Source organism: Pseudomonas sp. NPDC087185 (assembly GCF_044744955.1).
Classification (GTDB): Bacteria; Pseudomonadota; Gammaproteobacteria; order Pseudomonadales; family Pseudomonadaceae; genus Aquipseudomonas.
The window spans coordinates 778940-1007289 of the sequence record NZ_JBIUZK010000001.1 but is presented as its reverse complement, the minus strand read 5'-3'; the positions used below and the strand labels follow the sequence as shown (position 1 = coordinate 1007289).

The 228350-nt window shown below is 63.5% G+C and carries 198 protein-coding genes, 2 tRNA genes, 3 pseudogenes and 1 riboswitch (2 of these 204 running past the window's edge); of the genes and pseudogenes, 116 read left to right on the top strand and 87 right to left on the bottom strand.

Annotated elements, in window-relative coordinates; translation table 11 throughout:
* The 3 genes from ACIPIJ_RS04810 to ACIPIJ_RS04800 all read right to left on the bottom strand — a co-directional run.
* On the bottom strand, window positions 1-264 hold the beginning of the coding sequence (locus tag ACIPIJ_RS04810) for an aldehyde dehydrogenase family protein (protein WP_401073184.1). It extends 1167 nt beyond the left edge of the window; the window shows 264 of its 1431 coding nt (coding positions 1-264); its start codon is at window positions 262-264; its stop codon lies off the left edge, out of view.
* Window positions 265-277: 13 nt separating this feature from the next.
* A complete protein-coding gene (locus ACIPIJ_RS04805; RefSeq protein ID WP_401073181.1) occupies window positions 278-1780 on the bottom strand; it encodes a purine-cytosine permease family protein in 1503 nt (500 codons plus the stop codon).
* Window positions 1781-1873: 93 nt separating this feature from the next.
* Window positions 1874-2263: a YybH family protein gene (locus tag ACIPIJ_RS04800; RefSeq protein ID WP_401073179.1), complete on the bottom strand. Its 390-nt coding sequence runs from the start codon at window positions 2261-2263 to the stop codon at window positions 1874-1876.
* 236 nt (window positions 2264-2499) lie between these two features.
* Here ACIPIJ_RS04800 and ycaC point away from each other — a divergent pair, with 236 nt between their 5' ends.
* Together ycaC and ppk2 are read left to right on the top strand one after the other, a co-directional pair.
* Window positions 2500-3120, top strand: coding sequence for an isochorismate family cysteine hydrolase YcaC (ycaC, locus tag ACIPIJ_RS04795; protein WP_401073176.1), 621 nt, complete (start codon window positions 2500-2502; stop codon window positions 3118-3120).
* A 51-nt stretch (window positions 3121-3171) separates the two neighbouring features.
* Window positions 3172-3990, top strand: coding sequence for a polyphosphate kinase 2 (ppk2, locus tag ACIPIJ_RS04790; protein ID WP_401073174.1), 819 nt, complete (start codon window positions 3172-3174; stop codon window positions 3988-3990).
* Between the two features lie 66 nt (window positions 3991-4056).
* Here the strand turns inward: ppk2 and ACIPIJ_RS04785 are convergent, their stop codons facing one another.
* The 9 genes from ACIPIJ_RS04785 to ACIPIJ_RS04745 form a co-directional block, all read right to left on the bottom strand.
* Complete coding sequence (locus tag ACIPIJ_RS04785; RefSeq protein WP_401073171.1) at window positions 4057-4473, bottom strand: GNAT family N-acetyltransferase; 417 nt, start codon at window positions 4471-4473, stop codon at window positions 4057-4059.
* A gap of 81 nt (window positions 4474-4554) precedes the next feature.
* On the bottom strand, window positions 4555-5655 hold the full coding sequence (ychF, locus tag ACIPIJ_RS04780; protein ID WP_016484859.1) for a redox-regulated ATPase YchF: 1101 nt from the start codon (window positions 5653-5655) through the stop codon (window positions 4555-4557).
* Window positions 5656-5677: 22 nt separating this feature from the next.
* Window positions 5678-6262 (bottom strand): aminoacyl-tRNA hydrolase, encoded by a 585-nt coding sequence (pth, locus tag ACIPIJ_RS04775; RefSeq protein ID WP_008099045.1) that lies wholly within the window; start codon window positions 6260-6262, stop codon window positions 5678-5680.
* A gap of 76 nt (window positions 6263-6338) precedes the next feature.
* A complete protein-coding gene (locus tag ACIPIJ_RS04770; protein WP_401073168.1) occupies window positions 6339-6935 on the bottom strand; it encodes a 50S ribosomal protein L25/general stress protein Ctc in 597 nt (198 codons plus the stop codon).
* 118 nt (window positions 6936-7053) lie between these two features.
* Window positions 7054-7995 (bottom strand): ribose-phosphate pyrophosphokinase, encoded by a 942-nt coding sequence (locus tag ACIPIJ_RS04765; protein WP_003247410.1) that lies wholly within the window; start codon window positions 7993-7995, stop codon window positions 7054-7056.
* 48 nt (window positions 7996-8043) lie between these two features.
* Window positions 8044-8118: transfer RNA gene (locus ACIPIJ_RS04760), tRNA-Gln, on the bottom strand.
* Between the two features lie 19 nt (window positions 8119-8137).
* Window positions 8138-8998: a 4-(cytidine 5'-diphospho)-2-C-methyl-D-erythritol kinase gene (ispE, locus tag ACIPIJ_RS04755; RefSeq protein WP_401073165.1), complete on the bottom strand. Its 861-nt coding sequence runs from the start codon at window positions 8996-8998 to the stop codon at window positions 8138-8140.
* Window positions 8999-9001: 3 nt separating this feature from the next.
* Complete coding sequence (lolB, locus tag ACIPIJ_RS04750) at window positions 9002-9619, bottom strand: lipoprotein insertase outer membrane protein LolB (protein WP_401073162.1); 618 nt, start codon at window positions 9617-9619, stop codon at window positions 9002-9004.
* A 4-nt stretch (window positions 9620-9623) separates the two neighbouring features.
* Complete coding sequence (locus ACIPIJ_RS04745) at window positions 9624-11345, bottom strand: tetratricopeptide repeat protein (protein WP_401073159.1); 1722 nt, start codon at window positions 11343-11345, stop codon at window positions 9624-9626.
* 188 nt (window positions 11346-11533) lie between these two features.
* Between ACIPIJ_RS04745 and hemA the strand changes: the two genes are divergently transcribed.
* From hemA to ACIPIJ_RS04715, 6 genes are all read left to right on the top strand, one after another.
* Entirely contained in the window at window positions 11534-12811 is a 1278-nt protein-coding gene (gene hemA / locus ACIPIJ_RS04740; protein ID WP_401073157.1) for a glutamyl-tRNA reductase, read from the top strand.
* The gene (prfA, locus tag ACIPIJ_RS04735) at window positions 12808-13890 is read left to right on the top strand and encodes a peptide chain release factor 1 (RefSeq protein WP_401073154.1); all 1083 of its coding nucleotides are present in this window, start codon (window positions 12808-12810) and stop codon (window positions 13888-13890) included. The genes hemA and prfA overlap by 4 nt, the downstream gene beginning before the upstream one ends.
* Window positions 13890-14720 (top strand): peptide chain release factor N(5)-glutamine methyltransferase, encoded by an 831-nt coding sequence (gene prmC, locus ACIPIJ_RS04730; protein ID WP_401073151.1) that lies wholly within the window; start codon window positions 13890-13892, stop codon window positions 14718-14720. The genes prfA and prmC overlap by 1 nt, the downstream gene beginning before the upstream one ends.
* The gene (locus tag ACIPIJ_RS04725) at window positions 14714-15469 is read left to right on the top strand and encodes a molybdopterin-synthase adenylyltransferase MoeB (RefSeq protein ID WP_401073148.1); all 756 of its coding nucleotides are present in this window, start codon (window positions 14714-14716) and stop codon (window positions 15467-15469) included. The genes prmC and ACIPIJ_RS04725 overlap by 7 nt, the downstream gene beginning before the upstream one ends.
* Window positions 15462-16259 (top strand): glutamate racemase, encoded by a 798-nt coding sequence (gene murI, locus ACIPIJ_RS04720; RefSeq protein WP_401073145.1) that lies wholly within the window; start codon window positions 15462-15464, stop codon window positions 16257-16259. The genes ACIPIJ_RS04725 and murI overlap by 8 nt, the downstream gene beginning before the upstream one ends.
* 105 nt (window positions 16260-16364) lie before the next feature.
* Window positions 16365-16883, top strand: a complete 519-nt coding sequence (locus tag ACIPIJ_RS04715) for an acyloxyacyl hydrolase (protein ID WP_401073143.1) — start codon at window positions 16365-16367, stop codon at window positions 16881-16883.
* A gap of 64 nt (window positions 16884-16947) precedes the next feature.
* Here the strand turns inward: ACIPIJ_RS04715 and ACIPIJ_RS04710 are convergent, their stop codons facing one another.
* The 5 genes from ACIPIJ_RS04710 to ACIPIJ_RS04690 all read right to left on the bottom strand — a co-directional run bounded on the left by ACIPIJ_RS04710 (window position 16948) and on the right by ACIPIJ_RS04690 (window position 22027).
* Window positions 16948-17646: an SDR family oxidoreductase gene (locus tag ACIPIJ_RS04710; RefSeq protein ID WP_401073140.1), complete on the bottom strand. Its 699-nt coding sequence runs from the start codon at window positions 17644-17646 to the stop codon at window positions 16948-16950.
* Window positions 17643-19085: a deoxyribodipyrimidine photo-lyase gene (gene phrB / locus ACIPIJ_RS04705; RefSeq protein WP_401073138.1), complete on the bottom strand. Its 1443-nt coding sequence runs from the start codon at window positions 19083-19085 to the stop codon at window positions 17643-17645. The genes ACIPIJ_RS04710 and phrB overlap by 4 nt, the downstream gene beginning before the upstream one ends.
* A complete protein-coding gene (locus ACIPIJ_RS04700; protein ID WP_401073135.1) occupies window positions 19076-19975 on the bottom strand; it encodes a MerR family transcriptional regulator in 900 nt (299 codons plus the stop codon). The genes phrB and ACIPIJ_RS04700 overlap by 10 nt, the downstream gene beginning before the upstream one ends.
* The gene (locus ACIPIJ_RS04695; protein WP_401073133.1) at window positions 19965-20933 is read right to left on the bottom strand and encodes a YbgA family protein; all 969 of its coding nucleotides are present in this window, start codon (window positions 20931-20933) and stop codon (window positions 19965-19967) included. The genes ACIPIJ_RS04700 and ACIPIJ_RS04695 overlap by 11 nt, the downstream gene beginning before the upstream one ends.
* Window positions 20934-21040: 107 nt before the next feature.
* Entirely contained in the window at window positions 21041-22027 is a 987-nt protein-coding gene (locus ACIPIJ_RS04690; protein ID WP_401073130.1) for an NAD(P)/FAD-dependent oxidoreductase, read from the bottom strand.
* Window positions 22028-22215: 188 nt separating this feature from the next.
* Between ACIPIJ_RS04690 and ACIPIJ_RS04685 the strand changes: the two genes are divergently transcribed.
* Window positions 22216-23121 (top strand): TIGR01777 family oxidoreductase, encoded by a 906-nt coding sequence (locus ACIPIJ_RS04685; protein ID WP_401073127.1) that lies wholly within the window; start codon window positions 22216-22218, stop codon window positions 23119-23121.
* Between the two features lie 13 nt (window positions 23122-23134).
* On the top strand, window positions 23135-24148 hold the full coding sequence (gene hemH, locus ACIPIJ_RS04680; RefSeq protein ID WP_401073124.1) for a ferrochelatase: 1014 nt from the start codon (window positions 23135-23137) through the stop codon (window positions 24146-24148).
* Window positions 24149-24198: 50 nt separating this feature from the next.
* On the opposite strand, the gene ACIPIJ_RS04675 is transcribed toward hemH, so the two are convergent.
* Together ACIPIJ_RS04675 and upp are read right to left on the bottom strand one after the other, a co-directional pair.
* A complete protein-coding gene (locus ACIPIJ_RS04675) occupies window positions 24199-25473 on the bottom strand; it encodes a uracil-xanthine permease family protein (RefSeq protein WP_346614904.1) in 1275 nt (424 codons plus the stop codon).
* Between the two features lie 2 nt (window positions 25474-25475).
* Window positions 25476-26114 (bottom strand): uracil phosphoribosyltransferase, encoded by a 639-nt coding sequence (upp, locus tag ACIPIJ_RS04670; RefSeq protein WP_401073121.1) that lies wholly within the window; start codon window positions 26112-26114, stop codon window positions 25476-25478.
* A gap of 158 nt (window positions 26115-26272) precedes the next feature.
* Between upp and ACIPIJ_RS04665 the strand changes: the two genes are divergently transcribed.
* The 4 genes from ACIPIJ_RS04665 to ACIPIJ_RS04650 all read left to right on the top strand — a co-directional run bounded on the left by ACIPIJ_RS04665 (window position 26273) and on the right by ACIPIJ_RS04650 (window position 28188).
* Window positions 26273-26830: a hypoxanthine-guanine phosphoribosyltransferase gene (locus tag ACIPIJ_RS04665; RefSeq protein WP_401073118.1), complete on the top strand. Its 558-nt coding sequence runs from the start codon at window positions 26273-26275 to the stop codon at window positions 26828-26830.
* Between the two features lie 2 nt (window positions 26831-26832).
* On the top strand, window positions 26833-27306 hold the full coding sequence (locus ACIPIJ_RS04660) for a WbuC family cupin fold metalloprotein (RefSeq protein ID WP_401073116.1): 474 nt from the start codon (window positions 26833-26835) through the stop codon (window positions 27304-27306).
* A gap of 53 nt (window positions 27307-27359) precedes the next feature.
* Window positions 27360-27830, top strand: a complete 471-nt coding sequence (locus tag ACIPIJ_RS04655; RefSeq protein ID WP_401073113.1) for a hypothetical protein — start codon at window positions 27360-27362, stop codon at window positions 27828-27830.
* A gap of 67 nt (window positions 27831-27897) precedes the next feature.
* Window positions 27898-28188: a PA4642 family protein gene (locus ACIPIJ_RS04650; RefSeq protein WP_346614908.1), complete on the top strand. Its 291-nt coding sequence runs from the start codon at window positions 27898-27900 to the stop codon at window positions 28186-28188.
* A 67-nt stretch (window positions 28189-28255) separates the two neighbouring features.
* Here ACIPIJ_RS04650 and mqo read toward each other — a convergent pair whose 3' ends face one another.
* Both mqo and ACIPIJ_RS04640 read right to left on the bottom strand, forming a co-directional pair.
* The gene (gene mqo, locus ACIPIJ_RS04645) at window positions 28256-29761 is read right to left on the bottom strand and encodes a malate dehydrogenase (quinone) (protein ID WP_401073110.1); all 1506 of its coding nucleotides are present in this window, start codon (window positions 29759-29761) and stop codon (window positions 28256-28258) included.
* Window positions 29762-30365: 604 nt separating this feature from the next.
* Entirely contained in the window at window positions 30366-30599 is a 234-nt protein-coding gene (locus ACIPIJ_RS04640) for a hypothetical protein (RefSeq protein WP_401073108.1), read from the bottom strand.
* Window positions 30600-30744: 145 nt separating this feature from the next.
* Here ACIPIJ_RS04640 and ACIPIJ_RS04635 point away from each other — a divergent pair, with 145 nt between their 5' ends.
* The gene (locus ACIPIJ_RS04635) at window positions 30745-31329 is read left to right on the top strand and encodes a YajG family lipoprotein (protein WP_401073106.1); all 585 of its coding nucleotides are present in this window, start codon (window positions 30745-30747) and stop codon (window positions 31327-31329) included.
* A 69-nt stretch (window positions 31330-31398) separates the two neighbouring features.
* Here ACIPIJ_RS04635 and ACIPIJ_RS04630 read toward each other — a convergent pair whose 3' ends face one another.
* Window positions 31399-31605, bottom strand: a complete 207-nt coding sequence (locus tag ACIPIJ_RS04630) for a hypothetical protein (protein WP_401073103.1) — start codon at window positions 31603-31605, stop codon at window positions 31399-31401.
* Between the two features lie 159 nt (window positions 31606-31764).
* Here ACIPIJ_RS04630 and ACIPIJ_RS04625 point away from each other — a divergent pair, with 159 nt between their 5' ends.
* A complete protein-coding gene (locus tag ACIPIJ_RS04625; protein WP_401073101.1) occupies window positions 31765-32025 on the top strand; it encodes a hypothetical protein in 261 nt (86 codons plus the stop codon).
* 34 nt (window positions 32026-32059) lie between these two features.
* On the opposite strand, the gene ACIPIJ_RS04620 is transcribed toward ACIPIJ_RS04625, so the two are convergent.
* Entirely contained in the window at window positions 32060-33229 is a 1170-nt protein-coding gene (locus ACIPIJ_RS04620; protein WP_401073099.1) for a 1-acyl-sn-glycerol-3-phosphate acyltransferase, read from the bottom strand.
* Window positions 33230-33351: 122 nt separating this feature from the next.
* On the opposite strand from ACIPIJ_RS04620, the gene ACIPIJ_RS04615 reads away from it, so the two are divergent.
* The 4 genes from ACIPIJ_RS04615 to ACIPIJ_RS04600 all read left to right on the top strand — a co-directional run bounded on the left by ACIPIJ_RS04615 (window position 33352) and on the right by ACIPIJ_RS04600 (window position 35385).
* Window positions 33352-33534 (top strand): CPXCG motif-containing cysteine-rich protein, encoded by a 183-nt coding sequence (locus ACIPIJ_RS04615; protein WP_401073096.1) that lies wholly within the window; start codon window positions 33352-33354, stop codon window positions 33532-33534.
* Complete coding sequence (locus ACIPIJ_RS04610) at window positions 33534-33794, top strand: putative signal transducing protein (protein ID WP_401073093.1); 261 nt, start codon at window positions 33534-33536, stop codon at window positions 33792-33794. The genes ACIPIJ_RS04615 and ACIPIJ_RS04610 overlap by 1 nt, the downstream gene beginning before the upstream one ends.
* 15 nt (window positions 33795-33809) lie before the next feature.
* A complete protein-coding gene (locus ACIPIJ_RS04605; RefSeq protein WP_401073090.1) occupies window positions 33810-34430 on the top strand; it encodes an SOS response-associated peptidase in 621 nt (206 codons plus the stop codon).
* Window positions 34431-34569: 139 nt separating this feature from the next.
* Entirely contained in the window at window positions 34570-35385 is an 816-nt protein-coding gene (locus ACIPIJ_RS04600; RefSeq protein WP_401073087.1) for a M48 family metallopeptidase, read from the top strand.
* Between the two features lie 43 nt (window positions 35386-35428).
* Here the strand turns inward: ACIPIJ_RS04600 and ACIPIJ_RS04595 are convergent, their stop codons facing one another.
* From ACIPIJ_RS04595 to ACIPIJ_RS04585, 3 genes are all read right to left on the bottom strand, one after another.
* Window positions 35429-36010, bottom strand: a complete 582-nt coding sequence (locus ACIPIJ_RS04595) for a TMEM165/GDT1 family protein (protein WP_401073454.1) — start codon at window positions 36008-36010, stop codon at window positions 35429-35431.
* Window positions 36011-36101: 91 nt separating this feature from the next.
* Window positions 36102-36234: riboswitch (yybP-ykoY riboswitch) on the bottom strand.
* A 39-nt stretch (window positions 36235-36273) separates the two neighbouring features.
* Window positions 36274-37272 (bottom strand): methyltransferase, encoded by a 999-nt coding sequence (locus ACIPIJ_RS04590; protein ID WP_401073084.1) that lies wholly within the window; start codon window positions 37270-37272, stop codon window positions 36274-36276.
* A 53-nt stretch (window positions 37273-37325) separates the two neighbouring features.
* A complete protein-coding gene (locus ACIPIJ_RS04585; protein WP_401073081.1) occupies window positions 37326-38291 on the bottom strand; it encodes a 2-hydroxyacid dehydrogenase in 966 nt (321 codons plus the stop codon).
* A gap of 162 nt (window positions 38292-38453) precedes the next feature.
* Here ACIPIJ_RS04585 and ACIPIJ_RS04580 point away from each other — a divergent pair, with 162 nt between their 5' ends.
* The 10 genes from ACIPIJ_RS04580 (at window position 38454) to ACIPIJ_RS04535 (ending at window position 51428) form a co-directional block, all read left to right on the top strand.
* Window positions 38454-40136, top strand: coding sequence for a fatty acid--CoA ligase (locus ACIPIJ_RS04580; protein ID WP_401073078.1), 1683 nt, complete (start codon window positions 38454-38456; stop codon window positions 40134-40136).
* Window positions 40137-40466: 330 nt separating this feature from the next.
* Window positions 40467-42353: a DUF1302 domain-containing protein gene (locus tag ACIPIJ_RS04575; RefSeq protein WP_401073076.1), complete on the top strand. Its 1887-nt coding sequence runs from the start codon at window positions 40467-40469 to the stop codon at window positions 42351-42353.
* 25 nt (window positions 42354-42378) lie between these two features.
* Window positions 42379-43743: a DUF1329 domain-containing protein gene (locus ACIPIJ_RS04570; RefSeq protein ID WP_401073073.1), complete on the top strand. Its 1365-nt coding sequence runs from the start codon at window positions 42379-42381 to the stop codon at window positions 43741-43743.
* A 265-nt stretch (window positions 43744-44008) separates the two neighbouring features.
* Complete coding sequence (locus ACIPIJ_RS04565) at window positions 44009-46726, top strand: LuxR C-terminal-related transcriptional regulator (RefSeq protein ID WP_401073070.1); 2718 nt, start codon at window positions 44009-44011, stop codon at window positions 46724-46726.
* 112 nt (window positions 46727-46838) lie between these two features.
* Entirely contained in the window at window positions 46839-48446 is a 1608-nt protein-coding gene (locus ACIPIJ_RS04560) for a tetratricopeptide repeat protein (protein WP_401073068.1), read from the top strand.
* Window positions 48443-49135, top strand: coding sequence for a sensor histidine kinase (locus ACIPIJ_RS04555; RefSeq protein WP_401073065.1), 693 nt, complete (start codon window positions 48443-48445; stop codon window positions 49133-49135). Before ACIPIJ_RS04560 ends, ACIPIJ_RS04555 begins: the two co-directional genes overlap by 4 nt.
* A gap of 179 nt (window positions 49136-49314) precedes the next feature.
* Window positions 49315-49593, top strand: a complete 279-nt coding sequence (locus ACIPIJ_RS04550) for an AbrB/MazE/SpoVT family DNA-binding domain-containing protein (protein WP_401073063.1) — start codon at window positions 49315-49317, stop codon at window positions 49591-49593.
* Window positions 49590-49937: a type II toxin-antitoxin system ChpB family toxin gene (locus ACIPIJ_RS04545; protein ID WP_401073061.1), complete on the top strand. Its 348-nt coding sequence runs from the start codon at window positions 49590-49592 to the stop codon at window positions 49935-49937. The genes ACIPIJ_RS04550 and ACIPIJ_RS04545 overlap by 4 nt, the downstream gene beginning before the upstream one ends.
* A 14-nt stretch (window positions 49938-49951) precedes the next feature.
* The gene (locus ACIPIJ_RS04540; protein ID WP_401073058.1) at window positions 49952-50596 is read left to right on the top strand and encodes an MBL fold metallo-hydrolase; all 645 of its coding nucleotides are present in this window, start codon (window positions 49952-49954) and stop codon (window positions 50594-50596) included.
* A gap of 109 nt (window positions 50597-50705) precedes the next feature.
* Window positions 50706-51428: an OmpA family protein gene (locus tag ACIPIJ_RS04535; protein WP_401073056.1), complete on the top strand. Its 723-nt coding sequence runs from the start codon at window positions 50706-50708 to the stop codon at window positions 51426-51428.
* A gap of 56 nt (window positions 51429-51484) precedes the next feature.
* Here ACIPIJ_RS04535 and pta read toward each other — a convergent pair whose 3' ends face one another.
* Together pta and ACIPIJ_RS04525 are read right to left on the bottom strand one after the other, a co-directional pair.
* On the bottom strand, window positions 51485-53572 hold the full coding sequence (gene pta / locus ACIPIJ_RS04530) for a phosphate acetyltransferase (protein WP_401073053.1): 2088 nt from the start codon (window positions 53570-53572) through the stop codon (window positions 51485-51487).
* Between the two features lie 32 nt (window positions 53573-53604).
* Complete coding sequence (locus ACIPIJ_RS04525; RefSeq protein WP_401073451.1) at window positions 53605-53907, bottom strand: DUF3565 domain-containing protein; 303 nt, start codon at window positions 53905-53907, stop codon at window positions 53605-53607.
* Between ACIPIJ_RS04525 and ACIPIJ_RS04520 the strand changes: the two genes are divergently transcribed.
* From ACIPIJ_RS04520 to ACIPIJ_RS04510, 3 genes are all read left to right on the top strand, one after another.
* Entirely contained in the window at window positions 53906-54391 is a 486-nt protein-coding gene (locus ACIPIJ_RS04520; RefSeq protein ID WP_401073051.1) for a peptidylprolyl isomerase, read from the top strand. The two genes, ACIPIJ_RS04525 and ACIPIJ_RS04520, sit on opposite strands and share 2 nt — an antisense overlap.
* 144 nt (window positions 54392-54535) lie before the next feature.
* Window positions 54536-55018: a glutathione peroxidase gene (locus tag ACIPIJ_RS04515; protein ID WP_401073048.1), complete on the top strand. Its 483-nt coding sequence runs from the start codon at window positions 54536-54538 to the stop codon at window positions 55016-55018.
* A gap of 123 nt (window positions 55019-55141) precedes the next feature.
* Entirely contained in the window at window positions 55142-56245 is a 1104-nt protein-coding gene (locus ACIPIJ_RS04510) for an NADH:flavin oxidoreductase (RefSeq protein ID WP_401073046.1), read from the top strand.
* On the opposite strand, the gene ACIPIJ_RS04505 is transcribed toward ACIPIJ_RS04510, so the two are convergent.
* On the bottom strand, window positions 56214-57428 hold the full coding sequence (locus ACIPIJ_RS04505) for a glycosyltransferase family 4 protein (protein ID WP_401073044.1): 1215 nt from the start codon (window positions 57426-57428) through the stop codon (window positions 56214-56216). The two genes, ACIPIJ_RS04510 and ACIPIJ_RS04505, sit on opposite strands and share 32 nt — an antisense overlap.
* A 176-nt stretch (window positions 57429-57604) precedes the next feature.
* Here ACIPIJ_RS04505 and ACIPIJ_RS04500 point away from each other — a divergent pair, with 176 nt between their 5' ends.
* Window positions 57605-58921: a methyl-accepting chemotaxis protein gene (locus tag ACIPIJ_RS04500; protein ID WP_401073041.1), complete on the top strand. Its 1317-nt coding sequence runs from the start codon at window positions 57605-57607 to the stop codon at window positions 58919-58921.
* 32 nt (window positions 58922-58953) lie between these two features.
* On the opposite strand, the pseudogene ACIPIJ_RS04495 reads toward ACIPIJ_RS04500, so the two are convergent.
* Window positions 58954-59151, bottom strand: a pseudogene (locus ACIPIJ_RS04495) (EI24 domain-containing protein); the annotation flags it as partial.
* Between the two features lie 155 nt (window positions 59152-59306).
* Here ACIPIJ_RS04495 and ACIPIJ_RS04490 point away from each other — a divergent pair.
* From ACIPIJ_RS04490 to ACIPIJ_RS04480, 3 genes are read left to right on the top strand one after another with little or no spacing between them, the layout of a single operon-like run.
* Entirely contained in the window at window positions 59307-59753 is a 447-nt protein-coding gene (locus tag ACIPIJ_RS04490) for a very short patch repair endonuclease (protein ID WP_199864459.1), read from the top strand.
* The gene (locus tag ACIPIJ_RS04485; RefSeq protein ID WP_038817567.1) at window positions 59750-60961 is read left to right on the top strand and encodes a DNA cytosine methyltransferase; all 1212 of its coding nucleotides are present in this window, start codon (window positions 59750-59752) and stop codon (window positions 60959-60961) included. Before ACIPIJ_RS04490 ends, ACIPIJ_RS04485 begins: the two co-directional genes overlap by 4 nt.
* Complete coding sequence (locus ACIPIJ_RS04480; protein ID WP_401073037.1) at window positions 60958-61608, top strand: Eco29kI family restriction endonuclease; 651 nt, start codon at window positions 60958-60960, stop codon at window positions 61606-61608. Before ACIPIJ_RS04485 ends, ACIPIJ_RS04480 begins: the two co-directional genes overlap by 4 nt.
* 181 nt (window positions 61609-61789) lie before the next feature.
* On the opposite strand, the pseudogene ACIPIJ_RS04475 reads toward ACIPIJ_RS04480, so the two are convergent.
* From ACIPIJ_RS04475 to cysZ, 3 genes and pseudogenes are all read right to left on the bottom strand, one after another.
* A pseudogene (locus ACIPIJ_RS04475) lies at window positions 61790-62939 on the bottom strand (IS3 family transposase).
* Window positions 62940-62980: 41 nt separating this feature from the next.
* On the bottom strand, window positions 62981-63238 hold the full coding sequence (locus tag ACIPIJ_RS04470; RefSeq protein ID WP_401073034.1) for a DUF6538 domain-containing protein: 258 nt from the start codon (window positions 63236-63238) through the stop codon (window positions 62981-62983).
* A gap of 54 nt (window positions 63239-63292) precedes the next feature.
* Window positions 63293-64057, bottom strand: coding sequence for a sulfate transporter CysZ (gene cysZ, locus ACIPIJ_RS04465; protein WP_401073031.1), 765 nt, complete (start codon window positions 64055-64057; stop codon window positions 63293-63295).
* A 331-nt stretch (window positions 64058-64388) separates the two neighbouring features.
* On the opposite strand from cysZ, the gene trxB reads away from it, so the two are divergent.
* Complete coding sequence (gene trxB / locus ACIPIJ_RS04460; protein ID WP_401073029.1) at window positions 64389-65351, top strand: thioredoxin-disulfide reductase; 963 nt, start codon at window positions 64389-64391, stop codon at window positions 65349-65351.
* A 54-nt stretch (window positions 65352-65405) separates the two neighbouring features.
* Here the strand turns inward: trxB and nadC are convergent, their stop codons facing one another.
* A complete protein-coding gene (nadC, locus tag ACIPIJ_RS04455; RefSeq protein WP_401073026.1) occupies window positions 65406-66254 on the bottom strand; it encodes a carboxylating nicotinate-nucleotide diphosphorylase in 849 nt (282 codons plus the stop codon).
* 241 nt (window positions 66255-66495) lie between these two features.
* Here nadC and ACIPIJ_RS04450 point away from each other — a divergent pair, with 241 nt between their 5' ends.
* The 5 genes and pseudogenes from ACIPIJ_RS04450 to ACIPIJ_RS04430 all read left to right on the top strand — a co-directional run bounded on the left by ACIPIJ_RS04450 (window position 66496) and on the right by ACIPIJ_RS04430 (window position 72250).
* The gene (locus tag ACIPIJ_RS04450) at window positions 66496-68649 is read left to right on the top strand and encodes a DUF1631 domain-containing protein (protein WP_401073024.1); all 2154 of its coding nucleotides are present in this window, start codon (window positions 66496-66498) and stop codon (window positions 68647-68649) included.
* An 86-nt stretch (window positions 68650-68735) separates the two neighbouring features.
* Window positions 68736-69308 carry a 1,6-anhydro-N-acetylmuramyl-L-alanine amidase AmpD gene (ampD, locus tag ACIPIJ_RS04445; protein ID WP_401073022.1) on the top strand — a complete coding sequence of 191 codons (573 nt, stop codon included), beginning with the start codon at window positions 68736-68738 and terminating at the stop codon, window positions 69306-69308.
* Complete coding sequence (gene ampE / locus ACIPIJ_RS04440; RefSeq protein ID WP_401073019.1) at window positions 69305-70135, top strand: regulatory signaling modulator protein AmpE; 831 nt, start codon at window positions 69305-69307, stop codon at window positions 70133-70135. The genes ampD and ampE overlap by 4 nt, the downstream gene beginning before the upstream one ends.
* A gap of 135 nt (window positions 70136-70270) precedes the next feature.
* Window positions 70271-71344: pseudogene (locus tag ACIPIJ_RS04435) on the top strand (methyl-accepting chemotaxis protein); the annotation flags it as partial.
* Window positions 71321-72250 (top strand): methyl-accepting chemotaxis protein, encoded by a 930-nt coding sequence (locus ACIPIJ_RS04430; protein ID WP_401073448.1) that lies wholly within the window; start codon window positions 71321-71323, stop codon window positions 72248-72250. The pseudogene ACIPIJ_RS04435 and the gene ACIPIJ_RS04430, both read left to right, overlap by 24 nt.
* 45 nt (window positions 72251-72295) lie before the next feature.
* On the opposite strand, the gene ACIPIJ_RS04425 is transcribed toward ACIPIJ_RS04430, so the two are convergent.
* Together ACIPIJ_RS04425 and cra are read right to left on the bottom strand one after the other, a co-directional pair.
* Complete coding sequence (locus ACIPIJ_RS04425; protein ID WP_401073017.1) at window positions 72296-73072, bottom strand: TatD family hydrolase; 777 nt, start codon at window positions 73070-73072, stop codon at window positions 72296-72298.
* A 2-nt stretch (window positions 73073-73074) separates the two neighbouring features.
* Window positions 73075-74070 carry a catabolite repressor/activator gene (gene cra / locus ACIPIJ_RS04420; RefSeq protein ID WP_401073014.1) on the bottom strand — a complete coding sequence of 332 codons (996 nt, stop codon included), beginning with the start codon at window positions 74068-74070 and terminating at the stop codon, window positions 73075-73077.
* Between the two features lie 297 nt (window positions 74071-74367).
* On the opposite strand from cra, the gene ptsP reads away from it, so the two are divergent.
* From ptsP to ACIPIJ_RS04405, 3 genes are read left to right on the top strand one after another with little or no spacing between them, the layout of a single operon-like run.
* A complete protein-coding gene (gene ptsP / locus ACIPIJ_RS04415) occupies window positions 74368-77220 on the top strand; it encodes a phosphoenolpyruvate--protein phosphotransferase (RefSeq protein ID WP_401073011.1) in 2853 nt (950 codons plus the stop codon).
* Window positions 77221-78168: a 1-phosphofructokinase gene (gene pfkB / locus ACIPIJ_RS04410; protein WP_401073008.1), complete on the top strand. Its 948-nt coding sequence runs from the start codon at window positions 77221-77223 to the stop codon at window positions 78166-78168. It abuts the gene before it with no gap.
* On the top strand, window positions 78165-79898 hold the full coding sequence (locus ACIPIJ_RS04405) for a PTS fructose-like transporter subunit IIB (protein ID WP_401073006.1): 1734 nt from the start codon (window positions 78165-78167) through the stop codon (window positions 79896-79898). The genes pfkB and ACIPIJ_RS04405 overlap by 4 nt, the downstream gene beginning before the upstream one ends.
* 62 nt (window positions 79899-79960) lie before the next feature.
* Here the strand turns inward: ACIPIJ_RS04405 and ACIPIJ_RS04400 are convergent, their stop codons facing one another.
* Window positions 79961-80182 (bottom strand): DUF3820 family protein, encoded by a 222-nt coding sequence (locus tag ACIPIJ_RS04400; RefSeq protein ID WP_401073004.1) that lies wholly within the window; start codon window positions 80180-80182, stop codon window positions 79961-79963.
* Between the two features lie 201 nt (window positions 80183-80383).
* Here ACIPIJ_RS04400 and ACIPIJ_RS04395 point away from each other — a divergent pair, with 201 nt between their 5' ends.
* Window positions 80384-80860 (top strand): PA2169 family four-helix-bundle protein, encoded by a 477-nt coding sequence (locus tag ACIPIJ_RS04395; RefSeq protein ID WP_346614954.1) that lies wholly within the window; start codon window positions 80384-80386, stop codon window positions 80858-80860.
* Here the strand turns inward: ACIPIJ_RS04395 and ACIPIJ_RS04390 are convergent.
* The 12 genes from ACIPIJ_RS04390 to ACIPIJ_RS04335 all read right to left on the bottom strand — a co-directional run bounded on the left by ACIPIJ_RS04390 (window position 80857) and on the right by ACIPIJ_RS04335 (window position 98229).
* On the bottom strand, window positions 80857-82353 hold the full coding sequence (locus ACIPIJ_RS04390) for a diguanylate cyclase domain-containing protein (protein WP_401073002.1): 1497 nt from the start codon (window positions 82351-82353) through the stop codon (window positions 80857-80859). The two genes, ACIPIJ_RS04395 and ACIPIJ_RS04390, sit on opposite strands and share 4 nt — an antisense overlap.
* Before the next feature lie 209 nt (window positions 82354-82562).
* Window positions 82563-83897, bottom strand: a complete 1335-nt coding sequence (locus ACIPIJ_RS04385; protein WP_401073000.1) for an OprD family porin — start codon at window positions 83895-83897, stop codon at window positions 82563-82565.
* A 204-nt stretch (window positions 83898-84101) separates the two neighbouring features.
* Window positions 84102-84323, bottom strand: coding sequence for a hypothetical protein (locus ACIPIJ_RS04380; protein WP_401072998.1), 222 nt, complete (start codon window positions 84321-84323; stop codon window positions 84102-84104).
* A 132-nt stretch (window positions 84324-84455) separates the two neighbouring features.
* Window positions 84456-85868 (bottom strand): heavy metal sensor histidine kinase, encoded by a 1413-nt coding sequence (locus ACIPIJ_RS04375; protein WP_401072996.1) that lies wholly within the window; start codon window positions 85866-85868, stop codon window positions 84456-84458.
* Window positions 85843-86517, bottom strand: a complete 675-nt coding sequence (locus ACIPIJ_RS04370; RefSeq protein WP_346614959.1) for a heavy metal response regulator transcription factor — start codon at window positions 86515-86517, stop codon at window positions 85843-85845. The genes ACIPIJ_RS04375 and ACIPIJ_RS04370 overlap by 26 nt, the downstream gene beginning before the upstream one ends.
* 9 nt (window positions 86518-86526) lie before the next feature.
* Entirely contained in the window at window positions 86527-89619 is a 3093-nt protein-coding gene (locus ACIPIJ_RS04365) for a multidrug efflux RND transporter permease subunit (protein WP_401072994.1), read from the bottom strand.
* On the bottom strand, window positions 89616-90779 hold the full coding sequence (locus ACIPIJ_RS04360; protein WP_401072992.1) for an efflux RND transporter periplasmic adaptor subunit: 1164 nt from the start codon (window positions 90777-90779) through the stop codon (window positions 89616-89618). The genes ACIPIJ_RS04365 and ACIPIJ_RS04360 overlap by 4 nt, the downstream gene beginning before the upstream one ends.
* A 219-nt stretch (window positions 90780-90998) precedes the next feature.
* Window positions 90999-91733 (bottom strand): YkgJ family cysteine cluster protein, encoded by a 735-nt coding sequence (locus ACIPIJ_RS04355; protein WP_401072990.1) that lies wholly within the window; start codon window positions 91731-91733, stop codon window positions 90999-91001.
* Window positions 91730-92041, bottom strand: coding sequence for a hypothetical protein (locus tag ACIPIJ_RS04350; RefSeq protein WP_401072988.1), 312 nt, complete (start codon window positions 92039-92041; stop codon window positions 91730-91732). Before ACIPIJ_RS04350 ends, ACIPIJ_RS04355 begins: the two co-directional genes overlap by 4 nt.
* Window positions 92042-92138: 97 nt before the next feature.
* The gene (locus ACIPIJ_RS04345) at window positions 92139-93038 is read right to left on the bottom strand and encodes a chemotaxis protein (RefSeq protein ID WP_401072986.1); all 900 of its coding nucleotides are present in this window, start codon (window positions 93036-93038) and stop codon (window positions 92139-92141) included.
* 93 nt (window positions 93039-93131) lie between these two features.
* Entirely contained in the window at window positions 93132-95375 is a 2244-nt protein-coding gene (locus ACIPIJ_RS04340; protein WP_401072984.1) for an autotransporter outer membrane beta-barrel domain-containing protein, read from the bottom strand.
* A gap of 124 nt (window positions 95376-95499) precedes the next feature.
* Window positions 95500-98229 (bottom strand): autotransporter outer membrane beta-barrel domain-containing protein, encoded by a 2730-nt coding sequence (locus ACIPIJ_RS04335; protein ID WP_401072983.1) that lies wholly within the window; start codon window positions 98227-98229, stop codon window positions 95500-95502.
* A gap of 385 nt (window positions 98230-98614) precedes the next feature.
* Between ACIPIJ_RS04335 and ACIPIJ_RS04330 the strand changes: the two genes are divergently transcribed.
* A complete protein-coding gene (locus ACIPIJ_RS04330; protein ID WP_401072981.1) occupies window positions 98615-100606 on the top strand; it encodes a hypothetical protein in 1992 nt (663 codons plus the stop codon).
* A gap of 142 nt (window positions 100607-100748) precedes the next feature.
* On the opposite strand, the gene ACIPIJ_RS04325 is transcribed toward ACIPIJ_RS04330, so the two are convergent.
* The 5 genes from ACIPIJ_RS04325 to norR form a co-directional block, all read right to left on the bottom strand.
* Window positions 100749-101933, bottom strand: coding sequence for an HlyD family type I secretion periplasmic adaptor subunit (locus tag ACIPIJ_RS04325; RefSeq protein ID WP_401072979.1), 1185 nt, complete (start codon window positions 101931-101933; stop codon window positions 100749-100751).
* Window positions 101930-104098, bottom strand: a complete 2169-nt coding sequence (locus ACIPIJ_RS04320; RefSeq protein WP_401072977.1) for a type I secretion system permease/ATPase — start codon at window positions 104096-104098, stop codon at window positions 101930-101932. The genes ACIPIJ_RS04325 and ACIPIJ_RS04320 overlap by 4 nt, the downstream gene beginning before the upstream one ends.
* Window positions 104095-105528: a TolC family outer membrane protein gene (locus ACIPIJ_RS04315; RefSeq protein ID WP_401072975.1), complete on the bottom strand. Its 1434-nt coding sequence runs from the start codon at window positions 105526-105528 to the stop codon at window positions 104095-104097. Before ACIPIJ_RS04315 ends, ACIPIJ_RS04320 begins: the two co-directional genes overlap by 4 nt.
* Before the next feature lie 63 nt (window positions 105529-105591).
* On the bottom strand, window positions 105592-119670 hold the full coding sequence (locus tag ACIPIJ_RS04310; protein WP_401072973.1) for a BapA/Bap/LapF family large adhesin: 14079 nt from the start codon (window positions 119668-119670) through the stop codon (window positions 105592-105594).
* 194 nt (window positions 119671-119864) lie between these two features.
* Window positions 119865-121415, bottom strand: a complete 1551-nt coding sequence (gene norR / locus ACIPIJ_RS04305) for a nitric oxide reductase transcriptional regulator NorR (protein ID WP_401072971.1) — start codon at window positions 121413-121415, stop codon at window positions 119865-119867.
* 184 nt (window positions 121416-121599) lie between these two features.
* On the opposite strand from norR, the gene ACIPIJ_RS04300 reads away from it, so the two are divergent.
* The 14 genes from ACIPIJ_RS04300 to ACIPIJ_RS04235 all read left to right on the top strand — a co-directional run bounded on the left by ACIPIJ_RS04300 (window position 121600) and on the right by ACIPIJ_RS04235 (window position 135202).
* On the top strand, window positions 121600-123459 hold the full coding sequence (locus ACIPIJ_RS04300; protein WP_401072969.1) for a hypothetical protein: 1860 nt from the start codon (window positions 121600-121602) through the stop codon (window positions 123457-123459).
* A 182-nt stretch (window positions 123460-123641) separates the two neighbouring features.
* Window positions 123642-124820, top strand: a complete 1179-nt coding sequence (hmpA, locus tag ACIPIJ_RS04295; protein ID WP_401072967.1) for an NO-inducible flavohemoprotein — start codon at window positions 123642-123644, stop codon at window positions 124818-124820.
* A gap of 356 nt (window positions 124821-125176) precedes the next feature.
* The gene (locus ACIPIJ_RS04290) at window positions 125177-125683 is read left to right on the top strand and encodes a disulfide bond formation protein B (protein WP_401072965.1); all 507 of its coding nucleotides are present in this window, start codon (window positions 125177-125179) and stop codon (window positions 125681-125683) included.
* A 559-nt stretch (window positions 125684-126242) separates the two neighbouring features.
* On the top strand, window positions 126243-127187 hold the full coding sequence (gene cyoA, locus ACIPIJ_RS04285; RefSeq protein WP_346612052.1) for a ubiquinol oxidase subunit II: 945 nt from the start codon (window positions 126243-126245) through the stop codon (window positions 127185-127187).
* 3 nt (window positions 127188-127190) lie between these two features.
* Window positions 127191-129209: a cytochrome o ubiquinol oxidase subunit I gene (gene cyoB / locus ACIPIJ_RS04280; RefSeq protein WP_115273905.1), complete on the top strand. Its 2019-nt coding sequence runs from the start codon at window positions 127191-127193 to the stop codon at window positions 129207-129209.
* Between the two features lie 3 nt (window positions 129210-129212).
* Complete coding sequence (gene cyoC / locus ACIPIJ_RS04275) at window positions 129213-129836, top strand: cytochrome o ubiquinol oxidase subunit III (protein ID WP_401072963.1); 624 nt, start codon at window positions 129213-129215, stop codon at window positions 129834-129836.
* Window positions 129836-130168, top strand: a complete 333-nt coding sequence (cyoD, locus tag ACIPIJ_RS04270; RefSeq protein WP_401072961.1) for a cytochrome o ubiquinol oxidase subunit IV — start codon at window positions 129836-129838, stop codon at window positions 130166-130168. Before cyoC ends, cyoD begins: the two co-directional genes overlap by 1 nt.
* 11 nt (window positions 130169-130179) lie before the next feature.
* On the top strand, window positions 130180-131067 hold the full coding sequence (cyoE, locus tag ACIPIJ_RS04265; RefSeq protein WP_400797569.1) for a heme o synthase: 888 nt from the start codon (window positions 130180-130182) through the stop codon (window positions 131065-131067).
* 272 nt (window positions 131068-131339) lie between these two features.
* Window positions 131340-132548: an alanine transaminase gene (alaC, locus tag ACIPIJ_RS04260; RefSeq protein ID WP_401072959.1), complete on the top strand. Its 1209-nt coding sequence runs from the start codon at window positions 131340-131342 to the stop codon at window positions 132546-132548.
* Window positions 132549-132703: 155 nt separating this feature from the next.
* Window positions 132704-132955, top strand: coding sequence for a hypothetical protein (locus ACIPIJ_RS04255; RefSeq protein ID WP_401072957.1), 252 nt, complete (start codon window positions 132704-132706; stop codon window positions 132953-132955).
* Between the two features lie 259 nt (window positions 132956-133214).
* Complete coding sequence (locus ACIPIJ_RS04250) at window positions 133215-133598, top strand: YkgJ family cysteine cluster protein (protein WP_401072955.1); 384 nt, start codon at window positions 133215-133217, stop codon at window positions 133596-133598.
* 97 nt (window positions 133599-133695) lie between these two features.
* On the top strand, window positions 133696-134259 hold the full coding sequence (locus tag ACIPIJ_RS04245) for a GNAT family N-acetyltransferase (RefSeq protein WP_401072953.1): 564 nt from the start codon (window positions 133696-133698) through the stop codon (window positions 134257-134259).
* Window positions 134256-134795, top strand: coding sequence for a hypothetical protein (locus ACIPIJ_RS04240; protein ID WP_401072951.1), 540 nt, complete (start codon window positions 134256-134258; stop codon window positions 134793-134795). Before ACIPIJ_RS04245 ends, ACIPIJ_RS04240 begins: the two co-directional genes overlap by 4 nt.
* Before the next feature lie 20 nt (window positions 134796-134815).
* Window positions 134816-135202 carry a lysozyme inhibitor LprI family protein gene (locus ACIPIJ_RS04235; RefSeq protein WP_401072949.1) on the top strand — a complete coding sequence of 129 codons (387 nt, stop codon included), beginning with the start codon at window positions 134816-134818 and terminating at the stop codon, window positions 135200-135202.
* Between the two features lie 125 nt (window positions 135203-135327).
* On the opposite strand, the gene mnmH is transcribed toward ACIPIJ_RS04235, so the two are convergent.
* Window positions 135328-136440 carry a tRNA 2-selenouridine(34) synthase MnmH gene (gene mnmH, locus ACIPIJ_RS04230; RefSeq protein ID WP_401072947.1) on the bottom strand — a complete coding sequence of 371 codons (1113 nt, stop codon included), beginning with the start codon at window positions 136438-136440 and terminating at the stop codon, window positions 135328-135330.
* Window positions 136440-137474: a selenide, water dikinase SelD gene (gene selD, locus ACIPIJ_RS04225; protein WP_401072945.1), complete on the bottom strand. Its 1035-nt coding sequence runs from the start codon at window positions 137472-137474 to the stop codon at window positions 136440-136442. The genes mnmH and selD overlap by 1 nt, the downstream gene beginning before the upstream one ends.
* A 127-nt stretch (window positions 137475-137601) precedes the next feature.
* Between selD and ACIPIJ_RS04220 the strand changes: the two genes are divergently transcribed.
* Genes ACIPIJ_RS04220 through phnE form a run of 4 tightly spaced genes read left to right on the top strand, consistent with a single transcriptional unit; the run spans window position 137602 to window position 140832 of the window.
* Window positions 137602-138456 (top strand): putative selenate ABC transporter substrate-binding protein, encoded by an 855-nt coding sequence (locus ACIPIJ_RS04220; protein ID WP_401072943.1) that lies wholly within the window; start codon window positions 137602-137604, stop codon window positions 138454-138456.
* Window positions 138453-139247: a phosphonate ABC transporter ATP-binding protein gene (locus ACIPIJ_RS04215; RefSeq protein WP_401072941.1), complete on the top strand. Its 795-nt coding sequence runs from the start codon at window positions 138453-138455 to the stop codon at window positions 139245-139247. The genes ACIPIJ_RS04220 and ACIPIJ_RS04215 overlap by 4 nt, the downstream gene beginning before the upstream one ends.
* Window positions 139241-140068: a PhnE/PtxC family ABC transporter permease gene (locus ACIPIJ_RS04210; protein ID WP_401072939.1), complete on the top strand. Its 828-nt coding sequence runs from the start codon at window positions 139241-139243 to the stop codon at window positions 140066-140068. The genes ACIPIJ_RS04215 and ACIPIJ_RS04210 overlap by 7 nt, the downstream gene beginning before the upstream one ends.
* Entirely contained in the window at window positions 140065-140832 is a 768-nt protein-coding gene (gene phnE / locus ACIPIJ_RS04205) for a phosphonate ABC transporter, permease protein PhnE (protein ID WP_401072937.1), read from the top strand. The genes ACIPIJ_RS04210 and phnE overlap by 4 nt, the downstream gene beginning before the upstream one ends.
* Here phnE and ACIPIJ_RS04200 read toward each other — a convergent pair.
* Both ACIPIJ_RS04200 and ACIPIJ_RS04195 read right to left on the bottom strand, forming a co-directional pair.
* Complete coding sequence (locus ACIPIJ_RS04200) at window positions 140795-141727, bottom strand: bestrophin family protein (RefSeq protein WP_401072935.1); 933 nt, start codon at window positions 141725-141727, stop codon at window positions 140795-140797. The two genes, phnE and ACIPIJ_RS04200, sit on opposite strands and share 38 nt — an antisense overlap.
* Window positions 141728-141927: 200 nt before the next feature.
* The gene (locus ACIPIJ_RS04195; RefSeq protein WP_401073445.1) at window positions 141928-142575 is read right to left on the bottom strand and encodes a trypsin-like peptidase domain-containing protein; all 648 of its coding nucleotides are present in this window, start codon (window positions 142573-142575) and stop codon (window positions 141928-141930) included.
* A 211-nt stretch (window positions 142576-142786) separates the two neighbouring features.
* Between ACIPIJ_RS04195 and ACIPIJ_RS04190 the strand changes: the two genes are divergently transcribed.
* Window positions 142787-143002: a hypothetical protein gene (locus tag ACIPIJ_RS04190; RefSeq protein WP_401072933.1), complete on the top strand. Its 216-nt coding sequence runs from the start codon at window positions 142787-142789 to the stop codon at window positions 143000-143002.
* Between the two features lie 145 nt (window positions 143003-143147).
* Here the strand turns inward: ACIPIJ_RS04190 and ACIPIJ_RS04185 are convergent.
* Window positions 143148-143232 (bottom strand) — tRNA-Leu (locus ACIPIJ_RS04185).
* Window positions 143233-143340: 108 nt separating this feature from the next.
* On the opposite strand from ACIPIJ_RS04185, the gene queA reads away from it, so the two are divergent.
* From queA to ACIPIJ_RS04155, 6 genes are all read left to right on the top strand, one after another.
* Complete coding sequence (gene queA, locus ACIPIJ_RS04180; protein ID WP_401072931.1) at window positions 143341-144390, top strand: tRNA preQ1(34) S-adenosylmethionine ribosyltransferase-isomerase QueA; 1050 nt, start codon at window positions 143341-143343, stop codon at window positions 144388-144390.
* Window positions 144391-144404: 14 nt separating this feature from the next.
* Window positions 144405-145520 (top strand): tRNA guanosine(34) transglycosylase Tgt, encoded by a 1116-nt coding sequence (tgt, locus tag ACIPIJ_RS04175; protein ID WP_401073443.1) that lies wholly within the window; start codon window positions 144405-144407, stop codon window positions 145518-145520.
* A gap of 45 nt (window positions 145521-145565) precedes the next feature.
* Window positions 145566-145901 (top strand): preprotein translocase subunit YajC, encoded by a 336-nt coding sequence (gene yajC / locus ACIPIJ_RS04170; protein ID WP_056795769.1) that lies wholly within the window; start codon window positions 145566-145568, stop codon window positions 145899-145901.
* A 63-nt stretch (window positions 145902-145964) separates the two neighbouring features.
* A complete protein-coding gene (secD, locus tag ACIPIJ_RS04165; protein WP_401072929.1) occupies window positions 145965-147827 on the top strand; it encodes a protein translocase subunit SecD in 1863 nt (620 codons plus the stop codon).
* Between the two features lie 10 nt (window positions 147828-147837).
* Window positions 147838-148746, top strand: a complete 909-nt coding sequence (gene secF / locus ACIPIJ_RS04160; protein WP_401072927.1) for a protein translocase subunit SecF — start codon at window positions 147838-147840, stop codon at window positions 148744-148746.
* A gap of 120 nt (window positions 148747-148866) precedes the next feature.
* The gene (locus tag ACIPIJ_RS04155; protein ID WP_401072925.1) at window positions 148867-149409 is read left to right on the top strand and encodes a glycine zipper 2TM domain-containing protein; all 543 of its coding nucleotides are present in this window, start codon (window positions 148867-148869) and stop codon (window positions 149407-149409) included.
* A gap of 63 nt (window positions 149410-149472) precedes the next feature.
* On the opposite strand, the gene suhB is transcribed toward ACIPIJ_RS04155, so the two are convergent.
* A complete protein-coding gene (suhB, locus tag ACIPIJ_RS04150) occupies window positions 149473-150291 on the bottom strand; it encodes an inositol-phosphate phosphatase (protein ID WP_401072923.1) in 819 nt (272 codons plus the stop codon).
* A 151-nt stretch (window positions 150292-150442) separates the two neighbouring features.
* Here suhB and trmJ point away from each other — a divergent pair, with 151 nt between their 5' ends.
* The 21 genes from trmJ (at window position 150443) to ACIPIJ_RS04045 (ending at window position 169145) form a co-directional block, all read left to right on the top strand.
* Window positions 150443-151198: a tRNA (cytosine(32)/uridine(32)-2'-O)-methyltransferase TrmJ gene (gene trmJ / locus ACIPIJ_RS04145; RefSeq protein ID WP_401072921.1), complete on the top strand. Its 756-nt coding sequence runs from the start codon at window positions 150443-150445 to the stop codon at window positions 151196-151198.
* Window positions 151199-151201: 3 nt separating this feature from the next.
* Window positions 151202-151987: a serine O-acetyltransferase gene (gene cysE, locus ACIPIJ_RS04140; protein ID WP_401072919.1), complete on the top strand. Its 786-nt coding sequence runs from the start codon at window positions 151202-151204 to the stop codon at window positions 151985-151987.
* Window positions 151988-152167: 180 nt separating this feature from the next.
* Window positions 152168-152659 carry a Fe-S cluster assembly transcriptional regulator IscR gene (gene iscR / locus ACIPIJ_RS04135; RefSeq protein WP_042111731.1) on the top strand — a complete coding sequence of 164 codons (492 nt, stop codon included), beginning with the start codon at window positions 152168-152170 and terminating at the stop codon, window positions 152657-152659.
* 52 nt (window positions 152660-152711) lie between these two features.
* A complete protein-coding gene (locus tag ACIPIJ_RS04130; protein ID WP_401072917.1) occupies window positions 152712-153926 on the top strand; it encodes an IscS subfamily cysteine desulfurase in 1215 nt (404 codons plus the stop codon).
* 46 nt (window positions 153927-153972) lie between these two features.
* Window positions 153973-154359 carry a Fe-S cluster assembly scaffold IscU gene (iscU, locus tag ACIPIJ_RS04125; RefSeq protein ID WP_007929523.1) on the top strand — a complete coding sequence of 129 codons (387 nt, stop codon included), beginning with the start codon at window positions 153973-153975 and terminating at the stop codon, window positions 154357-154359.
* Between the two features lie 28 nt (window positions 154360-154387).
* Window positions 154388-154711 (top strand): iron-sulfur cluster assembly protein IscA, encoded by a 324-nt coding sequence (gene iscA / locus ACIPIJ_RS04120; RefSeq protein ID WP_119145642.1) that lies wholly within the window; start codon window positions 154388-154390, stop codon window positions 154709-154711.
* 8 nt (window positions 154712-154719) lie between these two features.
* Window positions 154720-155232, top strand: a complete 513-nt coding sequence (gene hscB / locus ACIPIJ_RS04115; protein WP_401072915.1) for a co-chaperone HscB — start codon at window positions 154720-154722, stop codon at window positions 155230-155232.
* 41 nt (window positions 155233-155273) lie between these two features.
* Window positions 155274-157136, top strand: coding sequence for a Fe-S protein assembly chaperone HscA (hscA, locus tag ACIPIJ_RS04110; protein WP_401072913.1), 1863 nt, complete (start codon window positions 155274-155276; stop codon window positions 157134-157136).
* A gap of 3 nt (window positions 157137-157139) precedes the next feature.
* A complete protein-coding gene (fdx, locus tag ACIPIJ_RS04105; protein ID WP_401072911.1) occupies window positions 157140-157481 on the top strand; it encodes an ISC system 2Fe-2S type ferredoxin in 342 nt (113 codons plus the stop codon).
* A gap of 10 nt (window positions 157482-157491) precedes the next feature.
* Window positions 157492-157692, top strand: coding sequence for a Fe-S cluster assembly protein IscX (iscX, locus tag ACIPIJ_RS04100; protein WP_110699949.1), 201 nt, complete (start codon window positions 157492-157494; stop codon window positions 157690-157692).
* Between the two features lie 89 nt (window positions 157693-157781).
* Window positions 157782-158207: a nucleoside-diphosphate kinase gene (ndk, locus tag ACIPIJ_RS04095; RefSeq protein ID WP_012316140.1), complete on the top strand. Its 426-nt coding sequence runs from the start codon at window positions 157782-157784 to the stop codon at window positions 158205-158207.
* A 28-nt stretch (window positions 158208-158235) separates the two neighbouring features.
* On the top strand, window positions 158236-159381 hold the full coding sequence (gene rlmN / locus ACIPIJ_RS04090; RefSeq protein WP_346612022.1) for a 23S rRNA (adenine(2503)-C(2))-methyltransferase RlmN: 1146 nt from the start codon (window positions 158236-158238) through the stop codon (window positions 159379-159381).
* A 12-nt stretch (window positions 159382-159393) separates the two neighbouring features.
* The gene (gene pilW / locus ACIPIJ_RS04085) at window positions 159394-160155 is read left to right on the top strand and encodes a type IV pilus biogenesis/stability protein PilW (RefSeq protein WP_401072908.1); all 762 of its coding nucleotides are present in this window, start codon (window positions 159394-159396) and stop codon (window positions 160153-160155) included.
* Window positions 160152-161174: a RodZ domain-containing protein gene (locus ACIPIJ_RS04080; protein WP_401072906.1), complete on the top strand. Its 1023-nt coding sequence runs from the start codon at window positions 160152-160154 to the stop codon at window positions 161172-161174. The genes pilW and ACIPIJ_RS04080 overlap by 4 nt, the downstream gene beginning before the upstream one ends.
* A 3-nt stretch (window positions 161175-161177) precedes the next feature.
* Complete coding sequence (gene ispG / locus ACIPIJ_RS04075) at window positions 161178-162287, top strand: flavodoxin-dependent (E)-4-hydroxy-3-methylbut-2-enyl-diphosphate synthase (RefSeq protein WP_012316136.1); 1110 nt, start codon at window positions 161178-161180, stop codon at window positions 162285-162287.
* Window positions 162288-162311: 24 nt separating this feature from the next.
* A complete protein-coding gene (gene hisS, locus ACIPIJ_RS04070; RefSeq protein ID WP_401072904.1) occupies window positions 162312-163601 on the top strand; it encodes a histidine--tRNA ligase in 1290 nt (429 codons plus the stop codon).
* 39 nt (window positions 163602-163640) lie between these two features.
* Window positions 163641-164282, top strand: a complete 642-nt coding sequence (locus ACIPIJ_RS04065; RefSeq protein WP_401072902.1) for a tetratricopeptide repeat protein — start codon at window positions 163641-163643, stop codon at window positions 164280-164282.
* Between the two features lies 1 nt (window position 164283).
* Window positions 164284-165426: an outer membrane protein assembly factor BamB gene (gene bamB, locus ACIPIJ_RS04060; protein ID WP_400798072.1), complete on the top strand. Its 1143-nt coding sequence runs from the start codon at window positions 164284-164286 to the stop codon at window positions 165424-165426.
* Window positions 165427-165543: 117 nt separating this feature from the next.
* The gene (gene der, locus ACIPIJ_RS04055) at window positions 165544-167007 is read left to right on the top strand and encodes a ribosome biogenesis GTPase Der (protein ID WP_401072900.1); all 1464 of its coding nucleotides are present in this window, start codon (window positions 165544-165546) and stop codon (window positions 167005-167007) included.
* Window positions 167008-167217: 210 nt separating this feature from the next.
* On the top strand, window positions 167218-168366 hold the full coding sequence (locus tag ACIPIJ_RS04050; protein WP_401072898.1) for a pyridoxal phosphate-dependent aminotransferase: 1149 nt from the start codon (window positions 167218-167220) through the stop codon (window positions 168364-168366).
* The gene (locus ACIPIJ_RS04045; RefSeq protein WP_401072896.1) at window positions 168354-169145 is read left to right on the top strand and encodes an amidohydrolase; all 792 of its coding nucleotides are present in this window, start codon (window positions 168354-168356) and stop codon (window positions 169143-169145) included. Before ACIPIJ_RS04050 ends, ACIPIJ_RS04045 begins: the two co-directional genes overlap by 13 nt.
* 129 nt (window positions 169146-169274) lie before the next feature.
* Here the strand turns inward: ACIPIJ_RS04045 and ACIPIJ_RS04040 are convergent, their stop codons facing one another.
* Window positions 169275-171830: a PepSY domain-containing protein gene (locus ACIPIJ_RS04040; RefSeq protein WP_401072894.1), complete on the bottom strand. Its 2556-nt coding sequence runs from the start codon at window positions 171828-171830 to the stop codon at window positions 169275-169277.
* Between the two features lie 102 nt (window positions 171831-171932).
* Window positions 171933-174239 (bottom strand): TonB-dependent receptor, encoded by a 2307-nt coding sequence (locus ACIPIJ_RS04035; RefSeq protein ID WP_401072892.1) that lies wholly within the window; start codon window positions 174237-174239, stop codon window positions 171933-171935.
* A 221-nt stretch (window positions 174240-174460) separates the two neighbouring features.
* Between ACIPIJ_RS04035 and ACIPIJ_RS04030 the strand changes: the two genes are divergently transcribed.
* Together ACIPIJ_RS04030 and ACIPIJ_RS04025 are read left to right on the top strand one after the other, a co-directional pair.
* A complete protein-coding gene (locus ACIPIJ_RS04030; RefSeq protein WP_401072890.1) occupies window positions 174461-175141 on the top strand; it encodes a Fe2+-dependent dioxygenase in 681 nt (226 codons plus the stop codon).
* Window positions 175142-175144: 3 nt separating this feature from the next.
* Entirely contained in the window at window positions 175145-175894 is a 750-nt protein-coding gene (locus tag ACIPIJ_RS04025; RefSeq protein ID WP_401072888.1) for a tetratricopeptide repeat protein, read from the top strand.
* Window positions 175895-176044: 150 nt separating this feature from the next.
* Here ACIPIJ_RS04025 and ACIPIJ_RS04020 read toward each other — a convergent pair whose 3' ends face one another.
* A complete protein-coding gene (locus tag ACIPIJ_RS04020) occupies window positions 176045-177208 on the bottom strand; it encodes a type III PLP-dependent enzyme (RefSeq protein WP_401072886.1) in 1164 nt (387 codons plus the stop codon).
* A 509-nt stretch (window positions 177209-177717) separates the two neighbouring features.
* Between ACIPIJ_RS04020 and ACIPIJ_RS04015 the strand changes: the two genes are divergently transcribed.
* The 3 genes from ACIPIJ_RS04015 to ACIPIJ_RS04005 all read left to right on the top strand — a co-directional run bounded on the left by ACIPIJ_RS04015 (window position 177718) and on the right by ACIPIJ_RS04005 (window position 181724).
* Window positions 177718-178206 (top strand): RNA polymerase sigma factor, encoded by a 489-nt coding sequence (locus tag ACIPIJ_RS04015; RefSeq protein WP_401072884.1) that lies wholly within the window; start codon window positions 177718-177720, stop codon window positions 178204-178206.
* A gap of 17 nt (window positions 178207-178223) precedes the next feature.
* Entirely contained in the window at window positions 178224-179186 is a 963-nt protein-coding gene (locus ACIPIJ_RS04010; protein ID WP_401072882.1) for a FecR family protein, read from the top strand.
* Between the two features lie 108 nt (window positions 179187-179294).
* On the top strand, window positions 179295-181724 hold the full coding sequence (locus tag ACIPIJ_RS04005; protein ID WP_401072880.1) for a TonB-dependent siderophore receptor: 2430 nt from the start codon (window positions 179295-179297) through the stop codon (window positions 181722-181724).
* Between the two features lie 58 nt (window positions 181725-181782).
* On the opposite strand, the gene ACIPIJ_RS04000 is transcribed toward ACIPIJ_RS04005, so the two are convergent.
* The 4 genes from ACIPIJ_RS04000 to ACIPIJ_RS03985 are packed head-to-tail and all read right to left on the bottom strand — an operon-like array spanning window position 181783 to window position 185225.
* Window positions 181783-182940 carry a betaine/proline/choline family ABC transporter ATP-binding protein gene (locus ACIPIJ_RS04000; RefSeq protein WP_401072878.1) on the bottom strand — a complete coding sequence of 386 codons (1158 nt, stop codon included), beginning with the start codon at window positions 182938-182940 and terminating at the stop codon, window positions 181783-181785.
* On the bottom strand, window positions 182937-183590 hold the full coding sequence (locus ACIPIJ_RS03995; protein ID WP_008090677.1) for an ABC transporter permease: 654 nt from the start codon (window positions 183588-183590) through the stop codon (window positions 182937-182939). The genes ACIPIJ_RS04000 and ACIPIJ_RS03995 overlap by 4 nt, the downstream gene beginning before the upstream one ends.
* The gene (locus tag ACIPIJ_RS03990) at window positions 183587-184498 is read right to left on the bottom strand and encodes a glycine betaine ABC transporter substrate-binding protein (RefSeq protein ID WP_401072876.1); all 912 of its coding nucleotides are present in this window, start codon (window positions 184496-184498) and stop codon (window positions 183587-183589) included. Before ACIPIJ_RS03990 ends, ACIPIJ_RS03995 begins: the two co-directional genes overlap by 4 nt.
* Before the next feature lie 13 nt (window positions 184499-184511).
* Entirely contained in the window at window positions 184512-185225 is a 714-nt protein-coding gene (locus ACIPIJ_RS03985; protein ID WP_401072874.1) for an ABC transporter permease, read from the bottom strand.
* A gap of 522 nt (window positions 185226-185747) precedes the next feature.
* Here ACIPIJ_RS03985 and ACIPIJ_RS03980 point away from each other — a divergent pair.
* Window positions 185748-187331 (top strand): peptide chain release factor 3, encoded by a 1584-nt coding sequence (locus ACIPIJ_RS03980; RefSeq protein ID WP_401072872.1) that lies wholly within the window; start codon window positions 185748-185750, stop codon window positions 187329-187331.
* A 79-nt stretch (window positions 187332-187410) separates the two neighbouring features.
* On the opposite strand, the gene ACIPIJ_RS03975 is transcribed toward ACIPIJ_RS03980, so the two are convergent.
* From ACIPIJ_RS03975 to ACIPIJ_RS03960, 4 genes are all read right to left on the bottom strand, one after another.
* Window positions 187411-188490, bottom strand: a complete 1080-nt coding sequence (locus tag ACIPIJ_RS03975; protein ID WP_401072870.1) for a polyamine ABC transporter substrate-binding protein — start codon at window positions 188488-188490, stop codon at window positions 187411-187413.
* Window positions 188491-188542: 52 nt separating this feature from the next.
* On the bottom strand, window positions 188543-188884 hold the full coding sequence (locus tag ACIPIJ_RS03970) for a cupin domain-containing protein (RefSeq protein WP_401072868.1): 342 nt from the start codon (window positions 188882-188884) through the stop codon (window positions 188543-188545).
* A 31-nt stretch (window positions 188885-188915) separates the two neighbouring features.
* Complete coding sequence (locus ACIPIJ_RS03965; protein WP_401072866.1) at window positions 188916-190322, bottom strand: NAD(P)/FAD-dependent oxidoreductase; 1407 nt, start codon at window positions 190320-190322, stop codon at window positions 188916-188918.
* Between the two features lie 65 nt (window positions 190323-190387).
* Window positions 190388-191197: a helix-turn-helix domain-containing protein gene (locus ACIPIJ_RS03960; RefSeq protein WP_401072864.1), complete on the bottom strand. Its 810-nt coding sequence runs from the start codon at window positions 191195-191197 to the stop codon at window positions 190388-190390.
* A 260-nt stretch (window positions 191198-191457) separates the two neighbouring features.
* Between ACIPIJ_RS03960 and ACIPIJ_RS03955 the strand changes: the two genes are divergently transcribed.
* Window positions 191458-192345 carry a hypothetical protein gene (locus ACIPIJ_RS03955; protein WP_401072862.1) on the top strand — a complete coding sequence of 296 codons (888 nt, stop codon included), beginning with the start codon at window positions 191458-191460 and terminating at the stop codon, window positions 192343-192345.
* A gap of 203 nt (window positions 192346-192548) precedes the next feature.
* On the opposite strand, the gene ACIPIJ_RS03950 is transcribed toward ACIPIJ_RS03955, so the two are convergent.
* The 9 genes from ACIPIJ_RS03950 to ACIPIJ_RS03910 form a co-directional block, all read right to left on the bottom strand.
* Entirely contained in the window at window positions 192549-193517 is a 969-nt protein-coding gene (locus tag ACIPIJ_RS03950) for a peptide ABC transporter ATP-binding protein (protein ID WP_401072860.1), read from the bottom strand.
* Complete coding sequence (locus tag ACIPIJ_RS03945) at window positions 193517-194485, bottom strand: ABC transporter ATP-binding protein (protein ID WP_401072858.1); 969 nt, start codon at window positions 194483-194485, stop codon at window positions 193517-193519. The genes ACIPIJ_RS03950 and ACIPIJ_RS03945 overlap by 1 nt, the downstream gene beginning before the upstream one ends.
* Before the next feature lie 10 nt (window positions 194486-194495).
* The gene (locus ACIPIJ_RS03940) at window positions 194496-195422 is read right to left on the bottom strand and encodes an ABC transporter permease subunit (protein WP_401072856.1); all 927 of its coding nucleotides are present in this window, start codon (window positions 195420-195422) and stop codon (window positions 194496-194498) included.
* A 10-nt stretch (window positions 195423-195432) separates the two neighbouring features.
* Entirely contained in the window at window positions 195433-196443 is a 1011-nt protein-coding gene (locus tag ACIPIJ_RS03935) for an ABC transporter permease subunit (RefSeq protein WP_028614161.1), read from the bottom strand.
* Between the two features lie 76 nt (window positions 196444-196519).
* Window positions 196520-198115 (bottom strand): ABC transporter substrate-binding protein, encoded by a 1596-nt coding sequence (locus tag ACIPIJ_RS03930; RefSeq protein ID WP_401072854.1) that lies wholly within the window; start codon window positions 198113-198115, stop codon window positions 196520-196522.
* A 73-nt stretch (window positions 198116-198188) separates the two neighbouring features.
* Complete coding sequence (locus ACIPIJ_RS03925) at window positions 198189-199568, bottom strand: OprD family porin (RefSeq protein WP_401072852.1); 1380 nt, start codon at window positions 199566-199568, stop codon at window positions 198189-198191.
* Between the two features lie 118 nt (window positions 199569-199686).
* Window positions 199687-201279 (bottom strand): ABC transporter substrate-binding protein, encoded by a 1593-nt coding sequence (locus tag ACIPIJ_RS03920; protein ID WP_401072850.1) that lies wholly within the window; start codon window positions 201277-201279, stop codon window positions 199687-199689.
* A 125-nt stretch (window positions 201280-201404) separates the two neighbouring features.
* Window positions 201405-203030, bottom strand: a complete 1626-nt coding sequence (locus ACIPIJ_RS03915) for an ABC transporter substrate-binding protein (RefSeq protein WP_401072848.1) — start codon at window positions 203028-203030, stop codon at window positions 201405-201407.
* A 299-nt stretch (window positions 203031-203329) separates the two neighbouring features.
* A complete protein-coding gene (locus tag ACIPIJ_RS03910) occupies window positions 203330-204046 on the bottom strand; it encodes an SIMPL domain-containing protein (protein ID WP_401072846.1) in 717 nt (238 codons plus the stop codon).
* Between the two features lie 203 nt (window positions 204047-204249).
* Here ACIPIJ_RS03910 and ACIPIJ_RS03905 point away from each other — a divergent pair, with 203 nt between their 5' ends.
* The 4 genes from ACIPIJ_RS03905 to ACIPIJ_RS03890 all read left to right on the top strand — a co-directional run bounded on the left by ACIPIJ_RS03905 (window position 204250) and on the right by ACIPIJ_RS03890 (window position 208577).
* Entirely contained in the window at window positions 204250-205506 is a 1257-nt protein-coding gene (locus tag ACIPIJ_RS03905) for an ATP-binding protein (protein WP_401072844.1), read from the top strand.
* On the top strand, window positions 205506-206066 hold the full coding sequence (locus ACIPIJ_RS03900) for a response regulator transcription factor (RefSeq protein ID WP_346611983.1): 561 nt from the start codon (window positions 205506-205508) through the stop codon (window positions 206064-206066). The genes ACIPIJ_RS03905 and ACIPIJ_RS03900 overlap by 1 nt, the downstream gene beginning before the upstream one ends.
* A gap of 155 nt (window positions 206067-206221) precedes the next feature.
* Window positions 206222-207163, top strand: coding sequence for an AEC family transporter (locus ACIPIJ_RS03895; RefSeq protein WP_401072842.1), 942 nt, complete (start codon window positions 206222-206224; stop codon window positions 207161-207163).
* Between the two features lie 55 nt (window positions 207164-207218).
* Window positions 207219-208577, top strand: coding sequence for an amino acid permease (locus ACIPIJ_RS03890; protein WP_401072840.1), 1359 nt, complete (start codon window positions 207219-207221; stop codon window positions 208575-208577).
* Between the two features lie 57 nt (window positions 208578-208634).
* Here ACIPIJ_RS03890 and ACIPIJ_RS03885 read toward each other — a convergent pair whose 3' ends face one another.
* From ACIPIJ_RS03885 to gatC, 6 genes are all read right to left on the bottom strand, one after another.
* Entirely contained in the window at window positions 208635-209006 is a 372-nt protein-coding gene (locus ACIPIJ_RS03885; protein ID WP_401072838.1) for a carboxymuconolactone decarboxylase family protein, read from the bottom strand.
* Window positions 209007-209016: 10 nt separating this feature from the next.
* Window positions 209017-210060, bottom strand: a complete 1044-nt coding sequence (locus ACIPIJ_RS03880) for a calcium/sodium antiporter (protein WP_401073441.1) — start codon at window positions 210058-210060, stop codon at window positions 209017-209019.
* A 61-nt stretch (window positions 210061-210121) separates the two neighbouring features.
* On the bottom strand, window positions 210122-210496 hold the full coding sequence (locus tag ACIPIJ_RS03875) for a septal ring lytic transglycosylase RlpA family protein (RefSeq protein WP_401072836.1): 375 nt from the start codon (window positions 210494-210496) through the stop codon (window positions 210122-210124).
* A 137-nt stretch (window positions 210497-210633) separates the two neighbouring features.
* Entirely contained in the window at window positions 210634-212079 is a 1446-nt protein-coding gene (gene gatB, locus ACIPIJ_RS03870; RefSeq protein WP_346611979.1) for an Asp-tRNA(Asn)/Glu-tRNA(Gln) amidotransferase subunit GatB, read from the bottom strand.
* Between the two features lie 11 nt (window positions 212080-212090).
* Window positions 212091-213542, bottom strand: coding sequence for an Asp-tRNA(Asn)/Glu-tRNA(Gln) amidotransferase subunit GatA (gene gatA, locus ACIPIJ_RS03865; protein ID WP_401072834.1), 1452 nt, complete (start codon window positions 213540-213542; stop codon window positions 212091-212093).
* A gap of 15 nt (window positions 213543-213557) precedes the next feature.
* On the bottom strand, window positions 213558-213845 hold the full coding sequence (gene gatC, locus ACIPIJ_RS03860) for an Asp-tRNA(Asn)/Glu-tRNA(Gln) amidotransferase subunit GatC (RefSeq protein WP_346611977.1): 288 nt from the start codon (window positions 213843-213845) through the stop codon (window positions 213558-213560).
* Window positions 213846-214049: 204 nt separating this feature from the next.
* Here gatC and mreB point away from each other — a divergent pair, with 204 nt between their 5' ends.
* The 8 genes from mreB (at window position 214050) to tldD (ending at window position 225139) form a co-directional block, all read left to right on the top strand.
* Entirely contained in the window at window positions 214050-215087 is a 1038-nt protein-coding gene (gene mreB, locus ACIPIJ_RS03855; RefSeq protein ID WP_200139197.1) for a rod shape-determining protein MreB, read from the top strand.
* 192 nt (window positions 215088-215279) lie between these two features.
* Entirely contained in the window at window positions 215280-216290 is a 1011-nt protein-coding gene (mreC, locus tag ACIPIJ_RS03850; protein ID WP_401073438.1) for a rod shape-determining protein MreC, read from the top strand.
* Window positions 216290-216778, top strand: coding sequence for a rod shape-determining protein MreD (gene mreD, locus ACIPIJ_RS03845; RefSeq protein ID WP_401072832.1), 489 nt, complete (start codon window positions 216290-216292; stop codon window positions 216776-216778). The genes mreC and mreD overlap by 1 nt, the downstream gene beginning before the upstream one ends.
* Before the next feature lie 33 nt (window positions 216779-216811).
* Window positions 216812-217423: a Maf family protein gene (locus ACIPIJ_RS03840; protein ID WP_401072830.1), complete on the top strand. Its 612-nt coding sequence runs from the start codon at window positions 216812-216814 to the stop codon at window positions 217421-217423.
* A 54-nt stretch (window positions 217424-217477) separates the two neighbouring features.
* Window positions 217478-218935 carry a ribonuclease G gene (rng, locus tag ACIPIJ_RS03835; RefSeq protein WP_401072828.1) on the top strand — a complete coding sequence of 486 codons (1458 nt, stop codon included), beginning with the start codon at window positions 217478-217480 and terminating at the stop codon, window positions 218933-218935.
* Window positions 218936-219017: 82 nt separating this feature from the next.
* A complete protein-coding gene (locus ACIPIJ_RS03830; protein WP_401072826.1) occupies window positions 219018-222833 on the top strand; it encodes a YhdP family protein in 3816 nt (1271 codons plus the stop codon).
* 12 nt (window positions 222834-222845) lie between these two features.
* A complete protein-coding gene (locus ACIPIJ_RS03825) occupies window positions 222846-223697 on the top strand; it encodes a carbon-nitrogen hydrolase family protein (RefSeq protein ID WP_401072824.1) in 852 nt (283 codons plus the stop codon).
* Window positions 223698-223699: 2 nt separating this feature from the next.
* Window positions 223700-225139: a metalloprotease TldD gene (tldD, locus tag ACIPIJ_RS03820; protein WP_401072822.1), complete on the top strand. Its 1440-nt coding sequence runs from the start codon at window positions 223700-223702 to the stop codon at window positions 225137-225139.
* Window positions 225140-225180: 41 nt separating this feature from the next.
* On the opposite strand, the gene yjgA is transcribed toward tldD, so the two are convergent.
* The gene (gene yjgA / locus ACIPIJ_RS03815; RefSeq protein WP_401072820.1) at window positions 225181-225702 is read right to left on the bottom strand and encodes a ribosome biogenesis factor YjgA; all 522 of its coding nucleotides are present in this window, start codon (window positions 225700-225702) and stop codon (window positions 225181-225183) included.
* A 108-nt stretch (window positions 225703-225810) separates the two neighbouring features.
* Between yjgA and pmbA the strand changes: the two genes are divergently transcribed.
* The 3 genes from pmbA to ACIPIJ_RS03800 all read left to right on the top strand — a co-directional run.
* A complete protein-coding gene (pmbA, locus tag ACIPIJ_RS03810; protein ID WP_401072818.1) occupies window positions 225811-227157 on the top strand; it encodes a metalloprotease PmbA in 1347 nt (448 codons plus the stop codon).
* 127 nt (window positions 227158-227284) lie between these two features.
* Window positions 227285-227686 (top strand): FagA protein, encoded by a 402-nt coding sequence (locus tag ACIPIJ_RS03805; protein WP_401072816.1) that lies wholly within the window; start codon window positions 227285-227287, stop codon window positions 227684-227686.
* Window positions 227679-228350, top strand: partial view of a class II fumarate hydratase gene (locus ACIPIJ_RS03800; protein WP_401072814.1) — the start only. Its footprint extends 705 nt past the window's final position; the window shows 672 of its 1377 coding nt (coding positions 1-672); it begins with the start codon at window positions 227679-227681; its stop codon lies off the right edge, out of view. The genes ACIPIJ_RS03805 and ACIPIJ_RS03800 overlap by 8 nt, the downstream gene beginning before the upstream one ends.

The window sequence follows — 228350 nt, the reverse complement described above, 5'->3', positions numbered from 1 at the left end:
GCGCATCTGCAGGGTGATCAGCGCGTCACGGCGCTGCCCGAGCTGCTCGGCAAAGCCGCGCAAATAGGCTGCACGTTCGCTGGCGCTGGTCTGCTTCCAGGCAGGCAGGGCGGCTCGCGCTGCCGCCACGGCTTGGTCGACCTGGGCAACGCTGGCGGCCATCAGTTCGGCGAAGGGCAGGCCCAGAGCAGGGTCGTTGACGCTGATGCAGTCGCTGCCCTGGCCTTCGACCCAATGGCCGGCGATGTAATGGGAAGTGGTCATGGTCGGTATCCAGTCAGGCCATTTCGGCAGGGGTCAGCACCGGCGTGTGCGGGGTGCTCTTGCAGCGCACCCAGCGCGGGCCGTTGGGCCCATACACGCCAGCAGGTTCAGGGAACAGGTTGAGCAGCAGCAGGTACAGCACGCAGGCGATACCCAGGGTGACCGGCAGGCTCATGTCGACGCCGCTGGCCAGGTCGCCCAACGGGCCGACGAACTGCCCCGGCAAGTTGACGAAGCACAGGCCGACTGCCGCGCTGGGGATCCACGCCCCCATGCCGCGCCAGTTCCAACCATGCAGGAACCAGTAGTGGCCGCCGCGCTGGCCGCGGGTGAACACCTGCAGGTCGTCGGCGTGGTAGAAGCCGCGACGGGTGATCAGGCCGAGGATCATGATCACCATCCACGGGCTGGTGCAGGTGATGATCAGTACGGCAAAGGTCGAAACGCTCTGCACCAGGTTGAAGGTGAAACGGCCGATGAAGATGAAGGCAATCGCCAGCACGCCGATCAGCAGGGTGGCGCCGGCGCGGCTGAGCAGGCGTGGGAACACGCTGGACATGTCCAGGCCCGTGCCATACAGCGCGGTGGTGCCGGTGGACATACCGCCGATCACCGCGATCAGGCACACCGGCAGGAAGAACCAGCTTGGCGCGACGGCCAGCAGGCCACCGACGTAGTTGTTGGCGGCGATGTAGTCCGGCGCCTGGGTGGCCACGAGGGTGGCGGTGCACAGGCCGAACAGGAACGGGATCAGCGTGGCGGCCTGGGCGGCGATCACCGCCAACATGATGCGCGCCTTGGGCGTTTGCCGCGGAATGTAGCGCGACCAGTCGCCCAGGAAGGCGCCGAATGACACCGGGTTGCTCATGGCCAGGATCGCCGCGCCCACGAAGGCGGCCCAGAAGCCGGCCTGGCCGAGGTTGACGCTACCGGCGTAGCCCGCATCGAACGGCCCGGCGAAGGCGACGATGCCGAGCAGGAACAGCAGGCTCGATGCCCACACGGCGATCTTGTTTACCCACAGCATGAAGCGGAAGCCGAAGATGCACACCACCAGCACCAGGATGGCGAACAGGCCGTAGGCCAGGCCCAGGGTCAGGTCGCTTTCCGGCAGCCCGGCCAGGCGCTTGGCGCCGCCGACCAGGGCATCGCCCGAACTCCATACCGACAGCGAGAAGAACGCCACGGCGGTGAGCAGCGACAGGAACGAGCCGACGATGCGCCCATGCACGCCGAAATGCGCGCCCGACGACACCGCGTTGTTGGTACCGTTGAGCGCACCGAACAGGCCCATGGGGGCAAGGATCAGCGCGCCCACGCCGACGCCGAGCAGAATCGCCCAGACCCCGGCCTGGAACGACAGCCCGAACAAGACTGGGAAGCTGCCGAGCACGGCGGTGGCGAAAGTGTTGGCACCGCCGAAGATCAGGCGGAACAGGTCCAGCGGGGCGGCGTCGCGTTGATCGTCAGGGATCTGTTCGACGCCATTGGTCTCGATACCGGTCGAGTGGCTCATGGTGATGCTCCAGCGCGGTTGTTGTAGGCCGGCGCAGTGCGCGGGCCCTCTTGTGGGTGCGATGGCAGGGCGGCAGGGCCGCGTAAGGGGGAATCAGGCTGCGGTGACGACCGACAGGTGTTCGTGGCAGGCCAGCCAGCGCTCACCCTGGCGGCGGAACACGATGGTCTCGCGCTCGGTCAGCGGGTGCTCTTCACCGGCAATGCGGATGCGCGTGGCGACATCGTGCATGAAGATCGCCACATCGCCCTGCAGGCTCACCTGCACGTTGCTCGACGCGCAGCCGAGCACGGCAAAACCCTCGGCCTGCCATTGGGCCCAGAGGTCTTCATAGGCACGGCGCGACAGCAGCGGTTGCGCCAAGGTATGGAAGAGGAAGGTGGCGTCTTCGCTGAAACAGGCGAAATAGCGGGCGGTGTCGTTGCTGGCAAAGGCGGCTACGAGGTCGGCGGCAGCCTGCCGTACCTGGAGTGTCTGGTCCACGGGAGTGGCCTCACGGTTATTGTGATTGTGGTGAAGCGATTCTGGTGGGGAGTGGCGGGGGGAAAAATCGCTGGGGGGAAATAATTAGTTCAGGAATTTGTGAACCAAAGCTTGAGGCTTGCTGACCGATGTCACGGGGCCGGTGCTGGCCGTCGGCCAACCGACTGACGGTCCTTCTCATCCCTTGTGATTGCCTACGCTGAAACTCCCAATCCGTCGTTGTAAGGAGTTGCGTCATGGCCTTCCAATACAAGCGTCTGGACAAGAACAACGCCGCGGTCCTGTTGGTCGATCACCAGGCCGGCCTGCTGTCGCTGGTGCGTGACATCGATCCCGACCGCTTCAAGAACAACGTGCTGGCCCTGGCTGACCTGGCCAAATACTTCAAGCTGCCGACCATCCTCACCACCAGTTTTGAAACCGGCCCCAACGGCCCGCTGGTACCCGAGCTCAAAGCGCTGTTCCCCGACGCCCCTTACATCGCCCGCCCCGGCAATATCAATGCCTGGGACAACGAAGATTTCGTCAAGGCGGTGAAGGCGACTGGCAAGAAGCAGCTGCTGATTGCTGGCGTGGTCACTGAAGTCTGCGTGGCCTTCCCGGCGTTGTCGGCACTGGAGGAGGGCTTCGAGGTGTTCGTGGTCAGCGATGCATCCGGTACTTTCAATGAACTGACCCGCGATTCCGCCTGGCGGCGCATGGAGGCGGCTGGGGCACAATTGATGACCTGGTTCGGTGTTGCCTGTGAATTACATCGTGACTGGCGCAACGATATCGAAGGGCTGGGCACGTTGTTCTCCAACCACATTCCGGACTACCGCAACCTGATGACCAGCTACAACACGCTGGCGAAGTAAAACGTCAGGGTTGGACCATACTGACTGTTCATTCGCCCTCAGGAGTGCGCCATGGCCAAGTCGTCCAGGAAGAAAGACCTGCAAGCACCCGCCGAGAAACTGGGCGGCAAGGCCTACGAGAAGTCGCTCAAGCACCTGCATGTCGAGCTGGTGAAACTGCAGGAATGGGTGGTGGCCAAGGGCCTGAAGGTGTGCATCGTATTCGAAGGCCGGGATGGTGCCGGCAAGGGTGGCACTATCAAGGCCATCACCGAGCGGGTCAGCCCGCGGGTGTTCCGCGTGGTAGCGCTGCCGGCACCCACTGAACGGGAAAAGACCCAGATGTACGCCCAGCGTTACCTCAACCACCTGCCGGCGGCCGGTGAAGTGGTGATCTTCGACCGCAGCTGGTACAACCGCGCCGGTGTCGAGCGGGTGATGGGTTTTTGCACCGACGAGCAGGCGACCAAATTCCTCACGGTGGTGCCGTTGCTGGAAAAGCTGATGGTCGAGTCGGGGATCATCCTGATCAAGTACTGGCTCGAAGTCAGCGCCGACGAACAGACACGCCGCCTGCAGGATCGCATTAGTGACGGCCGCAAACTGTGGAAACTCTCGCCCATGGACCTCAAGTCCTATACCCGCTGGGACGACTACACCCGCGCACGTGACGAGATGTTCACCGCCTCGGATTCATCCTGGGCGCCGTGGTTCCTGGCCCACTCCAACGACAAGCGGCGCGCGCGGCTGAACATCATCAGCCACTTGCTGACACGGGTGCCGTACAAGGACATCACCCGTGAGGAGGTGGTGAAACTGCCCAAGCGCGGCAAGATCGGCAAGTACAAGGCCGTGGCGTATCCCTTCAAGGTGGTGGAAGAGCGCTTCTGATCTGATCACCCTGGTAGGGATGTGGGAGGGCAAATGACTTGAAGAAGGCAGTTGCTTCCACAGAGATCAGAGGTTCAGGGCCATGGTGACGAAGGGCACTCCGTGGCGCTCCTGGATTTCGCCAATGCGGTTGAAACCGTGACGCTGGTAAAAACCACCGGCGCTGGTGCGGGCATTGAGGATGATGCGCTGGCCTCCAGCGGCCCTCGCATGGGCAATGGCATGTCGGAGCAGGGTCGTGCCCAGGCCTTGATGCTGGAAGGCACTCGCCGTGGCGAATTTGCGGACCTGGAACGTATTGGCGTCGACCGTGAAGAGTGACAGGCAACTGGCCAGCTGCTGGTCGATATGGATGCCGAAGTGCAGGGCATCCTCATCACCCGCGACAGCACATTGCTCAGGGGTGAGGCTGGGCCACAGGACATCACGGCGCAGGGGCAGGCAGTCGAGGTAGTGGATTTGCTGGACAGTGTGAATCGGCATCATTCCTTTCCCTGGCCTGAAAACGGCGGCGCCCCCTTCGCACCGAACCGCTGCGAAGGGGGCGCCGCCGATGTGCTGCCTTTATACGTTGAAGCGGAAGTGCATCACATCGCCGTCTTTGACGATGTAGTCCTTGCCTTCCAAACGCCACTTGCCGGCTTCCTTGGCACCGCCTTCACCCTTGAACTGGATGAAGTCGTCATACGCCACCACTTCAGCGCGGATGAAGCCTTTTTCGAAGTCGGTGTGGATCACGCCAGCGGCCTGAGGCGCGGTGGCGCCCACGCGGACGGTCCAGGCGCGGACTTCCTGCACGCCGGCAGTGAAGTAGGTCTGCAGGTTGAGCAGTTCGTAACCGGCGCGGATCACGCGGTTCAGGCCTGGCTCTTCCAGGCCCAGGGCCTCGAGGAACATGTCCTTCTCTTCACCGTCGTCGAGTTCGGCGATTTCGGCTTCGATCTTGTTGCACACCGGTACCACGACCGCGCCTTCTTCCTCGGCGATGGCCTTGACCACGTCCAGGTGCGGGTTGTTGTCGAAACCGTCTTCAGCCACGTTGGCGATGTACATCACCGGCTTGCTGGTCAGCAGGTGGAAGCCACGGATGACGGCCTTCTCGTCGTCAGCCATGTTCTTCATCAGGCTGCGCGCAGGCTTGCCTTCGGTGAAGTGCGGGATCAGCTTTTCCAGGATGGCCTTTTGCGCCAGGGCTTCCTTGTCGCCGCCCTTGGCGTTGCGGGCAACCTTTTGCAGCTGCTTCTCGCAGCTGTCCAGGTCGGCGAAGATCAGTTCGAGGTCGATGATCTCGATGTCGCGCTTGGGGTCGACGCTGTTGGAAACGTGGATCACGTTCTCGTCTTCGAAGCAGCGCACCACGTGGGCGATGGCGTCGGTCTCGCGAATGTTGGCGAGGAACTTGTTGCCCAGGCCTTCACCTTTCGAGGCACCGGCCACCAGGCCGGCGATATCGACGAACTCCATGGTGGTCGGCAGGATGCGGTTAGGCTTGACGATTTCCGCCAGCGCCGCCAGGCGCGCGTCGGGCATCGGCACGATGCCGCTGTTGGGCTCGATGGTGCAGAAAGGGAAGTTCTCCGCCGCGATGCCAGACTTGGTCAGGGCGTTGAACAGGGTGGACTTGCCGACGTTGGGCAGGCCGACGATGCCGCAATTGAAACCCATGGGTATTCCCCTTTCTAAAGTGTCAGGCCTTCTGGCTGTGCAGCTCGCGCATCGCCTTGGCGAAGTCGCCGGCGAGCACGTCCGGCAGCACGCCGAGGGCAAAATCGATGCTGGCGTCGAGCTTCTCCTGCTCGGCGCGCGGCGCACGACCCAGGACGAAGTTGGAGACCAGTTTGGCGTCACCCGGGTGGCCGATGCCAAGCCGCAGGCGGTGGAAGTCGTTCTGGTTGCCGAGCTGCGCGATGATGTCGCGCAGGCCGTTGTGCCCACCATGGCCACCGCCGCGCTTGAGCTTGGCGACGCCCGGAGGCAGGTCGAGTTCGTCATGCGCCACCAGGATCGCTTCCGGCTTGATGCGGAAGAAATTGGCCAAGGCCGCCACGGACTGGCCGCTACGGTTCATGTAGGTGGTGGGGATGAGCAGGCGAACGTCGTTGCCCTGATGGCTGAATTTAGCCGTCAGGCCGAAATACTTGCGGTCAGCGGTCAAGGAGACGCGCTGTGCGCTGGCAATGCGTTCAACGAAAAGAGCCCCTGCGTTATGCCGGGTCTGTTCGTATTCGGGGCCGGGGTTACCCAAGCCGACGATCAACTGGATGGCGGTCACGTAGGGGCTCTTCCTTGGAGTTGGTGGGTTACGGTGCGCGGCACTGTAACCCGATCAACACCGGCGCGCGAGTGGATTACTCAGCGGCGCCTGCTTCAGCTTCTGGAGCAACGCGCGGAGCGTGAACGTTGGCAACAGCTTTGTCATCACCGTGGGCCAGAGCGACGAACTCTACGCCTTTCGGAGCTTTCAGGTCCGACAGGTGGATGATGGTGCCGATTTCAGCGTTGGCCAGGTCGACTTCGATGAACTCAGGCAGGTCTTTGGCTTCGCAGGAAACTTCGATCTGCGATTCAACGTGCGAGATCTCGCCGCCTTTCTTGACCGGTGCTTCTTCGTTGATGAAGTGCACTGGAACAACAGCGGTCAGCTTCTGGCCAGCAACGACGCGAACGAAGTCGGCGTGCATGATGAAGCCTTTGGCTGGGTGGCGCTGCATGGCCTTGACGACGACGTTCTGCTTGGCGCCGTCGACGTTCAGCTCGATAACGTGGCTGAAGGCAGCTTCGTTTTCGAACAGTTTGGCGATTTCCTTGGCCACGATGGTCAGGGATTGAGCTTCTTTATCGCCACCGTATACAACGGCTGGGATGTTCAGCGAGTGACGCAGGCGGCGGCTCGCACCTTTCCCCAGGTCAGTACGCGCTTGAGCGTTCAGAATGAAATCAGTCATTTTGTTTCTCCAAAATAGCCCCCCGAGGGCGTTTGCGACCAGCGCCAACGGGGATGGCAAAAAAGCCCCGCCCCAACAAATGCTGGGGCGGGGCGCTTCACATCAATACACGTTCCGCTTAGCGGAACATCGCACTGATCGATTCTTCATTGCTGATGCGGCGGACCGCTTCAGCGACAACCGGTGCGATATCCAGCTGGCGGATACGGTCACAGGCTTGAGCAGCGGCGGACAGCGGTACGGTGTTGGTCACCACCAGCTCGTCCAGTACCGACTTCTCGATGTTCTCGATCGCACGGCCCGACAGGACAGGGTGCGTGCAGTAGGCATAAACCTTGGCCGCGCCGTGTTCTTTCAGAGCCTTGGCCGCGTGGCACAGGGTGCCGGCGGTATCGACCATGTCGTCTACCAGGATGCAAGTGCGCCCTTCGACGTCGCCGATGATGTGCATCACTTCGGAGTGGTTGGCCTTTTCACGGCGTTTGTCGATGATACCCAGGTCGACACCCAGGGACTTGGCGACGGCACGTGCGCGCACGACACCACCGATGTCCGGGGAGACGATCATCAGGTTCTCGAAACGCTGGTCTTCGATATCGTCGACCAGTACGGGCGAACCGTAGATGTTGTCGACAGGAATATCGAAGAAACCCTGGATCTGGTCAGCGTGCAGGTCGACAGTGAGTACACGGTCGATACCCACGACAGTGAGCATGTCAGCGACGACTTTGGCGCTGATGGCTACACGTGCCGAACGCGGACGGCGGTCCTGGCGGGCGTATCCGAAGTAAGGAATCACGGCGGTGATTCGGGATGCTGAGGAGCGGCGGAAGGCGTCGGCCATCACTACCAGTTCCATCAGGTTATCGTTGGTTGGCGCGCAAGTCGGCTGAATAATGAAAACGTCTTTACCGCGGACATTTTCATTGATCTCAGTGCTGATCTCACCGTCGGAGAATTTACCGACAGAGACGTCACCGAGAGGGATATGCAGCTGACGTACGACACGCCGAGCCAGATCGGGGTTAGCGTTCCCCGTAAAGACCATCATCTTGGACACGCGCAGTACCTGGAGGCTGAGGGTATACCTGGATGAGTATAAGGAAAATGGCAGGGGCGGCTGGATTCGAACCAACGCATGGCAGGATCAAAACCTGCTGCCTTACCGCTTGGCGACGCCCCTGTATCTGTTGCTGCGAGCGCTAGGCACTCGACTTCTTGACCAGACTTTGCAGCTTGCGATGCAACATCGAAACATTGCTTCCTTTCGCCACAAACCCTGTTTGGGTCGCTGAAAGAAGGGCCAGAACTTTATCAGCTTCGGCTTTGCTTGGGAAGGCCCCAAACACACAACTTCCAGTTCCGGTTAGCCGAGCTTCGGTGAATTTACCCAGAGAATTCAATGCGTTTCGAACTTCTGGATAACGCTGCTCAACCACCCGTTGGCAGTCATTTCGACTGTTTCCCTCGGGAACGGGGCGCATCTTAAGGGGGAGAGAATCACGTGTCAACTGTGGATGTGAAAAAATTTCTACTGTACTGACAGACACTTGCGGCACCAGCACGACGTACCAGGGCTCGATCGGGTCGACCGGGGTCAGTTGCTCGCCAACGCCTTGGGCGAACGCCGCATGGCCACGGACGAACACCGGCACGTCGGCGCCGAGGGTCAGGCCCAGGGCGGCCAGGCGATCTTCGTCCCAGTCCAGTTGCCACAGGTGCGCCAGCGCCAGCAAGGTAGTGGCGGCATCCGAACTGCCGCCGCCGATGCCGCCGCCCATGGGCAATACCTTGGTCAGCCAGATATCGGCGCCAAGGCCGGTGCCCGACTGTTCTTGCAGCTTGCGCGCGGCGCGCACGATCAGGTTGCTGTCGTGGGGTACCGCCTCGATCTCGGTGTGCAGGCGGATCACGCCGTCATCGCGCAGGGCGAAGGTTAGCGCGTCGCCGTGGTCGAGGAACTGGAACACGGTCTCCAGCTCGTGGTAACCGTCGGGGCGGCGGCCAATGATGTGCAACCACAGGTTGAGCTTGGCCGGGGCGGGCAGGGTGAGCTTGGACATCGATCAGTGCCCCAGCTGACGCGGTTGCCAGTCCTTGACCACCAGGGTCACGTCGAGGTCCTTGCCGTGCAGCTTCAGGCGCTCGGGCAGCCAGTAACCATTCTGCTCGGTGTAGCTCAGGTACTGCACCTGCCAGCCGTCCTGGTCGAGGCTGGCCAGGCGGCTGTCGCCGTCCAGCGTCAGCTTGCTCTTGCTGTCGGGGGCGGGCAGGCCGCGCACCCACCAGACCAGGTGCGACACCGGCAATTGCCAGCCCAGTTGTTCTTCCAGCAGGGCTTCGGGGCTGGTGGCCTCGTAGCGGCCCTGGTTGGCCACCTCCAGCACCACACCGCCGGGGCGGCCGGTCAGGCGTGCGGCGCCACGGCCGAGCGGGCCGGCCAGGCGGATGTCGTAATAGTCCTGGCGCTGCAGCCAGAACAGCGTACCGCTGCCGGAATCGCGCGGGGCGCGGATGCCGACCTTGCCGTTGATCTGCCAGCCATCGAGGCTGCTCAGCTGTTCTTTATGGGCGCGCCACTGCTGTGGGTCGCCGTGGCCTTGCAGGGCCTCGCGGCTACCGAAGCCGGCACAGCCGGCCAGCAGGGCAATCAGGGTGAAGGTGATGCAATGGCGCAGGAGCATGGCGTTAAAGGGTCTCGGATCCGGTCAGGCGCAGGACGGTCTTGCGCAGGATAGGGCTGTCGGGTTGGGCCTCGAAGGCCTTGGCCCAGACCTGGCGGGCTTCACGGCGTTTGCCGTTGGCCCACAGGACTTCGCCCAGGTGGGCCGCCACCTCGTGGTCAGGGAAGCGCTGCAGGGCCTGACGCAGGTAGCCTTCGGCTTCGTCCAGGTTACCCAGGCGGTAGGCGACCCAGCCGAGGCTGTCGAGAATTGCCGGGTCGTCCGGGGTCAGCTGGTGGGCCTTGTCGATCAGCGCCTTGGCTTCGCCGAAGCGGGTAGTGCGGTCGGCCAGGGTGTAACCCAGCGCGTTCAGCGCCATGGCGTTTTCCGGCTCGCGGGCAATGATGGCGCGCAGGTCTTTTTCCATCTGCGGCAAGTCATCGCGTTTTTCCGCCAGCATGGCGCGGGTGTAAAGCAGGTTGATGTCGTCCGGGTAACGCTGGATGGCCTGTTGCAGCACCTGGTTGGCCTGGGCGTCCTTGTTGTTGTTGCTGTAGCTTTCCGATTCGATCAGGTACAGCTGGATGGCGATATCCGGCTGCGCCTCGCGCGCTTCGGCGAGCATGCGCGAAGCCTCGGTGCCGCGGCCGTTGGCAATGAGGATATCGGCCTGGCGCAGTTGCGCGGGCAGGTAGTCCGGGCCTGGGCCGACCAGGGCGTATTCGCGCAGTGCACCGGCGGGGTCGTGGCGTTCTTCGGCGATACGGCCCAGGTTGAAGTGCGCGGCGTCGACATTGCTGTCGCGCTCGATCATTTCGCGCAGGTAGCTCTCGGCCTCGTCCCAGTCCTTGTTCTCCAGGCATACCAGCGCCAGGGAATACCGCAGCTCGTCGTCGTCGGGGTATTGCTGGACCAGGCTGATGAATTCGCCTTTGGCGTCGCCGATGCGGTCCTGTTCGACCAGGGTGCGCGCGTAGGTCAGGCGCAGGCGCTTGTCGTCCGGGTTGTCGCGGATCGCGCCGCGCAGCAGGGGCAGGGCTTCCTGGCCGCGGTCCAGGGCCTGGAGCAGGCGGGCGCGCAGCAGGATCGGGGCGATCTCACCATTTTGCGCCGGGTGCGCTTCAAGCAGCTCGAGGGCTTCTTCGGCCTTGCCGTCCTGGTTCAGCAGCAGCGCCTTGCCAAACACCAGCTGGCTGTTGTCCGGGTACTTGACCAGCAGGCGGTCGAAGCTCTGCATCAGCCCGTCGCGGGTGCTCTGGTCGGTTTCGGCGGCCGACAGGGCAAGGAAGTCGAAGTGCGTGTCGCCCTGGCCCTGCAGGACCTTTTCCATATAGGTCATGGAATCGTCGTAACGGCCGGTGCGCGCCAGCTGGATGGCGGCGGCGCGCTGGGCGTCGAGGTTCTGCGGGTCGTTCTTGGCCCAGATCAGCGCGCTGTCCAGGGACGGTTCGTCGGCACCGAGGTATTCGGCGATGCGGTAGGCACGCTCGGATACGCCAGGGTCCTGGGTTTTTTCGGCCTGGTCGGCGTAGTTGGCCAGGGCGATGTCGAAGCGGTTGCGCTGGCCGGCCAGCTCGGCCACCAACAGGCTGTAGAGCGTGTCCTGTTTGAACGACCCATACACCACGGGCTTGTCGGCCTCGCTCTTGCCGGTTTCGGCAGCGGGAGGCTCGGCCGATTGCGGGGCCAGGCTCTGGCAGCCCTGGAGCAGGGCGAAAGCAAGCAGCAGTGCGTAGGGTCTGTTCATATAAAGAGGCTTAAAAGGGCTTACCGACGGTCGGAGCATGATGACACAAGCGCGGGGGCAAACCCACACGCGAAGGTCGCGGTTTACAGTGATGGTCTTGGTATATAGGGACAATAGCGAACGGTGGTTGTTCTAAAACCTGCGAAAGAGGACAATTATCGGCTTCTCGTCACAACCAGCGACCTTGCATGGCCTTTCTTGCACTTGGTATCAACCATAAGACTGCCTCGGTAGACGTACGCGAGCGCGTGGCGTTTACCCCTGAGCAGCTGGTCGACGCCCTGCAGCAGCTCTGCCGACTGACCGCCAGCCGTGAAGCGGCGATTCTGTCGACCTGCAACCGTAGCGAGCTTTATATAGAGCAGGACCAGCTGTCCGCCGACGCGGTGCTCAAGTGGCTGGCCGACTATCACCGGCTGAACGTCGATGAGCTGCGCGCCAGTGCCTATGTCCACGAAGAGCATGACGCCGTTCGGCACATGATGCGGGTGGCCTCGGGCCTGGACTCGTTGGTGCTGGGCGAGCCGCAGATCCTCGGCCAGATGAAGTCGGCCTATGCCGTGGCGCGCGAAGCCGGCACTGTCGGCCCACTGCTCGGGCGCCTGTTCCAGGCTACCTTCAGTGCCGCCAAGCAGGTGCGGACCGATACTGCGATCGGCGAGAACCCGGTGTCGGTGGCGTTCGCAGCGGTCAGCCTGGCGCGGCAGATCTTCAGCGACCTGGGCCGCAGCCAGGCACTGCTGATCGGTGCCGGTGAAACCATCACCCTGGTTGCTCGCCACCTGCATGAGCAAGGCGTGCGCCGCATCGTCGTGGCCAACCGTACCCTGGAGCGTGCGAGCCTGCTGGCCGAGCAATTTGGTGCGCATGCCGTGCTGCTGGCCGACATCCCCCAGGAGCTGGCCAACAGCGACATCGTCATCAGTTCCACCGCCAGCCAGCTGCCGATCCTGGGCAAGGGTGCGGTGGAAAGCGCGCTGAAACAGCGTCGGCACAAACCGATCTTCATGGTCGACATCGCCGTGCCGCGCGATATCGAACCGGAAGTCGGCGAGCTCGACGACGTCTACTTGTACACCGTCGACGACCTGCACGAAGTGGTCGCGGAAAACCTCAAGAGCCGCCAGGGCGCGGCCCAGGCTGCCGAAGAGCTGGTTTCGGTGGGCGCCGAGGATTTCATGGTGCGCCTGCGCGAGCTGGCTGCGGTGGATGTGCTGCGTGCCTACCGCCAGCAAAGCGAGCGGCTGCGCGACGAAGAATTGCTAAAGGCCCAGCGCCTGCTGGCCAACGGCGGCAACCCCGAGGATGTGCTGGCCCAGTTGGCCCGGGGCCTGACCAACAAACTCCTGCATGCGCCCAGCGTGCAGTTGAAAAAGCTCTCGGCCGAGGGCCGCCTCGATGCGCTGGCCATGGCCCAGGAACTCTTTGCCCTCAACGAGGGCTCGACGGACAAATCCCTGCAATGAAAGCGTCGCTGCTGAACAAACTGGACACGCTCCAGGACCGCTTCGAGGAACTCACCGCGTTGCTCGGTGATGCCGAAGTCATTTCCGATCAGACCCGCTTCCGTGCCTATTCCCGTGAATACGCCGAAGTGAAGCCGGTGATCGTCGCTTATAAAGAGTGGCGCAAGGTGCAGGACGACCTTGAAGGCGCCCAGGCGCTGCTCAAGGATGCCGACCCCGACATGCGCGAGATGGCCGTGGAGGAAGTACGTGAAGCCAAGGAGCTGCTGGTGGGCCTGGAGTCGCAGCTGCAACGCATGCTGCTGCCCAAGGACCCCAACGACGGGCGCAACGTGTTCCTCGAAATCCGCGCTGGCACCGGCGGCGACGAGGCGGCCATTTTCTCTGGCGACTTGTTCCGCATGTATTCGCGCTACGCCGAAAAGCGTGGCTGGCGCTTGGAGATCCTGTCCGAAAACGAAGGCGAGCACGGCGGCTACAAAGAGATCATCGCCCGAGTCGAAGGCGACCAGGTGTACGGCAAACTCAAGTTCGAGTCTGGCGCGCACCGTGTGCAGCGGGTACCGGAGACCGAGTCGCAGGGCCGTATCCACACCTCTGCGTGCACCGTGGCGGTGCTGCCCGAGCCCGACGAGCAGCAAGCGATCGAGATCAACCCCGCCGACCTGCGCGTGGATACCTACCGCGCCTCGGGTGCCGGCGGCCAGCACGTCAACAAGACCGACTCGGCGATCCGCATCACCCACTTGCCCACCGGCATCGTGGTCGAGTGCCAGGAAGAACGTTCGCAGCACAAGAACCGTGCCCGCGCCATGTCCTGGCTGTCGGCCAAGCTCAACGACATGCAGACCAGCGCCGCGCAGAACGCCATCGCCAGCGAGCGTAAGCTGCTGGTAGGGTCGGGTGACCGCTCCGAGCGCATCCGCACCTATAACTATCCACAGGGGCGGGTCACCGATCATCGCATCAACCTGACCCTGTATTCCCTCGACGACATCCTCGCCGGTAGCGTGGACGCCGTGATCGAACCTTTGCTGGCCGAATACCAGGCCGATCAATTGGCTGCCCTGGGGGACTGATGACCATCATTGCCAGCCTGCTGCGCAACGCGCAGCTGCCGGATTCGCCTACCGAGCGCCTGGACGCCGAGCTGCTGCTGTCTGCGGCCATCGGCAAGTCGCGCAGCTACCTGCACACCTGGCCCGAGCGCATTGTCAGCAGCGAGGATGCCGAGACCTACGCCGGTTACCTGCTGCGCCGCCGTGCCGGCGAACCGGTGGCCTACATCCTTGGGCATCAGGGCTTCTGGAAGATCGACCTGGAAGTGGCCCCGCATACGCTGATTCCACGGCCGGATACCGAACTGCTGGTGGAAACCGCCCTTGAGTTGCAACCGGCAAGCCCCGCCAAGGTACTTGACCTGGGTACCGGTACGGGTGCTATCGCCCTGGCGTTGGCCAGCGAGTGCCCGGCCTGGCAAGTCACTGCGGTAGACCGGATTGAGGACGCGGTAGCGCTGGCCGAGCGTAATCGTCAGCGCCTGGGTCTGGGCAACGTCAAGGTGCTTGCCAGTCTTTGGTTTAGCAGTTTGGCGGGCGAGCGTTTCGACCTGATCCTCAGCAACCCGCCCTATATCGCCGCCGAAGACCCGCACCTGGTTGCCGGCGATGTGCGCTTTGAGCCGAGCAGCGCGCTGGTGGCCGGTGCCGATGGCCTGGATGACCTGCGGTTGATTGTCAGCCAGGCGCCGCAGCATCTGCTGCCGGGTGGCTGGCTGCTGCTTGAACATGGGTATGACCAGGCGGCGGCAGTGCGCGAGCTGCTGGCGGCGCAAGGTTTCATCGAGGTGGCCAGCCGCAAGGACCTGGGCGGCCATGAGCGTATTTCCCTGGGGCGCTTGCCATGCTGACCGATCAGGAGTTGTTGCGTTACAGCCGGCAGATTCTGCTGGCTCAGGTGGACATCGACGGTCAGTTGCGCCTCAAGCAGAGCAAGGCGCTGATCATCGGCCTGGGCGGCCTGGGCTCGCCGGTGGCGCTGTACCTGGCCGCTGCGGGTGTGGGTGAGCTGCACCTGGCCGACTTCGATACCGTCGACCTTACCAACCTGCAGCGCCAAGTCATCCATGACAGCAGCAGCGTTGGCATGAGCAAGGTGGACTCGGCGCTGCAGCGGCTCGAGGCCATCAACCCTGAAGTTACCTTGGTCGCACATCGCCAGGCGCTGGACGAAGACTCGCTGGCCGCGGCAGTGGCGGCCGTCGACCTGGTGCTGGATTGTTCCGACAACTTTGGCACCCGCGAGGCGGTCAATGCCGCCTGTTTCGCCCACGGCAAGCCGCTGGTCAGCGGTGCGGCGATCCGCCTGGAAGGGCAGCTGTCAGTGTTCGACCCGCGACGTGACAACAGCCCCTGCTACCACTGCCTGTACGGCCATGGCAGCGAAGCCGAACTGACCTGCAGCGAAGCCGGAGTGATCGGCCCGCTGGTGGGATTGGTCGGCAGCCTGCAGGCGTTGGAGGCGATGAAGCTGCTGGCCGGCTTCGGCGAGCCCCTGGTGGGCCGCCTGCTGCTGATCGATGCCCTCGGCACGCGCCTGCGTGAGCTGCGGGTCAAGCGTGACCCGGCCTGCGCCGTGTGCGGCAAGCGCGATGGCTGAGCGCTCGGCGCCGGTCGGCGTGATGGACTCGGGGGTCGGCGGTTTGTCGGTGCTCGCCGAGATCCAGCGCTTGCTGCCCAATGAGTCGCTGCTGTATGTCGCCGATTGCGGTCACGTGCCGTATGGCGAGAAAACGCCGGACTACATCCGCCAGCGTTGCCGGCGCATCGCCGAGTTCTTCCAGGCACAGGGGGCCAAGGCGATGGTCCTGGCGTGCAACACCGCCACCGTGGCGGCGGTTGCCGACCTGCGCGAACTGTATCCGGACTGGCCGCTGGTGGGCATGGAGCCGGCGGTCAAGCCGGCAGCCGCTGCCACCCGCTCTGGCGTGGTTGGCGTGCTGGCCACCACCGGCACCTTGCAGAGCGCCAAGTTTGCTGCCTTGCTCGACCGCTTCGCCAACGATGTGCGCGTGGTCACCCAGCCCTGCCCAGGGCTGGTCGAGTTGATCGAGACCGGTGACCTTGGCAGCCCGCAACTGCGCCAACTGTTGCTTGCCTACGTGCAGCCATTGCTGGCTGCAGGTTGCGACACGCTGATCCTCGGCTGCACCCATTACCCCTTCCTGCGCCCTCTGTTGGCCGAAATGGTGCCTGCCGACGTGGCGATCATCGATACCGGTGCAGCGGTGGCGCGGCAGCTGCAACGCCTGCTGGTCGCCCGCGAGCTGTTGGCCGACGGGCCTGCACGCGACGCTGCGTTCTGGAGCAGCGCCGACCCACTCTCCCTGAAAAACATCCTACCTGTGCTGTGGAACACGTGCGGCGATGTGCAAGGCTTTCAGTTGTAAAAAAAACGTGAAAACAGCTGAACTATCGTCCCATTCCTGATTTCTATCGTTTTGCCTGACGAGAGGCGAACACTAATAACAGCATCGGAAAGAAGGATGTTTCTCATGAGGAAACTGCTCGGCTTGGCGGCGGCTGCCGCCGTTACCTTGGGGCAAATCACGGCGGCGCAAGCTGCCGATGTTTCACTTTCGGTGGGTCAGACCGGTGATTCCACGCTGGTCTATCGTTTGGGGCTGCAGTCGAACTGGGATGCCAGCTGGTGGCAGACCAGCGTCGGTCGGCTTACCGGTTACTGGGATGGTGCCTACACCTATTGGGACGGTGACGAGACGGCGAGCAACCATAGCCTGTCATTTGCACCGGTGTTCGTTTACGAGTTCGCCGGGGAGTCGGTTAAACCGTATATCGAGGCAGGGATCGGCGTGGCAGCGTTTTCACGCACCAAGCTTGAGAGCAACGATCTAGGGTCAGCTTTCCAGTTCGAGGACCGAATAGGGTTTGGCCTGCGCTTTGCGGGGGGGCATGAAATTGGAGTAAGGGCCATTCACTACTCCAACGCAGGTATCAAGCAGCCCAACGATGGGGTTGAAAGCTACAGCCTGCATTACCGCATGGCACTTTGATTCTTTCAGTAGCGGCCTTTACGCGGGCTTGCCTGCGAAGAGGCCGCTACTGGCGGCACATCACTTAGCGTGACAACGGCCACAAGCGGCTCACGTCCAGAACTTCAAGCACCAGCTCCGGCTCGCGCAAGGGCAACCGTTGCACCAGCTCCTCTGCAGCGCTTTCCGGGGTCCAGGCATCAGGCACCGCCTGCACGGAAGTCACCGGTGTCTTCAACGACTGCGGTGCCACCACGGTCAGGGCGATACCCTTGTCGTTCAACGCCTGGCGCTCTTCGCGCACCCACTGCGGCATGTTGTTCCAGCCTGCCGTCACCTGCGTCGGCGCATACAGTTGCAACGCCGAATAGCGGTTGAAAATCGCCATCACCTGCGGCGTGTCGCCCTTGGCCAGCAGCGGCTGAACCTTGGCCAGGCAGTGTTCGCCCGCCACTTGGTTAGTGCTGACGATCGCCTCGAACAACTCGCTGTCCGCTACGTCGTCAGGCAGATAGTCGCTGGTACCTGCATTAATGATCAGGCTGTCCAGCGAGCCCCAGGCATGGCAAAGCTGCTGACAGGCGCTGGCCGCCTGGTCTTCTTCGTGCAATTGCCACGGCAGGCGCAACAGCTTGCTGCCATGGTGCGCTGCCAACGCATCCAATTCCTCGCCGTCCTTGGCACTGGCGGCAACGCGGTGCCCTGCTTCGAGCAACCGCTCCACCAGGGCCAAACCCAGTCCGTTGCTAGCCCCCGTAACCCAGAAAATACGCGAGTGATTCAAGATGCTGCCCTCTGATCCTGCCGGCGTGGAAGGCCTTTGAAGGCTTCCAATGCGCGCTGGCGACTGCTTCCGAGATCGACGATCGGACTGTGATAGGAATTATTAGCAAAAAGATCGGCTGACTTCACGGGCTGGTGAATGGTTTTTTCATCCTGCCCCCGCAATTCCGGCAGCCAGTGACGAATGAACGTTCCCTCTGGGTCGAAGCGCTGCGACTGCGAAACCGGGTTGAAGATGCGGAAATAGGGCACTGCGTCGGTCCCGGTAGAGGCGCTCCACTGCCAGCCGCCATTGTTTGCGGCCAGATCACCGTCTATCAGATGGCGCATGAAATGCCGTTCGCCCTTGCGCCAATCGATCAGCAGGTTCTTGCTGAGGAACATGGCAACGATCATGCGCAGGCGGTTGTGCATCCAGCCGGTGTGCAGCAACTGGCGCATCGCCGCGTCGATGATCGGGAAGCCTGTGCGGCCTTGTTCCCAGGCCTCCAGGTCATCGGGCGCGTCGCGCCAGGGCAGGGCTTCGGTCTGACTGCGGAAGGCGCGGTGGCGTGACACCTGTGGATAACCCGTCAGGATGTGTTTGTAGAACTCACGCCAGAGCAACTCGTTGATCCAGGTCTGGATGCCGCTGCTGCCACTGTCGAACTCGCCGCGGTTGCAGGCCAGCGCGGCGTGCAGGCATTGCCGTGGCGAGATCACCCCCGCAGCCAGGTAGGCCGATAGCTGGCTGGTACCGGGTTTGGCAGGGAGGTCGCGCAGGTGCTGGTAGTCCTCGACGGCTTCGTCTAGAAAGCGTGCGAGCCGCGCCTGCGCTTCACCTTCGCCGGCCGGCCAGTGCTCGCTGAGCGCGCGCGATGGTTTGTCGAAGCCGTCGATGTGTTGCGGGATCGGGTCGCTGGCGATATCCAGCGGTGCCTGGGTTTTTACCCGTGGTGCTTGGGACGGCAGGCTACGGTGCAAGTGTTCCAGGCAAACCTTCTTGAACTGGCTGAACACCTGGAAGTAATCGCCGCTGCGGGTGAGGATGGTGCCTGGGCGGAACAGCAACTGGTCCAGATAGCTATGGGCCTGAATCCCGGACGCCTCCAGCAGTCTGCGGGTGGCCTGGTCACGGCTGTTCTCGTTGATGCCGTATTCATCGTTCCAGTGCACGGCTTCGACCTTGTGCTCACGGCATACCTTGAGCACTGCTGGCGCCGCCTCGGCCCAGGTGTCGATCTTGCCGATCAGCAGCGCAATGTTCAGTTTGTTCAGCGCTTGGCGCAGGTCGCGCAGGTTGCGCAGCCAGAAGTCGACCTTGCACGCAGCGTCATCGTGGGCCTGCCACTGGCCTGGGCTGGCCAGCCACAAGGCGATGGTCGGGCCGCGCTCGCAGGCGGCGCTCAGGGCGGTGTTGTCGTCTATGCGCAAGTCACTGCGCAACCAGATCAGTTGCATGGGGCGTTCTTCTCGACAGGCGGGCGGTCATTGCCTTGCAGCACGCGCAATGCCGCTTGTGGGGTATCGAACAGGTAAAGCTCGGCAAGCCCGAAGGTTTGCAACTGAGCCTGGTGAAGGGGGACCGTGGCGCCGCCCAGCAGCTTCGTCCCGGGTATGCCCTGGAGGGTGCGCAACAGGGTCCGGCTATCAATGCGCGGGCCCAGGTGCAACAGCAGCGCGCGAGGCTGCAGGGCGGTGACGGCGCGTTGCAGCTCGACACCACTGACGGGTTGTTCGAGCACTTCGACCGGGATGCCATTGCTGCTCAGCAGCCAGGCACACAGCCACAGGCTAGGGTCGAAGGCTTGCTCGCTGTCTTGGGCGAGCATTACCGGCGGCCCTTGCAGGAATTGATTGTCGTGGTATACCCGCGCCCCCAGCTTGCTGCGCAGCCAGGTGTGGAAAAACACCTGCTCGAGCCGGGCATTGAAATAGTTGCGCCAGCGTTGTGCCAGGCTGTCCATCAGTGGCAGCAACAGCTGCTCGCACAGCGTAATGGCCGGATACAGCGCCATGGCCTGGTTCAGTTGCTGGTCGAGGGTGCGCTGGGAGAGGTTGGCGATGGCTTCGATCAATTGTTGCTGGCGGGTTTGCCAGTCGCCCTGCGGGACAACCCCTGGAGGCTTGTCGAGCAGTTCGCGCACCTGGCCGACCGAAGCGCCGCGTTCCAGCCAGCTGAGAATGGCTTCGACCCGTTCGAGCTGGTCGTGGGCATACAGCCGATGGCCTTTGGCGGTGCGCTGCGGCTTGAGCAGGCCATAGCGCCGCTCCCATGCTCGCAAGGTCACCGGGTTCACACCGGTGCGTCGCGCCAGTTCACCAATGGGCAACAGTGTTTCAGACAGCATTGCGCAGCCCCAGGCTGTCGGGGTGCGGCTGCAGGTAAGCCTGCTGCAGCAGATACGGGTCGGGGTGCTTGCGCAGGTGGTGTTTGAGCAGGGTCAGCGGCACCACCAGCGGCACCACCCCTTGCTGGTACTGGTCAATGATGTGCTGCAGTTCGGCCTTGTCCTGCTGCGTCAGTGAGCTTTTGAAATAGCCACAGAGGTGCTGCAGCACGTTGCCGTGGGTGCCACGGCTGGCGCAGCGACGCAGGGCCTGCATCAGCTGGCTGAAATAGCGCGGCCCGAGCACCTCTGGGTCGTCCTCCCGGCGCATGCGGCCGAGCAGGCGGCCAAGTTCGCGGTAGGCCTGGGGGTTGTTGGCCATCAGCAGGTACTTGTAGCGCGAGTGGAAGCGCACCAGTGCGCCGCGGCTAAGGCCTTCGCCGAGCAAGTGTTGCCAGTCGGCATAGGCGTAGACGCGGCTGATGAAGTTCTCGCGCAGCACGGGGTCGTGCAGGCGACCTTCCTCTTCGACAGGGAGGTCCGGGCGACGGGCACAGAAGGCGGCGGCATAGGCGCCCGTGCCCCCCTCGGGGGCAGGGTGGCCGTTGTCCTGATACACCTTGACCCGTTCCAAGCCGCAGGACGGCGATTTCTGCATGAAGATGTAGCCACAGATGTTGTCGAGTTCGCTGGCCATTTGTTCGCCGTAATGGGCCAGCGGGCCGCTAAGGTCCATGCCGGGGTTGCGTGTGCCGACCACAGCGGGGTGTTGCGGGTCGCCGACCAGGCGGATTGGATCACGCGGGACACCCAGGCCGATGGCGACTTCTGGGCAGACGGGCAACCAGTCGAAATGGGCGTCAAGTTGCGAGCGGCACAGATCGGATGCCTTGTGCCCGCCGTTGTAGCGCACACTGTGGCCGGTCAGGCAGGCGCTGATGGCGATTCGAGGCTTGCTGTGGGCGGATGGGTCGAACATGGCTGCCTCCGGAAAACTTGTACATTGACACGTGCGTGTACAAGGTTATTCCAGCACAGCCACAAAGTTATGCAAACTAGTATTTTTGTATAGCTTCGCGATCAGCGTCAGTCGAGATGCTCCAGCAGCCGTCGAGCGGCCTCCTGGCCGCTAAGCCAGGCCCCTTCTACACGGCCGGACAGGCACCAGTCGCCACAGGCATACAAACCTTGGTCGGCATCGGCCAGCGCGCCCCATTCGTGGTTGCCAGCAGGTCGTGCATACAGCCAGCGGTGCGCCAGCGCGAAGGATGGGGCGGGAACCACGCAGCCCACCAGTTCGGCAAATTCGCCCCACAATTGCTCGATCACATCTTCCTTGGCCAGGTCGATGTGATGCTTGCTCCAGTTCGATGTGGCATGCAGTACCCAGGTGTCGAGGTGTTCGTCGCGCCCGGGTTTGCTGCGGTTGCGTGCCAGCCAGTCAAGCGGGTTGTCCTGCACGAAGCAGCCTTGCATCGGCGTCTCCAGTGCTGCCTGGAAACCCAGCGCCACGGCCCAGGTGGGCTCCATCACGACACCTGCGGCGACGGCGGCGAGTTTCGGGGTGGCCGCCAGCAGCGGCGTGGCCTGCGGGGCCGGCACGGCGATTACCACACGGCTGAACGGGCCATGGCTGCAGCCTTCGGTGTCTTGCAGGTGCCAGTACTGCTTGCCGCGAAAGACCTCGGCAATGCGGCAACCGAAGTTCACCGTGACGTCCTTGAGCAGGCCGCGGGTGATGGCGCTCATGCGCGGCACACCGACCCATCGCGTCTGCTCGTCAGGGGAGGGGGTGAGTTCGCCATCTCGGTAGTTGTACAGCTGTGGCTTCCACTGTTCGGCCCAGCCAGCCGCGACCCACTGCTGTACCTGCTCGACGAAGCGCCGGTCGCGGGCGGTGAAATACTGCGCGCCAAGGTCGAGCGCGCCGGCGTCGCTGCGCTTGCTGGCCATACGGCCGCCACTGCCGTGGCCTTTGTCGAACAAGTGAACGGATTGCCCGGCCTTTTGCAGGGCCTGGGCGGCGGAGAGGCCAGCGATACCGGCCCCGATGATGGCAATAGGTACTGTCATGATGGCCTCTTCAAACCGTGCTGTATGCAGACTACGCTGTCAGGCAAACCTGTACAATGCACAATTTTTGTATAAGGTTATTCCGCTTCAGAGAGCAGCTTGGCCTATGATTTATCCGAGAGCGTTTGGTTAAAAAAGTGCCTTGTTGTTAAAAATAGACCATCGCCGGACTCTGCGAGGACACAGCCATGCATATATTGCTGACGGGCGGCACTGGTTTGATCGGCCAGCATCTTTGTCAGTACTGGCTCAACCAGGGCCATCGCCTGACTGTCTGGAGTCGGCGCCCCGATCAGGTGGCGCGCCTATGCGGCAGTGGGGTGCGGGGTATTGCCCGGTTGGAGGATCTGGCGCCTGACGAGGCGGTGGATGCGGTGGTCAACCTGGCCGGCGCGCCCATTGCGGACAGGCCTTGGACCGCTGCCCGGCGCAACCTGTTGTGGGCCAGCCGCATCACCCTCACCGAGCAGCTCCTGGCCTGGCTGGGCAGCCGTGAGCAGCGCCCCGAGGTGTTGATTTCCGGGTCTGCCGTGGGCTGGTATGGCGATGGCGGCGAGCGCGAACTGACCGAAGCTTCACCACCGGTGCGTGAGGATTTCGCCAGCCAGCTGTGCATCGCCTGGGAAGAAACCGCGCTGCGTGCACAGGCCCTGGGCCTGCGCGTGGTGCTGGTACGCACCGGGCTGGTGCTGGCCAGCGATGGCGGCTTTTTGTCGCGCCTGCGCCTGCCCTTCAAGCTTGGGCTGGGTGGCCCGCTGGGTAACGGCCGGCAGTGGATGCCCTGGATCCATATAGACGACCAGGTCGCCCTGATTGATTTTCTCTTGCAGCATAAGGATGCCAGCGGTCCTTATAATGCCTGCGCGCCAGAGCCTGTGCGCAACCGCGAATTTGCCCGGCGCCTGGGCCGGGCGCTGCATCGGCCGGCGCTGCTGCCGGTGCCGGGGCTGCTGCTGAAGGCTGGCCTTGGCGAGCTCTCGACGCTGCTGCTCGGTGGCCAGCGGGCGCGCCCGGTGCGCTTGCTGGCAGCGGGTTTCACATTCCGCTTCAACGATCTGCAATCGGCCCTGGACAACCTGTCCAGGCGCCTCTGACATAGGACGCTGCATGACCGATCACGCCCTGCTGCTGGTCAACCTGGGTTCCCCGGCCTCCACCTCGGTGGCCGATGTGCGCCGCTACCTCAACCAGTTCCTGATGGACCCCTACGTGATCGACCTGCCCTGGCCGGTGCGGCGTTTGCTGGTGTCGCTGATCCTGGTCAAACGCCCGGAGCAGTCGGCGCATGCCTATGCCTCGATCTGGTGGGACGAAGGTTCGCCCCTGGTGGTGCTGACGCGACGCCTGCAGGCGGCAATGGTCGAGCACTGGCCCCATGGCCCGGTCGAAATTGCCATGCGTTATGGCCAGCCGGCCCTGCCCGACGTGCTGGCGCGCCTGGCCGCGCAGGGCGTTCGCAACGTGACGCTGGCGCCGCTTTATCCACAGTTCGCCGACAGCACGGTGACCACGGTGGTGGCCCTGGCTAATCAGACCGTCGCCGAGCGTGGCCTGCCGTTGCAGTTGCGCGTGCTGCAGCCATTCTACGATCACCCTGAATACATCGACGCCCTGGTTGCCAGCGCGCGCCCATATCTGCAGCAGGACCACGACCACCTGTTGCTGAGCTTCCATGGCCTGCCGGAGCGGCACCTGAAGAAGCTCGATCCAACCGGCACGCATGACTTCCAGGCGGCCGATTGCTGCAAGGACGCCAGTGCCGAGATGCGGGCGGTGTGCTACCGCGGGCAGTGCCTGGCCACGGCCAAGGCCTTTGCGACGAAGATGGGCATCCCGGACGGCAAGTGGTCGGTGTCTTTCCAGTCGCGGCTGGGGCGCGCCAAGTGGATCGAGCCGTACACCGAAACGCGCCTGGATGAACTGGGCAAGGCGGGGGTGAAGAAGCTGCTGGTGATGTGCCCGGCGTTCGTGGCCGACTGCATCGAGACGCTGGAAGAAATCGGCGATCGGGGCAAGGAGCAGTTCATCGAGGCGGGCGGCGAGGAGCTGGTGCTGGTGCCGTGCCTGAATGATCACCCGGAGTGGGTGAGGGTGCTGGCGGGGATGTGCGAGAAGGTCTGAATCACCAAGGGGCTGCAACGCAGCCCCTTGATTTCACCGATTGAAACGGCTCAAGGCAGCTGGTCGTCCAGCTTCTTGTGCTTCCAGCCATCATTGCCCGGCAGGATCAGGTTCAGGGCAATGGCCACGATGGCGCACAGTGCGATGCCCTTCAGGCCCCAGTCGTCAGGGCCGTCACCGCTGCCGATGAGCACGCCGCCGATGCCGAACACCAGCGTTACCGAGACGATCACAAGGTTGCGCGCCTCGCTGAGGTCGATCTTGTGGCGGATCATGGTGTTCATGCCCACCGCCGCGATCGAGCCGAACAGCAGGCAGAGGATACCGCCCATCACCGGGACCGGGATGCTCTGCAGCAGCGCGCCGAACTTGCCGATGAAGGCCAGGGTGATGGCGAATACCGCCGCCCAGGTCATGATCTTCGGGTTGTAGTTCTTGGTCAGCATCACCGCGCCGGTTACTTCGGCGTAGGTGGTGTTGGGCGGGCCACCGAACAGGCCGGCTGCCGTGGTGGCCAGGCCGTCACCCAGCAGCGTGCGGTGCAGGCCGGGCTTTTTCAGGTAGTCGCGGCCGGTCACGCTGCCGACCGCGATCACCCCTCCGATGTGCTCGATCGCCGGAGCCAAGGCAACCGGGACGATGAACAGAATGGCCTGCCAGTTGAACGCTGGCGCGGTGAAGTTGGGAATTTCCAGCCAGGGCGCCGCGGCAATCTTGGCGGTGTCGACCACCCCAAAGGCGAACGACAGGGCAAAACCTACCAGCACGCCGGAGATGATCGGCACCAGGCGGAAGATGCCTTTGCCGAATACCGCGACGATCAGGGTGGTGAGCAACGCCGGCATGGAAATCAGCATGGCGGTCTTGTACGGCATCAGTGCTGCGCCGTCACCGCCTTTGCCCATGGCCATGTTGGCCGCGATGGGTGCCATGGCCAGGCCGATGGAAATGATCACCGGCCCAATCACCACCGGCGGCAGCATGCGGTCGATGAACCCGGTGCCCTTGATCTTCACCATCAGGCCCATGAAGGTGTACACGAAGCCTGCGGCCATCACGCCGCCCATGGTCTCGGCCAGGCCGAACTGGCCCTTGGCGAGGATGATGGGCGTGATGAAGGCGAAGCTCGACGCCAGGAACACGGGAACCTGGCGGCCGGTGACCAACTGGAACAGCAAGGTGCCGATGCCGGCAGTGAACAGCGCCACGTTCGGATCGAGGCCGGTGATCAGCGGCATCAGCACCAGCGCGCCGAATGCCACGAAGAGCATCTGCGCGCCCGAAACGACCTGGCGCCAGAGCGGGTCGTTGAAGCCGTCCTGCATGGTCAGGCGTCCTTCTGCTTGGTGCCGAAGATCTTGTCGCCGGCATCGCCCAGGCCCGGGACGATGTAGCCGTGTTCATTGAGGCACTGGTCGATCGAGGCGGTGTAGATGCTGACATCGGGGTGGGCCTTCTCGACCGTGGCGATGCCTTCGGGGGCGGCGACCAGGACCATGGCGCGGATTTCTTTACAGCCGGCTTTTTTCAACAGGTCGATGGTGGCTACCATGGAGTTGCCGGTGGCCAGCATCGGGTCGATGATCAGCGCCAGGCGCTGGTTGATGTCCGGCGCGAGCTTTTCCAGGTAGGTGTGCGCTTCGAGGGTTTCCTCGTTGCGGGCGACACCCACGGCGCTGACCTTGGCGCCGGGGATCAGGCTGAGCACGCCGTCGAGCATGCCGATACCGGCACGCAGGATAGGTACTACGGTGATCTTCTTGCCGGCGATTTTTTCAACTTGCACCTTGCCACACCAGCCATCGATCTCGTAGGTTTCGAGTGGCAGGTCCTGGGTGGCTTCGTAGGTCAGTAGCGCGCCGACTTCCTGGGCGAGTTCGCGAAAATTCTTGGTGCTGATGTCAGCACGGCGCATCAGGCCGAGCTTGTGGCGGATCAGCGGGTGGCGGATCTCACGAGTGGGCATAGGGGGCTCCGAAAGGCGGGCAAAAAAACCGCGCTAGATTAATCTATTCAGCCTTTGCTGTCGTGCAGTCCTTTTGCACGTTAGTCCATAAATGCTTGATCTGTGACGAGCGGATGCGTACCTTTGCCCGCTTTTCCAAAATCCCCCCGGAGAGCGCCATGTCCGCTGATCTCGAGCACATCCGTCAAGTCATGCGCGAGGCAGACTGCCTGTACAACGAAGCTGAAGTGGAAGCGGCCATTGCCAAGGTCGGCGAGCAGATCTGCAAGGACCTGCACGACAAGAACCCGGTGGTGTTCTGTGTGATGAACGGCGGCTTGATCTTCGCTGGCAAACTGCTGACCCACCTGCAGTTCCCGCTGGAAGCCTCGTACCTGCACGCCACGCGCTACCGCAACCAGACCAGCGGCGGTGAGCTGTTCTGGAAGGCCAAGCCGGAAGTGTCGTTCATCGACCGTGACGTGCTGATCGTCGACGACATCCTCGACGAGGGCCACACCCTCAGCGCCATCATCGAATTCTGCAAGCATGCCGGTGCCCGCTCGGTGCACACTGCGGTGCTGATCGACAAGGACCACGACCGCAAGGCAAGCCCGGACCTCAAGGCCAACTATGTCGGCCTGCCTTGCATCGATCGCTACATCTTCGGATACGGCATGGACTATAAGGGTTACTGGCGTAACGCAAACGGCATCTTCGCCGTCAAGGGAATGTAATCATGAGCCAGCCTGCTTTCATCGACCAATCGCTGTTTGCTGCGCTGGCGCAAAAGGCCGCTGACTCTGCGCGCGGTCGTCATCACCACAACTTCCATGCGATGGAAGACCCGTGCCATCGACTGGCAGTCGGCTTGCAGCCCTCCACCTATATTGCGCCCCACAGGCACCTGAGCGATGACAAGGCCGAAACCTTGTTGGCGCTCAAGGGGCGCCTAGGCCTGTTGATGTTCGATGAGCAGGGCGCGGTGATCGGCAAACGTGTCCTCGAAGCCGGTGGCGAATGCCTAGGTGTGGACCTACCGCCGGGTATCTATCACTCCTTGGTGGTGCTGGAGGCGGACAGTATTCTTTTCGAGTGCAAGGCGGGGCCTTACCGGCAGTTGGTAGAGGGCGAGCATGCCCATTGGGCACCGCGTGAAGGCGAAGAAGGCGTGGCCAAGTACCAAGCCTGGATGCGCTCGCAGTTCGATTGATATCCGCCATTAGTCAGCATGCTAGAGTGCTCCCTCATGCCAAGGAGCCTCACATGCGTGCGATTCTTCCCCTGCTGTTGGCGGTGAGCCTGCCTCTCGCTGCTGCACCGCTGCACAGCCAGTTTCTCCCGCCCGACGACCAGTCCCTGCGCCAGGAAGCGCCGACCGGCCAGCAACTGCTGCAGGTCACCGATTATGCGGTGGTGGTGGGCGCCCAGCGCCAGTCCGACCAGCAACCGATCCCGATCACCGCCTCCCTGCAGATACGCCTGAAGGGCAAACCGCTGAGCAAGGGCGCGACCATCGCCCAGGTGCTGCTCACCTTCGATGGCGAAGCCGGCAAGAGCCTGAAAAAGCCACTGTACGACGAGAAAGCCCGCACCCTGACCCTGAATTACCCGGTCAGCGACTACCGCGTGGTCATGGACCTGCTGCGCAACGAGACCGTGTATGTGCAGTTCTTGACCTACGCCAACGGCCATATCTGGGCCGACCTGCACACCGGTACCGTACGTACGCGTTGAGGCTCGCCAGCAGTGAGGGGTAAACTGCCGGCCTTCGAAAATCCGTGATGGTCAGTTGGAGCCGGCAATGCGTAAAGACAAGAAGCAGGTGATTGGTGACGAAATCAGCGACGACTACATCAAGTCGTTCCTCCAGTTCGAGCCGGCCGATGGCGTGACCTCGCCATCGCTGCACAAGCTGGTCAAGGCCTACCGTGGCCTGCGCGTGGACGACTTCGAGCGTTTTGTCGGCTTCTTCGTCGAGGCGGGCTACGACCTCGATGGCAAGGACGAGCATGGCAAGACCTTCGTCGAGCAGATCGCCGACCAGCGCACGGCGCCGGAATACATCGAGATCATCGACAACGCTCGCGGCTGATGCTCGGCAGATAGAATCCGCAGGCACAAAAAAACGCCCCGAAGGGCGTTTTTTCGTTTCAGCCGGTTCAGGCGTAATGCTTCGCCGGGCTGTCTTCCACCAGGTCCAGCGCCACATCGTTGTCGGCGCTTATCTTGCGGTACAGGGCTGCATCGGTAGCCAGGGTCTTCTCGCGCGCCGGGAAGATTTCCTTGAGCTTGGCAGCCCAGGCGCCCTTGGCCTGCTCGGGGAAGCAGCGTTCGATCAGTTCGAGCATGATCGATACGGTCACCGATGCACCCGGAGATGCGCCCAGCAGTGCCGCCAGGCTGCCGTCCTGGGCCGAGACCAACTCGGTACCGAACTGCAGGATGCCGCCTTTTTTCGGGTCTTTCTTGATGATCTGCACGCGCTGGCCTGCAACTTCCAGGCGCCAGTCTTCAGCTTTCGCTTCTGGGTAGAAGCGGCGCAGCGATTCCAGTCGCTGTTCCATCGACTGCATCACTTCACTGACCAGGTACTTGGTCAGGTCCATGTTGTCGCGGGCCACGGCCAGCATCGGGCCGATGTTGCCCATGCGCACCGACAGCGGCAGGTCCATCAGCGAACCGTGCTTGAGGAACTTGGTGGTGAAGCCTGCGTACGGGCCGAACAGCAGCGAGGTCTTGCCGTCCACCACGCGGGTGTCCAGGTGCGGCACCGACATCGGCGGGGCGCCGACTGCGGCCTGGCTGTACACCTTGGCCTGGTGCTGCTTGACGATTTCCGGGTTGTCGCAACGCAGCCACTGGCCGCTCACCGGGAAGCCACCGAAGCCCTTGCTCTCCGGGATGCCCGAAGCCTGCAGCAGCGGCAGGGCCGCGCCACCGGCGCCGAGGAACACGAAGCGGGCATCGACTTCACGGCTGCCGCCGCTGTTGACGTCCTTGATGCTGACGGTCCAGCCGCTGCCGTTACGGCGCAGGCCGACGACCTTCTTGCTGTACTTGACCTGCGCGTCCGGCGAATCGCCCAGCAGCTTGAGCAGCTTGTTGGTCAAAGCGCCGAAGTTGACGTCGGTGCCCTTCGTCACGCGGGTGGCGGCGATGTGCTGGTCGGCCGGGCGGCCGGGCATCATCAGCGGCATCCAGTCGTTCATCACGGCCTTGTCTTCGGTGTATTCCATCTCGGCGAAGGCGTGGTGCTGCTTGAGCAGCTCATAGCGCTTCTTGAGGAAGGACACCCCCTTGTCACCTTCGACGTAGCTCAGGTGCGGGACAGGGTTGATGAAAGCACGGGCCGAGCCGAAATTGCCTTTCTTGCTCAGGTAAGCCCAGAACTGGCGCGAGACCTCGAACTGGGTGTTGATGTGCACGGCCTTCTTGATGTCGATGCTGCCATCGGCGGCCTGGGGCGTGTAGTTCAGCTCGCACAGGCCAGCATGGCCGGTACCTGCGTTGTTCCAGGGGTTGGAGCTTTCCGCGGCCCCGGAGTCCATCGCCTCGACGACCTCCAGCTTGAGGGTCGGGTCGAGCTCCTTGAGCAGTACGGCCAGCGTGGCACTCATGATGCCCGCGCCTACCAGTACTACATCAACCGATTCGTTCTGCGCCATTTAACGCGTCTCCACAATCTACAGCTACCTAATTGACAGCACGGGACCACCGGGGTTGCCGGGATCGCCATGTCCGACTCTTCGCAGTTCTTGCCACTTCCGCGGACACCGCCAATCAGTCTTCGGGTTGCGCTATTGAACCCCGATTGCCACGGGTGCGGCAATTCGACTTATGGTCAAGGTGTCGTGCGTGCGTTATGGAACGACCTCAGCCACCCATGTTGAATGAGCGCTTTAGCCGCCTGTTCAGGGCTGTTCGGGACACATCTGCCGCTTTTGCACATGCCAGACTGTTCATTTGCTCGCCACACTCTTGTGAAGTAGTGAAAACCGTTTTTTCACGCTCTTTTGGAGACGTGAACCTCAAAAGGGGACTGCGCGATGGCAACCCACAGGTTCAAGCAGTGCGAAGGGCCGGAAAAGCAGGCACGACAGCCGATGCAAGACCTGAGTGGAAGGCTCTCTGTGGGCGAAGCGGGTGAAGGTGCCGGGGTCAAACGGCAAATGCGGGGCCCGATCAGGAGACGTCCTTATAATCGGGGGGAGATTATAGCGATGTCGCGGGCAGAAAGGTCGTTATTCGTGGTTTTTATTGCAGCGTTTGTCAGGCTGGCAGGGTGCGGCGCTGCCAATGGCGGTTTGCATGGGCGCAAACCCGCGCGCTGGCGGGCAACGGGCGGCCCAGCCAGGCGAGCTGAATGTCTTCGACCTGGACCCAGCCGCTGCCGCCTGGCGGCTGGTTGCACTGCTTGAAGGCCAGGCAGTTGCCGTCGCTGTCTAGGCGGGCATAGGCATTGCGGCGCGGGCGTTTGAAGAGCAGGGTCCAGAGCGAGGCCATGCGTGTGAGTCCTGTGTGTGAGGGCTTGGCGCAAGGATAACGGCAGGGCCATTAAACGATTGTGACAACACTGCCTGGCCGATGACTGGCGTGTGCCTGGCTAGGTATACTGTGGGCCTTTGCCGCCTTTTCTGGAGAAACGCGCATGTTGCAACGTCTGTTGTTCGGTGTGCTGGCCGTGGCCAGCCTCAGCCTGGTCGGTTGTGCCCACAGCCCGCAACAACTCAGCCCGCAACCCAAGCTCAACGCTCAGCTCGCCCCGGTCGGCCATGGTCAGCCGGTGGTGGTCAAGGTGGTCGATGGCCGGGCTTCGCAGTCCCTCGGTACGCGCGGTGGCATGTACCCCGAAACCAGCACCATCAGCGTCAATGGTAATGACGTGGTGCCCAAGCTGCAGGCCCAGGCTGAAGCCGCTGTGCGCCTGCTCGGCTTCACCCCGACGCCGAACGCCTACAATGCGCCACAGCTGACCGTGACCCTGGCCGAGTTGAAGTACCAGTCGCCCAAGGACAACATGTACGTGACCGAGGCCACCATCGGTGCCACTTTCCGTGCCGACGTGGCGAACGCCAACCGCCGTTACAGCGGCCGCTACGGCGCCTCGCTGGACCAGCGCTTCGGCATGGCGCCGAACCAGGAAACCAATACCAAGCTGGTAGGCGATGTGTTGAGCGATGCATTGACCCGCCTGTTCAAGGACCCGACCATCGGGCAGGTCCTGGGCGAGTAAGCTTTCCGCCGGGCCAAAAGAAACCCGCTGCTTGTGTGCCAGGCAGCGGGTTTTTTTGTCTGAATGGCCTCAAGCTGCCTCGATATGGAAATCCAGCAAGCTGACGCCGGTCAGCAGATCCACCTCTGGCAGATGCGCATGTGCATGCCCGCCGAGCGCGCAATAAACCAACCACTGACGGTCCTGGACATTGATGGCAAAACCGTCGATCAACGCCTGTTGCTCATCGCTCTGGGCAACAAGGTAGAGGCGGTCCTGGTTTTCGGCATGCAGCATGAACACGCTCCGGTTCGGGAAAGGCCGACAGGGTGGCCTGTTCTGATGACGAGCCTATGACAGATGAAATTAAGTGACACTTTGTCGCCAAATCCGGGCACCGGTGTCGCGCTTCGGTAGAATGCCGGCCTTCGCTGTCGTTCTAACCGAGGTTGCGTGATGTCCTTGCAAATGCTCTGGGGGTTCCTGGCCGCCCACCCGACCAAGCTGATCAATCTGCTGGCGCTGTTGATGACCTGCCCAGGCGGCTTGCTGGTGCACAGCGCACGGCGTCGCGAGGCCATCAGCCGTGAAAGCCTGGCAGTGGATGAAGGGTTGGTGGATGCGTTCGACCAGCGGGTGCCACGCTACTACTACATCCTCGGCTTCTCTTGCCTGGCCATGGCCTTGCTGCTGTCCTGGTTCAGTACCTGGGTCTGAAACAGCAGGGGCCGCCAGGCGGCCCCCCGCGTGATCAGGCAACCGGCGCCTGCTGCTTGACCTGATACTGGTTGCGCACCGGCGTTGCGTACTGCAACACCAGGTAAGGCCGCTGTTCTTCAGGGCAGGCGTCCAGGCGGCGCTGCCATTCTTCCTTGGCCTTGGCCAGCTCCTCGGCCGGGAACACCTTCTCGGCGCTCGGCACTTGCAGTGCCTCGTCCTTCTCGCCCCACATCGCATAGGCCAGGTAGTGCACCGGGAACAAACGGTAGCCACCGAGAATCTGCCGATCGATTTCCTGCGCCAGTTGCTTGGTGTCATCAACGAACGCGGTCACCGGCGGGGCGAAGTTGATGTGCACACGGCCTTTATAACCGGTGATGCCCTTGGCGATACTGTTGTCGTCCTCGCCCGGCGCCTTCTTGTAGGTGCCGGTGGTGGCGCGGATATACAACTCGCGGGCCTTGGCCTGGTCGCAGGGGTCGTATTCGTAGCTGATCGACACCGGGGTCAGGTTCAGGCTCTGGATCACTGCACCGAACGGCTCGTCCTTGCGGCTCATGTGGAACATCTTGAGGATCGCCGAATCGGTGCGATCGTCCCCGTCCTTGGCGCGGCCTTCGGCCTGGGCGATCCAGATCGAGGCGCTGTCGTTGCGGATGGAGTGGTTGATGTAGGCCGAGAGCAACTGGTAGGCGGCGAGCTTCTCGCGGCGACCGCTCAGCGAGCGGTGGACGATGAAGCTCTTGTTCAGGCGCATCATGTCGCTGACGAACGGCTTTTGCAGCAGGTTGTCGCCAATGGCGATGCGCGGCGTTGGCAGGCCGGCGTGGTACACCGCGTAGTTGACAAAGGCCGGGTCCATGACGATGTCGCGGTGGTTGGCCAGGAACAGGTAGGCAGTACCGGACTTGAGCTGTTCTACGCCGGTGTAGGTAACGCCGTCGGTGGCTCGCTCGATGGTCTGGTCGACGTAGTACTCGACCTTGTCCTGCAGGGTGGAAACGCAGGTGACGCCGGCGAATTCCTTGCGCAGGCGGCGGGCGATCAGCGGCTTGAGCAGCCAACCGAAGGCGCCTGCGGCGCGCGGGAAGCGGAAGTGGGTGAGGATATCGAGGAATGCCGGGTCGCTGAGCAGGCGTGCCAGAACGGCAGGGACCTCAGCGTCGTCGTATGGTCGGATGGCATCGAATTCGCCCATCATGCTCTCTTGTTGGAAACGGCTAGGGTAATAGGTAGGGACGGGGTCCGAAAAACGGCTCGGACACACGCAGGCCCTGTAAACAGACCGGCAATTATACGCACAAGTCACCCTTGGAGGCCGCGATGCTGGAAACTGCGCTGTACGATTGCCCCTATTGTGGCGAGGAAGTCGAGACCACGGTGGATCTGTCCGCTGGCGACCAGGAGTACATCGAGGACTGCCAGGTGTGCTGCAAGCCTATCCGCTTCGTGCTGCAGGTTCACGGCGACGAGTGGATGCTCGATGTCTACGGTGAGAACGACTGATGCGCCGAATCTACGAACCGGAAAACCTGCTCGAAGCCGAAATGCTGGTCGGCATGCTGGCCAGCGAGGGCATCGAGGTGCACCTGGTCGGCCGCGACCTGATGGGCGGTGTGGGCGAACTGCCGGTGCAAGGCTTGCTCGGGCTGGCCGTGGCCGATGAGCAGGCCGGTTACGCACGGCAGCTGATCGATGCGTACAATGGTGCCCAGCCGCTTGCCGGCGACGAACCGGAGAGTTATCCCGGTACCTTGATCTGCTAGGTTCTGAATTCGCCCATGTGTGGACGCTACGCCCTGTTTCGCTGGCCCCAGGAGTTGGCAAGCCTGCCGGGCTTTCCTGCCGGCCAGCCGGCGCAATGGAATATCTCGCCCGCCGCCTCGGTGCTGATCCAGCGCCAGGTTGATGGCCAGATGCAACTGGCCAAGGCGCGCTGGGGGCTGACCCCGGCCTGGCTCACTGACTTGTCCCGCACCCCCGCGCATGCACGTGCCGAAACCCTGGCTGAGCAGCCGATGTTTCGCGAGGCCTTGCGCCAGCGGCGCTGCCTGATGCCGGCCAACGGTTTTTACGAATGGCGGGGCACGGTGCGCAAGCGGCCCTATTGGCTGACGCCGGGGGAGGGCTCGTCGCTGTATTTTGCGGCTGTCTGGGAAGCCTACCCGGTGCAGGATCAGGTCTGGTTGAGCTGCGCGGTGGTGACCCAGGCGGCCATGAATCAGCGCCGGCCGTTGATCCTCGATGAGGCAGGGCAGGCGGCGTGGCTGGACCCCGAAGCTCCCCTGTCGCGCTTGCATGAACTATTGGCCAGCCCGCCGGCCACGCTGCGCGAGCGGGCGCTGGCGAATTTCGTCAATGATCCGAAGCTGGATGCACCGGAGTGCCTGACCCCGGCCTGAATGTTGCCGTTAACGAGCTTTTCTCGGGTAAATCGCAGCGATGAAGAGGCCGTTACCCCCAAAGAAATCTTACCTGTGGCTATGGCAGCCATGGGCGACTCGGCCTAGGATACGGCGCATGTAAAAAGGGAGTCTTTTCATGCGTAAGTTTTTTGTCGTCAGCCTCTTGAGTGCTGGCATGCTGCTAGCGGGCTGCCAGGCGGTGAATACCACCAGCGGCGGTGCTGTCGGCGTCGAGCGCAAGCAGTACATGTTCAGCATGCTCTCGACCGATGAGGTCAATCAGATGTACGCCCAGTCGTACCAGCAGACCCTCGGCGAGGCGTCAAACAAAGGTGTGCTGGACAAGTCCAGCGCCGATGCCAAGCGCGTCCAGGCCATTGCCAATCGGCTGATCGCCCAGGCACCGAAGTTCCGCCCGGATGCCGCGCAGTGGCAGTGGGAAGTCAACGTGATCAAGAGCGACGAGCTCAACGCCAACTGCGGCCCGGGCGGCAAGATCATCGTCTACACCGGCCTGATCGACCAGCTCAAGCTCACCGATGCCGAGATCGCCGCAGTGGTCGGGCACGAAATCGCCCACGCCCTGCGTGAGCACAGCCGTGAAGCCATGTCCAAGGCCTATGGCGTGGAAATGGCCCGCCAGGGTGCGGGTGCACTGTTTGGCCTTGGCCAGAGCAGCATCGCGTTGGCAGACCAGGTGGTGAACTACGCCATGACCCTGCCCAACAGCCGCGCCAATGAGAACGAGGCCGACCTGATCGGCCTGGAACTGTCGGCGCGTGCCGGCTATGACCCGAATGCCGCGATCACCTTGTGGAACAAGATGAGCAAGGCTTCCGAGGGGGCGCCACCTGAGTTCATGAGTACTCACCCGGCGTCCGACAGCCGGATCGCGTCGTTGCAGGCGGCGATCCCGAAGGTGATGCCGTTGTACGAAGCGGCCAAGAAGTAATGCGAGCCAGGCAGGGGCTGCACAGCAGCCCCTACTTTTCCAATTACCCCACCCACCCACTGGTCTTCATCGCCGAGTAGACCGCGACGATCGCCAGCACCACGAACGCAGTCGCCGCCAGGCGGCGAATCAGCGTCAGCGGCAGCTTCTCTGCCGCGAAGTTGCCCGCCAGCACCACCGGCACGTTGGCGATCAGCATGCCCAGGGTGGTACCGATGATGACCATGATCAGGTGCGGATACTGGGCCGCCAGCATCACCGTGGCTACCTGGGTCTTGTCACCGATCTCGGCCAGGAAGAACGCGATCAGCGTGGTCAGGAACGGGCCGAAGCGGCGTGCCGGGTTCTCATCGTCATCCATCTTGTCCGGCACCAAAGTCCACAAGGCGGTGGCGGTAAAGCTCGCGGCGAGGACCCAGTGCAGCACCGTCTCGGTGAAGAACCCGCTGACCCAGGCGCCCACTGCACCTGCGGCGGCATGGTTGGCCAAGGTGGCGGCAATGATGCCGGCGATGATCGGCCAGGGCTTGCGGAAGCGTGCAGCCAGAATGAGGGCGAGCAGTTGCGTCTTGTCGCCGATTTCGGCAAGGGCGACGATCGCGGTGGGGACGAGCAAAGATTCCAGCATCAGGGTTCCTACGGGGGCGGGTCGACACGGCTATGACACGTACAGCCTCCCCGCCCCGGGTAAGGTGTGCGTGTCATAGGTCTTGTCAAACCCTGGATCCGTCTGTGCGGATCTTGCTCATCAGAGCTGGGTCGCACGCGCCATGGCCTGTGGGCCAAGTGTGTTGACGCGTGCCGGGCAAGCAGGGTGCTTGCGGGAGACTACTCCCCTAGGACGGAGCGGATTCTGCCTAGCCGAACCGCTTTCGGCAAGCCCTGTTTTTAACCGCGTGTTGCCCGGTAGATGCGAAAACCCTCCGCTTCGGCGCAGGTCTGGCAGTTGCCCAAGGCGCCTTCGATCAAGGGCTGGTAGCGCAGGAAACTGTTGGCGACCAAGCGCATTTCGCCACCTTTTTGCAGATGTTGGCCTGATTTTTTCAGCAGGTTTTCCGATGCCTGGTAGTTGGTGTGCACTCCGGTATGGAACGGCGGGTTGCTCAGGATCAGGCTCAGGTCGGTGGGCGCGGCGTCAATCCCATCACCACTGATGACGTCCCCTTCAAGGTTGTTGGCTGCCAGCGTCAGGCGGCTGGCGGCCACGGCAAAGGCGTCCACGTCCAGCAGGGTGACCTGGCTCTGTGGATAACGGCGTTTGACCGTGGCGCCGAGCACCCCGGCACCGCAGCCGAAGTCCAGTACATGGCCGGTCGGCAGGTTGTCCAGGTGCTTGAGCAGCAGCGCCGTGCCACGGTCGAGGCGGCCATGGCTGAACACGCCGGGCAGGCTGATGACCTGCAGCGGGCCATCTTCCAGTTCGAGCTCGAAGCGCTCGGCCAGGCTTTCCAGCGGCTTGGCTGCGGGGGCGTTGTCCACCGTGACCTGCCACAGCTGGCAGTGCCGCGCGCTGTCCAGCTTGCGTGGCTTGCCAAAGGCCAGCAGTTGCTTGGCCGCGCCCTCGATGCCACCGCGTTTTTCGCCGACCAGGTACAGTTCGCGGCCGGCCAGGCGCGAGGCCAGGGCATTGAGCAGGTAGGCCGCCAGTTCGCGCGACTTGGGCAGGAACAATACGGCCGCCTCGAACGCTACCGGCGGCACCTCGACACCGTAATGGCTGCGCCCGGCAAAACGGCCGTCGAGCATCGCCTGGTCGCCGGCATGCCAGGTCCAGCCATGGGCCTTGGGCAGTTGGCCGAGCAGGTCGTCGGCGGGGGCGCCGGCGAGCAGCAGCGGACCCTGGAACAGGTCCGCCTGGCGGAGCAACACTTCACTGCGCGGGTCCATGGACGGCGCCTCCTGAAAAAAGTCGCGCAGTGTAGCAGAGCCAGCCTTTGCGCTCAGCTGACCACGCGGCGTGGCTGGCCGGCGAAGAAGGCCTGAACGTTCTCGCTGAGCTGGCCGACGATGCGCTGGCGCGACTCCACCGCGCCCCAGGCGCTGTGCGGGGTGATGATCAGGCGCGGGATATCCCCGGCCAGCAGCGGGTTGCCCTGGACCGGCGGCTCGACGCTCAGCACGTCGGTGGCGGCGCCGCCCAGGTGGCCGTTGCGCAGGGTGTCGGCCAGGGCCTGCTCGTCGATCAGCCCACCGCGGGCGGTGTTGACCACCAAGGCGCCAGGCTTGAGCAGCGCCAGCTCGCGGGCGCCGAGCATGTGCCGGGTGTGCTCGTTGAGCGGGCAGTGCAGGGTCAGGGCGTCGACCTGCGGCAGCAGCTCCTCCAGCGGCAGGCGGTCATCGCGCGCCGGGCGCCCGGGGATCTGCCCGCTCAGCACGCGCATGCCAAAAGCTTCGGCAAGGCGTGCGACGGCGCCGCCCAGCTCGCCATGGCCGAGCAGGCCGAGGGTCTTGCCTTCCAGTTCGACGATGGGGAAATCCAGCAGGCAGAATTGGCTGGCCTTGGCCCATTGGCCGTCAGCCACCGCCCGGTTGTAGTCGCACAGGCGCGTGGCCAGGGCCAGCAACAGGGCAATGGTGTGCTGCGCCACCGACGGCGTGCCATAGCCCTGGCAGTTGCACACCGTGATGCCCTGGGCGCGGGCAGCGGCCAGGTCGACATTGTTGGTGCCAGTGGCGGCAACCAGGATCAGTTTGAGCTGCGGGTTGGCCGCCAGGGCCTCGGCGTCGAGCATGACCTTGTTGCTGACCACCGCGACCGCGCCCTGTAGGCGCTCGGCCACCTGGTCGGGGCGGGTGGCATCGAACAGCTCGAACTCATCGAACTGGCTTCGCAGCGGGGAAAGGTCGAGGTCACCAAGGTCCAGGGATTGATGATCGAGAAACACGGCGCGACGCGGGCTGGGCATCAGTAGGGCTCCGTTGGCAGGGCAGGGATGGTCCATCACCCGAACAATGCCACTCATACCTTGCGCAGCCAAATCATTCCTTCGGCTGATTTGACCGTCACATTGGCGAACTACAGTAGATCCCAGACTTGTTCGGCTCGCTTTCCAGATTAAGGGATACCCATGTTGCAGACCCGCATCATCAAGCCCGCCGAGGGCGCCTACAACTACCCTCTGTTGATCAAACGCCTGCTGATGTCCGGCAGCCGCTACGAAAAGACTCGCGAAATCGTCTACCGCGACCAGCTGCGGCTGACTTATCCACAGCTCAGCGAGCGTATCGCCCGCCTGGCCAACGTGCTGACCGAAGCCGGGGTCAAGGCCGGTGACACCGTGGCGGTCATGGATTGGGACAGCCACCGCTACCTGGAATGCATGTTCGCCATCCCGATGATCGGTGCGGTGGTGCACACCATCAACGTGCGCCTGTCGCCCGAACAGATCCTTTACACCATGAACCATGCCGAAGACCGTGTGGTGCTGGTCAATAGTGACTTCGTCGGCCTTTACCAGGGTATTGCCGGGCAACTGACCACGGTCGACAAGACCCTGCTGCTGACCGATGGCCCGGACAAGGCCGCCGAGCTGCCGAACCTGGTCGGCGAGTACGAACAATTGCTGGCAGCGGCCAGCCCGCACTACGACTTCCCCGACTTCGACGAGAATTCGGTCGCCACCACCTTCTACACCACCGGCACCACCGGTAACCCCAAGGGCGTCTACTTCACCCATCGCCAGTTGGTCCTGCACACCCTGGCCGAGGCATCGGTGACCGGCAGTATCGACAGCGTGCGCCTGCTGGGCAGCAACGATGTGTACATGCCCATCACGCCGATGTTCCACGTGCATGCCTGGGGCATTCCCTATGCGGCCACCATGCTCGGCATGAAGCAGGTGTACCCGGGGCGTTACGAACCGGACATGCTGGTCAAGCTGTGGCGGGAGGAGAAGGTCACCTTTTCGCACTGCGTGCCGACCATCCTGCAGATGCTGCTCAACTGCCCAAGCTCGCAAGGCCAGGACTTCGGTGGCTGGAAGATCATCATCGGCGGCAGTGCGCTCAACCGCTCGCTGTATCAAGCCGCATTGGCCCGGGGCATTCAGCTGACCGCGGCGTATGGCATGTCCGAAACCTGCCCGCTGATCTCGGCCGCGCACCTGAACGATGAGCTACAGGCCGGCAGCGAGGACGAGCGCGTCACCTACCGCATCAAGGCCGGCGTGCCGGTGCCGCTGGTGGAGGCGGCAATCGTCGATGGTGACGGCAAATTCCTCCCGGCCGACGGCGAGACCCAGGGCGAGTTGGTGCTGCGCGCCCCCTGGCTGACCATGGGTTACTTCAAGGAAGCGGAAAAAAGCGAAGAGCTTTGGCAAGGCGGCTGGTTGCACACCGGTGACGTCGCAACCCTCGACGGCATGGGTTACATCGATATTCGCGACCGCATCAAGGATGTGATCAAGACCGGGGGCGAGTGGATCTCGTCACTCGACCTCGAAGACCTGATCAGTCGTCACCCTGCGGTGCGGGAAGTGGCGGTGGTGGGCGTTGCCGACCCGCAGTGGGGCGAGCGCCCATTCGCGTTGCTGGTGGTGCGTGATGGGCAAGCGGTGGATGCCAAGGCGCTCAAGGAGCACCTCAAGCCGTTTGTCGAGGAGGGCCACATCAACAAGTGGGCGATTCCCAGCCAGATCGCCGTTGTTACAGAAATTCCCAAGACCAGCGTAGGAAAACTCGACAAGAAGCGCATCCGCCAGGACATCGTTCAATGGCAGGCCAGCAACAGCGCGTTCCTTTCCACGTTGTAACCGTGCTGCGGGTCGTGCCCCTTGGAACACGACCCGCAGGCCAGAGCGGTCGGTGCCTTGCCAAACGGCAAAAATGCGCCATGCTTCAGCCTTGCCAGCGCGCAACCCGGGCCACGCCGGGGCGAATTGGCGGCCAGTGTGCAAATCACACTTTAGAGGGATCAAGCACCTAAGTCTGCTGGCTATAGTCGGGGCCAGGGGATTTTCAGGAATGGGGGAGGACGACACGCGCAACACGTGTCGTCGCGGGTGAAAACCCGCATACCGGTCGCACGGGCCGTTCTTGAAAGGACTCACTGCCATAACAAAAAAGTACATGGAGTAGCGTCGATGAAATCTGCAAACCCGTTCTGGCGCCGGGCCAAGCTGCCCTTGGCCGTCAGCCTTGCTTCCACGCTCGCAAGTCCAGCTTTTGCGGTCAGTTTCAACATCGGGGAAATCGAAGGTCAGTTCGACTCGTCGCTCTCCATCGGGGCCAGCTGGTCGACCGCCAACCCGAACAAGAACCTGATCGGGGTCAACAATGGCGGCAAGGGCCTGTCGCAAACCTCTGATGATGGCCACCTCAACTTCAAGAAGGGCGAAACCTTCTCGAAAATCTTCAAGGGCATCCATGACCTGGAGCTGAAGTACGGCGACACCGGCGTGTTCGTGCGTGGCAAGTACTGGTACGACTTCGAACTCAAGGACGAAAGCCGCGAGTTCAAGGACATCAGCGACTCCAACCGCAAGGAAGGCGCCAAGTCTTCCGGGGCGCAGCTGCTCGACGCCTTCGTGTACCACAACTATTCGATCGGCGATCAGCCAGGGTCGGTGCGCTTCGGCAAGCAGGTGGTGAGCTGGGGTGAAAGTACCTTCATCGGTGGTGGCATCAACTCGATCAACCCCATCGACGTCGCCGCCTTCCGCCGCCCTGGCGCCGAGATCAAGGAAGGCCTGATCCCGGTCAACATGTTCTACATCTCGCAGAGCCTGACCGACAACCTGTCGGCCGAGGCCTTCTACCAGATCGAGTGGGACCAGACCGTCGTCGACAACTGCGGTACCTTCTTCTCGCAACCCGACATCATCGCCGACGGCTGCACCGACAACCTGCGCGTGCTCAACAGCAGCCGCACCGTGCCGGCCGCTGCTCAGCAGTTCCTCGCCACCCGTGGCGTGAACATCAACGAGGAGGGGGTGATGGTGGCCCGCGGCGCCGACCGCGACGCCCGTGACAGCGGCCAGTTCGGCGTGGCCCTGCGCTACATGTTCGAGCCACTGGACACCGAATTCGGCGCCTACTTCATGAATTACCACAGCCGTGCGCCGATCTTCAGCGCCACCGGCGCCTCGCCTTCGGTGTTCGCCGGCCTGAGCCAGCTGCCGGCACAACTGCGTGCCCTGGCGCCGCTGATCGTGGCGGGCAACTCGAAATACTTCGTCGAGTACCCCGAAGACATCCGCCTGTATGGCCTGAGCTTCTCCACCACGCTGCCCACCGGCACCGCGTGGAGCGGTGAACTCAGCTACCGGCCGAATGCTCCGGTGCAGTTGAACACCACCGATATCCTGTTCGCCGGTGTGCGTCCGATTGGTGGCGCACTGACCAATGCCTCGCTGCTGACCGGTACCCCAGGCGAGGACCTGCACGGCTATCGCCGCAAGGAAATCACCCAGTTCCAGACCACCCTGACGCATTTCTTCGACCAGGTGATGGGCGCCAGCCGCATGACCGTGGTCGGCGAACTGGGCGTGACCCATGTCGGTGGCCTGGAAAGCGCGCACGAAACCCGCTACGGCCGCGACCCGGTCTTCGGCCCAGGCCCGCTGCCGGCAACCGGTGGCGCCGACACCTGCCAGGCACTCAATGCCAGCACCATTGCCGGTGCAGGTGCTGGAGCCTCGACCACCAACCTGAACCGCAAGTGCGAAAACGACGGCTACACCACCAGCACCTCCTGGGGTTACCGGGCCCGCGTCATCTGGGACTACAACGACGTGTTCGCCGGGGTCAACCTCAAGCCCAACATTGCCTGGTCGCATGACGTGTCCGGTTACTCGCCGGGCCCAGGCGGTAACTTCGAGGAAGGCCGCAAGGCCGTCAGCCTTGGCGTGGACGCCGAGTACCAGAACACCTACACCGCGAGCCTGTCGTACACCAACTTCTTCGACGGCAAGTACAGCACCGTGGATGATCGCGACTTCGTCGCCCTCAGCTTCGGCGTGAACTTCTAAGCACACAGATCCAGGACGACACGACATGAACAAGACCAGAAGTCTGCTGCAAGCCGGTGTACTGGGCCTGTCCCTGCTGGCGACCAGCGTCATGGCTGCGGTTTCCGCCGATGAAGCGGCCAAGCTGGGCAGCACCCTGACACCGATGGGCGCAGAAAAGGCCGGTAACGCCGATGGCTCCATCAGCGCGTGGCAGCCGCTGTCGAAGACTGCCGGCAGCGTCGATGCCAAAGGCTTCCTTGCCGACCCGTACGGCAGCGACAAGCCGCTGTTCACCATCACCGCGCAAAACGTCGAGCAGTACAAGGACAAGCTTTCACCGGGCCAGGTGGCGATGCTCAAGCGTTACCCGGACACCTTCAAGATCCCGGTGTACAAGACCCACCGTGGCGCCACCGTACCTGACGATGTGTTCGCCGCGATCAAGAAGAACGCCACTGCGACCACGCTGGTCGAAGGCGGCAACGGCCTGAACAACTTCCAGACCGCCGTGCCGTTCCCGATCCCCAAGAGCGGCCTCGAGGTGATCTGGAACCACATCACCCGTTACCGTGGAGGCAGCGTCAGCCGCCTGGTGACACAGGCCACGCCGCAACAGAATGGCTCGTTCAGCCTGGTGTATTTCTCCGACCAGTTCGTCTTCCGCGACAAGATGAAGGACTACGACCCGAACAACCCGGGCAACATCCTGTTCTACTTCAAGCAGGAAGTGACCGCGCCCGCACGCCTGGCCGGGACCGTGCTGCTGGTGCACGAGACCCTCGACCAGGTGAAGGAACCGCGCAAGGCATGGATCTACAACGCCGGCCAGCGTCGTGTGCGCCAGGCTCCGCAGGTATCGTATGACGGGCCGGGTACCGCCGCCGACGGCCTGCGTACTTCGGACAACCTGGACATGTACAACGGTGCGCCGGACCGCTACGACTGGAAGCTCGAAGGCAAGAAGGAAATGTACATTGCCTCCAACGCCTACAAGCTCGACGACCCGAAGCTCAAGTACGGCGACATCATCAAGGCCGGGCATATCAACCAGGACCTCGCCCGTTACGAGTTGCGCCGGGTCTGGCATGTGGTCGCCACGCTCAAGCCTGGCCAGCGGCACATCTACGCCAAGCGTGACTTCTACATCGACGAGGACACCTGGCAGGCTGCGGTGATCGACCAGTATGACGGCCGCAACCAGCTGTGGCGCGTGTCCGAGGCGCATGCCCAGGACTACTACAACGTGCAGGTGCCTTGGTACACCCTGGAAGCCATTTATGACCTGCAGTCAGGCCGCTACCTGGCGTTGGGCATGAAGAACGAAGAGAAGCGCGCTTACGACTTCGGCTTCAGTGCCAGCAAGGCCGACTTCCAGCCGGCAGCGCTGCGCCAATCGGGTATTCGTTGAACCGCTAACCAACACCTCCGTGTGACCTCCCAGAACGCCCCGGCTTGCCGGGGCGTTTCTGTTTCAGCCTGCAACCCTGCGCAGGCAATAAAAGTGCTGAATACCTCGCCAAACCCCCGCTGCAAGCACTGTCCATCAGGGTTGTTGCTTTTTGTTGTAGTCTTTTCCAGGTGATTTGCGTCCATCATCTTCAAATGCGCTGCGTTACCCGCTAGTCTCGCAAGCATCCGTACCGCCGTAGTCTTCCAACCAGAACGAGCCGGCCATGACAGATTTGTCCCGTACGCATGGATTCGCCAGCCAGGCCCTGGGCCTGCTGGACGGGCGTTTCTTCCGGCCACCGCTGCCGGACGGTCACGTGCCTCGCGCGCGGCTGTGCCAGCGCCTGCAAGCCGGCCTCAGCGGGCGCTTGCTGCTGGTCAACGCCGCGGCAGGCTTCGGTAAAAGCTCCCTGGCCATCGAATTCTGCGAGGCGTTGCCCGACCATTGGCGCAGCCTCTGGCTTGGCCTGAGCCAGCGCGATGCCGACCCCGGCCGCTTCCTCGAGCGCCTGCTCGAAGGCCTGCAACAGTACTGCCCGGCACTGGGCGGCCAGGCCATGGGCCTGCTGAAGATGCGCCAGCGCCATCAGCCCTTCGCCTTCGAGGAATGGATCGACGGCCTGCTCGATGAACTGGCGTTGTACCTGCAAGCCGATACGCCCTTGCTGCTGGTGCTGGACGACTACCATCTGGCCCAGGGGCCGGTGCTCGATCGCTGCCTGCAGTTCTTTCTCAACCACTTGCCTGCCGGCTTGGTGCTGCTGGTCACCAGCCGCCAGCGGCCCGACTGGCACCTGGCGCGGCTGCGCCTGTCGCGGCAACTGATCGAACTGAACGAGCAGGAATTACGCCTGACGCCAGACGAGTCTCTGGCGGTCATCGGTCGACAACCTACCGGATTGCGCGGCCAGGCCCTGGACAACCTGATCCAGCGCAGCGACGGCTGGGTGGCCGGGCTGCGGTTCTGGCAGCTGGCAGCCAGCGAATCCGGCGATGAACATGCCTTGCCCCAGGCCCTGCATGGTGGCGAAGGGTTGATTCGCGATTACCTGCTTGAAGAAGTCATCGATATCCTGCCAGCGGAGGTCCAGGCGTTCCTGTTTGACACCGCCTGCCAGGAGCGTTTCTGTGCGGCGTTGTGCGATGCCCTGCGCGAGCGCGATGACAGCGCCGCCATCTTGTCCTACCTGCAGGCGCACCAGGTGTTCCTGGTGCCGTTGGACGAGCACGGGCACTGGTATCGCTACCACCATTTGTTTTCCGACCTGTTGCGCAGCCGTCAGTCCAGCGAACCGCAGGCGCGCCTGCACTTGCGCGCCTGTCGCTGGTTCCAGGCCCAGGGCCTGCTCGACGAGGCGGTGGAACAGGCCTTGCGCGCCGGCCACCTGGATGTCGCCGCCGACCTGGTGCAGAGCCTCTCGGAGGAGCAACTGCTGGCCGAGCAGAACGTCGGCATGCTGCTGCGCTGGAAGATGGACCTGCCCGACAGCTTGCTGATCAGCACGCCCCGGTTGATCGTGCTGTACAGCTGGGCGCTGGGCCTGGCCTGCCAGCTGGATGCAGCAGAAGAGTTGGCAAGCTACCTGAGCCGCTTTCTGCCTGCCCCTTCAGCCACGGCGCAAAGGTCAATGCTGGCGCAATGGCTGGCCTTGAGTGGGGTGATCGCCCGCGGCCGTGGCGATCGCGAACGCACCCTGGCCTATTGCGGCGAGGCGCTCCAAAGCCTGCCGAGCAAACGTTACGGCCAGCGCCTGGTGTGCCTGTCGACACTGTCCAACCTGGCCATCGCCGACGGCGACTTCTGGCGCGCGCGTGGCTGGAACCGTGAGGCACTGGAGCTGGCCCAGCGGGTCGGCAACCCCTTGTTCGAAGCCTTGGCGCACTACGACCGCGCGCGGGTGCTGCATGCCCGTGGCGAGGTGCTGCGCGCCCTGGACGAAGTGCGCCAGGGGTTGCAGCGCCTGCAGGGTCTTTCTGCTCAGCGCCTGTATGCGGTGCGCGCGCGCTTGACCTTGTACGAGGGCTATCTGCTGGTGGCGCGCCTGCAACCTGCACAAGGCCGCGCGCGCCTGCGGGCGGGGCTGGGGGAGGCGCGGGCCTGCCGCGACATCAGCGTGCTGATCGGCCATTGCGTAATCGCCGCGCTCGACGGCCGTGAAGGCCACTATGCCGAGGCCTTCGCCGAACTGGCCGAGGCAGAACGGTTGATGCACATCTGGGATGTGCCACCGATCTTCTACCTGGCCATGATTACCCTGGTGAAGTGCGAGTTGTGGCTGGCCCAGGGCCGTACCGACCTGGCCGAGTCCTGGTTGTTGCGCCTGGGGCAGACCTACGGGGGGGAGCAGCCCGCAGCGGCGCCGGAGTTCCACCCGTTGCTGCCACTGCATATTGCCTTGCAACAGGCCTTGCTCGAGCGCATCCAGGGGCGCAGTGACGATGCCGTTGCGCGTTTGCGTGGCCTGGTCGAGCGTGGGCAGGCAAGCGGCGGCATGATGCTGAGCCTGAGCGCGCTGTGCCAATGGATCGGCTTGTGGCTGGAAGAAGGGCGTGAGGCGCAGGCCGCCGAGTTGCTGCCCATGGCCCTGGCGGCGGCCCAGGGTGGCGTGATGCAGCCGTTCCAGCGGTTGATCGAATTGCACCCGTTGTGGCTGCGCGAGCACCTCCTTGCGCGGGCTGCCTGCAAGGTCCAGGTCGATTTGCTGGCGCGCCTGCCCGAGCTGGCCGCGCCCAGCAGTGGCACGGGCGAGGCCCTGAGTGGGCGAGAGCTGGCCGTGCTCGAATTGATCGCCCAAGGCTGTTCCAACCAGCAGATCAGTGAGCGTCTGTTCATCTCCCTGCACACCGTCAAGACCCACGCCAGCCATATCAACAGCAAGCTCGGTGTGGAGCGGCGTACCCAGGCGGTGGCGCGGGCCAAGTCGCTGGGCCTGCTGGCCTGACATTTACCGCTGTGTGATCCGCCCTCATCTTTCCCGACCCGTGGCCGATACAGGACTCGGCGGTATGCATCGCCGCACGCCATCCTCCCATCATCCAATACAGGTCGTGTTGATGCTGCAGTACGGGCAAAAGAGCTTTCTGATCGTCGATGACTTCACCGACTTTCGTACGTCGACGCGTTCCATGCTGCGCGAGCTGGGTGTGCGCGACGTGGACACTGCCGACAGCGGTGAGCAGGCGCTGCGCATGTGCGGGCAGAAGCGCTATGACTACATTCTCCAGGACTTCCACCTGGGTGACGGCAAGAAGAACGGCCAGCAAGTGCTCGAGGACCTGATCCTCGACAAGCTGATCAGCCATGAGTGCGTGTTCATCATGGTCACCGCCGAGAGCAGTCAAGCCATTGTGCTGAGCGCGCTCGAGCACGAGCCCGATGCCTACCTGACCAAACCCTTCAACCGGGTGGGCCTGGCGCAGCGGCTCGACAAGCTGACGCAACGCAAGACGTTGCTCAAGCCCATCCTGCAGGCGCTGGACCGCGGCCGCCCGGCCGAGGTGCTGGCCGCTTGCGCCGAGTTGTGCAAGAAAGACCCGCGTTTCGCCCCCCTGTGCCTGCGCTACCGCGCCGATGCCCTGCGTGACCTCAACCGCTTCGATGAACTGGAAAAGTTCCTCAAGGGCATCCTCGCCAGCCGCCCGCAGCCGTGGGTGTATGCGGCGTTGGGCAGCCTGATGCACAAGCGTGGCCAGAATGCCCAGGCCCAGGGCGTCTACGAACAGGCGCTAAAGGCATTCCCGATCATGCCGAGCCTGTATGACGGCATGGCCAACGTGCTGGTGGCGCAAGGCGAGACCAAGCGCGCACAGAACATGCTGGAAGAAGCGGTGCGCCTGTCGCCCCTGGCGGTACGTCGCCAGGCCGCGCTGGGCAAGCTGGCGCTGGACAACGAAGACTTCGAGAGTGCCTCCAAGGCCTTCCGCCATGCGGTGAACCAGGGGCAGAGCTCGCGCTACAAGGATGCCGAAAGCAACCTCGGGCTGGTTCAGGCACTGATGAACAAGAACGCCGGCTTCGGCCTGGATGCGCGTACCCGGGTCGAGATCAACACCGTGCTCAGCGAGGTGGCCAAGGACAACGTCGAGGACCAGGGCCTGCAAGTGCGTGCGCGCCTGATGAAAGCCGCCAGCTTGCAGCAGGCGGGCGATGCCGAGACTGCCGCCAAGCTGACCGAGCAGGCCATGCAGCGGCTGGACAAGATGGACCAGTTCTTCTCGGTCGAAGCCGCGTTGACCGTGGCCAAACAGCTGCAGTCGCTGGGCCAGGAAACCGCCGGTGGCACCATCCTCAAAGGCTGTGTGGAAACCTATGGCGATGACCCCAAGGTCATGCAGAGCGTGGCCAAACTGACGGACGACCCGACGGTGCTCGGTGCCGTCACCGAAGCGGTCGACCTCAACCGCCAGGGCGTGCGCAGCTACCAGGCAGGGCAGCTCAACGAGGCCTTGCAGATGTTCCGCAAGGCGCTGTCGCTGCAACCCAAGAACATCAGCATTGCGCTCAATACGGCCCAGGCGCTGCTGCGCATCGGCGGTGAAACCACGCCACCGGCCATCCTGCAGGAGTGTCGTGACTGCCTGACCCGTGTCGCGGGCATTCCAGCCAGCGATAGCCGCTACGACCGCTACCGCAAACTGCACATCAAGGTGTTCGGCGCATGAGCCAGGACAATCAGGGGCTGGATTTTTCCACGGTGATCGCCTCCACCGTGCACGACCTGAAAAACTCGCTGTCCGCGCTGATCCAGTCCCATGACCAGTGGCTGGCGCGGCTGCCCGAGGCGCTGCGCAGCGGCAGCGAGCAAGGCGTGATCGAGCACGAGTTTCGCCACCTCAACGGCATGCTGGTGCAGATGCTCGGCCTGTACAAACTGGGCGTCAACCAGCTGCCGGTATGCCCGGACTACCACGAACTGGATGACTTCATCGAAGCGCAACTGGCGGCCCACCAGCAGGTGCTGGAGCACAACGACATCCTCGCCACTTGGCGTATCGACAGTGAAAACCCGCTGGGCTTCTTCGACCGGGAGCTGGTCGCTTCGGTGATCGCCAACGTCGTCACCAACGCCACACGCTATGCCGGCCATGCGCTGCTGATCAGCATCGAGGAAGAAAACGAGCAGTTGGTGATCAGCGTCAACGATGACGGCCCAGGTTACCCGGCACGCATGCTGGAGCGGCAGCAGGACTACGTGCAGGGCATCGATGCGCAAAGCGGCAGCACCGGGCTTGGCCTGTATTTCGCGGCACGCATTGCTGCGCTGCATGAGCGTAATGGCGTGCGTGGGCGGATCGAGATTGCCAATGGTGGAGCGCTTGGGGGTGGGTTGTTCAGGTTGTATTTGCCGTGATCCTTGTTGGGCGGATCGCTTGAGCCCAGGGTGCGTTTATGGCCGGTTGTAAATCGATTCCCAAGCCATTGTGAGGTATCTCCTACTCGTGGCGCGCGGGCTTTTTTGAGGCCTGGCAAATGACAATGTAGATACGAAGTTTCTACATTCCACTTGCAATCACTTGGAGGGTTTCTACTATGTATCTACCTTGGGAGATACTTATGCAGATCAAAATTCAGCAATGGGGCAATAGTGCTGCGATTCGTTTGCCGGCAGCAGTGCTCAAACAGATGCGCCTTGGTGTCGGCTCCACCTTGAGCCTGGATACGGCAGGCGAGGCGATGGTACTCAAGCCAGTCAGGACCAAGCCCAAGTACACACTCGATGAGCTGATGGCACAATGTGACCTGAACGCACCGGAGCCCGAGGACATGGCTGACTGGAACGGCATGCGTCCAGTGGGACGTGAAGTGTGAAGCGGGCTAAATTCGGCCGGGGAGATATTGTTCGGGTCAACCTCGACCCTACATTAGGGCGCGAGCAGCAAGGGACTGGGCGCCCAGCCCTGGTAATCACCCCAGCGGCATTCAATGCATCTGGGCTGGCCGTGATTGTCCCCATATCCCAAGGTGGAGATTTCGCGAGGCATGCCGGTTTTGCGGTTACCCTTAGCGGTGCGGGTACCCAGACGCAAGGCGTGATGCTCTGCAATCAGCTCCGCACGGTCGACCTTGAAGCCAGAGGTGCCAAACGGGTCGAGTCGGTTCCCGAGGTGGTGATCCTCGACGCGCTGGCTCGCGTTCAAACTCTATTCGATTAGTGCTGTGTTTATTCATGGATAAAGCGTCGTTCACTCTCATCCGCGAAACCTTCCCCGTAGGCCCTCTGCAGTGCAACTGCACGCTGATCGGCGACCCGGTCACCCAGAAAGCCATCGTCGTCGACCCGGGCGGTGACCCGGACAAGATTCTCGCCCGCCTGCAGGCCCATGGCCTGACCCTGGTGAGCATCATCCACACCCACGCGCACTTCGACCATTTCCTGGCTTCGGGCAAGCTCAAGGAACTCACCGGTGCCACCCTGCACCTGCACAAGGACGACCAGCCGCTGTGGGACAACCTGGAGATGCAATGCCAGATGTTCGGCGTGCCCTACACCCCGGCGCCGCCGCCTGACCGCTGGCTGGGAGACGATGAGGAACTGGCCTGTGGCTGTGGCGTGGCGTTGCACACCCCAGGGCATACGCCGGGCTCGATGAGCTTCTGGTTCGCCGACGCCAAGCTGCTGGTGGCCGGTGACACGCTCTTCCGCCGCGGTATCGGCCGCACCGATTTGTGGGGCGGCGACCAGCGCGCTATCGTTCGCTCGATCAAGGAGCGGCTGTATCGCCTGGACGAGGACGCTATCGTGGTGACGGGCCACGGGCCGGATACCCGCCTGGGCGACGAGATGCGCGAGAACCCCTTTGTGCGCGCATGAACCTGCATTAAAAGCCTTTCATGGAATTTTTTTGCCATCAGGCGATCCAAGGCTGGCATAGATGCATTCACGATCCGCCGCACACACGAATTTTTGTAGGAGCTTGTCCATGTTCACCATGCGTCGTCTGATTATCGTCGCAACCGCCGCAGCCCTGATGACCGGCTGTGCCGGCCAGAACCCCTACGACAGCCAAGGCCAGGCGCAGGACGGCTCGACCGGGATGAGCAAGACCGCCAAGTATGGCGGCCTGGGCGCGCTGGCCGGCGCCATCGCCGGCGCCGCCATCGACCACAACAACCGTGGCAAGGGCGCGCTGATCGGCGCTGCCGCGGTGGGAGCCGCCGCCGCCGGTTACGGTTACTACGCCGACAAGCAGGAAGCCGAGCTGCGTGCGCAGATGGCCAACACCGGCGTCGAAGTGCAGCGCCAGGGCGACCAGATCAAGCTGATCATGCCGGGCAACATCACCTTCGCGACCGACTCGGCGAACATCGCGCCGAGCTTCTACTCGCCGCTGAACAACCTGGCAAGCTCGTTCAAACAGTTCAACCAGAACACCATCGAAGTGGTCGGCTTCACCGACAGCACCGGCAGCCGCCAGCACAACATGGACCTGTCGCAGCGCCGTGCCCAGGCGGTCAGCACCTACCTGACCTCGCAAGGCGTCGACGCTTCGCGCGTTACCGTGCGTGGCATGGGCCCGGACCAGCCGATTGCCAGCAACGCCGATACCAATGGCCGCGCGCAGAACCGCCGGGTCGAAGTCAACCTGAAGCCGATCCCGGGCCAGCAGTACGACCAGCAGGGGCAGGTTCAGCAGTATCCGTAAGCCATAACTGCGGTAATGAAAAGGGCAGGCCCATACGGAGCCTGCCCTTTTTCATTTCAACGGACAGTGCTGGCCTGAATCGCGGTCAACGCGATGGTATGCACGATGTCGTCCACCTGAGCGCCGCGCGGCAGGTCATTCACCGGCTTGCGCAGGCCTTGCAGCATCGGCCCCAGGCTGACCCCATCGGTGCTGCGCTGCACCGCCTTGTGGGTGGTGTTGCCAGTGTTCAGGTCAGGGAACACGAACACAGTGGCGCGCCCGGCCACCGGGCTGTCCGGCGCCAATTGGCGGGCGATGTCCGGGTTGGCGGCAGCGTCGTACTGCAGCGGGCCATCGATCTGCAGGCTGTGCTCGGCGCTTTGCGCCAGGCGCGTGGCCTCGCGCACTTTCTCCACCTCTTCGTCGCTGGCCGAGTCGCTTGAGTAGCTGATCATCGCCACCCGTGGCGCAATGCCGAAGGCTTGCGCCGACTCCGCACTCTGCCGGGCGATTTCGGCCAGCTCGCTGGCGCTGGGGTGCGGGTTCATCACGCAGTCGCCGTACACCAGCACCTGCTCGGGGAACAACATGAAGAATACCGACGACACAAGGCTGGCACCCGGCGCGGTCTTGATCAGCTGCAGGGCCGGGCGGATGGTGTTGGCGGTGGAGTGCACCAGGCCCGAGACCAGGCCGTCGACCTCGTCCAGCGCGAGCATCATGGTGCCGATCACCACCGGGTCCTCGAGCTGTTGCTCGGCCATGGGCGCATTGAGGTTCTTGCTCTTGCGCAGGTCGACCATCGGTTCTACATAGCGCCCGCGAATCAGCTCAGGGTCGAGAATTTCCAGGTCCGCCGGCAGGGTAATGCCTTGCGCGCGGGCCACGGCTTCGACTTCTTCCGGCTTGGCCAGCAGCACGCAACGGGCGATGCCGCGCGCCTGGCAGATCGCCGCAGCCTGCACCAGCAGCGGTTCCGCGCCTTCCGGCAGGACGATGCGCTTGTTCGCCTGCTGGGCCCGCTGGATCAGCTGGTAACGGAACACCGCAGGCGACAGGCGCAGCTCGCGCGGCGTGCCGCAGCGCTGGTGCAGCCAGGCCGCATCGAGGTGGCTGGCGACGAAGTCAGTGATGAACTCGGCGCGTTCGCGGTCGTCCACCGGGATCTCGCGGTTGAGCGAGTTGAGCTGGTTGGCAGTGTCGTAGGAGCCGGTGCTGACCGAGAGGATCGGCAGGCCGGCCTGCAGGGCGCCGCGGCACAGGCCGAGGATGCGCGCATCGGGTTTGCTGTCGCTGGTCAGCAGCAGGCCGGCCAGCGGCACACCGTTGATCGCCGCCAGGCTGACGGCCAGGATGATGTCGTCGCGGTCGCCCGGCGTGACGACCAGGGTGCCGGGGGTGAGCAGCGGCACGGTATTGGCCACGGTACGCGCGCAGATGATGATCTTGTTCATGCGCCGCTGCTCGTAGTCGCCGGCGTTGAGCACCTGCGCGCCGAGCAGCTCAGCCACGTCACGGGTGCGCGGGGCGTTCAGGTCGGGCTGGTAGGGGATGCAGCCGAGCAGGCGGAATTCGCCGCCGCGCAGCAGCGGCGAATGCTCGCGCAGGCGCGTGGCGAATTCGGCCATGCTCTCGTCGGTACGCACTTTGTTGAGGATCACCCCGAGCACTTTCGGGTCGCGCGGGCCACCGAACAGCTGGGCTTGCAGCTCGACCCGCCCGGACAGCTCGCTGAGCACTTCGTTTTCCGGCGCCGACACCAGGATCACCTCGGCGTCCAGGCTCTTGGCCAGGTGCAGGTTGACCCGCGCCGCGTAGCTGGCGTGGCGGGTTGGCACCATGCCCTCGACCACCACCACGTCATTGCCGATACAGGCTTGCTGGTAAAGGCGGATGATTTCCTCTAGCAGCTCGTCCAGCTGGCCATCGCCGAGCATGCGCTCCACTTGGGCCAGGCTGAGCGGCATTGGCGGTTTGATACCGTGTGTGCGTGCGACCAGTTCGGTGGAGCGTTCCGGGCCAGTGTCGCCAGGGTGCGGTTGGGCGATCGGCTTGAAGAAGCCGACTTTGAGCCCGGCGCGTTCCAGGGTCCGCACCAGGCCGAGGCTGATGGACGTCAGGCCGACACCAAAGTCGGTCGGCGCAATGAAAAATGTTTGCATGCGTGCTTCTCGAAATAAAGCGTTGCAAGGAATCAACGGCCAAGGGTAGCGCCATCGGCCTCTTGTGCACACCAACCACAGGCGAAAGCCTGGCCGATGCGCTGCGCGCGCTGTTCAGGGTCGAGCACCCACGGGCGCGCTTGCCACGGTGGCTGGTGGCGCAGGTGCTGGGTATGGCCGCATGAAAGGTCGACCACCCAGTGGCCCTCATCGTCCTGATGGAATCCGATGATCCGACTGATGGGGCGCCCCTCGCCCTTGCTGCGTTCGCAATCGGGCGATGCGTTGGTTACACTTGTCCGCTCTACATACTTTTGCAAAAGGTCTTGCCCCATGCTGATCGCCGCCAACAAGGCTGTCTCCATCGACTATACCCTGACCAACGACGCCGGGGAGACCATCGACAGCTCCGCCGGTGGCGCGCCGCTGGTCTATCTGCACGGTGCTTCCAACATCATCCCAGGCTTGGAAAAGGCCCTGGAAGGCAAGCAGGCTGGCGACGAACTGAACGTCACCATCGAGCCTGAAGATGCCTACGGCGAATACTTGGCCGAACTGGTCAGCACCCTGAACCGCAGCATGTTCGAAGGCGTCGACGAACTGGAAGTGGGCATGCAGTTCCACGCCTCGGCGCCGGATGGCCAGATGCAGATCGTCACCATCCGTGACCTCGACGGCGACGACGTGACTGTCGACGGCAACCACCCGCTGGCTGGCCAGCGCCTGACCTTCCAGGTCAAGGTGGTCGACGTGCGTGATGCCAGCGAAGAAGAAATCGCTCACCGTCACATCCACGGTGAAGGTGGCCATCACCACTGATTTTCTGCGCTAAGCTCAGAAAGTCGCCAGGCGCTCGGACAAGCCGACAAGCCTTCCTCAGGGAGGTACACGGCTTGGACGGGCGCCTTTTTAGTGGGCGCAATTCGCCCCAGCGGCACCCGGGAACCTGAGAGGGGATTCATCATGAGTGCATTTCACGACCTGACGTTGAAGGCGCTGAATGGCCAGGACCTGCCCCTGGCACCGTTCAAGGGCCAGGTAGTGCTGGTGGTCAATGTCGCCTCCAAGTGTGGCCTGACGCCGCAATACGCTTCGCTGGAAAAGCTGCATCAGCAGTTCAAGGGCAAAGGCTTCAACGTGCTTGGCCTGCCCTGCAACCAGTTTGCTGGCCAGGAACCTGGCAGCGAGAAGGAAATCCAGGATTTCTGCAGCCTCAACTATGGCGTGAGCTTCCCGCTGGGAGCCAAGCTTGAGGTCAATGGGCCGCAGCGTCATTCGCTGTACCGCCTGCTGGCAGGTGAGGGCGCCGAGTTCCCCGGCGACATCAGCTGGAACTTCGAGAAGTTCCTGGTGGGCAAGGATGGGCGCGTGCTGGCACGGTTCGCTCCACGTACCGCGCCGGATGACCCTGCGGTGTTGCAGGCCATCGAGAAAGCGCTGGTCTGAATATCCCGGGGGGTGCCCAGCACCCCCAGCGATACCCCAGAATCACCCAGATCAATAATGCTGGGCCAACCCCGCCACTGCTCCTAACCTCAGCGCATTTCCTCACCCAGACGGAAGCGCCCCATGTCCAGCAATCCTTTGTTCAAACCCTTCACCCTCGGTGCGCTCGAGCTGCCGACCCGCGTCGTCATGGCACCGATGACCCGTACCTTCTGCCCCGGTGGCGTGCCTCATGATGGCGTGGTCGAGTATTACCGCCGCCGCGCCGCTGCTGGCGTGGGCTTGATCATCACCGAGGGCACCACAGTCGGGCACCTGGCCGCCAATGGCTATGCCAACGTTCCGCGCTTTTATGGTGAAGATGCGCTGGCTGGCTGGAAGCGCGTGGTTGACGCCGTTCACGCCGAGGGCGGGCGTATCGTGCCGCAGCTGTGGCACGTCGGCGCGGTACGCCGCCTGGGCACCGAGCCGGACGCCAGCGTGCCGGGTTACGGGCCCAGCGAGAAGGTCAAGGACGGCCAGGTCCAGGTGCACGGCATGAGCCGCGACGACATCCGTGAGGTGATCGCCGCGTTCGCCGAGGCGGCCCGCGCTGCGCAGGCCATCGGCATGGACGGTGTGGAGATCCACGGTGCCCACGGTTACCTGATCGACCAATTCTTCTGGGCGGCCAGCAACCGCCGCGACGATGAATACGGCGGCGACCTGGCCGGCCGATCGCGCTTTGCCATCGAGCTGGTCCAGGCCGTGCGGGCAGCGGTAGGGCCAGGCTTCCCGATCATTTTCCGCTTCTCGCAGTGGAAGCAGCAGGATTACAGCGCCCGCCTGGTGGAAACGCCCGAGGCGTTGGGCGCTTTCCTCAAGCCATTGTCCGACGCGGGTGTGGATATCTTCCATTGCTCTACCCGGCGTTTCTGGGAGCCGGAATTCGAAGGCTCTGCGCTGAACCTGGCCGGCTGGACCCGCACCCTGACCGGCAAACCGACCATCACCGTGGGCAGCGTCGGCCTCGATGGTGAATTTTTGCAGTTCATGGTCGAGACCGACAAGGTGGCCAAGCCGGCCAGCCTGGAAGGCTTGTTGCGCCGCCTGGGCGACGAGGAGTTCGACCTGGTGGCCGTGGGCCGGGCGCTGCTGGTAGATGCCGAGTGGGCACAGAAGGTTCGCGAAGGGCGCGAAATGGACGTGCTGCCGTTCAGCCGCGAGGCGCTGTCGAGCCTGGCTTGATCGCCAGCGCGGTGTTTGCCGGTTCGCCGTCCACAAGCGCCGTGTGGCAGGCGCTGTAAAGGTGCGTCTCGAACTGCTCGACGATCGCAGGCCAGCCCTGGCGGCTGGCGTGCTGGCGGGCATTGAGGCGCACCCGGCGCAGGGTTTCGCTTTCTTCCAGTAGCCAGCAGGCCGCATCGATGAAGGCGGCCTGGTCAGCGGGCATGGCCAGCGCGCCGCTATGACCGTGGCGGATGTGCTGGCCGGCGGCGGCCTCGTCATAGGCGACCACCGCCAGGCCCGAGGCCATGGCCTCGAGCACCACGTTGCCAAAGGTCTCGGTCAGGCTTGGGAACAGGAACAGGTCGCCGCTGGCGTAGTGCTCGGCCAGGGCTTCGCCGCGCTGGGCGCCGCAGAACACCGCCTCCGGCAGTTGCTGTTCGAGGGTTGCCCGTTGTGGGCCATCGCCCACTACCACCAGGCGCAGGCGTCGCTGTGGATAAGTCTTCTGCAGGGCTTGCAGGCAAGGGCGCAGCAGCGCCAGGTTCTTTTCCGCGGCCAGGCGCCCGACATGCAGCACGGCGATGTCCGCCGGGCCGAGCCCCCAGGCATCGCGCAAGGCCTGGCTGCGGCGGGCCGGGTTGAACAGACAGGCGTCGACGCCACGGGCCATCAACGCCAGGCGCTCGAAGCCGCGCCGCTCCAGCTCCAGGCGCTGGCTGGCGCTGGGCACCAGGGTGGCGACGGTGCGCCGGTGGAACCAGCGCAAGTAATGGGTGAGCAGCCGCGCCAGCAGGCCGAGGCCGTATTGGCCGGAATACTGCGGGAAATTGGTATGAAAGCCACTGACCACCGCCACCCCCAGACGCCGGGCGGCCCGCAATGCACTCAGCCCCAACGGCCCTTCGGTGGCGATATACAGCACATCCGGGCGCTGCCTGCGCCAACGGCGCAGCAACGTGTGCATCGACACCTCGCCCCATTGCAACCCCGGGTACCCCGGCAAGCCCCAGCCACGGCACAGCAGCAGGTTAGGGTCGGCGCCCGCGGGCAGCTCGCCGGCCTGCCGTGGCCGCACGATCTCCACCCGGTGGCCGCGTTGGCGCAGGCCATCGCTGAGGCGGCCAAGGGTATTGGCCACCCCGTTGATTTCGGGTGGGAAGGTTTCGCTGACGAGGGTGATGCGCAGGCTAGGTGTATTCATGACAAAAAGTCTCCGCCTGCTGCGTTGCGCTCATGTGATAGCCATGTGACGCGCAGATGACGCCTGATTTCCGGCAGTTTCGCCGGTATGAATATTTCGTTGCAGGGCACTCAAGAAGTCGTGGGAGACAGCCGATGAAGATGCATTCGATCAGGTGACGCGCTCCGGGAGCGGTGATGTTCAACAGCAAGCTCAAGCAAGAAATTCAGCAACTGCGCGAGGACCTGTTCTCCGTCGAGCAAGTCAAGAGCAGCCTGGACAGCGAAATGCTGGTGCTGCAGCTCGATCCCCAAGGGCGCATCGAGATGGTCAATGGCAATTTCGAGAAAGAGATGCTCTACCGTCCCGAGCAACTGATCGGGCGTCACATCGAGGACATCGTGCCGGGGCATGTGAAGAAACTCGACTTCTACCAGCGCATGAAAAGCGCCATCACCCGGGGTGAGCACCTCAACGGCGCCTTCCGCTTGCTGCGCGGCAACGGCGAAGAGGCCTGGTTGCGTTCGATCCTGCAGCCGGTCAAGGGCAGCGACGGGCGCATCAAGCATTTCTCCATGCACTCCAGCGACCTGACCCGCACCATCGAGACCTCGCGTGAGCACGAAAGCCTGATCAAGGCGCTGATGCGTTCCACCGCAGTGATCGAGTTCAACCTCGATGGCCACGTGCTGACTGCCAACGACCGTTTCCTGCAATCGGTGGGTTACAGCCTGGAGCAAGTGCGCGGCAAGCACCACCGCATGTTCTGTGAGCCGGAAGAAGCCAACTCGGCGGGCTACCAGGCGTTCTGGGACAAGCTGCGCCGTGGCGAGTACGTGGCCGATCGCTTCAAGCGGATCGATGCACATGGGCGCACGGTATGGCTGGAAGCCTCCTACAACCCGATCATCGATGCTCACGACGTGCTGTACAAGGTGGTCAAGTTCGCCACCGTGATCACCGACCAGGTCAATCAGGAACAGGCCGTGGCGCAGGCTGCGGACATCGCCTACACCACCTCGCTGGAAACCGACAGCAGCGCGCGCAAAGCCACCGACGTGGTGACCCAGACCGTGGAGGTGATGCGTGGCCTGGAAGGCTCGATGCAAGATGCTGCCGAGGGCATCCAGGCGCTGGACAAGCAGTCGAAGGTGATCGGCGCGATCATCAAGACCATCAGCGACATCGCCGGCCAGACCAACCTCCTGGCGCTCAACGCCGCGATCGAAGCGGCCCGCGCCGGTGAGCAGGGCCGTGGCTTTGCCGTGGTCGCCGACGAAGTGCGGCAATTGGCGTCACGTACCAGCACCGCCACCGAAGAGATTGCCAAGGTGGTGCAACAGAACGAGCAACTGGCCCAGGCGGCGGTGGACATCATCGATACCAGCAAGCGCCAGGCCGAGCAGGGGCTGGCGCTGGCGGCGGATACCGGTGGGGTGATCGTCGAGATCCAGGAAGGGGCCAAGAAAGTGGTGGATGCGGTGGGGCAGTTTTCCAATCAGCTCAGCCACTGAGCCAAGGCGCCGCCAAGCGGCGCCAGGCTTCGTCAATGGCGCTCGCGTACCCAGAACAGCGTCGCCCCCGCCACCGCCGCCGGCATCATCAGCACGTTCACCCCTGGAATCATCAATGCCAGGTAGGTGATGCCGCCAAAGCCCATGCTCTGCCAGCGCTTCTGCCGCAGCCAGGCGAGCATGTCCTGCCAGCTCATCTTGTTATTGTCCGCCGGGTAGTCGATGTACTGATAAATCTACCTACATCGGCTGAAAACCACGTAAATCAACGCCCCTTCCCAAGGGAGTGAGCAGGAAATGTACCAGTGATATGGTGGGCTTGAAAGCCCGCCTTCATGGGGTGTCTCGGCACAGCCAGATCGCCGTTTAGGGCTTTGGGTAATGAATGAATCCTGTATGGCTGATAAGATTCGTGGATACGTTGACCCCCTCTGAGCGAAGCATCCGGATGGCAAGCGTGAAGGCGAAGGACACCAGGCCGGAAATGCTGGTGCGTCGATTGCTTTTCTCGCTGGGCTTTCGTTATCGGCTTCACGACCGTGGTCTGCCAGGCAGTCCGGACATCGTTTTCAGAGGTAGGAAAAAAGCTATCTTCGTTCACGGATGCTTTTGGCATCGACACGAAGGCTGTCCACTCGCAAGGTTGCCCAAATCACGGTTGGATTTCTGGATTCCGAAGCTGGAAGGGAACAGGGAGCGAGATGCGCGCAAGCTGCTTCAGCTACAGTCTCAAGGATGGGATGCCTTGGTGATTTGGGAATGTGAGCTTAAAGATTTGAATTTACTAGAGAAAAAACTGAATGGCTTCCTGGGCCGGGGGAACACGCAATGAAATCCGTTGAGCTATTCGCGGGGGCTGGTGGGCTTGCTATGGGCTGTGAAATAGCAGGTTTTTCACACCTGGCGGTCGTCGAGTGGGATAAATGGGCGTGCGACACGGTTCGCGAGAATAAAAAGCGTGGTTACCCATTGGTGCAGCATTGGAGCCTGCATGAAGGTGACGTTCGCGGGTTCGATTGGAGCAGCATTCCTGAAGGTATCGACCTACTTGCAGGTGGACCTCCTTGCCAACCCTTCTCAATCGGGGGTAAGCATGGGGCATACGATGATCGGCGTGACATGTTCCCAGCAACGGTGGAGATCATCCGAACCCTCAAGCCGAAGGCATTTATCATTGAAAACGTGAAGGGGCTAACGCGAGCGGCCTTCGCCAATTATTACCAGTACATCTTGCTTCAACTGGAATTCCCCGAGTTGCCACGCCGGAAGGATGAAGGCTGGCATGACCACCTGATGCGACTGCAAGCCGAGCGCACCTCGGGTAAGCGTAAGGGGAAAGGCCATACCTACAACGTGGTGCCAACACTCGTGAACGCTGCCGATTACGGTGTGCCGCAGAAGCGGGAGCGGGTATTCATTGTCGGTTTTAGGGACGATCTTGGGGTTGAATGGTCGTTTCCAGAGGAAACTCATAGCTATGATGCCTTGCTGCACTCACAATGGGTTACCGGTGAGTATTGGGCTCGACATGGTTTAGAAATGCCGGAAGTTCCAGCGAAGCTTTGGTCGCGTGTTTGTAAATTGAGAAGCGGCCTTCTTCCGATGGATAAACTACCATGGAGAACGGTTCGTGATGCCATTGCTGACCTTCCTGACCCTGAAACCCGTGCAGCATTGAAGGTCCCAAACCACACATTTCAAGGTGGTGCTCGTTCATACCCAGGTCACACCGGCAGTCCCTTGGACCTTCCAGCCAAAACCTTGAAGGCAGGAGATCATGGCGTTCCAGGTGGTGAGAACATGTTGGTTAAGGAAAACGGCGAGGTGCGTTACTTTACTGTGCGTGAGAGTGCACGTATTCAAACCTTCCCTGACGGTTTCAGGTTCCATGGGAGTTGGTCTGAGACCATGCGGCAGCTCGGCAATGCTGTACCGGTACTGCTAGCACAGCAGGTTGCATCGAGTGTCGCGGAAAAGTTGGCAGTTGCTGAAATCCTCCGTATTCAGAAAACTGCCAAGAAGGTGGTGAATGTCGCATGACGGGTAAAGTCGTTCCATTTAATCCATTGGATAAGAAAAACCTTGGTGCAAGCGTTGCTGAAGCACTGCTCTCAAAGGAAGCTCACCCGCTCGGCGCGCTTCCTGTGTTTGAGGGGGCAGGCGTGTATGCGATTTACTACACTGGAGATTTTCCAGCTTATACACGGCTAGCATCATTGAACAAAAGTGGCCAGTTCATGCTGCCGATTTACGTTGGTAAAGCTGTTCCGGCAGGCGCTCGCATGGGCGGTGATTTAGGTACATCGCCTGGTAAGGTTCTGCAGAAGCGGTTGAAAGAGCATGCCGATAGCATTCGGTCTGCTGAAAACTTGAATATTGATGATTTCCACTGTCGATTTTTAGTGGTGGACGATATCTGGATTCCTTTGGGTGAGTCGTTGATCATCGCAAGGTTTACCCCGGTCTGGAACTCCTTGATTGATGGCTTTGGTAACCACAACCCAGGGAAAGGGCGTCATGCAGGGATGCGACCTCGTTGGGATGTATTACACCCTGGGCGGTCATGGGCAATGAATCTTGCTGAACGACCTGAGAACGCATCAGATATTTCTGATGACGCTGCGAGTTATCTGCGTGAGCGAACTCCAAGCCTATCGACTCAATTTATCAAAGCTGAAGGTGAATGATTCTTGGGGCGTAGTGTAGGCTAGATATAGAAAAGGGATCATGTAGTTGATCCCTTTTTTATTTGTGTTGCTTGTGGTTGTGCGAGAAATAAGTCGTGGGGATATCACAAGCCGATAGCGGTTTTATGGCTTCGCGTTACCAGGCGTAGTTGTTCAGTATGTTTGAATCGCCCCTGGTTTCCTACGCACTCTCCAAGCTCAGGAAATAGCGTTTCTCATACTCTACTGGAGACAGCTGCATAGCACTGCTGTGTCGGCGTTTAGGGTTATAGAACATCTCGATGTAATCGAAAATATCACTTCGGGCCTCTTCACGGGTTGTATAGATCTTTCGTCGGATTCGCTCCCGCTTCAAAAGCTGGAAAAAGCTTTCGGCTACGGCATTGTCGTGGCAGTTTCCCCGCCGGCTCATGCTGCTGATTACATTGTTAGCCTTCAAGAAGCTTTGCCAATCTGAGCTACTGAACTGACTACCTGATCTGAGTGAATCATCACTTGCTGCTGTGGCTTGCGTCGCCACACAGCCATCAACATTGCGTCGATAGCCAGGTCGCTGCACATCCTTGGCTTCATTGACCAACCAATTACTTGGCGTGAGAACAGATCCAGCACTACCGCCAGGTAGAGCCATCCTTCATAGGTGCGGATGTAAGTGATATCTGTCACCCAGACCTTGTTCGGCTCACTGACATTGAACTGCCGCGCGAGGTGGTTGGGCGAGGCCACTGTTGGTTTTCCACCGTAGAACCCTGGACGCCGCCGATAGCCCGTTTGCGAACGCAGCCCCTCCGCCTGCATCAAGCGCCCGACTCGATTTCGTCCGCATTCCTCTCCTAGCTCACGTAGGTCATCGTGAATTTTGCGGTAGCCGTATACACCTCCGCTTTCTAGCCAGGTGTGTTTGATCAAGCCAAGCAGACGTTGATCTTCTTTTGCTCGGGCAGATTGAGGCTCGGCCAGCCAGGCGTAGTAGCCGCTGGGGTGCACCTTGAGGGTTTGGCAAAGGCGCCGCACCGGGTAATCAGTCGAGTGCTTCTTGATGAAGGCGTACTTCAGCCGCACTCCTTGGCAAAGTACGCGGCGGCCTTTTTTAAGATGTCTCGCTCTTCCGTCACGCGCTTGAGTTCAGCACGCAGCTTGCGCAGTTCGGCCTACTGATCGTCGTCTTGCTGACGCTGCTCTTGGGGCTTGCTGTAGACCTTGATCCAGGCGTAAAGGCTGTGCACGGACATGCCCAGGCGCTGGGCGACATCGGCGACGGGTTTGCCTTTCTCGGTCACTTGCTTGACCGCTTCGATCTTGAATTCTTCGGCGTAACGCTGACGACTCATGGCACCTCCTATTTGGGCCTCATTATGAGGCTTGGAGGTGTCTACGAAACCAGGGGCGATTCAACCGTCTCTGGCTTGCAGGGCTCAACGTAGAGGCCCTGGCGGGCATCACTGAACAACCTCTCCGACTCCGCATATGCCAGGGCAAATGCAGCCTTCGCTTGCTGATGGTGTCGGGTATTGAGCGAGCGGCGAATCTCTGTTTTGCCGATGATCGTCCTGAGGTCATCAGGCACCCTGCGACGTAGGTAATAGATGCCCGAGTCGGGGTGCCTGAATGGTTGAGCGATGAGTGCCATGTGTACCAGCCTTGTGTATCAGTTGGCTGGGAAAGGGCATTGCTTACGTAGTTATCAGGCGTTCTGATTGGCCGGTTTCGTGACGCGGGTATCACCCTTTTCGCGCACCCAGAACAGCGTCGCCCCCGCCACCGCCGCCGGCATCATCAGCACGTTCACCCCTGGAATCATCAATGCCAGGTAGGTGATGCCGCCAAAGCCCATGCTCTGCCAGCGCTTCTGCCGCAGCCAGGCGAGCATGTCCTGCCAGCTCATCTTGTTGTTGTCCGCCGGGTAGTCGATGTACTGGATGGCCATCATCCACACGCCGAAGACCAGCCACAGCGGCGCGGCGATCACGTTCACCACCGGGATGAACGAGAGGATGAACAGCCCGATGGCCCGTGGCAGGAAGTAGCCCAGCTTGCGCATCTCGCGGCCAAAGGTGCGCGGCACCATGGCCACCAGCTCAGCCCAGCTGAAGGCCGGGAAGTTGTCCTGGCCGCGTACCACCACTTCGACCTTTTCGGCGAGAAAGCCATTGAACGGCGCGGCGATGATGTTGGCCACCAGGGTGAAGGTGAAGAACACCATCAGCACCAGCAAGGCGACGAACAGCGGCCAGAGGATATAGCTGAGGAAGCTCAACCAGTCAGGCAGGGTCGGCATCAGGGTGTCGAGCCACAGCCCGAACTGGTGGCCGGCGAAGTAGATCATGCCGCCGAACAGCAGCAGGTTGATCGCCAGCGGCAGCAGCACGAACAACCGCAGGTTGGGGCTCAGCACCAGTTTCAGGCCTTCGCGCAGGTACTGGGGGCCAGAGAGGACAGGGGCTTGCATCGAAACACTCCGCAGAGAAGGGAAAACGCGCTGACCTTACCGGCTTTGCCGCGCCGACGAAAGGCGGGCGCGGGTTGGGAAACCGCCTGTAACAAAAGGTTTGGGGGCACTTCCATCGGTAAAAATCACATATAGAGGTTGCCTATGAGGTGGATTGTCGAAGGATATTTCCTTAATCTCTGCCACCTCGCTACAGTGCGCTCAACTTTCAGGTTTCTGGGCCTGCGCGTTGTAGCCTTCCCCAAGTGCTGCGTGGGCCCTTTTTAATTTTCAGCTGGCGCAGCCGGTGTTCCGATGCCGGGCCCTGCGCCCCGCTCGACAGGAGTTCGACATGTCTGAAGTACGTCATTCGCGCGTGATCATCCTCGGTTCCGGCCCTGCCGGTTACAGCGCCGCGGTGTACGCCGCCCGCGCCAACCTCAAGCCGCTGCTGATCACCGGCATGCAGGCCGGCGGCCAGCTGACCACCACCACCGAAGTCGACAACTGGCCGGGCGACCCCCATGGCCTGACCGGCCCAGCGCTGATGCAGCGCATGCAGGAGCACGCCGAGCGCTTCGAGACCGAGATCGTCTTCGACCACATCAACGCCGTCGACCTGGCCAACAAACCGTTCACCCTGCAGGGTGACAGCGGCACCTACACCTGCGACGCGCTGATCATCGCCACCGGCGCCAGTGCTCGCTACCTGGGCCTGCCGTCGGAAGAAGCGTTCATGGGCAAAGGTGTGTCCGCTTGTGCCACCTGTGACGGCTTCTTCTACCGCAACAAGCCGGTCGCCGTGGTTGGCGGTGGCAACACTGCCGTGGAAGAGGCGCTGTACCTGGCCAATATCGCCAGCAAGGTGACCCTGGTACACCGCCGCGAAACCTTCCGTGCCGAAAAGATCCTGGTCGACAAGCTCAATGCCCGCGTCGCCGAAGGCAAGATCGAGCTCAAGCTCAACGCCACCCTGGACGAAGTGCTGGGTGACAACATGGGCGTGACCGGTGCGCGCCTGAAGAACAACGACGGCAGCAGCGACGAAATCAAGGTCGACGGCGTGTTCATCGCCATTGGCCACACCCCGAACACCTCGCTGTTCGAAGGCCAGCTGACCTTGAAGGACGGCTACCTGGTGGTCAACGGCGGCCGTGAAGGCAACGCCACCGCCACCAATGTCGAAGGCGTGTTCGCCGCAGGCGATGTGGCTGACCACGTGTACCGCCAGGCCATCACCTCGGCTGGCGCAGGCTGCATGGCGGCGCTGGACGTCGAGCGCTACCTGGACGGCCTGGCCAACGCCTCGTTCTGATCCACGCATGAAAAAACCGGCCCTCTGGCCGGTTTTTTCATGCGTGCGATTCGCTCACAGGCTTAGGCGCATCGACAGGTCGACGGCCTTCACATCCTTGGTCATCGCGCCAATGGAGATGTAGTCCACGCCTGTCTCGGCAATCACCCGCAGGGTGCTTTCGTTGACCCCGCCACTGGCCTCCAGCTTGGCCTTGCCGGCGGTGATGCGCACGGCTTCACGCATTTCGTCCAGGCTCAGCTCGTCGAGCATGATGATGTCGGCGCCGGCGTCCAGTGCCTGGCGCAGCTCATCCAGGCTTTCCACCTCGATTTCCACCGGCTTGCCCGGGGCGATGCGGTGCGCCGCGGCCACTGCTTCAGGCACGCCGCCGCTGGCGGCAATGTGGTTTTCCTTGATCAGGAAGGCGTCGTAAAGGCCGATGCGGTGGTTGTGGCAACCGCCGCAGGTCACTGCGTACTTCTGCGCCAGGCGCAGGCCGGGCAGGGTCTTGCGGGTGTCGAGCAACTGCACCTGGGTGCCTTCGACCAGGTCGGCTAGCAGGCGTGCGCGGGTGGCGACGCCCGACAGCATCTGCAGGAAGTTCAGCGCGCTGCGCTCGCCGCTGAGCAGCGAACGGGCCGGGCCTTCGAGGTGGAACAGCACTTGGTTGGCCGTGGCGCGCTGCCCATCGGCCACCTGCCAGTGCACCGCCACGCGCGGGTCGAGCTGGCGGAACACGGCATCCACCCACGCGGTGCCGGCCACCACGCAATCTTCGCGGGTGATGATGGTGGCTTTGGCCAGGCGCTCGGCCGGGATCAACTGTGCGGTGATGTCGCCACTGCCTATGTCCTCCAGCAGTGCACGGCGCACGTTGGCTTCGATCTCGGCGGTCAGGTCGGCAAGGCGTAGGTTCGGCATGGTCGGCTCCACAAGCTAGATGCCGCCGATTATAGGGCAGGGGGCCGGGGTGTACAGCCGGCTTGCAGCACACCTTTGGTCAGGTCGAATGAGCAAATGGCAAAAAATACAGTCATTTACCGGCAAGTGAAGAGGTGCTGGCAGGCGTCGGCATTTTTACCGATAATGGCGCCCAGTATTTGGCGTCATAGCTTTGACGATTCTCGCCCTGTCGAATCAGTCACCCAGCAAGGAGTTCGGGATGCATAAAGAAGGCAAGGTGGTGCCCCTGGCGGCCGCCATCAATCGAGGTGCGAGCACGCCCTTGCCTTGCCTTCCGGTACTCCTGCTGCAGGTACGTGACAAGGCCGCCTTGCAATTGCGCCAGGGCCTGCAGGCGTTGTTCGACAACGCTGACGATACCCTCTTCGAAATGGCCGACAAGGCAGCCGACCGCTTCGACCAGCATTTGTATTTCGAGGCCATGCGCGACCTGCGCCTCAAGCGCAAGAGCATCGAGCGCGGCTTTCTCGATACCTTCTACGAGGCCTTTGCCCGCATTGGCCAGGCCGACCCGCTGGGGTTCATGGTCGCCACCGAAAGCCCGCGCACCAAGGCGCAGCTGGAGCGAGCAGCGACTGTCGAAGGCATGGTCGCACGTGTGCTGTCGCGCGACGGTGTGGCCCTCGATCAATTGAGCCTGCGCTTGCAGGCCTTGCTCGACGGCACCCAAAACCAGCAGCACAGCCCGCTCGGGCCTGCGGCGTTGTGCGGCTACTTCCTCGACGCCGGGCGTAACCTGGGCGTTGGCCTGCGGGTCAAGCTGATCCTGTTGAAGTTGTTCGAGCGCTACGTGTTGCGTGACATCGACGTGCTCTATGGCGAAGCCAACCAGTTGCTGGCTGCCGCCGGTGTGCTGGCCGAGCTGCCGCCGGCACCGCGTCGGCGTGCCGATGACGGTTGCATCGGTACACGGCGGATGCCGGCCAGCCAGGGGGCTGACGATGGCATCGGTGCGGACAGCGCCGGGCAAGCCTTCTTCACCTCGTTGCAGGGGTTGCTGGCGCCGGTACGCGGGCGGGTCGCACCCCGCCTGCAGTCGGTTGCCGCAGCGCAGCCGATCAGCACCGCCGACCTGCTGCGCCTGCTCTCGCACCTGCAGCACTATGTACCGGCGGCTGTCGATGAAGACGAGTTTGACCTCGGCCAGCAGCTCGAACAATTGCTGCTGCGGGTGAGCGTGCGCAGTGGTACCCGGCGGCGCATCGCCACGGCCGATGAAGACATGATCAACCTGGTCGGCCTGCTGTTCGCCTACATCCAGGCCGACGACAACCTGCCGCCCAGCCTGCGCGCGTTGATCGTGCGCCTGCACATCCCATTGCTCAAGGTGGCCCTGCTCGACAAGGGGCTGTTCAGCCGCGCCAGCCATCCGGCGCGGCGGCTGCTCAATGAGATTGCCGCTGCCGCGATCGGCTGGGAAACCGGTAACGAGGGCTTGCGCGACAGCCTGCACCTGCGCGTGGAACGCATCGTCCAGCGTCTGCTCAACGATTTCACCGAAGATCCCACCCTGTTCGCCGAGCTGCTGCAAGACTTCCTCGCCTTCAGCCAGGACGAGCGCCGGCGCAACGAGCTGCTCGAACAGCGTACCCGTGATGCCGAAGAAGGGCGCGTACGTGCCCTGCAGGCCCGCCAGCAGGTGCAGCAGGCGCTCAACCAGCGGCTACGCGGGCGCGTGCTGCCGCAGGTGGTGGTGCAGATGCTGGTGCAAGCCTGGAGCCAGGTGCTGCTGCTGGCCTGGCTCAAGCAGGGTGAGCACTCACCGGCCTGGATAAACACCTTGGCGACCATGGACACGTTGCTCGCCAGCATCCTTCCCCACCGTGACCCACAAGCCCTGCTGCAGCAGGTGCCAGGCCTGCTCAAGGCATTGCGCGAGGGGCTGGCCAGCGTGGCGCTGGACTCGGCGGCGACCCGCGACTTCTTTCAGCAGCTCGAACAATTGCACCTGCGCGCGTGTGCCGGGGCCGAGGCGGCGCCGGCGGAGGTGGCCGAGGTGTTGGTGGCCGAAGATATCGTGCTGGCCATCGCCGACGAGTCGGCTTGCGCACCGCTGCGCCAGCCCGACGAGCAGGCCGCGCAGTTGAGTGCGGTGCAGCGCCTGCGTATCGGAGCCTGGGTTGAAGTGCTCGACGATGAAGAACCGCTGCGCTGCAAGCTGGTGGCACGCATCGACAGCAGCGACCGCCTGGTGTTCGCCAACCGTACCGGGATGAAGGTGCGTGAGTGGAGCGCGCCTGGCCTGGCCCAGGCGCTGCGGCGCGGCGATGCGCGGCTGCTGGATGACGGCCTGCTGTTCGAACGGGCGCTGGAAACGGTGCTCGACGGCTTGCGTCAGCAGCAGGTGCATTGATACACGGCTACATGATTCACCTGCACAGGGCGGCACTGGCAGGGCATACTGCGCATCTGTACCCGGTGCTTTTCAGGATCTGCCCCATGCAATTGGACCGTGCCACCGGCTGGTTCCACGGAAACGGAATCACCCACTGCCCTTCGCCAAACTTCAACGCGCGCCCTGAAGGCGAGTCGATTTCCCTCCTGGTGATTCACAACATCAGCCTGCCGCCGGCCTGCTTCGGCAGCGGCAAGGTCCAGCAGTTCTTCCAGAACCGCCTGGACCCTGACGAACATCCCTACTTTGCCAGCATCAGCCACCTGACCGTGTCGGCGCACCTGTTCGTGGAACGTGACGGTGCGGTGACGCAGTTCGTGTCGCTGCTCGACCGCGCCTGGCATGCCGGCGTGTCGTGCTTCGATGGGCGTGAGGGCTGCAACGACTTCTCCATTGGTATCGAACTGGAAGGCACCGATGATTTGCCCTACAGCGATGCCCAGTATGCCGTGCTGGAGCAACTGACCCGGCACATCCAGGCAGCCTGGCCGGCGATCGACCTGGGCCGTATCCAGGGCCACAGCGACATTGCCCCGGTGCGCAAGACCGACCCCGGCCCCGCATTCGACTGGCCGCGTTACCGCGCCGCCGTGCAAGCCAACGAGGACAAGGCATGAGTTTTCTGGTGTTGATACTGGCGCTGTGGGTCGAGAAGTTCTCGGCCCTGCGCCATCAGGTGCAACGCGATGGTTTCTTCCTGGGGGAGCTGGTGCGCCTGGAGCGCAGCGGCAAGGTGCACCCCTGGTGGAGCCTGGCCATCCTGGTGCTGGCGCCGGTGGCGGTGCTGGTGTTGCTGCTGCATGTGCTCGACCCGGTGGCCTATGGCTTGCTGGCCCTGCCGGTGCACCTGCTGGTGCTGATCTACAGCCTCGGCCGCGGTGATGCCAAGGCGGCCCTCGGGCCGTTCCGCGATGCCTGGCGGCGGGGCGACGATCAGGCTGCGCTGCATGTGGCCGAGCGTGACCTGGGGCTGGTGGCCGACGAGCCGCATGGCTTGCTGGTGCGGGTGCAGGGCTACCTGCTGTGGCAAGCGTACCAAAGCTTCTTCGCGGTGATCTTCTGGTACTTCGTGCTGGGCCCCGGCGCGGCACTGGCCTATCGCTTGCTCGCGCTGGCTGCCGACAACAGTCGCCAACCCGCACTCCAGGCACGTGCCGAACAGTTGCGCCACATCATGGACTGGCTGCCGGTACGCGTACTGGCCCTGAGCTTTGCCCTGGTCGGCAATTTTGTCGCGGTGACCCGCGTGATGCTGCACGAGCTGCTCAACTGGCACATCAGTGCCGGGCACCTGGTGGCCAGGGTCGGGCGGATTGCCGATGACATTCCCGAGGAAGAAGACAGCCAGCGTGGCCTGGGCCGGCTGGACAGCCTGTGGGAACTGCTGCTGCGTTGTGCGGTGCTGTGGTATGCCGGGTTTGCCTTGTGCACGGTGCTGCTCTGAGCCGCAGTTAACTTTAAGTTACAAACCTCCGATTCGATCTGCGCTATACAGGTGGCCTAGTGCTACCCCTCGCAGAACAACAAGAATCCAAGGAGGTGCCCCGTGAAGCGTCTGCTCTACCCGGCCATCGCACTGATGAACCGGCTGAGCTTCGGCCAGAAGTTCAGCCTCATCAGCGTCCTGTTCTTCCTGCCCATGCTGGCCACCAGCAGCTACCTGGTGCGCGACGCTTATCTGCACTACCAGGCCACCGGCGCCGAGCTTCAGGGCATCGCCCCGTTGAGCGGCAGTCTGGCATTGCGGGCAGACCTGGAAACCCTTGGCAACCTTCTGCAGGTCAATGCCGTGCTCGGCCAGTCGGGCAATGCCGGGGACCTGGAATCGCGCATCGCCGCGTTGCAGGACAAGGTCCAGACACAGTTGCGAGCACTGCAAGGTCATGACGCCGTGCCCCAGGCCAAGCTCGAAGAACTGGCGGGCGGCTTCACCAGCGCGCAGGCCGAATCGTCCTTGCAGAACAAGGTCGCCCTGGTCGACCGTTTGCTGACTCAGGCCCAGGTGCTGAGCAAGCTAATTGCCAGCCAGTCCGGCCTCAGCCAGGACAATCAGGCTTCAGTGCGCCAGTTGAGCGAGCTGCTCGGCACTGCCACGGCCCAGGTGACTGAGGCCCTCGGTGAGGGCAGGGCGATGGGTGCGATCGCCCTGGGCCGAGGCTTTATCGATTCGTCTGGCAGTGCCCGCTTCGAAGACTTGCTGCAGCGCCTGGAGCGCTTGGGGGCTGACTATGGCCTGCGCGTGGACGACGCCCTGGCCAGCGACCCCGGCCTCAGGCAAGGCTTGGCTGAGGCGGCCGAAAGCAGCAAGGCCTCGGTCAAGCAAGCGGCCGCGTTGTTCGAGGACCATGTGGTAGTAGCGCAAACCCTGGATGCGCCCTGGCCCGCTTTCTATCAACAGGTGAGTGAGCTGATGGCCCGCACCTACCAGTTGAACGAGGCGATCCTCGGCCAGTTGCAGGGGCAATTGCAGGCGCGGCTTGCACAGCAACACCTGCGCATGCTCGCCTTGGGCGGGGTGCTGGCCGGTGTTTTCGCACTGATCGTCTATTTGTATGGCGGCTTCTATGTCTCGACCCGGGCGACCCTGCGCAAGCTGGGGGGCGCGATGGACAAGGTGGCGGCGGGTGACATGACGGTGAGCTTCCAGGCGCACAGCCGCGACGAGCTGGGCGCATTGGCCCAAGGCTTCAGCGAAACGGTGCGCCGTATCCGCGGCCTGATCGACCAGGTCGGTCACACCGTGGTGGCGGTCGAGGAACAGGCCGGGCAGGTATTGGCGGTATCGAGCCGCAGCAACCAGGCCGTCAGCGGCCAGCGCGAACAGATCGAGCAGGTGGCCACGGCGATGAACCAGATGAGCGCCACCGCCCAGGAAGTGGCACGCAATGCCGCGTTGGCCGCCGAGGGGGCGCAGCAGGTCAATCGCGAAAGCGCCAATGGCCGCAACCTGGTTGAAAGCCAGCAAGGCAGCATTGGCCGGCTGGCGGCCGAAATCGACCAGACTGTGCTGGCGATCAACCAGCTGGCAGACGACAGCCAGGCCATCGGCCAAGTGCTGGAGGTGATCCGCAGCATCGCCGAGCAGACCAACCTGTTGGCGCTAAACGCGGCCATCGAAGCCGCCAGGGCTGGTGAGCAGGGGCGTGGGTTTGCCGTGGTCGCCGACGAAGTGCGCACCTTGGCCAAACGCACGCAGAATTCCACTGCGCAGATCGCGCAGATGATCCAGCGCCTGCAGGACGGTGTCGGCGCGGCGGTGCGGGCCATGGGCAGCAGCCATCAGATGGCCGCCGGTACCGTTGACGAGGCACGCCAGGTGCAGCAGACGTTGGGCAATATCCTCGGTGCGGTCGGCGGCATCGTCGAGCAGAACCAGCAGATCGCCGCAGCGGTCGAGCAGCAGACGGCGGTCGCGCAGGATATCGACCAGAACATCGTGGCGATCAACCGGGCGGCGCAGGACACCACCGTGGGGGCTTGCCAGACCGAAGATGCCAGCCGGGCGCTGTCTGCGCAGGTGGTGGAGCTGAAGCGTTTGATCGGGGCGTTCAAGGTTTAGTCAGTACCGGCCTGTTCGCGGGCTTGCTCCACGAACAGGCCGGGACTACCAGCCAAACAACTCACAGGCATTCTTGCAGGTGGCGGCAGCCAGTATTTCTACCTCTATACCGATCACCTCGGCCAACGCTTCGGCAATTTCCGGCAGGTGCTCGGGGCTGTTGCGCTCGCCGGCAAACATCACCGGCGCCATGTCCGGCGAGTCGGTCTCCAGCACGATGCTCTCCAGCGGCAAGCGCGGCAGGGTCTTGCGCAAGCGAAGCGCCTGCGGCCAGGTGCCCGCGCCGCCGAGCCCAAGCCGGAAACCAAGCTTGATGTACTCGCGCGCTTCTTCGTAGCTGCCCGCGAACGCGTGGATGACGCCTGCCCGCGCCGGTTTGTAGCGCTTGAGCGTGGCAATGACCTGGGCATGGCTGCGGCGCACGTGGAGCAGGGCGGGCAGCTCGAAATCACAGGCCATCTGCAGCTGCGCTTCGAACAGCGCCTGCTGGCGCTGCTTATCCAGCGTTTCGACGTAGTAGTCCAGGCCGAACTCGCCGACGGCGCACAGCCTCGGGTCGCCACGAAGGCGTTCGAGCCATGCGCGCAATTGCACCAGGTGCTCGGGGCGATGCTGGGCCAGGTAGATCGGGTGCAGCCCCAGCGCGGCATGCAGGCGCCCGTCACTGCAGGCCAGGTCCCACACGCGCTGGAAATTCGCCTGGTAAACCCCCAGCACCACCATACGCTCCACCCCGCGTGCCGCCGCATTGGCCAGCAGGCGCGAGCGGTCGGCGTCGAAGTCGGGGAAGTCCAGGTGGGTGTGGGTGTCGATCAGGCGCATGGTCAGGCCGCGCTGATGCGTTGCTTGAAGGTGCGGCCGATGGCGTGCACGCCGGGCTCGTAGCGCTTGTTCTCGATCGCGGCCAGGGCCAGTTCCAGGGCAGTGGCGGCAATCAGGCCGTGTTGCTGGGCCATCGCATTGACCGGCAGCGGCAGGAAGTCGAGCAACTGGTTGTCACCGAACGTGCCCAGCTGCAACTGGCGCGAGTCGGCCGGGCGCGCCTGCAGGGTGTCGAACACGCCTTGCAGCAGCACGTAGGAGGTGGTTACCAGGGCGTCCGGCAGGCCGCCCAGTTCGTCGATCAGCTGCTGCATCAGGCGCTGGCCGCATTCACGGCTGAATGCCTCGCCTTGATAGCGGCGTACATCCCCGGCGAAACCTTGCATGGCTTCGTCGAAACCGCCGGCACGTGCCTGGCTGACCGACAGCTCTGGGCGTGCGCCAATCAAGGCGATGCTGCGCGGCGCAGTGGCCAGCAAGCTGTCGGCCAACTGGCGGCTAGCATCGCGATCGTCGCTGATGACCGAGCAGAAGTGCGCAGGGTTGAGCCGCCGGTCGATGGCGATCACCGGCAGGCCCTTGTCCTGCAGCTCGCGGTAGCTTTCGTCTTCCGGCGGCAGGCAGCTGGCGACGAACAGGGCATCGCAACGCCGGGCACGAAACAGTTGCTGCAACTGGCGTTCGCTGTCCGGCTGGTCATCGCTGCTAGCGATCAGCAGCTGGTAGCCTCGGGCGCGGGCGCCTTGTTCCAGCTGCTTGGCGATGCGCGCGTAGCTGGGGTTCTCCAGATCCGGGAGAATGAAGCCCAAGGTGCGCGTATGCCGGCTGCGCAGGCCAGCCGCTTGCGGGTTGGGCGTAAAGCCATGGGCCTCGACCACCGCACGCACACGCTCGACAGTGCTGCTACTGATGCGCTGCTGTTCGGCCTTGCCATTGATGACGTAACTGGCAGTGGTCACGGACACACCGGCCAGACGGGCGATATCGCTGAGTTTCACCGAATTTTCCTTGTTATTACCGGGGCTGGCTGTACAACCAGACCGGATAGTTTGACCCGGCCTGGCCGCCACGCGCAGACGACCATTGTCGCAATTGTCCGACAGGATGGGGCTTTTTCCCCGGAAGATTATCGAGTAACGTGGCCGCTTGGTCAGGTTAAACGTTTCAGCTATTAAATTTTCTGCCTCGACGGCCGTTGGTGCACGGCCGTTGAACTGGCTGATTACGTGAATTTCACAACAATACCTCAGTACCCGGCGCAAAAGCGTAAACAGGGACTGCAAAAGGAGAAGGTCATGCTCGAGCTCGCCAATGAGCAGATAGCCATGGGCCAGACGGCCGCTGACAAGGCCGAGGCATTGCGCCTGCTGGCCGATCGGCTGGTCGCTGACGGCCTGGTCGCCGAAGGGTATCTGCAGGGCCTGCAGGCGCGCGAAGCGCAAGGCTCGACGTTCCTTGGCCAGGGCATCGCCATCCCCCACGGCACGCCGCAGACCCGTGACCTGGTGTATGCCACGGGTGTGCGCCTGTTGCAGTTTCCCGAAGGCGTGGACTGGGGCGACGGCCAGATCGTCTACCTGGCCATCGGCATCGCCGCGCGTTCCGATGAACACCTGCGCCTGCTGCAGCTATTGACCCGCGCCCTGGGCGAGACCGACCTAGCCGAGGCATTGCGCCGCGCCAGTTCCGCCGAAGCGCTGCTCAAACTCCTGCAGGGCGCACCCCAGGCGCTGGCGCTGGATGCACAACTGGTCGGCCTGAACCTGCCCGCCGAAGACTTCGACGAACTCGCCTGGCGCGGTGCACGCCTGCTGCAACGTGCCGGTTGCGTCGACAGTGGTTTTGCCGCCGTGCTGCAACAGGCCGAGCCACTGCCCCTGGGTGAGGGCCTGTGGTGGTTGCACAGCGAGCGCCAGGTGCGCCAGCCTGGCCTGGCTTTCATCACCCCGCAGCAGCCGCTGCGCTACCGCGACCAGCCGCTCAATGGCCTGTTCTGCCTGGCCAGCCTGGGTGCTGCTCACCAGGCGTTGCTAGAACGCCTGTGCGAAGTGCTGATCGAGGGGCGCGGGCAGACGCTCTACCAGGCCACCAGCAGCCGCGCAGTCCTTGAAGTGCTGGGCGGTGAAGCCGCGCCCGACTGGCCCAGCGCGCGCTTTGTGCTGGCCAACCCGCATGGCCTGCATGCGCGGCCGGCAAAAATCCTCGCGCAGTTGGCCAAGGGCTTTGAGGGCGAGATTCGCATACGTGTGCTGGACAGCGCGCAGCCGGCGGTGTCGGTCAAGAGCCTGAGCAAGCTGCTGAGCCTGGGCGCGCGACGTGGTCAGGAGCTGGAACTGCTGGCCGAGCCTGCCATCGCCAGCGACGCCTTGCCGGTGTTGCTGGCTGCCATCGAGCAAGGCCTCGGCGAGGACGTCGAGCCCTTGCCCAAAACTGCTGCGCCGGTTGCCGCCGCGCCTGTGGATAAGCTCCAGGCGCCTGCGGCAGGCAGCCGTATCCAGGCCGTGGCTGCAGCCCCCGGCATCGCCAGTGGGCCGGCGCATGTCAGTGTCGAACGTGATATCGACTACCCGTTGCGAGGCGAATCGCCGACCCAGGAGCGGCTCAAGCTGCGCCAGGCGCTGGAGGCGGTGAATGGCGAGTTGCAGGCCCTGGTGCAGCGCAGCGACAAAGCCATTGGCGAAATCTTCGTCACCCACCAGGAAATGCTCGCCGACCCGGCGCTGGCCGACGATGTCGAGCTGCGCCTGGCTCAGGGTGAAAGCGCGGCGGCCGCGTGGATGGCCGTCATCGAAGCGGCGGCGCGCCAGCAAGAGGCGCTGCACGATGCGCTGCTGGCCGAGCGCGCTGCGGACTTGCGCGACATCGGCCGCCGAGTGCTGGCGCAGTTGTGCGGTGTGCAGGCCCAGGCCGAGCCCGAGCAGCCTTACGTACTGGTGATGGGCGAGGTCGGCCCGTCCGATGTCGCCCGTCTTGACCCGGCACGGGTCGCCGGCATCGTCACCGCCCATGGCGGCGCCACGGCGCACAGCGCGATTGTCGCGCGGGCCCTGGGCATCCCGGCGGTGGTCGGTGCGGGGGCGGCAATCCTGCTGCTCGAGCCCGGCACGCCGCTGTTGCTCGATGGCCAGCGCGGCGTGGTCAGCATTGCGCCAGCGGCCGACGAGCTGCAACGCGCCCTGGCCGAACGTGACCTGCGCGAACAGCGCCTGCAAGCGGCCTGGGCCAAACGCCACGAGCCAGCGGTCACTCGCGATGGCCACGCCGTCGAAGTGTTCGCCAACATCGGCGAAAGCAGTGGCATTGACAAGGTGGTAGAGCAGGGGGCCGAAGGCGTCGGCCTGCTGCGCACCGAGCTGATCTTCATGAATCACCCGCAGGCGCCGGACGTCGCTACCCAGGAAGCCGAATACCGGCGCGTGCTCGAAGGCCTGGGCGGGCGGCCACTGGTGGTGCGCACCCTCGATGTGGGCGGCGACAAACCGCTGCCCTACTGGCCGATTGCCGCCGAGGAAAACCCGTTTCTCGGTGTGCGCGGGGTGCGCCTGACCCTGCAACGCCCGCAGATCATGGAAGACCAGCTGCGCGCACTGCTGCGCGCTGCCGACCAGCGCCCGCTGCGGATCATGTTCCCCATGGTCGGCCAGGTGCATGAATGGCGCGAGGCGCGGGCCATGGTCGAGCGCCTGCGTGAGGAAATCCCGGTCGCCGACCTGCAACTCGGCATCATGGTCGAGGTGCCGTCCGCTGCCTTGCTGGCGCCACAGCTGGCCCGTGAAGTGGACTTCTTCAGCATCGGCACCAACGACCTGACCCAGTACACCCTGGCCATCGACCGTGGTCACCCAAGCCTGTCGGCCCAGGCCGATGGCCTGCACCCGGCAGTACTGAGCCTGATCGACATGACCGTGCGCGCCGCCCATGCCCAGGGCAAGTGGGTGGGCGTGTGCGGTGAGCTGGCCGCCGACCCGCAGGCGGTGGCCGTGCTGCTGGGCCTGGACGTCGATGAACTGAGCGTGGCCGCCCGCAGCATTGCCGAAGTCAAAGCCCTGGTTCGCCAGGCCGATCATCAGACGGCCCGCGCCCTGGCGCGCGAGGCCCTGCAACAAGACAGCGCCGCGGCCGTTCGCGCGCTGGTGGAGCGTTACTGAATGGCCAAGATCCTGACCCTGACCCTGAACCCGGCGCTGGACATCACCGTCAGCCTCGACGCCCTGCGCCCCGGGCATGTAAATCGTGCACATGAGCAGCACAGCCATGCCGCAGGCAAAGGGCTGAACGTGGCCCAGGTGCTGGCCGACCTGGGGCATGAGGTGACCGTCGCCGGTTTCCTTGGCCAGGACAACCTGCAACCGTTTGAAGCGTTGATCGCCTGGCGCGGCTTTACCGACTGCTTCGTCCGCGTGCGAGGGGAGACGCGCAGCAACCTCAAGCTGGTCGAAGCCGATGGCCGGGTGACCGACATCAACGGGCAAGGGCCGCAGGTCGATGAAGCCGCCCGTGCCGCCCTCATGGGCCTGCTTGAACAGGTGGCACCTGGGCATGACGCCGTGGTGGTGGCAGGCAGCCTGCCACGTGGCATCAGCCCCGAGTGGTTGCGTGAGGTGCTCGAACACCTGAAAGCCCTGGGCCTCAAGGTCGCCCTCGACAGCAGTGGCGAAGCCCTGCGCGCCGGGCTGCAGAGCGCGCCCTGGCTGGTCAAGCCGAACACCGAAGAGCTGGGCGAAGTGCTGGGCCTGGCTGTCGACAGCCCAGCCGAGCAACAAGCCGCCGCCCAGCGGTTGCTGGCCACGGGGGTCGAGCACGTGGTGGTGTCGGCGGGCGAGCAGGGCGTCAGCTGGTTCGCCGCTGGCCAGGCACTGCACGCCCAGCCGCCGCTGGTGCGGGTCGCCAGCACCGTGGGCGCGGGCGATTCACTGGTGGCCGGCATGGTCCACGGCCTGCTGCTGGCCGAAGCACCCGCACAGACCTTGCGCCGCGCCACGGCCATCGCCGCCCAGGCTGTGACTCAGGTCGGCTTCGGCATCCGCGACCGCGAACAATTGGCGCGCCTGGAAGCCGCCGTGCAACTGACAGAACAACAAGAGGGTTGCCGATGAACATTGCCATTGTCACCGCCTGCCCCAACGGCCAGGTGTCCAGCGTGCTCAGCGCGCGCCTGCTGGCGGCTGCCGCCCAGCGGCGCGGCTGGAGCACGAGCGTAGAAGTGCAGGATGCCGAGCATCCAGAGCGGCAACTCACGGCCGCGCAGATCGCCGATGCCGACTGGGTGCTGGTGATCAGCACTGGCCCGGTGAACCTGGCCCGGTTCGCCGGCAAGCGCCTTTATCAAAGCACACCGTCGCAAGCGCTGGCCGACCGTGAAGGCTTCCTCGACGAGGCGGCGGCCAACGCGCAGGTACAGGCGCAGGCGCATCACGCCGAGCAGCCGCCTGCCATGGCTAGCGCCAAGGTGGTCGCCGTCACTGCCTGCCCGACCGGCGTCGCGCATACGTTCATGGCCGCCGAGGCCTTGCAGCAGGCGGCGCAACAACTGGGTTACCAGCTCACCGTCGAGACCCAGGGTTCGGTCGGTGCACGCAACCCGCTGTCGGCCCAGGCCATCGCCGACGCCGACATCGTGCTGCTGGCTGCGGATATCGAGGTGCCCACCGCCCGTTTCGCCGGTAAACGCATCTATCGCTGTGGCACCGGCATCGCCCTCAAGCAGGCCCGTGCCACGCTGGACAAGGCCCTGGCCGAGGCCAAGGTGGAAAGCGCAGGTGAGGGCGCAGCCGCTGCCAGCACGCCTGAAAAAGCCGGCATCTACAAGCACCTGCTGACCGGTGTTTCGTTCATGTTGCCGATGGTGGTGGCGGGCGGCTTGCTGATCGCCTTGTCGTTCGTCTTCGGCATCGAAGCCTACAAGGAGCCGGGCACCTTGCCGGCCGCCTTGATGCAGATCGGCGGCGAGGCGGCATTCAAACTGATGGTGCCGCTGCTGGCCGGCTACATCGCCTGGTCCATTGCAGACCGCCCAGGCCTGGCCCCGGGCATGATCGGTGGCCTGTTGGCGAGCACCCTGGGCGCCGGTTTCATCGGCGGTATCGTCGCCGGCTTCCTGGCCGGTTACAGCGCCAAGGCCATTGCCCGCTGGGCACGCTTGCCGAGCAGCCTCGATGCGCTCAAGCCGATATTGATCATTCCACTGCTGGCCAGCCTGTTCACGGGCCTGGTGATGATTTATGTGGTCGGCCAGCCGGTGGCGGCCATGCTCGAAAGCCTGACGCAGTTTCTCGACAGTATGGGCACGACCAATGCCATCCTCCTCGGGCTGCTGCTCGGCGGCATGATGTGCGTCGACCTGGGCGGGCCGATCAACAAGGCCGCCTATGCCTTCTCGGTGGGGCTGCTGGCGTCATCGAGCTACGCGCCGATGGCGGCGACCATGGCGGCCGGCATGGTGCCGCCGATTGGCCTGGGCATCGCCACCTTCCTGGCCCGCCGCAAGTTCGCCCAGAGCGAGCGCGAAGCAGGCAAGGCGGCGTTGGCGTTGGGCTTGTGCTTCATCTCCGAAGGGGCGATCCCGTTCGCCGCCAAGGACCCGCTGCGGGTGATCCCGGCAAGCATTGCGGGTGGCGCGTTGACCGGGGCGCTGTCGATGTACTTCGGCTGCAAGCTGATGGCGCCCCATGGCGGACTGTTCGTGCTGCTGATCCCGAATGCGATCAACCATGCGTTGCTTTACCTGCTGGCAATCGTCGCAGGTAGCCTGGTGACGGCGGTGGTGTATGCGGTCATCAAGAAGAGTGAGCAGGTGGAGCTGGCGGTGGCGCCAGTGAAAGGTTAACCGATTGCTTCATACCTACTGGCCGCTTCGCGGGCTTATCCTGCGAAGCGGCCGGCGAAGGCCTACCGCCGATGCTTCTGCCGCAACGGCACCAGCAAATCCCCCAGCCCGTTGTGATCGACTTCGTGCATCAACGCCAACAACCCACCCAGCTCTCCCGCCGGGAAGCCCTTGCGGGCGAACCACGCCAGGTAGTCGCCGGGCAGGTCAGCAATGATCCGCCCCTGGTACTTGCCAAAGGGCATTGTGCGAACGACCAGCAGTTCGAGGGTTTCCGGTTTCATCGGCAGTGCCTGGCAGAGGGGAGTGGGCCGACCATACTGCAATCTGCACGAGCGCCCAAGCGGCAATCATGCATAACGCCGTTTAACGGCTTTGCAGGTTTGGATTTAACTAATTGTTTTATATGGTTTTATTTTAAATCAACGGCTTGGCACGAAGGCTGCTCCTGTTTACATGACTATCACCTGCCAAGGAGTTCAGCCATGAGCAACCCCAACAAAGACGTGATCGATGTGCTCAACGACCTGATCGAGTACAGCAAGGACGGCGAAAAAGGTTTCAAGGCTTCGGCCGATGACGTGAAGAACCCCGAGCTCAAAGCATTCTTCGTCCAGCGCGCTGGCGAATGCGCCAACGCTGCAGGTGAGTTGCAGAGTGAAGTGCGTCGCCTGGGTGGCGACCCGGAAACCTCTACCAGCATCAGCGGTGACCTGCACCGTGGCTGGGTGAACCTGAAGTCGATGGTCACCGGCAAGGATGAAGAAGCCGTGCTCAACGAAGTGGAGCGCGGCGAGGATCATGCACTCAAGGCCTACAAGGAAGCGCGCGAGAAATTGGTCAAACTGGGCCGTTCGGTCAGTGACCCTAGCTACGCCGTGGTCGAGAAACAGCTACAAGGCGTCCAGCGCAACCATGACCAGGTAAAAGCACTGCGCAACGCCGCCCGCGCTCGCTCCTAATCTGCGGGCATCTCTACCCGGTTGCGGCCGTTGGCCTTGGCCCGGTAGAGCGCCTCGTCCGCGGCACTCAGCACGGTCGCAAGATCCTGCTGAGTGCCGGGGATGTAGACGCTGATACCGATGCTCACCGTGACCGAATGGGCATCATCGGCAAACGGGGCCAAGGCCTCGACGCTCGCCCGGATGCGTTCAGCCAGCAGCTGTGCTCCCGCCAGCTCTGTCTCCGGCAAGATCACCTGAAACTCTTCCCCGCCGTAGCGTGCCGCCAGGTCGGCCGGGCGACGTATGCATTGCTCGATGGCCTTGGCCACCTCACGTAGGGCATGGTCACCGCCCGCGTGGCCATGGCGCTGGTTGAATGCCTTGAAGTGATCCACATCCACCATCAGCACCGCCAACGGCTTGCGGTTACGCTGCGCACGCGCCCATTCCAACCGCAGGACCTGGTCGAGCCGGCGGCGGTTGGCCAGCCCGGTGAGGCTGTCGGTCGCGGCGAGTGTCGCCAGCCCCTGTTCGGCTTCGTGTCGGCGGCGCAACTCGCGGCCCAGCAGCAAGGTCAGCCAAAGGATACCGATGCACAGCAGCCCGGTGGCCACGCTGACGACCATCGCGGTACGCCGCCACGATTGGAATACCTCATCGGCGGAATGCACCACCAGCACGATCAGCGGCAGGTCGGCGACCCGGGCGAAGGTAAACATGCGCTGGCTGCCGCTAATGCTTGAACGGGCGCTGAAGCTGCCGCTGCGCTCACCGAGGATGCGCTTGAAATTCGGCCGGTCGGCAAAACTGGTGCCGATCAGCGGGTCCCGTTCGCGGTAAGGTTGGCGGGCGAGCAGTTGGCCATCCGCGTTGAGTAGGTTGATGCTGCTGTCAGCGCCGATATCAAGGCGTTGGAACAGTTCGCTGAAATAGGACAGGCGCAAGGCACCGGCGGCCAGCCCGTCAAAGCTGCCATCCGGGGCGGAAATGCGCCGGCTGAAGCTGATGCACCAGTCGAGGTCGCCGAGCCGTGCCTTGAACGGCGGGCTGATGAATAGCCCCAGGTCGGGGTAGCTGCGATGCGCGCGAAAGTCCACGGTATCGGCGAAATTGGCCTGGCGCGGGGTCACGCTGGTGGAGTCGCCCACCACATTGCCATTGGCATCCAGCCACAGAATGTCGCCACGCACCGGGGCGGCAAATGTCTGGTTGAAGAGGATCTGCTGGCGCAGTTTCGGCGCCACCTGCAGCAGTTCGGGGTGCTGCACCGCCCAGATCAGCCCGCGCAGGGATTGGTCATAGAGCTCGACGTTGCGCAGGATATCGCTTTCGATCAGCTGGACGATGTTGTTGGAGGCGCGGATGGCCGACTGCTCGACACTGTCGCGCTCACGCCCCAGCAAGTAGCTGACGATGGCCACGATAGCGAGCACGGCAAGGCAGCTGCCCAGGTTGAGGATCAGCTCGGGGTGCGACCTGTAGAGTGCGAGACGCGGTAATCGAGTGGGCATGCGCGCTACTGCTGAGGCAGGGCCATTTGCGGCGGGCGACATTCTAGGGAAGCGGGGATTGTCGGACAAGATTTGTCCGACGGAATCGTGTGGGCGTTTGCTCTACTTGTGGGAGCGGGCTTGTCCCGCGGAGCAGGCGGCGCGCTGCATGGCACCGGTTTTGCCGGTGTTAGCGGGGCAAGCCCGCTCCCACAGACCCCGTTCTCAGGTCAGAAGATGTTCAACGGATAATCGACGATCACCCGCAGTTCGTCGTTGTCGCTGTTGTCGTCAATGGAGGCATAGCCCTGGCTGCCACGGTGGGTGGCGTAGCGCACCAGCACCGACAGGTCCTTGAGGTCGCCTTCCTGGAACACGTACTTCACGTCCAGGTCACGCTCCCAGTGGGTGGCGTTCTTGCCGTCGGCGCGGTAGTAGTCGTAGTGGGTGTTGTTCTGGTCGGCCTTGCTCAGGTCGGCTTCACCGCGCGAGTACGACACGGTGGTGCTCAGGCCTGGCACGCCAACGCCGGCGAAGTCGTACGCATACTGCAGCTTCCACGAGCGCTCGTTGGGCGCGTTGAAGTCCGAGTACATGCGCGAGTTGTCCAGGTACACGCTGTCGCCCAGGTTGATGTAATCGAACGGCGTGTCGCCATTGACCCGCTGATAGGCGGCGGTGACGCTGTGGTAACCGGCATTGACCGTGAAGTGCAGGCTGTAGGTGTTGTTGTCGATCTTGCCCATCAGCGCCTGGCCGGTGTCCTGGGTGTGGTAGAAGTGCACGCCCGGGTTGAGGCTGACCAGGTCGTTGACCACGTAGGTGTAGTCGAAGTCAGCGTAGTACTGGTTCCAGATGTCCTTCAGTTCGGCGGCATAGAGGTTGGCGGTGATGTTCTCGGTACCGCTCCACGACGCGCCCGCCCAGTTCAGGTGCTTGCTCTTGTCGTGTTCATCCAGCGAGCCGTAGTAGGTGTCGATGCGGCGGTGGCCGCTCTGGTTGTACGGTTTGGTGAAGCTCACCTGGCCGCCTTCGAGCAGCAAGCCATCGATGCTGGTGTTGGTCAGGCTCACGCCGCGGAAGGTCTGCGGCAGCATGCGGGTTTCGCCGCCGGCGATCACCGGGTTGGTGAGGAACAGGTCACCGGCCTTGAGCTCAGTGTCGAACGCCTTCAGCTTCACCGCAGCGCCCGCAGTGGAGAACGAATGCGGGGCAGCGCCCAGCTCACCGTCGTCCTTCACATGCTCGGGCAGGATGCTGGTGCCGGCGTAACCGCCACCGCCGTCGAGCTTGAGGCCCAGCATCGCGTGGGCGTCGAGGCCAAAGCCAACCACGCCTGGCGTGTAGCCGGACTCGAAACGGGCGACCGCACCCTGGCCCCACTCGCGCTTGTCGCGCACGCCAGTGTTGAGGTTGTTGCGGTTGAAATAGGCATTGCGCAAATTCAGGTTGAACGACGAACCCTCGATGAAGCCATCAGCCTTGTCTTCATCTGCCTGGGCGGCGAGGGGGATCGTTGCGGTCAATGCAATGAACAACGGGGTAAAACGAAACGCGGAAGGCACCGGTACTAGCTCCTTTGGTATGACGGTGGGGCAGTTTTTATTTTTGAATGTGCAGCTTTCTTATAGGGGACGTTACGGCTTGGCTGAGAGTTAACGCACATAAAAAAAGCCGCTGATCGGCAGCGGCTTTAAAAGGCTAACATATCGACACCGGTGGTGCCCATGGCGTAGCCGAGGGAAAACGGGAGCAGTAGCGGCGCGCGATCAGCTATCGGCATTGGCGGCGCTGGAAGCTTTCGAAGCTGTCTGTTCTGCGTCTTTGCCAGCATCAACCTTGTGCGCGATGGCCTCGCGGGCTTCTTGGTGAACAGCGGCAAGTTCTGCATTACGGGCAACGAAAGCCGGGGATTCTTCGGCCATGGCCAGGGGCGACAACAACAGGGAAGACAGAACGAAAACGCTGGCAATACCCATACTGTTGGACATGTTGAAACTACCTTCTTGCGGGGGCAAGTGCTAATGAGGACAGGGCTAAAGTTAGTCCCTTCACCGCGTGGGAAACAGCACCCGGCGCGATAAGCACTGTTGCGCAAAAGGTAACGATCGCAAGAAAAGCAATTAGACTTTTGCCGCTAACCCGCGTGCTTGAGCACTTGGCAGGCGAATGCCAAAGGTATTGGCACCGGCATCACTGCGCACAAAAACCTCCCCGCCATGCATCAACGCAATCGCCTTGACGATCGCCAGGCCCAGCCCGTGGTTGCCCCCACCACTGTTGCTGCGCGCCGCATCCACCCGGTAGAACCGCTCGAACAGCAGTGGCAGGTGCGCATCATCGATCGCTGGCCCCGGGTTGCTCACCGCAATGCTGACCTGCTCTGGCCCGGCATCGATATGTACCCTGATCACCTGGTTCGGCGCGGTGTGCTGCACGGCATTGTTCAGCAGGTTGATCAGCGCCCGGCGCAGTTGGGCTTTTTCGATGGGGGCCTGGGCATCGCCGCTGACGCTGACGCTGACCTGGGCGTCTTCGAGGATGTAGTCGAGGTAGTCGAGGGTGGTCGCCACTTCTTCGGCCAGCGACGCCTGGGTCAGCGCAGTGGCCTTGCTGCCTTGGTCGGCGCTGGCGAGGAACAGCATGTCGTTGATGATGCTGCGCAGGCGCTCCAGTTCTTCCAGGTTCGACTGCAGCACTTCGAAGTAATGCTCGGCGCTGCGCCCCCGGGTCAGGGCAACTTGGGTCTGGCCGATCAGGTTGGTCAGCGGCGAACGCAGTTCGTGGGCGACGTCGGCGTTGAACGCCTCCAGCCGTGAATAGGCCTGGCTGACCCGGTCCAGCGCAGCATTGAAAGCGCCAGCGAACTGCGCCAGCTCCGGCGCCAGGTCGACGGTCTGCAAGCGGCCGTTCAGGCGTGGTGGCGCCAGGGCCTGGGCTTCATTGGACAGCGCCAGCAGCGGGCGCAGGCCGATGCGCGCCACCCAGTAGCCGAGCACCGAGGCCAGCAGCACGCCGAGCACCGCCAGGCCGACGATGGCCACCAGCAGGCTGTGCTGCGCCTGCCAGAAGGTTTCGGTGTCGATGGCGATCAGAAAACGCAGGGGCGGGCGCTCGCCCAGCGCTGGCAACTCGCTGACCAGCACCTTGTACGGGTAGAGGTGGTCGGGCAGGCGCAGGTCGCGCATGCCCGGCGTACCTTCGGCAAAGGCGCGGACCAGCTCGCTGGGGTGGCCATACTCGAAGGCCGGGTTGCTGCCGACCACCCAGAAACGGATGCGCTTGTCTTCTTCACTGAGCAGGTTGAGCTTGTTGCTGACCTTGGCCCAGTGCTCGGCCGTGCCGAACCGGTTGAGGGTGGATTCGAGCACGCTGTAGCGCGCATCCAGCTCGGCCGCCGGCAGCAGGTCGAGGCTGCGGTCGACCTGGCGGTACAGCGCCGAGCCGATCAGCACGAATACACCCAGCGCCACCAGGATGAATAACGCCGACAGGCGCAGGGCGATGGAGTTAACCGGCACGGTTTTCCAGGACATAGCCCATGCCTCGAATCGTGTGCAGCAGCTTGTTGTCGAACGGCCCGTCGAGCTTGGCGCGCAGGCGCTTGATGGCCACTTCGACGACATTGGCGTCGCTGTCGAAGTTGATGTCCCAGACCAGCTCGGCGATGGCCGTCTTGGACAGGATTTCGCCCTGGCGCCGAGCCAGCACGCTGAGCAGCGAAAACTCCTTGGCGGTCAGCTCCAGGCGCTGGCCGGCGCGGCTGGCCTTGCGCGCCATCAGGTCGATCCACAGGTCGCCAACCTGCACCTGCAGCGGTTCGTGGCTGCTGCTGCGGCGGGTCAGGGCCTGCAGGCGGGCGACCAGTTCGAGGAAGGAGAACGGCTTGCCCAGGTAGTCGTCGGCGCCTTCGCGCAGGCCATGGATGCGGTCTTCGACGCGCTCGCGGGCGGTGAGCATGATTACCGGCGTCTGCTTGCGCGCGCGCAGGGCGCGCAGCACGCCATAACCGTCCAGGCCCGGCAGCATCACATCGAGCACGATCACCGCGTAGTCGCCTTCCAGCGCCAGGTGCAGGCCGTCGATGCCGTCACGCGCGAGGTCGACGGTAAAGCCTTGCTCGCTCAGGCCGCGGTGCAGGTAGTCGGCGGTTTTCTCTTCGTCTTCGATGATCAGCACGCGCATGGTCGGGTCTCAGTGGGTACTTGGCGCCACCGCGGGGGCGGCCTGGCGGCGGTGGAACAGGCGCTCCAGGGCCAAGTATATGACCGGGGTGGTGAACAGCGTCAGGGCCTGGCTCACCAGCAGGCCGCCGACCACGGCGATGCCCAGCGGCTGGCGCAGTTCGGCACCGGCGCCGAAGCCGAACATCAGCGGCACCGCACCGAGCAACGCGGCCAGGGTTGTCATGATGATCGGGCGGAAGCGCACCAGGCACGCCTGGCGGATCGCCTGCTCGGGCGTCATGCCGTGGTGGCGCTGGGCTTCCAGGGCAAAGTCGATAAGCAGGATGCCGTTCTTCTTGACGATGCCGATCAGCAGCACCACGCCGATCAGCCCCATGATGCTGAAGTCCTGCCCGCTGCCCCACAGCAGAATGATCGCGCCGAGGCCTGCGGAGGGCAGAGTGGAGATGATGGTCAGCGGGTGGACCAAGCTCTCGTAGAGCACGCCGAGGATGATGTACACCGCCACCAGCGCGGCGAGGATCAGCCACGGCTGGCTCGACAGCGAGCTCTGGAACGCTTGCGCAGCGCCTTGGAAGTTACCGGCGATGGAGTCGGGCATGCCCAGTTCGCGCTGGGTGCGTTCAAGGATCTGCACCGCATCGCCCAGGGCCACGCCGGGGGCCAGGTTGAACGACAGGTTGGCGGCCGGGAACAGCCCGTCATGGCTGATCGACAACGGCCCGGTGCTGGGCGCCGCGACATGCGCCAGGGCCGACAGCGGCACCATCTCGTTGGTCAGCGGCGAGCGCAGGTAGAAGAAGTTCAGGCTCTCGGCCTTGCCGCGCTGGCGGGCATCGAGTTCGAGGATGACCTTGTACTGGTTGGTCTCGGTCTGGAATTCGCTGATCTGCCGCTGGCCGAAGGCGTCGTACAGCGCCTGGTCGACATCGGTGGTGGTCAGGCCGAAGCGCGCTGCCGCCTGGCGGTCGATATCGATGCGGGTGACGCTGGCACCCAGTTGCAGGTCGTTGGAGAGGTCGCGCAACGCCGGGTTTTCACGCAGGCGGTCGGTCAGGCGCTGGGTCCACAGGTTGAGCGCGACACCGTCGTTGCTCTTGAGCACGTATTGGTACTGGGTGCGTGATGGCCCGGAACTGAGGTTGATGTCCTGGCCGGCGCGCATGTACAGCACGATGCCCGGCACCTGGGCGAGCTTGGGGCGAAGCCGGTCGATCCACTCGCTGGCCGACACATCGCGCTCGCCGCGAGGTTTGAGCGAAATCCAGAAGCGGCCGTTGGCGATGGTCTGGTTGCTGCCGGTGACCCCCACCGAGTGCGAATAGGCACGCACTGCAGGGTCCTCGCCGATGATCTTCGCCAGCGCCAGGTGCTTTTCGATCATCGACGGATAGGAAACATCTGCAGCCGCCTCGGTGGTGCCGAGGATGAAGCCGGTGTCCTGCAGCGGGAAGAAGCCTTTGGGGATGCCGACGTAGCCGGCCACGGCCAGTGCCAGGGTAATGCCGAACACCCCGAGTGTGATGCGCCGGTGGGCCAGGGCGCGGTCCAGGCCTTTTTCATACCCGCGCAGCAGGCGCTGACCGAAACCGCCTGCGTGCTGACCGGCTGGGCGGCGCATGAACAGGGCTGAGAGGGTCGGGGCCAGGGTCAGCGACACCACCACCGAAATCAGGATGGTCGCGGTGGCGGTGAGGGCGAATTCCTTGAACAGTCGGCCGACCACGCCGCCCATGAACAGCAGCGGAATGAACGCGGCGATCAGCGAGAAGCTGATCGACACCACCGTGAAGCCGATCTCGCCAGCCCCCTTGAGCGCCGCGGTGCGGCTGTCGTCGCCGGCCTCCAGGTGGCGGTGGATGTTCTCCACCACGACGATCGCGTCATCCACCACGAAGCCGACGGCGATGACGATGGCCACCAGCGTCAGGTTGTTGAGGCTGAAGCCGAGCACGTACATCAGTGCACAGGTGGCGATCAGCGACACGCCCAGCACGCTGGATACGATGAAGGTCGCCGACCACTGGCGCAGGAACAGCGCCATGACGCCGATCACCAGCGCCACGGCGATCATCAGGGTCAGCTCCACTTCGTGCAGTGAGGCACGGATGGTCTGGGTACGGTCCTGCAGCACCGACACCTCGACCGAGGCCGGCAGCATTTCCTGCAAGCGGGGCAGGGCGTCGAGCACCCGGTCCACGGTATCGACGATATTGGCGCCGGGCTGGCGGAAGATCACCAGGTTGAGCCCCGGCTGGTCGCCGGACCAGGCTTTCACATAGGCATTCTCGGCACCGTTGATGACTTTGGCCACGTCCTTCAGGTGCACCGGCGCGCCATTGCGGTAGCTGACAATCAGTTGCGCGTAGTCTTCGGGGTGAAACAGCTGGTCGTTGGCGGCGATGGTCGACACGCTGTGCTCGCCATACAGCGCGCCCTTGGCCAGGTTCAGGCTGGTCTGCTGGATGGCCAGGCGCACGTCGGCCAGCGTCAGGCCGATGGCCGCGAGTTTTTCCGGCTGTGCCTGCACCCGTATCGCCGGGCGCAGTTGCCCGGTGATGTTGATCAGGCCGACCCCGTCGATCTGGCTGAGCTGGCGTGCCAGCAGGGTTTCGGCGTAATCGCTGAGTTCGTTGCCGGGCATCTGCGCCGAGCTGACGGTGAGGATCACCACTGGGCTGTCGGCCGGGTTGACCTTGCGCCAGGTGGGCGGGCTGGGCAGGTCTTGCGGGAGACGCGCGGTGGCGGTGTTGATCGCCGCCTGCACTTCCTGGGCGGCGGTGTCGATGTTCTTGTCGAGGGTGAATTGCAGGATCAGCGTGGTCGAGCCCAGCGCGCTGCTGCTGGTCATCTGGGTCATGCCGGGGATGGCACTGAACTGCACCTCCAGCGGCGTGGCCACCGACGAGGCCATGGTTTCGGGGCTGGCGCCGGGCAGCTGGGCGGTCACCTGGATAGTCGGGAAGTCTGCCTCTGGCAGTGGCGCCACCGGCAGGCGCGGAAAGGCGATGGCGCCCAGCAGCACCAGGGCGAAAGTCAGCAGCAGGGTGGCGATGGGGTGGTCGATGCACCAGGCCGAGACGCCATTGCGGGTGTTCATGGCTGGTGCCTGCGGTCGGCCATCTCGGCCGGTGCCGGCGCGCCTGGGGTGATCTCGACTCGCGAACCGGGTTTCAGCCGCGACTGGCCGTCAAGCACCAGCTGGTCCCCGGCCTTGACCCCGGCGACGATGTTCAGCGTGCTGTCCTGATACAGCACCTTGACCGGCACGCTGGTGACCTTGTCGCCGTCGAGGCGGTAGACGAAGTGGCCATCGATGCTGCGTTGCACCACGGTGGGCGGCACCACCAGGGCGTTTTCGTCCATGGCCGTGCGCAGGCGCACGGTGACCAGCTGCCCCGGCCACAGGCGGCCGTCGTGGTTGTCGAACTCGGCCTTGACCCGCACCGTGCCGGTGTTGGCCGAGATCTGGTTGTCGATCAGCGCCAGGTGGCCTTCACCCAGCAGGTTGCGCTCGCCATCGGCGTCCATGTAGGCCTGCACCAGCGCCGGCGTCGGCGCTTTCAGCAGCCCTTGCAGGGTCGGCAACATCTGTTGCGGCAGCGAGAACTCCACCGCGATCGGGTCGATCTGCGTCACGCTGAACAGGCCCTGGGTGTCGCTGGTGCGCACCAGGTTGCCGGGGTCGATGTTGCGGATGCCGACGCGCCCGGTGACCGGTGAGCGGATCTGCGTGTAGGAGAGTTGCACCTGGGCGTTGGCGATGGCGGCCTGGTTGCCCTTGACCGTGGCCTGCAGCTGGTTGACCAGCGCCTGTTGCTGGTCGAGGGTCTGCTTGGACACGCCGTCATCGCTGCTGAGCAGGCGGTAGCGCTTGAGGTCGACACCGGCCACTTGGATTTGCGCCTGGCTCTGGCCAAGCTGGGCACGGGCCTGGTCGAGGCTGGCGCGGATGCTGCGGTCGTCGAGGGTGGCGAGCAGGTCGCCTTGCTTGACCCACTGGCCCTCCTTGACCAGCACCTGGGTCAGTATGCCTTCGACCTGTGGCCGCACTTCGACACTGTGCAGCGACAGCACCGAACCGATGGCACTGGCGAAGCGCGGCACGTCCTGCTGGGCGACGCTGACCACCCGCACCGGGATGGCGGCCTGGGCGCGGGCCGCGGGCGCCTCGTGGCGCTGGCCGTACCAGATGCCCAGGGCCACCAAGGCGAACAGTGCCAGGCCGGCAAGCAGGAGAGAGCGGGAAGGACGTCGCATCGGTGCGGGCACCTTGGCCAAGGGGGATGAGAAACGGTTGTCGGTACTCAAGCTTATAGCCCCCGAACCGGGTCGGCAGCGTGACCGCTGGCTGACAGCGCTGACAGTTTCGCGTTTGGCAGTACCGGCCCTATCGCCGGCAAGCCGGCTCCCACCGGTACGGTGGAATCTTTGAAAGTACTCGGTCGGCGTGGGAGCCGGCTTGCCGGCGATAGCGCCCTAGAAGCCGATGAAGGCGTAGTAGACGGGCGTTTCGCTCGTCGTTTGCAGGCCGAGCCCCTGTAGGCTCACCGCGAGCCCATCATCCTGCACATGCAATGTCCACCGGCAACCCTCATCCGCCGGCACCTGCCCCAGTGCTCCGGCAAACGCCTCCATCTCCGGCAGATACGCCGTAAACCCATTCCCCTTCAACGCACTGGTAGTCATCCCCAACGCCTGGCAAACGGCAACCTTGGCCGCAATATCGTCCCGGTCAGCCTGGCGCGAAGCCTGCACCAGCGCGGCCAGCTGCGGGTCGACTGGCTGCGTGCCGTGAATCAGCTCAGGGCCTTGTTCCCACGCTTCAGGCGGGCAGTCCTTGTTCTGCGGGCGCAGCGGAATGTGCGGGTTGATCTCCACCGGGTAGATACGGCAGACCAGCGGCCGGGTCTCGTAGATGGTGCACAGGTCATTGGCGTCGAGGTTACGGCAGCGCCCGGGGTTGAACGCGGCAAAGGTCACCGAAACGCGCACTTCGCTGGCGCCGCAGGGCACCGGGTACGAGCGGCGCAGCACATGCTCGCGCTGGTCGGCCGGCATGCCCGGGCCATCCGCCACGAAGGCTTCGATCAGCACCACCACCTGGCCGCCGGAGGCTGCCCAGCGGCGCGACTCGGCCAGCGTCAGCGGTACATGGTGGCCGGTGCAGCACTTGCCGCAGCCGGTACAGGCGAAACGCAGGCTGTCGTTCACTTGGCGTCAGGGTTCCATTCGCTGACGAAGGCACGCTGGTGCTGGCGGTCGTACAGGCACAGCTCGGTGCCGGTACGTTGCTGCATGTGCTTTTGCGGGTACACCCCTTCGATGACCAGGGCGCTGAAGCCGACCTGGTCATCGAACTCCGCAGGTTTGCCGCGGGCGTGGGCATCCTTGAACTGGCTGGCGGCCAGGCAGGCCTTGAGCATCTGCTGGCGTTGTTCGTTCCAGGCCTGGCCGCTTGAGGCCATGGCAACACCGCTGAAGGCGGCGTAGGCAATCAGGAGGGAGCTGAGAAACTTCATACGCAATTCCGGGAAAGCATCCAACGGGCACCCATCATGCCCGAGTCAACCCCGGCAGCAAGCCAGGGCGTTTTCGCTGAATATAACAACACGGCCGTCAGCGCTCGGCAAACACCACGGTGCGAGCAGCCACCACCAGGCAATCGGTCAGCTCCGGCGAGGAGAACTTGGTGAGGATCGCGTTGGCCCCGGCGAGCCTGGCCTTCTCGGCGCTCATCGCGCTGTCCAGCGAGGTGTGCAGCAGCACATAGAGGTGCTGGAAGTCCGGCGTTTCGCGCAGGGTGCGGGTGAAGGCATACCCGTCCATCTCCGACATTTCGATGTCGGAGACGATGATATTGATTTCCTGCCCGGTGCCCTGCAGCTCCAGCAGCACGTTGATCGCATCCTTGGCACTGCGCGCGGTGTGGCAATCGATGCCCAGGTTGCGCAGGGTGTGTACCGACTGCTGCAACGCCACCTGGCTGTCGTCGACCACCAGGATGTTGGCGGCGGCCAGCAGGCTGGCATCCTCTTCGTTCACTACACCCGTCGCAGGCTCGGGCGCGGCGGGGGCGATGGCGTGGATGACCTTCTCGATGTCCAGCACCTGCACCAGGGTGTTGTCGACCCGGGTCACGCCGGTGATGAACGAGCGGTTGCCCGAACCATAGGGTGGCGGCTTGATGTCGGTGCTCAGGCAATGGACGATGCGGCTCACCGCTTGCACATGCAGGCCCTGGCGCGAACGGCTGATCTCGGTGACGATCAGGCAGCCACCGTCGGGGTCGGCCAATGGACGCTCACCGATGGCGCGGGACAGGTCGATCACCGACAGCGGGTTGCCGCGCAGGGTCGCCACGCCTTTCACGTGCGGGTGCGACTCGGGCAGCTTGGTCAGCGGCGGGCAGGGGATGATCTCGCTGACCTTGAGCAGGTTGATTGCCATCAGCTTGCCGCTGCGCAGCGTGAACAGCAGCAGGGACAGCGAGTCCGCGCGGGCTTTTTGCGTGGCCATGGTGACCTTCGTGGGAAACAGGGGATGACAGGCTATCGGCCCAGGGTGGCTGGGCTTTAGGCAAAAAGTAGGGGCCGTGCGGCCCCTGATGGTTCAGAAGTTGTAGCGAACGCCGAGGTTCACGCCCCAAGGCTGTTCGATGTTGTTGCCCTTCATGTAATCGAAGCCGGCATTGACCTGCACGGTGTCGGTCACCTGCGCGGCCACACCTGCACCCAGTTCGATGCGGCTACCGGACAGGTCGTTGTCGAACCGATTGCCGTTGACCTTCACCTGGTTGTTGCGGGCGAATTCATGGGCGGCGGCCACCTTCACATACGGCTGGACAAAGCCGCCTTTGTCGAGCGGGAACGTGCGGCCGACATGGCTGCCGACCTTGCCCAGCAGCGAATCGGCAGCGTCGGCGCTGGCGCGCATGCCGTTGTCCAGGTTGTAGCTGGCGCCATCGACCCACAGTGTGGACGCCTGGGCGTAAGGCTCGACGAACCAGCCATCGTCCAGCGTGATGTGCTTGCCCACCTCGACCGAGGCGCCGATGCCGTTGTTGCTGTACTCGCCCTTGGCCTTGCGGCCATCGCTCATGCGCACGTCCGATTTGTTCTGGAAGCGGTTGGCCTTGATCAGCGCGTCGATGTACAGGCCATCGTCAGCCAGCCAGGTGCTGTACACGCCGAGGTGGAAGCTGTCGACCTTGCCACTGGTACCACCCGACAGGTCCAGGTCCGAGCGGCTGTAGCCGCCCGTCACACCCACCAGCCACTGGCCGCTGTTCGACGGCAGGGGCGCGTCGGCACCAAAGGAGATGCCCTGTTGCACCTGGTCATAGGCAGCACCGGCACCGGCTGCCACCTTGTACTTGTTACCGTAGCTGCGCAGCCAGCCGCCACCCTGGGTGTTGCCGTTGCGCAGTTCGCCCATGCGCGAGCGCAGGGTGGTCGATTCGCCGTACCACACGGTGGGCGCGGCGCTGAACAGGCCGGTGACCGAACGCGTGCCTGGGGTGGTGGTGTCGCCCTTGCGCACCAGGAACCAGTCGTCGCCTTGCTGTTCCAGTTCGTAGGCGAAGGTGCCGAAGTCCACCTGGCCGCCGATCAGGCCGAACTGCGAGGTGCTGCCTTCACCGGTGTGCACCACCTGGTGGGCAGTGACAGCGGCGCTCGGGTCGGTACCTGTGTTTTCTACCAGCAGCTGGTGGTTGCCGCTGGCTTGGCCGGTCACGTCGAGGAGATCGCCTTGCTGGGTAGCAAGGTCGGTGCCGAGCATGAAGGTACCGTTGCCGGACAGCTCGCCCAGTTGCAGGCGGTTGAAGGTAGCGTTGCCGTCCGTGCCACGCAGGTTCACCGTGCCGCCGTTCAGGGCCAGGCTGCCCGCGGTGGAGTCGCCGGTCATGGTCCACAAGGAACTGCCGTCTATCGCCAGGCTGCTGGCGTTTGTGACGGTCCCGGTGAGGCTAGCCTGGTTGGCCAGTGCCAGGTTCAGGGTTGAACCTTGATGCACCATCACGTCGCCGTCGAGCTGGCTGGCGTTGACCGATACATTGGCGATGGCCCGGTCGTCCACTTCAAGAATCAGGCCGTTACCGCCGACCAGGGTGGAACCGTTGTTGATCTCGATGTTCACCGGGGTGTCCGCAGCATCATCGGTGATCACTTTGATTGCAGTGCCTTGGCGGCCGGTGACCGACGACTGGTCGAGCACCAGGCTGGATGCCATCGGGCCATCGGCGCGATGGCTGGAGAAGACCATGACGCCGTTGGCATCGCCCGCGATCTGGCTGCCCTCACGGATTGTGGCCGTCCCGCCGGCAACCATTACCCCGACGCCGCCCGGGACCTCGTCCGCACCGGGGGCAGCAGTCAGCCCTTCGACACGGGTGTTGGCCAGGTCGATCACGCCACGGTTGGTAACATTGATACCCCGCCCGGTGCCCGATACGAAGCTGTTGCTGATGCTGGCGATTGGGGCTTGCTCTAGGCCTGTTAGGTTGATGCCGATGGAGAGCGCATTGGGGCGTGACGGGTCAGACGCTGCAATGATGCTACTGCTGTCGATGACGGCGTGGCTGTTGAACAGGGTAATGCCTGTGGTGCCCAGGGCGTTTAAAGCGGCGCCGCTCATGTTCACCTGCGCCGTGTGCGCCACGATGTGAGCCGTGGCCGCGCCAGGGTGGACATTGAGGGTTGCACCGGTGCCCAGGTTGTACCAGTTCACTGGGTCGCCTTGCCTGACATCGAGAGTCTGGTCGGGGGGGACGACCACTTGGGCAGATACGGCTGGCAAGGCGACCAGGGGTAACGTGGCCAGTGCCAGGTAAAAAGGAGCATGTTTGCGTTTCATGATCATCTCTCGACCAAGTGAAAGGGGTAGAGATTTCATAGGAAACGCGCACTGCTATATGTAGGATTTTCCTCAGTTGTCGTAGGAATAGCCTGATATAGCCAACCCCTGACCAGCCGCAGACCTACCAGGAATAGCGTATGCCGACGTTGGCACCCCACGGCTGCTCGATGTTCTTGCCATTGCTGTAGTCAAAATCGGCATGCACCTGCAGTGCGTCGGTCATCTGCACCGCGACACCGGCCCCCACCTCGCCACGCCCGCCGGAAAGGTCATCATGGAAAGTTGTCTCATTGATTTTGACTTTGTTGTTACGGGCGAACTCATGAACGGCCGCCACCTTCACATAGGGCTGCACGAAACCGCCGGCGGCGAGCGGGAAGGTGCGACCGACATGGGTACCCACCTTGCCCAGCAGTGAATTGGCTGTGTTGCTGCTGGCTTGCATGCCGTTGTCCAGCCCGTAGCGTTCACCCTGTACCCACAACGCCGCGACCTGGGCATAGGGCTCGATGAACCAGCCGTCTTCGAGCTGAATATGCCGGCCGGCTTCGACCGAGCCGCCGATACCGTAGTTGTCGTAGTCGCCAGTGGCTTTCTCGCCATCGTTCATGCGTACGTCCGCCTTGTTGGCAAAGCGGTTGGCCTTAAGCACCGCATCCAGGTAGTAACCGTTGTCGCTAAGCCAGGTGCTGTACACGCCGAGGTAGTAGCTGTTGACGCGGCCATTGCTGCCCAGGCGCATGTTGAGTTCCGATTCGCTATAGCCGCCCATGACGCCGATCAGCCACTGGCCATCCTGGGCGGGCAACGGCGTGTCCACGCCGAACGAAACGCCCTGCTGGGCCTGCTGGTAGTCGACCTGGTGGGTGGCCGAGACCTGGTACTTGTTGCCGTAGGTGCGCGCCCACGCGCCACCCTGGCTACGGCCGCCACGCAGTTCGCCCATGCGGCTGCGCAGGGTACTCATTTCGCCATACCAGACGGTCGGGGCGGCGCTGAACACCGCGATGGCCGTGCGAGCGCTGGGCGAGATGATCGGTGGTTGAGTGCCGTCCTGGTTCTGCACCAGGTACCAGTCCGTGTCGCGCTGCTCAAGGCGATAGGAGAAGGTACCGACATCCACCAGGCCGTTGGCGTTGCGCAAGGCGAACTGCGCGCCACCGCCTTCGGTGTGCACCACCTGTTGCGCGTGGTCTTCCGCCACCGGGTCCACGCCGGTGTTCTGCACCAGCAGGCCATGATTACCTTCTGCCTGGCCTTCGATGTTCACCTGGTCGCTCAGGTGCCCGGCCAGGTCGGTGCCGAGCACAAAGGTGCCGCCCCCGGACAGGCTGGTGGCGGTCAGGGTGCGGAACGGGCCCTGGCCGGCGCGCAGGTCCACGGTGCCGCCTTCGAGCGTAAGCGCCCCCACGTTCGAGCTGTTGGTCATGGCGAAAGTGGACGTGGCACCGATGTGCGTGCTGGCCGCGTCGTTCACCGAGCCGGTGAGGGTCGAGGCATTGTTCAGCGTCACCACTGGCCCGCTGCCAGGCGTGGAATTTACATCGCCGGCCATCTGGCTCTGGTCGAGGCTCAGGCTGGCGGCGTTGTTCACCGAACCGATGAGGGCCGAAGCATTGTTCAGTGTCACCACTGTCCCGCTGCCAGGCGTGGAAGTCACATCGCCGTCCATTCGGCTCTGGTCAAGGCTGAGGCTGGCTATATCGTTCACCGAGCCGGTGAGGCTCGAGGTATTGTGCAGCGTCACCACCGTCGCGCTGCCAGGCGTGGAAATCACCTCGCCGGTCATCTGGCTCTGGTCGAGGCTGAGGCTGGCGACGTTATTCACCGAGCCGGTGAGGGCCGAGCCATTGTTCAGCGTCACCACCGTTGCGCTGCCAGGCGTGGAAACCACGTCGCCGCTCACCTGGCTGGCATCGACACTGAGGCTGCCGAGGTTGTTGAGGTTGCCGGTGAACACCGAGCCCGCCGCGAGTTTCGCCGTGGCGGTAGAACCCATGGGCTCGTTGAGCGTGCCGTTGACGGTACTGGCGTTCATTGACAGGCTTCTGAGGTTGTCCAGCGTACCGGTAAGCGAGGCGCCCTGGACCATGGTCAGGTCGGCTATGGCCCCGGTCGCGGCCTGAATGTTGCCGGTCAGGGTACTGGCATCAATCGTGATTGACGCCTGCGCAACAGCCCCGGGGCGTTCGCCCGGCAGGCCGACCTCGACCAGGGTCTGATTGGCTGCGGTAAGTGTCGAGCCGTTGCCGATGATGATCTCTGCCGCCATGGGTAGCGTGCCGAGGTTGCTCACCACGATGGCACTGCCGGCCTGCGAAGTCAGGTTGGAATGGTCCAGTACCAGGCGCGGCGCCGCACTTTCGGCGCTGTTGGAGAACAGCCCGGCGGCGCGGTTGCTGCCCGTGGCGGAGCTGTTGCGCAACATAGCTTCGCCGCCGGGCAGCGAGACCCCAAGGCCATTGCTGGCGGGGTTGGTGCCGAGGGCGCCGGTACCGGTCACCTGGGAATCGACGAGTGTGGCGCTGCTGCCATCGGAAACGTTAAGCCCCCGGCCTGTACCGGCAATCTGGCTATTGGTCACCAGGGCGGTCGAGCCCGGTGCCGCGCTCCCCCTGACCTTGACCACCGAAAGGCCGATATCGCGGGCCGAAGTGACCGTCGAATTGTTGATGGTGGCCTGGGTATCTACCAGGTTCACGCCTCGCTTGGTACCACCGGTGACTGTTGCGCCGTCGAGGCCGACGGTCGAGCCGGGTTGCGCGTCTATCCCCAGCGTTGCGCCGCCAGGTAACACGTACAACTGCGCCGCGTTAAGTACCCAGGCTTCGGCGGGGTCGCCTGGGTTCACGGTGGCACTGGTGCCCGACGGCAAGTTAGCGGCAAGTCCCTGTCCAATGAATGAGGCCAATAACACGCCTGAACGGACAGGAATCCATATAAGTTTCAAAGGGCGGCAGAGGGGCATCGGTTATTGCTCCTGAAGTTATTGTAAATAACGAGCGCTTGAACAAAGCGACAACCGCTCTACCCCTTTAACTATACGGACACTCACCGTCGGCGCACCTGGTAAAACTGCTAGGTTACAGCGATCGGCAATGGGCCTAGATTGAGTCGGTGGCGAAAAAGTGCATCGATCATTCGATGGCGGCGAGCAGCGAACCGTTAGCCGGACTGGCAACATCACGTTAACCTGCTCAAGAAGACTGGCTTATAAAGTTCCGAGGAACAGCCTAATGAATGCCCCAGTAAAGCCAATGCGAGTGTCGGGAGTGTTTGCACTTCCGGACTTTACCGTTCCGAACCGTGATGCAACGCGTTTCATTATTCCAATCCGGTTTCTGACCGCCCCGGTTGACGTTGTAATTCCACGAAGCCCCAATTTTAATGATGGGGACGAAATTGAGATCTTGATGGATGGTGTTGCAGTGGGGGCTACTTACACTATTCCGAATATTACGGACCCCGACTATCGGGTGCCGATTGCCGTGGCTGATTTTCCTGCCAACGGCTTAGACCGGACTGTCATATTGAACTACCGGTATCGAGACACTTTCAACTTGACCGAGGAGGATACTGTTCTAAACCTTCCGGTGCGGTTCGACCGCCTGCGCCCGGGCGCCAACACGTTGGGCCCCATCGATCTCACGGAAGATCAACGGACCGGCATCACCGCAGCTGATTTCAATGGGAGTGGCGAATTGCCGCTGGCCATCACCCCATACCTGCGCATCGAGTTGGAAGACACTGTGCAGGTCTGGATCGGGCCCGATCGTGATAATCAGGCGACAGGTACCTGGCTTCCCGCCATGACCCCTGTTACCGACAAGGATAATGAAATCATTGTCAACGTCCCTCGTGCCGCCCTGGAAGCACTGGGTGACGGTGAACGCTACTTCGCCTACCGAGTTTTCGATTGGGCCGGCAACGAGAGCGTCTGGGCTAACAGGGTTGGCACCACTGTTACCCTCCAGGGGCCTGCCTTGCTGGCGCCGGTGGTACCGGAGTTTGTCAATGATGGCCTGATCGTCTGGCCTGAGGCGAACCCGAATGTGGAGGTCGAGATCCCGGCCTATGCGAATGGGGCAGCTGCAGCGGGGGATGTGATCCAGCTGCGCTGGGGTGCGCAGGATTTGCCACCTTATACCCTGACCGCAGCAGACATCAGCAACAACCCGCTGACGACAATCCTCGTGCCATTGGCCATTGTCCAGCAGACCGGCAATGGCCAGGTTGTGGTCAACTACGAGATGCGGCGCACTAACCTGCCAGGCGCGCGTTCGCCCGATGCCAACGTCCAGGTCGACCTCAGCACCCCCGGCGGGATTGACCCGAACCCGGGCACGCCGGAGCATGAGAATCTCGTCGCTCCGAGCGTCCAATGTGGCGCCAGTCCGGTCAACAGCATCACGCCCCCGGATTTCGGCCTGGATGCCACGGCGACCATTCCCCGCGTTGGGGTCGATGGTACCGTGATCTGGGCAAATGGCGATGTGGTTCAAGTTCACTGGCAGTCGATTTCGAACCCGCAGATCGGCCCGGTCACCGTCACTGTTGGCAATGGCGCGGCAAATCTGCCTGTTCCGATTCCCTTTATCGGCGTCATTGATCAGACCCAAACCGGCGAGTTCGATGTCTGGTACACAGTGACTCGACAGCTGACCCCCACCCCGCCTCCGGCTATGCCAGCGGTAGGGGTCACGTCGATCTCGCCTATCCAGCGAGTGCGAGTGACCTCCCCCAATGCCTTGCCAGGTGGTGCCACCGGTCTCGCGATGGGGGTATTCCCACACGCCAATGCGAACAACATTATTGTCCCAAGGCTGATCAGCCCAGGCGTCTATGATCGCGATACTGTCTTCCGTATTCCGTTGGCAGGCGTCCCGAATGTCGCAGCGGGCGACACGCTCACTTACCGGTTTGTTGGTCACCGAGTCCCTGCGCGTCCACGACCACCCATTAGCCTTACGCCACCGAACCCGCTCGATCCAGAGATTCCAGAGTCTCTGGTGGAGACGCCGGCCGGTACCGCGATCACCCTGACGCCGCAGGATCTGTCTCTGGGCTATCACGAAGTGGCGTTGCCTTACCTGGACCTCACTGACTGGATCTGCTCTAACGGTGCAACGTTGAACTATAGCTTGACCAACAGTGCTGGCACCGTAGTCGCGCCGGCCCGGTATACCTTCTTCGCTGTGAACCCAGCGGGCCAGGCATGCCGCATTTGAAGGTTCCACTAGCAGGCGAGGTCATCAAACCCAACATCAGCAGGCGGACATCTGTTCGCCTGCAGGGATAACCTCTCGTTGCAAAAGGTTGCCCGGCCGGCTGTTGAGCGGCCGGGCAACCTGTTTGTATCGGCATGCCCCCCTAGCGTTCTCGCAGTGCTTCCCGGGCGCGGTTCAGCGGCTTGATCAGGTAGTCGAGAATGGTTTTTTCCCCCGTGCGGATATCCACCGTGGCCACCATCCCCGGCACGATCGCGAAATGCTTGCCGGCCTTGTTCTGCAAGCTGTCCTGTTCGGTGCGGATGAACACCCGGTAGTAGTAGATTTCCGGCTTCACCTCATCCTGCAAGGTATCTGGCGAAATCCCCACCACCTTGCCTTCCAGCCCGCCGTACACCGAATAGTCATAGGCACTGATCTTTACCTTGGCCGCCTGGTCGGGGTGGATGAAGGCGATGTCGCGCGGCGCAATGCGCGTTTCCACTAGCAGCCGCTCGTCCATCGGCACGATCTTCATCACCTGCCCGCCGGGCTGCACCACGCCGCCCAGGGTGTTCACCTCGATGTCCTTGACGATCCCGCGTACCGGCGAGCGCAGGGTCAGGCGGGTGAGCGAGTCGCTGCGCCCACGCACCACCTCCGACAGGCTGTCGGCTTCGGCGCTGGCCTTGGCCAACTCTTCCCGCGCGCGGACCAGGTAGTCGGAGCGCGCTTCGTTCGCCTTGAGTTCCAGCTCCGAGCGCTGGCGGTTCAGCCGGATCACCTCGACCCGGCTAGAGGCGCCCATCTTGGCCAGGTTCTCGGTGATCTTCAGCTCGCTGCGCACCAGCCGCAGCGAGTCCTCGATGCCGGCCAAGGTCTGCTCCAGGCCGCGGCGGCGGGTCTGGTACAGCGCGGTTTCGGCATCGATCAGGTCCGCCGAGTTGCGCAGGCTGTCAGGGAACACCAACGGCTTGCCGGTGACCTCGGCGCGCAGGCGTGCCACGCTGGCCTTGGCAGCGCGGTACTTGGCTTCGCTTTCGCCGACGCTGGAGGCCGTCTTGGTGGGGTCGAGCTGGGCCAGCACCTGGCCGCGCTCGACCATGTCGCCTTCGGCCACGTTCATCTCGGCGACGATGCCGCCCTCGAATGATTGGATTACCTGTTCGCGCGAACTGGGGATGATCTTGCCGGTGCCGGTGGACACTTCGGTCACCTCGAACCAGGCCGCCCAACCCAGGAAGGCGGCCAGCATCAGCGCGCAGACGGTGATGACGCGGCCTGCGCGCAGCACCGCCTGGTCGTCCTGGCCGTCCAGGTAGGAGGCGGGGAGTTCATGGTTGCTCATGCCTGCGCTCCTTGCAGTTTGGCCAATGCGGCGTCGCGCTTGTCGTCGATGACGATGCGCCCGCCATCGAGCACGATGATCCGTTCCACGCGTTGCAGCACACTCAAGCGGTGGGTGGCGACCACCAGGGTGCGGCCCTGGCAGAAACGGTCGAGGTTATCCAGCAGCTTGCGTTCGGTCATATCGTCCAGCGACGCGGTGGGTTCGTCCAGCAGCAGCACCTGCGGCTGGCGCACCAGCAGGCGTGACAGCACCAGGGCCTGGCGCTGCCCGCCCGACAGGCCCTGGCCGCCTTCGAGGATCAGGTGGTCCATGCCTTTGGGCAGCCTGCGCACGAAGTCCAGGGCGCCGGTGGCAGCCAGGGCGGCCACCAGTTCCTGGTCGCTGGCCTGGCCGGCACCGAGGGTGAGGTTTTCCCGCAGGGTGCCGTGGAACAACCGCGCGTACTGCGGCAACAGGCCGACGTCACGGCGCAGGTCGGCCGGGTCGAGGTGGGCCAATGCGATGCCGTCCAGGGTCACCTCGCCCTGTGCCAGGTCCATGGCACCGCCCAGGGCCTGCAGCAGGGTCGACTTGCCGGCGCCGTTGCGCCCCAGCACGGCGATGCGTTCGCCAGGCTGGATGTCCAGCTGGCCGATGTTCAGCACCGGTGGCGCCTCGGGGTCGTAGCGGAAGTTGGCCTGGCGCAGCCTGTACTCGCCGCGGATGGCCGGCAGGTGCACACGGGCTTCGCCTTCGGGGTGGTCGACCGGTGACTGCATCAGCTTGTCCAGGCCTTGCAGCGCCACCTTGGCCTGCTGCCAGCGGGTCAGCACATGGGTCAGCTGGGCCAGCGGCGCCATCATCCGCGAGGACAGCATCGACGCCGCCACCAGGCTACCGGTGGTGAGGTCGCCAGCGATGACCATCGGCGCGCCGATGACGATGACCACGGCAAACACGGCGCCCTGCACGTTCTGGGTCCAGGTCACCAAGCCGTTGGTCAGGGTGCGCAGGTGCAGGTTGGTGTGCGCGCAGGCGGCGTTGTACTGGTTCCACTGGCGCTCGAAACGCGCCTCGGCCTGCAGCGCCTTGATCTCGTCCAGGCCCTGGATGCTTTCCACCAGCATGGCGTTGCGCAGCGATGACTCGCGCATCGAGGCATTGGCCAGGCGCGCCAGCCGGCGTTGCGCCAGCAAGCCGGGCAGCAGCATGGCCAATAGCGCCACCAGCGGAATGAACACCAGCACGCCACCGATCAGCCAGAACACGAACAGGAACAGCAGGAAGAACGGCAGGTCGGCCAGCGCCGTGGCGGTGCTGGAGGTGATCAGGTCGCGGATCGACTCCAGCTCGCGCAACTGCGAGATGAACGAACCGGTGGATTTCGGCCGCGCCGAGTTGCGCAGGCGCAGGGCATGGCCGTAGACCAGGTCCGACACGCGCAGGTCGGCGCGCTTGCCGAGCAGGTCGGTGACCTTCAGGCGCAGCAGGCGCATGCTGAAGTCGAACACCAGCGCCAGCACCACACCGCCGAACAGCACGTACAAGGTGGGCAAGGATTCGGCGGGGATCACCCGGTCATACACCTGCATCGAAAACAGCACCCCGGCCAGCGCCAGCACGTTGGCCACCAGGGAGGCGACCATCACCTGGCCGTAAGGGCGCAGGTCACGCAACACGATGCGGGCGAACCAGTGGCGGTCGTAGGGCGCGGTGTAGTCGTCGGTGCGTACGTCGCGCAGGGGCCGCGCCGGGCGCATCAGCGCGACGCGGTTGATGCGCCCTTCGAGGGCTTCGCGGGGCAGGCGCGAGGTCAGGCGCTGGTCGCCGGCGAACACCACGGCCAGCTCGTTTTCCTCGGTCACGGCCTCGACCACGGCCAGTTGGCCATCGTCGAGCTCCAGCACCAGCGGGGTACGCCATTGCTTCAGCGCCTTGGCGTCGAAGCGCACGAAGCGCAGCGCCAGGCCAGCCTGGCGTGCCATGTGGCGGAGGATTTCGTCCAGCGGGCGGGCATCTTCCACGGCGGCCAGGCGAATGCGCTGGGGCGAGACGTCCAGGCGGTAGTGGTGGGCGACCTGCAGCATCACCTCCAGCCACGGCCCCAGGTCCGGGCGATGGTCCGCTGCCTGTTCGGGGTTGTGCTGCTGACCGGCCTGGGCCAGGTTGACGGTATCGTTCATGGCTCGATTTCCACCCCTTGCAGGTTGCGCCCTTCAAGGCCGAAGGCCATGCGCAGGGCGCCGGTGTTGTACAGGCAGTCGACATCCAGGCGCAGCAGGTCGGATTGCGTGCCGGCGAGCTCGAAACGTGACTGATAGATTTCCTGCTCGGCGTTGAGCAGGTCGAGCAGGGGCCGCGTGCCCAGGTCCAGGTACTGCCGACCATACAGCTCGCGGGCCTCTTTGATGCTGGCTTGGCGCGCCTCCAGCGAACTGAGCCGGCGGCCCAGCCCCGAGGTTTGCGCCATGGCTTCGGCCAGGCCGCGGCGGGCCTGCAGGCGGGCGGCGTCTTCGGCGGAGTCGGCGGCGGTCAGGGCATGGCCGGCGGCGCGGCTGCGGGCGCTGATGGCGCCGCCCTGGTAGATGGGTACTTCGAGGTTCAGGTAGATCCCGGCCTGGGTGCGGTCGATGCGGTTGTTGTCGCGGTTGTAGTCGTCGTCCAGGTAATGGTTGACCTGCGGCTGCAGCGACAGCGTCGGGTAGGCCTCGGCCTTGGCCTGCGCAAGCTCGGCCTTGGACTGCGCGCGCAGGGCCAGGGCCATGAGCACGGCGGGCAGGCGGTCGTCTCCCGTTGCCGGGCGCTTGCAGGCCCGGCTCAGCTCGGGCGGTGTTTCTTCGGCCAACGCCGGGGGCGATACACGGCCGAGCAGGGCGGCGAGGATCGAGCGCCAGCGCTCGTACTGCGCCTGGTATTCCTCAAGCGTTGCGCGTGCGCCCTCCACGCGGGACTCGGCCTGGACCACATCGGAGCGGGTGCTGGCGCCCATGTCGCTGCGCTGGCGGGCCATGCCGGCAATATCGCCGACGCCGCGAATCTGGTCGCGGGCAATGACCATGAGCTGCTCGTAGCGGCGGGTTTCGATCCAGGCGTAGGCGGTATCGCGGGCCAGGTCGTCGACCACCAGCAGGATGTTGGCCTGGGCCCGGGCAGCGGCCGCGTGGGCCGCATCGACGGCGCTGTCGACCTTGCCGAAGTCATAGAGCATCTGCTTGAGCGACAGGTTCAACGCTTGGCTGCTGCGGTCGCCGCCGTAGCCGGTGTCATAGCCGGTGCGGATACCGCCGGAAATCTGCGGGTAGTAACCGGCGCGGGCAACGTTGATGCCCTCGCCTTGCTTGTACAGGTTGCCGATGGCTTCGGCGATGCTCGGGTGCCACTGCGCGGCCGCCACCACCGCCTCGCCCAGCCCCAGCCGGTCGCCATTGCTGGCGGCCTGGCCGGAAGGCGGGCGGGCGGGGATGGCATCGGGGGCGTCACGTAACAGTGACGGCCCGATGCTGCGCAGCTTGGGGTCTATGTCATCGGCTGCCTGGGCAGCCGGGTGGAGGTTGAGCACCAGGAGCCCGAAGGCGCCCAGCAACAGCGGTGACAGCGGACTGCTTCGCTTCACAGAGTTCCCTTACTGCTGATCGTCCTTGCCGCCGGGCATGGTGCCCGGCGGGTTACTGCGGCCTCAGACGACATGGATGCCGTTTTGTACCCACAAGTGGTGGCTCGGATCCTCCTGGGCCGTGTATTGGTTATAGTCGATGCCGTCGGCGGTCTGGTTGCCGGTCAGGGTCCAGGTGTCGGTCATGTGCACCGAATCCTTGTCATCACCCTTGATCAACAAGGTGTTGTTGCTGGTTTCGGTGATGGCCACCACGTCGGCGAGGTTGAGCGTCAGCGCCACTGCGCTGGTGTCGTTGAGGTCGATGATCTCGATGTCTTGGACACGCCCGACCAGGTTGCCGAGGTCGATGCTGGCATCGCCGCCGCCCCACAGCAGGGTGTCGGTGCCGGTGCCACCGTCGACGCTGGCGAAGTGCTGGTCGACCACCACCAGGGTGTCGTCGCCGGCTCCGCCCTGCAGGGTGATGTGGCCACCCTGGCTGCCGTCGAGGTGGTCGTTGCCGTCGGTGCCGGCGATCACCTCGCTGGAAGCGGCTGCCGCCGCCAGGGTCACGCTTTCGTCGCCGGTATCGGCCGCCAGCGCGGAGAACGTGGTCAGGCCCGCGGCATTGTCCAGGTTGATGGTCAGCGTGGCGGTGTCGGTAGTGCCGTTAGGGTGGGTCAGTTCGTAGGTGAAGGTGTCGTGCTGGCCGATCACCGCCGAGGTCAGCCCGCTGTTGAGGGTATAGGTGTAGCTACCGTCGGCGTGCACCAGCAAGGTCCCGTACTGGCCAGCCACGCTGACCCCGTTGTAGCCGGGGATGGTGTAGATGTTGGCGGCCGTCAGCACGCTCAGTACGGTCAGCGCAGAGCCCAGGTTGTCGGCGCCGGTGGCGTCGGTGATCAGGTTGCCGCTGACCGCGGTGTAGCTGCTGACCACGAACTCGGTGAGGTGCGTGGTGGTGGCGTTGAGGCTGGTGGTGATCGAGCTCAGCAGCCCAATGCCACTGGAGTTGACGCGCACCTGGTAACTGCCGGCACCCTGGCCTGTGAAGGTGTAGCCTGCGCCACCGCCCAGCAGGGTCAGCAGCGAGCTACCCGGCACCGATTGCACCAGGACGTACTGGCCGGTGCTGGTGTTGAGCTTGTACAAACCGATGGTGGTGCTGCCGAGCAGGGTCAGCAGGTTGGTCGAGTTGACCACCACCTGCAGGTCGGCGCTGGTGTCGGCGGCCACGGTGGTGGTGTAGATGGCCTGGCGTGCGCCGATCACGGGCAGGTTGAGCGTGCCCAGGGTCGTGCTGCTGGTGTCGACCCGGTTGGCCAGGGTGATGTTGGTGCTGTCGATGTCGTTGACCGCATCCACCACCGTGGCCGGCGCGCTGAGGTTGCTGTTGCTCCAGGTCTCCGTGGCTTGCGGGCTGTCGATGCGCACATACAGGTTGGCGGCGTCGGTCAGGCCGTTCGGGTGCACCAGCTGGTAGCTGAACACGTCCACCTTGCCCACGCTGGAGGGGCTGCCGTTAGGCGTGTAGGTGTAGCTGCCGTCGGCGTTGATCACCAGCGTGCCGTACTGGCCCTGTACCGTGGTGCCGGCGCCTGCGGCCACATAGCTGCCGTTTTTCAGCACCTGCAGCACGGCGCCGCTGTCGGGGCCGCGCGAGTCGCTGGTGCCGTCGGTGCCCGGGTCGGTGATGACGTTGCCGGTGGTGGCCGTGCCGGTGCCGGTGAACTGGGTCAGGCTGGTGGCTTCGATGTCCAGCGTGGTGGTGACCTGGGTCACCAGGCCGATACCGCCACTGGCCACGGTCAGGCGATAGTCACCGGCCTGCAGCTTGCCGATGTCCACTTGCAGGCCCAGCGGCAGCACGATCAGGTCGAGCAGGCCTTGGGTATTACCGGTGGCAATGGTCACCCAGGCGCCGCTGGCGTTCTTCACCTGCAGGGTGAAGGTGGAGTTGTTGAGCAACGCCAGCACGCTGTTGGTAGTCAGGGTGAGGGTCGGGTCCACCGTGGTGCCGGCGGCGACTGTCCAGGTGTAGGTCTTGCTGAAGCCCGACAACAGGGTGGTGAAACTGTCGGTGTAGGTTTGCGTGGCGGTCACCGGCGCCAGGTTGACGGTGGCGGTGGCCAGGTTGTCGCTGGCAATCACCGGGGCGTTGGCGTCGACGTCGGGCGCTGTGATGTTGACGTTGCCGGAGACGTTGTTGCGGGGGTCGGTGAGGGTCACCGACAGTGTCTGGCCGTTGTCCTGGGCAGGGCTCAGGGTCACGCTGAAGGTGCCGTTGGGCTGTACCGTGGCGGTTTGCACCAGGCCGCCGGAGCTGCGCACGGTGACGGTGGCACCGGCTTCACCGGTGCCGGTGAGGGTGCTGCCATCGGCGCTGATCACCAGGTTGCTGGCGGCGGCAGGTGGGGTGATGTCCGGTGCGGTCAGGGCGGTGCCGGTCGAGGTGTTGCCGGCGGCATCGGTCTGGGTGACGGTCAGGGCCTGGTTGTCCACCTGCGCCGCGGCCAGGCTGACCACGAACTGGCCGTTAACGCCAACCGTGGCGGTGCCGAGCACGGTGCCCGCGCTGTTACGCACGGTCACCGTGCTGCCAACCTGGCCGGAGCCGCTGACCGAGGTGCCGTTGCTGTTGATCGCCGCAACCGGTGCGGCGGGTGGCGTGGTGTCGGGTGCGGTGATGCCGGTGCTGCCGGACAGGTTGCCGCCGCTGTCGGTCTGGCGCACGACCAGGGCCTGGCCGTCGTTCTGCGGGGTGGTCAAGGTGACGCTGAATGTGCCGTCGGCCTGGACGATGGCGGTGCCAACCTGGCCACTGGGGCCCTGCACGGCCACGGTCGCGCCCGGCTCGCCGTTACCGGTGAGCACGGTGCCCGCGCCATTGATCGCCAGGTTGGTCGGGGCCAGCGGGGCCTGGGTGTCCGGCGCGGTGTAGCTGGTGGTACCGGACACGTTCAGCGCGGCATCGGCCTGGCTGAGGTTGAGCACCTGGCCATTGAGCTGGGCGCTGCTGAGGTTGATGCTGAAGTTACCTGCGCCGTTGACCAGGCCGCTGCCGAGCACGTTGCCGCCGGCATCGCGCACGGTCACCGTGGCCCCGGCCTCGCCAGTGCCACTGAGCACCAGGCCGTTGGCCGACAGCGCGGTGACCACCGGGTTGGCCGGTGGGGTGGTGTCGACCGCAGTGACGAACACCGGCTGCGACTCGCCACCCAGCAGCGAAACTGCCGTCACCGACAGGTGTTCGCCGTTGAGCTGCGGGGTGCTCAAGGTGATGCTGAAGCCGCCATTGCCGATGTTGGCCGAGCCGCTGCCAATCAGGTTGCCGGCAGCGTCGTACACGCGGATCGACGCGCCGGTGGCGGCGGTACCCGTGAGGGTCAGGCCGTTGGCGGCCAGCGCCACGTTGACAGGGGGCTCCGGTGGGGGCACCAGTGGCGTGACATAGGTCGCCGCCGCCGAGGTATTGCTGGCCGCATCGGTCTGGGTGATGGCCAGGGAAGCCGCAGAGCCGGCTGCCGGCACGAGGTTGATGGAGAAGTTGCCGCCGCTGTCGACCTGGCCGGTGCCGATGACCGTGTTGTTCAGGCTGACGGTCACCGTTGCCCCGGGCTCACCCCGCCCGGTGAGAATGTCGTAGGTGTTGTTGACGGCCAGGTTGGTGACGATCCCGGGAGGGGCGGTGTCGAGGGTCTGGTATTGGGCCGGCGTCGAGGTGTTGCCGGCGGCGTCGGTGGCGATCACCGTCAGCAGCTGGCCGTTGTTCTGCGCCGAATCCAGGGTCACAGTGAAATTGCCGCCTGCCGGCACCGTGACGGTACCCACCTCGGTGCCGGACGGGTCGCGCACGCTGATGACGCTGCCCACTTCACCGGTGCCGCTGAGCAGCGTGCCGTTGCCGGTCAGGGTGAGGTTGGCAGGCTGCGCAGGGGGCGTGAGGTCGGATGCGGTCAGTTGCAGCGGCGCCGACGGGTTGCCGGTGGCGTCCTGGGCGATGACGGTCAGTACTTGGCCGTTGATCTGCGGGGTGTTCAGGTTGAGTACGAAAGTGCCGTCTAGGTCGATCGTGCCTTGGCCGACCAGGTTGCCCTGGCTGTCCATCACCGTAACGCGCGCGCCGGCCTCACCGACGCCGCTGATCTGGGTACCGCTGCCGTTGAGATTGGCCGTCACCAGGGCAGGTGGCGTGATGTCGACGGCGACGAACGTGCTGACCGGCGATACGTTGCCACTGGCGTCTGCCAGGGTGACGTGCAGGGCCTGGCCATTGAGTTGCGGCGAGAGCAGGTTGACCACGAAGGTGCCGTTGGCGGCGACCGTGGCGGTACCGATTTCCACGGTGCCGACGACCACGCGTACGGTGGTGCCGGCCTCGCCGGTGCCGGTGAGCTGGGTGCCGGCCGCATTGAGGTGCAGCTCGGCCGCCGCCGCAGGCGGGGTCAGGTCCGGTGCGTTGACCGTGACTGGCGCACTGATGTTGCCGGGTGGGTCGGCCTGCTGGACAGCCAGCACTTGCTGGTTGATCTGGGGGGGTGAGAGCTCGACGCGGAAGCTGCCGTCGGCCAGTACCTGGGTGGTGCCGAGCACATCGCCATTGGCATTGGTCACGGTGACCGTCGCGCCCACTTCGCCGCGGCCGGTGATCGCGCTGCCATCGCTGCTGATGCCCACATTGGTGAGGATGGCCGGTGGTGTGAAGTCAGGCGTTTGCAGGTTGGCCACCGCCGACACGTTGCCGGCCACGTCGGCCTGGGTGAGGCTGAGCACTTCGGCGTTGCCCAGCGCCGGGTTGAGGGTGACGGTGAAGTGGCCGCTGGCATCCACCAGCGCCGTGCCGATTTCGACGCCGGCGGCATTGGTGACGGTCACGGTGGCGCCCGCTTCGCCGCGCCCGGTGAGGGTCACGCCGTCGCTGGAGATCGCCAGTTCGGTCAGCACGGCCGGTGGTGTGGTGTCTGCTGCGGTGATGGCGCTGGGGTTCGACTGGTTGCCAGCGGCATCAGTCAGTACCACCTGCACCTGCTGGCCGTTGGCCTGAGGGGCGTTGAGGCTGACCTGGAAGGTGCCGTCGCCACGCACTACCGCCGTACCCAGTACGGTGCCATCAGCGGCAAGCACTTTCACGTTGCTGCCCGCCTCGCCGGTACCGTTGAGCAGGCTACCGCCGCCGGCGAAGGCGAGGTTGCCGGCGGCATCGGGGGCGACGCGGTCGGGCGCGGTCAGGGTGGCACTGTTCGATTCGTTGCCGGCGGCGTCGGTCTGCTGCGCGCTCAGTTGTTCACCATTGATCTGCGCGCTGCTCAGGCCAATGCTGAAGTTGCCGTTGGCATCCACCACGCCGGTGCCGAGGTCGGCACCGCCTTGGCCGGTCACGGTAACAGTAGCCCCCGGCTCGCCACGGCCGCTCAGGGTCAGGCCGTCGTTGCTCAGCACGAGGTTGGTCAGCGGTTGTGGCGCGGTGGTGTCCGGCGCCTGCAAGGTGGCCGGCAGCGAGGCGGTGCCGTCGGTGCCCACGGCACTGACATGCAGCACCTCACCGTTGGCCTGGGCGCTGCCGAGGTTGACCGTGAAATTGCCGTCATTGCCAACCGGCGCAGTGCCCAGCAGCGCACCGTTAGGGCCGTAGACATTCACGGTAGTGCCTGGGGCAGCGGTACCGGTGACCACCAGGCCGTTGGCCGACAACGCCAGGTTGTCAGGGGCATCCGGTGCCAGGTTGCCCGGCGCGGTCACGTTCTGCGCTGGCGAGACGTTCTGCGCAGCGTCGGCCTGGGTCACGCTAAGGCTTTCTCCGGCGCTCGCCGCAGGGCTCAGGGTGACCGTGAAGTTACCGTCAGTGCCGACTGTGGCGCTGCCAAGCGAGGTGCCGTCCGCTGCGCGCACTGTGACCGTGGCGCCCGCTTCACCGGTACCCGTCAGGGTGGCGCCATTGGCGGCGACGGCCAGGTTGGCGACAGCCTCTGGCGGTGTGGTATCGGCTGCCGTGTAGGGCGCGGCAGGTGACACGTTGCCGGCCGCATCGGTGGCGGTCACCTGCAAGGACTGGCCGTTGGTCTGGGCGCTGCTCAGGGTGACCTGGAAGGTGCCATTGCTGTTGGCCACGGCGGTGCCCAGTACATTGCCCGCGGCATCGCGCACGGTGACCGTGCTGCCGGCTTCGGCACTGCCGCTCAGTTGCAGACCGGTACTGGCCAGGGCCAGGGCGGTCGGCGCCGCCGGTGGGGTGAGGTCGGGCGCGGTGACGGCAACGGCGGTGGAGGTGTTGTTGCCGGCGTCGGTCTGGGTCACGCTCAGGTGCTGGGCATTGAGCTGGGCCGTGTTGAGGGTCAGGGTGAAGCTGCCGTTGGCTGCCACCAGCCCGGTGCCGATGATGGTGCCATCGGCGCCGCGCACGGTCACGCTGGCACCGGCTTCGCCCAGGCCGGTGAGGGTCAGGCCGTTGTTGTTGAGCACGACGTTGGTCAGTGGCGCCGGTGGGGCCAGGTCTGGGGTGGTAAGGGTGACCGCTGGCGAGGTATTGCCCGCCGCATCCACCTGGCTCACGCCGAGCGCCTGGCCGGTCGCCTGTGGCGTATCGAAGGTCACGGTGAAGCGGCCATCGGCACCTACGGTAGTTGTGCCGACCACCGTGCCGGCGGCATTGCGCACCTGGACGGTCGCGCCCACTTCGCCACTGCCGGACAGCTGCTTGCCATCGGCGCTGAGCACCGGGTTGGCCACCGCTGCCGGTGGCGTGCGGTCTGGCGTGGCCAGGCTGGCGGGGCCGGAGACGTTGCCGGCGGCATCGCTGAGGGTGACCTGCAGCGGGCTGCCGGTGGTTTGTGCATTGGGCAGGGTGATCTGGAACTGGCCGTTCGGGTTGACCGTGCCGGTGGCCAGAATCGCGCCACTGGTATCGCGAATGGTCACGGTCGCACCCGCTTCGCCCAGGCCGCTGACCACGGTGGCTGCGCTGTTCAGGCTCAGGCCGGTGGCGGCATTGGGTGCCTGCAGGTCAGGCGCCAGCTGGGTCGCGGCAAGCGAGGTATTACCGGCTGCGTCGGCCTGGGTGACGGTGAGGTTCTGGCCGTTGGCCTGCGGCGGTGCCAGGCTGACGCTGAACAGCCCGTTGCTGCCGACGGTCGCGGTGCCGACCTCATTGCCTTGCCCATCGACCACGCGCACCGTCGCGCCGACCTCGCCGCGCCCGGTGAGGGTGCTGCCGCTCTGGTTGATGGCGAGGGTAGTGGGCGCATCCGGTGCGGTGGTGTCTTGTGCAACGAGGGTGGCCGGCACGGAAGGTTTGCCACCGGCCGAAAGCCGGGCGCTGACCTGCAGTGTCTGTGCGTTGAGCTGGGCGTCGCTGAAGAACACCCGGAAGATGCCGTCGCTGCCGACCGTGGCAGTGCCCAGCGTGGTGCCGCCGGAGGTCACGGTGATCAGCGAGCCGACGGTGCCCTGGCCGGTCAGCAGGAAACCGTCGGCACTGATGTTCAGGTCGGTCGGCGTTTCCACTTCGCTGCCGTCCGGGCCCGCCACGTTGATCGAAGTCTCGTTGTCGCCGCCGTCGCGGACCACTACCTGCACGTTGTCGCCACTGGCCAGCGGTGGGGTGACAGTGATCACGAAGGTGCCGTCCGGGCCGGCCGTGCCTGTGCCCAGTTCGGTGGTGCCATCGCGAATGATCACCGTGCTACCCGGTTCGGCGGTTCCGCCGATGGTGCCGCCATCCGGGCTGACGGTGACGTCGGTGGCGGGGGCGGGCGGGGTGGTATCCGGCGCGGTGACGCTGGACTCTGCTGTGGCATTGCCTGCGTTATCGGTGACCACCACAGTCACGGTTTCGCCGTTGGTCAGCGGTGGTGTCAACGGCACGCTGAATGTGCCGTCGCCATTCACCGGCAGGCTGATCACCGTGCCATCCGGTGTGGTCACCGATACCGAGCTTGCACCCGGTGCATTGCCGGTGACCGCGCTGCCGTCGGGGCTGACGGCCACATCGGTGGGCAGTGCCGGTGGCGTGAGGTCCGGTGCGGTGGCCTGGCCGGCGCTGGAGGGATTGCCAGCGGCATCAGTCAGGGTGACGTCGAGCACCTGGCCGTCCAGTTGCGCAGGGGCCAGCGATACGCTGAAAGTGCCTCCCACCGGCACCACTACGGTGCCCAGCAGGTCGCCGTTGGCATTGCGCACTTCAACGGTCGAGCCGACCTCACCGCTGCCTTGCAGCGTGGTGCCGTCGGCGCTTACCTGCAGGCCAGCCGGTGTGGCAGGGCCGGTGCTGTCGTCGGCGGTGAAGGGAGCCGATGGCGAGGCGTGGCCGGCGCCGTCGATCAGCACGACCGACAGCACCTCACCGTTGACCTGGGCCGGGCTAAGGGTAACGCTGAAGTTGCCGTCAGGCTGCACCACGGCATCACCCAGCAATTGCCCGTTGGCATCGCGGACTTCGACGGTGGTGCCGGGTTCGCCCTGGCCTGTGAGCACACTGCCGTCCGGGGTCAGCCCCAGGCCTTGCGCAGGCGCTGGTGCTTCGAGGTCGTTGGCGGTGACGGTGCCGGCGGTGGAGGCATTGCCAGCGGCGTCCGCCTGGGTGACGGACAGCGTCTGGCCATTAAGCTGTGGTGGGTCGATGGTCACGCGGAAGCTGCCATCAGCTTGCACCACGGCAGTCCCCAGTACGGCGCCAGCGGTGCCGGTGACTTGTACCTGGGCGCCGGGCTCGCCGGTGCCGGTCACTACCGTGCCATCGGCGGACAGGGTCAGGCCGCCCGGCGTACCGGGTGCCTGGCTGTCCGGCGCTGGCAGGTCGACCGCTGCCGAAACGTTGCCAGTGGGGTCGCGCTGCTCCACGGTCAATGCCTGGCCATTGGTTTGCGCTGGGCTCAGGGTGATCTCGAAGGTGCCGTTGCCGGCCACCACGGCGCTGCCCAGCACACTGCCGTCCGGGCCGCGCACGGTGACGGTGGCGCCTGCTTCGCCGGTACCGGTGACGGTGGTGCCGGTGGCATCGATGCTCGGCGTGCCGACCACTTGCGGTGGTGTGCTGTCGGGCGCGGTGAAGCCGACCGGGCCGGCGCTGTTGCCAAAGCTGTCGGTGGCCTCGACGGTCAGGCTTTCGCCATTGCGCTGGGGTTGGTTGAGGGTGACGTCGAAACGGCCGTCGGCGCCTACCGTGGCAAAACCGAGCACGGTGCCGTCGGCCGCACGCACGGTGACGGTCGAGCCGACCTGGCCCTGGCCGGTGAGGTGCAGGCCGGCGGTATCGATGGCCAACCCGGAAGGTTGCAGCGGGCCGTCCAGGTCGGGGGCGGTGAGCGTTGCTGTGGAGCTGTTGCCAGCAGCGTCACGCAACACCACGTCGATCTCCTGACCATCGGTCTGGGCCGGCGTGAGGGTGACGGTGAACACGCCATTCGGCCCGACCACGGCAGTGCCCAGCACGGTGCCTTCGGCATTGCTGACCTGCACGCTGGTGCCGGGCTCGCCGAGGCCAGTGAGGGTCACGCCATCGGCGCTGAGCTCCAGTTGGCTGGCTTCGTTCGGCGGGGTGATGTCCGGAGCGCCGATCTGGGTCGGCAACGAGCTGTTGCCGTCGGCGTCGATGGCCACCACATCGAGCAGCTCGCCGTTGGCCTGGGCAGGCGTGAGGCCGAGGGTGAAGGTGCCATCGTTGCCTACCTGCACACTGCCCAGCACATTGCCCTGGGCATCGCGCACTTCCACCAGGCTGCCCGCCGGTGCGGTGCCGCTGACGGACGAACCATCGGCAGCCACCACCAACCCGGCCGGGCTTTCCGGTACCGGCGTTTGCGGCACGATGAGGTTGAGGCCGACCGACGGGTTGCCCGCGGCATCGGTCTGCACCAGCACGATGGACTCGCCGGCGGTTACCGGCGCATCCAGTTCGACCCGGAAGGTGCCATTGGCGGCCACCGTACCGGTACCGATGACGGTACCGTTGGCATCGCGTATTTCAACTGTGGCCCCAGGTTCACCACGGCCGGCGATCTCCACGCTGCCAGCGCCTACTACGACATTGGAGATGATGCCCGGCGGGGTGATGTCCGGGGCGGTATAGCTCAGCGGCGCGGAGCTGTTGCCGGCGGCATCGATGACCCGGATGGCCAGCGCTTCGCCATTGGCCTGCAACGGGTCGAGGGTGAGGCTGAAGCTGCCGTCGGGCGCCACAATGCCGCTGCCGATCAGGGCGCCGTTGGCGTCACGCACCTCTACCCGGGCGCCAGGCTCGGCGCTGCCGGCCAGGGTTTCGCCATCGGTCAGGGTAAGCCCGGTCGGTTGCCCGGGGGCTAGCAGATCGGGAGAGGTGAGTGGGCTCGGGGTGGAGATGTTGCCTGCGGCATCGGTGAGGGTCACTTGCAGGGACGAGCCGTCGACCACCGCTGCGTTCAGTTGCAGGGTGAAGCTGCCATCGGGCTGCACGGTACCGGTGCCGACAACCTGGCCCTGATCGTTCAGCACGTTAACGGTTGCGCCGGCTTCGCCACGGCCGGAAACGGTGCGGCCATCGGCGCTGATGACCAGGTCGCTGGCTGGCGCGGGTGGGGTGGTGTCGCCACCGCCGTCGATGTCCGGTGCCGTGATGTTGCCGGCCGTGGAGGCGTTGCCGGCGGCATCGGTGGCGGTGACCTGCAGTTGTTCGCCGTCGACCTGAGGTGGCGCGAGGGTGATGCTGAAGGCGCCGTTGGCGCCCACCACTGCACTGCCCAGCACGGTGATGCCATCGGCGGCGAGCACGCGCACGGTGCTGCCCGGTTCGGCGCGCCCGCTGACCACGCTGCCATCGGCGCTGACCGCGAGGTCGGCGGGGGTGGCGGGTGGCGTGATGTCGGGTGCGTTCACCTGGGCTGGCAGGGAGGACGCGCCGCTGCTGTCTACGGCGGTCACGTCCAGCAACTCGCCATTGGCTTGCGCGGGGTTGAGCACCAGGGTGAAGGTGCCTTCGGCGCCGACCACCACACTGCCGATCAGCGAGCCGTTGGCGTCATGCACTTCGACGCGGCTGCCGACCGGGGCACTGCCGCTGATGCTGCTGCCGTCGGCGGCGATGGCCAGGTTGCTAGGGCTGTCGGGGGCAGGGGTCAGCGGTACCTCGAACTGCAGGGGCGGGGAGGCGTTGCCGGCAGGGTCGGTCTGCACCAGGTTCAGTTGCGCGCCGGGTTGCGCGGCCGGGTCGAGGTTGATGAGGAAGGTGCCATTGGCGGTGACCACGCCGCTACCGATCAGGTTGCCATTGGCATCGCGCACCTGGACGGTGGCGCCGGCTTCGCCACGGCCACTGAGCACCGCGCCGCCTGCGCCGACCACGACATTGCCTACCGCTGCGGGTGGGGTGATGTCCGGGGCGTCAAATTCGAGAGGGGCCGAGCTGTTGCCGGCGGTATCGACCAGGCGCACATCCAGTGCCTGGCCGTTGGCCTGGGCGGGTGAGAGGCTCAGGCTGAAGTTGCCGTCCACGCCAACCAGGCCGGTACCGATCACGGTGCCATTGGCGTCGCGTACCTGGACCGTGGCGCCGGGCTCGCCGCGGCCGCTCAGCGTGACGCCCTCGGCCAGCGCCAGGTCGGTTGGCTGGGCAGGAGGTTGCAGGTCGGCCGAGGTCACCGAGCCCGGTTGCGAGACATTGCCAGCCGCGTCGGTGAGCACCACTTGCAGGGTACTGCCATCTTTCACGGGTGGGTCGAGGGTGAGCTGGAAGGTGCCATCGGGGCCGACCGTGCCGGCGGCCAGAACGTTGCCGTCGGCATCGCGTACCTGCACGGTGGTGCCCGCTTCGCCACGGCCGCTGAGTTGCTGGCCAGCCAGCCCGATGACCAGATTGGTCGGGGCATCGGGCGGCGTGGTGTCGCCGCCGTCGATGTCCGGGGCGGTGACATTACCTGCCGTCGACGTGTTGCCCGTGGCATCGCTGGCAGTCACCTGCAAGGGCTCGCCGTCGACCTGCGGTGGGTCGAGGGTGATGCTGAACGCGCCGGTTGCGCCAACCACGGTGCTGCCCAGCACGGTGCCATCGGCGGCGAGAATGCGCACGGTGCTGCCAGGCTCGGCACGCCCGCTGAGCACGCTGCCATCCGCGCTGATGGCCAGCTCGCTTGGGGTGGCCGGCGCGGTGATGTCCGGTGCGCCGACTTGCGCAGGCAGTGACGATGCACCGCTGCTATCGATCGCTACCACATCGAGCAGTTGGCCATTGGCCTGAGGTGGCGCAAGCGGGATGCTGAAGGTGCCGTCCGGGCTGGCTACCACGGTACCGATCAGGGTGCCGTTGGCGTCGCGTACTTCGACCCGGCTGCCGGCAGGCGCATTACCGCTCAGGGTGCTGCCGTCGGCGGCGATGACCAGGTTGCTCGGCGTGTCGGGGGCCGGGGTCAGCGGTACCTCGAACTGCAGGGGCGGGGAGGCGTTGCCGCTGGGGTCGGTCTGCAGCAGGTTCAGTTGGGCGCCGGGTTGCGCGGCCGGGTCGAGGTTGATGAAGAAGGTGCCGTTGGCCGTGACCACGCCGCTGCCGATCAGGTTGCCATTGGCATCGCGCACCTCGACGGTGGCGCCGGCTTCACCACGGCCACTGAGCACCGAGCCGCCTGCGCCGACCACGACATTGCCCACCGCGCCGGGTGGGGTGATATCGGGCGCATCGAACTGGAAGGGGGCGGAGGTGTTGCCGTCGGCATCGACCAGGCGCACGTCGAGCGGCTGGCCGTTGGCCTGGGCGGGTGAGAGGCTCAGGCTGAAGTTGCCGTCTGCGCCTACCAGGCCGGTACCGATCACGGTACCCGAGGCATTGCGCACCTGCACGGTGGCGCCAGGCTCGCCGCGGCCGGTCAGGGTGACCCCGTCAGCCAGGGCCAGGTCGGTGGGTTGCGCAGGGCCCTGCAGGTCGGGCGCAGTGACCGAGCCGGGTTGTGAGGCGTTGCCGGCCGCGTCGGTAAGGACCACTTGCAGGGTGCTGCCATCATTGACGGGGGGGGCAAGCGTCAGCTGGAAAGTGCCGTCCGCGCCCACTGTACCGGTAGCCAGGACGTTGCCGTCGGCATCGCGTACCTGCACGCTGGTGCCTGCTTCGCCACGGCCACTGAGTTGTCGCCCGGCCAGGCTGATCGCCAGGTTGGTCGGGGCATCGGGCGGCGTGGTGTCGGGTGGGGTGACAACGCCGTCATCCGGTGCGGTGACAGCGGCTGCGGACGAGGTGTTGCCGGCCGCGTCCTGGGCCGTGACCTGCAGGGCCTGCCCATCGGTTTGCGGGGGTTGCAGGGTGATGCTGAACAGCCCGTCGGCACCCGCCACAGCCGTGCCCAGCAGGCTACCGTCGGCGCCCCGTACTTGCACGGTGGCACCTGGCTCGGCACGGCCGGTCAGGCGCACGCCGTCGGGCGATACCAGCAGGTCGGTTGGGGCGTCTGGTGGGGTGGTGTCGCCGGGTTCGGTGCCGTTCGGCGCCGTCACGTTGCCAGGCTGCGAGGTGTTGCCTGCGGCATCGGTGAGGGTGACACCGAGGTTCTCGCCGTTGACCTGAGGCGTATTGAGCGTGATGGTGAACGTGCCGTCGGCACCCACCGTACCGCTGCCGATCAGGTTGCCGGCGGCATCGCGCACGTTCACCGTGGCGCCCGCTTCGCCGCGGCCGCTCAGGCGCAGGCCATCGGGCGAGACCAGCAGGTCGATGGGCGTAGCCGGGGGCGTGGTATCGCCCGGCTCGGCGCCGCCGCCGCCGCTGCTACCGCCACCGCTGCTGTTGTCTGCGGCGGCGGCTGCACCGCCAACACCCAGCAGGCTGAGGCCGGCAATCGCCCAGGTCGGGGTGGCGCTGCCGGCAACGCCGATGCCGGCGACCAGCTCATCGAGCGAGGCGACTTCTTCGAAGGTAAAACCGGTGAAGGCTGCCGCATCGTAGTTCGCGTGCCACAGGGTGCCGTCTTCACCGACGAAGACCATGTCACTGCCGACGCCGGCCTGGTCCACGGCAAAGAAGTTGCCGACGGTGACCTTTTCCCCCGACTTCAGCGTGACGATCAGGTCTTGGCCACGCCGGGTGACGGTGGCCACCTGGTCAGGGGCCACCGGCATCTGCACGACACCTGGGCTGTTGAGCGTAATATTGCCGAAGGCGCTTTGGGTGGCGACTGCGGTTTGCTTGTCGGCGACGACGATGTTGTCCATGCATGCTCCCTGCTGGTGTGCGGTACACAGGATCGGTGTCTGCGATCCTTGGCTGGCGCTACCTGCCCGGCTTGCGGAATCGGTTGCGCGCAGCTTGGCCGTGAACGGCGCTGTTACCGGTGGTAAGGGAGATATAGCAGCCCAACGGGAAGCAACCAGAGGCTTTCTGGGTTAATCCTTTGGTAGGGACGTGTCTAGCGCAGGCCCAAGCGGCGCGCCAGGCGGCTCAGGTTGGCGCGGTCAAGCCCCAGTTCGCGCGCGGCGGCTGCCCAGTTGTCCTGATGACGCTGCAGGCAGGCATCGATCATCTGACGCTGGTAGCCATCCAAGGCTTCGCGCAGGCCGCCCTCGGGCAGTGATGGCGCCGACGGTGGGGCCGTGGAGGGAGCCAAGGGCTCGGCCGGTACCGCGCGCAGGTCCAGGTCGCTGGCTTGCAGGGTGAGGATGCGCGGCCGGTCCGGGTGCTGGCCCATGGCTTTGAGGGCCGAACGGCCGATCAGGTGTTCCAGTTCGCGCACGTTGCCCGGCCAGTCGTAGGCCAACAGCGCGGTCTGGGCTTCGGGGCTCAGGCGCAGGCTGTTCAGCCCCAGGCGCGACCGGTTCTGCTCGAGGAAATAGCCCGCCAATAGCAGCACATCGCGACCACGTTCACGCAGCGGCGGGACTTGCAGCGGGTACACGCTGAGGCGGTGGTAGAAGTCGGCGCGGTAGTTGCCGTTGCGCACTTCGGCGGCCAGGTCGCGGTTGGTGGCGGCGATCAGGCGCACATCGACCCGATGCTCGCGGTCCGAGCCCAGGCGCTGCAGTTGCCCGCTCTGCAGTACGCGTAGGAGCTTGGCCTGAATGGCCAGCGGCAGTTCGCCGACTTCATCGAGAAACAGCGTGCCGCCGTTGGCCAGCTCGAACTTGCCACGGCGTTCGCCGTGGGCGCCGGTGAAGGCCCCGCGCACGTGGCCGAACAGTTCGCTTTCAACCAGGGTATCGGGCAGTGCGGCACAGTTGAGGCTGATCAGGGGTTTGTCGGCGCGGGTGCTGGCCTGGTGCAGGGCCTGGGCTACCAGCTCCTTGCCGACGCCGGTTTCGCCCGTGATCAGCACGGTCAGGTCACTGCTGCCGACCAGGCGGATCTCTTCCAGCAGGCGCTTGTGCGCCGGGCTCTGGCCGATGAGTTCCTTACCCTGGCCGCTGGCCTGGCGATAGACCTCGGCGCGTTGGTGCTCGTCCTCTGCACGCAGTGCCAGGTGCTCGATGCGCTCGGCCACCGTCACGGTGGCGGCAGCCAGGCTGGCGAAGGCCTGCAGGGCATCCAGTTCCAGGCTCTGGAATTGCCCTGGTGTAAGGGCGTCGAGGGTCAACAGCCCCCACGGGCGTTCGTCGACCAGCAGCGGGCAGCCCATGCAGTCGTGCACTTCAAGGTCCGCGTCGGGGGCGTTGACCAGGCCGTCATAAGGGTCGGGCAGCTCGGAGTCACTGGCAAAGCGGGTGGGCTCGGCGCGGCTGAGCAGGATCTGGAAGCGTGGGTGTTCGCTGACCTTGAAGCGCCGGCCGAGGGTGTCCGGCGACAGCCCGTCGACCGCCAGCGGCACCAGCCATTCGCCGTCCAGGCGCAGCAGCGCGGCAGCGTCGCACGGCAGCAGGCCGCGCATGGCCTGCAGCAGGCGGCGGTAGCGCTCCTGGTCGGGCAGGTCGCGGGACAGGTCGCTGACCAGAGGAAGCAGTGCGGTGAGCAGCGGTTTGGCGGTCATGAAAGGTCCAGGAGGGCAGGTTCAAAGGCGGCCGGACCTAGTAAATATGCCAGGTTACGATTTGCTCGGCCTTGGATAGTGTGGGGGCAGGCCCTGAGGTTCGAGGATTTTACTGCGCTTCAGGCGTCGATGCCGCACGCAGGTGCAGTGTGGTTGATTACCCATTCACTGAAGAATCCTCCTTATGAGCGCAGATCTGTTAATCCAAGAAATCTTGAAGCAATTCTACTCAAGGCCCGGTGGCATGCCGCAGGCTAGCGGTTTGTACCCGCTGTTCATTGCTGACATGGATTCGGTCGGCCGCGAGAGCGCGGGCCTTGGCTGGAACGAACTCGGTGATCCAAGAAGACAGGTTCCGCTGGTGGCGAGCCTGCCAGAGTCAATTGCCTTGGGTGACACTGTCAGGCTGTACTGGACCACCACCCAGCCGACTTCGCAGCCCCCACTTTCTGCCCCGGTAGACCCCGGTGCATTGGTGGATGAATTCACGCTTACCCAAGATGTTATCGACAAGAGGGTCTTGAGTTTTTCTGTCGTGCAGACGGATTTCAACCTACCGCCGGATCACTTGCAGCGACCTGACTACAGCGGCTTCTTTTACTATTCGATTCAAGATGCCCTTAACCTTACTTTCAATTATTCGCCTTATCGCGAGGTTCTGATCGACCTGTCCGTTCCTGGTGGATTGGTTGAGGATCCGAGCCAGCCGACTAATCCAAACCTGACCGCCCCTGAGGTTGCCCCACGCGTGATCGACCCGTCGTCGACCACAGTGACGATGACTATCCAGCCCTGGACTAATCAGCAGGTGGGTGATCAAGTCACAGTGATCTGGAACGGTGTGCGATATGTTGATCCGTCCCGCCTTGAGGCAGGCGATATCGGCGAACCCTTTGTAATCGACGTGCCCATCGATGTGCTCGAGCAAGGGGGCGACGGCCTCGATCTTGCGGTGCAGTACGAGATTCGTGATCGGGTACAGAACTACTCACGGCCTTCGCTTGCTGCCCTTGTGGACGTTGCGATCGACCCGGATGCCCTGCCCGAGCCTGAAGTGCAGGATACTCTAGAACCGAATTTTGAGTTTGATCTGGGTTCGCACATTGGGCAGACCGTCAGGGTCTCCACAGTCTACATTCCACCGCAATTCCAAAGGGGTGACAGGGTTCAACTTTTCATGTTCGCCACTACGTCCGATGGCGTCGAAGTACAATACCAATCTGCAGTCAAGACGGTAAATACTATAGCTAACTTGTTCTTTGATGTACCCCGTGTGTATTTTGCTTTCGCGGCCAGTGGAGCCGCCCGTCTCTTATACGAGTCCACACCTGCCGCTGCTGGCAGTGCGACCAGGATTTCGCGTACGCGGCGCATCCGTGTCACCAGCGCTGTCAACACATTGCTCCCACCCGACCTCGTCGAAGCGAATGGCACCGAAACCGTCGACCTCGCTGATGTGACCGCAGGCTTCTTCCGTGTGCGCATTCCAGTTTACCCAGGGCAGATGCAGGGCGATCAAATCCGCGTAACCTTGACCGGACGGCCTGGCAATGGCTTGCCGTTGGTTTCCTTTGTCGACGGCACGGTCCCCGTGGGTGGCGAGCAGGCCCCGCTGGAAATACCCGTCACCGCCCTGTTACTGCGAGCGCTGCTGAATGGCTCGCTTTCCATGGGTTATACGGTGACCAACACCGCTTTAAACCTCCCTCCCCGCACATCGACGAACGACCCGACCTTCTTTGTCGTGGACCGCAACGTGCCGGAGTTACCGGCGCTGACCTGCGTTCAGGTACAGGGCACTGGCACCGGCGCAGTCCTGCCGAGCGATACACCCTTTGCAGAATTTGTCGTACCTCAAACAGCAAATCTGCGCCAGGGCGAACTGGTCACGTTCAGGTTTGGGTTGTTGAACAGCGAAACGCCACCGTCTGTAACTCGGACCGCTAGCTTTAACGGCCACCCGTTCTCGTTCTTCTTGAGCAATGCCCAAATCCAGCCCTTCGATGAGCTTGACGTGCAGGCGACTTACTCGGCCCCGCGGTAGGCCGCACTTGTTTGAGTTACTTGGTCTTAATGACCATAAAAAGTCTAAATGACACCCGTCTAAATGGTGTCATTTAGACTCTCATGGCCCCAGGTAGCTGTTTTACCTGGGCTTTTTCTTTGGCATGCTTATTGAAATCCAGCACGCAACTATTCAAAGCCCCAGGCTCAGGAGTCGTTGCAATGCTCAATGCCGAACAACGTGCAATCATCAAGGCCACCGTCCCCCTGCTTGAAACCGGCGGTGAAACACTGACCACCCACTTCTATACAATGATGCTCAGCGAGTACCCCGAGGTACGCCCGCTGTTCAACCAGGCCCACCAGGCCAGCGGCGATCAGCCGCGCGCATTGGCCAATGGCGTGCTGATGTACGCCCGGCACATCGACCAGCTGGAACAGCTCGGTGGCCTGGTCGGGCAGATCATCAACAAGCATGTCGCCCTGCAGATTCTGCCGGAGCACTACCCGATCGTGGGCACCTGCCTGCTGCGCGCCATCGAAGAAGTGCTTGGCAAGGAGATCGCTACCCCTGAAGTGATCGCTGCCTGGGGAGCGGCTTACGGGCAACTGGCCGATATCCTCATCGGTGCAGAAGAAGGCCTTTATAAACAGAAGGAAGAGGCTGCGGGCGGTTGGCGCGGTAACCGTGAGTTCCGCCTGGTGCGCCGCGAGCGTGAAAGCAGCGAGATTGTCTCCTTCTATTTCGCGCCGGTGGATGGCAAGCCGGTGCTCAAGGCCGAACCCGGTCAGTACATCGGTTTGCAACTGCTCATCGACGGTGCCGAGCAGCGCCGCAACTATTCGCTGTCGGCGCTGTGCGATGGCAAGGAATACCGCATCAGCGTCAAGCGTGAGGCGGGTGGCAAGGTCTCCAGCTACTTGCATGACGAACTCGTCGTCGGCGATACGCTGCAACTGTTCCCGCCGTCTGGCGACTTCACCTTGGCCGCCAGTGACAAGCCGTTGGTACTGATCAGTGGGGGCGTGGGCATCACCCCGACGCTGGCCATGCTTGAAGCTGCATTGCAGACCGAGCGGCCGGTGCACTTCATTCACTGTGCGCGTAACGGTTCGGTGCATGCCTTCCGTGACTGGGTCGATGGCTTGGCCGCGCGGTATCCGCAGCTCAAGCGCTTTTATTGCTATGCCGAAGGGGAGGGCGCGCAAGGGGACGCTGCGGTGGGCTTGTTGAGCCAGGAGCTGCTGGGTGAGTGGCTACCGTGTGAGCGGGATGTGGATGCCTACTTCCTCGGGCCAAAGGGCTTCATGGCGACGGTCAAGCGCCAGTTGAAGGGCCTGGGTGTGCCAGAGCAGCAGAGCCGTTATGAGTTCTTCGGGCCGGCGGCTGCATTGGAGTGATGTATTGCCTGTGCCGGCCTCATCGCCGGCTTGCCCGCGAAGAGGCCGGCACAGGCGAATCTCTATATAAGGAAGGATGAACGGCGCCCCCGCAGCTTTCATCTTTAATCCTCCTTTAATCACTGTATCCTTCACTCCCGGGTGTCGAGGGGCTGCTCCCTGCGCGACACCCGGGCAGTCGCTTTTTACCGGTCGGCGTTGAACCGACGCCGGCAACGCCGGTCTCAGCATCTCCGGATAGCCCTGCGCAGTGCTGTCTCGCCGCTTCCTCGACACGCTAAAAGGCCAGCCCTGCGTGTAGACTTGCGCCCAGGCAGGCGGAACACGCTGCCCCCTATCCATCGAAGGAATCGGCAATGAACGAACAAACCTCGCGCCTGAATCGGGAACGGCGCTTTCTGGTGCTGCTGGGGGTGATCTGCCTCGCCCTGATCGGTGGCGCGCTGTACATGCAGGTGGTTCTGGGCGAGGCGCCTTGCCCGCTGTGCATCCTGCAACGCTATGCCTTGCTCTTTATCGCCGTGTTCGCCTTCCTCGCCGCCGCCATGCCGGGCAAGCGCAGCCTGACCGTCTTCGAGGGGCTGGTCGTGCTCAGTGCAATCGGCGGAATCGTTGCGGCCGGCAACCATGTGTATATACTCGCCAACCCCATGGTCAGTTGCGGCATCGATACCCTGCAGCCGATCGTGGACGACCTGCCGCTGGCCAAGCTGTGGCCGCTGGCATTCCAGGTCGACGGCTTCTGCAGCACGCCTTACCCGCCGATCCTCGGCTTGTCGCTGGCGCAATGGGCACTGGTGGCCTTCGTGCTCACCGCCCTCCTGGTTCCGCTGGGCATCTACCGCAACCGGCGCCAGCCTTAGACATAAGTCCCGAATTCGCTGTGGTCTTTTGCACCCACAGCGAGAAGGGAAAAGTCGCTTCCCGCTTGATTCAGATCAACCACAAAGCCTTGCGTGACGCGGGTTTCAGGGCTATCAAGCGGGGTGCGACAAACTGTCGCGAAGTTGAATTATTGGCCTTCATTGTTACGCATTCTGTAAAAGACTGTTGCTCAATAAGTCATAGTCAAGGGTTGGCGACCTCACTACAATCGCCCCCAATTTCCGTTCGGCACTGCTTGCGAGTCGCAGGATTGAAGGAAGCCTTCAGCGCTTTCTTTTGCTGACTTCGTCAAGTTTCGCCCAGCGGCGATACCGGGCGGATACCCCTCCGCGTTTTCCCGCACCAAATGGACTTGGTCTGAAGTACAGGCCTGTTGCCTACGAAACCATAAGCACCGCTAACACGCTTGAGCCAAGGTCCTGCAGTCGGACCCCAGGCAGGAGCGTATTCGGGCGCGAAATGCCTCACTTGGCAGGACGAAGTGTTGGCTACCAAAACACAAATTGCATTGAAGCAAGCTGATCTAGAGGTCGTGAGATGAGTAAAAAGCGTTACCCCAGACTGTTTGGCATATTGCCCTTTTTAGGCATGCTTTTACTCAGTGGGTGCAACTGGACCCTGCTCGACCCGAAAGGTCAGGTCGGCATTGAGCAAAAGAACCTCATCCTCATCGCTACCGGCCTGATGCTGCTGGTGGTGATCCCGGTCATCATCATGACCGTGGCGTTCGCCTGGAAGTACCGTGCTTCCAACAAGGCGGCCACCTACACCCCCGACTGGTCGCACTCGACCAAAATCGAGGCCGCGGTGTGGATCATCCCGATCCTGATCATCATCGCCCTGGGTTATGTCACCTACAAGTCCACCCACAAGCTGGACCCGTACCGTCCGCTGGACTCGGACGTCAAGCCGATCCAGATCGACGTGGTCGCACTGGACTGGAAGTGGCTGTTCATCTACCCGGAGCAGGGCATCGCGACGGTCAACAAGATCAACTTCCCGGCTAACACCCCGGTCAACTTCCGCGTCACCTCCGACGCCGTGATGAACTCGTTCTTCATCCCGGGCCTGGGCGGCCAGATCTACGCCATGGCCGGCATGACCACCAAGCTGCACCTGATCGCCAACGAAAACGGCGAGTTCGACGGTATCAGCGCCAACTACAGCGGCGCTGGCTTCACCGGCATGAAATTCAAGGCAACTGCCACTTCCCAGGAAGACTTCGACAAGTGGGTCGCCGAAGTGAAGCAGTCGCCGCTGAAACTGGGCAAAGCCGAGTACGAAGCTCTGGCCAAACCTAGCGAATACAACCCAGTCGCGCTGTACAGCGAGGCGCCAGCGGAGCTGTTCCAGACCATCGTCGACAAGTACGAAGGCATGAACCGCGGCAAGCCGGTCCACGAAGAAGCAGGCAGCAAAGATCTGGCCACCACCACGGGTGTGGAATCGAGTACGCAACCAGCTGCCGGTGCAGAGGAGTAAGAGATGTTCGGTAAATTAAGCCTGGAGGCGATACCCTATCACGAGCCGATAGTCATGGTGACGCTTGCCATGATCGCGCTCGGCGGTATCGCTGTCGTCGGCCTTATCACCTATTTCCGCAAGTGGACCTACTTGTGGACCGAGTGGCTGACCACGGTCGACCACAAGAAAATCGGGGTGATGTACATCATCGTCGCGATGGTCATGCTGCTGCGCGGCTTCGCCGACGCCATCATGATGCGTACCCAGCTGGCTGCTGCCACCGGCGGCTCCGAAGGCTACCTGCCGCCTGAACACTATGACCAGATCTTCACCGCTCACGGTGTGATCATGATCATCTTCATGGCGATGCCGTTCTTCACCGGCCTGATGAACCTGGCGGTTCCTCTGCAGATCGGTGCACGTGACGTTGCCTTCCCGTTCCTGAACTCCCTGAGCTTCTACCTGCTGCTGGCAGGCGTGCTGCTGGTCAACATCTCCCTGGGCGTCGGCGAATTCGCCAAGACCGGTTGGGTTGCCTATCCGCCGCTCGCGGGCATCCAGTACAGCCCTGGGGTGGGTGTCGACTACTACATCTGGGCGCTACAGCTATCCGGATTGGGTACGACACTGACCGGTGTGAACTTCCTCGTCACCGTGATGAAGATGCGCGCACCTGGCATGAAACTGATGGACATGCCGATCTTCACCTGGACCTGCACCTGGGCCAACGTGCTGATCGTCGCTTCCTTCCCGATCCTGACCGCTGCACTCGCACTGCTGACTGTTGACCGTTATCTGGACTTCCACATTTTCACCAACGAGCTTGGTGGGAACCCGATGATGTACGTCAACCTGTTCTGGGCGTGGGGTCACCCTGAGGTTTACATCCTGATCCTGCCGGCCTTCGGCGTGTTCTCGGAAGTGACTTCGACCTTCTCCGGCAAGCGTCTGTTTGGCCACCACTCGATGATCTACGCATCGGGCGCTATCGCCATCCTGGGCTTCGCGGTCTGGCTGCACCACTTCTTCACCATGGGTGCCGGCGCCAGCGTCAACACCTTCTTCGGCCTGGCGACGATGCTGATCTCCATTCCGACGGGTGTGAAGCTGTTCAACTGGCTGTTCACCATGTACCAGGGCCGTGTGCGTTTCACCGCACCGATGATGTGGACCCTGGGCTTCATGATCACCTTCTCCATCGGTGGCATGACTGGCGTCCTGCTGGCTGTTCCAGGTGCTGACTTCGTTCTGCACAACAGCCTGTTCGTAATTGCTCACTTCCACAACGTGATCATCGGTGGTGCGGTATTCGGCTACATTGCCGGCTTCGCCTTCTGGTTCCCGAAAGCCTTTGGTTTCACCCTGAACGAGAAGTGGGGCAAAGCTGCCTTCTGGTTCTGGATCTCGGGCTTCTACGTTGCGTTCATGCCGCTGTACGCCCTGGGCTTCATGGGCATGACCCGTCGTCTGAACCACTCCGACAACCCGCTGTGGGAACCCTACCTGTACGTTGCCGTCGTCGGCGCCGTGCTGATCCTGTTCGGTATCGCTTGCCAGCTGATCCAGATCTACGTTTCGGTCCGCGACCGCAACCAGAACCTGGACGTGACCGGCGACCCATGGGGCGGCCGTACCCTGGAATGGTCGACTTCGTCGCCACCTCCGTTCTACAACTTCGCTCACATGCCTGAGAAAGTTGGCCTGGACTGCTGGCACGAAGCCAAGGAAGCCGGTGTGGCTTACAAGGCACCGGGCAAGTACGAGCCGATCCACATGCCGAGCAACACTGCTACCGGCTTGTTCATGGGCCTGTTCCTGACCGTCTTCGGCTTCGCTTTCATCTGGCACATCTGGTGGCTGGTGGGCGCGAGCCTGGTTGCAACCATCGCTGTCTTCGTTCGCCACGCTGCTCGTGACGACCAGGGCTACATGGTTCCGGCCGAAGAAGTGGCGCGCATCGAAGGCGAGCGCATGAAAGCGCTGGCCAAAGCAGGTGCTCTGCCTGCCGGCGCACGTGTCGAATCGTTTGAGCGGGTGTAATCAATGTCCAGTCAAGTAATCCACGGTGCTGCTCATGGTCACGACCATGGGCATGACGACCACCACCACGACTCGGGCCAGATGACCGTACTCGGTTTCTGGCTGTACCTGATGACCGACTGCATCTTGTTTGCGTCGCTCTTCGCCACCTACGCGGTGCTGTCCGGCAGTTTTGCCGGCGGCCCGTCGGGTCATGACATCTTCCAGCTCGACTTCGTGCTGGTTGAAACCGCGTTCCTGCTGCTGTCCTCGATCACCTTCGGCTTCGCCATGCTGAAGATGTTCGATGGCAAGAAAGCAGGCGTGCTGGGCTGGTTGGCAGTGACCTTCCTGTTCGGCGCAGGCTTCATCGCGATGGAAATCTACGAGTTCCATCACCTGATCGCCGAGGGCTTCGGCCCGCAGCGCAGTGGCTTCCTGTCGGCGTTCTTCGCCCTGGTAGGCACCCACGGTCTGCACGTGACTGCCGGCCTGATCTGGATGGCAATCATGATGTACCAGATCAGCAAGCACGGCATCACGCCGACCGCCAAGACCCGCATGAGCTGCCTGAGCCTGTTCTGGCACTTCCTGGACGTGGTCTGGATCTGCGTATTCACCGTCGTCTACCTGCTGGGGGTTCTGTAATGGCTAACGCACACGACACTCATCACGAAGGTAACCACGGTAGCGTCAAGTCCTACATGGTCGGCTTTGTACTGTCGATCATCCTGACCGCAATCCCGTTCGGCCTGGTGATGTTCCCAAGCCTGCCGAAGAACCTGACCGTCCTGGTCGTGGTGGCCATGGCCGTCATCCAGGTGGTGGTACACCTCGTGTACTTCCTGCACATGGACCGCTCGAAAGAGCAGCGTTCCAACGTGTCGACGTTCCTGTTCACCACCATGGTGATTGCACTGCTGGTCGGCCTGTCGCTGTGGATCATGTTCAGCATCCACTACGAAATGATGGCCAAGTGAGGTAAGACTGCATGTCCGTTAAGCACTTTATCCAAATCACCAAACCGGGGATCATTTTCGGTAACGTGCTTTCCGTGGCAGGCGGTTTCTTCCTTGCCGCGAAGGGCCATGTGGACTTCGCCCTGTTCCTGGCGGTGGTGGTAGGGACTTCCCTGGTGGTTGCGTCCGGTTGCGTGTTCAACAACTGCATCGACCGCGACATCGACATCAAGATGGAACGTACCAAGAACCGCGTCATGGTCCAGGGCGGCATGTCGCTGACCCTCGCGCTGGTCTACGCCACCCTCCTCGGGGTGGCCGGCTTCAGCCTGCTGTATGTCCAGGCCAACCCGCTGTCGGCGTTCTGCGCACTCATCGGGTTCATCGTCTACGTCGGTTTCTACAGCCTCTGGCTGAAGCGCAAATCGGTGCACGGCACCTTGGTTGGCAGCCTGTCCGGTGCCATGCCTCCGGTGATCGGCTACTGCGCCGTGAGCAACAGCTTCGACCTGGCTGCCGTGACCCTGCTGGTGATGTTCAGCCTGTGGCAGATGCCGCACAGCTTCGCGATCGCGATCTTCCGCTTCAAGGATTACAGTGCTGCCAACATTCCGGTCCTGCCGGTGGCGCGCGGCATCCTCGCGGCGAAGAAGCAGATCGTGCTCTACGTGCTGGCCTTCGTGCTCGCCACCCTGATGCTTACCCTCGGCGGTTACGCCGGCCTCGGCTACATGGCCGTGGCAGCTGCCATGGGCCTGTACTGGCTGTACATGGCCTGGGGTGGTTACAAGGCCGAGGACGACAGCAAGTGGGCCCGCAAGGTATTCGGCTTTTCCATCCTCACCGTCACTGCCTTGAGCGTGATGATGTCGGTGGACAGCCAGACTGCCGCGGACGTGCTGATGACCTACGCGCGCTGATACAGTCGCCTGTTACACGAAAAACCCGGCCTTGGTGCCGGGTTTTTTTATGGGTGTTTTCCCATGCCGGCCTCTTCACGGGTAAACCCTCGAAAGTGCCGCCCTGAAAGCATAAATCGCTAGTTTTCAAAATATACGTCTGAAAAATTATAATAAAACAGGAAATTGTCCTTTACACGCATCATCTTTCGGCACTATCTTCTGATGCAGGCCGCCGCTGTGGCCTACGTCGCTCGGACGGTTCCGGGCGCTTACGTCTTGTAGAGGAAACCATGGCCAACCCAGGTTCGCCGCGCCGCTTTGCGCGCATTGATCGTCTCCCACCTTATGTGTTCAACATCACTGCCGAGCTCAAGATGGCTGCCCGCCGCCGTGGCGAGGACATCATCGACCTGAGCATGGGCAACCCCGACGGTGCCACGCCGCCGCACATCGTCGAGAAGCTGGTGCAGGTTGCCCAGCGTGAAGACACCCATGGCTACTCCACCTCCCGCGGCATCCCGCGCCTGCGCCGGGCAATCTCCAACTGGTACAAGGAACGTTACGAGGTCGACATCGACCCGGAAAACGAAGCCATCGTCACCATCGGTTCCAAAGAAGGCCTGGCGCACCTGATGCTCGCCACCCTCGACCAGGGTGACACCGTGCTGGTGCCCAACCCGAGCTACCCGATCCACATCTACGGCGCTGTCATCGCAGGTGCGCAGGTGCGATCGGTGCCGCTGGTGCCGGGTGTGGACTTCTTCAACGAGCTGGAGCGGGCGATCCGCGAATCGATCCCCAAGCCGAAGATGATGATCCTGGGCTTCCCGTCCAACCCGACCGCGCAATGCGTGGAGCTGGACTTCTTCGAGCGCGTGGTGGCCTTGGCCAAGCAGTATGACGTCCTGGTGGTGCACGACCTGGCCTACGCCGACATCGTCTACGACGGCTGGAAAGCCCCCTCGATCATGCAGGTACCGGGCGCCAAGGACATCGCCGTGGAGTTCTTCACGCTGTCCAAGAGCTATAACATGGCCGGCTGGCGGATCGGCTTCATGGTCGGCAACCCCGAGCTGGTCAGCGCCCTGGCGCGCATCAAGAGCTACCACGACTACGGCACCTTCACCCCGCTGCAAGTCGCGGCCATCGCCGCCCTGGAAGGCGACCAGCAGTGCGTGCGCGACATCGCGGAGCAGTATCGCCAACGGCGCAACTTGCTGGTCAAAGGCCTGCACGAGCTGGGCTGGATGGTGGAGAACCCCAAGGCATCCATGTATGTCTGGGCCAAGATCCCTGAGCAGTACGCTCACTTGGGGTCGTTGGAGTTTGCCAAGAAGCTGCTGGCCGAGGCCAAGGTCTGTGTCTCACCGGGAATCGGCTTTGGTGAGTACGGTGACGACCACGTGCGCTTTGCCTTGATTGAAAACCAGGACCGGATTCGCCAGGCCATTCGCGGTATCCGCCAGATGTTCCGGGCCGACGGGTTGGCCATCAAGTAAGTCAGCGCTTCAGAAATGCCGCAGGTGGGGTCTCGACTCTTGCCAGCAACCATCCGGGGCGTGAGTTCAGCGACTGGATCGTCGTCGATGGCCCCGGTAGCGGCAACTGGCAGGCGGACGAACTGGTCGTAAGGCCTGGCGGCTAGTCCAAGCCTATGGGCAAGATCTTCGGATTTGGCTGGAAAGAGAACGTTGCCCACGCGCTGCAGATGATCAAAGGCTCCAGTGAGTGGCAACGTGAAAACCGCAGCGAGGTTGAGTACAACCTGCTGAACAGGGCTGGCATACCTACCCCCCAAGCAACCAGAAACGGTTTGCGGGGTAGGCTTGATAGCATCGAATTCAATCACATGCTCGATCAGCGCTTGCCGCTGGGCAGGGCTCATCGTCGAACCTGGGGCGCATGAGCAGTAGGCCTTGCGATTTTCAGCGGGTGAGGTTTCCCGCGGGTAGTGAGGGGTGTTTCTGCACCCCACCGCCTAATCAAGGCGCGCAAAGCAAATGGGGGGCGGCGAAGGCTGGCCTTAGCCTGCTGGGTTGTCACGTGACAGGGGCGGATCAACGGTAATCTTTTTTGCACTTCCCCTCTTCTCAGGCGCCCCGGCTTCGATTACAAATGGCGCCGCGGGCCAGCCCCGATAACAATAACCTTCCCTCCGTGCCATCATGTCCGAATATAACCCTTGCCTTGACTGCGGCGCGTGCTGCGGGTATTTCCGTGTGTCTTTCTTCTGGGGCGAATGCCAGTCCGCCGGTGGCGTAGTGCCGGATGACCTGGTGGTACAGATCAACCCGACCCGGGTCGCGATGATCGGCACCGATGCCAAGCCTTGCCGGTGTGTCAGCCTGCAGGGCGAGATCGGTACCGAGGTGGCGTGCACCATCTACGCCAACCGTTCCAGCCCATGCCGCGAGTTCGATGCGTCATGGGAAGGCGGTGTGCATAACCCCAGCTGCGACGATGCGCGAGCGGCCTATGGCCTGCCACCGCTGACGCCACCGGGTGCGAACGAACCGCATTGGCCGGATGACGGCGCCGAGGTGGCCTGAGCCCCTCTCGGGGTGGCGGCCGCGCAGTCGCGAGGTGCTTGAACACGCCGCATGACGTTAGACTGTCATCTCCCCAGCAATGGACAGGAGATCCGGCGTGACCCCACCCCGCAGTTTCCCTAGCGACCTCTGCCTCGACAGCCCGCGTCTGCAGTTGCGCCCGATGCGCCACGCCGATGCCGAACAATGGCTGACGATCATGGCCGACCCCGAGGTCATGCGTTATTGGCACCATGCCCCTTGGCAAAACCTGGCAGAGGCCGAGAGTGCCCTGGCCGCCGACCGTGAAGCCTATGCCAACGGTGACCAGCTCAAGCTGGGCATGTACCGCCGCGACAACGGCGAGCTGATCGGCATGGTTCAGTTGTTCAATATCGACGATGTGTCCCGCCGTGGCGAGATCGGCTACTGCCTGGCCAGCGCGGTGCAGGGCAGGGGTTACATGGACGAGGCATTGACCTGCTTCATCGACTACCTCGCCCACACCTTGCACATGCGCCGCCTGGAAGGCGAGATCGACCCGCGCAACCAGGGTTCGGCACGTACCCTCGAACGCCAGGGCTTTGTGCTGGAAGGCACGCTGCGCGCTCGCTGGTGCGTTGCAGGTGAACTGTCCGATTCGGGTATCTACGGGTTGCTGCTAGAGCCACCGGTTGCATGACGGCTTTCTACCTCACCTTCAGCCTCGCCCTGTACCTGCTCGGCCTCTGTTTCGATGGCGCGCTGATGAGCGCCGGCAGGCACATGCCGGCGCTGCAAATGCTGCTGTACGGGCCGTGGGGCATCCCATTCGGCTTGTTTCAGTGGTTTGCCAACCCGTTGTTGGCGGTGGCGATCCTGGCCCATCGGCGTTTCCGGCGCCTTGCCCTGGTGGCCGGGTTGGCGGCGCTGTACCTGGCGGCCAGCAGCTTCGGCATTGAACGTTTGCCGGACAACATCAGCTACGACTTCCAGGACCGCACAGGCTTTGGTGCCGGTTTCTACCTGTGGTTGGCCTCCATCGTGGTGTTTTGTGCAGGGCAGGCCTGGCATGTGTGGAAGGCGCGCACTGCCGAAGACGTGCCAGGTTGGCGCTGGATCGACGTGGCGCTGATAGCAGCGCTTGCCCTGGCTGTGTACGCCGCCACCCAAATGCCGTCGCTGCGCTTCGAGCCGGGCAAGGTGCTGATGCCGCCGCAGCAGCCGCAAGCGTTTTGATCTTCACCAGGAGGGTTACGATGAAAAAGCAGTATCTGATGGGGTTGGCCTTGGTGTTTGGCATGCCGATGGCGATGGCTGAGGATAACTCGCCCAGCTACACCCAGTGCATGGACAAGGCCTCCAGTACGGTGGCCATGAGCAGCTGCATTGGCGCCGAAACCACGCTGCAGGACGAGCGTTTGAATCGGGCTTACAAGCAGCTGCTGGCCAAGCTCGAAGCGTCGCCGCAGAAGAACCTGCGCGACGTGCAGCGACAGTGGATCGCCTACCGCGATGGCAACTGCAAATTCCACGTGCAGGCGAGCGGGGGAACGATGGCGCAGCTTGAAGGCGCCCTGTGTCTGATGGACATGACCCGCGAGCGGGCGGCGGAGCTGGAGCGGGTGCTCAGCCCAGGGCAGTGATGTTGCCGGTGCGGGCCTCTTCGCGGGTAAACCCGCTCCTACAAGGGCTGCGCTGCACCTGAGGGCTGTGCAATACCTGTAGGTGCTGGCTTGCCGGCGATGGGGGCGAGAAACGGCCCTGTTTTTTATATGTGAGCACCGCGCAGCGCCCGGGCCTTGAGGTATTCGCGCACCTCCAGCGCATCCCCGGCAAACTCGATCCGGTCAGCTTTGGCGCTACGCTGATAGGCGTACATCGGGTCGTAATACTCCTTCAGCAATCCCTCGATCCATCCGCGGTGCAGGTCTATCGCACCGCACTGCTGCTGCTCATGCAGCGCTTGGCGCAGTCTCTCGGACAGCCGCTGGAAACGCTCGCCACCCAAGCGTTTCTGGATATTGGCCATGCTCTGCAGCATACGCTCGGCGAATAGCCGATGGCCGAGTTGCTCGCCATGCAGCGCCACGAACTCGGCGCTCAGGTTGATTACGTAGTCGCGCAGGATGCGCTCCACACGGTTCTGGAAGCTGTCCTCCAGCCACACCATCGGGTACTGCTGCATACCCTGGTACAGCGCCAATGGCACCGTGCAGCTGCCGACGATGCGGCCTTCATCTTCCAGCACGAACTGCCCGATGCCGCGGGCACGTTTTTTCAGTACATCGATCGCCAGCGTGTTCTCGAAGTCGATTTGCGCCGGCTGCGCGGTGGCGCGCTTGCCGAAGCTGGAACCGCGGTGGTTGGCATGGCCTTCGAGGTCGAGCACGTTGTTCAACTGGTGCAGCACATCGGTCTTGCCAGTGCCGGTGAGGCCACCCAGCAGTACGAATTCGCACTGTTCGACAGCCTGTTCGGTGGTCTCCAGCAGGAAGGTGCGCAGCGCCTTGTAACCGCCTCTGATCCGCGGGTAATCGATTCCCGCCTCATCGCGTAGCCACTGCTGGACGATCAGCGAACGCAAGCCGCCGCGAAAGCAGTAGAGGTAGCCGTTGGGGTTGGCCCTGGCGAAGTTGGCCCAGGCCTGCAGGCGCTCACGCTTGGTGGTGCCGCTGACCAGTTGATGGCCGAGGGTGATGGCCGCGGCCTGGCCCTGCTGCTTGTAGCAGGTGCCAACCTTCTGCCGTTCCTGGTCAGTCATCAGCGGCAGGTTGACGACGCCGGGGAAGGCGCCCTTGGCAAATTCGATTGGCGCGCGCATGTCCATCATCGGCGCGTCGTCGAGGAACAGCTGGCGAAAGTCGGTGCAGTCGGGACGCATCAGAGCACCTCGACTGCGTGGCTCTGTCGCGCGGTCAATGTGCCGATTGGCAAGAGCGAGAGCCCCAGTTCGGCCGCCGCGGCGAGGAATGCCTCCTCACCTTCAGGGTTGACCGCCACCAGCAAGCCGCCGCTGGTCTGCGGATCGCACAGCAGGTGCTTCTGATCATCGCTGAGCGGGCCGATCTTGTGCCCGTAGCTTTCGAAGTTGCGCAGGGTGCCGCCAGGGATGCAGCCTTCGGCCAGATAGTGTTCGACGCTCGGCAGCCGAGGCACGGCGGCGTAGTTCAGGTGCGCGGTGAGCCCGCTGCCCTCGGCCAGTTCGACCAGGTGGCCCAGCAGGCCGAAACCGGTCACATCGGTCATTGCCTTCACGCCGTCGAGCTTGCCGAAGCGGCTGCCGGGGGTGTTGAGGGTGCACATCCAGTCACGGGCCAGGCCCTGGTCCTGTTCGCGCAGCTTGGCCTTTTTCTCGGCGGTGGTAAGGATGCCGATGCCCAGGGGTTTGGTCAGGTACAGACGGCAGCCCGCTGTGGCGGTGTCGTTACGCTTGAGGTGGCGTTTGCTGACCACGCCGGTCACGGCCAGGCCAAAGATCGGCTCGGGGGCGTCGATGGAGTGGCCGCCCGCCAAGGGAATACCGGCTTCAGCGCACACGGCGCGGCCACCGCGGATTACTTCGCGGGCGACCTCCGGCGGCAGCACGTTGACCGGCCAGCCGAGGATGGCGATGGCCATCAGTGGGTCGCCGCCCATGGCGTAGATGTCGCTGATGGCGTTGGTGGCGGCGATGCGGCCGAAATCGTAGGGGTCATCGACGATCGGCATGAAGAAGTCGGTTGTAGAGACAACCCCGCGCTCGTCGTCCAGAGCGTATACGGCGGCATCATCACGCGAAGCGTTGCCGACCCACAGGTTCGGGTCCAAGGCCTGTGTACCACTCTCGGCCAGGATCACGTCCAGTACCTTGGGGGAGATCTTGCAGCCACAGCCTGCACCATGGCTGTACTGGGTCAGGCGAATCGGCTCGCTCATACGCACCTCAGGGAATCAAATTGTTGCGCGATTGTAGCAAAGCTGGCCTTTGTGCCATGCGCCCTTATACTTTCCACGCGCGGCGCGGATCGCCGCCTATTCCCCGCTATTGAACCGGAGTCTTCCCATGCTCAAACGCCCAATGGCGCTCGCCGCCGGCCTAGTCCTGTCCTGCTGTGCCGTTGTCGCGCAGGCCGCTGATACCTTGCGGGTCAGCGCCATCCCCGACGAAGCGCCAACCGAGTTGCTGCGCAAGTTCGAGCCGCTGGGCAAGTACCTGTCTCAGCAATTGGGGATGGAGGTGAAGTTCGTGCCGGTGGCCGACTATCCCGCAGTGGTCGAATCGCTGGCCAGTGACCGGCTGGACCTGGCATGGCTGGGGGGCTTCACTTTCGTCCAGGTGCATCTGAAAGACCCGACAGCCACGCCATTGGTGCAGCGTGAGCAGGACGCCAAGTTCACCTCCAAGTTCATCACCGCCAACCCGGATGTGAAGAGCCTGGCCGACCTCAAGGGCAAATCGTTTGCCTTCGGCTCCATCTCCTCTACCTCTGGCAGCCTGATGCCGCGCTACTTCATGCTCAAGGAAGACAACATCAAGCCTGAGAGCTATTTCAGCCGCGTAGCCTACTCTGGCGCCCACGACGCCACCGTGGCCTGGGTGCAGGCGGGCAAGGTCGATGGTGGTGTGCTCAATGCCAGTGTGTGGCAGAAGCTGGTCGATGCCGGCAAGGTCGACACCAGCAAGGTCAAGGTGTTCGCCACCACGCCGGAGTACTTCGACTACAACTGGACCGTGCGCGGCAACATGGCCCCGGCGCTGAAGGAGAAGATCAAGCAGGCCTTCCTCGCGCTGGACCCGGCCAACCCGGAGCACAAGGCGATTCTCGACCTGCAGGCCGCCAGCCGTTTCATCGAGACCAAGCCTGAGAACTATGCGGGCACCGAGCAAGCTGCACGCGAGGCCGGCCTGCTCAAGTGACTATCAACCTGCATGGCGCAGGCCTGCGCCACGGTACTGTGCGCGCGCTTGAGGCGGTGTCCCTGCACATTGCCCAAGGCGAGCGGGTAGCGATCATCGGCCCCTCGGGCGCCGGCAAGTCCAGCCTGCTACACCTGATGGCTTCCGCGCTGCAACCCAGTGGCGGGCGCCTGGAACTGTTTGGCGAGCAGCCCTGGGCATTGTCTGCCAGGGCACGCCAGCGCCTGCGTGCGAGGATCGGCCTGGTGCACCAGACGCCCCCCTTGCCGCCCCGCCAGCGGGTGGTCACGGCGGTGCTGGCCGGCCGCCTGGGGCAGTGGAGCACACTGCAAGGCTTGCTTAACCTGCTGTATCCCACCGACGTTAGGGGCGCACGGGAAGTATTGGCCGAACTGGGCCTGGCGGAAAAACTGTTCGTTCAGTGCGGGCAACTGTCGGGTGGGCAGTTGCAGCGGGTCGGCATTGCCAGGGTGTTGTATCAGCGGCCCGAAGTGCTACTGACTGACGAACCCGTGTCGGCGATGGACCCGGTGCTTGCCGAGCACAGCCTGGCACTGCTCAACCGCCATGCCCAGGCCAATGGCGTCACCCTGGTGGCCAGCCTGCATGCCGTTGAACTGGCCTTGGCGCACTTCCCGCGGGTGATCGGTATTCGTGAGGGGCGGGTGATGTTCGACTGCCCGGCCGAGGCGGTGAGCGAACAGATGCTGGACGCTTTGTACGCCAACGAGCAGCTTGCTTCACAACCGGCGCAAGCGCCGAGCCTGGCCGTGCAGATACCGCGATGCTGAAGGCCCACGCCAGCGACCCTGCAGCATTGCCTCGGCTATTGCTCACCGTGTTTGCCCTGGCCGTGTTATGGCCAGGTTTGCAGTTGAGCGAGTTGAACCCCGGTGTGCTGCTGCACGCCGAAAACCGCCAACAGATTGCCGCCTTTACCAGCGCCTTCTGGCCGCCGGCGCATGATGCCGAGTTTCTCAAGCTGCTCTACCAGGCCACGCTGCAGACCTTGGCCGTTGCCACAGCCGGCATGGCCTTTGCGTTGCTGTTGGCCATACCGGCAAGCCTGATGGCCAGCCGCGCCTTGTCGCTGCGAGCGGCATCGCGCGGTGGCCGTGGCGGCGTGATGTCGCGCCTGCTGCGGATGCCGGTGCGCGGTGTGCTGATCTTCCTGCGCAGCGTGCCGGAAATCGTCTGGGCATTGCTGTTCGTACGCGCTGTGGGCCTGGGGCCGACCGCCGGGGTGTTGGCCATCGCCATCACTTACAGCGGCATGCTTGGCAAGGTCTATGCGGAAATTTTCGAATCGGTCGACCAGCGCCCAGCGCATGCCTTGCTGCAAGCGGGCAGTGGCCGGCTGACCGCGTTTTTCTACGGCATCCTGCCAAGCGCGATGGCGGAGGTGGTGTCGTACACCGTGTACCGCTGGGAATGCGCGATACGTGCATCAGTGGTAATGGGCTTCGTCGGAGCGGGTGGTCTGGGGCAACAGATCGACCTGTCCATGCGCATGTTCGCCGGCGGCGAAGTGGCAAGTATCCTGCTGGCCTTCTTCGCCCTGGTGCTGATAGCTGACCTGCTTAGCCGCTTCCTGCGGGGGAGGCTGGCATGAACCGAATGATCAATCTTTTGCTGGTGGGCGCCATTGTCGCAGCAGTGGCCGCTTCGTTCAGCTATCTGGAACTGGACCTGCAGGCGTTGATCGGTGATGGCGGGCCAGGGCAGATGGGGGCCTACGCCAAACGCTTTCTGCACCCGGATTTATCTGCCGAGCATTTGCAGTCAGTGGCACGCGGTGCTTTGGAAACCTTGGCCATGTCGGGCTTGGGCACGTTGTTGGCCGTGGTCTTGGGCATGCTCTTGGCACTGCCTGCGGCGGGGCGTTTCGGCTGGCCGCTGCAATCGGCGGCGCGCCTGCTGCTCAATGCCTTGCGCGCCATCCCTGAACTGGTGTGGGCGGCGCTGACGGTGCTGGCTGCCGGGCTCGGGCCGAATGCCGGCACGCTGGCGCTGGCATTGCACACCTCTGGCGTGTTGGGGCGGCTGTTCGCCGAAGCGCTGGAGAACGCCCCGGCAGCGCCGGCAGCGGCGATCCGTTTGCAAGGCGGCGGGCAGCTCGCCGCGTTCTGTTTCGGCACATTACCCAACCTGTGGCCGCAACTGCTGGCCTACAGCCTGTACCGTTGGGAAAACAACATCCGCATGGCCAGCGTGCTGGGCTTTGTGGGTGCTGGCGGCCTGGGGCAAATGCTGTACACCACCCTGAGCCTGTTCCAGGAGCGGCAAGCCAGCACTGTGATCATCGCGATGCTGGTGCTGGTGCTGCTGGTGGATGCGTTCAGTGATGCGATGCGCCAGCGTTATGTGCGGGCATGACAACGTCTGCCATCAATTCCCCACATTGTGCTTCGCGCTGCATCGACTCCAGGTTGCGCTCAATGGTCTCGCAAATCGTATCCATCTGGATCTGGTGCTCACTGAAGCGGAACGGGCTCTGCAGGTCGGTGCCGATCCGTTCGATGGCCAGCAGCATGAACCCCACCACGGTCGAAGCCAGTGGGGTGAACCAGCCCAGCGACTCGACCAGCCCGATCGGTACGATCAGGCAGAACAACGAGATGAACAGCCGAGGGAAGTACACGTAAGGGTAGGGCAGTGGCGTGTTGGCGATACGCTCCATGCCGCCCTGGGCATTGGACAGGTCCACCAGCGTCGACTCCAGCCGCGCCAGGCGAATGCTGTCCAGCCGCCCGGCCTTGTATTCGCGCGCCAGCAGGGCCGCAGAGCCGCTGAGGATATCGTTGGCAAAGTTGTTCGAACGGTTGCGCCGCTCGAACTCCCCCGGCGGGATGAATGCCATCAGCTCATCCGGGCATTTCTCGCCCTTCAGGTGCGCTGCCAGGCAGTTCACGTAAGCGATATGGCGGCGCAGCAAGGTGGCCTTGGTCGGGTTCAGTCCCTCATCCGGGTCGTCGATCAGCGTCAGCGTCTGGCGTGCGAAGCTGCGCGAACTGTTCACCAGCGCGCCCCACAACGTGCGCGCCTCCCACCAACGGTTATAGGCGCTGCTGTTACGAAAGCTCACCAGCACTACCAATGCCGAACCCAGCAGCGTCAGCGGCATGAGTGGCAAGGTGAACTTGCTGTTGAAGAACAGCATGAAATCGATGGTGACCAGTACATCCCAGATCAGCAGCCAGAACAGCGACCAGCCGATGTAGCCGACTGTCTTCACCACCAGGCGGTACTTGCGGGCGATGATCTCTTTCACGCGGGGGGACCTCGAATGGGTGGGCATGAAGGATCGGACGCTGAGGCACTGGCAAGGTTCTGTGCTGTTCGTCGTAGGGTGTAACTGGAAGTGTGTGGTCAGCTCAATGCTACTGAGGCTCTTCGCGTGCGTCACCGCGAAGAGCCCTAAGACAACATCCTATGCCAGGAGCAGTAGTGCACCTCCTGGCATATCCGGATTCAAGGCTTGGCAGCGACCGCCACATAGCCCTTGATCGCGGCAGGCACGGCATTGGGCCTGGTTTTGTGAGCCAGGTACTGGAAGCGGCGCCATTCCTTGTCGATTTCGCTGAAGGACATGAACACGCTGATTCGCTCCTTATCAGCCAGGTCGGGACGGTTGCGCGCATCGATCCCGTCCTTGGCGATAAACGCGACATTGATCCCGACCACCTTGCCATCATCAGCGAACACCGGCCCGCCGGACATGCCTTTGATCATCGGGCCGTCGTGCACCGAGTAGAAAACGCTACCCGGCGTGCCCTCCAGGCGTACCAGCGAGTCCAGGGTATGGCCCTTGCCCTGCACCGGCATCATCAGGCTGTTGAAACCGACCGCAGTCACCGACTCGCCCGGCACATACTGGCGCCAGAGCGGTACCTGCGTGGCCTTGTGCTTGAAGAACACCACATCACCGAGGCCCTCATGGACCACATTGCGCAGGAACGGGGTGTGTTTGGCGGTTACTGCGTAGTCTTCGTTCCACTGAATGGCAGTGGCCATCAGCAGCATTGGCAACGGCGCGCCTGAGGTGACTACGAAAGCCTGGTCGTAGACCGGGTTTGAAACGTATGACGTTGGCATTCCATTGCACCCACTCAGCAGCATCATAGCCGCCAGACAGGGCACAGTCGTTTTCATGATTTGCACATGGGTTTAAAAATGGGAGCGCCACTATGGCTAAGTGCCATTATCGTGGCAATACTTTCTGCATATACCTGACGAATGACATCTTAGGTAGGGGTAGGGATGATGGCCAATAGATTCCAGGCATGGCTGTAGGGCCCGTGGTCGTTGGGATGGCGTCAAAGTTGGCGGAGTGGGACGTGCTTGCAATGATGCCCTGGCGATGATGGGCGTTTACGAGCAGCGTGACATGGCAATGGCAGCGGATCTGTTTGCCTGGATCTATCGCAGGTCAATCAGCAAGTATGGCGTGATGCGCGAAGCAATGGGGGTCGGCCCCTGTTCGCCTGCGGTCCCCGGCACCTTCTGGGGCGACGGCAACATGCTCGATGCCCCGGGTTCGGACTGACCTTGAGGCAGGTAACGGATTGGATCAACGCGGGGCGCACCTTGTGATGCGTCGGGGGTGGCTATTCTGGCCCCCGTCGCATCGCGGCCTATAGCCAAACGCCGGCCAAAAAAAAACCGACCATAAGGTCGGTTTTTCCGGATTTTGGTGCCCCGAGGGAGACTCGAACTCCCACTCCTTTCGAAAACGGATTTTGAATCCGCCGCGTCTACCAATTCCGCCATCAGGGCGTGTGGCGCGCAGTATAGAGAGGTGCTTCAGGTCGGTCAATCGGCTTTCATGGTCAATTTTCACGCATTGGGCTAAACTTCCCGGCCCTGTCGAACCCGAACATCATCATGCGCGTCGCCGATTTTTCCTTCGAACTCCCCGATTCCCTGATCGCCCGCCACCCTCTGGCCGAGCGCCATGGCAGCCGTCTGCTGGTCCTCGATGGGCCGAGCGGGGCGCTGGCGCACAAGCGGTTTACCGACTTGCTCGACTACCTGCGCCCCGGCGACCTGATGGTGTTCAACAACACCCGGGTGATCCCGGCGCGGCTGTTTGGCCAGAAAGCCTCCGGCGGCAAGCTCGAAGTGCTGGTCGAGCGCGTACTCGACAGCCACCGCGTGCTGGCCCATGTGCGTGCCAGCAAGGCGCCCAAGGAAGGCGCGGTGATCCTCATCGACGGTGGTGGGGAGGCCGAAATGGTCGCGCGCCACGAAACGCTGTTCGAGCTGCGCTTCACCGAAGAGGTGCTGCCACTGCTTGAACGCGTCGGCCATATGCCGCTGCCACCCTACATCGACCGCCCCGACGAGGGCGCCGACCGGGAGCGCTACCAGACCGTGTACGCCGAGCGCGCCGGTGCCGTGGCCGCGCCGACTGCGGGCCTGCACTTCGATGAAGCGTTGCTGGCGCAGATCGCGGCCAAGGGCGTCGAACGCGCCTTCGTCACCCTGCACGTGGGTGCGGGTACCTTCCAGCCGGTGCGCGTCGACAAGATCGAAGACCACCACATGCATAAAGAGTGGCTCGAAGTGAGCCAGGATGTGGTCGATGCCATCGAGGCCTGCCGGGCCCGTGGTGGCCGCGTAGTCGCGGTCGGCACCACCAGCGTGCGCTCGCTGGAGAGCGCGGCGCGTGATGGCGTGCTCAAGGCCTTCAGCGGCGACACCGATATCTTCATCTACCCGGGCCGGCCGTTCCACGTGGTCGATGCCCTGGTCACCAACTTCCACCTGCCGGAGTCCACGCTGCTGATGCTGGTCTCGGCATTCGCCGGTTACCCGCAGACCATGGCTGCCTACGCGGCGGCGGTCGAGAACGGTTACCGCTTCTTCAGTTACGGTGATGCCATGTTCATCACCCGCAATCCGGCGCCACGCGGCCCAGAGGATCAAGCATGAGTCGCACCTGTCGAATGTCCTTCGAACTGCTGGCCACTGACGGCAAAGCCCGTCGTGGCCGCCTGACCTTCCCCCGTGGCACGGTCGAAACCCCGGCGTTCATGCCGGTGGGCACCTATGGCACGGTCAAGGGCATGCTGCCGCGTGACATCGAAGCCACCGGCGCCGAGATCATCCTCGGCAACACCTTCCACCTGTGGCTGCGCCCCGGCACGGAAGTGGTCAAGAAGCACAACGGTCTGCACGATTTCATGCAGTGGAAAGGCCCGATCCTCACCGATTCTGGTGGTTTCCAGGTGTTCAGCCTGGGCGCCATGCGCAAAATCAAGGAGGAAGGCGTGACCTTCGCCTCGCCGGTCGACGGCTCCAAGGTGTTCATGGGGCCTGAAGAGTCCATGCAGGTGCAGCGCGACCTGGGTTCGGACATCGTCATGATCTTCGACGAATGCACCCCGTACCCGGCCGAGCACGACGTGGCGCGCACCTCCATGGAACTGTCCCTGCGCTGGGCCCAGCGCTCGAAGAACGCCCACGGCGACAACACCGCGGCGTTGTTCGGTATCGTTCAGGGTGGCATGTACGAAGACCTGCGCATGCGCTCGCTGGAAGCGCTGGTCAACATCGACTTCGACGGCCTGGCCATCGGCGGCCTGTCGGTGGGCGAGCCCAAGCACGAAATGATCAAGGTGCTGAACTACCTGCCGGCACAAATGCCTGCTGACAAACCTCGTTACCTTATGGGGGTAGGCAAACCGGAAGATCTCGTTGAGGGTGTGCGCCGCGGCGTCGACATGTTCGACTGCGTGATGCCGACGCGTAACGCACGCAACGGCCATCTGTTCGTCGATACAGGGGTGATCAAGATCCGCAACGCGTTCCATCGCCACGATGATTCGCCGCTGGATCCGACCTGTGATTGCTACACCTGCAGCAACTTCTCCCGCGCTTATCTGCATCACTTGGACAAATGCGGCGAAATGCTGAGCAGCATGCTGAATACCATCCACAACTTGCGCCATTACCAGCGCTTGATGGCCGGTTTACGCGAGGCTATTCAACAGGGTAAATTGGCCGCCTTTGTCGACGCCTTCTATGCCAAGCGCGGGCTGCCTGTGCCGCCTTTGGACTGACTGTTCGCAGCAAACTAATTAAAACTTAAGCAACTGGAGTGCCCAATGAGCTTCTTGATCCCCGCCGCCTATGCGGACGCTGCAGCACCCGCCGCTGGCCCAGCTGGCACCGGCTTCGAGTGGATTTTCCTGGTCGGTTTCCTGGTCATCTTCTACCTGATGATCTGGCGCCCGCAGGCCAAACGCGCCAAAGAGCAGAAGAACCTGCTGGGCAACTTGCAGAAAGGTGACGAAGTTGTCACCAACGGCGGCATCGCTGGCAAGATCGTCAAGGTTTCCGACGATTTCGTGGTCCTGGAAGTGTCCGACACCGTCGAGCTGAAGTTCCAGAAGGGCGCCATTGCCGCGACCCTGCCAAAAGGTACGCTCAAGGCTATCTGAGTTACCGGTTTTTTTTTCCAGTCGGGGCGCGCAACGCGCCCCGCGTCTTGAACGGGCGGCGTGATGCTGAACAAATACCCTCTGTGGAAATACGCACTGATCGTGTTGGTACTGGCGATCGGTTTTATTTATTCCGCTCCCAACCTCTACCCGGATGATCCGGCGGTGCAGATCAGCGGTGCCAGCTCGGCGCTGCAGGTAAACCAGGCCGACCTCGACCGCGTCAGCAAGGCGCTGACCGAAGCCGGTATCACCGTCAAGGGCGCGAGCCTGGGTGAGAAGGGCAGCGGGCTGGTGCGCCTGACCAACCAGGAAGACCAACTGCCAGCCAAGGATGTAGTGCGCAAGGCACTGGGCGATGATTACGTCGTGGCCCTGAACCTGGCCCAGACCACTCCGCAATGGCTGCGTAACCTGGGCGCAAGCCCGATGAAGCTGGGCCTGGACCTGTCCGGTGGTGTGCACTTCCTGCTGGAAGTGGACATGGACAAGGCCATGAGCGCCCGCATGAAAGTCTACGAAGGCGAGGTCAAGACCTTGCTGCGTAAAGAGCGCGTCCGCTACCGCAGCCTGCCTCAGCAGGATGGCGGCATCATGCTGGGCTTCGCTGACGATGCTACCCGCGAACAGGCACGTGCCCTGATCCGCAAGAATTTCAGTGATTTCGACCTGACCACCACCGAGCGCAACGAGCTCGCCGTGCTGCGTCTGGCGCTGACTCAGGCGAAAGTCGCCGAGATCCGCGAATACTCGATCAAGCAGAACCTCACCACCGTCCGCAACCGTGTCAACGAGCTGGGCGTGGCCGAGCCGCTGGTGCAGCGCCAGGGCGCCAACCGCATCGTGGTCGAGCTGCCAGGCGTGCAGGACACTGCCGAAGCCAAGCGTATCCTCGGCAAGACCGCCAACCTGGAGTTCCGCTTCGGTGCCGAGCCGGGCGCGTCCAAGGCCACTACCGAGGTCTTCGAGTTCCGTGAGGGCGGCCGTTCCGCCCCGGTCGAGCGCGGCCTGATCATCACCGGTGACCAGGTCACCGACGCCCAGGCCAGCTTCGACGAGCACGGTCGCCCGCAGGTGAACATTCGCCTGGATGGCCACGGTGGCGAGCTGATGAGCCGCGCTACCCGCAGCAACGTCGGCCGCAGCATGGCGGTGATCTTCATCGAGCAGAAGCCGGTCACCCGCTACGTCAAGCAGACCGTCGACGGCGTCGAGAAGGAAGTGCCGGTACAGAGCTTCCAGGAAGAGAAGAAGATCATCAGCCTGGCGACCATCCAGTCGCCGCTGGGCAGCCAGTTCCGCATCACCGGCCTCAACGGCCAGGGCGAATCGTCCGAACTGGCCCTGCTGCTGCGTGCCGGTGGCCTGGCCGCGCCGATGTACTTCGCTGAAGAACGTACCATCGGCCCAAGCCTGGGCGCCGACAACATCACCAAGGGTATCGATGCATCGCTGTGGGGCATGCTGTTCGTCTCGCTGTTCATCATCGCCATCTACCGCGGCTTCGGCGTAATCGCCACCATCGCCCTGACCGGCAACATGATCCTGCTGCTGGCCTTGATGTCGCTGCTCGGCGCCACCCTGACCCTGCCGGGTATTGCCGGTATCGTGCTGACCATGGGTATGGCGGTCGACGCCAACGTGCTGATCTTCTCGCGGATCCGCGAGGAGCTGAAAAACGGCATGTCGGTGCAGCGCGCCATCCATGAAGGCTTCAGCCGTGCCTACACCGCGATCATCGACGCCAACCTGACCAGCCTGCTGGTCGGCGGTATCCTGTTCGCCATGGGTACCGGCCCGGTCAAGGGCTTCGCGGTTACCATGTCCCTCGGGATTTTCACCTCGATGTTCACCGCCGTCATGGTGACCCGTGCAATGGTCAACCTGACCTGCGGCGGGCGTGACATCAAGAAGCTGTGGGTTTGAGGGAATAGCCATGAAAACCATCAACTTCATGGGCGTGCGCAACGTTGCGTTCGCCATCACTGTCCTGCTGACCGTTCTGGCGTTGTTCAGCTGGTGGCAGAAGGGCCTGAACTTTGGCCTGGACTTCACCGGCGGTACGCTGATCGAGCTGACCTACGAGCGTCCGGCTGATCTCAAGGCGGTACGCGCTGAGCTGGTCGAGTCGGGCTTCCACGAAGCCGTCGTGCAGAGCTTCGGTGCGACCACCGACCTGCTGGTGCGCATGCCAGGCGACGACCCGCAGCTGGGTAGCAAGGTCGCTGCGGCCCTGCAACAGGCTGGCGGTGACAACCCGGCCACCCTCAAGCGCGTCGAATTCGTCGGCCCGCAGGTGGGTGAGGAGCTGCGTGATCAGGGTGGCCTGGGCATGCTCCTGGCACTGGGCGGCGTGTTGCTTTACCTGGCCTTCCGCTTCCAGTGGAAATTCGCCGTGGGTGCGATCGTTTCGCTGGTCCACGACGTGGTCGTGACCGTGGGTATCCTGTCGTTCTTCCAGATCACGTTCGACCTGACGGTGCTGGCAGCGGTGCTGGCAATCATCGGTTACTCGCTCAACGACACCATCGTCGTGTTCGACCGGGTGCGTGAGAACTTCCGCGTCATGCGCAAGGCGTCGCTGATCGAGAACATCAACGTCTCGACCACCCAGACCCTGCTGCGCACCATCGCCACTTCGGTGTCAACCCTGCTTGCGATCGCGGCGCTGCTGATCTTTGGTGGCGACAACCTGTTCGGCTTCTCGCTGGCGCTGTTCATCGGCGTCATGGCGGGTACCTACTCGTCGATCTACATCGCCAACGTGGTGCTGATCTGGCTGAACCTGAGCAGCGAAGACCTGATCCCACCGGTCAAGGCTGAGGGTGTGGACGAACGGCCGTAAGGCATAACCCTGCGCCGTTCGGCGACACGAAGCCGCGAGTGTTGAACTCGCGGCTTTTTTTTTGCTCCAAGGCTGGGAGAAGCGCGGGTTGATACCCGCCGGTACGATCAGGAGGTTCACGTGAATAAATCAATGCTGGTGGGTGCGGTTCTGGGTGCTGTCGGTGTAACTGCCGGAGGTGCTGTGGCGACCTACAGCTTGGTGAACAAAGGCCCTGAAGTCGCCCAGGTGACTGACGTGCAGCCGATCAAGCAGCAGGTTAAAACCCCGCGTGAAGTCTGCAAGGACGTGACCGTGACGCGTCAGGCGCCGGTCAAGGACCAGCACCAGATCGCCGGTACCGTGGTCGGTGCCTTGGCGGGTGGCTTGTTGGGTAACCAGATCGGCGGCGGCACTGGCAAGAAGATTGCCACCGTGGCCGGTGCGGTCGGCGGTGGTTATGCCGGTAACAAGGTGCAAGAGGGCATGCAGGAGCGTGACACCTATACCACCACGCAAACCCGCTGCAATACGGTCAATGACCTCAGCGAGAAGGTCGTTGGCTATAACGTCACCTATACCATCGGTGATCAGGTGGGCAAGGTGAAGATGGACCGCGAGCCAGGCTCGACCATTCCGTTGGACAAGAATGGCAAGCTGATCCTTAGCGAAGCTGGCCAGTGATCTGAATACGGCAGCCACAAAAAAAGCACCCGCGGGTGCTTTTTTTGTGGCTGCAATCGGCGCTTAGCGCTTCATGCTTTCTGGCAGGTGTGGCTGGATTGCAGTCAACACGGCCTTGAAGCACTTGATGTTGCCGGCAACGATGTGGCCTTTGTCGAGGAAGTCGTGGCCACCGTTGAAGTCGCTCACCAGGCCACCTGCTTCCTGGATCAACAGCACGCCGGCTGCCATGTCCCACTCGGACAGGCCCGACTCCCAGAAGGCATCGAAACGGCCAGCGGCCACGTAGGCCAGGTCCAGGCTGGCGGAGCCGGCACGGCGGATGCCGGCGGTCTGGCCAGTCAGGGCGCGGAACATGCCCAGGTAGTTGTCCAGGTCGGCCATCTGGCTATCGCGGAACGGGAAGCCGGTCCCCAGCAGGGCGCCATCCAGGCTGGTGCGCGAACTGACGCGCAGGCGGCGGCCATTGAGCTGGGCGCCACGGCCACGGCTGGCGGTGAATTCTTCCTGGCGAACCGGGTCGAGCACGACGGCGTGCTCAAGGCGGCCGCGGTATTTGCAGGCGATGCTGACGGCGAAGTGCGGGATGCCGCGCAGGAAGTTGGTGGTGCCGTCCAGCGGATCGATGATCCACAGGTAGTCCTTGCCTTCTTCGCCGCTGCCCGCGTGCATGCCCGTCTCTTCACCCTGGATGGAGTGGTTCGGGTAGGCCTTGCGCAGTGCGTCGACGATCTTCTGCTCGGCGGCGCGATCAACCTCGGAAACGTAGTCCTTAGCCTCTTTCTCGTCCACCTTGATGCTATCCAGGCGTTCGATGGAGCGGAAAATCAGTTCACTGGCGCTGCGAGCGGCGCGCAGGGCGATATTCAGCATAGGCTGCATGGGCGGGTCACCTGGAGATGTTAAAGAAGAAAGCCGAACATTCTAGCAGAAAAGTTTGGCGGAAGAAGTGTCACATTTGCTTTCATAGCGTTACGCTGGTCGGTTCTGTAAGATCGAAACCTCTAAAACCCGCATCTGTGAGCACAACACCTTGCTGCAAAATATTCGTGTTGTTCTGGTCAATACCAGCCACCCCGGCAACATCGGCGGCGCTGCGCGTGCCATGAAAAACATGGGCTTGTCGCGTCTGGTGCTGGTGCAGCCAAAAGAATTTCCGGCTGCCGACGCCAGTGCGCGCGCCTCGGGTGCCGACGATGTGCTGGCCAATGCCCGGGTGGTCGACAGCCTTGAGCAGGCGCTGGTCGGCTGCAGCCTGGTCATGGGCACCAGCGCCCGTGAGCGCAGCATCCCCTGGCCGCTGATCGACCCCCGTGAGTGTGGGGCCAAGGCCGTGGAGCACGCCCTGGGCGGTGATGAAATCGCCCTGGTATTCGGGCGCGAGCACGCTGGCCTGACCAACGACGAACTGCAGCGATGTCACTTCCACGTGCACATTCCCTCGAACCCCGACTTCAGTTCGCTGAACTTGGCTGCCGCCGTCCAGGTGCTCTCCTACGAGGTGCGCATGGCCTGGCTGGCAGCGGAAGGTTCGGCGCTGCAAGCCGAGAAGGTCGACGCCAGCGAGCTGGCGACCATGGACGAAATGGAGCGGTTCTATGACCACCTGGAAAAAACCCTGGTGGACATCGGCTTCCTTGACCCCGAAAAACCCAAACACCTGATGGCGCGCCTGCGCCGGTTGTATGGGCGAAGCTCGGTCGAGCGTCCGGAAATGAGCATTTTGCGCGGCATCCTCACCGAGACCCAGAAGGTCGCCCGGGGCGAGCCGCATAAAAGGAAGGACTGACAGATGTTCGAGCGTCTGCGTGAAGATATCCAGAGCGTTTTCCATCGTGACCCGGCGGCGCGCAATGCCTTCGAGGTGCTGACCTGCTACCCGGGCATGCACGCCATCTGGCTGCACCGCCTGGGCAATGCCCTGTGGAGGCGCGATTTCAAGTGGCTGGCCCGCCTGGTGTCGAACTTCGGTCGCTGGATGACCGGGATCGAGATCCACCCTGGTGCAACCATCGGCCGGCGCTTCTTCATCGACCACGGTATGGGCATCGTCATCGGTGAAACCGCCGAAATCGGCGACGACGTCACGCTTTACCAAGGTGTGACCCTCGGCGGCACCAGCTGGAACAAAGGCAAGCGCCACCCGACCCTGGAAAACGGTGTGGTGGTAGGGGCGGGGGCCAAGGTGCTCGGCCCGTTCACCGTCGGTGCCGGCGCCAAGATCGGCTCCAATGCGGTGGTCACCAAGGCGGTGCCGGCAGGCGCCACAGCGGTCGGCATCCCGGGGCGGATCATCGTCAAGAGCGAAGACAGCGAGCTCGAAGCCAGGCGCAAGGCGATGGCTGAGAAGATCGGCTTTGATGCCTACGGCGTCAGTGGCGACATGCCGGACCCGGTGGCGCGCGCCATCGGCCAGATGCTTGACCATCTGCAGGCGGTCGACGAGCGCCTGGAAGGTATGTGCGGGGCGCTGACCAAGATGGGCAGCGACTACTGTGCCAAGGAGCTGCCGGCCCTGCCGGAGGATGACTTCAGCGAAGTCGCCCAGGCGCAGCAGCGCGACACTCAGTCGCATTGATTGCGGCGCGGTGAAGTCATACTGACATATGGGGCGTGTGCTCACGCCCCTATGCTGCTACAATCGCGCCCGCCTCCCAGATGCCAAACCCGACTAAAGCAGTAGGTCTAATAGTTGACTTAAATGCTCGGGAATCGCATACTCGCACATATTCTGTAACTCCCGTGGTACCCATTAGCCATGCGACTGACTACCAAAGGCCGATACGCTGTGACAGCCATGCTTGACCTGGCGTTGCACGCGCAGCATGGGCCGGTGTCTTTGGCCGACATTTCCGAGCGCCAGGGCATTTCCCTCTCTTATCTGGAACAGCTGTTCGCCAAGCTGCGCCGCAGCAGCCTGGTTTCCAGTGTGCGCGGTCCGGGTGGTGGCTACCAGCTGTCGCGCGGCATGGAAACCATCCAGGTAGCCCAGGTCATCGATGCGGTCAACGAATCGGTCGATGCCACTCGCTGCCAGGGCCTTGGGGATTGCCATGCCGGTGATACCTGCCTGACCCACCACCTGTGGTGCGACCTCAGCCAGCAGATCCACGAATTCCTCAGCGGCATCAGCCTGGCCGACCTCGTCATGCGCCGTGAGGTGCAGGAAGTCGCCCAGCGCCAGGACCTGCGTCGTGTCGCAGGCCGTTCTGCCCAGCTGGACAAGATTGAGACGTCCGCCGTCGACTGACCTTAATTAACAGTGACGACGAGCGACGCCACCGCCTGATAGGAGATACTCAATGAAGTTGCCGATCTACCTCGATTACTCCGCGACCACGCCGGTCGATCCCCGTGTTGCCCAGAAGATGGCCGACTGCCTGCTGGTCGACGGTAACTTCGGTAACCCGGCCTCGCGCTCCCACGTGTTCGGCTGGAAAGCCGAAGAAGCGGTCGAGAATGGCCGTCGCCAGGTGGCCGAGCTGATCAACGCCGACCCGCGCGAGATCGTCTGGACCAGCGGTGCCACCGAGTCCGACAACCTCGCCCTGAAAGGCGTGGCGCACTTCTATCAGACCAAGGGCAAGCACATCATCACCTCCAAGATCGAGCATAAGGCGGTCCTGGACACCGCTCGCCAGCTCGAGCGTGAAGGTTTCGAAGTCACCTACCTCGAGCCAGGTGCGGACGGCATCGTCACCCCGGCCCAGGTCGAAGCCGTGCTGCGCGACGACACCATTCTGGTCTCGCTGATGCACGTCAACAACGAAGTCGGTTCGATCAACGACATCGCCGCCATCGGTGAACTGACCCGTTCGCGCGGCGTACTCTTCCACGTCGACGCCGCCCAGTCGGCCGGCAAGGTCGACATCGACCTGCAAAAGCTCAAAGTCGACCTGATGTCGTTCTCGGCGCACAAGGTCTACGGCCCGAAAGGTATCGGCGCGCTGTACGTCGGCCGCAAGCCGCGTGTACGCCTGGAAGCGATCATCCACGGCGGTGGTCATGAGCGCGGCATGCGTTCGGGTACCCTGCCGACCCACCAGATCGTCGGCATGGGCGAAGCGTTCGCCATTGCCAAGCAGGAAATGGCCGCGGAAAACGTACGCATCAAGGCCCTGAGCGACCGCTTCTTCAAGCAGGTCTCGGACCTCGAAGAGCTGTACGTCAACGGCAGCAGCACTGCTCGCGTGCCGCACAACCTGAACCTGAGCTTCAACTACGTCGAAGGCGAGTCGCTGCTGATGTCGCTGAAAGACATCGCGGTATCGTCCGGTTCGGCCTGCACCTCCGCTTCGCTCGAGCCGTCGTACGTACTGCGCGCTCTGGGCCGTAACGACGAGCTGGCGCACAGCTCGATCCGCTTCTCCTTCGGCCGCTTCACCACTGAAGAAGAAGTCGACTACGCCGCGCAGAAAGTCTGCGAGGCGGTGAACAAACTGCGTGAATTGTCGCCGCTGTGGGACATGTACAAAGACGGCGTCGACATCTCCAAGATCGAGTGGGCCGCCCACTAAGCAGTCGCCGGCAAGAGCGGCTCCCTGATGAGGAAGGAATTGCACCATGGCATACAGTGAAAAGGTCATCGACCACTACGAAAACCCACGCAACGTCGGCAAGATGAATGCCGAGGACCCGGATGTCGGTACCGGCATGGTCGGCGCCCCTGCGTGCGGTGACGTGATGCGTCTGCAGATCAAGGTCAACGAGCAAGGCATCATCGAAGACGCCAAGTTCAAGACCTACGGCTGCGGTTCGGCCATCGCTTCCAGCTCCCTCGCCACCGAGTGGATGAAGGGCAAGACCCTGGACGAAGCCGAAACCATCAAGAACACCCAACTGGCGGAAGAACTGGCGTTGCCGCCGGTGAAGATCCACTGCTCGGTACTCGCCGAAGATGCCATCAAGGCAGCCGTTCGCGATTACAAGCAGAAAAAAGGCTTGATCTAAGTCGCCTGTTGCGAAGTAAGGAGTTCCGATGGCTATCAGCATGACAGAAGCCGCCGCCAACCACGTGCGGCGTTCCCTCGACGGGCGCGGCAAGGGCGAGGGCATCCGCCTGGCCGTGCGCACCACCGGCTGCTCGGGCCTGGCCTACGTGCTGGAGTTCGTCGACGAAGTGGCGGGCGAAGACCAAGTGTTCGAGAACCATGGCGTGAAGGTCATCATCGACCCGAAAAGCCTGGTCTACCTCGATGGCACCGAGCTCGACTTCGTCAAGGAAGGGTTGAACGAAGGTTTCAAGTTCAACAACCCCAACGTGCGCGGTGAATGTGGCTGCGGCGAAAGCTTCAATGTCTGAGGCTTGACGTGGGTACTCCTTGCCATTTCGCGCTATTTGACCTGCAGCCGGGTTTTCGCCTGGACCTCGACAAGCTGGCCGTTCGTTACCGCGAACTGGCCCGCGAGGTCCATCCCGACCGTTTCGCCGATGCCTCCGAGCGCGAGCAGCGTGTTGCCCTGGAAAACTCGGCGGCGTTGAACGACGCCTACCAGACCTTGCGCAGCCCGCCGCGGCGTGCCCGGTATCTGCTGGCCATCAGTGGCCACGAAGTGCCGCAGGAAATCACCGTGCATGACCCGGCGTTCCTGTTGCAGCAGATGGAGTTGCGCGAAGAGCTCGAAGAGCTAGCCGATCTCGACGCCGTCGCCGTATTCAAGAAGCGTCTGAAGGTTGCCCAGGACACGCTGAGCGAGGCATTCGCCGCCTGCTGGAACGATGCAGCCCAGCGTGAGCAGGCCGAACGCCTGATGCGCCGCATGCAGTTCCTCGACAAGCTCGCCCAAGAAGTGCGCCAACTGGAAGAGCGCCTCGACGATTAACCCGGCGTTGCCGTGACGACGCCTAAGGTATTCAGATAAGCATGGCCCTACTGCAGATCGCCGAACCCGGTCAAAGCCCCCAACCGCATCAGCGCCGTCTGGCGGTGGGCATTGACCTAGGTACCACCAATTCCCTGGTTGCCGCCTTGCGCAGCGGCCGCAGCGAGCCGCTGCCCGACATTCACGGCAAGGTTATCCTGCCGTCAGCCGTGCGCTACCTGGAAGATCGCATCGAGGTCGGCCAGGCTGCCCGCGAAGCGGCGCCGCGCGACCCGTTCAACACCATTCTCTCGGTCAAACGCCTGATGGGCCGTGGCCTGGCGGACGTCAAGCAGCTCGGAGAACAGCTGCCTTACCGCTTTGTCGGTGGTGAGTCGCACATGCCGTTCATCGACACCGTGCAGGGCCCGAAGAGCCCGGTGGAAGTGTCTGCCGACATCCTCAAGGTGCTGCGCCAGCGCGCCGAGGACACCCTTGGGGGCGATCTGGTTGGCGCGGTGATTACCGTTCCGGCTTATTTCGATGACGCCCAGCGCCAGGCCACCAAAGACGCCGCCAAACTGGCCGGGCTCAACGTCCTGCGCCTGCTCAACGAGCCGACCGCAGCTGCCGTGGCCTATGGCCTGGACCAGAACGCCGAAGGCGTGGTGGCGATCTTCGATCTCGGCGGTGGCACCTTCGATATCTCGATTCTGCGCCTGACTGCGGGCGTCTTCGAAGTGCTGGCTACCGGTGGCGATACTGCCCTGGGCGGCGACGACTTCGATCACGCGATTGCGGGCTGGATCATCGAGCAGGCAGGGTTGTCTGCCGACCTCGACCCTGCCACCCAACGCCTGCTGCTGCAGACCGCTTGCGCCGCCAAGGAAGCCTTGACCGACGCCGAGCGGGTCAGCGTTGCCCATGGCGCCTGGCAGGGTGAGCTGAGCCGCGCTGCCTTCGACGCCCTGATCGAACCGATGATTGCCCGCAGCCTGAAGGCTTGTCGGCGCGCAGTGCGCGACAGCGGCATCGAGTTGGACGATGTCGGTGCCGTGGTCATGGTCGGCGGCTCGACCCGCGTGCCACGTGTGCGCGAAGCAGTCGGTACGCTGTTCGGCCGTACGCCGCTGACTTCGATCGACCCCGATCAGGTGGTCGCCATCGGCGCCGCCATCCAGGCCGATACCCTGGCCGGCAATCGCCGCGAAGGTGGCGAGCTGCTGCTGCTCGACGTCATCCCGCTTTCCCTGGGCCTTGAGACCATGGGCGGGCTGATGGAGAAGGTGATCCCGCGCAACACCACCATTCCGGTGGCCCGCGCCCAGGAATTCACCACCTATAAAGATGGCCAGTCGGCCATGATGATTCACGTCCTGCAGGGCGAGCGCGAGCTGATCAGCGACTGCCGTTCGCTGGCGCGCTTCGAGCTGCGCGGCATTCCGGCGATGGTTGCCGGTGCGGCGAAGATCCGCGTGACCTTCCAGGTCGACGCCGACGGCCTGCTCAGCGTCGCTGCCCGCGAACTGGGCTCGGGCGTGGAAGCGAGCATCCAGGTCAAGCCATCGTACGGCCTGACCGACGGTGAGATTGCCCGCATGCTCAAGGATTCCTTCGAGCACGCAGGCTCCGACAAGCAGGCGCGGCAGTTGCGCGAGCACCAGGTCGACGGCGAACGCCTGCTCGAAGCGGTGCAAGGCGCGCTCGATGCCGATGGCGAGCGCCTGCTGAGCGCCGAAGAGCGCGAGGCGATTGCCTTCCAGATGCAAGAACTACGTGATTTGCTGACTGGCACTGATGGCTACGCCATCGAGCAACAGACCAAGCGTCTGTCGCAGGTGACCGATGCATTTGCCGCCCGTCGCCTTGATTCGACGGTCAAAGCCGCACTGGCCGGGCGCAACCTGAATGAGATCGAGGAGTAACCGATGCCGCTGGTGACATTCCTGCCGCACGAGAAGTTCTGCCCGGAAGGGTTGGCCGTGGAGGTTCCGTCCGGTACCAATATCCTGGAGCTTGCCCACGACCATCACATCGAGATGGAAAGTGCCTGCGGTGGCGTCAAGGCCTGCACCACCTGCCACTGTATCGTTCGTAAAGGTTTCGACTCGCTGGAAGAAGCGGACGAGCTGGAAGAGGACATGCTGGACAAGGCCTGGGGCCTGGAGGCCCAGTCGCGCCTCGGCTGCCAGGTGGTCGTGGGTGATGAAGACCTGACCATCGAGATCCCCAAGTATTCGCTCAACCACGCTGCCGAAGCGCCGCACTGAGGTTTGCCGCATGAGCCTGAAATGGATTGATGTACTTGAGATCGCCATCCAACTTGCGGAAAGCAAGCCGGACGTAGATCCTCGTTATGTGAATTTCGTCGATCTGCACCGTTGGGTGCTGGCTTTGCCAGAGTTCAGCGACGATCCGTCACGCGGCGGTGAGAAAGTGCTCGAGGCCATCCAGGCGGCCTGGATTGACGAAGCCGACTAAGCGCGACGCTGCAGGTTAGGCAATCCCCTGGAACCCGCGTATAATTCGCGGGTTTAATTTTTCGCAACACTCATATTCTGGAGTTTTCCATGGCTGTTCAACGTACTTTCTCGATCATCAAGCCTGACGCCGTTGCCAAAAACGTCATTGGCAAGATCACCACTCGCTTCGAAGAAGCCGGCCTGAAAATCGTTGCTTCGAAAATCAAGCAACTGTCCAAAGCCGAAGCCGAAGGCTTCTACGCTGAGCACAGCGAGCGCGGCTTCTTCGGCGACCTGGTTGCCTTCATGACTTCCGGTCCGGTTGTCGTTCAGGTTCTGGAAGGCGAAAACGCCATCGCTCTGAACCGTGAGCTGATGGGCGCTACCAACCCTAAAGAAGCTGCTGCCGGCACCATCCGTGCTGACTTCGCCGAGTCGATCGACGCCAACGCCGTTCACGGTTCGGACTCCGAAGCTGCTGCTGCTCGCGAAATCGCTTACTTCTTCGCTGCTACCGAGGTAACCACTCGCTAAGCGAAAGCTTACGGGTGAGGGTGAATCCATGACGACATCTACTGGCAAAATCAACCTGTTGGGCCTGACCCAGCCGGAAATGGAACAATTCTTCGACTCTATCGGGGAGAAGCGCTTCCGTGCCGGCCAGGTGATGAAATGGATTCACCATTTTGGCGTCGATGATTTCGCCGCCATGACGAACGTCGGCAAGGCCTTGCGCGAAAAGCTCGAGGCTGTTGCCGAAATTCGCCCACCGGAAGTGGTCAGTGAAGACATTTCCGCAGACGGCACCCGTAAATGGGTGATCCGCGTTGCCTCCGGCAGCTGCGTCGAGACCGTCTATATCCCTACCGACGACCGCGGCACCCTGTGCGTCTCGTCGCAAGCCGGCTGCGCCCTGGACTGCAGTTTCTGCTCCACCGGCAAGCAAGGCTTCAACAGCAACCTCACCGCCGCCGAAGTGATCGGCCAGGTGTGGCTTGCCAACAAATCCTTCGGGACCGTTCCTGCCAAAGTCGACCGCGCGATTACCAACGTGGTGATGATGGGCATGGGCGAGCCTCTGCTGAATTTCGACAATGTCATCGCCGCCATGAAGATCATGATGGATGACCTGGGTTATGGCATTTCCAAGCGTCGCGTTACCTTGTCCACCTCGGGCGTGGTGCCGATGATCGACGAACTGGCCAAGCACATCGACGTGTCGCTGGCCCTGTCGCTGCACGCGCCAAACGACGAACTGCGCAACCAGTTGGTGCCGATCAACAAGAAGTACCCGCTCAAGGTGCTGCTGGAATCGTGCATGGGCTACATGGCTACCCTGGGTGGCAAGCGCGTGCTGACGGTCGAGTACACCCTGCTCAAGGACGTCAACGACCAGCCGGAACATGCTGCGCAGATGATCGAGCTGCTGCGCGACGTGCCGTGCAAGATCAACCTGATCCCGTTCAACCCGTTCCCGCATTCCGGTTACGAGCGCCCTAGCAACAATGCTATCCGCCGCTTCCAGGACATGCTGCACCACGGTGGTTTCAACGTCACTACCCGTACCACCCGTGGTGAGGACATCGATGCGGCCTGCGGTCAGCTGGTTGGCCAGGTCAATGACCGTACCCGCCGCAGCGAGCGCTACATCGCCGTACGCCAGCTCTCTGCCGACGCCGAGCTGCAAGACAGCGCCGTGCGCCACTGAGCCCGGCCCACCATGAGCCTGCGCACCGCGCTGTCGATCCTTGCGCTAACGCTGCTGGCCGGCTGCGTGTCGGGCGGCGCAAGCGACCCACTGGCCAATCGCCAGGGGCGCGTGGAGGCCGGGCGGGCATACGTGCAGCTTGGGCTTGGCTATTTGCAACAAGGTTTGACCGAGCAGGCCAAGGCGCCGCTGGGCAAGGCCCTGGCGCTGGACGCCACCGATGCCGACGCCCATGCCGCCCTGGCCTTGGTGTTCCAGGCCGAAGGTGAACCGCTGCTGGCTGAGGAACACTTCAAAAAAGCGCTGTCAGCTCGCCCGGGCGACACGCGAATTCGCAACAATTACGGCAGTTTCCTATATGCTCAGCAGCGTTTCGCCGAAGCCGAGCAGATGTTTCGCCAGGCCAGCGCCGATACCCTGTATCCTGAACGTTCGCGGGTGTACGAGAACCTTGGCCTGACGGCCTTGCAGCTCGACAACCGCGACCAGGCGCAGGCGTACCTGACCAAGGCCCTGCAACTCAACCGGCGGCAACCCAGGGCGTTGCTGGAAATGGCTGAGTTGTCCTACGAAAACAGGCATTATGTGCCGGCCCGGGACTACTACGATCGTTTCAGCCAGTTGGGCGATCACAGTGCCCGCAGCCTCCTGCTGGGCAGTCGTCTTGCCCGGGTGTTCGACGAGCAGGGCACCCTGGCCGAACTGGGCCAGCAATTACAACGACTTTATCCCGGTACGCCGGAATATCAGCAATACCTGTCGGAGCAACGATGAAAGCCGCGCATCCCGAAGTAGCAGCAGCGACTGGCCAGAACCCCGGTGAGCTGTTGCGCCAGGCCCGCGAAAAACGGGAGTGGACGCAAGCCGAGGTGGCCCGCAAGCTCAACCTCACCGTAAGTTCGCTGAACCACGTGGAAACCGGCGCCTTCGACAAGCTGCCAGGGCATACGTTCGCCCGTGGCTATATCCGTGCCTACGCCAAACTCATGGACCTGGACCAGGCGCCCCTGGTCGAGGCCTTCGACCAGTACACCGGGACCCATGCCAAGGGCAGTGAAGTGCATTCGCTGGGCCGTATCGAAGAGCCGGTGCGCCTTTCGCACAACATCCTGCGCGGTGTCAGCCTGCTGCTGCTGGTCGCCGTGGTCGGCGGCAGCTTCATCTGGTGGCAGGACCAGGGTAGCCTGCGCGGCAAGGACCTGGCCAAGATTGCCCTGGAGCACGTCGAGGTCGAAAGCGCCGACGGCACCACCCAGATCCACCCGCTGGACGAACCTGAAGACCAGGCCGTGAGCGTTGGGCAGCAGGGCGAGAGCGCGCCGCTGCCGCTGGAGCAGACCCCAGCCGAGCCGGTTGCCGAAGCTGGCAACGAGGCAGCGCCAGCCGCTGCTACGCCCGCGCCCGTGCAACAGCCACCCGTACACACCGCAGCACCGGCTCCAGCCCCAGCCCCCGTTGCGCCTGCCGCCCCTGTAGCCCAGGCTGCCCCCGTGGCACCCGCTGCCAGCGTGCCGGCCATCGCCGCCGCCGAGCCTGCCGCCGTACCGGCTGGCAGTGCCAAGGTCGCGATCCAGTTCACCGCCGATTGCTGGACCCAGGTGTCCGATGGCAACGGCAAGGTGCTGTTCAGCGCCATCAAGCGCAAGGGCGATAACCTGGAGCTGACCGGCAAGCCGCCGTTCGCGGTGCGCCTGGGCTTTGCCCGCGGCGCGCAGGTCAGCTACAACGGCCAGGCCGTCGATGTTGCCCCGTTCACCAGTGGCGAGACTGCTCGCCTGAAGTTGGGACAGTAAGTCATGCACGGCGAATCTCCGATCAAACGTCGCGAATCCCGCAAAATCTGGGTTGGCAATGTGCCGGTGGGTGGTGATGCGCCCATCGCGGTGCAGAGCATGACCAACACCGACACCAACGATGTCGCCGCCACCGTGGGGCAGATCCAGCGCCTGGTCGATGCCGGCGTCGACATCGTCCGCGTTTCGGTGCCGGACATGGACGCCGCCGAGGCGTTCGGCAAAATCAAGCAACTCGTCAGTGTGCCGCTGGTCGCCGATATCCACTTCGACTACAAGATCGCCTTGCGCGTGGCCGAACTGGGCGTCGATTGCCTGCGTATCAACCCAGGCAACATCGGCCGCGAAGACCGTGTGCGCGCTGTGGTCGATGCCGCCCGCGACCGCGGTATCCCGATCCGCATTGGGGTCAACGCCGGGTCGCTGGAAAAGGACCTGCAGAAGAAGTACGGCGAACCGACCCCAGCCGCGCTGGTCGAGTCGGCCCTGCGCCACGTCGAACACCTTGACCGCCTGGACTTCCAGGACTTCAAGGTCAGCGTCAAGGCCTCCGATGTGTTCATGGCCGTCGAAGCCTACCGCCTGCTGGCCAAGCAGATCATCCAGCCGCTGCACCTGGGCATCACCGAAGCCGGTGGCCTGCGCTCGGGCACGGTGAAATCTGCCGTCGGCCTCGGTATGCTGCTGGCCGAAGGCATTGGCGATACCATCCGTATTTCGCTGGCCGCCGACCCGGTCGAAGAAGTGAAGGTCGGCTACGACATCCTCAAGTCGCTGCACCTGCGTTCGCGTGGCATCAACTTCATCGCCTGCCCGAGCTGCTCGCGGCAGAACTTCGATGTGGTCAAGACCATGAACGAGCTGGAAGGCCGCCTGGAAGACCTGCTGGTACCGCTGGACGTGGCGGTGATCGGTTGCGTGGTCAACGGCCCCGGCGAAGCCAAGGAAGCCCACGTCGGGCTGACCGGTGGCACGCCGAACCTGATCTACATCGACGGCAAGCCGGCGCAGAAGCTGACCAATGACAACCTGGTCGATGAGCTGGAAAAGCTCATCCGCCAGAAAGCGGCCGAAAAGGTCGAGGCCGACGCGGCGCTGATCGCTCGCGGCTGACACACAGATTCGTAAGGACTTTTCGTGAGCAAATCGCTGCAAGCCATCCGTGGCATGAACGACATCCTGCCAGAGCAGTCGCCGCTGTGGCGCTACTTCGAAAGCACCGTGGCCGGCCTGCTGGACACCTACGGGTATAGCCAGATCCGCACGCCGATCGTCGAGTTCACCGAGCTGTTCAAGCGCTCCATCGGTGAAGTCACCGACATCGTCGAAAAAGAGATGTACACCTTCGAGGACCGCAACGGCGATTCGTTGACCCTGCGCCCTGAAGGCACAGCTGCGTGCGTGCGTGCGGTGCTTGAGCACGGCATCACTGGCAACGGCCAGGTGCAGAAACTGTGGTACATCGGCCAGATGTTCCGCCACGAGCGCCCGCAGAAAGGCCGCTACCGCCAGTTCCACCAGATCGGTGTGGAAGTGTTCAACCTGGACGGCCCGGACATCGACGCCGAACTGATCATGCTGACCTGGCGCCTGTGGGGGCTGCTGGGCATCCAGGATGCGGTCAAGCTCGAACTGAACAGCCTGGGCACCAGCGAAGCCCGTGCCCGCTACCGTGACGCGCTGGTCGAGTTTCTCTCGGCGCGCCTGGAGCAGCTCGACGAAGACAGCCAGCGCCGCCTCAAGAGCAACCCGCTGCGCATCCTCGACAGCAAGGACCAGGGCACCCAGGCGGTGCTGGTCGGTGCGCCGAAGCTGGAAGACTACCTCGACGACGATTCCCGCGTGCACTTCGAGGGCCTAAAGGCCCGCCTGGACGCTGCCGGTATTCCGTTCGTGATCAACACCAAGCTGGTGCGTGGCCTGGACTACTACAGCAAGACCGTGTTCGAGTGGGTCACCGACAAGCTCGGTGCCCAGGGCACCGTCTGCGCCGGTGGCCGCTACGATGGCCTGGTCGAGCAGATGGGCGGCAAGCCGACCCCGGGCGTGGGCTTCGCCATGGGTATCGAGCGCTTGATCCTGCTGCTGGAAACCCTCGGCAAAGTACCGGAGTCGATCAACCGTCAAATCGATGTCTACCTGTGCGCCTTTGGCGAGCAGGCTGAGATAGCGGGCCTGCGTCTTTCCGAAGGCTTGCGTGATCGCTTGCCGGGCCTGCGCCTGGCGGTCAACGCCGGTGGTGGCAGCTTCAAGAGCCAGTTCAAGAAGGCCGACAAGAGCGGCGCGCTGTTCGCCCTGATCCTGGGTGACGACGAGCTGGCCAAGCAAGAGATCGGCCTGAAGCCCCTGCGTGGTCAGGGCGAACAACAGAATATTGCCTGGGATGCTCTGGCTGAGCACCTGGAAACCGCGATCGCACAGGCGTAACGCGGTTCAACAAGCGAATAGGCGAAAAGGAGTATTGGGGTGTCGAGTACCGATGATGATGACCTGGCAGGGGTCAAGGACTGGTGGAACCGTAACGGCAAGCCGCTGCTGACCGGCGCGCTGCTGGCCGGTGTGGTGGTGCTGGGCTGGAACACCTGGCACAAGTACCAGAACAACCAGTCGCAAGGCGCCTCGCAGCTGTATCAGGCCCTGCTGGAAACCAGCCTGACGCCGAGCGGCCAGCCAGACGCGACCAAGGTCGCCGAACTGTCCGGCAAGCTCAAGAGCGAGTTTGGCGGTACCGCCTACGCCCAGTACGGCAGCCTGTTCGTGGCCAAGGTCGCGGTCGAGAGCGGCAAGCTCGACGACGCTGCTGCCGAGCTCAAAGCTGTGCTGGACAAGCCGGCCGACGTTACCCTGGGCGAAATTTCGCGCCAGCGCCTGGCCCGCGTGCTCGCGGCCCAGGGCAAGGCCGAGGATGCACTCAAGCTGCTCGACGGCGACGCCGACAAGGCGTTCCTGGCCAGCCGTGAAGAATTGAAGGGTGACCTGCTGGTGCAGCTGGGTCGCGCCGACGATGCCCACAGTGCTTATGAAAAAGCCAAGGCTGCGCTTTCTGATGAAGCAGCGGTCGGTGGCCTGCAACTGAAGCTGGATGACCTGGCCAAAGGGGACGCGTGACGTGATCGGTTGGAAACAAGCAGCAGTGCTGACCCTGGCCGTACTGGCCGCAGGTTGCAGCAGCAACAGCAAGAAGGAACTGCCTCCGGCCGAGCTCACCAAGTTCACCGAAGAAGTGGTGCTGAAGAAACAGTGGAGCCGTTCGATCGGTGACGGCCAGGGCGAGACATACAACACCCTGGTACCGGCGATCGAAAACGACCGCATCTACGCCTCCGACGTCAACGGCGAAGTCTTCGCCCTCGACCGCATTACCGGTGACGTGGTGTGGAAGAAGGACCTGGAGCTGCCGGTTTCCGGCGCAGTCGGTGTTGGCTATGGCCTGGTCATGCTCGGCACCCTCAAGGGTGAAGTGATTGCCCTGGACTCCAGCACCGGTGAAGAGCGCTGGCGCTCGCGCGTTACCAGCGAAGTGCTGGCGCCGCCTGCCAACAACGGTGACGTTGTGGTGGTGCAGACCCAGGACGACCGCCTGATCGGCCTCGATGCTGCAACCGGCGACCGTCGCTGGATCTATGAAAACACCCCGGCCGTACTGACCCTGCGTGGTACCGGTGCACCCATCGCTACCAACCGACTGGCCGTTGCTGGCCTGTCCACCGGCAAGGTGGTGGCGGTAGACATCAACAATGGCGTGCCAGTGTGGGAAAGCCGTGTGGCGATCCCGCAGGGCCGTTCCGAGTTGGACCGTGTGGTCGATATCGACGGCGGCCTGCTGCTGTCCGGTGGTACCCTGTACGTCAGCACCTACCAGGGCCGCGTCGCGGGCCTGGACCTGGAAAGCGGCCGTGTGGTCTGGCAGCGTGATGCTTCCAGCTACGTGGGTGTCGCCCAGGGTTATGGCAACGTCTATGTCAGCGAAGCCTCGGGTACTGTGGAGAGCGTCGATGAGCGCTCTTCCAGCGCCTTGTGGACCAACGACTCGATGGCGCGCCGTCAGTTGTCGGCCCCGGAAGTGTTCTCCAGCTACGTGGCTGTCGGTGACTTCGAGGGTTACCTGCACCTGCTCAGCCAGGTCGACGGCCGTTTCGTCGGCCGTGAGCGTATCGACAGCGATGGCCTGCGCGCCCGGCCCCTGGTGGTCGGCGACACCATTTACGTCTTTGGCAACAGCGGCAAGCTCGAGGCACTGACCATCCGCTGAGGCTATGCTCAAGACCGCTACAGGTCTTGAGTTGCGGCGTAGGACACGCCGCCCGAACTCCGGCCGCTGCCTTGCAGCGGCCTTTGCATTTTCAAGAATTCAAGAATGGAGAGCCGCATGGTTCCCGTAATCGCCCTGGTGGGACGGCCGAACGTCGGCAAATCCACCATGTTCAACCGCCTGACCAAAACCCGCGATGCCATCGTAGGTGACCTGTCGGGTCTGACCCGTGACCGCCAATATGGTGATGCCAGCTGGCAGGGTCGCTCCTTCATCCTGATCGACACCGGTGGTATCACCGGCGACGAAGTGGGCATGGATGAGAAGATGGCCGAGCAATCGCTGATGGCCATCGAAGAAGCCGACTACGTGCTGTTCCTGGTCGATGCCCGTGCGGGCATGACCGCAGCAGACCAGATGATTGCCGAGCACCTGCGCAAGCGTAACAAGTCGGCGATTCTGGTTGCCAACAAGATCGACAACATCGACCCCGATGTCGCGCGCGCCGAGTTCTCGCCGATGGGCATGGGCAACGCCATCCCGGTTGCGGGTTCGCAGGGCCGTGGTATCAACGCGCTGATGGAGGCCGTACTCGGCCACCTGCCACGCGATGCCGAGGAAGAAGCCCTCGATCAGGATGTCGCCGAAGGCGAGGAAGCTGTGCGCATTCCTGGCCCGAGCGAGAAAGATGGCATCAAGATCGCCATTATCGGCCGCCCGAATGTTGGCAAGTCGACACTGGTCAACCGCATGCTCGGCGAAGAGCGCGTGGTGGTCTACGACGAGCCGGGCACGACCCGTGACAGTATCTACATCCCGTTCGAGCGCGATGGCGAGAAGTACACCTTCATCGACACCGCCGGGGTGCGCAAGCGCGGCAAGATCCACGAGGAAGTCGAGAAGTTCTCGGTGGTCAAGACGCTGCAGGCCATCAAGGACGCCAACGTGGTGATCTTCGTGATGGACGCCCGTGAAGGTGTGGTCGACCACGACCTCAACCTGCTGGGCTTTGCCCTCGAAGCTGGCCGCGCCATCGTTATCGCCCTGAACAAGTGGGATGGCATGGAGCCGGGTGAGCGCGCCTACGTGAAGACCGAGCTGGAGCGCCGGCTGTTCTTCGTCGACTTCGCCGACATCCACTTCATTTCCGCGCTGCACGGCACGGGCGTGGGCAACCTGTACAAGTCGGTGCAGGCCGCGTTCAAGTCGGCGGTCACCCGCTGGCCGACCAGCCGCCTGACGCAGATCCTCGAAGATGCCGTGAGCGAGCACCAGCCGCCGTTGGTCAACGGCCGCCGCATCAAGCTGCGCTATGCCCACCTGGGCGGTGCCAACCCGCCGTTGATCGTGATTCACGGCAACCAGACCGAGAGCATTCCCAAGTCGTACTCGCGTTACCTGGAAAACACCTACCGCCGTGTGCTGAAGCTGGTCGGTACGCCGATCCGCATCGAGTACAAGGGCGGTGAGAACCCGTACGAGGGCAAAAAGAACACCCTTACCGATCGCCAGGTCAACAAGAAGCGCCGCTTGATGTCGCACCACAAGAAGGCCGAGAAGAAGCGTCGCGACAAGCGCTGATTAACTCCATGTGGGAGCGGGCTTGCCCCGCGATGCAGGCAACGCGATGAATGGCACGGGCTTTGCCCGTGTTCGCGGGTCAAGCCCGCTCCCACAGGGGCCCTTTGATACAACGCAATCCTCCTATTGTTTCAACCTTTTTCCTGACTGCTTGATCCGCTATGCTCGGACTCCACCCCGTGCCGGATAAACCCCAGGAAAGAGGGCTCCATGATCCGCAGCAAACTGCCGAATGTCGGCACGACCATCTTCACCACCATGTCCCAGCTCGCCGTGCAAACCGGTGCGCTCAACCTTTCCCAGGGTTTCCCTGACTTCAGTGGCCCGCAGGCACTGCTCGATGCGGTCGGCCGCCATGTGTCCGCCGGGCATAACCAGTATGCGCCGATGACCGGCTTGCCGGCGCTGCGCCAGCAGGTGGCGGCCAAGGTCGAGCGCCTGTACGGGGCCAAGGTCGATGCCGACCAGGAAGTGACCATTACCCCGGGCGCCACCGAGGCTATCTTCTGCGCCATTCAGGCGGTGATCCATGCTGGCGACGAGGTGATCGTCTTCGACCCGTGCTACGACAGCTACGAGCCCTCCGTGGAGCTGGCCGGTGGCCGTTGCGTGCATGTGCAGCTCCGGGATGGCGATTTCCGCATCGATTGGCAGCAGTTCAGCGATGCGTTGGGCCCGCGCACGCGCATGGTCATCCTCAACTCGCCGCACAACCCCAGTGGCGCGCTGATCACCCGTGAAGACCTTGACCAGCTGGCGCGTTTGATTGCGGACCGCGACATCTATCTGATCAGTGACGAGGTGTACGAGCACCTGGTCTTTGATGGCGTACGCCACGCCAGCGTGCTGGCCCATGCCGAGCTCTACAGCCGGGCCTTCGTGGTCAGCTCGTTCGGCAAGACTTACCATGTGACGGGGTGGAAGACCGGCTACGTGATTGCGCCCCCGGCCCTGAGTGCCGAGCTGCGCAAGGTGCACCAGTACGTCAACTTCTGCGGCGTGACGCCCCTGCAGTGCGCATTGGCCGACTTCATGGCCGAGCACCCAGAGCACATCGATGAGCTACCGGCGTTCTACCAGGTCAAGCGCGACCTGTTCTGCGACCTGCTCGAAGGCTCACGCTTCAGCTTTACCCGCACAGCGGGCACCTATTTCCAGCTGGTGGACTATTCGCAGATCCGCCCGGACCTGAACGACGTCGACATGGCCCTGTGGCTGACCCGCGAGCACGGCGTGGCGACCATTCCGGTATCGGTGTTCTACCAGCAACCCATCCCCGAGCAACGCCTGGTGCGCCTGTGCTTTGCCAAACGTGAGGAGACGCTGCGCCAGGCAGCGGAAAAACTATGCGCGATCTGAGTGCACTGCCCAACCTGAAAATCGCCCTGGTGCAGACCACCCTGGCCTGGCACGACCGCGAGGCCAACTATGCACATTTCGAGGTGTTGCTCGACCAGGCGGGTGATGCCGACCTGGTGATCCTGCCCGAAATGTTCACCACCGGGTTTTCCATGGAGTCGGAAACCCTGGCCGAGCCTGAGAACGGCCCCACCTACAAATGGCTCAAGGCTCAGGCCAAGCGGATCAACGCGGTGGTCACCGGCAGCGTGATCATCCAGGCCGCCGATGGCAGCCACCGCAACCGCCTGCTGTGGGCGCGCCCGGACGGCGAAATCCTGCACTACGACAAGCGCCACCTGTTCCGCATGGCCGGCGAGCACAAGCATTACACCCCTGGCGAGCGCCAGGTGCAGTTCGAAATCAAGGGATGGCGCGTGCGCCCGTTGATCTGCTATGACCTGCGCTTCCCGGTGTGGAGCCGCGATTCGCAAGACACTGACCTGCTGCTGTACACCGCCAACTGGCCGGCGGCGCGCCGCCAGCACTGGAACCGCCTGCTGCCGGCGCGGGGGATCGAGAACCTGTGCTTTGTGGCGGCGGTGAACCGGGTGGGCACTGATGGCAAGGGCTTCGCGTATTCGGGCGACAGCCAGGTACTGGACTTCCAGGGTGAAAGCCTGCTGAGCGCCGGTGAAGCGGACGGGGTGTTCACGGTGGTGCTGCGGGCCGCTGAATTGGCGGCTTACCGGACCCGGTTCCCAGCCAATCTGGATGCCGATACCTTCGAGCTGCATTGAGCCGGTACCGGCCCGTTCGCGGGGCAAGCCCGCTCCCACAGGTTCACCGCTAAAGCTGAGTGCTGCGGTGAGTCTGTGGGAGCGGGCTTGTCCCGCGAAGGGGCCGATCCTGACTACATCAATGTCTAATCAATAGACGTCTCGCCGATATCGCCCATCTTCGATCAGTTGCTCGACCACTGCCTCACCGAGCATGCCCTTCAGCGCTGCATCCACGCCCGCCGCCATCCCCTGCAAGCTGCCGCAGACATACACACAGGCCCCTTCAGCCACCCAGCGCTTGAATTCCTCGGCCTGCTGCAGCAGCACATCCTGCACATACACCTTCTCGGCCTGATCCCGCGAGAACGCAAGGTCCAGCCGCGCCAGGTCGCCGTTGTCCAGCCAGCCGTGCAGTTCATCGCCACACAACAGGTCATGCGCCCGAGTGCGCTCACCGAACAGCAGCCAGTTACGTTGCTCGCCGGCATTGACCCGCGCCCGGAGCAAGCTGCGCAGGCCCGCCAGGCCAGTGCCGTTGCCGATCAGGATCATCGGCGCAGCGCTTTCGGGCAGATGGAAACTGCTGTTACGCCGTAGCCGCAGGCTCAGGGTGCCATTGACCGGCAGGTACTCGGTTAGCCAGCCAGAGCCCAGGCCAAGGTTGCCGTCGGGGTGGCGCTCCTGGCGCACGATCAACTCCAGCACGCCATCGCTGGCGATCGAAGCGATGGAGTATTCGCGGCTGCCGATCGGCACCAGCGCATCGACCAGCGCCTGTGGCTGCAAGCCGATCAGGTGGTCGCGGCGCGTTGGAAGCAGGCGGCCTGCCAGAGCCTGGCCGAGGGTTTCGTTCAGGCCGTCCAGTTGCACCGTCGCGTTGGCGTCCAGCGCCATGCCGTTCAGGAATGCGTCAACGTGAGGCTGGCTGTTGAGCGGCAGGATCTCCACCAGGTCACCGGCCTCCCAGCTGGCAGGCGCTTCGGCGCGCAGGCCGATCAGGTAGACCGGCTGGCCCTGGCTGCCCGGGTTGAGCAGCACGCGGCTGACCAGGCTCCAGTTGCCGAAGCTTGGCGGCTGCCAAGCGGCTACTGGCTGGGCGCCAGTGAGCTGCGCGAGTTCCTGCTGCCATTGCTGCAGCGCAGCCTGGTCGGCGTTGTCGACTTCCACCGGGCTGAACGCTGTGCTGGCGCCACGCTCGCCGAGCCATGCCTGCAGGCGGCGGGCAAAGCCGCAGAAGTGCGGGTACTGGCGGTCACCGAGGGCCAGCACGGCGTAGCTGAGGCCGTTGAGGGCCCAGGGCTGGCCCAGCACTTTGCGCTCGAAGGCGCGGGCGCTGTCAGGGGCTTCGCCATCGCCGAAGGTGCTGACCACAAACAACGCGCGGCGGGTCTGTCGCAGCTCCTTTTCGCCCAGGTCGGCCAGGGCGCGTACGTGCACCGGCAAACCGGCGGCCTGCAACTGGCCGGCACTTTGCCAGGCCAGTTGCTCGGCGAAACCGCTCTGGCTGGCAAAGCCGATCAGCCAGCTGTCGCTGCTGTCGTTGGCGCTGGCGACGCCGCCGCGGGCGGCGCGGACTTGGCGTTTCTTGCGGCGGCGGTCGAGGTACAGCAGCCAGCCGGTGACGAAGAACAGCGGCATGGTCAGGCTGGCAATGGTGACGATGATGCGCCCTGGCAAGCCGAAGTATTCGCCTACGTGCAAGGCGTAGACACTCTGCAGCAACTGCGCCTTGAAGGATTTGTCGGTGTAGCGGTCGTGGCTTTTTACCTGGCCGGTGGCCGGGTCCAGCACCAGTGTGTTGAAGGCGCGCGGGTGCGCGGCGTTGTCGAGCAGGTAGAACACGTTGGCCGGCTGCCCGCCCGCAGGAGGCAGGCGCAGGTTGTACATGGCCAGGCCCGGGCCCGCCGCATCCTTGAGGTTGGCCCAGATGGCGTCGTAATCGACCACCAGCGGCGGTGCGTTCTTGTCGACCTTTTGCGGCCCATGGCGGCCACGGCCCTCGCCACGCTTTTGCTGCTGGCCAGCGGCGGGCGCATCGGCCAGCAGTTTGTTGAGGCCTTCGCGGTACCACTCATAGGACCAGAACAGGCCGGTCAGCGCGAACAAGAGGTAGAACAGCAGGCACCAGGTGCCTGCCACGGCGTGCAGGTCCCAGTTGAAGGCACGGCCTTTCTTGGCCCAGTCGAAGGTCAGCCAGGTACGCCAGTTCAGCGCCTTGCGCGGCCAGCGCAGGTACAGGCCGGACAGGCAGAAGAACACCAGCATCAAGGTACAGGCGCCGGTGATTTGCCGGCCGGTATCACCCATCGCCAGGAAGCGGTGCAGGGTGAGCATCAGGTTGAAGAAGCCTTGCCCGGATGCCTGGCCCTTGAGCTCACCGGTATAGGGGTCGGCGTAGCGCAATTCGCCCCGGCGTTCGCCCGGCGCCGGGGTGAAGAACACCCGGGCGGCGTTGCCTTGACGCACATCGACCCACAGCATCGACACCTTGTCGCCTTGTTCGGCCTCGACCCGGCGCACCAGCTCGGCCGGCGGCAGCACGCCCTCGGCGCGCACCTCGACTTTCAGCACATCGGCGTTGAACGCGCGCAGTAGCTCTTCCTGGAACGAGTACAGCGCCCCGGTGATCCCCATCAAGGCCAGCACCAGGCCAGCGGTGATGCCAAAGAACCAGTGCAATTGGAACAGCGTCTTCTTCACCACATCGATCACCTTGTCTAGCTGCCGCAACCTGCGCGGCGTGCATTATGCCTTGATACGCAAAAGCCCCGCTCACTGGCATGAACGGGGCTCTGGGTTGCTGCTTTAGAAGTGGACGCTGGTGGTCAGCAGGGCGGTCCGGCCCGCCGCCTGGTTGGCGAAGTGGGTGGAGAATGCCTTGTCGTAGTAGACCTCGTTGGTCAGGTTCTGCACGTTCAGCTGCAGGTCGACGTTCTTGGTCAGCTTGTAGGCGGCCATGGCGTCGTAGCGCACGTAGCTGTCGACCATGGTGGTGTTGGCCACGCTGCCGTAGACGTCATCCACGTAGAAGGCGCCGCCACCGACGGTCAGCTTCGGCGTGATCGCGTACGTGGTCCAGAGGCTTGCGCTGTTGTTCGGCGTGTTCGGCAACTGGTTGCCGTCGTTGGCCTTGCCCAATGGGCCGCCGTCGATCTGGCGGGCCTGCATGTAGGTGTAGCCGGCGAAGACTTGCCACTTGTCGGTGAGCTTGCCGCTGGCCGACAGCTCGATGCCCTGCACGCGGGTTTCGCCGACGTTTTCGTAGGTGGTGGTGTCCACCTGGACGCGGGCGTTTTCCTTCTCGGTGCGGAACAGCGCGGCGGCCAGGGACAGGCGCTGGTCGAGCAGGTCCCACTTGGTGCCGATTTCGTAGTTGGTGGTTTCCTCAGGCTCCATGTCGCTGCTCAGCAGGTTGCCGGCGCGGTCGCTGGTGTTGCCCAGCGGGTTGCCTTCGGTACCTTCACCCAGCATTGCACCGGGTGGTGTTGCGGAGGTGGCGTAAGAGACGTAGATGCTGCCGTTTTCGGCCGGTTTCCACACCAGGCCCAGCTGGCCGGTGATGAATTCGCTGGTGTCGCGGCCCTTGGAGGCAACGCCCTTGCTGTTGACCACGGTGGCGCCAGCGGCGTCATAGGTGCGGTATTGGGTGTCGAAGTGGTCGTAGCGCAGGCCCATGTTCAACAGCCAGTCCGGCGTCAGCTCAAGGGTGTCGAAGACGTAGAGGGCGCGAGTGTTGCTCTTGGTATCGGTGCCCGCGTAGTTGCGGGCAATGTTACCGTTCCACGGATCGTCCGGGTTCGGGTTGCTCAGCGAGGTGCAGTTGTAGCCGCTGTTCGCGCCGATCAGGCTAGGGTTGCACGTCGATGCCGTCGAGCCTCCCGTATTGGTATCGACGGTGTAAGACGAACGCTTGCTCTCCTCGCGGCTCAGCTCGATACCGGTGGAGAAGCTGTTCTTCAACCCGCCCAGGTAAAACTCGCCGAACAGGTCGGTCTGGTTGGTGGTGGTGGCCGTGTTGCCAACACGGGTGTTGGCGCGGCGCCAGACGCTGCCGTTGTTGACGTTGCCCTTGCTGTCGTCAGGCTGGGTCAGGATGTAGTCCTGCATGCTGTTGCCGTGACGCAGGGTGTTTTTGACGGTCAGCGAGTCGGTCAGGTCGTGCTCGATGGCGAAGGTCGCGATGTCGACGCGGCTCTTGCGGAAATCGCGGCCGGTCAGGCCATAGAAGTTGTCACTGTCGCCGCCATCGTTCGGCTTGCTCGGGTGCGCTGAGGTGCGCGCGCCGCTGCCACCGGTCGGGATGGTGTACGGGATGCCCGAGTCCGGCAGGTCGTCGCTTTCCAGGTGGTAGTAGTCGAGGTTGACGCGGGTCGGCGTGCCCAGGCCGAAGGCCAGCGACGGGGCGATGCCCCAACGGTCGTAGTTGACCTTGTCACGGCCGGCAACGTTGCTTTCGTGGGTCATCAGGTTGAGACGACCGGCAACGGTGTCGCTGAACTGGTAGTTGCCATCGAAGGTGTAACGCTGGGTCTGGTCGCTGCCCCAGGTCCAGGCGCCGTCCAGCGAGTTGCCCAGGTGCGCGCGCTTGCTCACCAGGTTGATGGTGCCGCCGGCTGCACCGCGGCCGCCAATGGCTGAGTTCGGGCCTTTGGCCACTTCAACCGATTCGATGGCAAAGATTTCGCGGGTTTGCGCGCCGGTATCGCGCACGCCGTCCAGGTAGGTATCGCCTTGGGCGTCGAAGCCGCGGATGAACGGGCGGTCGCCTTGTGGGTTGCCGCCTTCGCCAGCGCCAAAGGTGATGCCTGGCACAGTGCGCAGTGCATCCTGCAGGCTCAGAGCGTTGGTGTCCTTGATCACTTGCTGCGGGATCACGGTGACCGAGCGCGGGGTGTCCACCAACGGTGCGGTGTACTTCTGCGACGAGGCCTTCTCGACCTTGTAATCGGTGCTGGCCTGTTCAGCCTTGCCATTGACGCTGGTCGCATCGAGGGTAACGGCGTTATTGGCGGCTGGATCGGCGGCGTAAGCGGACGAAGCGCTGAGGGCGACGCCGATGGCAGTCACGATCAAGCGGGGTGAAGACACTGCAGCGGGCACGAATTGACGCATTGTTATGGACCTTCCCCAAGGTGTGAAGGCCGCGGATCATAGTGTAAGCGATTGTAACTAACAATTGAGACTCGTTACCATTCGCGATAAATTTACAATCTTTACAAATTCTCTTTACGGTTCAGGTGAGCTGAAACGTCTTAGGCGCCGAAAGGGCTTGTACACCCTAAAAGGGAATCAATATCATTGGCGCCTTTACATTTCTTGACGGTGCCGCCGCCATGCTGCTTCACATTCCCGGCTTGTTCGACGCCGACGAGCTCGCCCGCATCCGCGAGGCCCTGGAGCAGGCTGACTGGGCCGATGGCAAGGTCACGGCCGGCTACCAGTCGGCGAAGGCCAAGCACAATCTGCAGCTGCCTGAGGGGCATGCACTGGCCAAGGAAATCGGCAGCGCGCTGATCGACCGCCTGTGGAAAACCCCGCGCTTCCTGTCGGCGGCCCTGCCGCACAAGGTATTCCCGCCGCTGATCAACTGTTACCGCGAGGGTGGCAACTTCGGTTTCCACATCGACAATGCCTTGCGCCAGCCCACAGGCAGCCCGGAGCGGGTGCGTACCGACTTGTCCTCGACGCTGTTCCTCAGCGACCCCGACCGTTACGACGGTGGCGAACTGGTGATCCAGGACACCTACGGCGTACAGCAAATCAAGCTGGCCGCCGGCGACCTGGTGCTGTACCCCGGCACCAGCCTGCACAAGGTCAACCCTGTGACCCGTGGCGTGCGCTATGCGGCGTTCTTCTGGACCCAGAGCCTGGTGCGTGAAGACAGCCAGAGGGCCTTGCTGTTCGAGTTGGACAATGCCATCCAGCAACTCACTGCCGATGTGCCCGAGCACCCCTCGCTGCTGCAACTGACCGGCACCTACCACAACCTGCTGCGCCGCTGGGCCGAGGTCTGAACCGTGTCTTACCAGCTGCGTCGTGAAGAAGTGGTGGATGTCGCAGGCCTCAAGGCCAAGCTGGAAGAAAGCCCCGGCAAGGCCGCCCAGGCGATCCTGGCGGCGGCGGGGCAGGGCGTGGTCGAGGCGCAGTTGCTGTTGGGGCAGATCCTGCTCGACGGCCGTGGTATCGAAGCGGATGCCGGCGTGGCCCGGCGCTGGTTCGGCATTGCCGCGCAGGCTGGCAGTGCCATGGCGCACAACATGCTCGGGCGTTGCCTGGAGCATGGTTGGGGCGGCGAGGCGAGTGTGACGCAGGCTGCGGTTCACTATGCCCGCGCGGCGGATGCCGGGTTGGATTGGGGCCTGTATAACCTTGGCAACCTGCTGGCCACCGGGCGTGGGGTGCCGGCCAATCAGGCGCAGGCCCTGATGTGCTATGAGAAGGCTGCGCAGCAGGGGCATGCCAAGTCGATGAACCTGTATGGGCGATATCTTGAGCAGGGCATCGCGACGGCGCCCAGTCCGGCGCGGGCCGTGCGCTGGTATCGGCGTTCGGCCGAGGCGGGGGATTTTCGTGGGATGTTCAGCCTGGCGCTGGTATTGGTCGAACGCGGGCAGGTGGCCGAGGCAGGGCAGTGGCTGGAGCAGGCGCGGGTTGAGGGGAACCTGAATTTCCTGCGCAGTGCTTTGGTCACCTTGCAGGGGGCGGGGCCAGTGATGATGGCCTTTGCGGCGCAGTATGCCGAAGAGATAGCACAGCGCGAAGTGTGATGGCGTCGGTACTGGCCCTGTCGCCGGCAAGCCAGCTCCCACAGGGGCCAGCACAGGCCTCGAGCCTTGTGCAGTACCTGTGGGAGCCGACTTGCCGGCGATAGGGCCGGTTCAGGCAAAACGAAACGGGGCCTTGCGGCCCCGTTCTGCTTACAGGTAGTAAGCCTTCAGCGGCGGGAAGCCGTTGAATTCCACCGCGCTGTAGCTGGTGGTGTAGGCACCGGTCGACAGCCAGTACAGGCGGTCGCCGATTGCCAGGTTCAGCGGCAGGCCATACTTGTAGTGCTCGTACATGATGTCGGCGCTGTCGCAGGTCGGGCCGGCGATCACCACTTCCTCCATCTCGCCTTTCTTCTCGGTCCAGATCGGGAACTTGATGGACTCGTCCATGGTTTCGATCAGGCCGGAGAACTTGCCCACGTCGGTGTACACCCAACGCTCGACGGCGGTGCGCGACTTACGTGCCACCAGCACCACTTCGCTGACCAGGATGCCGGCGTTGGCGATCAGCGAACGGCCTGGTTCGAGGATGATTTCCGGCAGGTCATCACCGAAGTCTTCCTTCAGGAAGCGGATGATCTCTTCGGCGTAGGTTTCGAGGCTGTTGGTACGGGTGATGTAGTTGGCCGGGAAGCCGCCACCCATGTTGATCAGCTTCAGTTCGATGCCGTCTTCTTCTTTCAGGCGCTCGAAGATCACCTTGACCTTGGCGATGGCAGCATCCCACACGCTGATGTCACGCTGCTGCGAACCCACGTGGAAGGAGATGCCATAAGGCACCAGGCCCAAGTCGCGGGCAAGGATCAGCAGGTCCATGGCCATGTCGGTCTGGCAGCCGAATTTGCGCGACAGCGGCCAGTCGGCAGTGGTCGAGCCTTCGGTGAGGATACGTACGTAAACCTTGGAGCCCGGCGCGGCCTTGGCGATGTTGCGCAGGTCGGCTTCGGAGTCGGTGGCAAACAGGCGCACGCCCTTCTCGTAGAAGTAGCGGATGTCCTTGGACTTCTTGATGGTGTTGCCGTAGCTGATGCGGTCGGCGCTGACGCCGCGGCCCATCACCTTGTCCAGCTCGTAGATCGAGGCTATGTCGAAGCTCGAACCTTTTTCTTTCAGCAGGTCGATGATCTCGACCGCCGGGTTGGCCTTGACGGCGTAGTACACCTTGGCGAACTCGAAACCGGCGCGCAGGTCGTCATAAGCCTGGCTGATCATCTGGGTATCGATGAGTACGAACGGGGTTTCCTGCTTGTCGGCGAACGCCTTCATTTTCTGGAAGGTGTCACGCGCGAAATAGTCTTCGACCTGGATCGACATGCTCAGGGACTCCATGGGCAAACTGAAAAGATAAGTGGCTGCAAACTGAACGTCCTCCGTATCCCCACTTTGGTTCGCCTACTCAGTACTTGAGCCGGATGGATCGTTTCCAGCATGGACGTTCGGCGCGCACTTTAGGGCGTGAAGAAAGCAAGATCAACAGGCAATCCGGGGCTGTTCGTCGTGGATTGAGGCCCCATCGTTTGAATAACCGACTCGTGTGACCGGCAGATGTTCCCTGTGATGTTTCAAGCGTTAAATATTGTGGAATAGACCGCGTTGCCCCCTTCGCGGGCAAGCCCGCTTCCATAGGGATCGCACCGTTCAGGCAGGCGTGGGCACAACCGCGAAAAGGCCTGGGGTGTTCATATTTATGGCCACATTTCCTTGGCACTGCCGTGCATGAAATCACCCATAAATTTTTTGTTACCGACTGGCGGATTTGCCGATTTTTATGAGAACCATTACTATTCGCACCCTTTTCTGGCTCTTTGCTGGCGACCCCGACCGTGTCCGGACCCAAAGGCTTCCTCGACCACTACCATGAGCTGATCGGCACCTGGACGCGCAAGCTGCGCAGTCGTCAGCAGGCCGAGGACCTCACCCACGATGCCTTCGTCAGGGTGCTGGAAAACCCGCGCGAGGAGGTCGAGCAGCCACGCGCCTACCTTCACCAGACTGCCCGCAACATTGCCGTGGATGGTTTCCGCCGTGAAGACCGGCGCCAAGTGCTGGAGTTGGAGGCGTTCCATGAAAGCCCCAGCACTAGCGGCGACCCTGAAGCCTACGTGCACGCCCTGCAGCTGGCCGATAGCGTCGAGCGCGCGCTGGCCGAGCTGCCCCTCAACTGCCGGCGGGTGTTCATCTGGCAGAAGCTCGAAGGCCTGACCCAGGCCGAGATCGCCGAGCGCATGGGTTTGACCAAGAACATGGTCGAAAAGTATATGATTCGCACGCTGCGACATCTGCGCGAGCACCTGGATGTGTCGGCACGATGAGTCAGGAGACCCTACCCATGAAACAGCACGGTACCGCTACCGTCCGTGAGCAGGCGGCCGAATGGTTTGCCCGCGTGCAGGATGCGCCTCGCGATGCCGGGCTGCAGGTACAGCTGCGCGCCTGGTTGGCGAGCGACCCGCAACACCGCGAAGAGTACGAGCAGCTTGCCAGCCTGTGGCGCGCCACCGACTTTATCCCGCGTCAGCGCCTCGAAGCGCTATGCCAGCCAGAGCCCGTGCAGCAATTGCCCCGGCGGCGCTTCGTGCGCCAGGCTTTGGCGGCCGGTATCGCAGCGGTTGCCCTGGGGCTTGGCTGGGGTGGCTGGCAACACCAGCGGCTCAATCACCAGGCCCATGTGCAGACCGCCTTTGGCGAGCGCCGCCAGGTCGAATTGCCGGACGGCTCGCAGTTGGAGCTCAACGGCGGTACGCGTTTGCGAGTCGATTTCAGCGCCGGGAGTCGGCACATTCTGCTGGATGCCGGCGAAGCGATGTTCATCGTCGCCCACGACAGCGGCCGGCCGTTCGTGGTCGATACCGCCCAGGGCAGCGTGACCGTCACTGGCACCCGCTTCGATGTGCGCCTTGACCCGGGCGCCACCCGCGTGGCGGTGGAGCAGGGTTCGGTGCGCGTGCAGGGCAGGGACGCGTCGCTGGCGCAACTCACGGCCGGGCTGGGCGCCTCTATAGATGCACAAGGCAACGTGGCGGCGCCCTACGCGGTCAATGCTGCAGCGCTGACCGCCTGGCGCCAGGGCAAGCTGGTGTTCGACAACGCGACCCTGGCCGAGGTGGTGGCGCAAGCGTCGCGTTACCGCACCCAGCCGCTGCGCGTTGCCCCCGGCAAAGTGGCGCAGCTGCGGCTGTCCAGCACGTTCAGCACCGACGATACCGATGCCCTGCTGCGCGCCCTGCCGAGCATCCTGCCAGTGGCCATCAAAACCCATGAAGACGGCTCTCGCGAAATAATCGCGAAATAGATTCAGGTTTTTTTCAGCTCGTTCGTCTTCCTCGCCAGCTGCAACTGCCAAGCATTTTCATTTGCATGCGGTTGGCGTTTATCCCGAACTTCAGGATGTCTTGACGACGTGAACAACAAAAAACCTCTGCCACGCTTGCGCGCCCTGGCGCTGGCCCTCGCGGTCAGTGCCGTGGCCGTCGACGGCCACGCCGAACAGGCTGGCGCCGCCATCCATATCCAGGCACAACCCTTGGCTTCGGCGCTGAGCCAGCTGGGCCAGCAGACCAACCTGCAGCTGTTCTACAGCCCAGAGGTTGTGGCCGGCAAACAGGCCCCGGCGGTGTCCGGCAACCTGGCGCCGGTGCAGGCGTTGCAACAGTTGCTGCAAGGCAGCGGGTTGACCTTCGAAATGTCCCAGGACACCGTGGTGGTAAAGCCGCTGCCGACCACCCTCGACTTGGGCAGCGGTAGCCTGGAGCTGGCGCCCACCGACATCAAGGTGGTCGGAGACTGGCTTGGCGATGCCGACCAGGCCGTGGTGCAGAACCACCCAGGCGCACGCACCGTGGTGCGTCGTGAGGCGATGGTGGAAAAGGGCGCAATGAACGTGCGTGATGTCCTGCGTGGTATCCCAGGGGTACAGGTGCAGGACTCCAACGGCACCGGTGGCAGTGACTTGTCGTTGAACGTTGGCGTGCGCGGGCTGACTTCGCGCCTGTCGCCGCGCTCGACCGTGCTGATCGATGGCATCCCGGCCGCCTTCGCCCCTTATGGCCAGCCGCAGTTGTCGATGGCGCCGATTTCCTCGGGTAACCTCGACAGCATCGACGTAGTGCGCGGTGCAGGCTCAGTGCGCTATGGCCCGCAGAACGTCGGTGGGGTGATCAACTTCGTTACCCGGGCAATCCCGGAGAAGGCCTCGGCGGAGCTGTCCACCACCCTGGAAACCTCACAGCACGGTGGCTGGAAGCACACCGAGTCGGCCTTCGTCGGCGGCACCGCCGACAACGGCATGGGCGTGGCGTTGCTGTACACCGGCGTGAACGGCAACGGCTACCGCGAGAGCAACAACGGCAACGATATCGACGACGTTATTCTCAAGACCCACTGGGCACCGACCGACGTCGATGAATTCTGGCTCAACTTCCATTACTACGATGGCCGCGCCGACATGCCCGGCGGCCTGACCCAGGCGCAGTACGACAGCAACCCGTACCAGTCGCTGCGCGACTACGACTACTTCGCCGGCCGGCGCAAGGATGTGTCGTTCAAGTGGCAGCGCCAGCTCGACGAGGCCACCCAGTTCGAAGTGCTGACCTACTACACCGACAGCTTCCGCGGCAGCGCCATCGCCTCGCGGGACATGAAGACCTTGTCGTCGTACCCGCGCAACTACCACACCTTCGCCATCGAGCCACGTGTGTCGCGGATCTTCTTCGCCGGCCCGACCACCCAGGAAGTGAGCGTCGGCTACCGCTACCTGAAAGAGGCCATGCGCGAACAGTCGACCCGCCTGGCGCTGATCGACAACGTGCCGACCGTGACCCCGACGTCCGACGGCCATGTGTTCCAGGACCGCAGCGGCGGCACCGAGGCCAGTGCCTACTACATCGACGACAAGATCGACGTCGGCAACTGGACCATCACTCCGGGCATTCGCTTCGAGCACATCAATACCGACTGGCGCGACCGCCCGGTGCTGGACGCCAACAATCGCCCAGTGGCGGAAAAGAAGCGCAGTATCACCAGCAACGAGCCGCTGCCGGCGCTGAGCGTGATGTACCACATCTCCGATGCCTGGAAGGTGTTCGCCAACTACGAGACCTCGTTCGGCAGCCTGCAGTACTTCCAGCTGGGCCAGGGCGGCACCGGCAACAGCACGGCCAATGGCCTGGAGCCGGAAAAGGCCAAGACCTACGAGGTGGGCACGCGCTATGACAACGGCGGCTTCGCCGGTGAGCTGACGGCGTTCTACATCGACTTCGATGACGAGTTGCAGTACATCAGCAACGAGGTGGGCTGGACCAACCTGGGCGCCACCAAGCACCAGGGTATCGAAGCATCGGTGCGCTATGACCTGGCCGGGCTGGATCCGCGTCTGGAAGGCCTGTCGGTGAACGGCGGCTACACCTACACCCGCGCCACGTACGAAGGTGAGATTCCCGGCTTCAAGGGCCGTGACCTGCCGTTCTACTCACGCCAGGTGGCCACTGCCGGCGTGCGTTACGAGGTCAACCGCTGGACCTGGAACCTGGATGCCTATGCCCAATCCAAGCAGCGTGCACCGGGCACCGGGATCAACGCCGATGGCAGCTTCAACGGTGACTACATCACCGAGCCGAGCGCCGATGGGCAGTATGGCGACATCCCGGGTTACGTGACCTGGCATGCGCGTGGCGGGTATGACTTCGGGCCGAAGATGTCCAACCTCAAGGTGGCGGCAGGCGTGAAGAACCTGTTCGACAAGCAGTACTTCACGCGCTCCAGCGACAACAACGCCGGCCTTTATGTGGGTGAGCCACGGACCTTCTATGTGCAGGCCAGTGTAGGGTTCTGACCTGCAGTGCTCCAATCGCCGGCTTGCCGGCGATTGGAGCGCAATGCGCTCCCCGTAATCAGGAAACCGCCGCCTCGGCCGGCGAAACGATACTGGTCTTCGCCCCGCGCGATCGCCCCGAGCTCAGGTAAGCCGCAATCGACTCCTGCGTCACCTCGCCCAGGAACACCTGCTCGGCATCCAGCACCGGCAACCACGCCCGGTTGAACTCGTACATCCGCGACAACAGGATGCGCAGATGCTCATCGTGCGAAGCCGTGGCATTGAACTGTCTCAGGAACTCCCCGCAGGTGCCTTGCTGGCGGTGCATGTCACGCCGGCGCACATAGCCCAGCGCCTTGTTCTGTGCATCGGTCACCACCACGTAGCGGCGGTCGTGCTCGTCCAGCAACTCCAGCGCATCGCTGACCGGCGTCTGCGGGCTGACCGACGGTGCGTTGTCTGCAGCATCCTCGGCCCGCACCAGCAGCAGGCGTTTCAGCGTGCTGTCCTGGCCGACGAAGTTGCTGACGAAGTCATCCACCGGGTGCGCCAGCAGGGTGTCCGGGTGGTCGAGCTGCAGCAGCTTGCCGGCGCGGAAGATGGCGATCTTGTCGCCCAGCTTGATCGCTTCGTCGATGTCGTGGCTGACCATGATCACGGTCTTGTTCAGCGCCCGCTGCATCTCGAAGAACTCGTTCTGGATCATCTCGCGGTTGATCGGGTCAACCGCGCCGAACGGCTCGTCCATCAACAGTACCGGGGCCTCGGCCGCCAGCGCACGGATCACGCCGATACGCTGCTGCTGACCGCCAGACAGTTCCCGCGGATAACGTTGCAGGTACTGCTTGGGTTCGAGCTTGATCATGCTCATCAGCTCGCGCGCGCGGTCGTGGCACTTCTGCTTGTCCCAGCCGAGCAGGCGCGGCACCACGGTGATGTTCTCCTCGATGGTCATGTTGGGGAACAGGCCGATCTGCTGGATCACGTAGCCGATGTGCCGGCGCAAGGTAACTTCGTCCAGGCCGGTGGTGTCCTCGCCGTTGATGAACACCTGGCCGGAAGTCGGCGTGATCAGGCGGTTGATCATCTTTAGCGTGGTGCTCTTGCCGCAGCCCGAGGGGCCGAGGAACACGCAGATTTCGCCTTCGTTGACGGTCAGGCTGACCGAGTCGACGGCTTTGACGTCCTTGCCGTTGACGTTGAAGGTCTTGCTGAGGTTCTTGAGTTCGATCATGAGCGCAGTCCTTCTGGAGTCAGGGCACGTTGCAGGGTTTGCAGGAGCAGGTCGGCGATGATCGCCAGCAGGCTGACCAGCACGGCGCCGACCAGCAGCATCGACATGTCGCTGCGGCTGATGGAGGTGAGGATGAGCACGCCCAGGCCACCCGCACCGATGGTTGCGGCAATGGTCATTACGCCGATGTTCATCACCACGGCGGTGCGCACGCCGGCGAGAATCACCGGCACGGCGATGGGCAGCTCGACCATGCGCAGGCGCTGGCCGAAGGTCATGCCGATGCCGCGTGCGGCTTCACGGATGCCGGGCTCGACGTTGGTCAGGGCCAGGTAGGTGTTGCGCAGGATCGGCAGCAGCGAGTACAGGAACACGGCAGTGATCGCCGGCAGGGGGCCCAGCCCCTGGCCGAACTTGGAATAGAACGGCAGCAGCAAGCCGAACAGGGCGATCGACGGGATGGTCAGCAGCACCGTGGCACTGGCCTGCAGTGGCCCGGCGACGGCCGGGAAGCGGGTCATCAGGATGCCTAGCGGCACGCCGACGAGGATCGCCAGGCTGACGGCGATGCCGACCAGCATGATGTGCTGCCAGGTCAGTTGCAGTACCTGGGCCCAGTCGAGGTGGGCGAACGTGTCGAGCAGGCTCATGGCTGGACCTCCTTGAGGGGGTGCTCACGCAGGAACGCGGCGGCAACGGCGGTCGGGTTCTGGTGCTCGACATCGACCTTGGCGTTGAGCTGGCGCATGGTCTCGTCATCAAGCTGCTCGGCCAGAGGCTTGAGCAGGCCGACCAGTTGCGGGTTGGCGTCGAGCACGGCCCTGCGCACCACCGGCGCCGCGGTGTAGTCGGGGAAGTAGTGCTTGTCGTCTTCGAGCAGCTTGAGGTTGAACGCGCTCAGGCGCCCGTCAGTGGTGTAGACCAGGCCTGCGAACACCTGGTTGTTGTGCATGGCGGTGTAGACCAGGCCCGCGTCCATCTGGCGGATGTTGGCGCGGCCGACTTGCAGGTCGTACAGGTCCTTCAAGCCGACCAGGCCGTCCGGGCGGTTGGCGAACTCGGTGTCCAGCGCCACCAGGTGATTGCGCTTGCTTTCGTCACGCAGCACCTGGTTGAGGTCGCTGATCGAGTTGATCTGCGGGTAGGCCTCGGCGACCTGTTTGGGCAGGCCCAATGCATAGGTATTGCTGAATTTTGACGGGGTCAGCCAGATCAGGTCTTTCTTCGCGTCCAGTTCCTTGACCTTGGCATAGGTGGCCTCGGCGCTTGGCATGCGCTCGTCGATGTGGTTGTAGGACACCAGTGACACGCCGGTGTACTCCCACATCAGGTCGAGCTGGCCGGTTTCCTGGGCCTGGCGGGCGATGCTGCTGCCAAGGCCGGTGGTTACGCGCACGTCAAAGCCATTGGCGCGCAGGTATTGGGCGGTGATTTCGGCGAGCACGGTCTGTTCGGTGAACACCCGCGCGCCGATGCGCACCAGTGGTTTGTCCGCCGCCTGGGCAAATCCTGCGAACAACAGGGCCGCGCCCAGCAGCAAGGCGATTCTCTTCTTCATACGTTCCCTCTTCTTATTGGGCCAGGCCACGTTCCAGCCAGCGCTTGCTGGAGAAACTCACCACGGCATCCAGCAGCAGTGCCAGCAGCGCGGTACAGGCAGCGCCCAGCAGCAGCTGTGGCTGGTTGTTCAAGGCAATGCCGGGGAAGATCAGGCTGCCCAGGCTGTTGGCGCCGATCAGGAACGCCAGTGGCGCGGTACCCACGTTGAGCGCCAGGGCCACGCGCACACCGCCGACGATGATCGGCACGGCATTGGGCAGTTCCACCTGCCACAGTTGCTGGCGCGGGGTCATGCCGATGCCGGTGGCGGCTTCCTTGAGCGAGGCGGGGACGTTTTTCAGGCCTTCGTAGGTGTTGCGCACGATGGGCAGGAGGGAGGCGAGGAACAACGCGAAGATCGCGGGCCCGGCGCCGATGCCCAGGACACTCAGGGCGATGGCCAGAACGGCCAGAGGGGGGATGGTGTTGCCAACGTTGAAGAACTGCATGAAGCGCTCGGCTTTGTCGACCCTGTGCGGTCGACTCAAGGCAATGCCGGCGGGAATGCCCACGGCCAGCGCCGCCGCCATCGAAGCCAGCACCAGTACCAGGTGCGCTTGCAGGTAGAACCCAAGATCTTCGCGGTAACGCGCGATCGTGTCGATGCCGATCCAGTGGATCAGCAGGGCCAGGATGACGAGCACGGTGGCGCATCCCAACAGCCCTTTTCCGTAGCGTGTAGCCACAGGCGGACTCCTTGTGTTGTCGGCGAGCACACTCTTTTTTTGGCCGGCCATACCTGGCAGCGAGTGGTGTGTTCGCGAGTAGCAGCGTGAAGCAACCGAAGGCTGCGATCAGGCCATGAGCCGAACCCCGTCGGGCCCGAAAAAGCTGATGAAACCAGTCCCCAACCGAAGCGGGTTGCAGGGGAGTGGACGTCTCCGAGGGCGTAAAGGTTCCCATCTGAGGCGGCATTTGGCCAGTGTTAATCACTGGGTGGGTGGAAATTTGGCGAGAGAAAACAGCGACTTAATGCGCTGAAGGCGTTGAAATAACTGGCCTGTGGCCTTTTGTCAGTGCTGGCCTCTTCGCGGGTAAGCCCGTTCCTACAGGGACGGTGCTGTTTGCAAGGGCGCCACCGTTGCTGTGCTAGCGGGTTTACCCGCCAAGAGCCCGATACAGGCAACCGATGACTTGGGCTTTGGCCGAATGCCCCACTTCAGGTATGATATCGCCCCTTTTTGAATCCCCCAGTCAGGCGATTTCCCATGACCAAACAGGCCGCCGAAGTCGCGAAGCGCCGCACTTTCGCCATTATTTCCCACCCCGACGCCGGTAAGACCACCATCACCGAGAAGCTCCTGCTGATGGGCAAGGCCATTGCCGTCGCCGGTACCGTGAAGTCGCGCAAGTCCGACCGCCACGCCACCTCCGACTGGATGGAAATGGAGAAGCAGCGCGGCATCTCCATCACCACTTCGGTGATGCAGTTCCCGTACCGCGAGCACATGATCAACCTGCTCGACACCCCCGGCCACGAAGACTTTTCGGAAGACACCTACCGCACCCTGACCGCGGTGGACTCGGCGCTGATGGTGCTCGACGGCGGTAAAGGTGTAGAGCCGCGGACCATCGCCCTGATGGACGTCTGCCGCCTGCGCGACACGCCGATCGTCAGCTTCATCAACAAACTCGACCGTGACATCCGCGACCCGATCGAACTGCTCGACGAAATCGAAGCGGTACTGAAGATCAAGGCTGCGCCGATCACCTGGCCGATTGGTTGCTACCGTGACTTCAAGGGCGTGTACCACCTGGCTGGCGATTACATCATCGTCTACACCCCGGGCCACGGCCATGAGCGTACCGAGGTAAAGATCATCGAGAAGCTCGACTCCGATGAAGCCCGCGCGCACCTGGGTGACGAGTACGATCGCTTCATCGAGCAGCTCGAGCTGGTACAGGGCGCCTGCCATGAATTCGACCAGGACGAGTTCATCAACGGCCAGCTGACCCCGGTGTTCTTCGGTACCGCACTGGGTAACTTCGGTGTCGACCATGTGCTCGATGCCGTTGTCGACTGGGCACCTCGCCCGCTGGCCCGTGTGGCCCATGAGCGCACCGTGGAGCCGGTTGAAGAGAAGTTCTCGGGCTTCGTATTCAAGATCCAGGCGAACATGGACCCGAAACACCGCGACCGTATCGCCTTCATGCGCATCTGCTCGGGCAAGTACGAGAAGGGCATGAAGATGCGCCACGTGCGTACTGGCAAGGACCTGCGCATCGGTGACGCCTTGACGTTCTTCTCGTCCGAGCGTGAGCAGCTGGAAGAAGCCTTTGCCGGCGATATCATCGGCCTGCACAACCACGGCACCATCCAGATCGGCGACACCTTCACCGAAGGCGAAGCGCTGGGCTTTACCGGTATTCCGCACTTCGCGCCGGAACTGTTCCGCCGCGTGCGCCTGAAGGATCCGCTCAAGTCCAAGCAGCTGCGCCAGGGCCTGCAGCAGTTGGCCGAAGAGGGCGCCACCCAGGTGTTCTTCCCGGAGCGCAGCAATGACATCATCCTGGGTGCGGTCGGTGTGCTGCAGTTCGACGTGGTCGCCAGCCGCCTGAAGGAAGAGTACAAGGTGGAATGTGCCTACGAGCCGATCACCGTCTGGTCGGCACGCTGGATCAGCTGCGACGACAAGAAGAAGCTCGAGGAATTCCAGGTCAAGGCCATGGAAAACCTGGCCATCGACGGTGGCGGTCACCTGACCTACCTGGCCCCGACCCGGGTCAACCTGGCGCTGATGGAAGAGCGCTGGCCGGACGTCAAGTTCCGCGCGACCCGCGAGCACCACTGATCCTCAGAAGCCAGATCAGGCAGTTGTGTTGTCTGATCTGGCCTCATCGCCGGCAAGCCCCGTGAAAACTACACGGGGCTCAGTTCCCGGCTTTGATACTGGTCCAGATCCGGGTGCGAATACGGTCGATCTTGGCCGGCATCGCCTCCAGTGCATACAGCTTGCCCATCACCTCGCCGCTGGGGTAGATCATCGTATTGCCCTTCATCGCCGGGTCCACCAGGCCGTCAGCCTTGAGGTTGCCGTTGGCGTACTGCACATGGTTGCTGATGTTGGCCATCACCTCTGGCTGCAGCAGGTAGTTCATGTATGCGTACCCCGCCTTCTCATCCGGCGCATCGGCCGGCATGGCGACCATGTCGAACCACATCGGCGCGCCTTCTTTCGGGATCGAATACCCCACCTTCACGCCATTGTTCGCCTCATCGGCGCGGTTTTTCGCCTGCAGCACATCACCCGAGAAGCCGACCACCACGCAGATATCGCCATTGGCCAAGTCGCCGGTGTACTTGGATGAATGGAAGTAGCTGATATACGGCCGCACCTTCATCAGCAGGTCCTTGGCCTTCTCGTAGTCCTTCGGGTCCTGGCTGTGATGCGGCAAGCCGAGGTAGTGCAAGGCGATCGGCAATAGCTCGGGGCCGTTGTCCAGCACCGCTACACCACAGCTTTTCAGCTTGCTCATGTACTCCGGCTTGAAGATCAGGTCCCACGAGTCCACCGGGGCATTGTCGCCGAGCACCGCCTTGACCTTGTCGATGTTGTAGCCGATGCCGGTGCTGCCCCACAGGTAGGGGAAACCGTACTGGTTGCCTGGGTCGTTCACTTCCAGCGCCTTGAGCAGCACCGGGTTGAGGTTGTGCCAGTTGGGCAGCTGCGACTTGTCCAGGCGTTTCAGGGCCTTGCCTTGCACCTGCCGGGCCATGAAGTGGTTGGAGGGGAACACCACGTCGTAGCCGGAGTTTCCGGTCATCAACTTGCCGTCGAGGGTTTCGTTGCTGTCGTACACGTCGTAGGTCGGCACGATGCCAGTGGCTTGCTGAAAGTTCTTCAGGGTGTCGGGTGCGACGTAGCTGGACCAGTTGTAGATTTTCACCGTGTCGGCGGCGCTGGCCACGCTGGCGGCCAGCATCAGGGGTGCGAGGAGGAGGGTGCGCATGTCGGGTTTACCTTGCGTTGTCTGTTGTTATCGAAGGCAGGCGATCAGCGGATCAGAAAATCAGTACATAGGTCTTGCGCACGGTCTCCAGGATGTCCCAGATACCCATGCTGTTGGCCGGTAGCATCAGTGCGTCTCCGGCTTCTATGGAGAGGGGCTCGCCGCCGTCGGGGGTGAACGTGCAACGGCCCTTGATGATGTGGCAGAACTCCTGTTGCACGATCTGCCGCCGCCAGCGCCCGGGCGTGCATTCCCAGATGCCTGTTTCGACGCCATCATTACGCTCCACGCAGGTGACCGAGGCCACTGCAACGGGCTCGCCGAGCGGTACTGCGACCGGGTTGGAACTGTCCAGCACGGCGCTGTCGGTGTGTTTGAACTGGGTAATGCTCATGACCGGTGGATCCTGTGTAGGTGAAATTGAGTCAGTGCATGAAGCCTTCCATGAAGTCCGCAAGGGAGCTGGCCAGGCGCCGCCTCCACGGCGCGCTGGCGGGGTTGGCGAGGGTCCGGTCCTCGTGGACGAAGCTCTGGATGATCGCGTTGTAGCCCAGCCAGCGGCAGGGTTCGGGTGGCCAGGCGGCGAGGCTCGACACGGGGCGGTTGTCGAGCACCCAGGGTTGTGCGGTGAGTTCGTTGTGCTGGCCCAGCATCAGCGCCGCCAGGGTGCGCCCGCCGAGGTTGGTGGCACCGACGCCCTCGCCGCCGTAACCGCCAGCCAAGGCAATGCCGCGCTGGCGGTCACACAGCATGTGCGGGCGGAAACGCCGCGCCATGCCCAGGTTGCCGCCCCAGGAATGGGTGATGCGCACGTGCTTGAGCTGCGGGAACAGCTCGCTGAACAGGTAACGGCGCAGTTCGACTTCAGCCTCGTTCAGGGTGAAGTCTTCGCGTAGCCGTCCCCCGAAGCGGTAGCCGCCGCGGGCGCCGAACACCAGGCGGTTGTCGGCGGTGCGTTGGCCGTAGGTGACCTGGCGGCTGCTTTCACTGAAGGCCTGGCCCTGAGCAAGGCCGATCTGCTCCCAGGTCGATTCGGGGAGCGGTTCGGTCGCCACCAGCAAGCTCTGCACCGGCAACTGATGTTTGCCCAGCGGCGGCAGGCTGGCGGCGTAGCCCTCCACGGCAGGCACCATCCACTGGCAGCGGACGCGCGCCAGCGGCGCACGCACTTCCCCGGGCTGCCAGTCGACGGCGGGGGTGTTCTCGTAGATCGGCACGCCCAGCGCCTCCACCGCTCTGGCCAGGCCACGCACCAGCTTGGCCGGCTGGATGGTCGCGGTGTGTGGGCTGTAGATCGCGCCGTAGGCGTTACTCACGCGCAACTGCGCATCCAGCTGTTCGGGGCGCAGCCAGCGGTAGTCATCCTCGGTCATGCCTTGGCGGTACAGGTCGTCGAGGTAGGCGCGCAGGCTGCGCTCCTGTTCCGGGTAGCGGGCAGCGCAGTACAACACCCCGCCTTTGCGGTAGTCGCAGTCGATGGCTTCACGTTGCAGCACGGCGTGCACTTCATCGGGGATGCCGTGCAGCAGGTCGATGCTGGCGCGGCGTTGCTGTGGCGACAGCGTGGCGAGCAGGCGGTCTTCGCCGAGCAGGTTGCCCATCAGCCAGCCGCCATTGCGCCCGGAGGCGCCGAAGCCGGCGATGTTGGCTTCGATCACCACGATGTTCAGGTGAGGCGCCTGGCGCTTGAGGTAATACGCGGTCCAAAGGCCCGTGTAGCCAGCGCCGATGATGCATACGTCGACCTCGAGGTCTTCGCGCAGCGCCGGGCGGGCACACAGCGGCTCGTCGAGCTGGTCCATCCACAGGCTGAGTGTGCGCAGGGGTTGCATCGGGTTTGGCTCCACAATCCGTCAAGGTCTGTGGGCGATGCTAGTGGCGTTGGGGGAGGGCTGTCCTACGTGCGTGCACGCAGGGAAATTTGCTTGAGGTAGGCCTTGGGCGTAAGCCCGGTGTGTTCGCGGAAGCACTTGTAGAACGCCGACAGGGAATTGAAGCCGGCGCTGAACGCCAGGTCGTCGATGGTCGCTTCGACGCGGTCATCGTCCAGGCTGGCCATCAAGTGCTGCAGGCGGGCCTGGTTGACGTAGCGGTAGAAGCTTTGCCCGAGCACCTGGTTGAGCAGGTATGAGATCTGGTTGCGGCTGTAGCCACTGGCATCGGCAACTTGCTGCAGGTCCAGTTCCGGGTCCAGATAGGGGCGCTGGCGCTGGAAGTAGTGCTCCAGGTCCTGGGCCATGGTCGACAGCTGCCGCGGCGACAGGCCCAGGCGGCTGGTGGCCGGGCGTGGGCCGTTGCTGGCCAGGCCCCGGCTGTTCTGGCGGACCAGCGTGGCGTACTCGTTGACCCGCCAGATCAGGCCGTCCTTGACCGTGATTGCCTCGCTGGACTGGAACGCCACCAGGCCCTCGCCGCCTTGCACCGTGACCTGGTACTGGATGAACGCCGTGCAGCCGTCGACGCGGATGCGATCGCTGTGGACGATATCCTCGCCAGCTTCATGGGGCAGGCAGGCGCGCACGTAGTCGCGCAGCTCGCGGTAGCCGAGCACGCGGTTCTGGAAGAAGTCGTGGTACTGGACCTCGGGGTGATAAAGGGCGATCACGCCGTCGAGGTCGCGGTGCTTCCAGCACAAGTGGTAGCGCAGCACGGTGTCGGCGGTGATTGGCGTCTGCTCGGGGCCGTCGGGGAGGGGGGCTGGAGTCATTCGGAGATAGTGCCGGGAGCCAGGATTGCAGGCAAGTGAGTACTGGCCTCTTCGCGGGCTTGTTCCGCGAGGAGGCCGATACTCATTGCATAAACCCTGAACGATTAGCCGCAATCCGGGTGTTTTGCACGATCCTTGAGTATTGCGCTTAGCTAACCCGTTGATTCGCTTGAATGTCATTTTTTGACACAAGTGGCACAGCCCCTGCACCGGTTACAGGGCGACCAGGACCTGTTGCTCACAACAAAGGCGAACACATCATGATTCCTTCTGCCGATTACCCGTATGCCGATACCCAGTCACGCTCAGGCGTGTCCTGGGCAGCGATCTTTGCCGGTGCCGCTGCTGCGGCGTCCCTTTCCTTGATCCTCGTGGTGCTCGGTGCAGGTCTGGGCTTTGCCGCCACCTCGCCTTGGGCCAATGAAGGTGCCAGCGCCAAGGCGTTGGGCATTTCAACGATCATCTGGTTGCTGTTGACCCAGATTCTCGCCTCCGGTCTTGGCGGCTACATTGCCGGTCGGCTGCGGGTGAAGTGGGCGAACTTGCACGGTGATGAGGTGTACTTCCGCGACACGGCCCATGGCTTCCTGTCCTGGGCGGTGGCCACACTGGTGGCGGCGATGTTGATCGTTGGCACAGTCGGTGGCCTGGCCGGCGCCGGCGTGCAGGCCGGGGCAACTGCGGTAGGGGCTGCCGCCAGCATGGCACCCAAGCCTGATCCCAATGGTTATTTCGTCGACAGCCTGTTCCGTAGCGACGGCCCGGCTGCGGTAAGTGATGACGCCGCCAACGGCGTTGCGGCGCGGATCATCGCCAGGTCGATTACCGAAGGCACCCTTGCCGAAGGCGATCGCGCTTATCTCGCGCAACTGGTGGCGCAACGGACTCGCCTGAGCCAGGCCGAGGCAGAGGCGCGCGTCGACCAGGTGTTCGCTCAAGTTCAACAAGCCAAAGTGCAGGCGAAACAAGCTGCGGATACGGCTGCCAAGGTAGCGGCATGGACCGCCCTTTGGACATTTGTTGCGCTGTTGTGTGGCGCGTTCTTTGCCAGCCTTGCGGCGCTGTACGGTGGCCGTCAGCGTGATCATGTGCAGTGGCTGGAAGGGGATGAAATGGGTTACACCGCGCGTCGTACCGTTCAACGTTGAGTAAGGAGAAACATCATGCGCTCATTACTGCTGTGGATGCTTGGGGTACCGATTCCGGTGATCATCCTGATTGCGATATTCATGCATTGAGTATTGGGGCCGCTTTGCGGCCCATCGCCGGCAAGCCGGCTCCTTCAGGCACTTCACTAGAATAGTGAATGATCTGTGGGAGCCGGCTTGCCGGCGAAGAAGGCTATGCCGATCTACAGAAACTGCTCGGCATAATGACAGGCAACTTGCCTGGTCCCCACCTGCCTGAACGCCGGCACTTCAACACCACACCGCTCCGTCGCATACGGGCAACGCTTGTGAAACGCGCACCCATCCGGCGGGTTCAGCGGGTTGGGCAATTCCCCCACAATGCGAATCTTCGGCTTCAACGGGTCCGGGTGAATCGCCGGTGTCGCCGACAGCAATGCCTGGGTATACGGATGCAACGGCTTCTCGTAGATATCCGCCTTCGGCCCCATCTCCGCTGGCCGCCCCAGGTACATCACCAGCACCTGGTCCGCCACATGCCGCACCACCGCGAGGTTGTGCGAGATGAACACATAGGCCGTGTTGAACTCCTTCTGCAGGTCCATGAACAGGTTCAGTACCTGCGCCTGGATCGACACGTCCAGCGCTGACGTCGGCTCGTCCGCCACCAGCACTTTCGGTTGCAACATCATCGCCCGGGCCAAGGCGATACGTTGGCGCTGGCCGCCCGAGAACATGTGCGGGTAACGCTGGTAGTGTTCCGGGCGCAGGCCGACCTGCTCCATCATCTTCTGCACTTTCTCGCGCCGCTCGGCCTTGCTCAGCGACGTGTTGATCAGCAACGGCTCGGCCAACTGGTCGCCGATTTTCTGCCGGGGGTTGAGCGAGGCATAGGGGCTCTGGAACACCATCTGCACATCACGGCGCAACTGCTTGCGCTCGCTTTTGCTGGCGCCCTTGACCTCGGTGCCGTCGATCTGCAACGAGCCGGAGGACGGCTCTTCGATCAAGGTCAGGGCGCGTGCCAAGGTCGACTTGCCGCAGCCGGATTCACCGACCACTGCCAGGGTCTTGCCGGCCTCCAGTTCGAACGACACACCGTTGAGCGCGCGCACCAGGGCGTGGCCTTTGAACAGCCCACGTGAAACTTCGTAATGCCGGGTCAGCTCCCGAGCGGTAAGTACGACGGCCATCACGCCACCTCCTGGTTCAGCGGGTAGAAGCAACGCACCAGGCTGTGGGCCTGTGGGTCAAGGGGCGGGCGCTGGCGCCGGCAGTTGTCCTGCACATACGGGCAACGAGGCGACAGCAGGCAGCCGTCAGGGCGGTCGTAGCGGCCGGGGACAATGCCGGGCAGGGTCGCCAGGCGTTCGGCACCAATGCTGTGTTCGGGGATCGCCGCCAGCAGCGCCTCGCTGTAAGGGTGTGCCGGCACGTCGAACAGCTCCGGCACCTGGCCCACTTCCACCGCTTGGCCGGCGTACATCACGCACACGCGCTTGGCGGTTTCGGCAACCACGGCAAGGTCATGGGTGATCAGGATGAGCGCCATGTTGCGCTCTTTCTGCAGGTTGACCAGCAGCTCCATGATCTGCGCCTGGATGGTCACATCGAGGGCCGTGGTCGGCTCGTCGGCGATCAGCAGCTTGGGCTCGCCAGCAATGGCCATGGCGATTGCCACGCGCTGGCTCATGCCGCCGGACAACTGGTGCGGGTAGGCGTCCAGGCGGCTTTCGGCGGCCGGGATCTCGACCTTTTTCAGCAGCTCCAGCGCCCGCTGGCGCGCAGCCTTGCCTTTCAGGCCCAGGTGCTGGCGCAGCACTTCTTCGATCTGGTAACCCACGGTGTAGCTGGGGTTGAGCGCGGTCATCGGGTCCTGGAATACCATGGCGATGTCCTTGCCCACCACCTTGCGGCGCTGACGGCCGCTGAGCTTGAGCATGTCGGTGCCGTCGAAGGTGAGCGCGTCGGCGGTGATGCGCCCGGGTGCGTCGATCAGGCCCATCAGGGCCATCATGGTCACCGACTTGCCGGAGCCGGACTCGCCGACGATGGCCAGGATTTCACCGGCGTCCACCGCCAGGTCCAGGCCGTCCACCACGGGTACCGCATGGGCGTCGCCGAAGCGCACGTTCAGGTTGTTGATCTGCAACAGTGACATGGCGCTCTCCTCAGGCGGCGTTCTTGAGTTTAGGGTCCAGCGCATCGCGCAGGCCGTCGCCCATCAGGTTGATGGCCAGCACACTGAGCAGAATGGTCAGCCCCGGCAGGCTCACTACCCACCAGGCACGCTCGATGTAGTCACGGGCCGAGGCCAGCATGGTGCCCCACTCGGGGGTTGGTGGTTGCACGCCCAAGCCCAGGAAGCCCAGCGCAGCGGCGTCGAGGATGGCCGAGGAAAAGCTCAAGGTCGCCTGTACGATCAGCGGTGCCATGCAGTTGGGCAGCACGGTGACGAACATCAGCCGTGGCAGGCTGGCACCCGCCAGGCGTGCGGCGGTGACGTAGTCGCGGTTGAGTTCGCCCATCACGGCGGCGCGGGTCAGGCGCACGTAGGAGGGCAACGAGACGATGGCGATGGCGATCACCGTGTTGATCAGGCCAGGGCCGAGGATGGCGACGATCGCCACGGCCAGCAGCAGCGAGGGCAGCGCCAGCATCACATCCATCAGGCGCATCACCGAGGGGCCGATGAAGTGCGGGAAGAAGCCGGCCAGCAGGCCCAGCAGAATGCCCGGGATCAGCGACATCACCACCGACGACAGGCCGATCAGCAACGACAGCCGCGCGCCCTGGATCAGGCGCGAGAGCAGGTCGCGGCCGAGTTCGTCGGTGCCGAGGATGAACTGCCAGGTGCCGCCTTCGAGCCACACCGGCGGCGTCAGCAGAAAGTCGCGGTACTGCTCGCTCGGGTCATGCGGGGCAACCCACGGCGCGAACAGCGCGCAGAACACCACCAGGCACATGAAGGCCAGGCCCATCACCGCGCCCTTGTTCTGCGCGAAGGCATGCCAGAACTCTTTGTACGGTGAGGGGTACAGCAGGCTTTGGTCCACCGGGCTGGCCGGTGCGACGGATTTCGGAATCGGGCTAGTCATGGCTATGGCCTCAGCGCTGATGACGGATGCGTGGGTTGGCCAGGCCGTAGAGGATGTCCACGACGAAGTTGACCAGGATCACCAGGCAGGCGATCAACAGGATGCCGTTCTGGACCACGGGGTAGTCACGGGCACCGATGGCTTCGATCAGCCATTTGCCGATGCCCGGCCAGGAAAAGATGGTTTCGGTGAGCACGGCACCGGCCAGCAGCGTGCCGACCTGCAGGCCGAACACCGTCAGCACCGGGATCAGCGCGTTGCGCAAGCCGTGCACGAAGACCACGCGGGCCGGCGACAGGCCTTTGGCGCGGGCGGTGCGGATGTAGTCCTCGCGCAGTACTTCGAGCATCGACGAGCGGGTCATGCGGGCGATCACCGCCAGCGGGATGGTGCCGAGCACGATGGCCGGCAGGATCAGGTGCATCACCGCATCCTTGAACGCGCCTTCCTCGTCGCTGAGCAGGGTGTCGATGAGCATGAAGCCGGTTTTCGGCTCGATGTCGTACAGCAGGTCGATGCGCCCGGACACCGGCGTCCAGCCCAGGCTGACGGAGAAGAACATGATCAGGATCAGGCCCCACCAGAAGATCGGCATCGAGTAGCCGGCCAGGGAGATGCCCATCACCCCGTGGTCGAACAATGAGCCGCGCTTGAGGGCCGCGATCACCCCGGCCAACAGCCCGACGATGCCGGCGAACACCAGTGCGGCGAAGGCCAGTTCCAGGGTGGCCGGGAACAGGGTGAGGAACTCGGTCCACACGCTTTCGCGGGTGCGCAGCGACTCGCCCAGGTCGCCCTGGGCCAGCTTGCCGACGTAGTCCAGGTACTGGACCGGCAGCGGCTTGTTCAGGCCCAGGCGCTCCATGGCCTGGGCGTGCATTTCGGGGTCGACCCTGCGCTCGCCCATCATCACTTCCACCGGGTCGCCGGGGATCAGGCGTATGAGCGCGAAAGTCAGCAAGGTGATGCCGAAGAAAGTCGGTATCAGCAGGCCCAGGCGCCGGGCAATAAAACTCAACATTGTCGGGGTTACCTCATCAGCCGTTGTACGGCGGTGCCGCCGGTGCCCGTGTGGGTTGCCGGCGATCGTTGTTGTTCTACTTCACCTTGGTGGTGGCGAAGTTGTTGTTGGTCAGAGGGTTGATCACATAACCCTCCACGTTGTCACGCATGGCAGTGAACATCTTCGGATGTGCCATGCTGATCCAGGGCTGATCGTCATCGTACACCTTCAATGCCTCGGCATAGAGCCTTGCACGCGCGTCGTTGTCGATCACCTCGCGGGCACGGGTGATCAGTTCCTGGAATTTCGAGTTGCACCAGCGCGCATAGTTCTCGCCGGTCTTGGCGGCGTCGCAGCTGAGCAGGGGGCTGAGGAAGTTGTCCGGGTCGCCGTTGTCGCCGGCCCAGCCGGTGGACACCAGGTCGGCCTCGCCTTTCTTGGCGCGGCGCAGCATCTCGGCCCATTCCATCACGCGGATATCCAGCTTGAGGCCGATCTGTTTCAGGTCGGCCTGGAGCATTTCGGCGGACAGCCGCGGGTTGGGGTTGGTCGGGCCGCCGCCGTTGCGGGTGAACAGGGTGATCACCGTGCCGTCTGGCACACCGGCCTGCTTGAGCAGTTCACGGGCCTTGGCCAAGTCGTGGGGCGGGTTCTGGTTGTCGTTGTTGTAGCCGATCATGGTCGGCGGGTAAGGGTTGACCCCGACCAGCGCATTGCCTTTGCCGAAGAGCTGGTCGACGTGGGTCTGGCGGTCGAAGGCCATGTTGATGGCTTTGCGCACGCGCACGTCGCTGAGGTACTTGTGTTCGGTGTTCATGGCGATATAGCCGGTGACCAGGGCTTCGATCTCGGCGACCTTCAGCCTGGAGTCGGCCTTGATCGAGGGCACGTCATCCGGCTTGGGGTACAACGCGACCTGGCATTCGTTGGCGCGCAGCTTCTGCAGGCGCACGTTGCTGTCGGTGGCGATGGCGAAGACCAGGGTGTCGGCCGGTGGCTTGCCGCGGAAGTACTCCGGGTTGGCCTTGAAGCGCACTTGGGCGTCCTTGTTGTAGCGCTGGAAGATGAACGCGCCAGTGCCGATCGGTTTGCTGTTGAGGTCGCCGGTTTTGCCGGCCTTGAGCAACTGGTCGCCATATTCGGCAGAGTAGATCGAGGTAAAGGCCATGGCCATGTCACGCAGGAATGGCGCTTCCGGGCGGGTGAGGGTGATGACCACGGTGTGGTCGTCGGTCTTGTCCACCGACTTGAGCAGGTCCTTGAAGGCCATGCTCTCGAAATACGGGTAGCCGACGCTGGTCTTGTCGTGCCACGGGTGTTGCGGGTCGAGCTGGCGGCGCAGGCTCCACAGCACGTCATCGGCGTTGAAGTCGCGGGTCGGCGTGAAGTAGTCGGTGGTATGGAACTTCACCCCTTCGCGCAGGTGAAACGTGTAGGTCAGGCCATCGGCAGAGATGTCCCAGCGCTCGGCCAGGGCCGGCTGGATGTCGGTGGTGCCGGGCTTGAAGTCGATCAGGCGGTTGAACACTGTTTCGGCCGAGGCATCGGCAGTGACCGCCGTGGTGTACTGGACGATGTCGAAGCCTTCCGGGCTGGCTTCGGTGCACACCACCAGCGGCTTGGCCGCGAGGTTGCCGGCGGCACTGAGAATGACCGCTGCCAGGGCAGCGCGCAGTGGTAGCGATGTCATGGGGACTCCTTGCTCGCAATGATTCCAGCGTAGCCGCCACGGCCCAGGTGTAGATGAGCCGTGGCGCCAGTGGTCAGAGAATGTTGAATGGAATGGTGGTGACGATGCGCAGTTCGTCCAGGCTGCCATCGGCCTGGGCCTTGCTGGCACGGTGCGCCGTGTAGGTGGCACGGATGCTGGTGTCCTTGAACGCACCACTCTGCACGGCATAGCTGGTGCCGATGCCCCACTCGTAGTGGGTTTCGCCGTCCATGCCGGCGACTGCATAGGCGGTGCCACGGTAATGGGTGCCGTCGATGCCCCAGCCGCGCGCGTTGTACAGGTTGAACTTCAGGCCCGGTACGCCGTACGGGGCCATGTTCAGCACGTACGAAATCTGCAGGGACTTCTCGTTCGGGCCGTTGAAGTCCGAGAGCAGCGAGTTGGCCAGGTAGATGCCGTTGGTTTCGTGCAGGTAGTCGAAGTATTCATTGCCGTTGACCTGCTGCCACGACGCGCTGAGGGTGTGGGCCTGGTGGGTCAGGCCGAACGACAGGCTGTAGGTGTCGTTGTCGATCTCGCCCATCTTCTTGCTGCCTTCGTCCACCGTCTTGTAGTAGTTCAGGCCGGTGGTCAGGCTCAGCAGCGCGCTGTCGCCGAGCACGTGGTTGGCGCCGAAGTAGTACTGGTTCCAGAAGTCGTCGACCTTGGTGGCATACAGGCTGGTGGTCAGGCTTTTGAACGGCTGGTAGTTGACCCCGGCGGTGCTCGCACGGTCGGTCTCCACGCCGGCGGCGCCGTATTCGGTGCGGAACTTGCTCAGGCTCTGTTCGGTACGCGGCGAGACGCGGTCGAAGGTGCCCAGGTCGAACGACAGGTTGTCGAACTCGGCGCTGTGCAGGAAAGCGCCCTGGAAGCTCGAAGGCAAGGCGCGGTTGCCGATGTAGGCGATCATCGGCGTGTCCACCGATTGGCGGCCGACGGTCAGCGTGGTGTTGGACACCCGCGCCTTGACGTTGGCCAGGCCCATCTTGCTCCACTGGCCGATGGGGTCGCCATCGCTGTGGGTGAGGGTGCGGTTGTTGGGGCCGGCGACGGCGGCGCGGCCTTGCTCCAGGGCGATGGCGTTGTAGCCGGCGGCCTCGACGGCAAAGCCCACGGTGCCTTGGGTGAAACCTGAGCTGTAATTGAGGATGGTGCCTTGCAGCCAGTTGTCGCGGCTGTGTGTGTCGTGGCGGCTGCCGTCGCCTTTGGTGTACTCCCACAACGGGGCGCGGGTGGCGCGTTCGCGGGCGTACCAGTTGCGGGTGCTGCCGGACAGGCTTTGGCCGTCGATGAAGCCTTTGGCGTCGCCCTGTTCGCTGCTGGATTTCAGGCTGAACGGGACGTAGTCCTGGCTTTGGGTGTCGGCCTGGGCCATGGCGCAGCATGCGCTGATGGATAACGCCAATGCGGTGAGCGTGAATGGTCTCAAGGTTAAAGCTCCCTTTCTGTTCTTTTAGTTATTGCCTGGCCTTGTGGGCCGGGGTTTAGCGGTGTTGCCAGGGTTGCCTGGGGTTGCCGGGCTAATCAGGGGAGGGGGCAGTGTTGGCCTAATCAACACTCACACCGGAAAAGTCATTGCGGCCAAAGGGGCTTACCTTGAAATCGGCCACCTTGACGCTGAGCGGCTGGTTCACCGTGGAATGCGCCACCGGGGTGATCGGCACCTGCTGTTTGAGGCGCTGCTGGGCTTGCTGGTACAGCGCGGTGCGTTGCTCTTGGTTGGTGACCTGCTTGGCCCGCTTGACCAGGCTGTCGTACTGCGGGTCGCACCACAGCGAGTAGTTGTTGCTGCCGATGGCGTCGCAGTTGTAGAGGGTGCCGAGCCAGTTGTCCGGGTCACCGTTGTCACCGGTCCAGCCAATCAGGGCGATGTCGTGCTCGCCGCTCTTCATGCGCTTGAGGTACTCGCCCCATTCGTAACTGACGATGCGCACCTTGAAGCCGAGCTTGTGCCAGTCGGCCTGGAGCATCTCGGCCATGAGCTTGGCATTTGGGTTGTACGGACGCTGCACGGGCATGGCCCACAGGGTGACTTCGGTGCCGGGCTTGACCCCGGCCTGTTCGAGCAGCTGCTTGGCCTTTTCCGGGTCGAACGGTGCGTCCTTGAGGCTGTTGTCATAGGACCACTGCGTCGGCGGCATGGCGTTGACCGCCAGTTGGCCGGAGTCCTGATACACCGCTTGCAGAATCGCCTGCTTGTTCACCGCCATGTCCATGGCCTGGCGCACTTCCAGGCGGTCGAACGGCGGGTGCTGGGTGTTGTAGGCGATGTAGCCGAGGTTGAAGCCGGGTTGCTGCAGCACCTGCAGCTTGCCGTCGGCCTTGAGCGCCGGCAGGTCGGCCGGGCGCGGGTGCAGGGTGACCTGGCATTCGTTGCGGCGCAGCTTCTGGATGCGCACCGAAGGGTCGGTGTTGATCGAGAACACCAGGTTGTCGATCTTCACCTCATCGGGCGCCCAATAGTCCTTGTTGCCCTTGAAGCGGATCTGCGAATCCTTCTGGTAACGCTGGAACACGAACGGGCCAGTGCCGATGGGTTGCTGGTTGATGTCGCTGGGGCGGCCGCTGGCCATCAGTTGCTCGGCGTACTCGGCGGACAGGATCGAGGCGAAACTCATGGCGATGTTCTGAATAAATGCGGCGTCGACCTTGTTCAGGGTGAACACCACGGTCAACGGCCCGGCTTTTTCGACCCGGGCGATGTTCTTGTCCAGGCCCATGCTGACGAAGTAGGGGAACTCGGTGGGGTACGCCTGGCGGAACGGGTGACCCTTGTCGAGCATGCGGTTGAAGGTGAACAGCACGTCGTCGGCGTTGAAGTCGCGGCTGGGCGTGAAGGCCTTGTTGGCGTGGAACTTCACCCCTTCGCGCAAGTGGAAGGTGTAACGCAGGCCATCTTCGGACACCTCCCATGTGCTCGCCAGCGCAGGTTGCACGGCCGTGCCGCCGCGTTCGAATTCCACCAGGCGGTTGTAGATAGGCTCCGCCGCATCATTGTCGGTGGCGCTGGTGAATTGGGCGGTGTCGAAGCCGGCCGGGCTGCCCTCGGAGCAGAACACCAGGTTATTGGCCTGGGCGGCGCAGGCTGGGGCCAGCAGGCCCAGGGCGAGCAGGGTCGAAAACAGGTTGATATGGCGCATGGCAAATCCTTTTTCCGTCTGTTTTGCCGCGTCGGGGTACGAATGGCGGCAACAGGGGCCCCAACCCCGGCGCGGTAGCGTCGGGGTGGGTTTCATTTACGGGAATGGGGAAGGGTGGCCCGGTGTTATTTTTCCACGCTGACGCCGTAGAAGGCGTTCAGTGCAAACGGGCTGATCTTGAAGTCCTTCACCTTGGCGTTCATCGGCTGGTAGACGGTGGAGTGGGCGATCGGGGTGATCGGCACCTGTTCCTTGAGGATGTGCTGCGCCTTCTGATAAAGCTCGGTGCGCTTGGCCTGGTCAGAGGTGGCCTTGGCCTGCTTGATCAGGTCGTCGTAGGGCTTGTAGCACCACTTGGAGAAGTTGTTGCCATCGATGGCGTCGCAGCCGTACAGGGTACCCAGCCAGTTGTCCGGGTCACCGTTGTCGCCACTCCAGCCGATCAGCATGGCGCCTTGTTCGCCGCCTTTGGAGCGCTTGATGTATTCGCCCCACTCGTAACTGACGATCTTCGCCTTGATGCCGATCTTGGCCCAGTCGGATTGCAGCATCTCGGCCATCAGCTTGGCATTGGGGTTGTACGGGCGTTGCACCGGCATGGCCCACAGGGTGATCTCGGTGCCTTCCTTGATGCCGGCTTGCTTGAGCAGTTGCTTGGCCTTTTCCGGGTCGTAGGCTGCATCCTTGATGCTGTCGTCATAGGACCACTGGGTCGGCGGCATGCCGTTGACCGCCAACTGACCGGCCCCCTGGTAGACCGACTCGATGATCCTTTTCTTGTCCACCGCCATGTCCAGCGCCTGGCGCACTTCGAGCTTGGCCATGGGGTTGGGCGCGTTGCTGCCCTTGATCTTGTCCATCACGTTGTAGGCGATGTAGCCGAGATTGAAGCCGGCCTGATTCGGCATCTGCAGGTTCTTGTCGGCCTTGAGCGGCTCGATGTCGGCGGGGCGCGGGAACAGGGTGACCTGGCACTCGTTCTTCTTCAGCTTTTGCATGCGCACCGAGGCATCGGTGGTGATGGCGAAGATCAGGTTGTCGATCTTCACGTCCTCGGGCTTCCAGTAGTCCTTGTTGCCCTTGAAACGGATCTGAGCGTCCTTCTGGTACTTGCTGAACACGAACGGGCCGGTACCGATCGGCTTCTGGTTGATATCGGCAGCCTTGCCGTCCTTGAGCAACTGGTCGGCGTACTCGGCCGATTGGATGGAGGCGAAGCTCATCGCCAGGTTCTGGATGAACGCGGCGTCCACTTCGTTGAGGGTGAACTTGACGGTGTGTTCGTCGACCTTCTCCACCTTGGCGATGTTCTTGTCCATGCCCATGTCGGTGAAGTAGGGGAATTCGGTGGGGTAGGCCTTCCGGAACGGGTGGTTCTTGTCGAGCATGCGGTTGAAGGTGAACAGCACGTCGTCGGCGTTGAATGCACGCGTGGGCTTGAAGTAGTCGGTGGTGTGGAATTTCACGCCTTCACGCAGGTGGAAGGTGTAGGCCTTGCCGTCGTCGGACACGTCCCACTGGGTGGCCAGGCCCGGGATGACGGCGGTGCCGCCCCGTTCGAACTGGGTCAGGCGGTTGAACACGGTCTCGGCCGAGGCGTCGAAGTCGGTTCCGGTGGTGTATTGCCCGGGGTCGAAACCGGCCGGGCTGCCTTCGGAGCAGAACACCAGGTTGGACGCCGCGTGGGCAATCGGGGCGCCGCTTAGCAAACCTGCGCCGAGCAGAAACGGAATGACTGCGTGTTTGAGCATGGTGGCCTCATTGTTGTCATTTTTGATTTGAGGTGGCCTCGTGAGCCGACCTGCGGATACTTATGCAGGGGGTGTACCCAATGCAACACTCAGAAGGATAGTTGGCGTCAGAAAAGTAGTACGGGCGTACATGGATGTCGCATCGGTGTAACTTTCGATGAAGTTGAACGTTTGCGCAGGCGAAATGATGGCTTTTTGCAGAATATTTCGAGGCTGGGTTTATGTAGGATGCACCGTTGCGATGTGTAGGAAAGGTCTGAAACTGCGTTAAAAAGGGGCGCTTGGCGCCCCCTGTTCGTTCAGGGCATCTGCACTTCGATCAGCCCATCGGCGTTCATGCTGACTTCACTGGTACCTGCTTCGATATCCGGCGCCGGTGCGGCTTCATCAGCCCCCATGGCTTTCATCATCATCGGCGCGCTGCGCAGGTAGGGGCGCGGGTAACCGCTGCTGTTGAGGTTCAGGCTGACCACTTTATAGCCCTTGCCGCCCAGCGCTTCGGTGGCCAGTTGTGCACGGGCCTTGAAAGCGTTGACCGCCTCCTTGAGCAGTTCGTCCTCGCTGGTTTTGCGCGTGGCCGGGGCGATGGAGAAGTCCATGCCGCCCATCTTCAGCGCTTGCAGCAGGTCGGCGCTGAGCTGTGACAGGGCCGGGAAGTCGGCGCTTTCCAGGCGCAGTTCGGCACGTTCGCGCCAGCCGGTAATCTTCTGGCCCTTGCTGTCGTAAATCGGGTAGCTGTTGCGGCTGCCCTGGCTGATTTTCACGTCCTTGACCTGGCGCGCCTGCTGCACGGCCTTGTTCATGGTGTCGGTGATTTCCTTGGCGAGCTTGCCCGGGTCGGTGTTCTGCGCTTCGCTGTACAGGGTCACGACCATCAGGTCGCGTGGCACTTCCTTGCTGACTTCGGCGCGCAACGACACCTGGTTGTAGCGCGGCTCATCAGCCGCCAGCGCCGGCAGGCTGGCGAGCAGGCCGCAGGAGATGATCAGGGCAGCGCCGCGACGAGGGATAGGCATGGGAAACTCCTTGGCAATAAAAAGGCGTGGGTTCTGGCCATCCATTCCACGCATGGCCCATCAGACCGGGAACAGTGTAGTGGGTTCAAAAGTGCCATCATGAACCTGTGACAACGTGTGGCGCTTTGCCGCATCGCTGCAGCTGGCCGCCCGGCTTCGGTATACTCCAGCCGATTTTCCTGGAGCACTCATCAGGAGAGCGCATGCTCGCCGCCGCACAACCGCTGTCCGCTACACGCCAGAACCTCTGGCGCCTGACTGTCATTCGCGTTCTGGTCCTGGCCGCCCAGGCTGGCTCCGTGGGCGTCGCCTACTGGACCGAACTGTTGCCACTGCCGTGGTTCTCGCTGGCTGCGACCCTGGCCCTTTCGTCCCTGCTGTGTGCCTTCACCGCCCTGCGCCTGCGCCTGTCGTTGCCGGTCACCGAGCTTGAATATGCGTTGCAGCTGGCCTGCGACCTGCTGATCCACAGTGCCCTGCTTTATTACTCGGGCGGTTCGACCAACCCGTTCGTCTCTTATTACCTGGTGCCGCTGGCGATCGCCGCAGTGACCTTGCCCTGGCTCTACTCGCTGATCCTCTCGGGTATCGCCCTGACCGCCTACAGCCTGCTGCTGGTACAGTTCTACCCGCTCGAAGGGCTGCCGATGGCGCGGGACAAGATGCAGGTCTACGGCATGTGGCTGAGCATCGCGCTGGCTGCTGCGGTGATCACCTTCTTTGCCGCACGCATGGCCGAAGAGTTGCGCCGCCAGGAGCAGTTGCGCTCGGAGCGCCGTGAAGAGAGCCTGCGCGATGAGCAACTGCTGGCCGTGGCCACCCAGGCCGCAGGTGCAGCCCACGAACTGGGTACGCCGCTGGCGACCATGAGTGTGCTGCTCAATGAAATGCGCCAGGACCACAAGGACCCGCTGTTGCAGGAAGACCTGCAGATCCTTCAGGACCAGGTCAAACTGTGCAAGGAGACCCTGCAGCAACTGGTGCGCGCCGCCGAAGCCAATCGCCGCCTGGCGGTGGTCGAGCAGGACGTGACCGAGTGGCTCGACGAGGCCCTCAACCGTTGGCACTTGATGCGCCCGGAAGCCAGCTACCGCTTCCAGCGCCTGCGCGACGGCCAGGTACCTCGCCTGACCCCGCCGCCGGACCTGACCCAGGCGCTGTTGAACCTGTTGAACAATGCCGCCGATGCCTGCCCTGATGACCTGCAAGTGCAGCTGGACTGGGATGCCCAGGACATTGTCATCAGCATCCGTGACCATGGCCCTGGCGTACCGCCGGCCATTGCCGAAGCCATCGGCAAACCCTTCATTACCACCAAGGGCAAAGGCTTCGGCCTGGGCCTGTTCCTGAGCAAAGCCAGCGTGACCCGTGCGGGCGGCTCGGTGAAACTCTATAGTCATGAGCAGGGTGGCACCCTCACCGAACTGCGCCTGCCCCATGGCACGCGAGGAGATCAATGATGAGCGAAGAAAACCAGGTCGAAAGCGAAGAGCTGCCGCACCTGCTGCTGGTGGACGACGATGCCACCTTCACCCGGGTCATGGCCCGTGCCATGAGCCGTCGGGGCTTTCGCGTAAGCACTGCGAGCTCCGCCGAAGAGGGCTTGGTCCTGGCCCAGAACGACCTGCCGGACTACGCCACGCTGGACCTGAAAATGGAAGGCGACTCGGGCCTGGTGCTGCTGCCCAAGCTGCTGGAGCTGGACCCGGAAATGCGCGTGGTGATCCTCACCGGTTACTCGAGCATCGCCACTGCGGTCGAGGCGGTCAAGCGCGGGGCCTGCAACTACCTGTGCAAACCGGCCGATGCCGATGATGTGCTGGCGGCGCTGCTCTCGGAGCACACCGACCTGGACACGCTGGTACCGGAAAACCCGATGTCGGTGGACCGCCTGCAGTGGGAGCACATCCAGCGCGTGCTGGGCGAGCACGAAGGCAATATCTCCGCCACCGCGCGGGCGCTGGGCATGCACCGGCGGACCTTGCAGCGCAAGCTGCAGAAGCGGCCCGTCCGGCGCTGAACCTATCCTGGCAGTACCGGCCCTATCGCCGGCAAGCTGGCGATAGGGCCGGTACTGCCAGAAATTTCATTATATTGCAGCTGATCCCCGTAACTCCTGGCCTGTTGACGTATCATTAGCGCCCTAACGGCAACCCCCTTCAGGATCGCTTGCGCATGCTCGCCCTTCTTATCCAGACGCTGAACATCACGGCACCGGTCTTCGCCATGCTGTTCATGGGCATCTTCCTCAAACGCATCCACCTGATCGACGACAACTTCAACCGGGTCGCCTCGCAGTTGGTGTTCAACGTCTGCATGCCCGCGCTGCTGTTCCTCGGCATCTACCACGCAGACCTTGCGTCGGCGGTCAAACCGGGTGTCATCCTGTATTTCGTCGCCGCCACCCTGGTCGGTTTCGCCGTTGCCTGGGGCCTGGCGATCTGGCGCAGCCCGCTGGCCGACCGTGGCATCTACACCCAGGGTGCGTTCCGTGGCAACAACGGCGTCATCGGCCTGGCCCTGGCGGCTAGCCTGTACGGCGACTACGGCATTTCGCTCGGCGCGGTGCTCGCCGGCCTGGTGATCCTCATGTACAACTCGCTGTCGGCGGTGGTGCTGGCGGTGTACAGCCCGAACCTCAAGTCCGACCCCTGGAGCATCTGCAAGAGCATTTTCAGCAACCCGCTGATCATCAGCGTGCTGGTGGCTACGCCCATGGCCTACGGCCAGGTGCCGCTGCCCAACTGGCTGCTCACCTCGGGCGACTACCTGGCGCAGATGACCCTGCCGCTGGCGCTGATCTGCATTGGCGGCACCCTGTCACTGGCGGCGCTGCGTGACAGCGGCAAGCTGGCCATCGATGCCAGCCTGGTGAAAATGGTCTGGTTGCCAGTGATCGGCACCTTCGGGGCCTGGCTTTGCGGTTTTCGCGGGGCGGAGCTTGGCATCCTGTTTCTGTACATCGGCAGCCCGACGGCGGCAGCCAGTTACGTCATGGCCCGTGCGGCCAACGGCAACCATGAACTGGCGGCCTCGATCATCGTGATTACTACGCTAATGGCGGCGATTACCACCAATATTGGTATTTTCATCTTGCAGTGGGGCGGATGGATCTAGATCCTTGGCTGCAAACAACACAAAAATCCTGCCTCACTGACCTAAAGGACACTTCATGCAAGACCAGAGCACGCCCGAGCGGTTGCAGCGCGGGCTGAAGAATCGCCATATCCAGCTGATCGCGCTGGGCGGTGCCATCGGTACCGGGTTGTTCCTGGGCATTGCCCAGACCATCCAGCTGGCAGGCCCGTCCGTTTTGCTGGGCTATGCCATTGCTGGCCTGATGGCCTTCTTCATCATGCGCCAGCTCGGCGAAATGGTGGTCGAAGAACCGGTTGCCGGCAGTTTCAGCCACTTCGCGCACCAATACTGGAGCGAGTTCGCAGGCTTTGTCTCGGGGTGGAACTACTGGGTGGTGTATGTGCTGGTGGGCATGGCCGAGCTGACCGCCGTGGGCATCTATGTGCAGTACTGGTGGCCGGAGTTTCCCACCTGGGCAACGGCGGCGATCTTCTTCGTGGTGATCAACCTCATCAACCTGACACAGGTGAAGGTCTACGGTGAGATGGAGTTCTGGTTCGCCCTGATCAAGGTGGTGGCCATTGTCAGCATGATCGGCTTCGGTGCCTGGCTGCTGAGCAGCGGCCACGGCGGCCCGGATGCCAGCGTGGCCAACCTGTGGCAGTACGGCGGGTTCTTCCCCAATGGCGTCACCGGGCTGGTGATGGCGCTGGCGGTGATCATGTTCTCCTTTGGTGGCCTGGAACTGGTCGGTATCACTGCCGCCGAAGCGGACAACCCGCGCCAGAGCATCCCCAAGGCGACCAACCAGGTCGTATACCGCATCCTGATCTTCTATATCGGTGCACTGGCCGTGCTGCTGTCGCTGTACCCGTGGCAGAAGGTGGTGCAAGGGGGCAGCCCGTTCGTGATGATCTTCCACGAACTGGACAGCGACCTGGTCGCTACCATCCTCAACATTGTCGTGCTGACCGCCGCGCTGTCGGTCTATAACAGCTGCGTGTATGCCAACAGCCGTATGCTCTTCGGCCTGGCCAGCCAGGGCGATGCGCCGCGCCAGTTGCTCAAGGTCAGCCGCAGCGGCGTGCCGCTGACAGCGCTGGGGGTGTCGGCGTTCGCCACCGGCATGTGCGTGCTGATCAACTACCTGATGCCTGGTGAGGCCTTCGGCCTGCTGATGGCGCTGGCGGTGTCCGCGCTGGTGATCAACTGGGCCAGCATCAGCATCACCCACCTGAAGTTCCGCAAGGCCAAGCTGGCGGCGGGCATCCAGCCGTTCTACCAGAGCTGGGGGCACCCAATTACCAACTACCTGTGCCTGGCGTTCATCGTGCTGATTCTGGTGGTGATGTACCTGACCCCGCCGATTCGCATTTCGGTGATGTTGATCCCGGGTTGGATTGCCGTGCTTTGGGTGGCCTTCAAGCTGAAGAAGGCTCGCCAGGGCAAATAGGTAGGGCAGTCCTCTACGCGGGCTTGCCCGCGAAGAGGACTGGCTGAAAAAGCAGAATCAGCCTTGATAGCTGTCGATGACTTCCTGCGCCGCCCGGAAGGCATCGATCGCAGCCGGCACCCCGGCATACACCGCGCAATGCAGCAACGCCTCGCGAATCTCTTCCACCGTACAGCCGTTGTTCAGCGCCCCGCGCACATGCCCCTTGAGCTCCTGCGGGCATTTGAGTGCTGTCAGCGCGGCCAGGGTGATCAGGCTGCGGGTCTTCAGCGGTAACCCGTCACGCGCCCAAACACTGCCCCAGGCGTGTTCATTGACGAAGTCCTGAAGCGGTTGAGTGAAATCGGTGGCATTGCCCAGGGCGCGATCGACGAACGCATCACCCATCACCTGACGGCGAATCTGCTCGCCGGTCTTGTTTTCAGCCATGTTGTTTTCCTTAGTGTTGGCGGCGCCAGGCGCGAACGGTGGTGTACAACAGCACCACGCCGAGCACCGGCAGAACGTAGAACAGCATCAACCTCTCCAGGCGGCCAGCCAGCGGCATGCCCATGGTAAAGGCCGCCACGTGCAGGCCGTAGGCCAGGTACAGGCAGAGGAATACCAACCCTTCGGCGCGGGTGATCCGGTAGCCGGAATAGAAAACAGGCAGGCTCAACGCCGCGACGCCAAGCATCACCGGCAGGTCGAAGCCCAGCGCGTTGGGGGATATGGTCAGTGGCTCAGGGGTTGTCAGCGCGGTCAGGCCAAGCACCGCCAGCAGGTTGAACAGGTTGCTGCCGATCACCGTGCCCACGGCGATCTCGCGCTCGCCCCGCAAGGCGGCGATCAACGCTGCGGCCAACTCCGGCAGGGAGGTGCAGACGGCGACCACGGTCAGGCCGATGATGCGTTCGGACAGGCCCAGGTCAGTCGCCACTTCGACCGCCGCTTCCAGCAGCAGATGGCCGGCCAGGCTCAACAGGCCAAGGCCGAAGGCGATCTGCAGCAGGGTGCTGGTCCAGAAGCGCCCGGTGCTGCTGGCGAGTGCCTGTGGTGCAGGGTAGGTGCGGGCATAGTGGCGGGACTGGTGCCAGAGCATGGCCAGGTAGCCTGCCAGGGCGAGCAGCAACACCAAGCCTTCTACCCGGCCAAGGTGGCCGTTGGCTGCCAGTGCATAGACCAGCCCACTGGCGAGGATCATCAGCGGAATGTCCAGGCGCACCAATTGGCGTGATACCCGCAGTGGGATGATCAGCGCAGCCAGGCCAAGGATCACCAGCACATTGAAAATGTTGCTGCCGATCACGCTGCCCACGGCGACGTCGGGCGCACCCTGATAGGCGGCCTGCAGGCTCACGGTGAGCTGCGGCGCGGTGCTTCCGAATGCCACCAGGCTCAGGCCGATGATCAGCGGCCGCACGTGCAGGCGCTGGGCCAGGCGCAGGGCGGCGCGCACCATCAGTTCGGCGCCGGCCACCAGCAGCAGCAGAGCTACGCTCAGTTGCAGGAGGCTGAAGGTGGGGAGGGTGGCCAAGTCGAAAATGGTCGGGGCTCCAGTTGAGTCAGTCGCTCAAACCTTGTACCCGGACGCGCGCCGTTCCGCTACGGAGCATGCCGATTTTTTCTGCTGCTGCGCGTGACAGGTCGATCAACCGGCCGCGCGTGTGCGGGCCGCGGTCGTTGATGCGGACCACCACACTGCGCTGGTTGGCGAGGTTGGTGACCAGCACCTTGCTGCCGAACGGCAGGCTGCGGTGGGCGGCGCTGAGGCCATGCTGGTTGAAAGGTTCGCCGCTGGCGGTGCGTTTACCGTGGTGGCGCGAGCCGTAATAGGAGGCAGTACCGGTCTGGTTGTAGCCGCGGGGGTCGATGTCGTGGCTGGCACAGCCGGCCAGCAGGGAGAACAAGGCGAGGGTGCTGAGGGATCGTTTTAGCAAGTCGGGAGCTCCGGTGCTGCCATTGGGGCCGCTGTGCGGCCCATCGCGGATGAATCGGCTCCTACAGGTACCGCGTAGCGTTTGTAGGAGCCGATTCACCCGCGATCGAGGGCGAGGCCCTCGCCGCTTTTTTCAGCTCACCCTTCGAGCTTGGCCTTGAGCAATTGGTTCACTTGCCCAGGGTTGGCCTTGCCCTTCGATGCCTTCATCGCCTGGCCGACGAAGAAGCCGAACATCTTGCCGCGCTTGGCCTCGTCGGCGGCGCGGTACTGTTCGACCTGGTCGGCGTTGGCGGCGAGCATCTCGTCGAGCATCTTGTCGATCGCGCCGGTGTCGGTCACCTGCTTCAAGCCTTTGCTCTCGATGATGCTGTCGGCATCGCCTTCACCGGCAGCCATGGCCTCGAACACGGTCTTGGCGATCTTGCCGCTGATGGTGTTGTCGCGAATACGCAGCAACATGCCACCCAGCTGCTCGGCGCTGACCGGCGCCTGGTCGATCTCGATGCCCAGCTTGTTCAGCAGGCTGCCCAGCTCGACCATGACCCAGTTGGCGGCCAGCTTGGCGTCGCCGCCAATCTTCACCACCTGCTCGAAGTAGTCCGCCTGTTCGCGGCTGGACGCCAGCACGTTGGCGTCGTAGGCCGACAGGCCGTACTGGCTCTGGAAGCGCTCGACCTTTTGCGGCGGCAGCTCCGGCAGGCCGGCGCGGATGGTTTCGAGGAAGCTGTCCTCGATGACCACCGGCAGCAGGTCCGGGTCGGGGAAGTAACGGTAATCGTTGGCTTCCTCCTTGCTGCGCATGGAACGGGTCTCGTCCTTGTTCGGGTCGTACAGGCGGGTTTCCTGGATGACCTTGCCACCGTCTTCGATCAGGTCGATCTGGCGCTGGATCTCGCTGTTGATGGCGCGCTCGATGAAGCGGAACGAGTTGACGTTCTTGATCTCGCAGCGGGTGCCGAATTCGGCCTGGCCCTTCGGCCGGATCGAGACGTTGCAGTCGCAGCGCAGCGAGCCTTCAGCCATGTTGCCGTCGCAGATGCCCAGGTAGCGCACCAGTGCGTGGATCGCCTTGACGTAGGCCACGGCTTCCTTGGCGCTGCGCATGTCCGGCTCGGAGACGATTTCCAGCAGCGGGGTGCCGGCACGGTTCAGGTCGATGCCGGTAGAGCCGCTGAAGTCTTCGTGCAGGCTCTTGCCGGCGTCTTCTTCCAGGTGCGCGCGGGTAACGCCGATGCGCTTGATGGTGCCGTCTTCAAGGGCGATGTCCAGGTGGCCCTTGCCGACGATCGGCAGGTCCATCTGGCTGATCTGGTAGCCCTTGGGCAGGTCGGGGTAGAAGTAGTTCTTGCGCGCGAACACGTTGCGCTTGCCGATTTCGGCGTCGATCGCCAGGCCGAACATGCAGGCCATGCGCACGGCTTCCTGGTTCAGCACCGGCAGTACGCCGGGCATGCCGAGGTCAACCAGGCTGGCCTGGGTGTTCGGCTCGGAGCCGAAGGTGGTGGCGCTGCCGGAGAAGATCTTCGACTGGGTGGCCAGCTGGGTATGAATCTCCAGCCCGATCACAACTTCCCATTGCATGTGTGAATTCCTCAGAAGCCGTTGGGGGCGCGGGTGTGCCAGTCGGTGACTTGCTGGTAACGGTGCGCGACGTTGAGCAGGCGGCCTTCCTGGAAGTACGGAGCCAGCAGCTGCACGCCGACCGGCAGGCCATCGACGAAGCCGGCTGGCATCGACAGGCCCGGCAGGCCCGCCAGGTTGGCGGTGATGGTGTAGACGTCTTCCAGGTACGCGGCGACCGGGTCGCTGCTCTTGGCGCCAAGCTTCCAGGCCGGGTTTGGCGTGGTCGGGCCGAGGATCAGGTCGACGCCTTCGAAGGCGGCCATGAAGTCGTTCTTGATCAGGCGGCGGATCTGCTGCGCCTTGACGTAGTAAGCATCGTAGTAGCCGGCCGACAGGGCGTAGGTGCCGACCATGATGCGGCGCTGCACTTCGGCGCCGAAGCCTTCGCCACGGGAGCGTTTGTACAGGTCGGTCAGGTCTTTCGGCTCTTCGCAGCGGTAGCCGAAGCGCACGCCGTCGAAACGCGACAGGTTGGAGGAGGCTTCGGCAGGCGCGATCACGTAATACGCCGGGATGGCGTGTTGCATGTTCGGCAGGCTGATTTCCTTGACCACCGCGCCGAGCTTTTCCAGCTCCTTGACGCTGGCCTGCACGAGTTCGGCGATGCGCGGGTCGAGGCCGGCACCGAAGTACTCCTTCGGCAGGCCGATGCGCAAGCCTTGCAGCGAGGCGTTGAGGTTGGCGCTGTAGTCCGGCACCGGCTCATCGATGCTGGTGGAGTCCTTGGCGTCGAAACCGGCCATGCCTTGCAGCAGCAGCGCGCAGTCTTCGGCCGTGCGTGCCAGCGGGCCCCCCTGGTCGAGGCTGGAGGCGTAGGCAATCATGCCCCAGCGCGAAACTCGACCGTACGTCGGTTTCAGGCCGGTGAGGTTGGTCAGCGCTGCCGGCTGTCGGATCGAACCGCCGGTGTCGGTGCCGGTGGTGGCTGGCAGCAGGCGCGCGGCGACTGCCGCAGCCGAGCCACCGGACGAGCCGCCGGGCACGTGCTCAAGGTTCCACGGGTTCTTCACCGCGCCATAGTGGCTGGATTCGTTGGCCGAACCCATGGCGAATTCGTCCATGTTGGTCTTGCCCAGGGTGACCATGCCGGCTTCGGCCAGCTTGGCGACCACGGTTGCGTCATACGGCGCCTTGAAGTTGTCGAGCATCTTCGAGCCGCAGCTGGTACGTACGCCGTTGGTGCAGAACAGGTCCTTGTGGGCAATGGGCGCGCCCAGCAGTGCGCCGGTCTCGCCTGCGGCGCGACGGGCGTCGGCGGCACGGGCCTGGCCCAGGGCCAGCTCCTCGGTGACGCTGATGAAGCTGTTGAGTTGCGGGTCGAGTTGCTGAATGCGCGCCAGCAAGGCGCCGGTCAGCTCTTCGGAGGAAAACGACTTGTCGGCGAGTCCGCGGGCGATCTCGGCCAGGGTCAATTGATGCATGGCAGGCTCTATCCCTTACTCGATGACTTTGGGAACCAGGTACAGACCGCTTTCGGTCGAGGGTGCGATGGCCTGGTAGGCATCGCGCTGGTTGCGTTCGGTGACCTGGTCGGGACGCAGGCGCTGGCTGGCCTCCAGGGGGTGGGCCAGGGGCTCGATGCCAGTGGTGTCGACCGCTTGCATTTGGTCGACCAGCCCGAGAATGCTGTTCAGTGCATCGGTAATGCGTGGCAGTTCGCCTTCATTCAGGCCCAGGCGGGCCAGATGGGCGATCTTTTCCACGTCGCAGCGTTCAAGCGCCATGGGGATCTCCAGAGGATACAAAGAACGGAATAGGGTCCGTGATGAGGAACATGTCGGCATTTTGGCGGTCATACGGCCGCGATCATCTGCTGGCATGCTCGGAAAAACGACCAATTTAACATATTGGCTCCTTGCCCAAAATCCCCGCCGTTGTTAGAGTTTGCCGCACTTTTTTACCCACGCTTTCCCCAGGGTCACTTTCCCATGTTCAAGAAACTGCGTGGCATGTTTTCCAGCGATCTTTCCATCGACCTGGGTACTGCCAACACCCTAATTTACGTGCGTGAGCGCGGTATCGTCCTGAATGAGCCCTCGGTTGTTGCCATCCGTACCCACGGCAACCAGAAAAGCGTCGTTGCCGTCGGTACCGAAGCCAAGCGCATGCTGGGCCGTACGCCTGGCAACATTGCTGCCATTCGTCCGATGAAAGACGGCGTCATCGCCGACTTCAGCGTTTGTGAAAAAATGTTGCAGTATTTCATCAACAAGGTTCACGAAAACAGCTTCCTGCAGCCCAGCCCTCGCGTGCTGATCTGCGTGCCGTGCAAGTCGACCCAGGTAGAGCGCCGCGCCATTCGCGAGTCGGCCCTGGGTGCCGGTGCCCGTGAAGTGTTCCTCATCGAAGAACCCATGGCCGCTGCCATCGGTGCAGGCCTGCCGGTCGAAGAAGCGCGTGGCTCGATGGTCGTCGATATCGGTGGTGGTACCACTGAAATCGCCCTGATCTCGCTGAACGGCGTGGTCTATGCCGAATCCGTGCGTGTTGGCGGCGACCGTTTCGACGAAGCCATCGTCACCTATGTGCGCCGTAACTACGGCAGCCTGATCGGCGAATCCACCGCCGAGCGCATCAAGCAGGAAATCGGCACTGCCTACCCGGGCGGCGAAGTGCGCGAAGTCGACGTGCGCGGCCGCAACCTGGCCGAAGGCGTGCCACGTGCCTTCACCCTGAACTCCAGCGAGGTCCTGGAAGCCCTGCAGGAGTCCTTGGCGACCATCGTCCAGGCGGTCAAGAGCGCTCTGGAGCAATCGCCGCCGGAGCTGGCTTCCGACATCGCCGAGCGTGGCCTGGTGCTGACCGGTGGTGGCGCGCTGCTGCGTGACCTCGACAAGCTGCTGGCCCAGGAAACCGGCCTGCCGGTAATCGTCGCCGAAGACCCGCTGACCTGTGTCGCCCGTGGCGGCGGTCGCGCCCTGGAGATGATGGACAAGCACGCGATGGACCTGCTCTCCAGCGAGTGATAACCGCTGCATCTGAGCGCCCGGTTTACAGGTAGCACGCGCAGTGCTACCTGTATGCGCTGGGCTGGCGTCCGTTGGGGCGTCGTTTCCGTCAACCCGCAACCAGGCTGGTGCGTTGTCCCATGTCCAATGACCTCCTGAGTCGTCCACGAGGAACGGCCCATTAAACCGCTTTTCTCCAAGGGCCCTTCGCTGGGCGTTCGCCTGCTGGTATTGGTGGTGCTGTCGGTCGCGCTGATGGTGGTCGACGCACGTTTTGACGTGCTCAAGCCCGTGCGCAGCCAGATGGGCCTGGTGCTGATGGAGTCGTACTGGATCACTGACCTGCCGCAACGCATGTGGCAAGGTGTGGCCGGCCAGTTCGGCAGCCGTACCGAGCTGATCGCGGAAAACGAGAAACTCAAGACCGAGGCCCTGCTGTTGCAGGGGCGCCTGCAAAAGCTGGCGGCCCTGACCGAACAGAACGTGCGCCTGCGCGAGTTGCTCAACTCCTCGGCGCTGGTCAACGAAAAGGTCGAGGTGGCCGAACTGATCGGCGTTGACCCCAACCCGTTCACCCATCGCATCCTGATCAACAAGGGTGAGCGCGACGGCGTGTTCCTGGGCCAGCCGGTGCTCGATGCCCGCGGCCTGATGGGCCAGGTGGTCGAGCTGATGCCCTATACCTCGCGTGTGCTGCTGCTGACCGATACCACCCACAGCATCCCGGTGCAGGTCAACCGCAACGGCCTGCGCGCGATCGCCAGCGGTACCGGTAACCCGGAACGCCTGGAACTGCGCCACGTGGCCGACACGGCCGACATCAAGGAAGGCGACTTGCTGGTGAGCTCCGGCATGGGCCAGCGCTTCCCGGCCGGCTACCCGGTGGCCACCGTCAACGAGGTTATCCACGACTCCGGCCAGCCATTCGCCATCGTGCGCGCCATTCCGACTGCCGCGCTCAACCGCAGCCGCTACATGCTGCTGGTGTTCAGCGATCGGCGCTCGCCCGAACAGCGCGCCACCGACGCGGCGCTTGCCCAGGAAGAGGCTGACCGCAAGGGTGCCGCCAACCCTGCGCAGCCTGCTGCCAACGGCGAGCCCGCCGCACCTGCCGCGCCCGCAACACCCGCAGCGCCGGCTCCGCCCGCTGTTGCTCCGGCGGCAGCGCCCGCCAGCCCTGCCGCAGCGCCTGCGGCACCCGCGCAACCCCGGAGGCAATGATGGCCAAAGCGCGCCGTAATCACGGTTGGGTCATCTGGCTGACGTTCGCCATCGGCCTGCTGCTCAGCGTTTCGCCCATGCCGCAGTTTCTTGAGGTGTTCCGGCCCATGTGGTTGGCAATGCTGGTGTCGTTCTGGACGCTTGCGGTACCGAACAAGGTCGGCATGACCACCGCGTTCGTGCTGGGGCTGGCCGAAGACGTGCTATACGGCACCCTGCTCGGGCAGAACGCCTTGATCCTAACCCTCATCACCTTCCTGGTGCTGTCCCTGCAGCAGCGCCTGCGCATGTTCCCCATGTGGCAGCAGAGCCTGGTGATCCTGGTGATCTTCGGTATCGCCCAGCTGATCCAGCTGTGGCTCAGCGCACTCACCGGCAATCGCTTGCCGACCCTGGCCCTGGTCTGGTCGGCGGTCATCAGTGCGTTGCTCTGGCCTTGGATCAGTTTCGCCCTGCGCGATCTGCGCCGGCGCTTGCATATCAACTGACGGCGCCGCCACCACTGACAGGGAGATGTCTGCATGAAACCACTTTACCTGGCCTCTGGCTCACCCCGTCGTCGTGAACTGCTGACGCAGATCGGCGTGCCATTCACCGTCACCAGTGCCCCTATCGATGAAACCCCGCTGCCCGATGAAAGCGCGGTGGCGTACGTCGAGCGCCTGGCCCGGGCCAAGGCCGAAGCGGGCCTGGCCACGCTCGACGGCGCCGCGGTGGTGCTCGGCGCAGACACGGTGGTGGTGCTCGATGGTCGTATTCTCGGCAAACCGGAAAACCGCGAAGATGCCGTGGCCATGTTGGCCGACCTGGCGGGTCGTGAGCACCAGGTGCTCACGGCCGTGGCGCTCAGCGATGGCCAGTGCTGCCTGAGCGTCTGCGTCAGCAGCAACGTGCGCTTTCGCCCCATCAGCCCGGATGAGGCCCGGCGCTACTGGGCCAGTGGCGAACCGGCGGATAAAGCCGGTGGCTATGCCATCCAGGGGCTGGGCGCGGTATTCGTGACTGGCCTTCAAGGCAGCTATTCGGCGGTGGTCGGCCTGCCCCTGAGCGAAACGGCCGAGTTGCTCGCCCAATTCGGTATTGCCTGCTGGCAAGTGCCGGCAATTTCGCCAGAGGTAGCAAAGCAGCAGTAGCCAGCCCGGCACCCGCGATCCATCATTACCGAATACCTTTGACGAGAGCCTGCCATGAGTGAAGAGATCCTGATCAACATCACCCCGATGGAGTCACGTGTGGCGGTGGTGGAAAACGGGGTGTTGCAGGAAGTGCACGTCGAGCGCACCCAGCGCCGCGGCATCGTCGGCAATATCTACAAGGGCAAGGTGGTGCGCGTGCTGCCGGGCATGCAGGCCGCGTTCGTCGACATTGGCCTTGAGCGTGCCGCGTTCATCCATGCCTCGGAAATTTCCCAGCGCGAGGGCTCGGCTGTGGAGACCATCACCGCACTGGTGCACGAGGGCCAGGCCCTGGTGGTGCAGGTGACCAAGGACCCGATCGGCACCAAGGGCGCGCGCCTGACCACCCAGCTGTCGATTCCGTCGCGCTACCTGGTGTACATGCCGCGCAGCAGCCATGTTGGCATCTCCCTGAAGATCGAAGACGAAGCCGAGCGTGACCGCCTCAAGCAGGTGGTCAGCGACTGCATGGACAGCGAGGACATCAAGAACGCCGGTGGCTTCATCCTGCGCACCGCTGCCGAGGGCGCGCGTGCCGAAGAGATCCTGCAGGACATCCGCTACCTGCGCCGCCTGTGGGAGCAGATCGGCAGCCAGATTCAAACCTGCGGGGCGCCCACGGTCATCTACGAAGACCTCGGCCTGGCCCTGCGCACCCTGCGCGACCTGGTCAACCCGAAGATTGAGAAAATCCGCATCGACTCGCGGGAAACCTTCCAGAAAACCACGCAGTTCGTCGTTGAATTGATGCCGGAAATTGCCGACCGCCTCGAGCACTACCCAGGCGAACGTCCGATTTTCGACCTGTACGGCGTCGAGGACGAAATCCAGCGGGCGCTGGAGCGCAAGGTGCCGCTCAAGTCCGGTGGGTACCTGGTGGTCGACCCGGCCGAGGCGATGACCACCATCGACGTCAACACCGGCGCCTTCGTCGGCCACCGCAACCTCGAAGAAACCATCTTCAAGACCAACCTCGAAGCGGCCACCGCGATTGCCCGGCAGCTGCGCCTGCGCAACATCGGCGGCATCATCATCATCGACTTCATCGACATGGAGGACGAGGAGCATCAGCGCCAGGTGCTGCGTACCCTGGAGAAGCAGCTCGAGCGCGATCACGCCAAGACCAATATCATTGGCATCACCGAACTGGGCCTGGTGCAGATGACCCGCAAGCGCACCCGCGAGAGCCTCGAACAGGTGCTGTGCGAGCCGTGCGTCGCCTGCCAGGGCCGGGGCAAGCTTAAAACCCCGGAAACCATCTGTTATGAAATCTTCCGCGAGATCCTGCGTGAAGCCCGTGCTTATCAGGCCGAAGGCTACCGCGTGCTGGCCAACCAGAAGGTGGTCGACCGCCTGCTCGACGAAGAGTCTGGCAACGTCGCCGAGCTGGAGGCCTTCATCGGCCGAACCATTCGCTTCCAGGTCGAGTCGATGTACTCGCAGGAACAATACGATGTGGTGTTGCTCTGAGGCTTATCGACAAACGCCATAGGTTGGCCTGGCTGGCAAAACCGGCACTACAAGCCATCATGGATAAACGACCTGGAGGGCCATGGCCATGGGACGTCTGAACCGCGTTCTGGTCGCCTTGACCCGTTGGGGGCTGGGCATCTGCGCCCTGCTGGCGGTGTTGGTGGCGCTGTATGTCAGCCTGGGCCGCGAGTTGGTGCCGCTGGTAGCCGAGTACCGCGCCGACCTCGAAAGCAAAGCCGAACAAGCGCTGGGCCTGCCGGTGCATGTGGGGGCGCTCGAAGGGCGCTGGAGCGGTTTGGCGCCAGTGCTGCGCGTGCGTGACCTGCAGCTGGGCGAGGGCGCCTCGGCGCTGCGCCTGGATGACGTCAAACTGGTGCCTGACCTGTGGGCTAGCCTGACATCCCGCGAAGTGCGCCTGGCCCATATCCAGCTGGGTGGCCTGCAGTTGATCCTGCGCGAAGACGAGCAGGGCAACTGGGCCCTCGAAGGGCTGCCGAAGAAGGATGACGCACCGCTCGACCCTGCAGAAGTGTTGCAGCGTTTGCGCCAGCTGGGGCGTATCGACGTGTTCGACAGCCAGGTCACCCTGCAGCCCTGGCAGCGTGATCCATTGACCCTTACCTATGTCAGCCTCGGCCTGCAGGCCGGTGCCTCGCGCCAGGCGCTGGACCTGCGTGCGACCCTGCCCGATGGCCAGCCACTGGCACTGAACCTGCGCAGCCGCGCTACGGCCAAGGCCTGGCGGGACGGCCAGGCCGAGGTGTACCTGAGCTTGCCGCAAAGCGACTGGTCGCGCTGGCTGCCACCCCGGGTGCTGGGCCAGTGGCAGGCCGAGGCGCTGCGCGCCGGTGGCGAGTTCTGGGTCGACTGGCGTAAAGGGCAGTTGGAGCAAGCGGTGGTCCGGCTCAATGCCCCGCAACTGCAGGGGGCCTATGCTGAGCGCAAGGCCGTCACACTGGATAACCTGGCTGTTCAGGCCTGGTTCCAGCGCCGCGAGCAAGGCTTCGATGTGGTCGTCGACTCCCTGGCTGCAAGCATCGGCAAGGCCCGTTGGGAGTCGCACCTGCAACTTCGCCAGCGCCCTGGTGAGGGCCCGGCCGGGGAAACCTGGCAGGTACAGGCAGACCGTCTCGACCTCACCCCGCTGACGCCGTTGGTCGAGGCCCTGGCGCCGCTGCCGGAAAAACTCATGACCGTGGTCGACGCGCTGAAGGTTACCGGTACCTTGCGCAACGTACGCCTGGACGTGCGCCCCAAGGCAGAAGGCAACCAGCGCCTGCAATTTGCCGCCAACCTGGAGAAGGTCGGTTTTGACGCCTATCACGGAGCCCCTGCGGCGGGTAACGTCAGCGGCAGCATCAGCGGCGACCTGGGGCAGGGGGAGCTGCGCCTGGATACCGACGCGTTCATGCTGCACCTGTACCCGATTTTCGCCAAACCCTGGCATTACCAGAAAGCCAACGCCCGCTTGACCTATGCCCTCGACAAAGACGGCTTCACCCTGACGGCCCCTTACCTGAAGGTGTTGGGCGAGGAGGGCAAGATTGCTGGTGATTTCCTGATTCGCCTGCTGTTCAAAGAGGGCAGCGAAAGCTACATGGACTTGCGCGTCGGCCTGACCGAAGGCGACGGCCGCTATACCGCCAAATACTTGCCCGAGGTACTCAGCCCGGCCCTCGACGAGTGGCTGCGCAGTGCCATCGTCAAAGGCAACGTCGATCAGGGCTACTTCCAGTACCAGGGTTCACTGAACCACGGCGCCAGCCCCGAATCCCGCAGTATCAGCCTGTTCTTCAAGGTGCATGACGCTGCACTGGACTTCCAGCCCGGCTGGCCACAGGTGCAGCATGTCGATGGTGATGTGCTGATCGAGGACAGCGGCGTGCGCATCAAGGCCAGCAAAGGCCTGCTGCTCGATACCCAGGTCAGCGACGTGAGCGTCAACATTCCCCATGTGGACAGCGGCCAGCACAGCCACCTGTACCTCGATGGCGACTTCGACGGCAGCCTGGGCGATGGCCTGAAGATTCTCAAGGAAGCGCCAATCGGCACCGGCGAGATCTTTGCCGGTTGGGAAGGCGAGGGGCCGCTCAAGGGCAAGGTCAAGCTCGACATCCCCTTGGCTCATGGTGAGCGGCCGAAGGTGCTGGTGAACTTCGCCACCCAAGATGCCCGCCTCAAGGTAGCACCGCCGAGCCTGGAGCTCAGCCGCCTGAAAGGCGACTTCAGTTTTGATTTCGACAAGGGCCTGAGCGGCAAGAACATCGCCCTGCAAGCGTTCGGCAAACCGGTCACCGCACAAATAACCGCCGAGGGCCAGCCCGGGCAGATGCAGACACGCATCAACGCCAATGGCCAGGTATCGCTGCAGGCCCTGACCGACTGGCTGCAGTTCAAGCAGACCTTGCCCGCGTCGGGCGATCTGCCCTACCAGCTGCAGGTCAACCTGGGCAGCCGCGACAACAGCCTGAGCGTCAACTCGTCGCTCAAAGGCCTGGCCATCGACCTGCCGGCACCGTTCGGCAAGGCGGCCGCCGATACTCGCGACAGCCGTTTCAGCATGAACCTGCAGGGCGCGGAGCGGCGATTCGATGGCGCCTATGACGGCCTTGCCCGTTTTGCCTATGCCGCATCCAGCGACAAGCTGGGCCAGGGCCGTGGCGAGTTGCTGCTGGGTGCAGGCGAAGCGCAGGTGCCTGCTGGCCAGGGCCTGCGTGTGCGCGGGCGGCTCGAGAGCCTGGACCTGGCTCCGTGGCAGGCGCAGATGGAACGTTTTGCCGGTGACGACCCTGGCGGCAATGCCCGACAGAACCTGCAAAGCGTCGACCTCAGCATCGGCCAGCTGAAAGCCTTAGGCATGGACCTCAACCAGGCCGTCGTGCGGCTGGCCCGTGGTGGCCCCGCCTGGGATCTGCGCCTGGACAGCAAGGAGGTCATCGGCAATGCGCGGCTGCCCGATGCCAAGGGCGCTGCGATGACCGTGCGCCTGCAAACCCTGCGCCTGCCTGCGGCCGATCCGGCCGAAGTGCAGGCCGAGGAGGGCCCCGACCCTTTGGCCTCGTTCGACCCGCGCAAGGTGCCGGCGCTGGACCTGGCCATCGACAAGCTGTACCGCGGCGACGACCTGTACGGCAACGTCGCGTTGAAACTGCGCCCGACCGCGCGGGGTGTGGCGGCGCAGGATATCGACCTGGACTTCAAAGGCCTGCACATCGACGGCAGTGGCGGTTGGGAAGGCGACACCGGCGCCACCAGCAGTTGGTACAAGGGGCGCCTGGACGGCAAGAACCTCGCCGACGTGCTCAAGGCCTGGGGTTTCGCGCCGACCGTGACCAGCCGCGATTTCCGCCTGGACGTGGATGGCCGTTGGCCGGGATCGCCGGCCTGGGTTGGCCTGAAGCGCTTCTCGGGTAGCATGGATGCGGCTTTGCGCACCGGCCAGTTCGTCGAAGTGGAGGGCGGTGCGCAAGCCTTGCGCGTGTTCGGCCTGCTCAACTTCAACTCCATCGGCCGGCGCCTGCGCCTGGACTTCTCCGACTTGTTCGACAAAGGTCTGGCGTATGACCGGGTCAAGGGCTTGCTGGTGGCCAGTGACGGTGTCTACGTGACCCGCGAGCCGATCAGCGTAACCGGGCCGTCGAGCAACTTCGAACTCGAGGGTACCCTGGACATGGTGCGCGACAGGGTCGACGCCAACCTTCAAGTATCCCTGCCGGTAACCAACAACTTGCCGCTGGCCGCGCTGATTGTCGGCGCGCCAGCGGTGGGTGGTGCGCTGTTCCTGGTCGATCGTCTGATCGGTGACCGGGTCTCGCGCTTCGCCAGTGTGCACTATCGCGTCGAAGGGCCGTGGAAAGAGCCTAGAATCACCTTTGTGAAACCCTTCAACAAGTAGTCAGGAGTGTCCATGAAGGTAGCGGTCATCCAGATGGTCAGCCAAGGCGATGTGCTGGCCAACCTGCAGCGTGCGGGCGCCCTGCTGGAGCAGGCGGCACGCGGCGGCGCGCGGCTGGCGGTGCTGCCGGAGAACTTCGCGGCCATGGGCCGAAAGGACGCTGCCGCAATCGGCCGTGCCGAAGCGCTGGGCGACGGCCCGATCCTGCCATGGTTGAAACGCACGGCCCGTGACCTTAGGTTATGGATAGTCGCCGGCACTTTGCCGTTGCCGCCTGTTGGCCAGCCCGATGCCAAGGCCCATGCCTGCTCGCTGCTGATCGACGAGCACGGTGACGTGGTTGCGCGCTACGACAAGCTGCACCTCTTTGACGTGGATGTGGCCGATAACCGTGGCCGCTACCGCGAGTCCGACGATTATGCCCACGGCGCCCAGGTGGTGGTGGCCGACACACCGGTGGGGCGCCTGGGGCTGAGCGTATGCTATGACTTGCGCTTCCCTGAGTTGTACAGCGCCTTGCGTGCTGCCGGCGCGGAGCTGATCACGGCACCGGCGGCGTTCACCGCGGTCACAGGGGCAGCGCATTGGGAAGTGCTGATTCGCGCCCGGGCCATCGAGACCCAGTGCTATGTACTGGCCGCAGCCCAGGGCGGCACCCATCCAGGCCCGCGGGACACCCATGGGCACGCAGCGATCGTCGACCCCTGGGGGCGGATCGTCGCCGAACAGGCGCAAGGTGAAGCGGTATTGCTTGCCGAGCGCGACACTGATGAACAAGCGTCCATCCGGGCGCGCATGCCGGTTGCCTCGCACCGGCGCTTTTTCTCGCAGGGCGCTTTGCGACCTGCGCACACCTCGGAGTGACTATGAGCCAGATGTTATCCACCGTCAGCGAGCAGCTCCTGGCCCCAGGCGGACTGTGCCTGGACAGCCTGCAGGCCGTGCTGGGCGAGTTGGCAGGCCCCGGCATCGATGCCGCCGACCTGTATTTCCAGGGCCAGATCTCGGAAACCTGGGCGCTGGAGGACGGCATTGTCAAAGAGGGCAGCTTCAACCTCGACCAGGGCGTGGGCGTGCGTGCCCAGTCTGGCGAAAAAACCGGTTTTGCCTACAGCAACGCGATCAACCTCGAGGCGCTGACCTCGGCAGCCCGCGCCGCCCGTTCCATTTCCCGCGCAGGCCAGAATGGCACGGTGCAGGCCTTCCGCAGCCAGGACGTGACGGCCCTGTATGCCGCGGACAACCCCTTGGACGTGCTGAGCCGCGCTGAAAAGGTCGAGTTGCTCAAGCGTGTCGACGTCGCCACCCGGGCGTTGGACCCGCGCATTCAGCAGGTCAGCGTGAGCATGGCCGGAGTCTGGGAACGCATCCTGATCGCTGCCGCCGACGGTAGCCTGGCGGCAGACGTACGGCCGTTGGTGCGTTTCAATGTGAGCGTCATCGTCGAGCAGAATGGCCGCCGTGAACGTGGCGGGCAGGGGGGGGGCGGGCGTACCGACTACCGTTTCTTCACCGAAGAGCGGGTCATGGGTTATGCCCGTGAAGCGCTGCGCCAGGCCCTGGTTAACCTGGAAGCCATACCCGCGCCGGCCGGCACCTTGCCAGTCGTATTGGGTTCGGGTTGGTCGGGCGTGCTGCTGCATGAGGCGGTCGGCCATGGCCTGGAAGGCGACTTCAACCGCAAAGGCAGCTCGGCATTCAGTGGCCGGATTGGCGAGAAAGTTGCGTCGAGCCTGTGCACCATCGTCGACGATGGCACCCTGGAAGGCCGTCGAGGCTCGCTGAGTGTCGACGACGAAGGCACTCCCACCGAATGCACCACACTGATTGAAAACGGTGTACTCAAGGGCTACATGCAGGACAAGCTCAATGCCCGCCTGATGGGCATGGCCGTGACTGGCAACGGCCGCCGTGAATCCTATGCCCACCTGCCGATGCCACGCATGACCAACACCTACATGCGTGCCGGCGAAAGCGACCCGCAGGAAATCATCGCTTCGGTGAAGAAGGGCATCTACTGCGCCAATCTGGGCGGCGGTCAAGTGGACATCACCAGCGGCAAGTTCGTGTTCTCGACCAGCGAAGCTTATCTGATCGAAGACGGCAAGATCACGGCTCCAGTCAAGGGCGCGACGCTGATCGGTAACGGGCCTGAGGCCATGAGCCGGGTGTCGATGGTCGGTAACGACCTGGCGCTGGACAGTGGCGTGGGTACGTGCGGGAAAGATGGGCAGTCGGTGCCGGTGGGCGTTGGCCAGCCGACCTTGAAGCTGGACGCGATCACCGTCGGTGGTACCGGCGCGTGATGCAGGCCCCGGGGCTGCAGGGCAGCCCCAGGCGCCGGGGTTCAGCGCAGGCCGCGCTGAAGCTCGTCGAGGTCGCGGATGTACTTGAAGACCTTGCGCGCAGCGGCAGGCGGTTTGTTCCGTGCCTTTTCGTGCTGGGCGTGACGGATCAGCGAGCGCAGCTGCTGACGGTCGGTGTCGGGGTACTCGTTGACGAAGCGCTCAAGGTCTTCGTCGTTACCGTCGATCAGGCGGTCGCGCCAGCGTTCCAGGCCGTGGAAGCGCTCGTTGTACTGGCGGCTGGAGCTGTCGATCTGATCGAGCACCGCGTGGATGGCGTCCAGGTCCTGGTCGCGCATCAGCTTGCCGACGAACGACATGTGCCGTTTACGTGCGCCATGGGCGGTGTGCTTGCAGGCTTCGGCCAGGGCTTTGCGCAGCTCGTCGGTCAACGGCAGGCGTGCCAGGGTATCGGCCTTGACCGTGGTCAGGCGTTCGCCGAGTTCGACCAGCGCATGCAGTTCGCGCTTGATCTGGGTTTTGCTTTTTTCGCCGTCGAAGGCGTCGTCGTATGAATCAACCATGGTGGCAGTCCGCTAGAAATCGCCGCCATGATAACCAGTCGGGGGCCGCTTGTCCGGCCCGGTCGTAGAATGACCCTCGCCGAACGCAGAATTTGAGTGGAGAAAACCATGAGTGCAGTCCAGAGCGTAGGCCCCAAGGACCTGCCAGCGTTGCAGGAGCAGGTCGAAGCGATCATCGCCGAGGCGCGCCGGCAAGGTGCCAGTGCCTGCGAAGTGGCGGTGTCGCTGGAGCAGGGCCTGTCCACCAGCGTGCGTCAGCGTGAGGTCGAGACGGTCGAGTTCAACCGCGACCAGGGCTTTGGCATCACCCTCTATGTCGGCCAGCGCAAGGGCTCGGCCAGCACCTCTGCCAGTGGCCCCGAGGCGATTCGCGAAACCGTTGCTGCCGCCTTGGCGATTGCCAAGCACACGTCCGAAGACGAGTGCTCGGGCTTGGCCGACGCGGCGCTGATGGCCCGCGAAATCCCGGACCTCGACCTTTACCATGACTGGGATATCGAACCCGAGAACGCGATCGAGATGGCGCTGGCGTGCGAGGCTGCGGCATTTGACGCCGACAAGCGCATCCTCAACGCCGATGGCACCACCCTCAATACCCACCAGGGCTGCCGCGTGTACGGCAACAGCCATGGCTTCATCGGTGGCTACGCATCGACCCGTCACAGCCTGAGCTGCGTGATGATCGCCGAAGGCGAAGGGCAGATGCAGCGTGATTATTGGTATGACGTCAATCGCCAGGGCAACCTGCTGGCCGACCCGCGCAGCATCGGCCAGCGCGCCGCCCAGCGCGCCGCCAGCCGCCTCGGCGCGCGCCCGGTGAAAACCTGCGAAGTACCGGTGCTGTTCTCTGCCGAGCTGGCCGGTGGCCTGTTCGGCAGCTTCCTGTCGGCGATTTCCGGTGGCAACCTGTACCGCAAGTCATCGTTCCTTGAGGGCACCCTGGGGCAGCGCCTGTTCCCGACCTGGCTGACCCTCGATGAACGCCCGCACATTCCGCGTGCCTTGGGCAGCGCGGCGTTCGACGGTGATGGCCTGGCGACCTACGCCAAACCGTTCGTCGACAAAGGCGAGCTGGTTTCGTACCTGCTGGGTACCTATTCCGGCCGCAAGCTGGGCCTGCCGAGCACGGCCAACTCGGGCGGGGTGCATAACCTGTATGTCACCCATGGTGTCGAGGACCAGGCAGCGCTGATCCGCCGAATGGGCCGCGGCTTGCTGGTAACCGAGTTGATGGGCCATGGCCTGAACATGGTGACGGGTGATTATTCACGCGGTGCGGCGGGTTTCTGGGTTGAGAACGGCGAGATCCAGCACGCGGTGCAGGAAGTGACCATCGCCGGCAACATGAAGGACATGTTCCAGCAGATTGTCGCAATTGGCAGCGATCTTGAAACTCGTAGCAATATCCATACGGGCTCGGTATTGATCGAGCGGATGACCGTGGCAGGTAGCTGAATCGGCGAAGCCCGTCCGTGAAAAAAGAGACCCGGCCATTGTGCCGGGTTTTTCTTTCGTCACATCACGCTTGAAGTGATTCTATTTATCACTTAATAATGAATATCATTATCCAGTAACTCCGGCGATGATGTTCATGAAAACCGTCCTCCACGAACTGCCCTACCTGGAAAACTGGCGCTGGCTCAGCCGGCGCATCCGCTGTGCGCTCGAACCCGACGAGCCGCGCCTGATCGAGCACTACCTGGCCGAAGGCCGTTACCTGGTGTGCTGCACCGAGACCTCGCCATGGACGGTGGCGCTGACCTCCTTCCGCCTGCTGCTGGATACCGCCTGCGACCGCATGCTGCCGTGGCATTGGCGCTGCCTGTGCCTGGACCAGGCCTGGCGCCCGCTGCTCGACCTGCGCAACCTCGACCGCCGCGAACAGAACCAGCGCTGGCAAACCTACGCCCTGCAACTGGCCAACTGCCGGTTGCTGCCATCGATTTCTCCCGATGAACTGATGCAAGGATTTGATGATGAGTGATACCCGTATCGAGCGTGACAGCATGGGTGAGCTGCAGGTACCGGCCCAGGCCCTGTACGGCGCTCAGACCCAGCGCGCGGTCGACAACTTCCCGATCAGCGGCCAGCGCATGCCGGCCCAGTTCATTCGTGCCCTGCTGCTGGCCAAGGCTGCGGCAGCCAAGGCCAACATCGAACTGCAGCAGATTTCCGCCGCCCAGGGCCAGGCCATCGTCAAGGCGGTCGAGCAACTGCTCGCCGACGACTTTATCCAGCACTTCCCGGTGGACGTGTACCAGACGGGCTCCGGCACCAGCTCGAACATGAACGCCAACGAGGTGATCGCCACCCTGGCCAGCCGCGTGCTCGGTGAGCCGGTCAATGCCAACGACCACGTCAACTGCGGCCAGAGCAGCAACGACATCATCCCGACCACCATCCACGTCAGTGCTGCGCTGGCGCTGCATGAGCAGTTGCTGCCCGCCCTCGCTCACCTGGCTCAGGTGATCGAAGCCAAATCGGTGCACGTGCATCAATACGTGAAGACCGGCCGTACCCATCTGATGGATGCCATGCCGGTGCGCATGAGCCAGGTGCTCGATGGCTGGGCGGCACAGATCAATGGCGCCAAGGCGCATATCGAAGCGACACTGCCGAGCCTGCAGGCCCTGGCCCAGGGGGGGACT

What these genes read in the sequence shown, in the direction of transcription:
- ACIPIJ_RS04695 (WP_401073133.1), bottom strand. Translation starts at nt 20,933, where the DNA reads ATGTTCGACCCATCCGCCCACAGCAAGCCTCGAATCGCCATCAGCGCC.
- cyoA (WP_346612052.1), top strand. Translation starts at nt 126,243, where the DNA reads ATGAGTAAAAAGCGTTACCCCAGACTGTTTGGCATATTGCCCTTTTTA.
- iscR (WP_042111731.1), top strand. Translation starts at nt 152,168, where the DNA reads ATGCGACTGACTACCAAAGGCCGATACGCTGTGACAGCCATGCTTGAC.
- ACIPIJ_RS04770 (WP_401073168.1), bottom strand. Translation starts at nt 6,935, where the DNA reads ATGACTGATTTCATTCTGAACGCTCAAGCGCGTACTGACCTGGGGAAA.
- queA (WP_401072931.1), top strand. Translation starts at nt 143,341, where the DNA reads ATGCGCGTCGCCGATTTTTCCTTCGAACTCCCCGATTCCCTGATCGCC.
- ACIPIJ_RS04805 (WP_401073181.1), bottom strand. Translation starts at nt 1,780, where the DNA reads ATGAGCCACTCGACCGGTATCGAGACCAATGGCGTCGAACAGATCCCT.
- ACIPIJ_RS04330 (WP_401072981.1), top strand. Translation starts at nt 98,615, where the DNA reads ATGAATGCCCCAGTAAAGCCAATGCGAGTGTCGGGAGTGTTTGCACTT.
- tgt (WP_401073443.1), top strand. Translation starts at nt 144,405, where the DNA reads ATGTCCTTCGAACTGCTGGCCACTGACGGCAAAGCCCGTCGTGGCCGC.
- ACIPIJ_RS04380 (WP_401072998.1), bottom strand. Translation starts at nt 84,323, where the DNA reads ATGTCCAACAGTATGGGTATTGCCAGCGTTTTCGTTCTGTCTTCCCTG.
- ACIPIJ_RS04010 (WP_401072882.1), top strand. Translation starts at nt 178,224, where the DNA reads ATGAAACAGCACGGTACCGCTACCGTCCGTGAGCAGGCGGCCGAATGG.
- ACIPIJ_RS04525 (WP_401073451.1), bottom strand. Translation starts at nt 53,907, where the DNA reads ATGGGGCAAGACCTTTTGCAAAAGTATGTAGAGCGGACAAGTGTAACC.
- ACIPIJ_RS04520 (WP_401073051.1), top strand. Translation starts at nt 53,906, where the DNA reads ATGCTGATCGCCGCCAACAAGGCTGTCTCCATCGACTATACCCTGACC.
- ACIPIJ_RS03970 (WP_401072868.1), bottom strand. Translation starts at nt 188,884, where the DNA reads ATGAGCATTACCCAGTTCAAACACACCGACAGCGCCGTGCTGGACAGT.
- ACIPIJ_RS04560 (WP_401073068.1), top strand. Translation starts at nt 46,839, where the DNA reads ATGCTGCAGTACGGGCAAAAGAGCTTTCTGATCGTCGATGACTTCACC.
- ACIPIJ_RS04360 (WP_401072992.1), bottom strand. Translation starts at nt 90,779, where the DNA reads ATGCGACGTCCTTCCCGCTCTCTCCTGCTTGCCGGCCTGGCACTGTTC.
- cyoC (WP_401072963.1), top strand. Translation starts at nt 129,213, where the DNA reads ATGTCCAGTCAAGTAATCCACGGTGCTGCTCATGGTCACGACCATGGG.
- ACIPIJ_RS04620 (WP_401073099.1), bottom strand. Translation starts at nt 33,229, where the DNA reads ATGATGGGCGAATTCGATGCCATCCGACCATACGACGACGCTGAGGTC.
- ACIPIJ_RS04310 (WP_401072973.1), bottom strand. Translation starts at nt 119,670, where the DNA reads ATGGACAACATCGTCGTCGCCGACAAGCAAACCGCAGTCGCCACCCAA.
- ychF (WP_016484859.1), bottom strand. Translation starts at nt 5,655, where the DNA reads ATGGGTTTCAATTGCGGCATCGTCGGCCTGCCCAACGTCGGCAAGTCC.
- gatC (WP_346611977.1), bottom strand. Translation starts at nt 213,845, where the DNA reads ATGGCGCTTGAACGCTGCGACGTGGAAAAGATCGCCCATCTGGCCCGC.
- pmbA (WP_401072818.1), top strand. Translation starts at nt 225,811, where the DNA reads ATGAGTGCAGTCCAGAGCGTAGGCCCCAAGGACCTGCCAGCGTTGCAG.
- rlmN (WP_346612022.1), top strand. Translation starts at nt 158,236, where the DNA reads ATGACGACATCTACTGGCAAAATCAACCTGTTGGGCCTGACCCAGCCG.
- gatB (WP_346611979.1), bottom strand. Translation starts at nt 212,079, where the DNA reads ATGCAATGGGAAGTTGTGATCGGGCTGGAGATTCATACCCAGCTGGCC.
- cyoE (WP_400797569.1), top strand. Translation starts at nt 130,180, where the DNA reads ATGTCCGTTAAGCACTTTATCCAAATCACCAAACCGGGGATCATTTTC.
- ACIPIJ_RS04035 (WP_401072892.1), bottom strand. Translation starts at nt 174,239, where the DNA reads ATGCGTCAATTCGTGCCCGCTGCAGTGTCTTCACCCCGCTTGATCGTG.
- ACIPIJ_RS04370 (WP_346614959.1), bottom strand. Translation starts at nt 86,517, where the DNA reads ATGCGCGTGCTGATCATCGAAGACGAAGAGAAAACCGCCGACTACCTG.
- phrB (WP_401073138.1), bottom strand. Translation starts at nt 19,085, where the DNA reads ATGCAACTGATCTGGTTGCGCAGTGACTTGCGCATAGACGACAACACC.
- ACIPIJ_RS04300 (WP_401072969.1), top strand. Translation starts at nt 121,600, where the DNA reads ATGAGCGCAGATCTGTTAATCCAAGAAATCTTGAAGCAATTCTACTCA.
- ACIPIJ_RS04685 (WP_401073127.1), top strand. Translation starts at nt 22,216, where the DNA reads ATGCATATATTGCTGACGGGCGGCACTGGTTTGATCGGCCAGCATCTT.
- ACIPIJ_RS04080 (WP_401072906.1), top strand. Translation starts at nt 160,152, where the DNA reads ATGAAAGCCGCGCATCCCGAAGTAGCAGCAGCGACTGGCCAGAACCCC.
- prmC (WP_401073151.1), top strand. Translation starts at nt 13,890, where the DNA reads ATGACCATCATTGCCAGCCTGCTGCGCAACGCGCAGCTGCCGGATTCG.
- ispE (WP_401073165.1), bottom strand. Translation starts at nt 8,998, where the DNA reads ATGTCCAAGCTCACCCTGCCCGCCCCGGCCAAGCTCAACCTGTGGTTG.
- yajC (WP_056795769.1), top strand. Translation starts at nt 145,566, where the DNA reads ATGAGCTTCTTGATCCCCGCCGCCTATGCGGACGCTGCAGCACCCGCC.
- ACIPIJ_RS03960 (WP_401072864.1), bottom strand. Translation starts at nt 191,197, where the DNA reads ATGACTCCAGCCCCCCTCCCCGACGGCCCCGAGCAGACGCCAATCACC.
- ACIPIJ_RS04565 (WP_401073070.1), top strand. Translation starts at nt 44,009, where the DNA reads ATGACAGATTTGTCCCGTACGCATGGATTCGCCAGCCAGGCCCTGGGC.
- ycaC (WP_401073176.1), top strand. Translation starts at nt 2,500, where the DNA reads ATGGCCTTCCAATACAAGCGTCTGGACAAGAACAACGCCGCGGTCCTG.
- ACIPIJ_RS04610 (WP_401073093.1), top strand. Translation starts at nt 33,534, where the DNA reads ATGCGCCGAATCTACGAACCGGAAAACCTGCTCGAAGCCGAAATGCTG.
- secF (WP_401072927.1), top strand. Translation starts at nt 147,838, where the DNA reads ATGAAAACCATCAACTTCATGGGCGTGCGCAACGTTGCGTTCGCCATC.
- hscA (WP_401072913.1), top strand. Translation starts at nt 155,274, where the DNA reads ATGGCCCTACTGCAGATCGCCGAACCCGGTCAAAGCCCCCAACCGCAT.
- ACIPIJ_RS04635 (WP_401073106.1), top strand. Translation starts at nt 30,745, where the DNA reads ATGTTGCAACGTCTGTTGTTCGGTGTGCTGGCCGTGGCCAGCCTCAGC.
- ACIPIJ_RS04590 (WP_401073084.1), bottom strand. Translation starts at nt 37,272, where the DNA reads ATGGACCCGCGCAGTGAAGTGTTGCTCCGCCAGGCGGACCTGTTCCAG.
- ACIPIJ_RS04785 (WP_401073171.1), bottom strand. Translation starts at nt 4,473, where the DNA reads ATGCCGATTCACACTGTCCAGCAAATCCACTACCTCGACTGCCTGCCC.
- ACIPIJ_RS03885 (WP_401072838.1), bottom strand. Translation starts at nt 209,006, where the DNA reads ATGGCTGAAAACAAGACCGGCGAGCAGATTCGCCGTCAGGTGATGGGT.
- ACIPIJ_RS04375 (WP_401072996.1), bottom strand. Translation starts at nt 85,868, where the DNA reads ATGTCCTGGAAAACCGTGCCGGTTAACTCCATCGCCCTGCGCCTGTCG.
- ppk2 (WP_401073174.1), top strand. Translation starts at nt 3,172, where the DNA reads ATGGCCAAGTCGTCCAGGAAGAAAGACCTGCAAGCACCCGCCGAGAAA.
- mreB (WP_200139197.1), top strand. Translation starts at nt 214,050, where the DNA reads ATGTTCAAGAAACTGCGTGGCATGTTTTCCAGCGATCTTTCCATCGAC.
- ACIPIJ_RS03990 (WP_401072876.1), bottom strand. Translation starts at nt 184,498, where the DNA reads ATGAAGAAGAGAATCGCCTTGCTGCTGGGCGCGGCCCTGTTGTTCGCA.
- der (WP_401072900.1), top strand. Translation starts at nt 165,544, where the DNA reads ATGGTTCCCGTAATCGCCCTGGTGGGACGGCCGAACGTCGGCAAATCC.
- ACIPIJ_RS04510 (WP_401073046.1), top strand. Translation starts at nt 55,142, where the DNA reads ATGTCCAGCAATCCTTTGTTCAAACCCTTCACCCTCGGTGCGCTCGAG.
- ACIPIJ_RS04515 (WP_401073048.1), top strand. Translation starts at nt 54,536, where the DNA reads ATGAGTGCATTTCACGACCTGACGTTGAAGGCGCTGAATGGCCAGGAC.
- ACIPIJ_RS04130 (WP_401072917.1), top strand. Translation starts at nt 152,712, where the DNA reads ATGAAGTTGCCGATCTACCTCGATTACTCCGCGACCACGCCGGTCGAT.
- ACIPIJ_RS03905 (WP_401072844.1), top strand. Translation starts at nt 204,250, where the DNA reads ATGCTCGCCGCCGCACAACCGCTGTCCGCTACACGCCAGAACCTCTGG.
- ACIPIJ_RS04430 (WP_401073448.1), top strand. Translation starts at nt 71,321, where the DNA reads ATGACGGTGAGCTTCCAGGCGCACAGCCGCGACGAGCTGGGCGCATTG.
- ACIPIJ_RS04340 (WP_401072984.1), bottom strand. Translation starts at nt 95,375, where the DNA reads ATGAAACGCAAACATGCTCCTTTTTACCTGGCACTGGCCACGTTACCC.
- ptsP (WP_401073011.1), top strand. Translation starts at nt 74,368, where the DNA reads ATGCTCGAGCTCGCCAATGAGCAGATAGCCATGGGCCAGACGGCCGCT.
- ACIPIJ_RS04550 (WP_401073063.1), top strand. Translation starts at nt 49,315, where the DNA reads ATGTATCTACCTTGGGAGATACTTATGCAGATCAAAATTCAGCAATGG.
- mreD (WP_401072832.1), top strand. Translation starts at nt 216,290, where the DNA reads ATGGCCAAAGCGCGCCGTAATCACGGTTGGGTCATCTGGCTGACGTTC.
- ACIPIJ_RS04540 (WP_401073058.1), top strand. Translation starts at nt 49,952, where the DNA reads ATGGATAAAGCGTCGTTCACTCTCATCCGCGAAACCTTCCCCGTAGGC.
- ACIPIJ_RS03955 (WP_401072862.1), top strand. Translation starts at nt 191,458, where the DNA reads ATGATTCCTTCTGCCGATTACCCGTATGCCGATACCCAGTCACGCTCA.
- ACIPIJ_RS03805 (WP_401072816.1), top strand. Translation starts at nt 227,285, where the DNA reads ATGATGTTCATGAAAACCGTCCTCCACGAACTGCCCTACCTGGAAAAC.
- gatA (WP_401072834.1), bottom strand. Translation starts at nt 213,542, where the DNA reads ATGCATCAATTGACCCTGGCCGAGATCGCCCGCGGACTCGCCGACAAG.
- ACIPIJ_RS04450 (WP_401073024.1), top strand. Translation starts at nt 66,496, where the DNA reads ATGCATAAAGAAGGCAAGGTGGTGCCCCTGGCGGCCGCCATCAATCGA.
- ACIPIJ_RS04615 (WP_401073096.1), top strand. Translation starts at nt 33,352, where the DNA reads ATGCTGGAAACTGCGCTGTACGATTGCCCCTATTGTGGCGAGGAAGTC.
- ACIPIJ_RS03920 (WP_401072850.1), bottom strand. Translation starts at nt 201,279, where the DNA reads ATGCGCCATATCAACCTGTTTTCGACCCTGCTCGCCCTGGGCCTGCTG.
- ACIPIJ_RS04395 (WP_346614954.1), top strand. Translation starts at nt 80,384, where the DNA reads ATGAGCAACCCCAACAAAGACGTGATCGATGTGCTCAACGACCTGATC.
- iscX (WP_110699949.1), top strand. Translation starts at nt 157,492, where the DNA reads ATGAGCCTGAAATGGATTGATGTACTTGAGATCGCCATCCAACTTGCG.
- ACIPIJ_RS04470 (WP_401073034.1), bottom strand. Translation starts at nt 63,238, where the DNA reads ATGGCACTCATCGCTCAACCATTCAGGCACCCCGACTCGGGCATCTAT.
- upp (WP_401073121.1), bottom strand. Translation starts at nt 26,114, where the DNA reads ATGCCCACTCGTGAGATCCGCCACCCGCTGATCCGCCACAAGCTCGGC.
- mnmH (WP_401072947.1), bottom strand. Translation starts at nt 136,440, where the DNA reads ATGCGTCCCGACTGCACCGACTTTCGCCAGCTGTTCCTCGACGACGCG.
- lolB (WP_401073162.1), bottom strand. Translation starts at nt 9,619, where the DNA reads ATGCTCCTGCGCCATTGCATCACCTTCACCCTGATTGCCCTGCTGGCC.
- ACIPIJ_RS04210 (WP_401072939.1), top strand. Translation starts at nt 139,241, where the DNA reads ATGCTGAAGGCCCACGCCAGCGACCCTGCAGCATTGCCTCGGCTATTG.
- ACIPIJ_RS04425 (WP_401073017.1), bottom strand. Translation starts at nt 73,072, where the DNA reads ATGCGCCTGATCGACACCCACACCCACCTGGACTTCCCCGACTTCGAC.
- ACIPIJ_RS04650 (WP_346614908.1), top strand. Translation starts at nt 27,898, where the DNA reads ATGCGTAAAGACAAGAAGCAGGTGATTGGTGACGAAATCAGCGACGAC.
- nadC (WP_401073026.1), bottom strand. Translation starts at nt 66,254, where the DNA reads ATGCCGAACCTACGCCTTGCCGACCTGACCGCCGAGATCGAAGCCAAC.
- ampD (WP_401073022.1), top strand. Translation starts at nt 68,736, where the DNA reads ATGCAATTGGACCGTGCCACCGGCTGGTTCCACGGAAACGGAATCACC.
- ACIPIJ_RS04675 (WP_346614904.1), bottom strand. Translation starts at nt 25,473, where the DNA reads ATGCAGGACGGCTTCAACGACCCGCTCTGGCGCCAGGTCGTTTCGGGC.
- ACIPIJ_RS04660 (WP_401073116.1), top strand. Translation starts at nt 26,833, where the DNA reads ATGAGCCAGCCTGCTTTCATCGACCAATCGCTGTTTGCTGCGCTGGCG.
- ACIPIJ_RS04690 (WP_401073130.1), bottom strand. Translation starts at nt 22,027, where the DNA reads ATGACAGTACCTATTGCCATCATCGGGGCCGGTATCGCTGGCCTCTCC.
- iscU (WP_007929523.1), top strand. Translation starts at nt 153,973, where the DNA reads ATGGCATACAGTGAAAAGGTCATCGACCACTACGAAAACCCACGCAAC.
- suhB (WP_401072923.1), bottom strand. Translation starts at nt 150,291, where the DNA reads ATGCAGCCTATGCTGAATATCGCCCTGCGCGCCGCTCGCAGCGCCAGT.
- ACIPIJ_RS03890 (WP_401072840.1), top strand. Translation starts at nt 207,219, where the DNA reads ATGCAAGACCAGAGCACGCCCGAGCGGTTGCAGCGCGGGCTGAAGAAT.
- murI (WP_401073145.1), top strand. Translation starts at nt 15,462, where the DNA reads ATGGCTGAGCGCTCGGCGCCGGTCGGCGTGATGGACTCGGGGGTCGGC.
- pilW (WP_401072908.1), top strand. Translation starts at nt 159,394, where the DNA reads ATGAGCCTGCGCACCGCGCTGTCGATCCTTGCGCTAACGCTGCTGGCC.
- ACIPIJ_RS04365 (WP_401072994.1), bottom strand. Translation starts at nt 89,619, where the DNA reads ATGAACACCCGCAATGGCGTCTCGGCCTGGTGCATCGACCACCCCATC.
- fdx (WP_401072911.1), top strand. Translation starts at nt 157,140, where the DNA reads ATGCCGCTGGTGACATTCCTGCCGCACGAGAAGTTCTGCCCGGAAGGG.
- pfkB (WP_401073008.1), top strand. Translation starts at nt 77,221, where the DNA reads ATGGCCAAGATCCTGACCCTGACCCTGAACCCGGCGCTGGACATCACC.
- ACIPIJ_RS04535 (WP_401073056.1), top strand. Translation starts at nt 50,706, where the DNA reads ATGTTCACCATGCGTCGTCTGATTATCGTCGCAACCGCCGCAGCCCTG.
- ACIPIJ_RS03980 (WP_401072872.1), top strand. Translation starts at nt 185,748, where the DNA reads ATGACCAAACAGGCCGCCGAAGTCGCGAAGCGCCGCACTTTCGCCATT.
- ACIPIJ_RS04350 (WP_401072988.1), bottom strand. Translation starts at nt 92,041, where the DNA reads ATGAAGTTTCTCAGCTCCCTCCTGATTGCCTACGCCGCCTTCAGCGGT.
- yjgA (WP_401072820.1), bottom strand. Translation starts at nt 225,702, where the DNA reads ATGGTTGATTCATACGACGACGCCTTCGACGGCGAAAAAAGCAAAACC.
- ACIPIJ_RS04665 (WP_401073118.1), top strand. Translation starts at nt 26,273, where the DNA reads ATGTCCGCTGATCTCGAGCACATCCGTCAAGTCATGCGCGAGGCAGAC.
- ACIPIJ_RS04555 (WP_401073065.1), top strand. Translation starts at nt 48,443, where the DNA reads ATGAGCCAGGACAATCAGGGGCTGGATTTTTCCACGGTGATCGCCTCC.
- ACIPIJ_RS04700 (WP_401073135.1), bottom strand. Translation starts at nt 19,975, where the DNA reads ATGCTGTCTGAAACACTGTTGCCCATTGGTGAACTGGCGCGACGCACC.
- ACIPIJ_RS04585 (WP_401073081.1), bottom strand. Translation starts at nt 38,291, where the DNA reads ATGCCCAGCCCGCGTCGCGCCGTGTTTCTCGATCATCAATCCCTGGAC.
- ACIPIJ_RS03975 (WP_401072870.1), bottom strand. Translation starts at nt 188,490, where the DNA reads ATGCGCACCCTCCTCCTCGCACCCCTGATGCTGGCCGCCAGCGTGGCC.
- ACIPIJ_RS04290 (WP_401072965.1), top strand. Translation starts at nt 125,177, where the DNA reads ATGAACGAACAAACCTCGCGCCTGAATCGGGAACGGCGCTTTCTGGTG.
- ACIPIJ_RS04045 (WP_401072896.1), top strand. Translation starts at nt 168,354, where the DNA reads ATGCGCGATCTGAGTGCACTGCCCAACCTGAAAATCGCCCTGGTGCAG.
- ACIPIJ_RS04655 (WP_401073113.1), top strand. Translation starts at nt 27,360, where the DNA reads ATGCGTGCGATTCTTCCCCTGCTGTTGGCGGTGAGCCTGCCTCTCGCT.
- ACIPIJ_RS04000 (WP_401072878.1), bottom strand. Translation starts at nt 182,940, where the DNA reads ATGATCGAACTCAAGAACCTCAGCAAGACCTTCAACGTCAACGGCAAG.
- ACIPIJ_RS04715 (WP_401073143.1), top strand. Translation starts at nt 16,365, where the DNA reads ATGAGGAAACTGCTCGGCTTGGCGGCGGCTGCCGCCGTTACCTTGGGG.
- pta (WP_401073053.1), bottom strand. Translation starts at nt 53,572, where the DNA reads ATGCAAACATTTTTCATTGCGCCGACCGACTTTGGTGTCGGCCTGACG.
- tldD (WP_401072822.1), top strand. Translation starts at nt 223,700, where the DNA reads ATGAGCCAGATGTTATCCACCGTCAGCGAGCAGCTCCTGGCCCCAGGC.
- ACIPIJ_RS04600 (WP_401073087.1), top strand. Translation starts at nt 34,570, where the DNA reads ATGCGTAAGTTTTTTGTCGTCAGCCTCTTGAGTGCTGGCATGCTGCTA.
- ACIPIJ_RS04405 (WP_401073006.1), top strand. Translation starts at nt 78,165, where the DNA reads ATGAACATTGCCATTGTCACCGCCTGCCCCAACGGCCAGGTGTCCAGC.
- ACIPIJ_RS04630 (WP_401073103.1), bottom strand. Translation starts at nt 31,605, where the DNA reads ATGCTGCATGCCGAAAACCAGGACCGCCTCTACCTTGTTGCCCAGAGC.
- hmpA (WP_401072967.1), top strand. Translation starts at nt 123,642, where the DNA reads ATGCTCAATGCCGAACAACGTGCAATCATCAAGGCCACCGTCCCCCTG.
- prfA (WP_401073154.1), top strand. Translation starts at nt 12,808, where the DNA reads ATGAAAGCGTCGCTGCTGAACAAACTGGACACGCTCCAGGACCGCTTC.
- ACIPIJ_RS04195 (WP_401073445.1), bottom strand. Translation starts at nt 142,575, where the DNA reads ATGCTGCTGAGTGGGTGCAATGGAATGCCAACGTCATACGTTTCAAAC.
- ACIPIJ_RS03910 (WP_401072846.1), bottom strand. Translation starts at nt 204,046, where the DNA reads ATGCCTATCCCTCGTCGCGGCGCTGCCCTGATCATCTCCTGCGGCCTG.
- ACIPIJ_RS03940 (WP_401072856.1), bottom strand. Translation starts at nt 195,422, where the DNA reads ATGACTAGCCCGATTCCGAAATCCGTCGCACCGGCCAGCCCGGTGGAC.
- norR (WP_401072971.1), bottom strand. Translation starts at nt 121,415, where the DNA reads ATGACCGCCAAACCGCTGCTCACCGCACTGCTTCCTCTGGTCAGCGAC.
- ACIPIJ_RS03995 (WP_008090677.1), bottom strand. Translation starts at nt 183,590, where the DNA reads ATGAGCCTGCTCGACACGTTCGCCCACCTCGACTGGGCCCAGGTACTG.
- ACIPIJ_RS04050 (WP_401072898.1), top strand. Translation starts at nt 167,218, where the DNA reads ATGATCCGCAGCAAACTGCCGAATGTCGGCACGACCATCTTCACCACC.
- ACIPIJ_RS03830 (WP_401072826.1), top strand. Translation starts at nt 219,018, where the DNA reads ATGGCCATGGGACGTCTGAACCGCGTTCTGGTCGCCTTGACCCGTTGG.
- ACIPIJ_RS04220 (WP_401072943.1), top strand. Translation starts at nt 137,602, where the DNA reads ATGCTCAAACGCCCAATGGCGCTCGCCGCCGGCCTAGTCCTGTCCTGC.
- ACIPIJ_RS04500 (WP_401073041.1), top strand. Translation starts at nt 57,605, where the DNA reads ATGTTCAACAGCAAGCTCAAGCAAGAAATTCAGCAACTGCGCGAGGAC.
- ACIPIJ_RS04255 (WP_401072957.1), top strand. Translation starts at nt 132,704, where the DNA reads ATGGGCAAGATCTTCGGATTTGGCTGGAAAGAGAACGTTGCCCACGCG.
- rng (WP_401072828.1), top strand. Translation starts at nt 217,478, where the DNA reads ATGAGTGAAGAGATCCTGATCAACATCACCCCGATGGAGTCACGTGTG.
- mqo (WP_401073110.1), bottom strand. Translation starts at nt 29,761, where the DNA reads ATGGCGCAGAACGAATCGGTTGATGTAGTACTGGTAGGCGCGGGCATC.
- ACIPIJ_RS03935 (WP_028614161.1), bottom strand. Translation starts at nt 196,443, where the DNA reads ATGTTGAGTTTTATTGCCCGGCGCCTGGGCCTGCTGATACCGACTTTC.
- ACIPIJ_RS04575 (WP_401073076.1), top strand. Translation starts at nt 40,467, where the DNA reads ATGAAATCTGCAAACCCGTTCTGGCGCCGGGCCAAGCTGCCCTTGGCC.
- ACIPIJ_RS04235 (WP_401072949.1), top strand. Translation starts at nt 134,816, where the DNA reads ATGAAAAAGCAGTATCTGATGGGGTTGGCCTTGGTGTTTGGCATGCCG.
- ACIPIJ_RS04325 (WP_401072979.1), bottom strand. Translation starts at nt 101,933, where the DNA reads ATGAGCAACCATGAACTCCCCGCCTCCTACCTGGACGGCCAGGACGAC.
- hemA (WP_401073157.1), top strand. Translation starts at nt 11,534, where the DNA reads ATGGCCTTTCTTGCACTTGGTATCAACCATAAGACTGCCTCGGTAGAC.
- ACIPIJ_RS04480 (WP_401073037.1), top strand. Translation starts at nt 60,958, where the DNA reads ATGACGGGTAAAGTCGTTCCATTTAATCCATTGGATAAGAAAAACCTT.
- ampE (WP_401073019.1), top strand. Translation starts at nt 69,305, where the DNA reads ATGAGTTTTCTGGTGTTGATACTGGCGCTGTGGGTCGAGAAGTTCTCG.
- ispG (WP_012316136.1), top strand. Translation starts at nt 161,178, where the DNA reads ATGCACGGCGAATCTCCGATCAAACGTCGCGAATCCCGCAAAATCTGG.
- ACIPIJ_RS03840 (WP_401072830.1), top strand. Translation starts at nt 216,812, where the DNA reads ATGAAACCACTTTACCTGGCCTCTGGCTCACCCCGTCGTCGTGAACTG.
- ACIPIJ_RS04505 (WP_401073044.1), bottom strand. Translation starts at nt 57,428, where the DNA reads ATGAATACACCTAGCCTGCGCATCACCCTCGTCAGCGAAACCTTCCCA.
- ACIPIJ_RS04625 (WP_401073101.1), top strand. Translation starts at nt 31,765, where the DNA reads ATGTCCTTGCAAATGCTCTGGGGGTTCCTGGCCGCCCACCCGACCAAG.
- selD (WP_401072945.1), bottom strand. Translation starts at nt 137,474, where the DNA reads ATGAGCGAGCCGATTCGCCTGACCCAGTACAGCCATGGTGCAGGCTGT.
- cyoD (WP_401072961.1), top strand. Translation starts at nt 129,836, where the DNA reads ATGGCTAACGCACACGACACTCATCACGAAGGTAACCACGGTAGCGTC.
- trxB (WP_401073029.1), top strand. Translation starts at nt 64,389, where the DNA reads ATGTCTGAAGTACGTCATTCGCGCGTGATCATCCTCGGTTCCGGCCCT.
- ACIPIJ_RS04570 (WP_401073073.1), top strand. Translation starts at nt 42,379, where the DNA reads ATGAACAAGACCAGAAGTCTGCTGCAAGCCGGTGTACTGGGCCTGTCC.
- ACIPIJ_RS04345 (WP_401072986.1), bottom strand. Translation starts at nt 93,038, where the DNA reads ATGGCCACGCAAAAAGCCCGCGCGGACTCGCTGTCCCTGCTGCTGTTC.
- ACIPIJ_RS04240 (WP_401072951.1), top strand. Translation starts at nt 134,256, where the DNA reads ATGACGGCTTTCTACCTCACCTTCAGCCTCGCCCTGTACCTGCTCGGC.
- ACIPIJ_RS04490 (WP_199864459.1), top strand. Translation starts at nt 59,307, where the DNA reads ATGAATCCTGTATGGCTGATAAGATTCGTGGATACGTTGACCCCCTCT.
- ndk (WP_012316140.1), top strand. Translation starts at nt 157,782, where the DNA reads ATGGCTGTTCAACGTACTTTCTCGATCATCAAGCCTGACGCCGTTGCC.
- alaC (WP_401072959.1), top strand. Translation starts at nt 131,340, where the DNA reads ATGGCCAACCCAGGTTCGCCGCGCCGCTTTGCGCGCATTGATCGTCTC.
- cysE (WP_401072919.1), top strand. Translation starts at nt 151,202, where the DNA reads ATGTTCGAGCGTCTGCGTGAAGATATCCAGAGCGTTTTCCATCGTGAC.
- ACIPIJ_RS03915 (WP_401072848.1), bottom strand. Translation starts at nt 203,030, where the DNA reads ATGCTCAAACACGCAGTCATTCCGTTTCTGCTCGGCGCAGGTTTGCTA.
- cysZ (WP_401073031.1), bottom strand. Translation starts at nt 64,057, where the DNA reads ATGCAAGCCCCTGTCCTCTCTGGCCCCCAGTACCTGCGCGAAGGCCTG.
- iscA (WP_119145642.1), top strand. Translation starts at nt 154,388, where the DNA reads ATGGCTATCAGCATGACAGAAGCCGCCGCCAACCACGTGCGGCGTTCC.
- ACIPIJ_RS04250 (WP_401072955.1), top strand. Translation starts at nt 133,215, where the DNA reads ATGTCCGAATATAACCCTTGCCTTGACTGCGGCGCGTGCTGCGGGTAT.
- ACIPIJ_RS04400 (WP_401073004.1), bottom strand. Translation starts at nt 80,182, where the DNA reads ATGAAACCGGAAACCCTCGAACTGCTGGTCGTTCGCACAATGCCCTTT.
- ACIPIJ_RS04020 (WP_401072886.1), bottom strand. Translation starts at nt 177,208, where the DNA reads ATGTCGATCCAGGTCGAAGACTATTTCGCGCGTGACACCTTCCAGAAA.
- ACIPIJ_RS04580 (WP_401073078.1), top strand. Translation starts at nt 38,454, where the DNA reads ATGTTGCAGACCCGCATCATCAAGCCCGCCGAGGGCGCCTACAACTAC.
- ACIPIJ_RS03900 (WP_346611983.1), top strand. Translation starts at nt 205,506, where the DNA reads ATGAGCGAAGAAAACCAGGTCGAAAGCGAAGAGCTGCCGCACCTGCTG.
- ACIPIJ_RS04745 (WP_401073159.1), bottom strand. Translation starts at nt 11,345, where the DNA reads ATGAACAGACCCTACGCACTGCTGCTTGCTTTCGCCCTGCTCCAGGGC.
- ACIPIJ_RS03965 (WP_401072866.1), bottom strand. Translation starts at nt 190,322, where the DNA reads ATGCAACCCCTGCGCACACTCAGCCTGTGGATGGACCAGCTCGACGAG.
- ACIPIJ_RS03825 (WP_401072824.1), top strand. Translation starts at nt 222,846, where the DNA reads ATGAAGGTAGCGGTCATCCAGATGGTCAGCCAAGGCGATGTGCTGGCC.
- ACIPIJ_RS04605 (WP_401073090.1), top strand. Translation starts at nt 33,810, where the DNA reads ATGTGTGGACGCTACGCCCTGTTTCGCTGGCCCCAGGAGTTGGCAAGC.
- ACIPIJ_RS04320 (WP_401072977.1), bottom strand. Translation starts at nt 104,098, where the DNA reads ATGAACGATACCGTCAACCTGGCCCAGGCCGGTCAGCAGCACAACCCC.
- ACIPIJ_RS04390 (WP_401073002.1), bottom strand. Translation starts at nt 82,353, where the DNA reads ATGCCCACTCGATTACCGCGTCTCGCACTCTACAGGTCGCACCCCGAG.
- ACIPIJ_RS04485 (WP_038817567.1), top strand. Translation starts at nt 59,750, where the DNA reads ATGAAATCCGTTGAGCTATTCGCGGGGGCTGGTGGGCTTGCTATGGGC.
- hemH (WP_401073124.1), top strand. Translation starts at nt 23,135, where the DNA reads ATGACCGATCACGCCCTGCTGCTGGTCAACCTGGGTTCCCCGGCCTCC.
- ACIPIJ_RS04725 (WP_401073148.1), top strand. Translation starts at nt 14,714, where the DNA reads ATGCTGACCGATCAGGAGTTGTTGCGTTACAGCCGGCAGATTCTGCTG.
- ACIPIJ_RS03895 (WP_401072842.1), top strand. Translation starts at nt 206,222, where the DNA reads ATGCTCGCCCTTCTTATCCAGACGCTGAACATCACGGCACCGGTCTTC.
- ACIPIJ_RS03945 (WP_401072858.1), bottom strand. Translation starts at nt 194,485, where the DNA reads ATGTCACTGTTGCAGATCAACAACCTGAACGTGCGCTTCGGCGACGCC.
- cyoB (WP_115273905.1), top strand. Translation starts at nt 127,191, where the DNA reads ATGTTCGGTAAATTAAGCCTGGAGGCGATACCCTATCACGAGCCGATA.
- ACIPIJ_RS04640 (WP_401073108.1), bottom strand. Translation starts at nt 30,599, where the DNA reads ATGGCCTCGCTCTGGACCCTGCTCTTCAAACGCCCGCGCCGCAATGCC.
- ACIPIJ_RS03950 (WP_401072860.1), bottom strand. Translation starts at nt 193,517, where the DNA reads ATGGCCGTCGTACTTACCGCTCGGGAGCTGACCCGGCATTACGAAGTT.
- ACIPIJ_RS04030 (WP_401072890.1), top strand. Translation starts at nt 174,461, where the DNA reads ATGCTGCTTCACATTCCCGGCTTGTTCGACGCCGACGAGCTCGCCCGC.
- secD (WP_401072929.1), top strand. Translation starts at nt 145,965, where the DNA reads ATGCTGAACAAATACCCTCTGTGGAAATACGCACTGATCGTGTTGGTA.
- ACIPIJ_RS03930 (WP_401072854.1), bottom strand. Translation starts at nt 198,115, where the DNA reads ATGACATCGCTACCACTGCGCGCTGCCCTGGCAGCGGTCATTCTCAGT.
- phnE (WP_401072937.1), top strand. Translation starts at nt 140,065, where the DNA reads ATGAACCGAATGATCAATCTTTTGCTGGTGGGCGCCATTGTCGCAGCA.